Annotated in this window: 177 protein-coding genes, 2 tRNA genes, 4 pseudogenes and 1 riboswitch (1 of these 184 cut by a window edge); of the genes and pseudogenes, 76 read left to right on the top strand and 107 right to left on the bottom strand. The window is 43.1% G+C overall.

The features are described 5' to 3' along the window. From GYK50_RS05905 to lpxB, 3 genes are all read right to left on the bottom strand, one after another. Positions 1-1,128, bottom strand: partial view of a CAP domain-containing protein gene (locus GYK50_RS05905; RefSeq protein WP_212564452.1) — the 5' portion only. 51 nt of this gene lie to the left of the window's left edge; the window shows 1,128 of its 1,179 coding nt (coding positions 1-1,128); the start codon lies at positions 1,126-1,128; the stop codon falls past the left edge of the window. A 246-nt stretch (positions 1,129-1,374) separates the two neighbouring features. Beyond that, positions 1,375-2,247, bottom strand: coding sequence for a ribonuclease HII (locus GYK50_RS05900; protein ID WP_212564451.1), 873 nt, complete (start codon positions 2,245-2,247; stop codon positions 1,375-1,377). Positions 2,248-2,269: 22 nt separating this feature from the next. Next, the gene (gene lpxB / locus GYK50_RS05895; RefSeq protein WP_071001708.1) at positions 2,270-3,586 is read right to left on the bottom strand and encodes a lipid-A-disaccharide synthase; all 1,317 of its coding nucleotides are present in this window, start codon (positions 3,584-3,586) and stop codon (positions 2,270-2,272) included. 452 nt (positions 3,587-4,038) lie between these two features. Between lpxB and GYK50_RS05890 the strand changes: the two genes are divergently transcribed. Further along, positions 4,039-5,121, top strand: a complete 1,083-nt coding sequence (locus GYK50_RS05890) for a 3-deoxy-7-phosphoheptulonate synthase (RefSeq protein ID WP_058025756.1) — start codon at positions 4,039-4,041, stop codon at positions 5,119-5,121. A 229-nt stretch (positions 5,122-5,350) separates the two neighbouring features. Here the strand turns inward: GYK50_RS05890 and pepN are convergent, their stop codons facing one another. Beyond that, positions 5,351-7,951 carry an aminopeptidase N gene (gene pepN, locus GYK50_RS05885; protein ID WP_420070485.1) on the bottom strand — a complete coding sequence of 867 codons (2,601 nt, stop codon included), beginning with the start codon at positions 7,949-7,951 and terminating at the stop codon, positions 5,351-5,353. Positions 7,952-8,359: 408 nt separating this feature from the next. On the opposite strand from pepN, the gene GYK50_RS05880 reads away from it, so the two are divergent. The 3 genes from GYK50_RS05880 (at position 8,360) to GYK50_RS05870 (ending at position 10,788) form a co-directional block, all read left to right on the top strand. Further along, positions 8,360-8,995, top strand: a complete 636-nt coding sequence (locus tag GYK50_RS05880; protein WP_071001709.1) for a DUF6231 family protein — start codon at positions 8,360-8,362, stop codon at positions 8,993-8,995. Between the two features lie 141 nt (positions 8,996-9,136). Continuing rightward, positions 9,137-9,655 carry a peptidoglycan-associated lipoprotein Pal gene (pal, locus tag GYK50_RS05875; RefSeq protein WP_093069940.1) on the top strand — a complete coding sequence of 173 codons (519 nt, stop codon included), beginning with the start codon at positions 9,137-9,139 and terminating at the stop codon, positions 9,653-9,655. Between the two features lie 329 nt (positions 9,656-9,984). Then, positions 9,985-10,788, top strand: a complete 804-nt coding sequence (locus GYK50_RS05870; protein ID WP_212564449.1) for a 4'-phosphopantetheinyl transferase superfamily protein — start codon at positions 9,985-9,987, stop codon at positions 10,786-10,788. Between the two features lie 121 nt (positions 10,789-10,909). Here the strand turns inward: GYK50_RS05870 and GYK50_RS05865 are convergent, their stop codons facing one another. Then, positions 10,910-11,797 (bottom strand): hypothetical protein, encoded by an 888-nt coding sequence (locus tag GYK50_RS05865; RefSeq protein WP_186474372.1) that lies wholly within the window; start codon positions 11,795-11,797, stop codon positions 10,910-10,912. Between the two features lie 594 nt (positions 11,798-12,391). Between GYK50_RS05865 and GYK50_RS05860 the strand changes: the two genes are divergently transcribed. Further along, positions 12,392-13,150, top strand: coding sequence for an IclR family transcriptional regulator (locus GYK50_RS05860; RefSeq protein WP_093069935.1), 759 nt, complete (start codon positions 12,392-12,394; stop codon positions 13,148-13,150). Positions 13,151-13,311: 161 nt separating this feature from the next. Here GYK50_RS05860 and mmsB read toward each other — a convergent pair whose 3' ends face one another. The 8 genes from mmsB to GYK50_RS05820 all read right to left on the bottom strand — a co-directional run bounded on the left by mmsB (position 13,312) and on the right by GYK50_RS05820 (position 25,087). Next, positions 13,312-14,253, bottom strand: a complete 942-nt coding sequence (gene mmsB / locus GYK50_RS05855) for a 3-hydroxyisobutyrate dehydrogenase (protein WP_071001711.1) — start codon at positions 14,251-14,253, stop codon at positions 13,312-13,314. A gap of 71 nt (positions 14,254-14,324) precedes the next feature. Then, entirely contained in the window at positions 14,325-15,584 is a 1,260-nt protein-coding gene (locus GYK50_RS05850; RefSeq protein ID WP_093069932.1) for an enoyl-CoA hydratase/isomerase family protein, read from the bottom strand. Between the two features lie 71 nt (positions 15,585-15,655). Next, positions 15,656-16,438 carry an enoyl-CoA hydratase gene (locus tag GYK50_RS05845; protein WP_071001713.1) on the bottom strand — a complete coding sequence of 261 codons (783 nt, stop codon included), beginning with the start codon at positions 16,436-16,438 and terminating at the stop codon, positions 15,656-15,658. Between the two features lie 32 nt (positions 16,439-16,470). After that, a complete protein-coding gene (locus GYK50_RS05840) occupies positions 16,471-17,631 on the bottom strand; it encodes an acyl-CoA dehydrogenase family protein (RefSeq protein ID WP_071001714.1) in 1,161 nt (386 codons plus the stop codon). A gap of 186 nt (positions 17,632-17,817) precedes the next feature. After that, entirely contained in the window at positions 17,818-19,302 is a 1,485-nt protein-coding gene (locus GYK50_RS05835; RefSeq protein WP_071001715.1) for a CoA-acylating methylmalonate-semialdehyde dehydrogenase, read from the bottom strand. 317 nt (positions 19,303-19,619) lie between these two features. Further along, on the bottom strand, positions 19,620-21,641 hold the full coding sequence (locus GYK50_RS05830; protein ID WP_420070477.1) for a propionate--CoA ligase: 2,022 nt from the start codon (positions 21,639-21,641) through the stop codon (positions 19,620-19,622). 313 nt (positions 21,642-21,954) lie between these two features. Beyond that, complete coding sequence (locus GYK50_RS05825; protein ID WP_071001717.1) at positions 21,955-23,625, bottom strand: fatty acid--CoA ligase; 1,671 nt, start codon at positions 23,623-23,625, stop codon at positions 21,955-21,957. Positions 23,626-23,932: 307 nt separating this feature from the next. Continuing rightward, a complete protein-coding gene (locus GYK50_RS05820; protein WP_265088265.1) occupies positions 23,933-25,087 on the bottom strand; it encodes an MFS transporter in 1,155 nt (384 codons plus the stop codon). Positions 25,088-25,552: 465 nt separating this feature from the next. Here GYK50_RS05820 and GYK50_RS05815 point away from each other — a divergent pair, with 465 nt between their 5' ends. Both GYK50_RS05815 and GYK50_RS05810 read left to right on the top strand, forming a co-directional pair. Then, positions 25,553-26,299 (top strand): hypothetical protein, encoded by a 747-nt coding sequence (locus tag GYK50_RS05815; protein ID WP_212564447.1) that lies wholly within the window; start codon positions 25,553-25,555, stop codon positions 26,297-26,299. A gap of 88 nt (positions 26,300-26,387) precedes the next feature. After that, positions 26,388-27,134 (top strand): hypothetical protein, encoded by a 747-nt coding sequence (locus GYK50_RS05810; protein WP_071001720.1) that lies wholly within the window; start codon positions 26,388-26,390, stop codon positions 27,132-27,134. A 207-nt stretch (positions 27,135-27,341) separates the two neighbouring features. On the opposite strand, the gene GYK50_RS05805 is transcribed toward GYK50_RS05810, so the two are convergent. Further along, entirely contained in the window at positions 27,342-28,709 is a 1,368-nt protein-coding gene (locus tag GYK50_RS05805) for a DASH family cryptochrome (protein WP_212564446.1), read from the bottom strand. A 162-nt stretch (positions 28,710-28,871) separates the two neighbouring features. On the opposite strand from GYK50_RS05805, the gene GYK50_RS05800 reads away from it, so the two are divergent. Further along, positions 28,872-29,120: a hypothetical protein gene (locus GYK50_RS05800; RefSeq protein ID WP_212564445.1), complete on the top strand. Its 249-nt coding sequence runs from the start codon at positions 28,872-28,874 to the stop codon at positions 29,118-29,120. Between the two features lie 118 nt (positions 29,121-29,238). Here GYK50_RS05800 and GYK50_RS05795 read toward each other — a convergent pair whose 3' ends face one another. After that, positions 29,239-30,723: an aldehyde dehydrogenase family protein gene (locus GYK50_RS05795; RefSeq protein ID WP_212564444.1), complete on the bottom strand. Its 1,485-nt coding sequence runs from the start codon at positions 30,721-30,723 to the stop codon at positions 29,239-29,241. A 348-nt stretch (positions 30,724-31,071) separates the two neighbouring features. Between GYK50_RS05795 and GYK50_RS05790 the strand changes: the two genes are divergently transcribed. The 7 genes from GYK50_RS05790 (at position 31,072) to GYK50_RS05760 (ending at position 39,562) form a co-directional block, all read left to right on the top strand. Beyond that, positions 31,072-31,677, top strand: a complete 606-nt coding sequence (locus tag GYK50_RS05790) for a TetR/AcrR family transcriptional regulator (RefSeq protein ID WP_212564443.1) — start codon at positions 31,072-31,074, stop codon at positions 31,675-31,677. A gap of 282 nt (positions 31,678-31,959) precedes the next feature. After that, entirely contained in the window at positions 31,960-33,171 is a 1,212-nt protein-coding gene (locus GYK50_RS05785; RefSeq protein WP_212564442.1) for an iron-containing alcohol dehydrogenase, read from the top strand. Between the two features lie 274 nt (positions 33,172-33,445). Further along, a complete protein-coding gene (locus GYK50_RS05780) occupies positions 33,446-34,495 on the top strand; it encodes an NADP-dependent oxidoreductase (RefSeq protein WP_212564441.1) in 1,050 nt (349 codons plus the stop codon). A 254-nt stretch (positions 34,496-34,749) separates the two neighbouring features. Continuing rightward, positions 34,750-35,427 carry a type 1 glutamine amidotransferase domain-containing protein gene (locus GYK50_RS05775; protein ID WP_212564440.1) on the top strand — a complete coding sequence of 226 codons (678 nt, stop codon included), beginning with the start codon at positions 34,750-34,752 and terminating at the stop codon, positions 35,425-35,427. A gap of 43 nt (positions 35,428-35,470) precedes the next feature. Then, positions 35,471-36,100 carry a glutathione S-transferase family protein gene (locus GYK50_RS05770; protein ID WP_071003624.1) on the top strand — a complete coding sequence of 210 codons (630 nt, stop codon included), beginning with the start codon at positions 35,471-35,473 and terminating at the stop codon, positions 36,098-36,100. Between the two features lie 368 nt (positions 36,101-36,468). After that, positions 36,469-38,157, top strand: a complete 1,689-nt coding sequence (locus tag GYK50_RS05765; RefSeq protein WP_212564439.1) for an efflux MFS transporter permease — start codon at positions 36,469-36,471, stop codon at positions 38,155-38,157. 88 nt (positions 38,158-38,245) lie between these two features. Beyond that, positions 38,246-39,562, top strand: a complete 1,317-nt coding sequence (locus GYK50_RS05760; RefSeq protein ID WP_083328825.1) for an HlyD family secretion protein — start codon at positions 38,246-38,248, stop codon at positions 39,560-39,562. 116 nt (positions 39,563-39,678) lie between these two features. Here GYK50_RS05760 and pdxH read toward each other — a convergent pair whose 3' ends face one another. From pdxH to cysS, 5 genes are all read right to left on the bottom strand, one after another. After that, positions 39,679-40,335 (bottom strand): pyridoxamine 5'-phosphate oxidase, encoded by a 657-nt coding sequence (gene pdxH, locus GYK50_RS05755; RefSeq protein ID WP_071003626.1) that lies wholly within the window; start codon positions 40,333-40,335, stop codon positions 39,679-39,681. A gap of 88 nt (positions 40,336-40,423) precedes the next feature. Then, positions 40,424-41,791 carry a phosphoglucosamine mutase gene (gene glmM / locus GYK50_RS05750; RefSeq protein WP_212564438.1) on the bottom strand — a complete coding sequence of 456 codons (1,368 nt, stop codon included), beginning with the start codon at positions 41,789-41,791 and terminating at the stop codon, positions 40,424-40,426. 197 nt (positions 41,792-41,988) lie between these two features. Then, on the bottom strand, positions 41,989-43,461 hold the full coding sequence (guaB, locus tag GYK50_RS05745) for an IMP dehydrogenase (protein ID WP_212564437.1): 1,473 nt from the start codon (positions 43,459-43,461) through the stop codon (positions 41,989-41,991). 259 nt (positions 43,462-43,720) lie between these two features. Beyond that, positions 43,721-45,685: a mechanosensitive ion channel family protein gene (locus tag GYK50_RS05740; RefSeq protein ID WP_340050164.1), complete on the bottom strand. Its 1,965-nt coding sequence runs from the start codon at positions 45,683-45,685 to the stop codon at positions 43,721-43,723. Positions 45,686-45,850: 165 nt separating this feature from the next. Beyond that, positions 45,851-47,311, bottom strand: coding sequence for a cysteine--tRNA ligase (gene cysS, locus GYK50_RS05735; RefSeq protein WP_212564436.1), 1,461 nt, complete (start codon positions 47,309-47,311; stop codon positions 45,851-45,853). Positions 47,312-47,502: 191 nt separating this feature from the next. On the opposite strand from cysS, the gene GYK50_RS05730 reads away from it, so the two are divergent. Beyond that, a complete protein-coding gene (locus GYK50_RS05730; protein WP_212564435.1) occupies positions 47,503-48,099 on the top strand; it encodes a cob(I)yrinic acid a,c-diamide adenosyltransferase in 597 nt (198 codons plus the stop codon). A gap of 290 nt (positions 48,100-48,389) precedes the next feature. Here GYK50_RS05730 and GYK50_RS05725 read toward each other — a convergent pair whose 3' ends face one another. Next, entirely contained in the window at positions 48,390-49,337 is a 948-nt protein-coding gene (locus GYK50_RS05725; RefSeq protein WP_071001733.1) for a hypothetical protein, read from the bottom strand. Positions 49,338-49,683: 346 nt separating this feature from the next. Here GYK50_RS05725 and GYK50_RS05720 point away from each other — a divergent pair, with 346 nt between their 5' ends. The 10 genes from GYK50_RS05720 (at position 49,684) to GYK50_RS05675 (ending at position 67,428) form a co-directional block, all read left to right on the top strand. Next, positions 49,684-50,412 carry a glycerophosphodiester phosphodiesterase gene (locus GYK50_RS05720; RefSeq protein WP_071001734.1) on the top strand — a complete coding sequence of 243 codons (729 nt, stop codon included), beginning with the start codon at positions 49,684-49,686 and terminating at the stop codon, positions 50,410-50,412. A 472-nt stretch (positions 50,413-50,884) separates the two neighbouring features. Then, positions 50,885-52,063, top strand: a complete 1,179-nt coding sequence (locus GYK50_RS05715; RefSeq protein ID WP_212564508.1) for an acyl-CoA desaturase — start codon at positions 50,885-50,887, stop codon at positions 52,061-52,063. Between the two features lie 447 nt (positions 52,064-52,510). Then, positions 52,511-53,977 (top strand): protein adenylyltransferase SelO, encoded by a 1,467-nt coding sequence (locus tag GYK50_RS05710; protein WP_212564434.1) that lies wholly within the window; start codon positions 52,511-52,513, stop codon positions 53,975-53,977. Positions 53,978-54,329: 352 nt separating this feature from the next. Then, positions 54,330-56,648 carry an NADP-dependent malic enzyme gene (locus GYK50_RS05705; protein ID WP_058023952.1) on the top strand — a complete coding sequence of 773 codons (2,319 nt, stop codon included), beginning with the start codon at positions 54,330-54,332 and terminating at the stop codon, positions 56,646-56,648. A 164-nt stretch (positions 56,649-56,812) separates the two neighbouring features. Then, positions 56,813-58,000 carry a tRNA nucleotidyltransferase/poly(A) polymerase-related protein gene (locus GYK50_RS05700; RefSeq protein WP_212564433.1) on the top strand — a complete coding sequence of 396 codons (1,188 nt, stop codon included), beginning with the start codon at positions 56,813-56,815 and terminating at the stop codon, positions 57,998-58,000. A gap of 74 nt (positions 58,001-58,074) precedes the next feature. Next, positions 58,075-58,887, top strand: a complete 813-nt coding sequence (locus tag GYK50_RS05695; protein ID WP_212564432.1) for a pteridine reductase — start codon at positions 58,075-58,077, stop codon at positions 58,885-58,887. Positions 58,888-58,980: 93 nt separating this feature from the next. Then, positions 58,981-59,057, top strand: a tRNA-Ile gene (locus GYK50_RS05690). Between the two features lie 170 nt (positions 59,058-59,227). After that, positions 59,228-60,499 (top strand): tyrosine-type recombinase/integrase, encoded by a 1,272-nt coding sequence (locus tag GYK50_RS05685; protein ID WP_212564431.1) that lies wholly within the window; start codon positions 59,228-59,230, stop codon positions 60,497-60,499. Between the two features lie 31 nt (positions 60,500-60,530). Beyond that, positions 60,531-66,767 (top strand): P-loop domain-containing protein, encoded by a 6,237-nt coding sequence (locus tag GYK50_RS05680; RefSeq protein ID WP_212564430.1) that lies wholly within the window; start codon positions 60,531-60,533, stop codon positions 66,765-66,767. Next, positions 66,757-67,428 carry a hypothetical protein gene (locus tag GYK50_RS05675; protein ID WP_212564429.1) on the top strand — a complete coding sequence of 224 codons (672 nt, stop codon included), beginning with the start codon at positions 66,757-66,759 and terminating at the stop codon, positions 67,426-67,428. The genes GYK50_RS05680 and GYK50_RS05675 overlap by 11 nt, the downstream gene beginning before the upstream one ends. Positions 67,429-67,487: 59 nt before the next feature. Here GYK50_RS05675 and GYK50_RS05670 read toward each other — a convergent pair whose 3' ends face one another. Genes GYK50_RS05670 through GYK50_RS05660 form a run of 3 tightly spaced genes read right to left on the bottom strand, consistent with a single transcriptional unit; the run spans position 67,488 to position 73,631 of the window. Further along, positions 67,488-70,751 carry a tyrosine-type recombinase/integrase gene (locus GYK50_RS05670; RefSeq protein ID WP_212564428.1) on the bottom strand — a complete coding sequence of 1,088 codons (3,264 nt, stop codon included), beginning with the start codon at positions 70,749-70,751 and terminating at the stop codon, positions 67,488-67,490. Further along, a complete protein-coding gene (locus GYK50_RS05665; RefSeq protein WP_212564427.1) occupies positions 70,744-73,068 on the bottom strand; it encodes a hypothetical protein in 2,325 nt (774 codons plus the stop codon). Before GYK50_RS05665 ends, GYK50_RS05670 begins: the two co-directional genes overlap by 8 nt. Beyond that, positions 73,068-73,631 carry a hypothetical protein gene (locus GYK50_RS05660; protein WP_212564426.1) on the bottom strand — a complete coding sequence of 188 codons (564 nt, stop codon included), beginning with the start codon at positions 73,629-73,631 and terminating at the stop codon, positions 73,068-73,070. Before GYK50_RS05660 ends, GYK50_RS05665 begins: the two co-directional genes overlap by 1 nt. A gap of 1,042 nt (positions 73,632-74,673) precedes the next feature. Between GYK50_RS05660 and GYK50_RS05655 the strand changes: the two genes are divergently transcribed. Further along, positions 74,674-75,159 (top strand): hypothetical protein, encoded by a 486-nt coding sequence (locus GYK50_RS05655; protein ID WP_199508191.1) that lies wholly within the window; start codon positions 74,674-74,676, stop codon positions 75,157-75,159. A gap of 69 nt (positions 75,160-75,228) precedes the next feature. Then, on the top strand, positions 75,229-75,594 hold the full coding sequence (locus tag GYK50_RS05650; RefSeq protein ID WP_212564425.1) for a hypothetical protein: 366 nt from the start codon (positions 75,229-75,231) through the stop codon (positions 75,592-75,594). Here the strand turns inward: GYK50_RS05650 and GYK50_RS05645 are convergent. The 4 genes from GYK50_RS05645 to GYK50_RS05630 all read right to left on the bottom strand — a co-directional run bounded on the left by GYK50_RS05645 (position 75,552) and on the right by GYK50_RS05630 (position 80,635). Further along, positions 75,552-76,076 carry an IS630 family transposase gene (locus GYK50_RS05645; protein WP_186475459.1) on the bottom strand — a complete coding sequence of 175 codons (525 nt, stop codon included), beginning with the start codon at positions 76,074-76,076 and terminating at the stop codon, positions 75,552-75,554. The genes GYK50_RS05650 and GYK50_RS05645 overlap by 43 nt on opposite strands. After that, on the bottom strand, positions 76,051-76,401 hold the full coding sequence (locus GYK50_RS05640; RefSeq protein WP_186474644.1) for an IS630 transposase-related protein: 351 nt from the start codon (positions 76,399-76,401) through the stop codon (positions 76,051-76,053). Before GYK50_RS05640 ends, GYK50_RS05645 begins: the two co-directional genes overlap by 26 nt. A gap of 675 nt (positions 76,402-77,076) precedes the next feature. Then, complete coding sequence (mcrC, locus tag GYK50_RS05635; protein WP_212564424.1) at positions 77,077-78,195, bottom strand: 5-methylcytosine-specific restriction endonuclease system specificity protein McrC; 1,119 nt, start codon at positions 78,193-78,195, stop codon at positions 77,077-77,079. Next, positions 78,185-80,635 (bottom strand): AAA family ATPase, encoded by a 2,451-nt coding sequence (locus GYK50_RS05630; RefSeq protein ID WP_212564423.1) that lies wholly within the window; start codon positions 80,633-80,635, stop codon positions 78,185-78,187. The genes mcrC and GYK50_RS05630 overlap by 11 nt, the downstream gene beginning before the upstream one ends. A 182-nt stretch (positions 80,636-80,817) precedes the next feature. Here GYK50_RS05630 and GYK50_RS05625 point away from each other — a divergent pair, with 182 nt between their 5' ends. Next, complete coding sequence (locus tag GYK50_RS05625; RefSeq protein ID WP_212564422.1) at positions 80,818-81,048, top strand: hypothetical protein; 231 nt, start codon at positions 80,818-80,820, stop codon at positions 81,046-81,048. On the opposite strand, the gene GYK50_RS05620 is transcribed toward GYK50_RS05625, so the two are convergent. The 5 genes from GYK50_RS05620 to zorA form a co-directional block, all read right to left on the bottom strand. Next, the gene (locus tag GYK50_RS05620) at positions 81,010-82,215 is read right to left on the bottom strand and encodes a hypothetical protein (RefSeq protein WP_212564421.1); all 1,206 of its coding nucleotides are present in this window, start codon (positions 82,213-82,215) and stop codon (positions 81,010-81,012) included. The genes GYK50_RS05625 and GYK50_RS05620 overlap by 39 nt on opposite strands. Before the next feature lie 116 nt (positions 82,216-82,331). Then, positions 82,332-85,571 carry a DEAD/DEAH box helicase gene (locus GYK50_RS05615; protein WP_212564420.1) on the bottom strand — a complete coding sequence of 1,080 codons (3,240 nt, stop codon included), beginning with the start codon at positions 85,569-85,571 and terminating at the stop codon, positions 82,332-82,334. Positions 85,572-85,589: 18 nt separating this feature from the next. Continuing rightward, positions 85,590-86,687: an EH signature domain-containing protein gene (locus tag GYK50_RS05610; RefSeq protein ID WP_212564419.1), complete on the bottom strand. Its 1,098-nt coding sequence runs from the start codon at positions 86,685-86,687 to the stop codon at positions 85,590-85,592. A gap of 5 nt (positions 86,688-86,692) precedes the next feature. Further along, complete coding sequence (zorB1, locus tag GYK50_RS05605; RefSeq protein ID WP_212564418.1) at positions 86,693-87,427, bottom strand: type I Zorya anti-phage system protein ZorB1; 735 nt, start codon at positions 87,425-87,427, stop codon at positions 86,693-86,695. Positions 87,428-87,445: 18 nt separating this feature from the next. Next, positions 87,446-89,515, bottom strand: coding sequence for an anti-phage ZorAB system protein ZorA (zorA, locus tag GYK50_RS05600; protein WP_212564417.1), 2,070 nt, complete (start codon positions 89,513-89,515; stop codon positions 87,446-87,448). 538 nt (positions 89,516-90,053) lie between these two features. Here zorA and GYK50_RS05595 point away from each other — a divergent pair. From GYK50_RS05595 to GYK50_RS05555, 9 genes are all read left to right on the top strand, one after another. Continuing rightward, complete coding sequence (locus GYK50_RS05595) at positions 90,054-92,843, top strand: class I SAM-dependent DNA methyltransferase (protein WP_212564416.1); 2,790 nt, start codon at positions 90,054-90,056, stop codon at positions 92,841-92,843. Positions 92,844-92,905: 62 nt separating this feature from the next. Then, the gene (locus tag GYK50_RS05590) at positions 92,906-93,520 is read left to right on the top strand and encodes a hypothetical protein (protein WP_212564415.1); all 615 of its coding nucleotides are present in this window, start codon (positions 92,906-92,908) and stop codon (positions 93,518-93,520) included. 83 nt (positions 93,521-93,603) lie between these two features. Further along, the gene (locus GYK50_RS05585) at positions 93,604-95,805 is read left to right on the top strand and encodes a DEAD/DEAH box helicase (RefSeq protein WP_212564414.1); all 2,202 of its coding nucleotides are present in this window, start codon (positions 93,604-93,606) and stop codon (positions 95,803-95,805) included. After that, on the top strand, positions 95,759-97,150 hold the full coding sequence (locus GYK50_RS05580; protein ID WP_212564413.1) for a GIY-YIG nuclease family protein: 1,392 nt from the start codon (positions 95,759-95,761) through the stop codon (positions 97,148-97,150). Before GYK50_RS05585 ends, GYK50_RS05580 begins: the two co-directional genes overlap by 47 nt. Positions 97,151-97,458: 308 nt before the next feature. Continuing rightward, the gene (locus GYK50_RS05575) at positions 97,459-98,919 is read left to right on the top strand and encodes a DUF3375 domain-containing protein (RefSeq protein ID WP_212564412.1); all 1,461 of its coding nucleotides are present in this window, start codon (positions 97,459-97,461) and stop codon (positions 98,917-98,919) included. 65 nt (positions 98,920-98,984) lie between these two features. Then, positions 98,985-99,962, top strand: coding sequence for a DUF4194 domain-containing protein (locus GYK50_RS05570; protein ID WP_212564411.1), 978 nt, complete (start codon positions 98,985-98,987; stop codon positions 99,960-99,962). An 11-nt stretch (positions 99,963-99,973) separates the two neighbouring features. After that, positions 99,974-103,363, top strand: coding sequence for an ATP-binding protein (locus tag GYK50_RS05565; protein WP_340050175.1), 3,390 nt, complete (start codon positions 99,974-99,976; stop codon positions 103,361-103,363). Next, complete coding sequence (locus GYK50_RS05560) at positions 103,356-104,642, top strand: Wadjet anti-phage system protein JetD domain-containing protein (RefSeq protein WP_083328828.1); 1,287 nt, start codon at positions 103,356-103,358, stop codon at positions 104,640-104,642. Before GYK50_RS05565 ends, GYK50_RS05560 begins: the two co-directional genes overlap by 8 nt. A gap of 327 nt (positions 104,643-104,969) precedes the next feature. Further along, positions 104,970-105,242, top strand: a complete 273-nt coding sequence (locus GYK50_RS05555) for a helix-turn-helix domain-containing protein (protein ID WP_201611666.1) — start codon at positions 104,970-104,972, stop codon at positions 105,240-105,242. A 180-nt stretch (positions 105,243-105,422) separates the two neighbouring features. On the opposite strand, the gene GYK50_RS05550 is transcribed toward GYK50_RS05555, so the two are convergent. The 21 genes from GYK50_RS05550 to GYK50_RS05460 form a co-directional block, all read right to left on the bottom strand. After that, positions 105,423-107,117: a hypothetical protein gene (locus GYK50_RS05550; RefSeq protein ID WP_212564409.1), complete on the bottom strand. Its 1,695-nt coding sequence runs from the start codon at positions 107,115-107,117 to the stop codon at positions 105,423-105,425. 49 nt (positions 107,118-107,166) lie between these two features. Next, a complete protein-coding gene (locus GYK50_RS05545; RefSeq protein ID WP_212564408.1) occupies positions 107,167-108,648 on the bottom strand; it encodes a leucine-rich repeat domain-containing protein in 1,482 nt (493 codons plus the stop codon). Between the two features lie 110 nt (positions 108,649-108,758). Next, positions 108,759-109,199, bottom strand: coding sequence for an ion channel (locus tag GYK50_RS05540; protein ID WP_025645703.1), 441 nt, complete (start codon positions 109,197-109,199; stop codon positions 108,759-108,761). A 106-nt stretch (positions 109,200-109,305) separates the two neighbouring features. Then, entirely contained in the window at positions 109,306-109,632 is a 327-nt protein-coding gene (locus GYK50_RS12870) for a DUF6122 family protein (protein WP_025645701.1), read from the bottom strand. Between the two features lie 104 nt (positions 109,633-109,736). Beyond that, positions 109,737-111,029 (bottom strand): ATP-grasp domain-containing protein, encoded by a 1,293-nt coding sequence (locus GYK50_RS05535; protein ID WP_212564407.1) that lies wholly within the window; start codon positions 111,027-111,029, stop codon positions 109,737-109,739. Between the two features lie 175 nt (positions 111,030-111,204). Next, complete coding sequence (tatC, locus tag GYK50_RS05530; RefSeq protein ID WP_392397126.1) at positions 111,205-111,921, bottom strand: twin-arginine translocase subunit TatC; 717 nt, start codon at positions 111,919-111,921, stop codon at positions 111,205-111,207. Positions 111,922-112,034: 113 nt separating this feature from the next. Further along, entirely contained in the window at positions 112,035-112,421 is a 387-nt protein-coding gene (gene tatB / locus GYK50_RS05525) for a Sec-independent protein translocase protein TatB (RefSeq protein ID WP_192992010.1), read from the bottom strand. A gap of 55 nt (positions 112,422-112,476) precedes the next feature. Beyond that, positions 112,477-112,761: a Sec-independent protein translocase subunit TatA gene (tatA, locus tag GYK50_RS05520; protein WP_011959992.1), complete on the bottom strand. Its 285-nt coding sequence runs from the start codon at positions 112,759-112,761 to the stop codon at positions 112,477-112,479. Between the two features lie 80 nt (positions 112,762-112,841). Then, complete coding sequence (locus GYK50_RS05515; protein WP_212564406.1) at positions 112,842-115,451, bottom strand: copper-transporting P-type ATPase; 2,610 nt, start codon at positions 115,449-115,451, stop codon at positions 112,842-112,844. A gap of 138 nt (positions 115,452-115,589) precedes the next feature. After that, positions 115,590-115,745, bottom strand: coding sequence for a hypothetical protein (locus GYK50_RS05510; protein WP_156770962.1), 156 nt, complete (start codon positions 115,743-115,745; stop codon positions 115,590-115,592). 98 nt (positions 115,746-115,843) lie between these two features. After that, positions 115,844-116,122, bottom strand: coding sequence for a DUF5676 family membrane protein (locus GYK50_RS12865; protein WP_223334650.1), 279 nt, complete (start codon positions 116,120-116,122; stop codon positions 115,844-115,846). Positions 116,123-116,234: 112 nt separating this feature from the next. Next, positions 116,235-116,618: a methyltransferase family protein gene (locus GYK50_RS05505; protein ID WP_212564405.1), complete on the bottom strand. Its 384-nt coding sequence runs from the start codon at positions 116,616-116,618 to the stop codon at positions 116,235-116,237. Positions 116,619-116,735: 117 nt separating this feature from the next. Further along, complete coding sequence (locus tag GYK50_RS05500) at positions 116,736-116,888, bottom strand: hypothetical protein (protein WP_212564404.1); 153 nt, start codon at positions 116,886-116,888, stop codon at positions 116,736-116,738. Between the two features lie 129 nt (positions 116,889-117,017). Further along, complete coding sequence (locus GYK50_RS05495) at positions 117,018-118,361, bottom strand: APC family permease (protein WP_265088802.1); 1,344 nt, start codon at positions 118,359-118,361, stop codon at positions 117,018-117,020. 145 nt (positions 118,362-118,506) lie between these two features. Further along, a complete protein-coding gene (locus GYK50_RS05490) occupies positions 118,507-118,983 on the bottom strand; it encodes a DUF305 domain-containing protein (RefSeq protein WP_068037340.1) in 477 nt (158 codons plus the stop codon). A gap of 95 nt (positions 118,984-119,078) precedes the next feature. Further along, positions 119,079-120,170 (bottom strand): copper resistance protein B, encoded by a 1,092-nt coding sequence (locus tag GYK50_RS05485; protein WP_212564403.1) that lies wholly within the window; start codon positions 120,168-120,170, stop codon positions 119,079-119,081. A gap of 25 nt (positions 120,171-120,195) precedes the next feature. Then, positions 120,196-121,893 (bottom strand): copper resistance system multicopper oxidase, encoded by a 1,698-nt coding sequence (locus GYK50_RS05480; protein ID WP_212564402.1) that lies wholly within the window; start codon positions 121,891-121,893, stop codon positions 120,196-120,198. Positions 121,894-121,960: 67 nt separating this feature from the next. After that, entirely contained in the window at positions 121,961-122,590 is a 630-nt protein-coding gene (locus GYK50_RS05475) for a DUF411 domain-containing protein (protein WP_071001781.1), read from the bottom strand. A gap of 139 nt (positions 122,591-122,729) precedes the next feature. After that, complete coding sequence (locus GYK50_RS05470; protein WP_071001782.1) at positions 122,730-123,296, bottom strand: c-type cytochrome; 567 nt, start codon at positions 123,294-123,296, stop codon at positions 122,730-122,732. Positions 123,297-123,421: 125 nt separating this feature from the next. Further along, a complete protein-coding gene (locus tag GYK50_RS05465) occupies positions 123,422-123,700 on the bottom strand; it encodes a hypothetical protein (protein WP_071001783.1) in 279 nt (92 codons plus the stop codon). Between the two features lie 150 nt (positions 123,701-123,850). After that, positions 123,851-124,177, bottom strand: a complete 327-nt coding sequence (locus GYK50_RS05460) for a hypothetical protein (protein WP_071001784.1) — start codon at positions 124,175-124,177, stop codon at positions 123,851-123,853. A 236-nt stretch (positions 124,178-124,413) separates the two neighbouring features. Between GYK50_RS05460 and GYK50_RS05455 the strand changes: the two genes are divergently transcribed. Both GYK50_RS05455 and GYK50_RS05450 read left to right on the top strand, forming a co-directional pair. Then, a complete protein-coding gene (locus GYK50_RS05455; protein WP_025645672.1) occupies positions 124,414-125,148 on the top strand; it encodes a heavy metal response regulator transcription factor in 735 nt (244 codons plus the stop codon). Further along, positions 125,138-126,691, top strand: coding sequence for an ATP-binding protein (locus GYK50_RS05450; RefSeq protein WP_212564401.1), 1,554 nt, complete (start codon positions 125,138-125,140; stop codon positions 126,689-126,691). The genes GYK50_RS05455 and GYK50_RS05450 overlap by 11 nt, the downstream gene beginning before the upstream one ends. A 286-nt stretch (positions 126,692-126,977) precedes the next feature. On the opposite strand, the pseudogene GYK50_RS05445 reads toward GYK50_RS05450, so the two are convergent. Both GYK50_RS05445 and GYK50_RS05440 read right to left on the bottom strand, forming a co-directional pair. Then, a pseudogene (locus GYK50_RS05445) lies at positions 126,978-127,241 on the bottom strand (transposase); the annotation flags it as partial. Positions 127,242-127,910: 669 nt separating this feature from the next. After that, complete coding sequence (locus tag GYK50_RS05440) at positions 127,911-128,816, bottom strand: LysR family transcriptional regulator (protein ID WP_197496723.1); 906 nt, start codon at positions 128,814-128,816, stop codon at positions 127,911-127,913. 150 nt (positions 128,817-128,966) lie between these two features. Here GYK50_RS05440 and GYK50_RS05435 point away from each other — a divergent pair, with 150 nt between their 5' ends. Together GYK50_RS05435 and GYK50_RS05430 are read left to right on the top strand one after the other, a co-directional pair. Then, the gene (locus GYK50_RS05435; RefSeq protein WP_083328829.1) at positions 128,967-130,031 is read left to right on the top strand and encodes a TIGR03571 family LLM class oxidoreductase; all 1,065 of its coding nucleotides are present in this window, start codon (positions 128,967-128,969) and stop codon (positions 130,029-130,031) included. Positions 130,032-130,112: 81 nt separating this feature from the next. Continuing rightward, positions 130,113-130,820, top strand: coding sequence for an IS1 family transposase (locus GYK50_RS05430; RefSeq protein ID WP_071001787.1), 708 nt, complete (start codon positions 130,113-130,115; stop codon positions 130,818-130,820). Positions 130,821-131,091: 271 nt separating this feature from the next. Here GYK50_RS05430 and GYK50_RS05425 read toward each other — a convergent pair. The 13 genes and pseudogenes from GYK50_RS05425 to GYK50_RS05365 all read right to left on the bottom strand — a co-directional run bounded on the left by GYK50_RS05425 (position 131,092) and on the right by GYK50_RS05365 (position 147,611). Then, a pseudogene (locus GYK50_RS05425) lies at positions 131,092-131,585 on the bottom strand (IS1595 family transposase). A 53-nt stretch (positions 131,586-131,638) separates the two neighbouring features. Next, positions 131,639-132,787 (bottom strand): catalase family protein, encoded by a 1,149-nt coding sequence (locus GYK50_RS05420; protein WP_071001790.1) that lies wholly within the window; start codon positions 132,785-132,787, stop codon positions 131,639-131,641. 66 nt (positions 132,788-132,853) lie between these two features. Further along, the gene (locus GYK50_RS05415) at positions 132,854-134,416 is read right to left on the bottom strand and encodes a Dyp-type peroxidase (RefSeq protein WP_071001791.1); all 1,563 of its coding nucleotides are present in this window, start codon (positions 134,414-134,416) and stop codon (positions 132,854-132,856) included. A gap of 90 nt (positions 134,417-134,506) precedes the next feature. Then, a complete protein-coding gene (locus GYK50_RS05410; protein WP_071003634.1) occupies positions 134,507-135,049 on the bottom strand; it encodes a hypothetical protein in 543 nt (180 codons plus the stop codon). 370 nt (positions 135,050-135,419) lie between these two features. Continuing rightward, complete coding sequence (locus GYK50_RS05405) at positions 135,420-135,746, bottom strand: transposase (RefSeq protein WP_212564400.1); 327 nt, start codon at positions 135,744-135,746, stop codon at positions 135,420-135,422. A gap of 172 nt (positions 135,747-135,918) precedes the next feature. Further along, a pseudogene (locus GYK50_RS12860) lies at positions 135,919-136,038 on the bottom strand (IS630 transposase-related protein); the annotation flags it as partial. Between the two features lie 177 nt (positions 136,039-136,215). Continuing rightward, on the bottom strand, positions 136,216-137,898 hold the full coding sequence (locus GYK50_RS05395) for an NAD-dependent malic enzyme (RefSeq protein WP_058023721.1): 1,683 nt from the start codon (positions 137,896-137,898) through the stop codon (positions 136,216-136,218). 559 nt (positions 137,899-138,457) lie between these two features. Beyond that, positions 138,458-139,030: a manganese efflux pump MntP gene (locus GYK50_RS05390; RefSeq protein ID WP_071001792.1), complete on the bottom strand. Its 573-nt coding sequence runs from the start codon at positions 139,028-139,030 to the stop codon at positions 138,458-138,460. Positions 139,031-139,037: 7 nt separating this feature from the next. Next, positions 139,038-139,205, bottom strand: a riboswitch (yybP-ykoY riboswitch). Between the two features lie 190 nt (positions 139,206-139,395). Further along, on the bottom strand, positions 139,396-141,780 hold the full coding sequence (locus GYK50_RS05385; RefSeq protein WP_212564398.1) for a TonB-dependent receptor: 2,385 nt from the start codon (positions 141,778-141,780) through the stop codon (positions 139,396-139,398). A gap of 350 nt (positions 141,781-142,130) precedes the next feature. After that, the gene (locus GYK50_RS05380; protein WP_071001794.1) at positions 142,131-143,579 is read right to left on the bottom strand and encodes an MFS transporter; all 1,449 of its coding nucleotides are present in this window, start codon (positions 143,577-143,579) and stop codon (positions 142,131-142,133) included. 41 nt (positions 143,580-143,620) lie between these two features. Continuing rightward, a complete protein-coding gene (gene fhuB / locus GYK50_RS05375) occupies positions 143,621-145,750 on the bottom strand; it encodes a Fe(3+)-hydroxamate ABC transporter permease FhuB (RefSeq protein WP_071001795.1) in 2,130 nt (709 codons plus the stop codon). Further along, a complete protein-coding gene (locus GYK50_RS05370; RefSeq protein ID WP_227517176.1) occupies positions 145,750-146,796 on the bottom strand; it encodes a TroA family protein in 1,047 nt (348 codons plus the stop codon). Before GYK50_RS05370 ends, fhuB begins: the two co-directional genes overlap by 1 nt. A 50-nt stretch (positions 146,797-146,846) precedes the next feature. Beyond that, positions 146,847-147,611, bottom strand: a complete 765-nt coding sequence (locus GYK50_RS05365; RefSeq protein WP_058025721.1) for an ABC transporter ATP-binding protein — start codon at positions 147,609-147,611, stop codon at positions 146,847-146,849. A 188-nt stretch (positions 147,612-147,799) separates the two neighbouring features. Here GYK50_RS05365 and GYK50_RS05360 point away from each other — a divergent pair, with 188 nt between their 5' ends. Beyond that, positions 147,800-149,062 (top strand): siderophore-interacting protein, encoded by a 1,263-nt coding sequence (locus GYK50_RS05360; RefSeq protein ID WP_071001796.1) that lies wholly within the window; start codon positions 147,800-147,802, stop codon positions 149,060-149,062. Positions 149,063-149,131: 69 nt separating this feature from the next. Here the strand turns inward: GYK50_RS05360 and GYK50_RS05355 are convergent, their stop codons facing one another. Both GYK50_RS05355 and GYK50_RS05350 read right to left on the bottom strand, forming a co-directional pair. Further along, positions 149,132-149,419, bottom strand: coding sequence for a TetR/AcrR family transcriptional regulator (locus GYK50_RS05355; RefSeq protein WP_071001797.1), 288 nt, complete (start codon positions 149,417-149,419; stop codon positions 149,132-149,134). Positions 149,420-149,675: 256 nt separating this feature from the next. Beyond that, the gene (locus tag GYK50_RS05350) at positions 149,676-149,915 is read right to left on the bottom strand and encodes a glutathione binding-like protein (protein ID WP_228724572.1); all 240 of its coding nucleotides are present in this window, start codon (positions 149,913-149,915) and stop codon (positions 149,676-149,678) included. A 16-nt stretch (positions 149,916-149,931) separates the two neighbouring features. Between GYK50_RS05350 and GYK50_RS05345 the strand changes: the two are divergent. Next, a pseudogene (locus GYK50_RS05345) lies at positions 149,932-150,126 on the top strand (integrase core domain-containing protein); the annotation flags it as partial. Between the two features lie 204 nt (positions 150,127-150,330). After that, positions 150,331-151,293: an acyltransferase gene (locus tag GYK50_RS05340; protein WP_071001798.1), complete on the top strand. Its 963-nt coding sequence runs from the start codon at positions 150,331-150,333 to the stop codon at positions 151,291-151,293. A gap of 524 nt (positions 151,294-151,817) precedes the next feature. Here the strand turns inward: GYK50_RS05340 and GYK50_RS05335 are convergent. After that, on the bottom strand, positions 151,818-152,501 hold the full coding sequence (locus GYK50_RS05335; RefSeq protein ID WP_071001799.1) for a cupin domain-containing protein: 684 nt from the start codon (positions 152,499-152,501) through the stop codon (positions 151,818-151,820). A 214-nt stretch (positions 152,502-152,715) separates the two neighbouring features. Further along, positions 152,716-153,579 carry a universal stress protein gene (locus GYK50_RS05330; protein ID WP_071001800.1) on the bottom strand — a complete coding sequence of 288 codons (864 nt, stop codon included), beginning with the start codon at positions 153,577-153,579 and terminating at the stop codon, positions 152,716-152,718. A gap of 332 nt (positions 153,580-153,911) precedes the next feature. Between GYK50_RS05330 and GYK50_RS05325 the strand changes: the two genes are divergently transcribed. The 4 genes from GYK50_RS05325 to GYK50_RS05315 all read left to right on the top strand — a co-directional run bounded on the left by GYK50_RS05325 (position 153,912) and on the right by GYK50_RS05315 (position 156,488). Beyond that, complete coding sequence (locus GYK50_RS05325) at positions 153,912-154,445, top strand: DUF2058 domain-containing protein (protein WP_093068354.1); 534 nt, start codon at positions 153,912-153,914, stop codon at positions 154,443-154,445. 437 nt (positions 154,446-154,882) lie between these two features. After that, on the top strand, positions 154,883-155,206 hold the full coding sequence (locus GYK50_RS12855) for a TVP38/TMEM64 family protein (protein WP_228724571.1): 324 nt from the start codon (positions 154,883-154,885) through the stop codon (positions 155,204-155,206). Positions 155,207-155,232: 26 nt separating this feature from the next. Beyond that, positions 155,233-155,553, top strand: a complete 321-nt coding sequence (locus tag GYK50_RS12850; RefSeq protein ID WP_071001803.1) for a hypothetical protein — start codon at positions 155,233-155,235, stop codon at positions 155,551-155,553. A 188-nt stretch (positions 155,554-155,741) separates the two neighbouring features. Continuing rightward, the gene (locus tag GYK50_RS05315; RefSeq protein WP_212564397.1) at positions 155,742-156,488 is read left to right on the top strand and encodes a LysR substrate-binding domain-containing protein; all 747 of its coding nucleotides are present in this window, start codon (positions 155,742-155,744) and stop codon (positions 156,486-156,488) included. A gap of 30 nt (positions 156,489-156,518) precedes the next feature. Here the strand turns inward: GYK50_RS05315 and GYK50_RS05310 are convergent, their stop codons facing one another. The 3 genes from GYK50_RS05310 to GYK50_RS05300 all read right to left on the bottom strand — a co-directional run bounded on the left by GYK50_RS05310 (position 156,519) and on the right by GYK50_RS05300 (position 160,875). Beyond that, positions 156,519-158,312, bottom strand: coding sequence for a potassium/proton antiporter (locus GYK50_RS05310; protein WP_212564396.1), 1,794 nt, complete (start codon positions 158,310-158,312; stop codon positions 156,519-156,521). A 365-nt stretch (positions 158,313-158,677) separates the two neighbouring features. Further along, positions 158,678-159,013 (bottom strand): GlpM family protein, encoded by a 336-nt coding sequence (locus tag GYK50_RS05305; RefSeq protein ID WP_058023655.1) that lies wholly within the window; start codon positions 159,011-159,013, stop codon positions 158,678-158,680. A gap of 191 nt (positions 159,014-159,204) precedes the next feature. Then, positions 159,205-160,875: an alpha-keto acid decarboxylase family protein gene (locus GYK50_RS05300; protein ID WP_186474299.1), complete on the bottom strand. Its 1,671-nt coding sequence runs from the start codon at positions 160,873-160,875 to the stop codon at positions 159,205-159,207. A 258-nt stretch (positions 160,876-161,133) separates the two neighbouring features. On the opposite strand from GYK50_RS05300, the gene GYK50_RS05295 reads away from it, so the two are divergent. Continuing rightward, positions 161,134-161,208, top strand: a tRNA-Gly gene (locus GYK50_RS05295). A gap of 353 nt (positions 161,209-161,561) precedes the next feature. Then, a complete protein-coding gene (locus GYK50_RS05290; RefSeq protein ID WP_212564395.1) occupies positions 161,562-161,873 on the top strand; it encodes a DUF1244 domain-containing protein in 312 nt (103 codons plus the stop codon). Positions 161,874-161,948: 75 nt separating this feature from the next. Here the strand turns inward: GYK50_RS05290 and GYK50_RS05285 are convergent, their stop codons facing one another. The 6 genes from GYK50_RS05285 to GYK50_RS05260 all read right to left on the bottom strand — a co-directional run bounded on the left by GYK50_RS05285 (position 161,949) and on the right by GYK50_RS05260 (position 169,292). After that, on the bottom strand, positions 161,949-162,392 hold the full coding sequence (locus tag GYK50_RS05285; protein WP_071001808.1) for an SRPBCC family protein: 444 nt from the start codon (positions 162,390-162,392) through the stop codon (positions 161,949-161,951). A 127-nt stretch (positions 162,393-162,519) separates the two neighbouring features. Beyond that, complete coding sequence (locus GYK50_RS05280; protein WP_212564394.1) at positions 162,520-163,224, bottom strand: hypothetical protein; 705 nt, start codon at positions 163,222-163,224, stop codon at positions 162,520-162,522. A gap of 227 nt (positions 163,225-163,451) precedes the next feature. Continuing rightward, positions 163,452-164,615 (bottom strand): CaiB/BaiF CoA transferase family protein, encoded by a 1,164-nt coding sequence (locus tag GYK50_RS05275; RefSeq protein WP_212564393.1) that lies wholly within the window; start codon positions 164,613-164,615, stop codon positions 163,452-163,454. Continuing rightward, the gene (locus tag GYK50_RS05270) at positions 164,608-166,797 is read right to left on the bottom strand and encodes a 3-hydroxyacyl-CoA dehydrogenase NAD-binding domain-containing protein (protein ID WP_340050319.1); all 2,190 of its coding nucleotides are present in this window, start codon (positions 166,795-166,797) and stop codon (positions 164,608-164,610) included. Before GYK50_RS05270 ends, GYK50_RS05275 begins: the two co-directional genes overlap by 8 nt. A 72-nt stretch (positions 166,798-166,869) precedes the next feature. After that, positions 166,870-168,078, bottom strand: coding sequence for an acetyl-CoA C-acetyltransferase (locus GYK50_RS05265; protein WP_212564392.1), 1,209 nt, complete (start codon positions 168,076-168,078; stop codon positions 166,870-166,872). Positions 168,079-168,140: 62 nt separating this feature from the next. Next, entirely contained in the window at positions 168,141-169,292 is a 1,152-nt protein-coding gene (locus GYK50_RS05260; protein ID WP_212564391.1) for an acyl-CoA dehydrogenase family protein, read from the bottom strand. A gap of 272 nt (positions 169,293-169,564) precedes the next feature. Here GYK50_RS05260 and GYK50_RS05255 point away from each other — a divergent pair, with 272 nt between their 5' ends. Next, positions 169,565-170,245 carry a TetR/AcrR family transcriptional regulator gene (locus tag GYK50_RS05255; RefSeq protein WP_212564390.1) on the top strand — a complete coding sequence of 227 codons (681 nt, stop codon included), beginning with the start codon at positions 169,565-169,567 and terminating at the stop codon, positions 170,243-170,245. Between the two features lie 373 nt (positions 170,246-170,618). Here the strand turns inward: GYK50_RS05255 and GYK50_RS05250 are convergent, their stop codons facing one another. After that, entirely contained in the window at positions 170,619-171,254 is a 636-nt protein-coding gene (locus GYK50_RS05250; RefSeq protein ID WP_212564389.1) for a hypothetical protein, read from the bottom strand. 709 nt (positions 171,255-171,963) lie between these two features. On the opposite strand from GYK50_RS05250, the gene GYK50_RS05245 reads away from it, so the two are divergent. Beyond that, positions 171,964-173,163 (top strand): sugar transporter, encoded by a 1,200-nt coding sequence (locus tag GYK50_RS05245; protein WP_212564388.1) that lies wholly within the window; start codon positions 171,964-171,966, stop codon positions 173,161-173,163. A 342-nt stretch (positions 173,164-173,505) separates the two neighbouring features. Continuing rightward, positions 173,506-175,383 carry an autotransporter domain-containing protein gene (locus GYK50_RS05240; protein ID WP_212564387.1) on the top strand — a complete coding sequence of 626 codons (1,878 nt, stop codon included), beginning with the start codon at positions 173,506-173,508 and terminating at the stop codon, positions 175,381-175,383. A gap of 151 nt (positions 175,384-175,534) precedes the next feature. Here the strand turns inward: GYK50_RS05240 and arfB are convergent, their stop codons facing one another. The 6 genes from arfB to GYK50_RS05210 form a co-directional block, all read right to left on the bottom strand. Continuing rightward, the gene (gene arfB, locus GYK50_RS05235) at positions 175,535-175,948 is read right to left on the bottom strand and encodes an alternative ribosome rescue aminoacyl-tRNA hydrolase ArfB (protein WP_212564386.1); all 414 of its coding nucleotides are present in this window, start codon (positions 175,946-175,948) and stop codon (positions 175,535-175,537) included. A 58-nt stretch (positions 175,949-176,006) separates the two neighbouring features. Then, a complete protein-coding gene (locus GYK50_RS05230) occupies positions 176,007-176,879 on the bottom strand; it encodes an HpcH/HpaI aldolase/citrate lyase family protein (RefSeq protein ID WP_212564385.1) in 873 nt (290 codons plus the stop codon). Between the two features lie 205 nt (positions 176,880-177,084). Further along, positions 177,085-177,846, bottom strand: a complete 762-nt coding sequence (locus tag GYK50_RS05225) for an SDR family oxidoreductase (RefSeq protein ID WP_212564384.1) — start codon at positions 177,844-177,846, stop codon at positions 177,085-177,087. Positions 177,847-177,897: 51 nt separating this feature from the next. Beyond that, on the bottom strand, positions 177,898-178,680 hold the full coding sequence (locus tag GYK50_RS05220) for an SDR family NAD(P)-dependent oxidoreductase (protein ID WP_093068272.1): 783 nt from the start codon (positions 178,678-178,680) through the stop codon (positions 177,898-177,900). A gap of 3 nt (positions 178,681-178,683) precedes the next feature. Then, positions 178,684-179,691 carry an NADP-dependent oxidoreductase gene (locus tag GYK50_RS05215; RefSeq protein ID WP_212564383.1) on the bottom strand — a complete coding sequence of 336 codons (1,008 nt, stop codon included), beginning with the start codon at positions 179,689-179,691 and terminating at the stop codon, positions 178,684-178,686. 22 nt (positions 179,692-179,713) lie between these two features. Further along, positions 179,714-181,519, bottom strand: a complete 1,806-nt coding sequence (locus tag GYK50_RS05210; protein WP_212564382.1) for an acyl-CoA dehydrogenase family protein — start codon at positions 181,517-181,519, stop codon at positions 179,714-179,716. 283 nt (positions 181,520-181,802) lie between these two features. Here GYK50_RS05210 and GYK50_RS05205 point away from each other — a divergent pair, with 283 nt between their 5' ends. Then, complete coding sequence (locus GYK50_RS05205; RefSeq protein WP_212564381.1) at positions 181,803-182,813, top strand: GlxA family transcriptional regulator; 1,011 nt, start codon at positions 181,803-181,805, stop codon at positions 182,811-182,813. A gap of 27 nt (positions 182,814-182,840) precedes the next feature. On the opposite strand, the gene GYK50_RS05200 is transcribed toward GYK50_RS05205, so the two are convergent. Continuing rightward, entirely contained in the window at positions 182,841-184,121 is a 1,281-nt protein-coding gene (locus GYK50_RS05200; RefSeq protein ID WP_212564380.1) for an LD-carboxypeptidase, read from the bottom strand. Between the two features lie 236 nt (positions 184,122-184,357). Between GYK50_RS05200 and GYK50_RS05195 the strand changes: the two genes are divergently transcribed. Then, positions 184,358-184,837, top strand: a complete 480-nt coding sequence (locus GYK50_RS05195; protein WP_212564379.1) for a YkvA family protein — start codon at positions 184,358-184,360, stop codon at positions 184,835-184,837. 122 nt (positions 184,838-184,959) lie between these two features. Here the strand turns inward: GYK50_RS05195 and GYK50_RS05190 are convergent, their stop codons facing one another. Continuing rightward, a complete protein-coding gene (locus GYK50_RS05190) occupies positions 184,960-185,265 on the bottom strand; it encodes a hypothetical protein (protein ID WP_186475518.1) in 306 nt (101 codons plus the stop codon). 100 nt (positions 185,266-185,365) lie between these two features. Next, positions 185,366-185,914 carry a hypothetical protein gene (locus tag GYK50_RS05185; RefSeq protein ID WP_340050344.1) on the bottom strand — a complete coding sequence of 183 codons (549 nt, stop codon included), beginning with the start codon at positions 185,912-185,914 and terminating at the stop codon, positions 185,366-185,368. A gap of 388 nt (positions 185,915-186,302) precedes the next feature. Between GYK50_RS05185 and dnaQ the strand changes: the two genes are divergently transcribed. From dnaQ to nudC, 3 genes are all read left to right on the top strand, one after another. After that, positions 186,303-187,946 (top strand): DNA polymerase III subunit epsilon, encoded by a 1,644-nt coding sequence (gene dnaQ, locus GYK50_RS05180; protein ID WP_212564378.1) that lies wholly within the window; start codon positions 186,303-186,305, stop codon positions 187,944-187,946. Positions 187,947-188,094: 148 nt separating this feature from the next. Beyond that, the gene (locus GYK50_RS05175) at positions 188,095-189,777 is read left to right on the top strand and encodes a hypothetical protein (protein WP_093068246.1); all 1,683 of its coding nucleotides are present in this window, start codon (positions 188,095-188,097) and stop codon (positions 189,775-189,777) included. A gap of 131 nt (positions 189,778-189,908) precedes the next feature. Further along, entirely contained in the window at positions 189,909-190,853 is a 945-nt protein-coding gene (nudC, locus tag GYK50_RS05170; RefSeq protein WP_093068242.1) for an NAD(+) diphosphatase, read from the top strand. 65 nt (positions 190,854-190,918) lie between these two features. Here nudC and GYK50_RS05165 read toward each other — a convergent pair whose 3' ends face one another. Next, positions 190,919-191,848, bottom strand: a complete 930-nt coding sequence (locus GYK50_RS05165; RefSeq protein WP_093068239.1) for a DMT family transporter — start codon at positions 191,846-191,848, stop codon at positions 190,919-190,921. A gap of 93 nt (positions 191,849-191,941) precedes the next feature. Between GYK50_RS05165 and GYK50_RS05160 the strand changes: the two genes are divergently transcribed. The 6 genes from GYK50_RS05160 to GYK50_RS05135 all read left to right on the top strand — a co-directional run bounded on the left by GYK50_RS05160 (position 191,942) and on the right by GYK50_RS05135 (position 197,413). Beyond that, entirely contained in the window at positions 191,942-192,832 is an 891-nt protein-coding gene (locus tag GYK50_RS05160; RefSeq protein ID WP_071001831.1) for a LysR family transcriptional regulator, read from the top strand. 299 nt (positions 192,833-193,131) lie between these two features. Next, entirely contained in the window at positions 193,132-193,989 is an 858-nt protein-coding gene (locus GYK50_RS05155) for an RnfABCDGE type electron transport complex subunit B (RefSeq protein WP_071003639.1), read from the top strand. Positions 193,990-194,080: 91 nt separating this feature from the next. Beyond that, the gene (gene nth / locus GYK50_RS05150) at positions 194,081-194,776 is read left to right on the top strand and encodes an endonuclease III (protein WP_058025991.1); all 696 of its coding nucleotides are present in this window, start codon (positions 194,081-194,083) and stop codon (positions 194,774-194,776) included. 479 nt (positions 194,777-195,255) lie between these two features. Further along, positions 195,256-196,422, top strand: a complete 1,167-nt coding sequence (metK, locus tag GYK50_RS05145) for a methionine adenosyltransferase (RefSeq protein ID WP_075105952.1) — start codon at positions 195,256-195,258, stop codon at positions 196,420-196,422. 83 nt (positions 196,423-196,505) lie between these two features. Next, positions 196,506-196,865, top strand: coding sequence for a DUF3144 domain-containing protein (locus GYK50_RS05140; protein WP_071001833.1), 360 nt, complete (start codon positions 196,506-196,508; stop codon positions 196,863-196,865). Positions 196,866-197,071: 206 nt separating this feature from the next. Beyond that, positions 197,072-197,413 (top strand): hypothetical protein, encoded by a 342-nt coding sequence (locus tag GYK50_RS05135; RefSeq protein ID WP_071001835.1) that lies wholly within the window; start codon positions 197,072-197,074, stop codon positions 197,411-197,413. A 121-nt stretch (positions 197,414-197,534) separates the two neighbouring features. Here the strand turns inward: GYK50_RS05135 and GYK50_RS05130 are convergent, their stop codons facing one another. From GYK50_RS05130 to GYK50_RS05100, 7 genes are all read right to left on the bottom strand, one after another. Continuing rightward, positions 197,535-199,178 (bottom strand): BCCT family transporter, encoded by a 1,644-nt coding sequence (locus GYK50_RS05130; protein WP_093068229.1) that lies wholly within the window; start codon positions 199,176-199,178, stop codon positions 197,535-197,537. Between the two features lie 167 nt (positions 199,179-199,345). Further along, positions 199,346-200,611 carry a PQQ-dependent sugar dehydrogenase gene (locus GYK50_RS05125; RefSeq protein ID WP_071001837.1) on the bottom strand — a complete coding sequence of 422 codons (1,266 nt, stop codon included), beginning with the start codon at positions 200,609-200,611 and terminating at the stop codon, positions 199,346-199,348. Between the two features lie 208 nt (positions 200,612-200,819). Further along, on the bottom strand, positions 200,820-203,417 hold the full coding sequence (gene clpB, locus GYK50_RS05120; RefSeq protein ID WP_212564377.1) for an ATP-dependent chaperone ClpB: 2,598 nt from the start codon (positions 203,415-203,417) through the stop codon (positions 200,820-200,822). Between the two features lie 298 nt (positions 203,418-203,715). Beyond that, a complete protein-coding gene (locus tag GYK50_RS05115; protein ID WP_228724567.1) occupies positions 203,716-204,057 on the bottom strand; it encodes a L,D-transpeptidase family protein in 342 nt (113 codons plus the stop codon). Between the two features lie 107 nt (positions 204,058-204,164). Continuing rightward, the gene (locus tag GYK50_RS05110) at positions 204,165-204,971 is read right to left on the bottom strand and encodes an SDR family NAD(P)-dependent oxidoreductase (protein ID WP_071001839.1); all 807 of its coding nucleotides are present in this window, start codon (positions 204,969-204,971) and stop codon (positions 204,165-204,167) included. Between the two features lie 72 nt (positions 204,972-205,043). Further along, positions 205,044-206,747, bottom strand: coding sequence for an AMP-binding protein (locus tag GYK50_RS05105; RefSeq protein WP_071001840.1), 1,704 nt, complete (start codon positions 206,745-206,747; stop codon positions 205,044-205,046). Positions 206,748-207,014: 267 nt separating this feature from the next. Continuing rightward, complete coding sequence (locus GYK50_RS05100) at positions 207,015-208,133, bottom strand: DNA topoisomerase IB (protein ID WP_093068457.1); 1,119 nt, start codon at positions 208,131-208,133, stop codon at positions 207,015-207,017. 202 nt (positions 208,134-208,335) lie between these two features. Between GYK50_RS05100 and GYK50_RS05095 the strand changes: the two genes are divergently transcribed. Then, positions 208,336-208,536, top strand: coding sequence for a hypothetical protein (locus GYK50_RS05095; RefSeq protein ID WP_186474262.1), 201 nt, complete (start codon positions 208,336-208,338; stop codon positions 208,534-208,536). Between the two features lie 22 nt (positions 208,537-208,558). Here the strand turns inward: GYK50_RS05095 and ppnP are convergent, their stop codons facing one another. From ppnP to GYK50_RS05075, 4 genes are all read right to left on the bottom strand, one after another. Beyond that, positions 208,559-208,843, bottom strand: a complete 285-nt coding sequence (ppnP, locus tag GYK50_RS05090; protein WP_186474260.1) for a pyrimidine/purine nucleoside phosphorylase — start codon at positions 208,841-208,843, stop codon at positions 208,559-208,561. A 42-nt stretch (positions 208,844-208,885) separates the two neighbouring features. Next, positions 208,886-209,981, bottom strand: a protein-coding gene (gene prfB, locus GYK50_RS05085; protein WP_156770966.1) for a peptide chain release factor 2 whose coding sequence is annotated in 2 segments (ribosomal slippage) — positions 208,886-209,908 and positions 209,910-209,981 — 1,095 coding nt in all. Because the reading frame shifts where the segments join, the coding sequence is not laid out codon by codon here. 115 nt (positions 209,982-210,096) lie between these two features. Further along, the gene (locus GYK50_RS05080) at positions 210,097-210,798 is read right to left on the bottom strand and encodes an HAD family hydrolase (RefSeq protein WP_186474258.1); all 702 of its coding nucleotides are present in this window, start codon (positions 210,796-210,798) and stop codon (positions 210,097-210,099) included. Between the two features lie 238 nt (positions 210,799-211,036). Beyond that, positions 211,037-211,573 carry a gamma carbonic anhydrase family protein gene (locus GYK50_RS05075; protein ID WP_212564376.1) on the bottom strand — a complete coding sequence of 179 codons (537 nt, stop codon included), beginning with the start codon at positions 211,571-211,573 and terminating at the stop codon, positions 211,037-211,039. Between the two features lie 262 nt (positions 211,574-211,835). On the opposite strand from GYK50_RS05075, the gene GYK50_RS05070 reads away from it, so the two are divergent. From GYK50_RS05070 to GYK50_RS05025, 10 genes are all read left to right on the top strand, one after another. Continuing rightward, positions 211,836-212,384: a phosphatase PAP2 family protein gene (locus tag GYK50_RS05070; protein ID WP_212564375.1), complete on the top strand. Its 549-nt coding sequence runs from the start codon at positions 211,836-211,838 to the stop codon at positions 212,382-212,384. Positions 212,385-212,947: 563 nt separating this feature from the next. Beyond that, positions 212,948-214,189 (top strand): glutamine-hydrolyzing carbamoyl-phosphate synthase small subunit, encoded by a 1,242-nt coding sequence (carA, locus tag GYK50_RS05065; RefSeq protein ID WP_212564374.1) that lies wholly within the window; start codon positions 212,948-212,950, stop codon positions 214,187-214,189. A gap of 152 nt (positions 214,190-214,341) precedes the next feature. Beyond that, positions 214,342-217,605 carry a carbamoyl-phosphate synthase large subunit gene (gene carB / locus GYK50_RS05060; RefSeq protein WP_212564373.1) on the top strand — a complete coding sequence of 1,088 codons (3,264 nt, stop codon included), beginning with the start codon at positions 214,342-214,344 and terminating at the stop codon, positions 217,603-217,605. 326 nt (positions 217,606-217,931) lie between these two features. Continuing rightward, positions 217,932-218,408, top strand: a complete 477-nt coding sequence (gene greA, locus GYK50_RS05055) for a transcription elongation factor GreA (RefSeq protein ID WP_071001849.1) — start codon at positions 217,932-217,934, stop codon at positions 218,406-218,408. A gap of 502 nt (positions 218,409-218,910) precedes the next feature. After that, the gene (locus tag GYK50_RS05050) at positions 218,911-219,813 is read left to right on the top strand and encodes a hypothetical protein (RefSeq protein WP_071001850.1); all 903 of its coding nucleotides are present in this window, start codon (positions 218,911-218,913) and stop codon (positions 219,811-219,813) included. A gap of 237 nt (positions 219,814-220,050) precedes the next feature. Next, positions 220,051-221,319: a putative DNA modification/repair radical SAM protein gene (locus GYK50_RS05045; protein WP_071001851.1), complete on the top strand. Its 1,269-nt coding sequence runs from the start codon at positions 220,051-220,053 to the stop codon at positions 221,317-221,319. 318 nt (positions 221,320-221,637) lie between these two features. Continuing rightward, positions 221,638-222,510 carry a TIGR03915 family putative DNA repair protein gene (locus GYK50_RS05040; RefSeq protein WP_071001852.1) on the top strand — a complete coding sequence of 291 codons (873 nt, stop codon included), beginning with the start codon at positions 221,638-221,640 and terminating at the stop codon, positions 222,508-222,510. Between the two features lie 153 nt (positions 222,511-222,663). After that, on the top strand, positions 222,664-224,040 hold the full coding sequence (locus GYK50_RS05035) for a glycosyltransferase (protein WP_093068198.1): 1,377 nt from the start codon (positions 222,664-222,666) through the stop codon (positions 224,038-224,040). A gap of 67 nt (positions 224,041-224,107) precedes the next feature. After that, positions 224,108-224,485, top strand: coding sequence for an agmatine deiminase family protein (locus GYK50_RS12845; RefSeq protein ID WP_227674257.1), 378 nt, complete (start codon positions 224,108-224,110; stop codon positions 224,483-224,485). After that, the gene (locus GYK50_RS05025) at positions 224,418-225,791 is read left to right on the top strand and encodes an NAD-dependent succinate-semialdehyde dehydrogenase (protein WP_093068195.1); all 1,374 of its coding nucleotides are present in this window, start codon (positions 224,418-224,420) and stop codon (positions 225,789-225,791) included. The genes GYK50_RS12845 and GYK50_RS05025 overlap by 68 nt, the downstream gene beginning before the upstream one ends. An 88-nt stretch (positions 225,792-225,879) precedes the next feature. Here the strand turns inward: GYK50_RS05025 and GYK50_RS05020 are convergent, their stop codons facing one another. The 3 genes from GYK50_RS05020 to GYK50_RS05010 form a co-directional block, all read right to left on the bottom strand. Continuing rightward, on the bottom strand, positions 225,880-227,319 hold the full coding sequence (locus GYK50_RS05020; RefSeq protein ID WP_093068191.1) for an APC family permease: 1,440 nt from the start codon (positions 227,317-227,319) through the stop codon (positions 225,880-225,882). Between the two features lie 301 nt (positions 227,320-227,620). Then, positions 227,621-228,880 (bottom strand): 4-aminobutyrate--2-oxoglutarate transaminase, encoded by a 1,260-nt coding sequence (gene gabT, locus GYK50_RS05015; RefSeq protein ID WP_071001855.1) that lies wholly within the window; start codon positions 228,878-228,880, stop codon positions 227,621-227,623. Positions 228,881-229,057: 177 nt separating this feature from the next. Continuing rightward, entirely contained in the window at positions 229,058-230,521 is a 1,464-nt protein-coding gene (locus tag GYK50_RS05010) for an NAD-dependent succinate-semialdehyde dehydrogenase (RefSeq protein ID WP_071001856.1), read from the bottom strand. Positions 230,522-230,686: the final 165 nt, after the last annotated feature.

Here is a 230,686-nt window from a genome sequence, read left to right as displayed (position 1 = left end):
TTTATCATCAACCAAGATATCAAAGCTTACTTGATATTTGGTATTGCCATACAGACCACATTGCTGGCTTTGATTTACCGCGCGATTAACTTCGCAGCTCTTTAGTGCATCTGTTAATGGCAAAATGAATGCCTCATTCGCTGGTAATGCGTAGTTGGTGTTCACATACGGATCGTTATCAAAGTCGATCAATTGAATCGGTACATTAGTATTTCGCTGAGTATCTCGGAACTTGATGTTGCTGACTTTGATTTTGTTCGCTGATGGCATACTCACATAAACAGGCTGTCCGATAGGATCGGTACGTAAATCGCGACCTGTGCCTTTAACAGGGTTTGGCGACTCACTATACAGAGCAGTTACTGTATCAGTCACACCTTGACAGGGATAAGTAAAAACACCTGACACGGTTGTATCTTTGGTCGCTTTTGTCGCTGAGGCATGGCTAACCAAGACATAACCTTGGTTAAGAGCTGGATTTTTGGCATCCGGTTTATATAAAACCATGGCTGAGCCAACAGCGCTTGAGGTGGGTAGCATCAATGAACGCAAATGATAGGGTGCTGCCAACAACGACTTGGCCATTGATGTTGCCACCACATCCGTTTTCAGAAAGCTTCCTGCTGAATTGAAGTAGACAGATTGAGCAATATTTTCTGTGGCACCATATTGTGCGTTGCTGTATTTTGCGTTTAATAAGCGATCTGAGAAATCTAATCCACCGAAGAATGGGTTATTGCTACCTGTCAAACTAGCAATATCGCTGATTTTATTTTCGACATGGGCATTAAAACTGGTCGGCGTGCTATTAGCAAAGACGTATTTGATATAGTTTGCGTGCTTAATCGCAATATCATCAAGCGCCGTATCGACAGATAAGCCACTTAAACCACAACTGGTTCTTGCCAGACTAAATTGATTATTAGCACTTAAGGCTGCTTGCGGATTATTCTCAGTTGGCGCATTGCTTTCATTAATAGGATTACTATCTTGCTCATCTTGTGTTTCGCTCTGTGGATTATTGGATGTAGAACCATTATCAGAGTCACCACCACCACCGCAGGCGGTTAAAAATACCGCTAAGAAAAGCACTACAGCAAGGTTCTTTTGAGGGGGATGAGCCATCATTTCTTATCCTATAAAATAGTAATATATATAATTCATAGTGAGAATAAAACTCAAAATAAAAGCTTAGTTATTGATTTAACAGCACTTTATACCAAGAGCAACATATTGTATTACATTTTATAAATTTTCGCTCGTTATTTTTCCGAAAATTTGCCTATTTGTTAACATAGGTATATATCTTCTTTCTGCTGGTACATTAAATCTTTATTATTAGACGATTTCTAGACGAGATATTGTCGTTTAAAATTAGCTCTCTAATGCCTTTCTCACTGGCGCAAAGCTGCGCCTATGTGCTGATAAGACACCATGTCTCTCAATGGCTTCCATATGTGCGCGAGTTGGATAGCCTTTATGTTTGGCAATACCGTATTCTGGATACTGCATGTCAAGGGCATACATGGTCTCATCACGGCTCACCTTTGCCAATATACTAGCCGCTGCGATACTGGTATGACGTGCATCACCCTTCACCCATGCTTGGCAATCAACAGAAGATGGCGATATGCCCAATTCGTGAAATGTAGCATGGCTCAAATCAGGACAGCGATTACCATCAAACAATACTTCAATTTGTAATTGTTTAAGCAATGTATTCTCATTGTTTTTAGTCACCAAGCATGTAAGAGCGGCATCTAGCAGTGCCTCCGTACACAAGCGCATACCAAGCATCGTTGCTTGTAAAATATTGACTTGATCGATGACAGCTGCGGGTATATCAGCGATGATATAACCGAGGGCATGCACCTTTACCAGTGGATAAAGGATATCGCGCTTTTTTTCACTCAGTTTTTTGGAGTCTGTCAGTATCGACAATGGTGTGTCTTTGAGTGGTTGTTCTTCAATCAATCCTGACCAAGACGCAGGCAATATCGCGGCGGCCACATTGACACTACCTAATAACGGTCCACGTCCTGCTTCATCAACGCCAATTTTTAATATTGACTGTTCTAAGCGTTGCGCTTCATCGCGCTCATATTGAGCAAACAGCTTAGAGGTATTCAACTGTCCATATAAGCGTATAGGCGCCGCCAATTGAATATACTGCCCTTTGACATCAATATGATCAATACTGACGTCAATTATCTGGGCTAGGTTTTTTGTGCTAGGTTGAATTTGCATAATATTAGAAAGTCTTTCTAGGTTAGGTAAGATTAGAGGCATTACTATCGCTCATAAAATATTGTTCAATCACGCTATTTGCTGGCTCATGATTGCTTTGCTGCTGCAACGTGTGCTTTGTCGCGAGCAGATCTTTTAATTGCTCAGCATAAGCACGCGGTTGTAATAGACGCATCACCGTACGGCAAATATTATCCCCACTTGCCTGCTCTTGAATAAGCTCAGGCACAATCGGCGCATTAGCCAAAATGTTAGGTAGTGCCACATAAGGCACTTTTACCAGACGTTTGGCAATCTGATAAGTGATCTGATTCAATTGATAAACCACCACCATCGGACGCTCAAGCAGCATTGCCTCCAATGTTGCTGTCCCAGAGGCTAGCATCACGATATCTGACGCTGCCATCGCATGCTGACTAAACTCTGGCTGAGTATCATCATAAACGACGACAATAGCCGCCCGCAGCTGCTCTGAGCATTGATCAATGACTTCTTGCACAATATATTGGTGATTTTGATCAACCGTTGGAATGATAAAACACAGCTTTGGGTCTAATAATATGAGCTTTTGAATGCCGTCAAGCATCAATGGCAAGATAGCGGTAATCTCGCCACGCCGAGAGCCAGGCATCACGCAGATAAGCTGGCTGACATCATCAAACCGTTCAATAAAAAACTGCTGTAAACCATCATTGTGCCAGACCAGCTCGCTACGGCGCTGATTGATTGGCGTGTCTATCAGTGCTTGATCAATGGTTCGTAGCAACGGATGCCCCACACAGATCGCCGGATGATTATGACGCTCATAAACCGGTAGCTCAAATGGGAATAGGCACAATACCAGATGAGTCGCCGCTTTAATGTTATGGATACGCGACTCACGCCATGCCCAAATAGAAGGACTGACATACTGCACGCAAAAGATGCCTTTTGGCTTTAGTTTCTTGGCGACCCGTAGATTAAAATCAGGTGCATCGATACCAATAAACCAATCGATACCAGCTACCTCAAAGGCGCTCAGCAGCTCGCGGCGTGCTTTGAGCAAATCTGGTAGCTGCGCCATGACTTCAACCAGACCCATCACTGCCAAACGCTCCAATGGAAAAATACTTTGCAATCCTTGCGCTTGCATCTTAGTGCCGCCCACGCCTACCCAAACGATGTCATCACGCAGATTATTCATCTGTTGCATAAAATCTGCGCCTAAACTGTCACCTGACACTTCACCTGCGACAATGGCTATCACTAGCGGCGTGGCAGTCGTTTTAGGTTTATTAAAATCCGTCTCTGTTTGGCTGATGGAATCAGTATGTGGATGAGACGTAGCAGAATCTGTCATGACAAGCTCTCAATATTGAAGATATACAAATAAAATAAATCGTTGTTGTAAAATATAACACAGTAAGTCAATGATAGAGGTTGATGACATACACATTTTATCTGTGTCTATTTTTTGGCGTTCATGTGTTAGTGTGCAATCGTTTTAGTGCGCAATCATAAAGCCATCGCGGTCGCTATCATACGTGACGATGATACAAATAGCTAAATTCACGCATAAAATCTGATCGTTGAGCACCCAGCACTTAATTCATCCTTATTAATAGACAGAAAAACGAAATACCAAACGTGCATTTGCGAATTCAAATATAACCTTAATCATGTGTAAGTATAACTAAGTTTTAGTTTCCTCATTCCAGTTATCAGTCAATTAACTACCGGACTACCCTTGTCAACCAACACTTTTGTCCGCATAATGAATATTCCTATAAATCAGCTAGACGATATATAACCATGACAACATCAGTTACCCATAATGCAGACATTGACGACGTGAATATTGAAAAATTTATTCCTTTGATTACTCCCGCTGAGCTAAAAGCTGAGCTACCTCTGTCAGACGATGCATACAAAACCGTACTAAACGGTCGCCAAACGATCCAAAATATCTTGGATGGTAAAGACAAGCGTCTGTTTGTGGTCATTGGACCCTGCTCTATCCACGATATTAAAGCGGCCCATGAGTATGCCGATCGCTTAGCCGTATTGGCAAAAGAGATCGAAGACAGCGTATTTGTGGTCATGCGTGTTTATTTTGAAAAACCTCGTACCACAGTCGGCTGGAAGGGTATGATTAATGACCCTGACATGAATGACAGCTTTGATATCGAAAAGGGCTTGCGTACGGCGCGCAAGTTATTGCTTGATCTCAATGAAAAAGGCTTACCTTGTGCGACTGAAGCCCTTGATCCAAATACGCCGCAGTACATGCAGGATTTGATTAGCTGGTCAGCGATTGGCGCCCGTACTACCGAGAGCCAAACACACCGTGAAATGAGCTCAGGCTTATCTTGCCCAGTTGGCTTCAAAAACGGTACTGACGGCGGTATGACGGTTGCTGTCAATGCGATGCAGGCGGTTAAAGAAGGGCATAGCTTCCTAGGTCTATCCTCAGATGGTAAGGTCTCTATCATCAAATCGAAAGGCAATCCTTACGCACACGTGGTACTCCGCGGTGGTAATGGCAAGCCTAACTACGATGAAACGGCAGTTGCTCAAGTTGAGAACGAACTGGCAAAAGGCAAAACCAATGGCAAAATCATGATTGACTCAAGCCATGCCAACTCAGGTAAAGACCCTTACTTGCAGCCGATGGTTATCCAAAACGTCGCTGAGCAAATTCAAAATGGTAATAAATCAATCATTGGCATGATGATTGAGAGTCACCTAAAAGGCGGCAATCAAAAACTAACCGCTGATTTAAGTCAGCTTGAGTACGGTAAATCTATCACTGATGGCTGTCTAGACTGGGATAGCACTGTCACCGCATTGCGCGGCTTGCGTGATATGGTAAAAGATGTGCTACCAAACCGCTAATAGCCATTAACGATAGTATATCGTCAAGCAAAAACTAAAAAGCCCTTTTCGTACTGATACGAAAGGGGCTTTTTATTGAGAGAATTTTAAGAAAAACATTTTCTTGAGCAGCTTAATTCTTAATGATCATTAATGCTATACGCTCAATTAAATAAAGCCAACTCTAGTTTGAGGTTGGCTTTATTTTAAAGTTAATACTACAGCTAAATTATTTCCTAGCTATTATCAATCAGCTATTTGCAGCACCTAATACACTCTCTAAACTTTCAAGCACATGCTTAGATGAAACGTTCTTGCGTAAGTCTGTTAGCTGCTCATGTGCCATTTGACGACGTGGTTCAGCCAAGGTATTCCAGCGTGCCAGCACTTGTAGCAGTCGCGACGCCAATACAGGGTTGGCATCATCGAGTTTTTTGATCACGTCTGTATACATCTTCAGACCCTCTGCTGTCCATAGTACTGTTGGTTGCGAGCTAAAGGCGCCGATAACTGAACGGACACGATTAGGGGTATTCCAATCAAAATCGGTATGCGCAATTAACGACTTGATAACATCAGGTGTCACATCATCAGCGGCGGCTTGCACACTGAACCACAAATCAATCACCAGATCGTTTGCTTGGAAACGCTTATAGAAATCGGTCAAATAATGATTGGCTTTTGGCAGCTGATGGTTGACCATCGCCTTCAACGCACCAAAACGCTCTGTCATACAGCTAGCATTATCATATTGCTGTTGTGCCCAATCGGCTGCACCTTCAACGTTAGCAGTCAGTGCCATATCAAGCACCACATTACGCAGCGCACGAATGCCTCGAGCTTGAGCACTGTCTTCATAAGACTGCATTGGCAGATCATTGTATAACGTAGCCCATTGATCTTTTAATTTATCTGCTACTTGCTGATATAGTCCATCGCGCTGCTCTTTCACTAGTACCGGATCGTAGTCTTGAGGAATAGCAGAAGCCAGCTCTTGCGCTGATGGAATATCAAGTAATCGTGCAGCCAGCATCGCATCATCAGCTGCTAAAACGGGCAACGTCTGTGCCAAGGCTTCTAAATACACTTCAGGACTGCTCTTCGCACCTTGGCTTTGCAGTAAAATACGGTTGACTAGCATTTGGGTGACTTGCCAGCGGTTAAACCCATTGGTTTCATGCTTGAGCAAAAAGGCCAAGTCTGCATCTTGGTAATCATAGTTGAGCTGTACTGGCGCACTAAAATCACGCAGTAAAGACACAACAGGCTCACTTGCGACATTTTCAAACACAAACGTTTGCGTCGCCTCGTCAAGCAATAACATACGTTCAGCGACGATAGCGCCTGAGTCTTTATCAAACAGTGCGGTTGCTACAGGTATCGGCAACGGTTTTGGTGCATCAAAGCCTTTCACATGACGTGTTTGCTGGTTCAAGGTAATCGTTAATGTCTGCGCTGCACTATCATAAGTTTGAGAGCCCGATACCACTGGCGTACCTGGCTGACGATACCAGTCGATAAAGTCCTCGATTTTGTCATCAGTGATACTAAGGGCCGATAAAAAGTCTTCTACCGTGACCGCTTGTCCATCATAACGACGGAAATACTCGTCTGTTCCTTTGCGAAAATCATCCGGCCCTAATGTGTTCGCAATCATTCGTACGATTTCAGCGCCTTTCTCATAGACGGTTGTCGTATAAAAGTTATTAATCTCAACAAAGCTCTCTGGGCGTACTGGATGTGCTAATGGGCCTGCATCCTCTGCAAATTGATGTGCACGCAAGGTCGCCACATCATCAATACGCTGTACCGCACTTGATTGCTGATCTGCTGAAAACGACTGATCACGGTAAACCGTAAAACCTTCTTTCAAACACAGCTGAAACCAATCACGGCACGTGATACGGTTACCCGTCCAGTTGTGAAAATATTCGTGAGCAATAATGGCTTTTACGCTAAAACTGCGCGCATCAGTAGTGGTCTCAGGGCTAGATAACACACAAGCGGTGTTAAAGATATTAAGACCCTTATTCTCCATTGCGCCCATATTGAACTGACTGACTGCCACAATCATATAGCGATCTAAATCATAGGCTCGGCCGTAATTGACCTCATCCCATCTCATGGCGTCTTTTAAGGCTTGCATACCAACATCACATTTATCGATATCGGCAGATTTTGCGTAAACCTCAAGTAATACGTCCCGACCTTCGCTGGTCGTATAAGAGTCTGTCAACACATCCAAATCAGCAATAACACAGGCAAATAAATAGCTGGGCTTGTTGGTTGGATCCTGCCAAATCGCATAATGACGCTCTGGCGCATCAGCAACCTCGCCTGCTTCAACTAAATTACCGTTAGCCAATAACGTCGGATAGCGCTTATCGGCTTCCAGTCGAGTGGTAAATATCGCGAGTACATCAGGGCGATCAGGATAAAAAGTAATCTTACGGAAACCTTCTGGTTCGCACTGAGTCACAAACATGGTGTCGTCACCACTACCTGCCATGTATAGACCTTCAAGCGCGGTGTTAGTTTGCGGGGAGATACGTACCTGAATGTCTAAGATAACCTCATCAGGTGCTTCATAAATCGTTAGCTTGCCATCTTCTTGCTGGTAGTGCTCAGATGTTAACGCTTTATCATTCATGATAATAGACAGCAGCTCTAACGATTCGCCAAATAAGACAATATCCCCTGTGGTTTGGCGTACCATCTTAAGCATACTATTTACCTGAGCATAATCTTCAAACAGCTTGATGTCCAAATGGACCGTTTCCACATCAAAACTTGGTTTTTGGTAATCCTTTAGATTAATTTTACTTGGTGCATGTGGGGGTACATCTGGCATTTCAGGGTTGATGATCTGAGCATCGGTTTCAGCAGTAGACATGGTAATTTCCTATTATTATTGATGATATGTTATGAGTGTTATTGTTTTGCTATTCGCATTATAGCTTTCGTCTTGATAGCAACGTTTATGGCGCTCAAAGTCACAATGAAAGTCACAACGGGCGCATGTTATATATGGTTTCCTGCTTATAGGTAGATTGACCTAAATCCTTATATTTCAAGTATGGGCATCGAGATAACTGAGTTTATCCTTCATATACATTTCCTCGTATACATTCATGTGTGTTGGTTAGCCTCTATATGAATGATTAAATCAACAATTGGCTCACGTTATCAATTGGATAATGCCGATGAAAATGATTTAATAGGCGCACTAATAACTCACCTTTCATAAACGGCTTATTATATGACAACACACACTGCCAAATACTCAAAGATCACGTTACCTCTACTGATAGAGTATGTTGATGCTCTCATGCCTTCGCTTGATAGCTCACTTGATAAACAAGCACAAACGATGACTAGACAGACTGATGACACTACTCAGCTGTTATGGGTAGCACACGACAAAACAGAATTATCAACTCTGCAAACACAGCTCAAGAAAACTACACATATTAAAGATACGAATGTTAAAGATGATAATAACGTATCAGCTGAAGCATGGCACGTCTCCACTTTATCAGAGCTTGCTAAACAGCCTGTGCTTGAACGATACGAGCTTGCTTGCTTTTGGCTACCCACCCTCTCACAAGAGCTGTTACATCAATACATCCCTGCCCTCATGCGTTATCGTGATCTCTATGCAGCACACTTGCTGGTTGCGCTTGATAGTTCCATTGATTTGAAACCTTATGGGTTTACGCCATTTGATGTCTTAAGCGAGCCATCTTTAGATATTAGTGATATTGAATCCATAACATCTTCCACTGTATCAGCGGCGCTTTGGCAGTTCAATTTATATGATTATAAACAGCTACCGAATTGGCTCAATGCTGATTACTGGGCCAATCCTGAAAACTGGGGCAAACACCGCTGGTGATACGTTACATATCTATCTATCGTTATTTACAGTAAAAATACTTACATAAATTAACAGTTAGTATATGATGTCTAAAGATTGCCTGAGTTTTATCGTAAGCAGTTTAAAAAATAAATTTAATTAAAATTTTAGGAGCTCGTCATGTCAATCAGTTTTTCTAAGATCGCTGTTTTAGCTGTACTATCAAGCGCCGTTGCACTCACTACAGGTTGTGCGACTAAACGTGCTACCTCAGAGGTTGTGGTCGCGCCGCTAGGTATTCCAGGTGGTCAAGTTGGCTATAATGGTGCCGTCATCGTTGATAACTCAGCCGCTGTCATTACTGGTGCTGAAAACTTACAAGCGGTTGTCTACTTTGCTTTTGATAGCAGCGAAATCACTGCGCAAGCGGCGAGTGTCCTTAACCAACACGTGAGCCTATTAAACTCAAACCCAGCAGCTGGTGTCGTTATCGCAGGTCATACTGATGAGCGCGGTAGCCGTGAATACAATATGGCACTCGGTGAGCGACGTGCCCAAGCAGCACGTAATTATCTTGCTGCTCAGGGTGTCGCCGCCAACAACATCCGTGTCATTAGCTATGGTGAAGAACGTCCTGCAGCGGCTGGCAACACCGAAGATGCTTATGCACAAAACCGCCGTGCTGAGCTGTCTTACTAAGCGTCATTAAAAATCATTTGCTTTAAAAAAGCCCAGTAATGTTATATTACTGGGCTTTTTATATTCTATTGAGCTACAGTAGAACCTCAATAAAATTGATACAGCATAGGAAACGCGCTCGATTAAACGCTACTTTTCTTGCTTGCTGTGACTGCGTCTCCAGAGGCTGCGAAAAATAGCGTTTAATCTTGCTATACCATTTTTATAATGGTTTCACTATAAGTAAGATATAAATATTTCAAACTCAAATGTAAGATACCTAATTTTAAGTATATTATTTACATTTCTAAAAAAACTTTGTTTTCAATTAAAAATACTAATGACCACTCATGATAATACCAGTACTAAATATCACTAACGTCCAACTTACTCAACTCGACCATGAAACTTGGTGCGTGACTGCTCAAGTAAGTGATTTATCCAGTCCTGTAGGAATGAGCAACTTGTGGAACGACTCATACTGGTTATCAGTATATCCATCTTCACATATAGTCTTTACTGAGCTTCGTCATTTCAAATGGCATTATCATGCAGTACAAAAACCAATATCAAAACGTAGTATTGCTCATAGGCAACGTCAACAGCAGCGCCAAGGTGTAAGACAGTTACTACAAGCGCTACTTAACAAGCTAGAAATCAGCGATACCTTAGATGAGTCGAGCTTTCCCTATCGCCTTAGCAAAAGCAAGTATTACGTCTGTTTTAGCCATACAGCCGCTCATAACAAAGACGAATTTAATAAAAAATCTCATCAAAATATCGCTGCTATTTCATACAGCAAAATAGCAGCGGTCATCAGTCGTCGTCGCCCTGCTGGCATCGATATCGAGCACAATGATGTTGCTTGGCATATCGTCAAGCGTTTTTACTCAGATAATGAAGTTACTATCTTACAGACATTACCAAAAAATCAGCGTGATTATATTGCAAAGTTACTATGGCAAATCAAAGAAAGCTTTATCAAGATCCATCAGTACACTTTGGCACAAGGTTTAGGTATAGATTACTCTGATGTCATTCCTGCCTTGACTGATGATATGAATAAAGACCTTATTACTATCAGTCATACTAACGATCAATCCAATCACCAAATTGCAGTATTGCAAGCAGATCAAACAGTCGTCGTTTTTTGATCATATCTGGCAATGCTCTCGTATTTATTATCTTCGCTTTCTTCTAGACATAAAAAAACGACCCTAGAAAGGGTCGTTTTTTTTATTCTCTTCTAATAACAGTATTTACACTGTGATTAGATTAAAAACGGTAAGTTGCACCAAGTTTAACGATTGGCATCCATTCTAGCCAGTTTTTATCTTCTAAATCATTTTCTGCATCACGAGCAGCTTGATTTGCTGCGACAGTGTTACCATCTTCACCAGTATAGCGGACATCTGCGTCTACTTTACCCAAGTATGCTGCACCAACTTCACCAAATACACCGAAATTATTCGTAATGTTAGGGCGGAAGCCAACAGTTAAGTAAGGGGCTAATTTATTGCGATGTTCTATAGAGCCTTCTAGGTTACCTACATTTTCGCCGCCAAAATCCTCTTCAAGACGTTGCTCCGCAGTTGCCGTGCCAGCATAATATTTGTTGCCATCGATGCTGTAATAACCCTCGCCTTCAGCATTAGCTCTTACATCAATATCGTTGTCAGGAACGATGATACCAGCACCCATAGTGAACCAGTTACCAGTAGGACGCAATTGCACACCTAGATACGGGTTGCTAAAGTCACTATCAACATCATAATTGATGTCCTTTGCGTCAAAATCACCACCGAAAAGCTCAGCAACATCGCCACCTGCCCAACCAGCTTGTAGTTCAGTTTTCTCGTTAAGTGACCAACCGATGTTAGCACCATAACCTAGAGTACCAACTTCAGCACTAACAGATGCTGGGTTAACAGCTGTTTGGAAGAAAGTTTTAGTACCACCAACTACAGCACCAGTAGTGTTGCGTACGATACCAGCATCAGAGTTATATGCGTAAGCAGGTTCTGCTTGGTAGGCAACAGCCACTGGCTCAGCTTCGTATACTACCGCATCGTTGTTATCAACAACGATAACCGGATCAGCTGCTAATGCAGCAGTTGATGCTAGAACAGCAGCAGAGATAGCTGTAAGTTTAATAAGTTTCATAATTATTCTCCTAAAGTGTAAAGTAACTCGCCCGTAAAAAATGATAATTTTGCTCTTTTCTAAACCACCATTTTGTTGAAGAGATTAAAACAATTTTGACTCAAAAAGTCACCCCCATGGATGCGCTTTTTATTTGCCGTTATGTAAAGATTGCATAGTTACTGTAATAATTGCTACACCAACCTGCAAAACTTTGAATTCCTGTTACACAACTCTCTCAAAGCAATTAATCAGTGTAGACATGAATACTGGTCCGCTTAATGTTCATGTGAGGGTATTACAAAATGTTTCATCATAATGTCTGGGTAAGCCACTCAACTCAACAGCAGTTATATAGCTTATTACTACAGAATGTTGCAATGTGTGAGTTGAGGTATCTACTGTTTCGCTTAGAAAAAATTGTAAATATGGAAGCTAACAGTACAAATGTTCTTATATAGTGTCACCAAGCCTTGTCTCAGCTTGATATTGTGCTAAATTAGACATAGAAATAGATCTATTGTGGGAATGCAGATTTATTACTATTTATCTTCGTTATGAAAACATTATAGTCTCGTCAGCCTCACCCCCTTTTACTACTACTGAGCCTTTTATATGCCTAAAGTATCCTCGATCACCCGTGTGTTAGAGATCATAGAAGCCGTGTCATATGCTTCTAAACCTCTCTCTCCACTTGAGCTATCGCAAGAGTTGGATATTCCTAAACCGACCATACACCGTTTAATTCAGAATTTGGTCGACGATGGTTTTTTGACCGTTGATATCGGTGGCGGTATTGTTCCTGGTAAACGGGTTCGCAATCTGAGCGTTGAGCTTTGGCAGCAGCGCTTATTATTTAATGAGCGCCAGATGATTTTGCAAAAACTGGTTGATGAGCTTAAAGAAACTTGCGGTATCGGTGTTCCTTATCATATGAATATGATTTATACCAACCGCGCACAAACGACCTTACCATTGCAGATATACCTCCCAGTAGGTGCAAAGTCGCCCATGTGGTGTACGGCAACTGGTAAATTGTATTTGAGCCAACTGTCTACCACCAGTCGTAATAAAATATTGCAGGGTTTACCATTAGACAAATTCACCAAAAACACCATCACCGATATTGATGCTTTGAATGCCGAGCTCGACCGTATCGCTACCACTGGCATTGGTATTGATAACGAGGAGTTTATCTCTGAAATGGTGGGGGTGGCGGTGCCTATATTAGATAAAAAGTCGCGCTATCTGGCCTCATTGTACCTGCATGCACCAACGATACGCGTATCGCTCGACGAATTACTGACTCATGTACCTCGACTACAGCAAGCAGCGCAAGATATTCAAGCTCTCGTGTATGACTTACAAAGCTAATAGAGTCATTGCTCATTCATTACTATGATCAAATAAAAAAAGGTTCATGCTATAAATGTAGCATGAACCTTTTTTCATCTAACAAGCCCTCTTTAATCAGTCCTCACTATTCACGATAGTAAGAGTGATTGAGTATATGAGTCGTTATTTCTAAGGTAATTCTAAAACAATACCGAGGCATCATGACGGCCCATAATACTAGAGAAGTCTTTATCACCGTTCTCAAGCGTATGCGTGGCATATAACTCTGTTGCCTTGGCACCCATTGGCGTGTCTACATGAGTATCCTTTGCCGTTTGCATAGCAAGATTGAGATCTTTTTGCATCAGCTTACTCATAAAGCCACCTTGGTAGCCATTGCTAGAGGGAACGTTTTCCATAACTTGCGGATAAGGGTTATAGACCTCTAACGTCCAGTTACGGCCTGAGCTTTGTAGCATAATATCTGATAATACTTTGGGATCTAGACCGTTCTTCACCCCTAAATTAATCGCCTCTGCCGTGCCTGCCATTAGGATACCTAACAGCATGTTGTTGCAAATCTTCGCAACTTGTCCTGCACCATGTTCGCCTGCATGAAAAATATTTTTCCCCATTACAGCGAGTATCGGCTCAGCTTTGGCAAAAGCGTCGTCATCACCACCAATAATAAAGGTCAAGCTACCAGCAATCGCCCCGCCTGTCCCGCCAGACACGGGGGCATCCAAAAAGTCGATGCCAAGATGGCTTGCAGCGTCTGCCACTGTCCTAGCATCAGCAGCCGCTATTGTACTACTATCAATCACAAGCGTGCCTTTTGGTAATTCTGCCAGCAGACCATTAGCGCCACTATCGCCCAGATACACAGAGTGCACATGCTGACCCGCCGGCAGCATACTAATGACAACTTGAGCATTGCTCGCCGCATCTTTAGGACTCTGTGCCACGCGAGCACCTGCTTTTTCTAGGCGCTGGGTTGCTGCATCAGACAAATCAAAGACAGAAAGTGTATATCCTGCCTTTAATAAGTTTTCTGCCATAGGCGCACCCATATTACCAAGCCCAATAAAGGCAATATTTGGTTTAGAGTTATTATCCATCATCACTGTATCTTTTGTACCCATCTCATCACTCCTTGATGATTTATGATGTAGCCATTGCTACATACTATTTGACAATATTTGTTAGTAGATAATTAGCGCACATACTGACTGCCCAAAGCTTCCTCACCCAACCAATCTTCTAGAGGGTGCTCACCTTTTGGATAAGGATTGGCAAAGTGCTTATCGATATACGCTTGGCCTTCTACACTTACGCAGTCTGCCAACGAGCGCGACCACTGCGGATCTTTATCTTTATCAATCAATAATGCACGCACACCTTCTTTGAAATCAGGATTGGCTGCACAATGTACCGCCACGTTGGCTTCTAAATATAAAACTTGTTCTATCGACAAATCAGCGACTTTGTGATACAGCGCGTAGGTTAACGCTGCTGTCACTGGGCAACCATGACGATAGGTTGCAACTGCTCGCTGAGTCCAACTGTCTTCTGAAAAGTCTTTATTTAACTGTACTAGCGCTTCATCACTTTGTAGCAATGCATCGATATCTGCCAAACCGCCACTGTTCATCAATTTTTGGATAGGCTGCCAGTAGGTCGCAAGCTTACTATCAGACAACTCGGCTACTGGCAGCTCAGCAAGTGCACGGCCGACGATACTATGCGCACTATTATGATGGAACTTGTTTGAACTACTGGCACTATCGAGCGTTTGCCAGTCGCTCTGCTTAAGACGTTGTATGACAGCATCATAATCATGACTTGCAACAGCATACTCTGCTAGGTTGGCCAACAGCGCGTCATTGGCGTTACACATCGCGCCAGTCAAGCCTAAGAACAAACCTGTTTTGGCGGGCATTCGCTGCAAAAACCAACTGCCTGAGGCATCAGGAAATAAGCCAATGGTAATCTCAGGCATAGCAAAACGTGTGCGCTCAGTGACAATACGATGACTGCATCCTGCCATCAGCCCCATACCGCCGCCCATGATAATGCCATCACCCCAAAGTATTAATGGTTTTGAGTAAAAGTGCATTTGACGATATAGACGATACTCGTGACTGAAAAACTCAGTGGCATAAGGGTTTGGTATCGGCGCACTAGTAGACATACTGTCATAGAGCTTACGAATATCACCGCCTGCACAAAAGGCCTTATCGCCTGCACCTTTTAACACAATCGCCACTACTTGGTCATCCGCTTGCCACTCCTCTAACTGCGCTGCTAGCAGTTGACACATATCAACACTGAGCGCATTAAGCGATTTTGGGGTATTAAGTGTCATTATCCCGATTAGATGTCCGCAATCTGTTGGTTCAGTATTGAACAATACAGATGCCTCTTGCTCGGTATTGTTCGAAGAGTTTTGGGTGTCGTCGGTAGCTGCTGTCATAAAAGTGACCTACAAAGTTAAAAAGTTAAATAATGTCATGAGTGTTATGACCCAAGCATTTTAAGCAATGCTTATTTGTTTTGCCAATTGGGTTGACGCTTTTCTAAAAAGGCTTGCACCCCTTCACGCTGATCCATTGTGTCAAATAGCTTAACGAAAGCTTCACGCTCATGAATAAGATTTTGTGCAGGTGGCGTGTCTCTAGCCGCTTGAATCAGCGCTTTAGAATAACTGACGGCGACGGGTGATTGCTTAGCGACTTTTTTTGCCAAATCTTGAGCGGCTTGCAAACCTTCACCTTTTGCCGTGACCTCTTCAACCAGACCGATACGCAATGCGGTCTCTGCATCAACGCGCTCACCGCACAGTATCATGCGCTTGGCCCAACCTTCACCCACTAGCCAAGGTAGGTTTTGCGTACCGCCTGCACAGGGCAGTAATCCCACACCTGTCTCTGGCAGTGCCATCTGGGCGTGCGCTTCTGCGATACGGATATCACACGCGAGCGCACACTCCAGTCCACCGCCCATCGCATAGCCGTTGATGACGGCGATACTGACACCACGATAGGCAGACAGGGCTTCGAACGCCTCACCAAATGCAATCGCCATACTTATCGCACGGCCTTTATCACCATCTGAAAAATTGTTTAAATCTGCACCAGCCGAGAAGAATTTTTCACCATCTCCATGCACGATTAATGCGTAAACATCGTCATTGGCATTGAGATCTGTGATGAGCTGCTTAAGCGCATGCAGACTATCCATCGTCCACGTATGTGCAGGTGGATTGTTCAACGTCAATGTTGCGGTATGACCATCGATCGATAGCTGTAGATTGGTATAATCTGTCATAAAACATCCTTGTTTCAGTAGATCGAGATAAATTAGCGAAGTTGGCTTAGCCCTTCATCTTGCAAGACTTGACGTGAAATAATCACGCGCATGATCTCATTGGTGCCTTCTAAAATTTGGTGCACACGTAAGTCTCGTACATGACGCTCGAGCGGATACTCGTTTAAATACCCATAGCCGCCGTGCAATTGCAGAGCTTCATTGGCAACATCGAAACAAAGGTCGGTGGAGAGACGCTTGGCCATTGCGCAGTAGGTAGACGCTTGCCCATCATTGTTATCGACTTTACTCGCTGCAAGATACAGCATTTGCCGTGCAGCGATGGTCTGAGTCAACATATCAGCAAGTTTAAACTGTACCGACTGTAAGCTAGCAATTGGACTGCCAAATTGACTGCGCTCTTGTACGTAACTGGTTGCCGTCTCTAATGCAGCCTGCGCCGTTCCTACCGCGCAAATACCGATATTGATACGACCACCGTCTAGACCTTTCATCGCGATACGAAAACCTTGACCTTCTTCGCCTATCAGGTTTTCTGCTGGGACTTTGACATCTTTAAAGCTAATCGTTCGTGTCGGCTGTGCTTTCCAGCCCATCTTATGCTCATTTTTGCCGTATTCGATACCAGCACTATTGGCATCTACAACAAACGCTGATACACCTTTTGGCCCAGCACCACCAGTACGCGCCATCACCACCAATACATCGGTCGAGCCTGCGCCAGAGATAAAGGTTTTTTCACCGTTTAATACGTAGTAATCGCCTTGCTTCTCCGCTTTGGTACGGAGTGAGGCCGCATCAGAGCCTGCATTTGGCTCTGTTAAGCAATAGCTGCCAAGCCACTCACCGCTGACCATATTGGGCAAGTATTTTTTGCATAAGGGTTCGCTACCATACTCACCGATCATCCAGGCGGCCATATTATGAATGCTCATATAAGCCGCCACGGACGTATCACCCCATGCCAGCTCTTCGAATACCATTGCTGAGTCGAGTCTTGGCAGGCCCAAGCCATCATATTCTGGATTGGTGTATAGTCCCAAAAAACCAAGCTCACCCGTTTTTTTGATGATGTCCACTGGGAAATGCGAGGTGCGATCCCATTCAGCAGCGTTCGGTTTAAGCTCTTTTTGCGCAAACTGACGGGCTGTTTGACGAAAAGCAACTTGGTCATCGGTCAATGAAAAATCCATAGGGTCATCCTTGTTCTTATAGATCAAATAGAGGGCTTAAATCTCAGATAAACGTTAATAAAAACGCTGGTCAGAGATTTTATAGGACATTAGCGCTATATGATAACGGCATAACGATAATAAAATTGCGTTCAATAGTACCGCAAGTCGTATTAACGTTATACCGAAAATACAGTAATCCGACGATTAAATCGAAATCGTCGTGTTAACACCGCGGCTCGCTTCATCATCGAACCAACGTGCCGTCACTGTCTTCGTCTGAGTATAGAACTGTACGGCTTGCTTGCCATAAGGACCTAGGTCGCCAAGTTTACTGCCACGTGAACCTGAGAATGAGAACATTGGAAGTGGCACAGGTATTGGCAAATTAATACCGATTTGACCGACTTGGATATCTTGTTGGAATTTGTGGGCTGCCGCTCCTGACTGGGTAAATATCGCGGTACCATTGCCATGTGGATTGGCATTAAGCAGTGCAATTGCTTCGTCCAAGCTATCAGCGCGCATAATACACAGTACGGGACCGAATATTTCTTCTTTATAGATTTGCATGTCGCTTGTGACATTATCAAAAATAGTCGGCCCAACAAAGTTACCGTTCTCAAACCCTTCAACAGTAATTCCGCGACCGTCAAGTAGTAAACTTGCGCCCTCTTCTACCCCAGTTCCAATCAAATGCTCGACACGGGCTTTTGCAGCAGGAGAAATCAATGGTCCTAAATCTTTGTCATTTTTACCTGCTGAGACAACTAAACTTTCTGCTTTGGCTTTAATCTCGTCAATCCATTCACCAGCTGCGCCCACTAGCACGACCACTGACAATGCCATACAGCGTTGACCAGCGGCACCGAACGCCGCGCCCGCTAGCTGATTGAGCGTTTGCTCTTTATTGGCATCAGGTAAGATAACACCGTGGTTTTTTGCACCCATCATGCATTGGGCGCGCTTACCTGATTGGCTGGCACGCTCATAGACATGTTTACCAACGTTGGTAGAACCCACAAAAGAAACCGCTTTGATATCTGGATGATCACAGATAGCATCAACGGTAGCCTTGCCACCGTGCACTACGTTCAGCACGCCTTCTGGTACTCCCGCTTCAATCGCTAGCTCAACTAAGCGCATAGTCACCATCGGATCTTGTTCAGACGGTTTTAGGATGAATGTATTACCCGTAGCAATCGCCATTGGGAACATCCATAGCGGAATCATCGCGGGGAAGTTAAACGGCGTAATACCAGCACAAACACCGAGTGGTTGCCAAATACTATAAGTATCAACGCCTGATGCGACGTTTTCTACAAAGTCGCCGATTTGCAAATTGGCGATACCAGCGGCATGCTCTACCACTTCTAGACCGCGGAACACATCACCGCGCGCATCAGCAATCGTTTTGCCTTGCTCTGCGGTCAAGATTTCTGCCAACCCATCCATATGCTCGCGAATAAGTGTTTGATAGGTCAAAAAAATACGCGCACGTGTGGTGATTGGCGTTTTGCGCCAGGTTTCAAACGCTGTCTGTGCGGCGGCAACCGCTTGATTAATCTCATCATTGGTGGTTTGAGGGACTTTTGCGATGACTTCTTGAGTTGCTGGATCGGTGATATCAATCCATTCGTCGGTATTTGATTGTACGAACTGACCATTGATGAGCTGCTGAACGTGGTGCATAAGATATCCTTATCTTTTTTGCGAGACTACCGTGTGACGGTATCTGAGTATTCATTAAAAGTTAAGCGCTATAAATAGTTATTTGCAAAATATTTATAGAAAATAAAATTTTAAAATGATTTATTTTGTATCGTTATTGACTATAACAATAAATCAATTTTACGGTCAAGCGCTTTATCAAAATTTTCGCTAAGTTTGTTTTGTTAAAGGCGATTTATCCAAATAGTAGAAACAAAAAGCCCATGATTGCTCATGAGCTTCTAATAAGATCAACCTAGTTTTTAGGCGGAACCAACATATTTGCTAGCCTATACCAACTAATAATCCTTCATCGATTGCTTAATCGCATCAATAGCGGCTGGATTATCAAGCGTCGACATGTCGCCGGTAGGCCTGTCCTCTGCTAACGCCCGAATAGATCGGCGTAGGATTTTGCCAGAGCGCGTCTTTGGCAATGCCTGCGGGAAATAAATGGCCGCCGGCCTTGCAATACCGCCTAAGGATTTGACCACAGCACCTATGACTTGCTGCTCAATGCGGAAGCGGTTTTCGGTGGTTTCGACTTGCGATTGATCTTTTAGGACGCAGAACGCAATTGGTAGCTCGCCTTTTAGCTCATCTTGGATGCCTACCACAGCGCATTCTGCCATCTCTGGATGAGTACTAATTGCTTCTTCTATCTCTTGCGTACCTATTCGATGGCCTGCGACGTTTATCACGTCATCGGTACGCCCCAAGATGTAAAAGTAACCGTCTTCATCTGTCACTGCATAGTCTGAGGTAGAATACTGCTGGCCATCAAACAGACCAAAGTAGCTGCTGACAAAGCGCTCATCGTTACGCCATACCGTGGTGAGACAGCCAGGTGGTAGTGGCGCTTTAATCGCAAGCAACCCTTTTTCACCCGCCCTGCAAGGTTCACCTGTTTCCTCATTGAGGACTTTCGCTTCATAGCCATACATAGGATAGCCGGGCGAGCCCTGCTTGTGCAGTTTATGATTGAATTTTGGTGTATGGCTCAAGATCGGCCAGCCAGACTCTGTCTGCCAATAGTGATCTAGAATCGGTACGCCTAAATGCTGAGATAACCAATTAGCCGTTGACTCATCAAGCGGCTCACCTGCCAAAAAGAACGACTTGACACTAGACACATCGTAGCGCGTCATCCAGCTTTCATCTTGCTTTTTGAGCATACGTACGCCTGTAGGCGCCGTAAATAGAATATTAACTTTATTAGCTTCAACGATACGCCACCAGATACCTGGGTTCGGTAAGTGTGGTAAGCCTTCGTACATAACACTGGTCATACCCGCTAGCAGTGGCGCATAAATCGTATACGAATGCCCAACCGCCCAGCCAATATCTGATATCGCCCAGAATGTCTCGCCTGCCTTACCATCATAGACATAATCCATCGAGGTCGTCAGCGCGACTGCATAACCACCAGTATCACGTTGCACCCCTTTTGGTGTGCCAGTCGTACCAGAGGTATAAAGCAGATAGGACGGTGTGTTGGATTCAAGCCAAACTGGTGCCACAACTGCATGGGCCTCGCAGCTGTGACGTCGTTCAGTCGCATAATCGACGTCAACACCTCTCGGCTCAAACGGTAAAATACCACGATTGACAACTAATACATGCTCAGGCTTGGTTGCTGCTTGTTCAACGCCTTGATTGACGAGATTTTTATAGTTAATAACCTTACCATCACGCAGACTTGCATCCACTGTAATGACCATTTTTGCCTCAGCATCATCCATGCGGATCGCCAAGTTATGCGCGGCAAATCCGCCAAATACGACTGAGTGTATAGCACCAATGCGAGCACAAGCCAGCATGGCATATGCTGCTTCTAGAATCATTGGCATATAGATAATGACACAGTCGCCTTTGCCAATACCATGACGCTGTAGCACGTCTGCGAAGTAATTCACTTCTTTGTATAAATCATTATAAGTCAGGCGGCGCTTGGCATAATCTGTATAAAACTCAACGTTATTGCCCAGATCTTTAAACGAATCAACGACCGCTGGAAAGGTTTCTATTAACTCTTGATTGATCTCTGATGACACCCACACAAAGGCATCTTGCTCTGCACGGTCTGGCAGATGACGATCGACACAGTTATAGCAAAGATTGGTTTCACCGCCAACAAACCATTTCGCAAAAGGCAGATTGCTGTCATCGAGAATCTGCTCAGGCTCTTTATGCCAGTAGATGCGCTTTGCTTGCTCAGCCCAAAAATTCTCTCGAGCCATAATGGAATCATGATAAATATCCGCGAACGTGGGCACGTCTGCCGCTAGAGTAGAGACTGGGTGTTGGGCGTGGTCGCTCATAGTAGCTGTCCTTAGCATAAACGAGAAATGGGATAAGATTTTTTATAATCGGCGCATTGGTAAGTTGTTATTGCACTTGTATCGCGTGATATGATCTTTGTACGCGATTGGCTTTATCAACGCTACACTGTTGTGACTGCGGTAAACAATGTCCTGATAAATACTGGTCATCCTTGCCAGAATTAAAAAACCGATACGTTATGTATCGGTTTAAAATGTAGCAGAGCCCATCACAAAGGTCAACTGTTAAGCGTGCAACACGCATTACATTTTGATGAGCACAAGCGTTTTGACATTCAATCGATAGATAATATTATACTTGAGTTTGATTGGCATACATCTCACGCATGACTTTTTTGTCATGCTTGCCAACAGAGGTTTTTGGCAGTTCATCAACGAATTTAAATTGACTTGGCACGCCATATTTAGGAATGATACCGCGCTCTACCGCTTTTTCTGCAATGGCTTTAATATCGTCAGCACTGGTTTCTTGAGCATTTGGTTTTAGTACCACCAAAGCCAACGGGCGCTCGCCCCATTGCTTATCCCGAACGCCAATCACTGAGACATCCGCTACGGATGGATGCAGTGATAAAATCGTCTCAATCTCAAGCGATGAGATCCACTCGCCCCCTGATTTGATCACATCTTTTAGGCGATCAGTGATTTTAATATAACCATCAGGACGTATGTAAGCGATGTCTTGAGTGTGCATATAGCCACTCTCCCACAGCTCCTTACCAGCGTCGTCATTTTTGAAATAGCTTTGGGTCAACCAAGGTGCCCGTAGCACCAGCTCACCCGTATTCTCTTGACCCTTACCTACTGGTTTGTTGCCCTCACCCCATACTTGTGCATCGACCATAAGCACTGGCTTACCTGTCATACAGCGACGGGCGATGTCTTCATCTTCCGTCATTTCAGGCTCATTGAGACTAAATTCAGTCAGACTGATAAGCGGTGCCGTCTCTGACATACCGTAGCCGGTGTAAACTTCGATGCCTTGAGACATTGCTGTTTTTGCTAGCCCTTCGGTCAATCTTGAACCACCAATGATCATTTTTAGCCCATTAAAGCTGGCATCGCGATCTTGCGCCTCTTTGAGCACCATCTGCAAAATCGTTGGCACACAATGTGTGATACTCACCTTTTCATTGAGGATCAAATCCAGCAAGCTATCAGGCGCATAACGTCCTGGATAGACTTGCTTTAGACCCACCATCGTTGCTGTAAATGGGAAACCCCATGCGTGTACGTGGAACATCGGCGTCATCGGCATATAGACATCACCGTAGCTAACACCTTGCTTATTTGGTAGCATACCCAATGTTGCCGCTTCCGCTAGACTGTGCAGTACCAACTGACGGTGACTAAAGAAAACGCCTTTGGGATTCCCTGTCGTACCTGAGGTATAAAAGGTCGTCGCGATGGTATTTTCATCAAAGTCTGGAAAGTCAAAATGACTATCAGCAGCTTCTAGCAATGCTTCATACTCGCCTGTCACGCGGCTTTGATTACTGCCAAAAACCCCTTCAGCGGTCAAACCATTGTCGTCTAGCCAAATAATGTGCTCGATACTAGAATTTTCAAATTGATAGTCTTTGACCAATGGCGCAAACTCAGAGTTTAGCATCAGCACTTTAGGCTTGGCATGGTTGATGGTGTAGAGGACTTTTTCTGGTGATAGACGGATATTGACAGTTTGTAGAATGTACTCTGACATCGGTACCGCAAAATAAGACTCAAGATAGCGATTGCTGTCCCAGTCCATAACGGCAACGATGTCGCCTGCATCAAGGTTCAGGTCAGCAAGTACGTTTGCCAAGCGATTGATACGCTCAAACAAGTCCTTGTAAGTGAGTCGCTTTTTGTCCGCATAGACAATCTCTTGGTCTTGTGACACTGTTTTTGCACGGTTTAAGAGCTGCTTGACCAGTAATGGATAATCATAGGCAGAGGGGGCACCATGGTACATATTTGACATAGACCTAACTTCCTTGTTTGTCGCGCTTATAAGTTATAGATAGTAATAAATAAGTAGCAATAAGACATACTAATACAGAATGAACCGCTATAACCACACTATTTTTATAATATAGAGTCATTATTACTGTTGATAGCGTCCTGCTGAATACCAATCGGTTTTGGCGCAGTAAAAGCAACAAGCTTCACTGACCGCAATAAGATTGAATACCTCTTTGATAGTAAGAAAAAACCATCACCATGTAAAGCGACCTTACATTACGTATCATAAGACGGGTAACCAAACATAGATAATACCTGATATACCGTTAAGTGGCGCGTCTTGTCGTTTTAATCATCCCAAAACTGGCTATCAAGAGTGCCAATACCTGAACAAACAATAACAACCATACGGTAAGAGACCACTGCCCTCGCGCATAGGCTATACCACCCAGCCACGCTCCAAGTGTACCGCCTGTGTAATAGCCCATGTAATATAAGCCTGATGCCAATGATCGACCTTTTTTGACATTAACAGCAATATAGCTGATGGTCGCTGACTGCGTAATAAACACACCAGATGACATAACAGCAAGTCCTATGATTACCCCCCATAGTGGGGTCACCAAGGTCAACAGAACTCCAATCATGGAGATAATGATGGCTACCCGAACCGTACGTGCTGAGCCAAACCGGCGCAGCAAGGTCGTTGATAGTGGCGTAATAATCACACCAAGCAAATACACGGCAAAAATATTGGCGAGCGCACCTGTACCAAGCTCATAAGGCTTATCCGCCAAATGTAAGTTGATAAAAGTGAAGCAGCCTACAAGGGAGAACAGCACACAAGCGCCAAGCAGACAAGCGGTCACCACATAACGATTGGTGACATGCTCACCTAACGTCTGTATCGCTGAGCGAAAATTAGGATTGGCCTCAAAGTGACGAGACGATGGTAGCATCTTGCCAACCCATATCGCCCCCAACAAAGTCATCGCTGTCATCACATAGTAACCGTCACGCCAGCCAATCAATTCATGCAAATGCCCCATCAAAAACCGGCCCATAAAGCCGCCAAGCACGCTTCCTGACACATAAAAGGACATCAGATCAGTCATTGCTCGGCCCTCAAACTCCTCACCGATATAAGCAATCGTCACCACCGTAATACCGGGTACAGAAAGTCCTTGCATAAAACGCCAAATACCGACCCATTCAATACTCGAGCTTTGGGCAATCAGCGCTGTTGGTATGGCCAAAAATAACAAAGCACCGACGATAAAGGATTTGCGCCCGACGGCATCTGAGAGCATACCCAAAAATGGTGACATGATGGCAATGGCCAATACAGTAGCGCCAACGATCATGCCCGCTTGCACTTCCGTCGCAGAAAAGTCCACCATCATGACTGGCAGCACGGCTTGGATAGAGTACACCTGTAAAAAAGCAAACATACCAATCAGGCCAATCGTGAGCTTTAATATCCACGACGTAGAGTGACTGGATGAGGCTACTGTCTTTGGTGCAAAATTTTGATTTTTATCTTTAGAATTATTCACAAGGGCGCTTACTATAATTGATTATGCTATGACAAGGAGGCGTCATTGGCTTGGATAATGAAAGAATATAATGTGAAACTATGAAGGAGGTGCACAGCCATACAGGATATCTATTTATCATAATGACCAGAAAAGCATGTTAGCACACCAACCGATATACTCAGGTTTAAATGTGTTATTGGCGCTTGGTTAGACTCTCCATTTAGAATAAAGAATTGGATCTATACCCTCAATGATGACATGTACCTAACAACTTTTTATTTTTACACATCTACATTGCTTATATCTTTTCTATTACAGACTTTACGCGCTCAAAAATCAATAATCATAGGGTGCTACCTATCAATAAGCAAAATAATTGAACAACTAAACGATTAAGGAGTCATGTCAATGAATGATGAGATTTACGATTTAGGTGCAGGATTTTGGAGTATTCGAGGGTCATTTATAAAAAACGGCATTATGGATATCGGCGTCCAATGTGCGCTTATAAAGCTATCATCAGGCCGATTTATTTTTTTGGACAGCTATACTTTAAAAGACGAGGTTCGTCAGCAAGTGATGGCATTGACCAATGATGGTCAAGATGTCGAAGCCGTCTTAAATGTTCATCCATTTCATACGATACATTGTGCGCAAATGGCTAAAGACTTTCCGCAAGCCACGTTTTACGGTAGTAGTCGACACCCAAAACAAGTACCAGAAGTAAGCTGGGCAGAGGATTTGGTCGAAAGCGATGCGGTCGCTGAGCGTTATCCTGAGCTGAAGTTCTCCCTACCTCAGGGCATCTACTACATCGCCCCTGATGAGTCAGTCCATGCAAGCTCACTATTGGTCTATCATCCTGCCAGCCAAAGTATATATGTCGATGATACGTTTGAGATACCACCTTCTAAGCTGTTTGATGCCGTACAGCCAAACCTAGGTTTACACCCCACCACCAAACAAGCACTAAAAGATGAGCCCGACGCTGGCAAAGCCTATTGTGATTGGGCGATAGATCTTGCACACGAATGGCGCAGCGTACATCATTTTTGCGGTGCACATTCAGGATTAGTCGTATTTGAAGAAGGCCAATTTGAAGCAGCGTTATTATCTGCTATTGATAACGCGCGTAGCGAGCTTGAGGCAAAATAACGACTCTAAGAAAAATGTAAAATATAAAAATTTCGACAAGAAAAACAATCACTTGTTGATTCAATCTATTACATAAGGAAAACGATAAATGTCAGATAAAATTCATGATTTAGGGGCAGGATTTTGGAACATACGCGGGTCATTCCGTATCGGCGGTGTGATAAACATTGGTACCCAGTGCTCACTGGTCAAGCTATCCTCAGGACGCTTTGTATTTTTGGACAGCTACGCCTTAACAGGTGACGTTCGAGACGAAGTCATGGCGCTCACCAATAATGGTCAAGATGTCGAGGCGGTGCTAAACGTTCATCCATTCCATACTGTATATTGTGCGCAAATGGCAAAAGACTTCCCTCAAGCCACGTTTTACGGCAGTAGTCGCCATCATAAAAAGATACCAGAAGTGCGCTGGGCTGACGATTTGGTAGAGAGTGATGCAGTCGCTGAGCGCTACCCTGAGCTTAAATTTTCAATGTCAGAGGGCATTTACTATATATCGCCTAATGAGATGATTCATGCAGGCTCCTTGTTGGCCTATCATCCTGCCAGCCAAAGCTTACACGTTGATGATACGTTTATGAGTCCGCCCATCAAGCTGTTAGAAGCGGTATTGCCTGAGCTGATATTGCACCCTACCACCAAAAAAGCACTCAAAGACAAGCCAAATGCAGGCGCACAATATTGCGACTGGGCAACCAACCTAGCACATGAGTGGCGCGATGTTCGAAATTTTTGTGCCGCACACTCTTATCTTGTTAGGTTCAAAGACGGTGAGTTTGAGAAGGCACTGATAAAAGCCATTGATAAAGCTCGACCCAAACTTATCAAAGCCTAATCTCTTCTTATATTGATATCGCGTAATGATAAAAAAGGGACTAAGAGATAGCCCCTTTTTACCGCATGCTTATTAAGTCGCATGAGAGTAGTCTGGCGGTCGCTATCTGTATACTCTAGTATCGCTATGTTTAATGCAAAAGAGCATGATGTGTCATTGAAGCGCTGCCACGACTAAAGAGACAACCAAGATAGTGGTCGCTTATGATTAGCTGTCTTGTTTTAATACCCCTTGCCACTGATGGATAAACTCACCGTTTGGATCATATTGCTGGGTTTGTTTATCAAGATTGAACTGCCGACATCCTCTTGGATCCGCCCCCACACCTGCTAGATATTGCCAATTCCCCCAGTTACTGGCGACGTCATAATCGATAAGATGCTGCTCAAAGTAAGTCGCCCCATAACGCCAATCAAGACCCAACTCATGGACAAAGCAACTGGCGACTAACTGTCGTCCACGGTTTGACATATATCCTGTTGCCTTCAATTGGTTCATACAGGCGTTGACAATAGGATATGCTGTATCACCATTTCTCCATTGTTCTAATTTTTTCTGATCCAGTTGGGTTGATGGCGTGTGCTGACCAATACCTTTAAACCAGAATAATTTTTGCTGATGGGTGACAGCGTACCAATAAAAATATTCACGCCAAAGCAGCTCAAACCATATCCAATAAGTGGAGTCATTTGCGATGACATCACGCTCATAATGGCGCAGTCGATTCAATACGGTGTTGATAGACAACGAGCCGTTAGCCAGCCAAGCAGAAAATTTTGTGGAATGCGTCCATTCATCAAGCGCGTTTCGTGTGATTTTATAAGTACTTGGCGCGTCGGAATTGAAATAATTCTTTAAGTGATTTAGCCCGTTCGACTCACCACCTTTGAAATTAGGCGCTTGCTGTTTTTGTTGGGAGATTGCCTGCGCATTATCTTCGCCTGCTTTAAAGAAGTACTCGCACCTATCCACCAGACTCTCAGGTATTGGGGCCAATCGCTCTGGCGTCGCACAAATAGTGATGTCTTGTGCTGCATGCAATAAATCATAATCTGCTTCAATTTTTTTGCGGAACTGCGTAAAGCTTTTGGGCAAATCATTTAGCGGTAATTCATCAAACAAAGTAACCGTTGTCTCAATATGCCAACATATCTGCGGATGTTTATTCTGCAGTAGCGCATAGACTTGGTTTTGATAATAGTCGTCTGTTTTACTGACACAGATATCTGTCACCTGCTGCGCCTCAATGAGCTCATTCAACTGCATGAAGCTATTCGGTGACGTTGGGGTTTTGTGTAGATGTAGCAACTTGTTGCCAAGTAGCTCTAATGATGTATTTAAGTCCGCCAAACTCTCTTGCAAAAATTGCTGGCGGGCGACGCCCATCGTGTCATAATGATAAGCAGCCTGAGAGTTTTGATTGTCCAATATATCCATCAAGGATGAGGCATAAACCAGTAATAATCGCCCATCACGTGAGAGCTTGGCGGCTTTCGATAACGTGGCATTGTCCATCACTCGCAGGTCATTGTGAAAGAGAACCAATACATTTTTACCAGATAGCTGATGGGACATGGCATAAACCTCTTATTGTTCGATAGCTTTTAATTAGGGCGTGTTGACTCATGGCATTAATAACCTACTAGCAAGGTAGTAATTATCCAAGCTAAAATCTACTTATCGCCATTGACTCTCATGCTCCGGACTGCTTAAATGGCCTACATCTAGGAGAATACCATGACTCAAAATAATACTACGACTGAAGAAAATAAATCAGACGAGAAACGTAAACTTATCAATCGTTTCTTGATGAGACTGACGAAAGAGCAGCCACAAATGTATTACGCCACCACCTCTGAAATATCTCGGAGCATCCATACCATGATAAAAGAACATACCAATCGCTTGTCAGTAGAAGAGCAAGCGCTGGTCAGACGTATGAGTATCGAAGAGATTGAAGGGTTACTAGGCTTTCATGCCAGATAGATGACTAGATTAAAAGCCAATTGTAATATAAGTAGGTTCAAGCACAACCATCGAACATCACAAAAAAAGACCGCTATCGAAGCGGTCTTTTTTTATTATTTATCGTAGTGCAATGCTATTAGAACGGATACTGACGTGGCTTGTTTTGCATTGAAATCCAATGCGTTCTGGTGAACTCTTCTAGTACCCATTCACCATTAAAGCGACCGATACCTGAGTTTTTCTCACCACCGAACGGCGTGTTACTTTCGTCGTTCACTGAGATGTCATTGATATGGGTCATACCTGCTCTGATACCACGAGCGAAACGTAGACCTTTTTGCATATCAGCAGTGAATACCGCACTAGATAGGCCATACATAGAGTCATTGGCGATTGATAATGCATCATCTTCGTCTTTAGCACGAATGATACCAACCAATGGTCCAAACACTTCATTACAGGATAGATCCATCTCGCGAGTGACTTCAGTAAAGATATGCGGCGGTACGACTTGGCCTTCAATCTCACCACTGAGTATCATTTTCGCGCCTTCGTCCTGCGCTTTGGCGATTTTATCTTTGAGCGATTTGAGTTGTTTTTCGTTGATGATAGGGCCAATAGCCGTATCTTGCTTGCTTGGATCACCGACATTCAATGTTTTGACATGTGCCAAGAAACGCTCTACGAAGTCATCATATATCTCGTCTTCCACGATAACCCTATTGATCGCGATACAGATTTGGCCTTGATGCAAGAATTTACCAAAAGCAGCGGCTTTGACTGCTTGCTCAATGTCAGCATCCTTGAGTACCACAAATGGACTGTTGCCGCCAAGCTCAAGCGCGACTTGTTTGATATACTCACCGCCATTTGCTAGCTCACCGATGTGCTGGCCTACTGAGGTTGAGCCTGTAAATGATACTAAGCTTGGCGCTTTGTGCTCGACGATGGCATCGCCTATCTCACTGCCGGAGCCGACCACGACGTTTAATAAACCTTTTGGCAGACCCGCTTCTTCAAATACTTTTGCCAGTAACAAACCGCCAGTGATGGGTGTGTCGCTCGCAGGCTTGAGCACCACTGCGTTACCGAGTGCTAGGGCTGGTGCGATAGAACGCTGGGTTAAATGCAGCGGAAAGTTCCATGGGCTAATGACTGCTACCACTCCGATGGGCTCGCGATAAATAAAGTTTTCTTTGCCAGGAGTATTAGAGGGACGAATCTCACCGTGTACGCGGTTAGGAAAAGACGCTGCTTCAAGCGTGATGGCACGTGCCGAGCTAAATTCAACCATGGCTTTAATGCGTGTACTGCCCGACTCTTTGATCAGCCAATCGACGATTTCTTCTTGGCGCTGATCTAGGATACTGACTACCTTATACATAACAGCTGCACGCTCAGCTGGCGTCGTTTTTGCCCATTTGGCTTGCGCTTGGTCGGCAGCATCGTATGCTTCATCAAGCTGGTCTTTAGTCGCTTGCTGAATTTCTACAATCGTATCGCCATTGTAGGGATTGGTATCAGTATTAATGCTATCATCTTTACCTTTTTGCCATTCACCGCCAATGAATTGCAAATGAAAATCGCTATAGGCATTACTGCTATTATCATTGCTTGACATAATTATCCTTATTTTTGCTTTGTTATATAAAAATTTATTTTCAGTACTTTGAATAAAATAGTTGAAGCTGTCTTATAGGTAAGATACTCACAGTTATGGTTAAATCACAAATTGACATAAATTAAAATCGAAAATTTATGATAACTGATAAGAACAAAACCTACCTTGATAGACGACTGGTCTAATGCTACCATAGATATTAGTAAAACAGGATTATTTTTTCAGCCAATATTGTCGATAAAACGTAACACATATAAATATATAGCATTAGAATATGCCATCGACATGACGCTCAAATGAAACCTGACGACCCTATTACTACGATTATCAAGGGAGAAAATTCTATTTATGTCTAATATCACAGACACTGGCACCACACCCGATACCAAAGCTCATTTGCTTGCCACTGGTTACCAATTAATAGCCAAAAAAGGCTTTACCGCTGTCGGCCTCAAACAAATCTTAGACACAGCTGGCGTGCCTAAAGGCTCTTTTTACCATTATTTTGCCTCAAAAGAAGCCTTTGGTGAGGCCATCATCAATCATTACTTCAGCTTATATAAAGCTCGTCTTGATATCATCGATGCACAAAATGTGAGCGCCCAGCAAAAGCTATATGATTACTTCCAAAACTGGTACGACACCCAGCAGAACGGCTGTGATCACGAGAAATGCTTGGTAGTGAAGCTAAGCGCAGAAGTGGCTGATATATCAGAAACCATGCGTAAAGCACTTGATACCGGCTATCAACAAACGACCATGTGGCTCGCCGAGCAGATCAAGGCAGGCTGGATAGATGGGTCTGTACCTCGCCACGATAATATATCAGCTGAGAGTATGGCCAAACGTTGGTATTTCGCGTGGCTTGGTGCCAGCCTAATGGCTAAGATCAGCCAAACGAATACGCCCCTAGCGGAAATTTGGCAAATGACGACGACTCAGATGGGACGTTGATAATAAGATAATAAACAGTAACGTTTTCGGTATTAGAGCTCCCTAAATTGGGGGCTTATGTTTGCGCTCACACATCATATTGTTATTTAAAAACCCAATGCTTGATAAAAACATTGTATGAGAGTTTTGTAATCATTTATAAACAACCACTAGACGACTGGTCTAATTGGTGTACAATGCGCATCAAGCATTTAGAGCAAATATAAAATAAGTATTGCTTACCACTCATTGTTTAACGTCAACATATTTGACGGAACCATTTTTATCAACATTAGGAATTTTATGAATAACTTTCAATATTACAATCCAGTCCGCATCGTTTTTGGTGAAGGTCAAATCGAACAACTATCAGACCTAGTCCCTACCGATGCTCGCGTACTTATTACTTATGGTGGTGGTTCAGCACAGCGTACTGGTACTTTAGATGAAGTAAAAACTGCATTAGCGGCAAGCGGTAACCGTACTGTATTTGAATTTGGTGGTATCGAAGCTAACCCAGAATTCACCACACTATTAAAAGCAGCCGATATGGTGAATGAGCAAAACATCGACTTCTTATTAGCAGTCGGCGGTGGTTCTGTGATTGATGGCAGTAAATTTGTGGCACTCGTATCTTCATTAACTGAAGAAGATGGTACGGTCTCACGTGATCAAGCTTGGGACGCGCTAACGGGCTATTGCAAGAACATCGATTCTGCTATTGACCTAGGTGCGGTATTGACCATCCCAGCAACGGGTTCTGAGATGAACTCAGGCGGCGTGATTAACTATAGCGAACGTCAAGCAAAACTACCATTTGGTAACCCACTGGCCTTCCCTAAATTCTCAATCCTAGATCCAGTAAAAACCCTTACATTACCTGAACGTCAGGTTATGAACGGCGTTGCTGATGCCTTTGTCCATGTGATGGAACAGTATCTGACTTATCCAGTCAATGCCAAGGTTCAAGACGCTTTTGCTGAAAGCTTGCTCAAAATCCTTATCGATGAAGGCCTAGTGGTTAAGCAAGATCCAGAGAACCTAGAAACACGTAAGAACATTATGTGGACAGCGACGATGGCATTGAACGGCCTGATCGGTACTGGTGTGCCACAAGACTGGACAACCCATATGGTCGGTCATGAGCTTACGTCTTTGCACGCTATCGATCATGCACGTACCTTGACCATCGTCTTGCCATCAGTCATGCGTGAGCTAAAAGAAAGCAAAAAAGAAAAACTACTCCAGTATGCTCGTAACGTATGGAACATCACTGATACTGACCAAGACGACGATGCCATCATCGAAACGGCCATTGTCTATACTGAAAACTTCTTCCGCGAACTTGGCTTGCCAGTGAGCCTAGAAGACGTCGATTTGACTGAGTCAGCGATTGATCCAATTATCAAGCAACTCGATGCACATAACATGGTCGAACTTGGTGAGCACGGCAAAAACGATTTGGACGTCTCACGTCGTATCTTACAGCGTGCTGTAACTAGCAAAGCGTCTTAATAAGCGATATAGCAAGAACTGTCAGAAGAATTATAAGAAAAATCGCGACAGTAACAATAACTACATAACGTTATGCTATTTATAGTAGTTGTAGTCAATCAATATTAAAAGTGGTACAAGGCAGACGAGTGCAAGTACTACAGTAGTAGGCTAAACGAGTCTAACGCTGTAACACTTTAATAGTGGTTCGACTATATTCAATTCAATACTGAGTAGTTACTACATCTAATACCTCTATAATAATGACAATGAATAAATATAAAGGAGTCCTACTATGAGCTTCGATAAAGAGCAGCATCAACAAACCAACCGTCAAATCAAACTTGCCAGTCGCCCGAACGGCGAGCCAACCGCTGACAACTTTGATCTGACAACCAGCGACATCCCAACGCCAAACGATAACGAGATGTTATTACGCACAGTATATCTGTCATTAGACCCATATATGCGTGGACGTATGAGCGATGCAAAAAGCTACGCTGACCCATTAGCAGTCGGTGACGTCATCATGGGTGGCACAGTCGCGCAAGTGGTTGAGTCTAATATCGATAAATTTGCTGTCGGTGATTTGGTCATATCAAATTCCGGCTGGCAGGACTACAGTGTCAGTGATGGCGAAGGCGTCCTGAAACTGGACGAAAACATGGCAAACCCTTCTTATGGTTTAGGTGTGTTAGGTATGCCCGGCTTCACTGGTTACATGGGTCTGACTGATATCGGCAAACCACAAAAAGGCGAAACGTTAGTTGTCGCTGCAGCCACTGGACCTGTCGGTGCTACGGTCGGTCAAGTGGGTAATCAATATGGTCTTCGCACTGTTGGTGTAGCAGGCGGGAAAGAGAAATGCGATTTCGCGGTCAACGAGCTTGGCTTTGACGTCTGTATCGACCACAGAGCCGATGACTTTGCTGAGCAATTAAAAGCGGCCTGCCCAGATGGTATCGATATCTATTATGAAAACGTCGGTGGGCACGTGTTTGATGCGGTCATGCCATTATTAAATGATCATGCTCGTATTCCCGTATGCGGTCTGGTCTCACAATACAATGCAACCGATCTACCTGATGGCAAAGACCGCCTAGGTCAATTGATGGGACTCATTCTCCGTCAGCGTCTCACGGTCAGAGGCTTCATTATCTTTGAAGAGTATGGCGACCACTTCCCAGAGTTCTTAGAAACCATGAGCAAATGGGTAGAGTCAGGCGACGTCAAAACCAAAGAATACATCGCTGATGGTTTAGACAATGCACCAGAAGCCTTTGTCGGTATGTTAAACGGTGATAACTTTGGTAAAACAGTGGTTAAGGTCTCTGACGTTCAGTAACTTATGTTAAATAATTGACTGTTAAATAATTGACGATAGGTAATAACTATTGTTAACAACAACTTAACAACACAACTTGCTAAAATCACTACTGAAAGTTACGTCTGAAGCAGGAATAATATTAGCGGTCACCACTTATTATACTGATAACGTTTTGGTCATCTGGCTTTTCATTTGAATGAATCCCCTATCAATAAAAATGTGGCTGTCAATAATTTGCTTTACTCACATATAAACAATAAATAAGGATAATCATGAATATTTTAATGGTACTAACCTCACACGACCGTCTAGGCGATACTGGTAAAAAGACAGGATTTTGGCTAGAAGAATTTGCAGCTCCCTACTATGCATTTCTTGATGCAGGCGTCAACGTAACCTTGGCCTCGCCTGCTGGCGGTCAACCACCACTAGATCCTAGTAGTGACACAGAAGACGCGCAAACCAAAGATACTAAGCGCTTCAAAGAAGACAAAGACGCTCAAGAACATTTGGCTAATACCAAAAAACTTGCTGATATGAAAGCGGAAGATTTTGATTCAGTTTTCTACCCTGGCGGTCACGGCCCATTATGGGATTTGGCAGTAGACAAAAACTCTATCAATCTGATTGAGTCTTTTGTTAAGCAAGATAAGCCTGTCGCGTTTGTTTGTCATGCACCTGGCGCGCTTAAAAACGTGAAAGTTGATGGCGAGTACTTAGTAAAAGGCAAAACAGTCACAGGCTTTACCAACTCAGAAGAAGATGCCGTTGGTCTAACAGACGTAGTACCGTTCCTAGTAGAAGACGTATTAAAAGCTAATGGTGGTAACTACGAAAAAGCGGCCGATTGGGAATCGTTTGTCGTGGAAGATGGTTTATTGATCACTGGTCAAAACCCAGCATCTTCAGAAGAAGCGGCTACGCGCCTTGTTGCCAAGCTAAAAGGTTAGGACTCAGAAACCGATAAATCAAGCCATGCCTAAGGTCGATATTATGATTCGCTTACATCATCTTAATCAATCACGTTCATTACGTACGCTTTGGCTTTTAGAAGAGCTAGGTGTGCCCTACGAAGTTGTTAGTTACCAACGTGATGCCAAAACTCATTTGGCACCGGATTCTTTAAAAGCGGTGCATCCACTCGGTAAATCTCCAGTTATCGAGATGGACGGCCAAATTTATGCTGAATCAGGGGCCATTACTGAGTTACTGATTGAGCGATTTGCGCCCGAGCGTCTACGTCCTGCGACAGACAGCTCGGACTATGGGTATTATCTACAGTGGATTGACTTTGCAGAAAGCTCGCTGATGTTGCCATTAATGCTTGAACTATTTACCAAAAAAGCAGGCATTGATGACAATGAGTTTTTGAATGGCTATATCGATAGAGAAAAAACCAGATTGTTTGAATATCTGGATGCTTCGGTTGAAGGTAAGTCGTTCATTGTGGGTGATAAACTAAGTGGTGCTGATTTTATGCTGTCATTTGACTTAATCATTCTTGCTAAGCGCCAAAAGCTTGACGCGTATCCAAATATCAGACAGTATGCCGAACAGCTGGCTCGTCTTGATAGCTATCAGCGCGCTATGCAGCTAGAGGCTAAGTACGATCAATCTGTTTAGCATTGCATCATAATTGACAGACCAATTTTCCGATACACACAAACAGCTCTGTATAGAGCTGTTTTTTATGCGTGCTTTATTTTACGATTGCATGAATAACCATCGAATTATAGTCATCAATGTTACATAAGAAAATTAAGCTGTAGAGCAAATAAATTGCTCAGCACCATCCATCAATTACGTGTCGATGACAAAAGCACGATAAAATTTATGATAAAATCCTTTCTGAATTTTCTGGGTTATCTTTCAGATACCATCAGTGAGTTGACTGGCGTTTCACGCTATAAATGCTAACTGCACTGACCTGACTCCCCGCCTGGCATCTGTCCTATTTCACTCTATTTCCTTATATAGATTGTGGTACGCCCATGAGTAACGAATACCAGTTTAAGCCCCACGAACAGCCAATAATGGTAGGCTCTCCAGCCAATCCTGACCATCCGGCACGCCGTAAAGTATTTTATTTGCTCATTGGGATTTTTGTGGGTCTCACAGCCAGCTTCCAAAATGGTCTACTTGTCGCCAACCTGACACAAATTCAGGGTCAGCTAGGCTTAACGCCAGCTGAAGGTGGTTGGATATCGGTCAGTTATAATATGACCAATGCCTGTATCACCGTTCTGCTGTACAAAATTCGTCAGCAATTTGGCATGTCGCTTTTTAGCAAAATCACCCTGTCATTTTTGTTAGCCGCCACCAGTCTACAGTGGCTGATCAGCAGTCACTTGTTAGACACACCTAATATTAGCATTGAGCCCTATTATTTAGAGATTGTCGCTAGGGGACTTAGTGGTATGGTGGCAAGTGGTATGACCGTATTGGGCTTGTTTTATTGTCTTCAGGGTATGCCACCCGTCAAACGTACTAGTGGTCTCATATTGGGTTTTGGTCTGGTACAGTTTGGTATTCCATTATCACGTGTCATCTCGCCCTACCTCGCCATCGACGGTCAGCTTGAAAACTTATTTTTATTTCAATTTGGTCTGGCGCTGATTTGTTTTGGGCTGATTAATATATTAGAGCTACCACCAGGGAATACAGAAAAAGTATTTGAGAAATTGGATTTTGTAAGCTTTGGTTTTTTTGCTAGTGGTCTGGCTGCATTGGCTGTCGTTTTGGTACAAGGTCGAATTTTATGGTGGACGACACCTTGGCTCGTCTATCCACTGATGATTGCTATCGTCGGGATTAGCATCGCGTTATGGATTGAGACGCATCGCAAAAATCCGATGCTACAAGTGCGCTGGATGCGTAGCCGCAATATTATTGCCTTCATGGTGACGGGCGCTGTTATGCGGATTTTGCTATCTGAGCAAAACGTCGGAGCGGCAGGATTGCTCGCTAACCTCGGCTACGGTAACGATCAGCTGGTTACTTTTTATGCTGTTATTATAGCCGCCAGTGCACTGGCTTTGATTATTAGTATTTTTAGTACCAATGCGATGGATTTGCGCCGACCTGTTATTTTTGCCGTGGCATTGATTGCCTTAGGTTCTTGGATGGATGTTGGTGTATCTATTAATTCAGCACCCTATATGTTTTATCTCAGCCAGTTTTTGATTGCCTTTGCCGCGGTGTATTTCATGGGGCCTTTGGTTTTTGAAGGGTTTTTGCGGGCTATTGGCAGTGGCCCTGCATATATTATTAGTTTTTCAGTGATTTTTGGCATCTCCCAAACAGTTGGCGGACTGGCAGGTGCGGCAGCCATTCAGGCATTTACGACCATTCGTACACAAATGCATTATGCAGATATGGTCAGCTCATTGAATTTGGGCGATCCTGCATTTAGCGCCCAGGTGGCAGGCACTCGTAACGTACTGTCGAATCAGACTACTGACGCGGCCCAAGCAAATATCGGTGCAATGAGCCAAGTACTGCAAGGCATTCAGCGCCAAGCAACGGTCGCAGCATACAGCGACCTGTTTTTTCTGATGGCCTGTCTTGCTACTGCCGTTACGATTATTTTGCTCATCAATTATCTTTATAACCGCTACCACAAGCGCAATCCACTGGCCAAAGAGCTCGCCGTCATCGCCAAGATGCGCGAAACAAAATAATTCAACTTATTATCTTAGTGATTTTTTATCATATTCATTTATAGTCAGACCCATCAGATATCTGCTTATTAACATTTAGGATCACGTCATGAGCCAAGAAAAACCAAATGAGCTTAATAAAATACCTCAGACGTCAACTGAAGCTCCAGCAACAGACACACGTACAGAGTCTGCTACGGCTCCAGTAGAGACCGCTACAAGCGCTACGCAAAAGAAAACGGATACATCCGAGATACAAGCAGCTACTGATACGCCTGATAGCGTGCGTGAGGATAACTCTGTAGAAGGCTCTATAGAAAATCAAGACGATGATAATGAAACGCCTATGCCGCCAAAAGAGCCCATCTCAAATACGGCTGGCTGGTCTCCCAAGAAAAAATCCTATCTAAATTTGGGATTATTGATTGCGCTGATTGTCATTGGTGCGGCCTTGATTTTATATGCTTGGAAACTGCCGCCATTTACGCCTACGGTGCAACAAACCAATAACGCCTTTGTCAAAGGTCAAACCACTATTATTAGTCCGCAAGTTTCCGGCTATGTCACCGAAGTGGCGGTGCAGGATTTTGCTGATGTAAAAGCGGGCGATCTACTGATAAAAATAGACGACCGAACGTTTCAACAGCAACTTGAACAAGCAGAGGCCAATACTGAAGTGGCGATCACCAGCCGCTCTACCAATGTTCAAGACACGCAATCTAGCCAAGCACAAATCGAAGCACGCAAAGCAGACTTATATAGCGCCAAAATCAATGTCGAGAGCGCTCGTGAAGACGTCAATCGCTATCAGGGCTTAGATGCTATCGGTGCGGTATCAAAAGCAGAAGTGGCTCATATCAAAGCAAAGCTGGCTCAAGCACAGGCAAGCGTGCAACAGGCTGAAGCCAATTTACAAGCCGCGCAACAAAACCGCGCCAAAACCAGTGGCACCCAACCCTCGCTGGACGCAAATATCAAAAGTGCTGAGGCAGGTGTGAAGCAAGCACAAATCAATCTCGATAATACGATCATCACAGCACCTGAGTCCGGTCAGCTGAGCCAAGTCAGTGTCAAAGAAGGCCAGTACGTTAGCGCGGGCACCCAGCTCATGTATATCGTGCCAAAAGGCATTTGGATTATCGCAAACTTTAAGGAAACCCAAATAGCTAGTATGGCAATCGGCGAACCAGCTACTATTCATGTGGATGCGCTTGGCGGTGCCAAATTCACAGGTCATGTGAGCAACATCTCACCAGCCACTGGCAGTGAGTTTAGTGCAGGTGCCGCCAATCCTGCGACAGGTAACTATATAAAAATTGCGCAGCGCATCCCAGTACGTATCGACTTGGATCCGAACCAACCTGAGCTTGCACGCTTGCGTCCTGGTATGTCCGTCTCTGTGGATGTCGATACCAATGACAAATAAAGCCAAATAAAGCAAATAACTGATATAAAAAAGCCACTCTAAATACCCGAGAGACTGGATATAGAGTGGCTTTTTTATACTTTTAAATGAGCTAGGATTTCAAAATCAGCCAAACACTATGGTAGTAGACGCTTGGTCGTCCAGCTTTCAGCGCTTTGGCTATCACCATCTTGCGTATATACGATGCGGTCATGCATACGGTTGGCGCGACCTTGCCAGAACTCGATTTTTTCAACCATAATCTCATACCCACCCCAAAACGCTGGCGTTGGCACTGTGGTGTTTTCTGGATATTTGGCCTGAAGTTGCTCGAACGTTTGCTCCATCACCTCACGATTGGTGACTTCACCACTTTGCGGTTGACTGACCCAAGCACCTATTTGGCTATCATGTGGACGTTTTTGAAAATAGGCAGCAGATTTTTCAGCGTCAATTTTAGCAATACGACCACTAATACGAATTTGGCGCTCCAGCTCATGCCAAAAAAACAGCGCTTCAGCATTGGGGTTTGCTGCAACGTCCTGTCCTTTCGCGCTGTCATAATTGGTATAAAAAATAATACCTGTATCCGTAATTTCACGCAGTAACACGATACGGACGCTAGGCTTATTGTCTGCACCGCAAGTTGCCAAACTCATAGCATAAGGTTCTTGCACTTTTTGCGCTATTGCCTCATCCATCCAAACCTTAAATAGCTCAAATGGTGACGCTGGTACTGACTGTTGATCAAGCGCGCCTTTTTCATATGAAAGGCGCTGGTCGGTAAAGTCCATGCTCATGGTCATTCCTTATTATAAAATTATGACATCTCAACATTGTAATCTTGAGTGCTAAGCTTTGAATATTAAGCTTTGAATACTATTAGCCTAATACCGACTTGATAAGTTCGGCCAAATCATTTGCCATCACATCACACTCTATCTCATCATCAGACTCAACCATGACTCGAATCATAGGCTCTGTACCTGATTGGCGAATAAGAAGACGACCACGACCTTCTAAAGTCGTCTGTGCTTTGTCAAAAGCGGCGACCAGTTCTTCATGCTTGTATGGGTCTTGCATCTGAGACAAGCGTACATTGACCAGCTTCTGTGGTAGTACGTCAAATCCTTCGACCAGCTCACTCAGTGCACGTCCTTGCGCTTGCATCACAGCCAATACTTGCAACCCTGCTATGATCGCATCGCCTGTACGGCTTTTGTCCAGGCACAGAATATGTCCAGATGGCTCACCGCCTAGTATCCAACCATTGGCCTCCAAGTCTTGCATGACATAGCGGTCGCCTACTTTTGCACGAGTAAAATCAATGTCAGCCGCCTTTAGTGCTAACTCTAATCCCATATTACTCATAAGCGTACCAACGACGCCTTGCGCTTTGGTGAGTCCTTGGGTCGCGAGCACATATAAGATACCGTCACCATCAACCAGCTTACCTGTCTCATCAACCATCACAATGCGATCGCCGTCACCATCTAATGCGATACCAACATCTGCTTCATGCTCAAGCACCGCTTTTTGCAGACCTTCAGGATGGGTAGAGCCACACTCAGCATTGATATTGATGCCGTCTGGAGTGTTATTGATAGCGATAACATTAGCACCAAGCTCCCGCATGACTCTAGGTGCGACGCTATAGCCTGCACCATTGGCACAATCAACCACGACGGTCAGATGGCTAAGATCATACTGATATGGGAAGCTGCCTTTGCAAAATTCAATGTATCGACCTTTTGCATCGTCAATTCGGCGGTTTTTGCCCAAATTTGCTGGATCAAGAATCGGCATCGCTGCTTCTTTACTATCCGTGTCATTTATAATCGCTGCTAGTTTTTCGTTGATGGCATTCTGCATCTCATCACTGATTTTTTTGCCACTACCTGAGAAGAACTTGATACCGTTATCATAATAAGGATTATGTGACGCTGAGATAACCACACCTGCATCGGCATTAAAACTGCGAGTCAAATGTGCAATCGCTGGCGTCGGTAATGGACCAAGCATATAAACATCGACGCCAGCCCCGTTAAAACCTGCTTGCAGAGCAGCTTCAATGACATAACCTGAGAGACGAGTATCTTTACCGATGACCACACTTGGTTTGCGCGTAGAATTTTCGTTGGCTTCTATGAGCACCTGTCCAGTCGCATAACCCAGTTTTAAAATAAAGTCAGGGGTAATAGGCAATTCACCAAATTTTCCACGGATACCATCAGTGCCAAAGTAACTCATTATTTATATTCCTCAAGTCTAAAAATAAAAGGCCAAGCGTATACGCAGGCAATACTGCTATTGTAATAATATGCTTTTATATTCTACAAAAAAAACAGCCAACAATAACAAAGCATTGTTGGCTGTTTGTATCTTAACGTCACTACAGCTCTGCAACTGGGCCAGTTCTCAAACAGTGCAGAGCTATAAAATACCGATTAGTTTACACGGTAGTTCGGCGCTTCTTTCGTGATCTGTACATCATGAACATGCGACTCTTTCATGCCTGCTGATGTGACTTTGATAAACTGTGGGTTGGTGCGCATATCTTCGATAGTCGCAGAGCCTGTATAGCCCATTGATGAGCGTAAGCCACCAACCAATTGGTTGACAATACCAGCGACAGGTCCTTTATAAGGAACGCGGCCTTCAATACCTTCTGGTACGAGCTTCTCTACGCCATCTTTGGCATCTTGGAAATAACGATCCGATGAGCCGTTTGATCCAGACATTGCACCCAGACTACCCATACCGCGGTAAGCTTTGTAATAACGGCCTTGGAACAGCTCAACTTCACCTGGTGCCTCTTCCGTACCAGCCATTAGTGAGCCTACCATAATGCACGATGCACCAGCCGCAATCGCTTTTGCCATATCACCTGAGTAGCGGATACCGCCATCAGCGATTAATGGGATGCTGTCTTTTAATGCGCTAGCAACATTATCAATAGCTGATATTTGTGGTACACCAATACCGGCAATGATACGCGTGGTACAGATAGATCCAGGGCCGATACCGACTTTTACCGCATCAGCGCCAGCATCACGTAGTGCAAGTGCCGCTTCGCCTGTTGCGATGTTGCCACCGATAACTTGAACATGCGGATAGTTTTTCTTGATCCAAGAGACTTTTTCAATTACGCCTTTTGAGTGACCATGCGCCGTATCCACTACGATCACATCAACATCAGCAGCGATTAATGCTTCGACGCGTGCTTGCGTGTCTGCACCTGTACCAACCGCTGCACCAACACGCAGACGACCTTTCTCGTCTTTACACGCATTTGGATTGTTTTCGGCTTTGGCAAAATCATTGACCGTAATTAAACCACGTAAGCGGAAGTTGTCGTCGATAACGATGACTTTTTCGATGCGATGCTCATGTAGCAATCTTTTGATATTCTCGTTGCTCTCACCTTCATGTACGGTGACCAGCTGCTCTTTTGGTGTCATGATCTGACTAACTGGCAATGACAAGTTGGTCTCAAAACGCCAATCTCTGTGAGTCACGATACCTACTACGTTGTCTGTACCCTTTTCGACCACAGGTACGCCTGAGATATTATTGTCTTGTGTCAAGCGTAGCAATTCACCAATCGTCATCTCTGGATGTACGGTGATTGGGTCAACAACCGTACCCGCTTCAAACTTTTTGACGCGGCGTACTTGTGTGGCCTGCTTTTCGATGTCCATGCTCTTATGCAAGATACCCATACCACCAAGCTGTGCCATGGTAATGGCCATCTCAGACTCAGTGACGGTATCCATAGCCGCAGAGATCAGCGGAAGGTTTAGTGTGATGTTTTTGGTCAAACGGGTAGACAGATCGGCAGTTTTTGGCAGAACTTCAGAATAGGCTGGCAATAATAAAACGTCATCAAAGGTTAAGGCTTCATCGACAATTCGCAACATACAGACCCCTAGTGGTGGTTATTTTGATGGGTAGGAGCTCAGAGTTAGGCATATCAATCATTGCAACTGCATACACAGTGCTGACTCATGGCTAACCACTCAGTTATCCTATAAAAATAACGCCACATTATAACAAATAAGCACCTCTCTGACATACTATATTTATCAGATTATTTTACACAAATACGTCTTTGTCGATGATAATCATGCACTATATGTTTAATGGCGCTTTTTTATAGCGAATAGCTCTCCTTGAACGTTACAGACTTTCTGTTAACGTAAAACGCTCTGTCGGCAAATACTTGTTTTGCTGCTGATGCAAGTAGCCAAGCATCTGCTCACGCACTTCGCAAGCAAGCGTCCATGCTTCTATGGGACCTACTGCTGAAACAGCACCGCGCAGCTGAATGGTGTTTTCTGTCACTTTAACAACAAATATTTCGGGCTCAGTTTCATTGTCCCAAAGCTCATTATCTTTAGTTACTGAGACAAACTGCTGGCGAATGGCCTCTATATCTGCACCATAATCAATGTATAAAAACACAGGACAGGTTTGATGCACTTCTGTATGTGACCAGTTCTCTACCCTTTCAGTGATCAACTGGCGCATCGGCACAATTAATCGACGCTCATCCCATGTTTTGAGTACCGCATAAGTGTAACGCAAGTCTTCCACAGTGCTGAAATTACCATCCATTATCACGCTATCGCCAATCCGTACAGGCTGCGTCACTGCCACCTGCACCCCAGCAATGATGTTACCCAATATAGGCTGAGCGGCGATACCAATAACCACGCCAGCAATACCAGCTGAAGTCAGTAAGGTTTTGCCAAGACCTTCCATGTTGGCAAACTCACTCAGTCCTATCCAGATACTACCCAATATCATGACAAAAATGAAAACGCGGCGGAATATCGACACATAAGTGCGACGACGGCGCACTTTATCAAAATGCTCTTCTCCTAGGTTTTCAATCTGCATGTCTTGGTAACGATTGGCAAAAAAATTAATAGTACGAATGCCTAGCCACATCGCACTAAATACCAACCCCGTCCAAATCAGCGGACGGGTTGATGAAGCCACTGCATCTAGATAAGGAAAACCACCAGAAACTAAGGTAAAAACGAGCGAAAAACTGATGGTAAAGGTCAAAGGCACGGTTAGCTTATTGGCCAAATCTGCCACGCCATTGGCACTGCCAGCAGAGATGTTGTATTTTTCATTATCAACATAACGGCTGATGAGTTTTTCCGTGCTTTTACTTAGTATCCAACCTACGCCCATGGTAAATAAGAAAAACAGGATGAGCGCTGAAAACTCCCATAAGGCAATACCAAAAAACTGGAATTTTAACCAAGTAGGTAGATAACGCTCAAACTCCGATGGATGATATTGTTTATAAAGATTTTCAATATTACCCACTGTCTGCGCAGAGAACATCCAAACTGGCGCCTGATCACCTACCCTTACCCGCTCCAAGTAAACAGGAACACGACGTTCTCGGTACTCGATATAACCCAGCTGGATAGAGCGTCTAGGGATACCCATGACACTACTATCGTTACCCAATGGTGGTTCAATCAGACCATCAGGACGATCGGGCATATCATCAAATACGTATAGCTCTTTTTCAGATAGTAAAAAATCAAGCTGCTTGGTCAAATCAAGCGAACGGGTACGCTGGTTTTTCTCATCAATCAGATTCATATTGAGTGCATAAGCGGCCAAATCATACTGCTGCTTCATCACCGCAGATTGAAAAAACCCCAAAGTCGCAAGCGGCGTCGCCAAATTTGGTGGCTCAGCTAATGGTGGTAACCCGACATTGAGCTTGTTGAGTAAGTAGTAATTCTCGCTATACTCCCCTGTCAGTCCCACATCACCTTGCAACGTCCCTGCTTGCTGTACTGCGCTACGCTCAGTGGGATCAAATATCTCTTCGGTAATACCAGAGACGCTAATATTTTCGTCTTTGATTGTATTTATTTGTTGGACAGCGTACTCAGCCAAATTGTCAGGTTTGCTAGCGACTTGTGAGCGGCCTTCCTCATTTGCCGCACTGGCAGGTATATAGATAGCGCTGATGGCTATAATAAGAAACCCTAAAACTACCTGCAGTGCATTGCAGCGGATATTATTACGCTCTACATCGCGGCGGTGACCACCGTCAATATCCATTGCTATGCCACGATCATCAGCATTACTATTTTTGAGAGTATTCATATTTTCAAAGCCACTGGTCTACAAAAGGAACGGATATAAAAGGAATGGATATAAAAAAGTGCATTCAGTATGCTTTAACCTAATGCACTCTGCAAAAAAAAGCCAGCGTGAGCTGACTTAATTTATTAGCATGCGTATGTAATCTGATGCACAGCGTCTATATATCTATGCGCGGCGCCATGTTGTACCAGCGCGGCTGTCTTCAAGCTCAATACCAGCCTCTTTTAGCTGTTCGCGTATTTCATCAGCACGCGCAAAGTTTTTGTTGGTTTTGGCATCTGCACGCTCGACGATTAACCCTTCAATAGCCGCATCAGTCAAACCATCTTCTGCTTTATCACCAATCACCGCTTGCAAAAACTGCTGCACAGGTTGTTGTAAGATATTCAACACCTGCGCCAGTGCTTTTAATTGCTGTGCCAACTGCCATGCTGTCTCGACTTCTTCAGCTTTGATGGCTTTATTGATGTCGCGTGCCAGACCAAATAAAACACTAATCGCTGTTGAGCTATTGAAGTCATCATTCATGGCTTTAATAAAATCTTGTCCAGCAGCCGTACGATAAGCTTCGCTCGTCAAGTTGTCATCGATTACGATTGTTTGCCCTTTTTGCTGTTCAGCCAGTTTTAACGCATTATACAGTCTGCTTAGGCTATTATGGGCTTCATCTAATGCGCTATCAGAGAAATTAACTTGGCTACGATAATGGCTAGATAATAAGAAAAAACGCACCGTTTCAGGCAAGTATTTTGCTATAACATCGCGAATGGTTGAGAAATTAGCCAACGACTTGGACATTTTTTCGCCGTCAACATTGATAAACCCGACGTGCATCCAGTTACGCGCGTACTCGCAACCCGTCGCTGCCTCAGACTGGGCAATTTCATTCTCATGATGCGGGAACTGCAAGTCGTGACCGCCGCCATGAATATCAAAGGTATTGCCCAAGCACTTGGTCGACATGGCCGAGCATTCAATATGCCAACCCGGACGCCCCTGCCCCCAAGGTGACGCCCATTGCGGCTCATCAGGTTTCGCCGCTTTCCAAAGCACAAAGTCAAATGGGTTGCGCTTATCGTTTTCGACATCGACACGTGAACCTGCCTGCATCTCATCAAGATTGCGCTTAGACAATTTGCCATAATTCGCAAAACTATCAACAGCATAGTAGACATCGCCATTGTCGCCTGCATACGCATAGTCACCTGTGACCAGCGTCTCAATCATTTGCTGCATATCATCGATATGATCAGTCGCGCGCGGCTCAGCATCAGGTGCCAAGCAGCCAAGGGCTGCAAAATCCTCGTGCATCGCTGTAATAAAGCGCTGGGTCAACGCCCCAATCTCTTCGCCATTTTCAGCGGCGCGCGCAATGATTTTGTCATCGATATCAGTGATATTACGCACGTAATTGACGTCATAACCCAATTGGGTGAGCCAACGTACCACCATATCAAATCCAATCATCATTCGAGCGTGCCCGATATGACAATAGTCATAGACGGTCATACCACACACATACATACCCACCTTCCCTGCTTTGAGCGGTTCAAACGGACGCTTGCCGCCAGTCAGTGAGTCATAAATAGCAAGTTGAGACATCGCATCTGCAAGTGGTGTGGTCATAATAAAAGAGCCTTTTAGCATAAATAAAATAAATAAATTGAAAATATCAGCCGCAGCAAGTAAGCAAGCCGTACCGATGATATGATTATAATTTTAACGTAACCCATTATCTTAGCGAAAACAGGCGTAAAATACTACAATGAGCAGGCAACTACCACCATTCAATCATAAAAACCGTTAAGGATATAAAGATGGGCAATCGATTAAGCAAAATATACACGCGTACTGGAGATGATGGCAGCACGGGTATGGCTGATGGCAGTCGACTCAGTAAAGCTGACAATCTGTTCAGTGTCATGGGTGATATCGACGAGCTCAACTCACATATCGGACTGGTGCGTGCTCAACTACAAAGAAACAAAGGCCAATCGATTAGTAAGGATTTTTCTCAAGCCTTAGTTATTATTCAGCATCTATTGTTCAATATCGGCGGTGAGCTTGCCATGCCAGAATATGAGGGCGTCAATGCCACCCATATCGAGTGGCTAGAGCAACAAATCGATATGATGAATACCACGCTGCCACCACTAAAAGACTTTATTTTACCCACAGGCTCTGTACTGGTGAGCCAGTTGCATGTCGCACGTAGTGTGTGTCGCCGAGCTGAGCGCCAAGCTGTGTTATTGCAGGAGCAGCGCCCAGCAGCCATACGCCGCACTGCCATCAGCTTTATCAATCGTTTATCTGATTGGTTGTTTGTCGCTGCGCGCTTTTGTACAGATCCCGAACAAGTCTCTGAAGTACTATGGGACAGTCAAGTCTTGCAAAACTTCGCTGACAATCGCTAGTGAATTAAACCTAATCTTGCTAGCATTCTCTGAACTATAGTCGGTTCACTATAAAATCGATACAATAAGATTAAACGCTATTTTTCGCAGCCTCTGGAGACGTAGTCACAGTAAGCAAGAAAAATAGCGTTTAATCAAATGAATTTATTATCCTGTATCGTTTTTATTTAGACTTAACTATAGGTTGATTTTTCGATTATAAAAAAACCCGCAGCACTCATGTTACGGGGTTTTTATTACTTAGCAATATCTATCGACTACCAGTTGCTAACTACTCATAAAATTGCAAATTAGTAAGTGGCGCTATCATCTTCAATGATGACCATATCGATGGTTTCATCTTTCGGCACTGATTTTGGCGTCGCTGGCGTTACTGGTTTTTTGGTCTCAGTAGTAGCCGCTGCTTGATTGTTTTCTGTCGAGCTGTTTTGGTTGCTGGTCGGTTTATTGATGGTTGGCGGCGTCGCAGGTTCAGTAGGACGAATTGGCTCAACTGGCGTGATGGTTCTAGGCTGCTGACGAGCGGGTGCTGCTTGAGTATTATTGTTTCTGCTTTGGGCTGCTGCACGGCGCTCAGCACGCTCCTCATCCATCGCAGATTTCAACACAGAGCCTGCCATCACATCTGAAACCACAGTAATCAACGCTGGCTGTCCAGCAATACGCGTGCGCACTTGCCCGCCTTGAGTACCGACAACGTAAGTAAAGGCGTCATCAACGAGCATGTTGTTATTGATACGGATATTGTCTTGCGCCAAACGAGATTGCAGGCTTGGCTGATTGTTAGCCGCTTGCACTTGACTGGCTTGATACAAGTCTTCACTTGGCAATGTCATGCTGACACTTGCTTGGCACGTTGTCATACCATTGTCATTGGCTTTTTGTAGTATGGCAGCGTTTTGTACATCGATAACCACGCCATTGATTTTTTCAGTGACAACGCCGCTTTCTAGACTAATCTCGGCATCATTGGCATAATTAGCAGCCAACGCTTGTGCCTGTTGGTTGAGTGTATTTTTTAAAGCAGATTTGAGACGGTCTTGTACCATCGGGTCATCACAATTGATAGCAGGAGCGACGGCACTTTCGGTCGCTACTGGCTCTTGTTCCGTCATCTCTGCCGTATCGGCAGTATCTTCTTTCTCTGAGCGATCACAGCCTGCAAGCGCCAAACCACATACTATTCCGATTCCAGCCACTTTATGCCACTTGCTCAAACTTATATTTGCTACGCTCATATTTACTTCACTCCCAATTTACTGGTTCTTACCGCCACTGATGGACAATATTTAACACTCAAACTGCATGGCAGACTTATAAAACAATGGTGTCATTAACGGTCTGTGATAGATTTGAAAACCACATCATTATACGGTGTTTGGTTGAAATGGTCATTAGTGTAGCCCATGGATATACAAATAGCGCCCCTCATTATGGGTAAAACCTGCGTTTGGTTGCAAAAACATAACAAATACTAGAGAAACATCAGACGCAAAGTGCATTGGTTCACGCCATAAATTCTATTAGACGTTGATGTCATGACAATATATGATGAGTCGTAAAATCAGTCAGTAGTCATGTGATATGGTAAATTTCAAAAACACGCGTTTATTAGGTCATCGTGGCGCTCGCGGAGAGAGTTTAGAGAATACCTTTTCAGGTTTTAAGTATTCTCAAAATCTAACCTCACAAGGCTTGGCAGGGGTTGAATTTGATATTCAACTGAATGCCGATGGTCACTTGATTGTGTTCCATGACGATGATTTGGAGCGTATGTGCGGTCAACAGTCGCGTATTGATCAGCTCGGGCTCACAGAGATTCAGTGCCGCTTACAATTCGGGCAGCCAATCATGACTTTAGCCAATATAGCGCCTGTACTGAGAGGATTTAGGGTGATTGAGCTTGAGATTAAAACACACAATCGAACCAATTATGCAGTATTGATCAATGCACTGGCGCAAGAGCTTATCGATACACCGCTTGCCAGCTTACCAGTGGTGCTGACCAGCTTTGATGTGGAGCTGCATAATCGGTTGCAACGCCACAAACTATTATCTCGCATACCGCGAGGATTATTGATTCGCACGCCAACTGCCTTGGCAAAAGCGACAAACACCGCTTTGCAGCTTGGTTGTATTCAGTTAGGTATTCATTATCCGCTTTTGACCCAAGACGTTATCAAACACAGTCACCGTTATGGGTTGCCTGTAAGCGCTTGGACGGTCAATGATGTCCATACGATTGAACAGCTTATAAGCTGGAATACCGACGTGATTATTACTGACTTTCCACGTCATTTATTATTACCTTGAACTGTCTATCTATATTTTTTCACTTTTAGATAAATCTCTTTTTTCACCCTTACAGTCCCTACATATCTATAGCGTTACTTACACTTCCCCTTAATGCCTGACAAGTTATCGGCATTTTTGACTCATACAGTCTATAATTCATACAAGTTATTGTTATTTAGCAATATTTTTATAGTGTATAAGTGTTCACTTTATATGATTTTTCAGGTACTATGGGGACTTAAATTAATACCGTTAAGGATATTATATGATTGCAAAAAAAGCACTTGGCTTACCGCTTAAAGGCTTACGTTTCGCTATCAAATCTGGCGATACCTTTGTAAAGAACGCCAGCACTCAAGTCACGCGTTTCAAGACTCGTTTTGATGAAAAGAAAGCGCAAATGGCTCTTGACGAGCAGCCTACGGCAAAACGCAACTACGCTAACGCTTCTGAGCAAACGGATGTTCTGACAAAAGAGCAAAGCATTGATATGCGTGAGTTTGAATTTACAAAAGCGCCAATCAACTGGATTCCAGCGACTTTTTTGGTAACGACGCCGATTGCTGCTGCTATCATTACACCATGGTATTTGTTTACTCATGATGTAAGCGCCCCTGTCTGGGGTGTATTTGGTGCCTTTATGGTATGGACTGGCATTAGTATCACCGCTGGTTATCATCGCCTGTTGGCGCACCGTGCTTACAAAGCGCATCCAATCGTCAAAAACTTTTTATTGCTAGGAGCTACCCTAGCGGTACAAGGGTCTGCATTTGACTGGGTTTCAGGTCACCGTGTTCATCATCGTCATGTCGATGATGTGATGGACGATCCGTACTCAGCAAAACGTGGGTTCTGGTTCAGCCATATCGGCTGGATGCTACGCAACTATCCTAGCGGCAACTTTGACTACAAAAACATTCCTGACTTGACCAAAGACAAAGTCCTACAGATACAGCATAAATATTATGGCCTATGGGTACTAGCCACCAACGTTGGTTTGGTCGCGGCTATTGGTTGGTTGTTGGGTGATGTTTGGGGCACGCTTGTGTTGGCAGGTTTGCTGCGCTTGGTATTGACTCATCACTTCACCTTCTTCATCAATTCGCTATGTCATATGTTTGGTACACGTCCTTATACGGATACTAATAGTGCTCGTGATAACTTTTTCTTAGCTATCTTTACGTGGGGCGAGGGTTATCATAACTATCATCATTTCTTCCAGTATGATTATCGTAATGGCGTGAAATGGTGGCAATATGATCCAACAAAATGGTTGATTGCTGGCTTATCAAAACTTGGGTTGACCTCTGATCTGCGCACGGTCGATGATACGACCATCAAGCATGCCGAAGTTCAAATGCAATTTAAAGCAGCTCAGCAGAAAATCGATACCGCGACTGGTGGCGGTATTGACTTACCTCATGCGATGAAGAGCTTCCAAGATCGCATTAAGTTTGAATATGATGCCTTTACGCAGACAGTTGAAGAGTGGCAAGCGCTAAAAGCAAAAACAATTGAACTTAAAAAGACAGAGTTCGCTGATCGCTTGCACGAGGCTGATGATAAGCTCAAGCATGATTATGCTAAGATTGAACAAAAAATTCTTGAGCATAATAATAACTTAAAGAATGCTTTTCGCTCTATTGGTATCAGCAAAAAAGCCGCCTAACTGGTTTTTATAAGCTATCGTAATTGTCAGGTTTCTCCTTCCCTCTATCTGCCCTAGATAGGGGGATTTTTTTGTTTATAATTTATAATTTATGGTTTATGTCACTACCTCTACTTTTAATAACCTTATCCTCGTAGTAAATGATGAAATATATAGGCTCAATCGTTGCAACCTCCAACCTAGAGACAGTAACCAACTATAGTCAATCAATACTAAAAGTGGTACAAGGCAGACGAGTGCAAGTACTACAGTAGTAGGCTAAACGAGTCTAACGCTGTAACACTTTAATAGTGGTTCGACTATAATTCACTAAACTCAGCTCACCCAAAGTAGCTAGTTTTATTTTTTGGTTAGATATTACAAGAGATGGACAGAGTGCAACGATGCCATATGAGTGCTATGTTATAGTGACATTCTCACTTTTATATTTTAATGGAAACGGCCTGTATGCGTTATCAAAATACTTATGTCAATCTCGACACGCGCCTTTATCATGAGCAGCCGCCCACACCACTGGACGCTCCACGTGCTGGACACTTCAATACCCAAGTCGCACAGCAATTAGGTTGGGCAGACAATGAAGATCTGATGACCAATTGGGTTGAGATATTGGGTGGCCAATATGTGCCATCTGACTTTAAACCATTGGCAATGGCATATGCAGGTCATCAGTTCGGACAATGGGCTGGGCAACTGGGTGACGGACGCGGTTTGCTGATGGCGCAAGTGCTCGATAGCAACGGACAACCACAAGACTTGCACCTCAAAGGGGCTGGCCTGACGCCCTACTCACGCATGGGTGACGGACGTGCGGTCTTACGTAGTACGATTCGAGAGTACTTATGCGGTCACGCATTGACGCAGCTTGGCATCCCCTCTTCCAATGCCTTGGGGTTTGTTGTCTCTGATACGAGAGTGCGCCGTGAGCGTATCGAAGCGGGTGCGGCATTGATGCGTGTCGCTGATAGCCATATTCGCCTTGGTCATGTCGAATGGATTGCCAGCTTTGCACCTGACTTACTCGGTGAGTTTACCGACTATATGATTGACACTTACTATCCAGAGTGCCGCGATAGCGAAACGCCTGTCTTAGCTTTCTTGACCGCAGTGGTTGAACGTACGGCCCGTATGATTGCTGATTGGCAATTGATTGGCTTTGCTCACGGTGTGATGAACACAGATAACTTATCTATCACAGGCAGTACTTTGGACTTTGGGCCGTTTGGCTTTATGGAGCGCTTCAATCCTGCATGGATTAACAATCACTCAGACCATACGGGTCGCTACGCTTATCAGAATCAACCTGCTATCGGGCATTGGAACCTAAACGTTTGGCTGCCACACTTTATGCGCCTAGAAGGCGTTACTCGTGAGACGCTCGCTGAGTGTTTAGCGCCTTATGAAGCAACCTTTATGCAGCATTATCAGCAAGGTCTGTGCCGCAAGCTTGGCCTACCGCATCAAAGAGAAAACCTCAGCTTGGCCTTTGAATGGTTGACACTATTAGAAGACAATTTGCTCGACTATACCAATAGTTTCCGCGCCCTACTCGGTTTGGTCGCACCAGCAGATCATCCTTATGAGCAAAAGCTACTGGTTACCATGACCACCGAATTAAGCGGTGATGCGCAGCAAGTATGGCAAGACTGGTCAACACGTTATCTGGCACAGATCGAGCAGCTGTCACTTGAGCAGGTAGTTAACGGTATGCAGACAACTAATCCTGTCTATGTCCTTCGTAATAGTATGGCGCAGCGTGCCATTACTGCCGCAGAGCAAGGTCAGTTTGAAGAAGTCGATCGTGTCTATCGCCTGCTAACTAATCCTTATCACGTCCAAGATATCGCGACTGATCTCGATACGAGTACACCGGCGCCGAACGTACCGCAAATGCCCATTAGCTGCTCATCTTAATATGGATGTATACTGTAATATTTTGAATATATTATCAAATTAAGGTTGATATTGGTCGGTGTTTTTTGGCATTATCAACCAGCTAAATAACGAATATCATTTTATTATATTATTCGCACGCTTCCATACTGTCGACTAGGCAGCGAATCGCCAATAATGGTAGAATGACTATTTTTGCTAGATTGCTTTTTTGACCTGATTTTTGATCAATGACCGTGATTCTGATGGTCGTTAGTCATTTTACGTTCAAAGCCCTTTGCTGATGATTATAATCATTCAATTATTTCTGAGGGTTAGACGTTTTTTATCACCATTTAATTTATTCCAATTTATTCCAACCATGGCAATTATTATGAATGACGATACCACTTCGAATACGGACAACCTCAGTACAGAAAAAGAGCAGTTTGAACAAGCTGCCTTACATTACCATGAGTTTCCACGCCCAGGTAAAATTTCAGTAACTCCAACTAAGCAGCTGGCTAACCAACGCGATCTGGCACTCGCCTACTCTCCAGGTGTGGCTGTACCGTGTCTTGAGATCCAAAAAGACCCAAAGCTCGCTTCTAAATATACGGCACGTAACAACTTAGTTGGTGTCATCACTAACGGTACTGCCGTACTAGGTCTGGGTAATATCGGTCCATTGGCATCAAAACCAGTGATGGAAGGTAAAGGCGTTCTATTCAAAAAGTTTGCAGGTATCGACGTTTTTGATATTGAAATTGACCAAAATGATCCAGATAAGTTCATCGAAGCTGTTGCTTCTCTTGAGCCTACCTTTGGTGGTATCAACTTAGAAGATATCAAAGCACCAGAATGTTTCAAAATTGAGCGCGTATTACGTGAGCGTATGAACATTCCTGTTTTCCATGATGATCAACATGGCACCTCAATCATTGTTGCCGCAGCGATGCTTAATGCGCTATTGATCACTGGCAAAAAAATCGAAGAAATTAAAGTTGTCTGTTCAGGTGCAGGTGCAGCCGCCATCTCTTGTCTAGACATCATTTGCGCGCTTGGTGTTAATAAAAACAACATTATTGTTTCAGATTCACGCGGCATTATCAGCACTAGTCGTGAAAACCTTGATGAAACCAAACAACGTTATGCTCGTGAGACAACCGCTACCTCTATCGAAGAAGTGATGGACGATGTGGATATGTTCCTAGGCCTATCAATGCCCGGTACACTATCAGAAGATATGGTTCGCCGTATGGCAAAAGATCCTATCGTCTTTGCACTTGCCAACCCAACACCTGAAATCATGCCAGAATTGGCACATGCGGTACGTCCAGACGTCATCATGGCAACTGGTCGCTCAGATTATCCAAACCAAGTAAACAACGCACTATGTTTCCCATACATCTTCCGGGGTGCATTGGACGTTGGTGCGACAACCGTCAACGAAGAGATGAAAGTCGCTTGCGTAAAAGCCATCGCTGCCATGGCACACGTCGAAGCAACCCCTACGACCAACGTCAGAAACATCGAGACGATGAAAAGCTTCGGTCGTGACTACCTAATCCCTGGCCCTCTAGAGCCAAACCTAATCATCGAGATTGCCTCTGCGGTTGCCAAAGCGGCAATGGACTCAGGCGTAGCGACACTGCCAATCGAAGACATGAAGGCATATCGTCAGCGTCTGTCTGAGTTTGTCTACAACTCTGCGTTTGTTATGAAGCCTATCTTTGCACGCGCTAAGTCTGCGCCAAAGCGTATCGTATACTGTGAAGGCGAAGACAATAATATCTTATTGGCCGTACAAGTGGTCGTCGATGAAGGCTTGGCTCAGCCAATCTTGGTTGGTCGTCCAGCAGTCATCAACGATCACATCAATAAGTTGGGCTTACGTCTAAAAGATGGCGAAAACATCACAATCGTCAACCAAGATGATGATCCTCGCTACAAAGACTACTGGCAGGGCTACTACGAAAAAAACAAGCGCCGCGGCGTGAGTATCGAGCTTGCTCGTCGTGATGTTCGCCGTAAAACCACGTTGATTGGTTCTTTATTGGTTGACAACGGTGATGCTGACGGTATGGTTTGTGGTACCTTTAGTGACTACCAGATGCACCTAAAGTATGTCGAAAGCGTCATTGGCAAAAAAGAAGGCATCAATGATTTTTATTCGATGAATGCCGTATTGATGCAAGATCGCAACATCTTTATCGCTGATACGTACGTGCATGAAGATCCAACCGCTGAACAGTTGGCTGAAATGACCGTTCTGGCTGCCGATCAAATCCGCCGTTTTGGTATCACGCCACGTGTTGCATTAGTCTCTCATTCAAACTTTGGCGCTTCAAATCTTGCCAGCGCGGTCAAAATGCGCAAGGTTCATGAGCTACTAACTGACATGAATGTCGACTTTGATTTTGAAGGCGAAATGCAAGGAGATGCCGCACTGAATGAACATATCCGCCTAAACGATATGCCATCAAGCCCACTAAAAGGCGCTGCGAACTTGCTGATCTTGCCAACGCTTGACGCCTCAAATATTGCCTTTAATTTACTTAAAACGGCAACCAGTAGTGCGTCTATTGGACCTATCTTGTTAGGTACGAATAAGCCAGTGCATATCTTGACGCCATCAGCGACTGCTCGCGGTATCGTTAATATGACGGCATTGACTGTGACTGAAGCACAAGATTTAGAAAGCGAAAAATAATCAGACGTCCTACTTCGTATGATTATGTGATTCAAAAGGGCTCTGTCATCCATTGGCAGGGCCTTTTTGCTATACTAAAACCGGCCAATGCACATCACGCATGGGCGGTTTTTTGATTTATTGCGATTGGGCCGCTGATATCGGTTCAATAAGAAGAGGCTTTTATGCAAATTTATCTTGTGGGTGGTGCGGTTCGAGATCAACTATTACAACAACCTGTCAAAGATAAAGACTTCGTCGTCGTTGGTGCAACTGTCTCGGAGATGCTTGATGCAGGGTTTCAGCAGGTAGGTGCCGACTTTCCTGTGTTTTTGCATCCCACCACTCACGAAGAATATGCCCTTGCACGTACAGAGCGCAAGCAAGGCTCAGGGTATAAGGGCTTTAGCGTACATGCCAGTCCTAATGTTAGTTTAAAAGAGGATTTGCAGCGCCGTGATCTGACCATCAATGCGATGGCTATAGAGGTCACTAGTCTCGCTGATGACACCCCCATCAGTGGCGAAGTCATTGACTATTACGGTGGGTTACAAGATTTAGAGAACAAAACGTTACGTCATGTATCTGACGCTTTTAGCGAAGACCCATTACGAGTGCTGAGGACGGCTCGATTTTACGGGCGTTATTATAATTTGGGTTTTACCATTGCGGAAGACACCTTGACCCTAATGCGTCAACTAGTCAACTCAGGAGAGCTTGCTCATTTGAGTGCGGAGCGTATCTGGCAAGAGTCAAGCCGTGCAACGATGCAACTATCACCGCAAGTATACTGGCAGCAATTGTTTGATATCGGTGCACTTACCGAGTATTTTGCGCCATTACATGGGGCTTGGAATAATACGCATATAAGAGAGACGGTTCAGACAGCATTATATTTTGCAGGCCAAATGCGCCTAAACTTGCCACAGCGTTGGGCACTGTTAATGGTCAGCCTGACCCCGTCACTATTTCATAGTGAAAACGCGGAGTCTAACTCTCACCTATCAACGGCTATAAAAAATATCAATGATATCGGTAATAAAGCTAAAGTACCCAAAGCGCATACGCAGTTCGCTACCCTATTCGCTCAGCAAGCCGAAACGCTGAGCATGATAAACAGTCTGAGCGCTGCCAAAAAGATTGACCTTATACAAGCTTGTGGTGCTCATAAAGAGCCAGATAAGCTGTCACAGCTCCTTGTGTGCAGTCACGTCTTACGGCTGGCAACACAGCACCGTCAGATGATGCTAGCACTAAATAGCTTTCATGCAATCGGTATGACAGATATTGCACCAGATCTTAAAGGGCCAGCCATCGGAGCAGCCTTACGTCAAAGCAGAATTGAACACTTACAAGCGCATGACACCTATTAAAAAGCATTTTAAAAAACATTTTAAAAAACATTTTAAAAAACATTTTAAAAAACATTTTAAAAAACATTGTCACTATGAACCAAGAACCTAACACTCTGCTATCAAAGAATACTGACATCCAACCTCCGGTGATGCTGGTAACCGGTAGCGCTAAGCGCATCGGTGCGGCAATTATCAGAGCAGCGCACACTCAAGGCTACCGTGTCATTATTCATTGTCATCGTAGCGAAAAAGAAGCTAATAGCTTAGCTGACCAACTTAACAAAAGCCGTGCTAATAGCGCAGTGGTTATTGTTGCGGATTTGGCAGTAGTCAATCATGGTGCAGCGTTAGAGGATTTTGTTAAAAATATCATAGAAGCCTTTGGACAGCTAGATGTACTGGTACATAATGCGTCACGGTTCTACCCAAGCCCGCTTGGTAACATTGATTATACCCAGTGGGATGAATTACTTCTAACCAATGCCAAGGCGCCTTTACTATTGAGCCAAGCGCTAGTGCCCTATCTCAAACATCAGCAAGGCTGTATTATCAGCTTATTGGATATTCACGCGCATGATAGACCGTTTAACAATTATACGGTCTATAACATGGCAAAGGCTGCGCATCGAATGATGGTTCAGTCGCTAGCGTTAGAGCTGGCACCAGACATACGCGTCAATGGTGTTGCACCTGGCGTCAATATCTTACCCGACCCCAATGGCGACCAAGCCATGGATGAAGTACAACAAACCAATATTATCGACTCAATCCCTATGCAAAGAATCGGCAAACCTGAGGAGATTGCTCATAGTGTACTGTACTTGGTACAGGCGCATTATGTCACAGGTGAAATTATCACAATCGATGGGGGGCGTAGCCTGACTTTGGCTGGTAGTGGCTTTTAATCCGCTTTTAAACCGATTAAAAATTTATTGGTTACTTGCTATCTTTTACTTGAAAAATTCAAAAAATCAGGTATCATTGTGCGTCTAACGTTAGGGCCCATAGCTCAGTTGGTTAGAGCAGAGGACTCATAATCCTTTGGTCGTAGGTTCAAGTCCTACTGGGCCCACCATATTCAAACCCTTACAGTCATTGACTTGTAAGGGTTTTTTATTGTCTAAAATTTATGCGAACGCATGGACTTAGTTGGTTTTTTGATACTATCTTGATACTTTGACCCTTATAGTAATTAAAGTATGATACTACTAACACTATGGTTATATACTGCTGCATGGGTGATATATGAAGGTTAAACTTACCAAAAAATTTATAGATTCAGTAGACTATACCGCTAAAGGTACTGAAATCTATATGGACGATGTGTTAACTGGTTTTGCGCTACGTGTGGGCAAACAATCCAAACGTTATACATTACATAAGCGTATTAACGGAAAGCTATATAGAGATGAAGTGGAAGAAACGCACTTGATTACGCTAACCGAAGCACGTGAAAAAGCCAGCATAATGATGGCTAATATAAAAAAAGGTCTGCATGTTTATGACGGGCTTCATGAGGTCTTGGAAGAGCCGAAAGATAAGACCAATAATGTACCAACACTGAGAGATGCATATACCTACTTTAAATCAGCAAAGACTAGCTTAGCTAAAGGCACTATTGACACTTATGATGGTCAAATACTAAACAAGCTAGATGATTGGCTAGATATATCTTTAAATGATATATCTAAGTCAATGATAAGTGATAAGCATAAAGAGATAAGCAAGCATAGTAAAGCTCAGGCTAACGCAACTATGAGAGCTCTAAGGTCAGTTTGGAATTATTGTCGTGATAGCTTTTTAGATGATAACGAAGACTTTTTAATTAAAGAGCAACCAGTACGCATACTTAACGCCAAGAAAGATTGGAATATAATTAAGCCGCGTACTAAACATGTTGAAGAAGAATATTTAGGTATGTATCTCAAAACACTTTTAAATTATGTTGATAGAAGCTCACACCTGCAAGCGCCCCATAGCAATAATGCACGAGATATCATGCTACTTTTTATGTTCACTGGTGTGCGTTTAAATGAAGCGCAGCCCTTAAAGTGGTCTGACGTCGACCTTATAGCTGGCAGGATAGTATTCAAAGCTACAAAAAATGGTTCTAATTATCATATGCCTACTAGTGATATCTTACAAGCTCTGCTTGAAGAAAGATTCAGATTAAGCGCTGGCAAGCAATGGGTATTCCCGAGCAACTTGAAAGCTAGCGATGACCATATAAAAGATTTAAGCCGTAGTTATAAGGCCATAAGTAATCAAACAAACTTGTATATTACACCACATGATTTGCGCCGCACTTTTGGAACGGTAGCTAATAACTCAAGCATCAGCTATCCAGTCCTTAAACGCTTGCTCAATCACCGTGAAGCTAAATCAACCGATGATGTTACCCTACAATATATCCAAGTGTCACAGCGGCAACTAAGAGACGCTTCAAATTCAATAGAGTCTTTCTATTGTAAGCATGCTGGCTTGACACAAGCTGAAATAATCAGTAAATATTACTAACCTACTAAAATCCCAAAAAGAGTTCTTTAAAATGTCGTCAACTGATTTAGTCAGAACAAGCCGTGATGGTGACCAGTTTCACTATTTATGGGCATCAAGAAGAGCTTTATTACTGCTACAGTCCGATTCCAAATTAAAGCTAATAACGATAGAAGGAGTCTCTTCTGTTGAGCTAGGTGACCAGCATGTTTCTGATGGAGAATATGTGGTTGACGTCGCTGAATATTATGGCGGAGAAAGTTTTGCGACAGCTGATAGCATAAAATATTATCAGCTAAAGCATACGACGAAAAGTAAGGAAACTCCTTTTGACCCAAGTAAACTAAGAAATACGATAAAAGGTTTCAGCGACCGCTACAAAGCTCTTATTGAGGTTATTGGTAAAGAATCAGCCCAAGCTAAGCTCAAGTTTATATTCGTATCGAACAGATCTATCAATGAAGGCTTTCATGAGAGTATCAAACAAGTAGCTTTAGGGCACTCTACTAATCTGACTAATCAGAGAAAGCTTGAGCTATATACAGGCTTAAACGGTCACAACCTCTCTGACTTTTGTAAATTAATAACTTTTGATATCACTGCTGACGATTACTGGGAACAACGTAATATTCTTACCTCAGAAACCGCAACTTATCTCGCTGGTTCTGACGCACACTCCCCTATTAGTTTAAAAGAGCTAATCACGAGAAAGGCGTTAAGCGAAAGTCAAAATAGCAGCTCTATTAATAAAATCGACGTTTTAAGAGCGCTTAATACGAATGAAGACGCTCTATTTCCAGTGAAAAATCTAATTAAGATAGTTGAGAACCCTATTCAACGTGAGCAAGAGCAACAACTTACTAGCCAGATTATTGATGATAATTTCAATGTTTTTATAATTCAAGCAGAAGGTGGTGTTGGCAAAACTATCTTTGCTTCTCACATTCATGAATACCTACCTGAAGATTCAATCTCTATTGTTTACGATTGTTTTGGGGATGGATCTTATAGAAACACCTCAACTTTAAGACATACTCACAGGACAGCTTTGGTTCAAATAGCTAATGAACTAGCTGCGCGAGGGCTATGTTACCCTTTAATTCCAACTTCTTCTGCTACAAACTCTGACTATATCAAAGCATTCTTATCACGGGTTGATCAAGCGTCACAAAAGATTAAACATGTTAATTCTAATGCAATAATTTCAATTGTCGTTGATGCTGCCGATAACGCCCAAATGGCAGCTGAAGAGTTTGGGGAAGCAAGGTCTTTCATTAAAGACTTAATCAAAGAATCTTTTCCTGATAATGTTAAGTTAATTAGTTTCTGTAGACCCTACAGATTAACCTTACTTGATGCACCTTCAGCAGTTAGAATTCTTAATTTAAATCCCTTTACTCTTGAAGAGACTAAACAGCATTTAGAAAAATACTATGATCAAGTGTTGCCTGAAGATGTATCAGAATTCCACAGGTTAACATCTCAAAATCCACGTATTCAAAACATCGCTTTGGCTAAAGGTCAAAGTTTAACGGAAACTCTACGCTTTTTCGGTACAAACCCTAAAAGCATCGAAGATACTATAAGTGATTTATTAGAAGCAGCTATCAATAATATTAAAGAGAATAACTTTAGTGAGAGCACCAAAATAGACAAGCTATGTGAGTCAATTGCGATTCTTAGACCTTTATTACCTGTCGAGGTACTCGCAAAAATATCACAGGTCCCTGAGGAACAAATCAGAAGCTTTATCGCAGATATTGGCGGACATCCTATTCGGTTACTGGATGACTATATCCAATTTATTGATGAACCAACAGAAACTTGGTTTAGAGACAATTATCACCCTAAAGACAGTCTACAACTTAGAGCTTATATCACTACACTCAAACCTTTGGTTAGCGACTCACATTATGTCGCCTCAGTTTTACCACAGCTAATGCTTGAGGCTGAAGAATATGAAGATCTTTTTGATGCTGTCTTAAACTCTAAACTCCTCCCTGAGACCTCCTCACTAGAGAGAAGACAAATTGAAGTACAACGGCTTCAATTTGCAATCAAAGCAGGCATTAAGCTTAATAGATTAGTTGATGTTGCTAAACTGTCATTAATGGCTGGAGGTGAAAGTGCCGCTCAAACCAGACAGAATGTTTTAATAGCAGATAATTTGGACTTAGCCACAGTTTTTTTTGATGATAACCAGTTACAAGAATTAATAGCGAATAATATTTTTACTTTAGAGGATAAATGGGAAGGTGCGAAATTTGCTTGCGAAGCACAGCTGCTCTCATATAAGCCAAATTTATTAAGTGAGGCTAGAAGTAAACTTAGAGTAGCTGAAGACTGGCTTCATAGTTGGCTTAAACAACCCGTAGATGAAAGGTATCAGAGAGGATTTGACGAAAAAGATATTTCAAGACTATTTATTGCTCATTTTAATATACATGGTCCTGAAAAAAGCTTAGCTTGGCTAAATAGATGGAAGCCAAAGTCTTTAACCTATATTGTGGCAACTTACGTAGCTCAAGAATTTCTAGCACATAATAGACTATCAGATTTAAAGTCTATGTTAGAACATGCCAGCAATAACATTTATTTCACATTAGGTATAGTGAACGAAGCCGTAAAACAAAACTATGGTATTCCTAAGCAGTATTTATCAAGATCTTTCAAGATTATAAGTCGCAACGGTGTTTTAATTAAATTGGAAGATGGTATTAAACCTATAAGTTTGAATACCATAACGAACTATCTACTTGCCTGTTATAGGTCTGGAGTCTGTAATAACATAACTGCCTCAGATGTATTATCTCGTTATATGCCAACTAGACTCCCTTATGAACTTGAAGATACTCGTAGTCACTATGAAAAATCAATATATATGCTTGCCTATGCATTATCAGCTAAGTGGCAAGCTAGCGATTTAACAATAGATGACATTATTAACGAAGACACTGAAGCAAAAATCAAACAATCTAATAGTTCATCTGATTTTAATGAAATTAAATATAATATTGAAAAATTAATTCCTTGGTATAATTTACTAGCCGATAGCCTGGTATCTACATCAACAATTTCAAATATTGAAGAGTCGCTTAATATCGTTTTAAATGATTTAAACCTACCTAAAGTAGATGAATATCGCTTTAATCGTAGTATGGTAGAAGATATTGCTTGGGCATGGTTTAAAATTATTATTGCTAACAAACAGAACATAAAGCAGTTGACCCAATATTTATTTGAATATATAAATGTTAGAGAAATTAGATTACTTCCTAGAACCCTTAATGAGTTTACAAAAATATGCTGTCAACATTTTGAACTTGAAGACTTCGCTTACGAGTTTAGTCAGCAGAATTTCAACAGAGCAATTACATCTGAAGTTAATGCTAATGAAATACTGGATGATATTGTACAAGTTACAAGAGCTATATTACCGTTGGATCCCAAGCAGGCTGAATCATATTTTATTAAAGCTATCGAAGTCAGTAGCAATATTGGCGACGAAAACCTTTCTCGCTGGGAGGCTTTAATTTATCATGCCTCAAATACAAATGGACTCGTTTATAGTGAACAACCCGAATTAGCTTATAGATTTTCTCGTTGTGCTGAACTTACTTATAAATATATATATGAAGATCATTTTAACTGGGATGCAACGGTTAAATCACTAGCTGATATACATCCTAATTCAGCTTTAGCTATCGCGAGCAGATGGCGTGATAGACAATTTGGAGAATCCGAACTAGTCATCAATACAATTGGAAAAAAGCTATTACAACACAAACTTATCTCACCTTTAGCACTTCTTTCCATACTTTGCTTTGAAACAGGCTCTTATTTAAAAGAGATACTAGAAAGTATTCAATTCGATACGTTAGACAGTAATTTTCAAAGAGCTTTGATTCTTATAGTTTACCAATATCAGATTATACCTAATCCATCTGAAAGCAATAGAGCGTTACTTAAAAAGCTATACGATGATTATGGGCTAGAGATAGCAGAAATACAGCGGTTTTTCGAAACTTACGAGCCTGATGAATTAAAGCCAAGTAATTCCAATGATGATTTTAGTTCCACAGTCGAGAATATAGACTGGGATGAATTTTTTATCCATGATCAACTAGATAGCAAATACGATTATCAGTCAGCCCAAGATAGATATTTGAGTACTAAAAAATATGGTTCATTAGATGAAGAATACTATAGTGAGCTACATAAAAGACTATCCAATGCATTCATCTATGACTATATAACATCACTTTTAAATGATCCAAAAATCGGATTATACACACTGAGCTTTATCTTAAAAACAATACCTAACAAATGGAAGCAACGTCATGCTGTAAGAGAATGCTTTGCCGAACAGTTTAAAATATACTGTCGCAGGCATGCATTAGAACTTTATATAAGTCTTCGTTACGGTGACTTACAGTTAATTGCCTTAATGAGTTCAATCTCTAATCTTCCAGAAAGTGAGTTGCTCAGACAGGTCTTATTAGGGCGTTCAGAAAGTGCTGAACTGTTAAATAGTGATCAACTATTTAATATGGTGAGTATGATTAGTAAAATCATCGATCCTGAAGATTCGAAAGATATATTACAATATGGTTTGACGTTATTAGAAAAAGATTTATCGGACGATATATCGGATGGTGAATGGAATACCTACCTAACACCGCCAGATACTATTGAAGAAGCCTATGCAGGATATCTTATTTCAGGATTAGCATCACCGTTTCTTTATACCCGTTGGCAGAATACTCACGCGGTTAAAGTGCTTGGTGAACTCCAACAAACACCTATATTAAACGCTTTAGTAAGCCAGATAGATATAGAGGCCAATAAAGCTTTTATAGATAACCGCTTTCTTTACTACGGTTATACCGCTCTTCAATGGTTGCTCGCAGCTTTTCTGAGAGTCTCTAACGAACATGCCAGCGCAATAGCGCCCTATACTGACTTCTTTAAATCTAATACCAATTCCCAACAACCTCATATATTAATACGTCTATATTCAGCTAAAATTCTTTTAAGCCTATATAGACATGGTCTTATTCACTTGACACCGAATGAAATAGAAATATATGAGTCGATTGGATTTTCAAGGTTTGAAGTTATAGCTAAGGAAGATGTTAATTTAGATGAATATCAGGATATAGATAAATCTGAAGTAGATTCATTTGGTATTGATTTTGGGCCTTATTGGATCGATCCTCTTGGCAGATATTTCGGTTTATATGCTAAACATGCCTATTACGAAGTATCGCTTAGCAAAGATAATGTATTCAATAGTCTAAATAAGTTAAAAGATACTAGGTACTCATTCTCAATATACGATTGGCAAGCCACAAATCATAGTCATGGCTCAGCACCAGAAGTAGAAGACTTAGATTTTTATAGAAACTATCATTCACTTATGATTGCTACAGATCTACTATTGGATAAAAAGCCTTTAGTTCAACAAGACTGGGACACCTTTTCTTCTTGGCTATCAAAATATGATTTTTCTTTGCTAGATGGTGCTTGGCTATCAGACTATAGAGACCCTACGCCTAAACAAACATCAGAGTGGCATGAGGATATTGAACAGAATAGTCCAAGCTGGGAGTACAGTGTCTCATCGAGCGACTTTAATGAACATTTTAATTTTGATAATGCCTGGTTACCCATATGGGGTGGTTGGACAGAAGTGTATTCTAGAAAAGAAAAAAGCTTCTATATGCGTGCAAGCTTAGTAGCTCCGAAGACATCTTTTGCTTTATTACGTTCTCTGAAATCTTACATAGACCCTAGTGATTACTGTTTACCAAAACAAGACGATGGCTTTAATATCGATAATGGTGAGTTTAAATTAATGCCACTTCTGTCAGAAGCTGAATATTTTGATAGTACCATTTTTGAAAAAGACCCTTGGTCAGCATCTATTGAGTATAGAAATCTAAAGCCTACTAACAGTATTATAGATTTTATGAATCTAACCTGCGACTCACTTGGTAAGACTTGGTGTGATGAACATGGTAATGAAGTTATTAGAACGTCTTACTGGGGTCGTCTACTCTCCCGTAATGAAGAACATTCCAGCGGTACTAAAATGCTGATTTCTAAAAACTTCCTTATCAATCTACTTAAAGTGTTAGACATGAACTTAATAGTATCACTTTCAGTTAAGCATAGACTTCATTCGAGATATGGAAAAGATGAAAAGTATTATAAAGAGTTAGGATATATCCCTGATAGTAAGAAGGTCTATTTAATCACTAAGGATGGCGAATTGTATGGATACTAAGTCCCTAGAACAGTTAGGCAAAACCCTCATAAAAGAATATGAACTGGAAAACTCTACTAACACCTTAGAAAGATGGATGCTCCATTATTTAACAGAACTCTTTTACAAGGAAAAATCTTGCGAAGATTTGGAGAATAAAAAAAGCATTCAGGTTGAAATTAAAGATTTAATCTTAGATTTTTGGCGATTAAGATACCATTTAGCTGACGAGGATAGTTTATTTAAGAAAAACCAGACTCTTATAAATGCTTTAGAAAAGATAGGTACTCAGTCCATCATACCTATTAGTTCATTCTTCAACCCCTATGATAGTGCAGATACACTTGGGATTAGCGAAACGGAATGGCAGGACAAACTGTTAGCCATCGACAAATCATCAAAGATAGTTATGTCACACTGTGTTTTAGAGTATCTTAATGATACTGCTGAGAAAAATGATGAAATTGTAAAGCTTATAGAGTCTATCAAAGACTACAACTCCCCAGAATCTTACCTAAGCAACTTTTATGATGATGAGACAGCAGAAACAGATAAAATCGAAAACATAGAGGAACGTATTCAAAACTTGACTGTTTTTATAGATACAGCGGAGTCTGTAATTGAAGAATATAGGTCTGAGCTAGATAGCTTAGATGTTGATTCACATAATAAACCTAAATAATTTAATTACTCGAACTTAATTGTTTCATAGCTGCTACTTGCAACGATAATGATTGTTAACTAGCTATCATCATGTTTAATTAACACAATCAAAAGATACCCTAGATATTTAAGCACTCCCGATGACGCATAATAGTGATTAGTGGTAGCCAAGTTTTTGTCAGAGTGTTTACGTTTTTTCTGTACTACCCTTACCTCATAGCCATGAAAACTCTCACGTGCACCGACACGTATTGAGCTGTTCAGACCTAAGTCTTTTTTAACATCACTTACAACTTGCTCACTATATGTCCTAACTTGCCAATGATTGGCATCAATAAGCTGACAACCTACTAGCATAAAACTCTGTAGCATCTCAATCTGGGTCTCCTTAATACCAAAATGGATCGATGAGTTATTTAAGTTATGCTTATGCGCAAATATCTCAATAAATACTCTCAACTTCTCAGGATCCTTTATAGACATCTGATATGCCCTATCTAATGCTCTAATGATTACTTCCTGATTCTTACTACCTTTAGGCCTACCTAGTAATAGCCTGTCATCGTCGAACAGCTGACTAGCGCGCAGGTATAAACATTTAGATTTATTTAGACTTATACCATGTCTAATAGCAACTTCAGGTAACAGCTCATCTCGAGAATTTTCTTTTAACTCCTGCAGCTCCTCTAGAAAACCTATGACGTCCGCATATTTAGGGTGAATAAAAATTGAATTTGTATTCGACTCTTTCAATTCATTCAAACTACTATTTAACAGTGGCTGGCTAGCATTGCTATCAGGTTCATCTGCATTCTTAAATAATGGTGTTTTATTAACAGCCGTTTTTTTAAGGAAATATGGTCTTATCTTATTTAATTGCACAGTCTTTGTCGTTGCATCATAAGCAGTTTTGTCTTGTCTATAGATAGCAGAGTAATCTAGATCTGTTATTAACTCTAAAACTGTTATAGGTAGCTCCAAGCAAGCATTACTCAGCCGATCCCCTGCCAGCAGATGAGCAGTATGAATATAATGCTCGAAGGTTGTGTCGCACGTTAAATGTCCTGCAAAGCTGGCCAGTCCAAACCAGGATCCTTGTTCCTTGTGATAGCCAAGGACCCCTTTTATTACTTTTTCGCACTGCTCATTATCATAATCAGTCATCACCTGTGCCAATGGCGACTTACTTAGTACTAACGCCAGCTGACTAATCGCAGTATGCCTAAAGCTGTGAAATGTGAAATCGTGCTCTCCTAGCAATCTGTCCCAAATTAACTTCATGAGATTACTGAAAATCACACTGGGTAACGGCTGATCACCTGAACCTTGAGAAAACAAGTAACGACGCTTCAACCTTTTCTGCTGACGATATAACTGAGTAAATTGTTTTAACTCGTCTTTCTTAAGTAGGCAGTTAATGGGTATAAGGCGGCTTGCGCTGCTACTTTTCAATCTCCGATAGCGATTTGGTCTTAACCATATTTGCGGCTGCTCTATTCGTTGTCCATGTTCATCAATATAGATGTCAGCTATATCACGAACTTTAACACCGATAAGTTCTTTAATTCGCAACCCTGTTCGATACGCAAGACTTAACACTACTAAGCAAAGGTCTTTCTGCTCATCGTCTAAGCCCGAATTGACCAAATACTCTTTCATCGCATGATATATCCGAGGCGATATCATGTTCGCATTTACCACTTGGCGTTTATTACCCCATGGGAAATACACAAACGGCGCATTATAGGATTCTCGCTGATAATTATGGAAAGCTCGTAGTCTGCCGTAAGTAAATTTTTGAGTATCTTTGAGCTTATCCAGATATGAAACTTTGTTTTTGTTTATATGCTCATTCTTTAAGCCATTGAAACTACATTGACTTATCACATCGTCTGCACAGCCAACTAAATCATCGTCTGTATCTAGATTGTCTTCACCAAAGCCTGAGTTTTTGTTCAAAATAGACCGCTTTCTTCCATCCTTAATCTTACTTTGAATGATCTCCTCATATACAGCTTCAAAGTCCTCGTCAGACCATTCATCAAGATTCTCATCCATTGTTAGCATCAGCCAATCGCGACCAATACATCCCAGATATTTACTGATGGTATCTAACCTGTTACTGCTATCATTCAATAAGCTCTTTACCCATCCTAAAAGACGCATGGCGTTGGGTTGGGTTAACTCCTGCTGTAACAGCTCTACTTGTATAATAGCGGATGCTTTACTGCCTTTAAGGGCATCTTGAACCTCTTTAATCAGATTCTTGCTAAAGCTTGGATACTCCCTACTATTGGTACTTTTTTTGTCTGATCCTGAATAGCTTACTATAAATAACTCGGACCAAGTAAGCGGCTGTGGGTTTGATTTAAACACCTCTTGATTATAACTAATAAGCTTATTTGTGGTTAAGCTCGTCGTTTTAATCTTTCCTTGTCTAACCATAGCCAGTGCAGTGTCTATATCGCCCCCCTTCATCTGCCGCCAATGATAGTCAGCGTATTTTATTAACTGTGATAAATATGGTTTACTTTTATCTTTATTTTGTAGTTTTAGCTTCTTACAAATCTCATTAATAATGATTTCAAACGACTTCACATCTTCTTTTTTTAACTTTTTATCTTTTAGCGCGTATAAAAAGCAAAGTGTCATATCATCAGGTATGTACTCTACATAGCGCTGTAAGCTTGTAGCAGATACATCCTCTGAGGTATGACTTTGCGTATAAGAACAACCGTAATTGTCATCATCAATACTGAGCAAGATTAGCGCCAAACTCTCGCTGCTGACACCTGAATCTGGTAATTCATCAGTTGCTGGTAGCTGCAATTGATATATGTCACGTTCGCCTAGGAGCCATTGATACAGTGCTTTTAACACATCTATGTCATTCAATCCCCCATACATCACGCTACAGTAGAGCACTGACTCAATCAAATCATTGTTTGAGAACCTTCTTTTCCGTTGCCATATCTCAATTATTTGCTGGCTAGCAAGGCTTACTTGAGCACCACTTACCATCCAATCATAGGATATTGTTAAATGATCACGCTCTGCTATGACTGGCACAACTGGTTCATCCATACTCAGTTCATGAGATTTGTTATAACTCCGTATGTATTCTAAAAATCCTTGTCTGGCTAAGTGATAGCTATGCGCAGTATCAAAATGCACCTCAAGTATGCTACCAATGGTTTGATAGTATTCAGTTAGGTCTGTTCCTGTGAGTATGTGATTGTCATCAACATACGAAGCTATCAAAAATTTTGCCTCATTTTTGATACTCTCATGACTCTTGCTTTTATTTTCTTCTCTTAACTGATGAGCAACGGCATTATCCATATATATTCACCTCAACTTGTCGTAGGTTAAGCTCAACTGCAACTTTCTCTAAGTCAGCGGATAACGCTTTTAGCTCATTAATGGATAATGACGACATGGGATGCATAGCCTCCTGATCTGGATGTTCATGACCATATAGGGCGCAGATCAAATGCTCAGGGGACCTATTCGTTAGTAGTGAGCGTAATTGATGTCTAAGCCAGTTGTCTTGGTGACTAAAAAAGTGTTTTATCTGATAGCGAACCTTACTAGGTTTAATACCGGTAAAGCCTTTGGGATTTTGGCTAAATAGCTGAATGAGTGGCTGACTAGAGTTCAAAATTTTATTTATAGGAAATTGGTCATTGGGATATATAGAATTATGCATGACCGCAAATTGCTTGATATATTTAATATAATTTTGAATCGCTGTGATTAAGAAATCACTAAGAGGAATAAGCCTTCCCTGCCCTTGTCCCTGACGCTCTTCTTTATCCGACACCCATAACAGCCTTTGCCTAAAATCAAATTGATTTAAAAGCCCAGGCGCATGCTTTACGGGTCTAATCCCAGTCTGAATAAAGATGATGTGCCATAACCAGACACCATAAGCATTAAACTGCTCAATATAACGGTCCTGCCTTATGCTTACGTTCCGCTTTAATCGACCGTTATAACTCTCAGTTGCTTCAGCAAGCTCATCAAAAAATCTTTGGCAGATATCAATATTTAAAGTCATGTCACTACCAATATATTTTTTATAACGATTGCTTTTCGTGCTAGACATACTAAGCTGTCGTAGCTCACCTTGGCTGTCCGCAGTACAGTATTCGGTCAATAGTTGTATGGCGCTGTAGTAAGTCTTCTCTAAGCTTATTGTCTCAATACTGGTGTAGTACAAGGGCGAGCTGTGTTTCACATCAACTCCAGTAATCATGTCGGCATGTAATGGCTCTTGCAGCTCATTCTTTATAACTGTATATAAACAAACGTCAATATGCTGATTTGATAACACCGATAGCTCTAGTTGCACTTTCAAGCTTGCCAGCACTTCAGACACTTCATCGCCATCCACCGAAAACTTATTTTCAATAACTGCTTGTAGCCTCGCTGGCAGAGGTAATTTAAATTCATTATCATGGCTTTGACGATGTGGCAATAAGTGGCTTCTACGATTTGAAGTTACGTTAATAGTATTACTCATAGCATAACTATCAGCAGCCGAACCGCTTTCATGACTCAACCACTTGCGCTGACTTTTATCCAATGCCAGCTCATAAATCACGTCTTGGACCTTCCGACCACTTAGCATTGATAGTAATATAACGGCATAAACCCGACGCTGTTTATAGCTGACAACGCCAAAAAGCTGCCACACCCGAGCAAATAACATCTGATAGCTCAGTAGACTTAGTTGACGTAAATTAGTAGGAAAATGAAACTGGTTACGGCGGGCATGTCGATATTTATTTTTTAGCTTCCATTGCTGTAATTCTGAGGATTTAGCGGTTGTACTGGAAGGCTTAAAATCATTATCTAAGAGCGCAGGCGGGTCATCATCAGCAATATTCTCAGCGTCCGATACGTTATCATTTTTATGGGGTCTACCAAATATTGTGACTCGTATTGGCTCATCAGCACTATTAAGGTATCGCTTATTAGTGTGTTCTTTACTAAGCTCATTGTTTTGTGAGCTGGTATAGGTTTTACTTACAAACGCTTTGTTCTCTGCAACTACTTCATAGGCAAGTCTTATTTGACCAATTTTACCAGCCAACTTTTGATTAACCACTTTGCCTGACTCTTCATCACTTCTTATCTTAGCTTCATATACGCGTAATGCTGCTAGTGCCTTCGTCAGTGAAACATGTTGAGCATGGATATCAATCAGTTTTTTAACAATCTCAGCTTGTGGGTTATTAGGCTTCAACCCCATCCTTAGACGCACACTTAGCTGACCGACTTTTACAGAGTGTTCATCCTTACGTATAGCAATCATAATGATTATTTGCAGATATGCACTCATAAACTGCCATGCTTCATCATCCCTACGTGCTTGACCATACCTCTGGTAAAACAAGACCAGCATATAAGTGACTGCCCAATTCTCAATTTTTTTCTCTTTGACGACTTTCCTGGCGATAGCTTCACATTCAGACGATGTAAATACTGGCATATCTAGGCTGGCTTGCTCACCAATATGTAGGCAGAAGCCTGGATTAATATAAAGAGTATTAATAATCAGACTTTGTATTTTTATAAAGTACGGTGAATCAAGTGGCACTAGACGATCTAAAACCGTTTGTAATTCGCTGTTATCAAACTGCTTTATATTCATTAGGGTGCACCACTCAACCAGCTCATACTTTGAGGAATACCTAGAACTCGATCTTCTAGTGCAAACTTACATTGGCGATATTCATAACTACTCTGGCTAATACCTGCAAAATGGCAATACTCCTTTACAGTCAGTTGCCTAACCCCCATGAGCTGGCATATCACACTTTGAGGTGCAGTGCATTTAAGTGCTTTAAACAAATCAGGATGGTGAATACCTTTCAAGAACATCAAGTTTATAACCTCCATCCATGCGAGCTGCTGAACATCTTTAATACTTTCAGGGATTATTAAGCATGGGTGATCGCTATCATTCTCGAACCTTAAAACCTGATCGACTCTTTGGAAATCATTAAAGAAATAAAAAGCATCGTCCCCTCCATCAACCAAGCGCAGGGGTGGACGGTAGAAATTATCCAAAAACTTCATATTGATATAAGTCGTTTTAGGTCTCAATCTCTGCCAAACACATAAAGCGGCTTTAGCATACGGATGTACATACAAATCATCCTTACTAGGATTGGCAAGTTTTTGCCCAACCTTAATTTTATTATTTTTCATCATATATAAAATAATAGTGAATATAATTCATGTTATCCAATAAACATATAGGTGTCAAACGCTTTAGTGTTGTGGGGCTTAATATCGCAAAAAAATCAATTCTATTAGATAGTTAAAATGATTCTAAACACAAAAAAACCTCTTAAAGCCATAATCAATATAGCTGTAAGAGGTTCTTACATTTTATATTTTTGTCAGGTGCAAAGTACAAACTCGGGGTTTGAATATCACTACAAACCTATAGGTACTATAGAATTATCCACTTCTACTCATTTGTTAATTTACTTAGGTGATGCTGTTAATATCGGGGTTTCCATATTAATGTAGGTAGCCTCGGGTTCAAATATCTGCTAAACAAATAAAGACTTCTCAGCATAGCGATGTATAAGCAAATTACTTTTGCCTAGGACTATAAGTTTTTTTATTGGCTTAAGATTAATATTTTTCATGTTTTATAATTAAATAGTGATTATAATTCATTTTTTCCAGTAATGACTTGGGTGTTAAACGCTTTAATGTTTTGGGGCTCAAAATTGGATAATGGTTATGGATTTTAAATCTTTCAGATTATTTTAAGCACAAAAAACCTATTAAAGCCACAATTAACATAGCTTTAATAGGTCATTATTTTGTAGGATTTTACTAGATGATGAGCTCAAAGATGGGGTCTTGGGGTTTGAATTTTTACTTTAGTATTTTTATTCTTAACCTCTTAAGCTCTGAAACCGACTAATAGCCTTAACTATAGTCGATACACTCTAAAAATGTCATCGCGCTACTGGGATGCTATTTTTAAACGTAGGTTGCGCAGCCTCTGGGAACGCAGCATGCAAGTAAAATTTATACCAGTAGCGCGTTTAAATCCATAACAGTTTTACATTCATCTAACTATACTAAAAACGGGGATATGCTTTAGAAGTTCAAATTCGATTAGCAACCGTTCGTCAGTTAAGAAAATAACCGGTATTTTAGACGCTATAATCAACTCATCAGCAAGGCACTCATTTACTTTGTCTGAAATTAAAACTCACAAAAGGATATATTTATGAAGCTAACAAAAATACTGATGATTACTCCATTATTATTACTTTCTATTAACGCTATTGCTAGCATGGGTGATGTTAATGGTAGTACCAAATGCACCACCGTTGATTCTATTAGTAAAAAGAAGGCTATCGTAAAAGCTTGTACTTACGATGGCGCAGTAGGAGGAAGTATGAGTTATGCAATTAGCCAACTAAATTTTAAACTGCCTAATGGTAGTACTTATCGTACCGTCAATAATGCTACGTTTGATTTTGATAAAAACGGAAACCTCCAAAATTTAAAAGAAATTATTTCAGTAAATGGTAAAGCAGCAGAAATTGTAAATTTACATCATAAAACATTTAAAAAAATCTCTGACAAAGAAATAGAAAACCGTTATGAAAAGAAAAGTCCTAACTTTTCTGATGTTTTACAATGTTTCAAATACATCAAAAAAGACACTGCTTTCTGCGTACCTTATGAATTTATTAGCAGCATCTCATAACAAGTATTTGAATATAATACGTTCTTTACTCTGTACTTTAACTACCAACATTTATCTACTGGAGCAATTATGAAATCCATATCTATAACTTATTTGGCCTTATTAGCGACTGCATCTCTACTATCTACTACTACTCTAGCCGCCCCCATCTCTTCTAAAAATATAAGCAGCTACAAAAGCAATGATATGGTTCATGTGTTTGGCTGGATGGAAGATGCTTGTTCTGGTGAAAAGCCACCTTATAAAAAGATTGCTGCTAAAGACACAGCATTTACAGACAGCATCAGAGGCCAAAAAGCTTATGACAATTTCGTAAAGCCAAAAGCGCAGTGGTTATCAGAATATCGAAATATGATAAAAGATGTGAAAATGAAAAAAGGTGAACCATATAGTCAGTTCAAAATAAAATTGTTATGGTTAGGACAAACATCATAAAACAACTTGGATAAGTCGTTTTCCAACCAGCCTTGGCGTAGAAACTTTACTTGTGCCCATTTCTTTTCAATAGGGTTCAAATCAGGGCTGTACGGTGGCAGCCATAGAATACGATGACCATGCCTATTCAGTAGCTTTTGAATGCGCTTCTTCTTATGAAATCGAGCGTTATCCATCACAATCACGCATTTGGTTTTAAGACTTGGGATTAGGGTTTGTTTGCACCAGTTGTAGAATATGCTGCTGTTAATGTTGTGCTTAAAGTAATCTAGTGCAAACAGCATCTTTTCATAGAGAGCACCGATAACGTTGGTTCGCTTTTTACCTTGCCAGTTGTAGCTATCGATACAGGGTTTACCAATCGGTGCATAACCATGAGAGCGAATGGTTTCAGCCTCAAAGCCGCTTTCGTCCATATATACAATGGGGTAGCCTTGCTGCTTAAAGTGCTCAAGCTTATTCTGATACGCCGCTCTTTTGATTGGACAGGCTTTTGGATGTTCTAAAGTCTTTTTTTTGACTGATGCCTAGGCGCTTTAGGGCATGATGAATGCCTGTTTTACTACAGTTTAGACGACGAGCTCGCTCATACTGGTAATCATCGGGATACTCTTTGACATCATTAAGTAGCACATCATCTGGTATTTTATAGGGCTTGGTTTGCCTGGTTGTTTTACTATGAACACGCCGCTTCCAGTTCTGTATGGTGGTTGGGCTCAGATTATAAGACTCAGCCGCCTCGGCAAAGGTCATACCCTCGTCTAAGCTTTTTAGTACCTGTTTGCGAAAATCTAGTGAGTAAGTCATGGTCTTTATAATAACAATTGGATTTGATAATTAATTTATAACACTTTTAGGTGGAATTGACTATACACTGAATACCGGGTAATTTTTAATAAAGGCGTTACCTACCGCAGTCAGCCTCTAGAGGAGTATATATTCAGCTTTATACCTGAATCATCAGGGGGTGAAACTGTTTTAAAGTTTGCATCGACTGCGACTGTACCTACCATTATGCCGAATTTTCAAACTCGAACCATGGAATACTGGGGTGAAATGGAAAAAAGAGGGGCTGAATACGACTCTAAAAATAAAACGGTCACCTGCGAGTTTTGGTAAATAGGATTTTTGAGTAATGACCTTTGCTGTCAAATCAGTAGACATTAACTTGGGAGATTATAATTTTAAGAAATTTTGATCTGCAGTTTATTTTTATTAAGGTATAGTTTTAAAATTAATATCGATAGCGAAGAATTATTCAATGCTAGAGTAGACCAAATATTAATTTAAACTATACCTTAGCAGGGGGCATATACCCCAAAAACCATGGTGTCCAAAATATCAATAACATCTCCATATACCATGGATTTATTTACTCTGATGAGTCTAAAAACCCCTACATACTATTACTTGTATAGCATGAAAGGCTGAGGTATGAAATCCGATTTTCTCAGGTGATGTTGTTAATATTGGGGTTTGAGTTTAATTAATTCTGATGACTTTTAACAACTGCTCTCGAATTCCCACAGCAGATGTTGCCAGATTCACAGTAGAAAATTGAATTTTATGGTTATCAATAACAACATACTCATTCACATCTTCCCCTATCGAAGGATGAATAAATAGACCACTAGCATTCTCATTAAGAGGGTCATTACTGTCCTCTTGAGATCTTAGGTAGGAATACATCTGATACAGGTATCCACTTCTTAATGTTTCATCTCGATACCATCCATCTGTTGTTATAGAGTTGAACTTAGTATCGATAACGATGCGATGTGCTGATTCAATATTATCAATGATGATATCCGTCTTCATATTAGGAAGGATATTATCCATACCTAAGCTTTTATCACTTATTTGCCACTTAAGCACTTTCCCCGAGCTTACTCTATAACATTGATTTGACAGAACCGTAGCATAAAATCCAGCTACCCCTTTTTCAAAGAGTTTGCGCAGCCACGGTAGATTGTCTCTCTGTGCTGAAGACAACTGCCTTGTACCTTTAGATTCTGTTGGTAAGGCCAGATTAAACGCCAGATGTGCAGCCGTTACCATTGGCTTATCTTCAGCATCATGTCTCCCAAACCTATCCACTGATACCTCACTACGACTGGGGCGTGTTTGACTGACACCCATTCGTCTTAGACGTATATCTAGCGATCGACACCAATGAGCCAAATCTTTACGTTTAACAACTTTAGAGATAGCCTCAAGAGCCGCTCGGACATATCTATTACGCGGCGTATCAATAGTTAGCTCATCAAAGCGGCAGGCGACCCTACCCTGCTCAAGCAACCTGCCTCTTTCAGTACCTATAAGGTCTATTCTGCCACGTACACGACTGAGCACAGCATCACGAGACTGATAGCTATAACTTAGGTTACGCTGAATGCGATGTTCGACCCGTCGACAAAACATTTCGGCGATTAAGTCTGGAATATCATCAGGGTTCTCTTCGACTTCAATATTCGCAGCATCAAGCTCTCTATAGATATCGGACGCATAGAGCATAAGAAGCCAAAGATTACGAACAGGTATCTTGCCTATATAGTTAACGTCATCAGAGGACTCTATAGCTATGTCTTCTTTAACTGGCATATACTTGCAAGCCTTCAGTCAGTCGCTTTTGGGCTTTTCGAGATTTCTCAAGATCATCGAACCAATACTCATCCAGCAAAGGACCTATCTCTGTTTCTACCACTTCAACGAACCACTCTTTAGCATCTGTGATATTCATACCAACGGCTGGCGTGACATAACTATGACCTATTTGAAATTGAGCGCCAAGACTAGGATCTTTAGTAATCTCATCATTCAAAGCACTAATTCGCTGCTCAATGTTATCTAAGAATTCTGAGTCAATACCATTCTTATCTCTTACCCAATCACGCCAGGCTTTACCAAGTATCGGTTCAAGATCGATAAAGGCAAAACGACGACGCAAGGCCAGATCAACCAATGCAAGCGAGCGGTCAGCAATATTCATTGTGCCGATGACATATAAATTACTAGGTATATAAATACGTTCACCAGCAGTTTTTCTATAAGACAGTTCTAACGCTTCATCTGGCGATCTTTTATCGGCCTCAAGTAACGTGAGCATCTCACCAAATACTTGAGCCGGATTGCCTCGGTTAATCTCTTCGATGACGATGACATATTTTGACTCAGGATCATCTATGGCAGTTTTAATCACTTCCATAAAAGGACCATCTACCAATGTCAGCTTGCCCTCGCCTGATGGACGCCACCCGCGAATAAAATCTTCATAGGATAGGTTTGGATGAAACTGCACAGCTCTTATCTTACTGTCGTCACGTTGGCCAATTAACGCAAAGGCCAGTCTTTTTGCAAGCCAAGTCTTACCGGTGCCGGGAGGACCTTGTAGAATGATGTTTTTCTTAGCTTGAAGACGCTTAAGTACCATCTCAATCTTAGGTTGAGGTAAAAAACATCCGTCAGCTGTAATATCATCAATAGAGTAGCTGTCAGGAGCTACCAGTGTATCAGTCTCAGAATCTGTTTCGACATCAAGATCATTGACCAGACCCTCACTTAGTAAGCGATATACTCCCTTACCAAGTGACTTCATTTCTCCATCTTTGACCATTTTGTTTAATAGGTATTTAACACCTCCGACTACATCTTTACGATCAGGGTATCTTTCTTTAATATCATCAGTAAATCTTTCTAAAAACTCATCTATCGTAAATTCATAAGACTGCTTTTCATCACAAAGCTGTTTTACTTGAGAAGGAATCATCTCTTTCCAATTTCTCTTGATTGATTTCTCCGAACTATCTGGCTGATACTTATATGCTGCAAGTGAGAGCTCTGGAAAAGAGTGTACAGGATAGCTGTCTTCTTGAAAGCGAGCTTCTATACTATTCATCAACTCTAAATAATCAGCAGAACTACAACGTTTATTAGAACCAGTGCTATTAATCTCAATGTTGAGTTTTCTGTTAATATAGTTCTTGGATTGACTGTCTAAAGTTAAGAAGCTCCAGGGGCGAATCCAATAAAGCCCCATAGTGAGGTTCCAAGCCACACCATAGATACCCATTGCCTTGTCATAAGCATCGGCAAAGCGGGCAGAGACTTCTTCACCTTCACCTCCATCTTCTAAATCTGCAAATGAAATGCCACGTGCAAAGACATCCCATAGATTATCTATATCGTCTGACTGACGCTTATAGCTATAGCCAAAAAACCAGGTTGACTGATTATTGACGAGAGGAATGCCATCAAACGACTTTGGAACTGGCTCTAACACTCCAATCAAATCAGCTAACTCTTTAGCAATGATTTTTCGGTTTTCATCAGTCAGACCACGATTAAAGATAGCGAAGACTGTAAATGGGCATATATCTTTTAATGGGCCTCCTACAATACCCTCTTCATACTGATCATTAAGAACAGACATAGCGTCTACTTTTTCAGAGATCTTATGAATACCGGCTATCAGTTCATCGCGGCGATAGCGAAAGACAAGAAGTTTATCCGCAAACTCTTCATAAAACCTTGTCCAGCCAAAAGAAGAATTTTCTTCCATATTATCTCCAAACCTTTCACGCCAATATGGATCGTTGCGAAACATGTCAATATCCTGAGCTTTGCCATGAAATGCGAAATCTATTAAACCAACTCTTATCGCCATTTCAGGAACAACCCTCCAAACTGTATTGCGACTGGTGAAAAAATACCACTCCCTTACAGTAGTCTCTTTATCCCAGTCTACTTTAAGGGTTTTACCATCTCCTAGGTTTTCTATTACGGTACCTATCGCTTTGATTGCCATCACAGAAACAGTATGACCTCGATTATCAAAAGGCAACCCTCTTTTTCGAGTATAAGCTGACTTGATAGCAATTTTTTCACCAGCCTTTATAGACTTTATTGAGTCAATCGGTTTGGCTTTAGGGTGTAACTCCCAAATACCTTCTTCAATAAATCGCTCAGTATGGTCTTTACCATCGTATATAGAACCAACAAACCAATATGATTTAGAACTATCTATTTCTGAATTTTGACTCATTTATTCACCTCTATTTAAACTTCATCACTTTATTATAAAGAATTGAACTGGTTTGTATGTTTTTTAACCAAAATACCCACTTTTGGTGGAGATTAAACTGTTTTTGAACGTTACTCTATTAATCATAGTCAGTAAGCAAATGGCTATGGAATCTAAACTTAATATTTAATGGAGTAACAACTATGAGAGTTTATATGAGTAATGGCGGACAAGGTGCTGGCTGGCCAAGTACAACGGGCAACCCCTCAGGCGGTGGTCGGGATAACAACCCACCAAGTAAGTCAACTAACAAGAAGGTAATTACAATGTCTAAGAATACAAAACCTCGTCCTCAATATCCAAAAAACAAACCTAGTATGCAACCGTTTGAGAAGTCAGGCAAAGGACGTAGCAATAAACAAACGTCTAAATAGTGCACAGTCTCTTTTTTCATTCCAAGTCATGCGCTTAATGGGCATGGCTTGCTTTATTAAATACTGTGGCCACTGAATGCGTTCCGCGCTTATATTTTTATCTATCCTTAACTCATAATAGTCTGTTATTGATTCCCATAGCCCATAATAATCGTCATAGGTCACACAACTTTGCTCTTTATTTGCTTTGTTGCTTTTATCCGTATGCTCATAAATGTTTTGAAAAAAAGCATAGATGAACCATATGATGGCTTCCGCACTAGGCTGTAGTCCTTTTAGATGATTGATATCCTCAGTCTTTATGTACTTAATAAATGATTGTTGCCAATTCATCAGAATTTCATTGGTTTCATCTTTTGCCGAATCCCTCATACCAACTAGCCAAAAGACGTCTTCAAGACTGAGCCAATTTCGTTTACTGTCGCGTTCGCTTTTTTTATAGATGAACTCATCTAGCCTGCCTTCCTCATCTTCTACCTTCCAATCGATCTTATCTCGAATACCATACAAGCTTGTAGGCATTGTCTTGTGCTTCTGAAAATACAAGACAGTTAGTAATAAATGAATAAATGATCGAGAGGTACAGGTAAAAGGGCTGCCATTGTGATTGATTAAGTGATAGTTGTCTTGTGCATGGTTATACTGCCATTTATCTGGGTCTAAATTTTGCATGAATAACCAGCCTAGACTGATCGGTGCAACTTTTTCTGAATAGGCTGCATGATGAACACAAGCATCGAGATGTGCGATAAAACTCAAAACTAAGTGCAGATAAAACGATTCTGCTGACATGTTAGTATTTAGCTCACTATCTTCGTACCCAAACGTCTCAAACATATAGTTTTTAAAGTCTATGATAAGCTGATCATGTAGTCTCTGACTTAAGCATGCGTCTATAACCCTTGTATGTGTTAATAACTCAGTAGCCGTTTCAGCACCAAATGAGCGTAATAGACCTTCATAAGGATGATTGGATAATTCGCCTTTTTCAAGCTTGATATCATTCATACCAATATGTGAGTATGTCTGCGTAGTTGCCAATTCACTAAAAACATGAGCGAACTGAATTTTCTGCCTATAAGGTTTTTTAGATATATTTTTAGTTGCTTGTTTGATAAGACGGTTGCCCTCGGGCAACCCTTTCATCAATAAGTAAGTTGGCAGCATATTATATGCATAACGCTGCTTTTCATCGTCGGTGTCATAAACATTAGTACTATTGTCTAGCATAGCTAACACCTCTCATTGTAGGGGTTAAGTACTTTTCCTCATAAGCGCTCAACTCAATAAACCGACTGAATCAGCTCTTGTGTGATCTCAGTGTTTGGTTCTAACATATCGTCAGCAAGACGACGCTTACTAGATAACAGCTTGTCCAGTTTAATTTCAAAGGTCTCGAAATCTTGTGCTGCAATAGACGGATAGTACACATAGACCTCTTTATCTTGTCCAATGCGATATGCCCTATCTGTCGCCTGGTCTTCTTTAGCAGGGTTCCAGCTCCGTGTATAATGAATCACATGATTCGCCTTTTGGATATTCACCCCGAAGCCAACAGCTACCGTGGATAAGATAATCGCATTAAACCCTTCTATTTCTTGAAACTTATCAATAGTTGCCTGCCGAGTTAACCCTTTTTTACTGTCGGTATTTGTGTCGCCGTTTACAGTCGTCACATTTAAACCATATCGCTCAAGTAAAAGGCGTTTTATAAATACTTGAATGTCTCTAAACTCAGTAAAAATAATAACCTTCTCATTTTTTTGTTTTATGAGCTCTAAAGTCTCTATTAGCCATATAGCTTTAGGCGAGTCATTGATCGTTGCTTGCTGATGTAGCTTTAAGGGATGGGCACAAACCATCCGCATATCATGCAGCGCTTTTAACATCACGCCCTTATTACCTTGCTCAGATAGACTCTGAGTGTCATTAGATACTTGCTTATATAACGTGCGTTGTAACTGTGAAATTGTAATATCCTTACAGTCATCAACCTCGTGCTTTGCGGGCAACTCAGCGACATCGTGTTTCATACGTCTCAATACTTGCGGCTCAATCAATTGACGAAGATGGTTTATTATTGCGCCATTCTCATCCTCTTTTCTCTCAATAGGACGGCGGTACTCTTTGTTAAACTCAGTTAAAGAGCCGAGCAAGTTTTCTTGTATAAAATCAAATAAGCACCACAGATCTACTAGTGAGTTTTCTACAGGTGTACCGGTACAGGCAATCTTAAAGTCAGCTTTTTGTGCTTTAGCAGCTTTTGTCACCATCGCCGTAGGCACTTTAATTTTTTGTGCCTCATCGCAGACCATAACGCTCCAGTCCACCCTCCCTAAGGAGAACTCAAGATCTCGCATGGTTTCATAAGTGGTGAGCACAATATCTGCACCGCCCAACCAATTATCTTCAAGTAGCTTTGTAATGCCATAATCATCTCTTAATTGAGAAGATATTAAGTGCTTAGGTATTTTTCGCTGTTTTAAATTATCACCATATAGACTCAACACTTTGCCAAACTTGGCACTAAAAAATCGATTGATTTCAGATTCCCAGTTTTCTAGCAACGACACTGGCGCTACCACTAACGCAGGTTTTTTATCTTCTGCTGTTTCTAGAATTTCTCCGATAAAACAAAGTAACTGCAGCGTTTTTCCTAGCCCCATATCATCGGCTAGCAAGCAACCACTCACCTGCATCGGCGCATACTGATATAGATTTTGTAGCCAAGCAACACCATACTCTTGATGCTTTTTTAAACTGAACTCTTGATCTCTAAAGCTTGATGGTAATCTCGCTGCTGGGAAGTTTTTTTCATTAAGGCTTAGGACTTCAGCTCGCTGCTTAGTAAAATCAGCCTCATCAATATTATTGGCAATCAATAAGGTGGACTTTTTCTTTTTTTCTGACTCCTCTGGTTTCTCTTGCTCGGTATTACTCTTAGCTGCATTCTCATTTTTTGAATCATAAAGCTCATTTAGCAAGCGCTTTGCTTCGTCTAATGAAATAGATATATTGCTCTCTGGATGTTGTACAAAGCCTGATCCTTCTAATTCTGCCTGCTTAATGTGCTGCTTAAGTCGTTCAGTAGTAGTCTCAATATCATTGTCAGCAGTCAGCTGAGATAAAGTAGCAGACTCTTCAATAAGGTTCTGTGGCAACCATTTTGACTCGCCACTGTCCTTTTGGATGGCTTCAGAACTCAGCTTTTCAGCTTCCCCAATCCCTATTACTCGATCGCTATAATTATTTAAATCCAGTACGTTTTTAGCTTGTAAATCATCTTCATACTGCTGAATATTTTCTAGATCATTTTTAAGCGCGGCTACTTGATCATCTAAATAGCTGGTTCTATCGATGTTATAGCCCGCCCATAGAAAAATAGGAGATTTTTTCTCATAAGCAGCTATAAAATGCTTAGCCTGCACTACATTGGAGAGCGCTAATAAAATAGGATCTGCTTCTCGATCTGAGTTTTCATGCAGTGTCAGCTGAGCTGAAATAAAATATGATGATTCATCGTAAGCTTTATCTATACTCATACGATAGCTATAGATTTCTGCGTCTTCTTTTGATTGCTCGAAACTCTCTGAAGATATGACTTCAACTGCGTCATCACCTAACTGAGAAAAAGGGTTATGCAAAAAAGTCTGTGCACGCTCACCAGCGATGCGCCGATTGGGCATTTTTTTGATTTCACTGAGTACGCTTTTGACTTGTGGCTCGATGATGACATGCGCAAGGCCGCCTTCTGGCAAGCTGATTGTATATTCACTTTGAACGTCATTATAGCTATCGAAAGTTTGCAGCCAGTTTGCAGGTGCGTCTTTAAAGTCAGGCTGTACTTCAACTATCGATTCTGTGCTCACTAAGTTTTTACGAAGATTAAGTTGCAGCTCTTCTGGGGCGAGTACGATAGTTTTACGTAAAAACTCATCTAAATTGGCTTCACTTTTATTTGCTAGACTACGTATCTGTGCCCAATACTTTTGATTTAATGCTTTGTTCTTATCCGTAATACGAGAGAATGCTTTAATCTTTTCAACCAGTTTCCAGGCCGACTCATTTAATAAATATTCTTTGCCAGCAATACTAACAATAGCGCCTTCTCGTTTGACCGACCCTTTAAACTTAATCTTATTTTTATCACACCAGCCGTCAAGAATGATTTGGAAATCTTTGTCACTTAGACCCTTTTCACTACGGATGACCGGATATAATTCACTTGATGGTGGCAAGTTAAGCCATTCAATGGCATTACTGTCTATAGTATGTTCAGGGTCTTGCTGTATCTCAAAAAGCGCTTCCCATGGCAGTACATAGCCATCATCTGACTGATAAGCGAGCTCTTCATCTGCCAAGCTCTCCCAATAAAAGTCGGCATCTGTTTTGGCTACCGATTTATAGTTATGCTTTAAACCAATATCATCATATTGTAATGGCGCAGGCTCGACACTATTGACTACAGTTTCTGATATTGGAGTCTGCTTGTTTTTATTTCTTTTCCAAAATGCTAATTTCATTAAAGATACTCTATAGTTTTAATCCGGAAATATTCCTAATTCTTGCAGTCTGCGATCGAAGGATTTCTCCCAAGCTCCTTGATGTGATAAGTAAAACTGAGCCTGAGAAGTTGACTTTAAGCTAGTAATCTCTACTTTACCTGTTTTTCCCTGAAAAGGAGGGTACGGAAGCTTACGATAAAAGTAGGTCGCATTATTCATTTCAGAGAACTCTACTATATAGAACCCCCCTATTTTTATCATAAAAGCGTTTGCAGCATTGCTTTTACCAACAATCCTTTTAAATCGCCCAGCATTATTTCTCTTAAACTCTGCTTGTTGCGCTGTTGGATAACGTTCAAGTAGCGCTGTTAAGATGTCTTTGGTATAGATTGGGTTTTGTTCTAATAAACGCAGAAAGCGAGGGATGGCTTCGAGGTAATCGTCCTCTCTCATCGTTTTAACCGACTTGATAGATGAGCTTACTAAACTATCCCAAAACCAACTATTCGGTGCGATACTTAGGCTTTCTAGCTGATTGCTTACTCTGTCCTTATCGCTATTATGTAAAAAATTACGAATAAACTTTTTGGAAGGGTCTGCTGATAGTAGTTCAGGATGGTCAGTTAACGTCGTCAGCCATTTTTTGGGCCGTGTGGTGGTTTGAAATAGAGAGGAGCGGTTGTTACTCAAAATGTTTTTGAGCTCAAGCCAGTTGTTAGGGCGTTTATTGATCTCATCTTGTTCTACTGCAAAATAACTATAAAGCAAAGGGAAATAAACAGCCTTAAGTAATGCAGGCTGCATGTTCTTAAACTGATTAATTAGTTTACTACCCACAAAAGTAAATAAAATTTTATCCTCATAATGCGGCAATTTTTTGCTCAGTGACCATGCAAGATTCTTCCAGTCACGTTTGGTCAGATAGTCTATGCCAGACTTTTCTAACTTTTTAATAGAATTGATAATCTTTTCTTCAATAGGCTGAGCATTTTCCATATCATCAAACCTACGCTCAATGATATCTAAGGTTTTTATCAATTTATGCGGTCTAGCAAATTTGTTTTGTGCTTGAGCAGGCTCAGAGAACCTCTCGACGCTCACGTTTAGTCTTTGTTTTAAATAAGCGATACTCATCACATCTACCTTGGCAACTGACAGCTTTCAACAGAAACGGTATCAAAGGTGGGTTGATCCTCGATATCTTCTTGCTCTTTTAAGCCATAAAACTGCATTCGTAGCTCGACACGTCGTGAGGCTTCTTTACTGTCTTTTGCCGCATTAAACGACACCCCACCCGCTAAAAACAACTGCTTAATTTGACTCTCTTGCGCAGCTGTTAAATTAAGCTCTGGGTTAAATTTTGGGTCGAGCAAACTACACATGACCCATTCTGAACGCCGCAAGCTTAGATTTAGGTTATATAAATATGAGCCGTCCGTATCGGTAAAGCCTTCAATCACGATTTGTTTAAACCATTTTTCGCCATTTTTACTATTAGCGGCATTTAAAACAACAGGGACTAATGCACTTAACGCTTTTATACCTTCTGAACTAAGCCTATAGTCGTTATGACCAAAACGACCCGCTTCACCGAAATTAATACGATTCTCTTTACAGTCTACGGTAACGAGTTGATCTTTTAAGGTAGGGTCATCTTTGATACTGGTACAGATATCTAAAATCTCCGAGCTACGCTCTTTCTCTGCTTGTGTGGCTTCATTGATTTTTTTGGTCACTACCATCAAGGACACCGCCATGACCACCAAAAACAAGGTCATAAGCGCAGTCATTAAGTCAGCAAATGATATCCAAAAGGGCTTTTCTCCCTCATCTTTTGGACGATGCTTTTTTGCGTACCTATTATTACCAAACATTAGCGATACACTCCAAAATTAGCGTCTGACTTTCTGGGTAAGATCTTCAAGATCTTCTACCACGTTACCTAGTCCCTCAACGCCTGTTGCGAGGCGTTTGACAGCTTGATCAAGGGTATTATCAAAAGACACTAAGGATTGGTTTAGGCTGCTTTCAACAGAGCTGCCAAAGCTATCAAAGCTTTTCACCAACACATCGCTGACCTCTGTTAGATACTCTTGCATCTCTTCCTTCACTTGATTAAGCGCGGTTGTCATGCCTTGCATATCATTAAGCATTTGACTGCTCATGCCTGCCTCAGATTTTGATTGCTGAATGAGACCCTCGAGTGTTTTGATGGCAAGATTAACGCTATTTTGAGAGTTCTTATAATCTCTGACCAACTCAATCAAATTGCTGCTGGCGTTAGTCATGTTGGTTGAGGTGGTATTAACCTGTGCAATAAGTTCTGAGGATTTTTCAGTAACCGTACTCAGCGAACTACCCGCTGTCGTAAACTGCTCGGACGCTCTGCGCATTTTTTCTGCGCCCTCGTTCATACCAGTGATACTGTCTGTAGTGACTTTAGACAGTTTCTGGATGTTCTCTTTATGCATTTGAACGGCGTCTTGGCTGTGCGCTATCAGCTCTTTAATCTCGCCACCTAAGTTATCAATGAGCGTTGTTGACTGCTCATGAAGTTTTTGTTGGTTGTCTGATATTAGGCGATCTTGCTCGATACGCTGCTCGGCAACATTTCCAAGCAGACCTGACATGGCGGTACCCAAATCTGAGACAAGCTCTGACATCTTAATATTTAGCTGTTCTGCAGCTTGTAATCCTTGCTCACTCATCTTGGCGGAACCTGTAGATAGGTTTTCTACCATATCGTTCATTTGAGCTGCCATCTCATTTTGCTTTTGCTGGATACTCTCCATCATGTTTGTCATTTGCGTCTCTAGCGTCTTCGTTGATGTTTCACTATTGACTTGCATATCTGTAATGAGCTGAGAAAACCCTGACTGCATCTCACGCATGGCGGTGACAGACTGCGTCATCATCTCACTCATGCCATTCATTTGACTGCCAAATGTCGTTTCAAGCTTACTCATAAAGGCAGTTAACACATCGGTCATCAGCTCCTGTACTGCTGAACCTTGATCGCCACTAACTTGCTGCACGCTAGAGGCAATCTTATCTAATGGGCCTTGTAAGTTGTCAGTGATAGACTCGCCTATTTGAGTTGCCATCGACTGACTGGTTTGTGCATAAGACTCACTCAAATGAGTCGCAAAAGCTGTCTGATTCTTTTTATTCTCATCAACCAGATTGGTCATCATGACCTTTAGCTCATTTACTAGACTGTCTTTGAGCTGGCGAGCATTGGCTTCGTTTGCTTGCGACGATTTTAATAGTTTGGCTAAATATTCCTCACCGCTGTCATCAGGAATAAAGGCATTATCAATAGCTGTGTTTAACCGCTGTAATTGCGCGTAGCACTGTCTCAGCCATGACTTTTCACGCCATGTGATAAGCATAGCGACCAGAATAGCCAATCCAGACGCCATGAATGCCTCAGCAACGCCAGTCAGTAGCAGATTTAGACTGTCTTGAACCGTGTCAGGACTGCCAGCAGGATCAAAGGCTAGTAGACCGATGAGCAAACCTACAAAGGTAACAATAATACCGACACCTGTAATCATGCCGGGCAAATGCTTATAAAACTCTACCTTTAATGGTACATCTACGACGATGGATTCTGTAAAAAACGCTTCACTTGGTACGGTTGCATGTGAGTGAACAACCCTATCTTCCCCATCTACAGTCTCATAAGTATCATGGAAGGTTTTTTTGTAGTTCGACCAAGCCTGTTTCAACGACGTATGACTACTAAATTTCTCATCTAAGGAGTTTTTATTGACCCCCGACGTGTCATCAACCGCCTCTAGTTCCTGAATTAACTGCAGTAGCTTGTTGTTTAGCGATTTAGCCGGTTTAGTATAATTCAAACGAAAGATTATGCTGACGATTACAACAAAAACAAAGATTACTGCTGGGAATACAAAATACTCTTGCGAGACTTGCGCCACGTTTAGCCAAAAATCCATCGATACCGTCCACCTTATTAACAATTACATACTGTAACTAATAAAAATACGATAGTAACATAAACAAATGATTAGAAAATGACTGACAAACTATATTTAGAAAATAACAGGCAATTACCGGAGTTTAAAACCACGCTAGATAAAGTGGTAGAAACCATATTTAAGAGTTTCTATAAACTTTAAATACATTTAATTATTAGAATTACCAGGCTTATTACGCAAGTCGCTCAGTTCAGTTCGAACGTCAACTATCCCTTCAGCTTTACGATGCTTAGCGCTAGCAAAATTAACAATGATATGTAATGCTTCTCCATAGCAACCATGCTGTGCCCATCCAATACGGATTGCATCACCATGAAAATAGTCACTAACTATCATCAATAAGCCCTACTAATAAACTTTTGTTTTATAAAAAACAAGTAATAATGCGCTATATCGTTCCATTTAGAGCAACTAAGCCTTTAAATATTATGAGATAGCGCTATAATTGCACATTAGCCTACTTTTTTATATTAGTAAATCATCTATAGAGACAACCATGGCATTCAACCAAACCCAGTTTTTTGAAGATTTAGAAAAATTAACCACTAAAGTCATTGATAAGAATAAGAAAGAAGACTTTATCTTTGATTTCCTAACGCTGCTAGATGTCTCAAAATCTACTATTACATCACTCAAAAAAAATGACGGTCGTTTTAACGTCGCAGCCAATCCTGAAGCTGGCGAGGTTGCCAATAAGCAGCGCATTTACTTTAAGCCTATCGATGCAGGCCAAGACCTTGCTAAAGCGCTAAGTGAGGTGGTAAGCAGCCCAATTATTAGTCAGCACAAAATCCGCATGGTGATGGTGACGGATTTTAACACCGTACTGATTAATGACACCAAGTATGATGAGACGCTTGATTGCGACTTTGCCGACCTATATAAAAACTACCATTTCTTATTACCATTTGCCGGCCTAGAGCGTGCCCGTGAGTACTCAGAGCACCCAGCCGATGTGCAGGCGTCAGAGAAAATGGGGCGTTTGTTTGACCATATCCGCAAGCTCAATGAGTTTAATACTGCTGATGACTTACATGCGCTTAATATATTTTTGACGAGACTACTGTTCTGCTTTTATGCCGAAGATACGGGTATCTTTAAGCCAGATCAGTTCCATGATGTGATCGATGGCACTACCAATATAGACGGTAGCGATGTCGATAGCGTCTTATATGAGCTGTTTGACATTCTCAACTTACCTGAGTCCAGCTCCGAGCGTGATACCAAGCCCACCCACCTAAGCGCCTTCCCGTACGTCAACGGTAGCTTGTTTGAATATCCCTTTGCCATCCCGGAGTTTGATGCACGTACCCGCCGTATCTTGTTAGAGTGTGCACGTTTGAGCTGGGCCGAGATTAACCCCGATATTTTTGGCTCGATGTTTCAAGCGGTAATCGACCCTGAGCAGCGTGGCAGCTTAGGACAGCATTACACCAGCGTTAGCAATATTATGAAGGTCATACAGCCATTATTCTTAGATGAGCTACATGAAGAGCTAGACGCGGTGAGAGCATTAAGTTATGACAATCGCCATAAGAATAACAAAGCCGAGCGTTTAGATGCCCTGCTTGAGCGTATCAGCCAAATCAAAGTATTTGACCCAGCGTGTGGATCAGGCAACTTCTTGATCATTGCTTATAAAGAGTTACGCAAACTAGAAATCGATATATTAAAAGCACAACGTGACTTACTAGGCTCGAAAGACAACTTGTTAGGTCTAGGCTTTCAAAGCGCGATCAGCTTAGATAGCTTATACGGTATCGAGTATGATGACTTTGCCAGTCAAATAGCGCGTTTGTCACTTTGGCTCGCTGAACATCAGATGAATGTGTTGTTTGAGCAAGAATTCGGTGCATCTCAGCCAATGCTGCCACTCAAAGACAGCGGTCACATTGTTTATGGCAATAGCTTACGTATCGACTGGAATGAGGTCTGTCCAAATAATGGCAGTGATGAGATTTATATTATTGGTAATCCGCCGTTTGGGGGCTCAGGCAATCGTACAGATGAACAGACAGAGGATATGACGCGAGTATTTAAAGGGTTCAAAAAGTTTAAATTCCTCGATTATGTGACTTCTTGGTTTTGGAAGGGCTCACAATATATTGCCAACTCTAATGCTGAGCTTGCCTTGGTATCAACTAACTCTATTGCTCAGGGTGAGCAAGTAGCGATGCTGTTCCCTTATATTTTTGAACTAGGCATTCATATTAGCTTTGCTTATCAAACATTCCCATGGCGCAACAGTGCCAAGCATAATGCTGCTGTACATGTAGTCATAATTGGACTATCGACAATACCAAGTAAAGCAAAAACTATATATAAATATATAGATAAGATTTGGCATACAGAAGTTGTCCCTAATATTAGCCCCTACTTAGTGGCTAGTTCAAACGCCACTGTAGAAAGTCGCAGCACTCCAATACATAATGGCTCAAAGCTAGTTTTAGGAAATGTACCAAGAGATTTCGGGCAACTAATACTTTCTGATTCTGAAAAAACTGATTTGTTACAATCATTCCCTGAGTTAAAAAAATGGGTGAAAAAAATACTAGGTGCAGATGAGTACTTGAATGCTAAAGAAAGGTGGTGTCTTTGGTTTAATACGGCTAGTCAAGAAGATCTAGAGCACCTAAAAAACCACACTGCCCTCACTGAAAGGTTTCACATAGTTAGAACTATGAGAAAAAATAGCAGCAGAAGCGGCACTAGAAAAGTATCGAAAACTCCGCATTTATTTTCAGAAATAAGACAGCCTTTATCTGGTAATTACATTTTAATCCCGAGAGTTTCATCAGAAAGACGACGTTATGTGCCAATAGGTTTTTTGGAGCATGACATTATCTCAAGCGATGCTAACCAGATCATTCCAAACGGTACATTATACGACTTTGCTATTCTTACATCTATTATTCATAACGACTGGATGCGATTAGTCGCGGGACGCTTGAAAAGCGATTATAGATATTCAGGCACTATCGTTTATAACACCTTCCCCTTCCCTGATGCCACAGACGAGCAGAAAAAGCACATTGAAAATCTCGCAGAAGAAATCCTACTCGCCCGCGCCAGTAACGCTGGCATGAGTTTGGCAGAGCTATACGATCCCGATAAGATGCCTGATGATTTAAAGCAAGCACATAGCACGCTCGACGATGCGGTGGACAAGCTGTACCGTCCGCAAGGATTTGCCAATACCGAGGAGCGCTTGGCGCATTTGCTGGCACGCTATGAGCAGCTTATCGAAGCAGAAAAACAGAGCAAGGTTAAAAAGAAAGCTAAGTAGCTTATTTGGCATCAATATCCATACCAAAACAACATCAACCCCCTTATAAAGAGCATTCTATTATGATTTCCAAAATCTTACCAAGCGTAGCCTTTACTACACTACTCGTATTTTCTATGGGTCAAGCATCAGCCGCGTCGCAAAGCGATCTCATATCGCTAAAAGGTAAAAATGGTCAAGACCTTCCTGAAGGCGATATGTTTATATTGTTTGCTTGGATGGAGGATGGCTGTATTGGAGATGGGCCCGTTTATAGCTCTATCAATGAAAATCATAATAAATTTATTAGTAGATCAATGAGGATGAAGACGCTTGCAGAACCGAATGAAAATGATGAGATATATGAGTTTTCTATAACTCCACGCTCTCAATGGAGCCCTGGTTATAGTCCACTGATGAAGGATGTGAGTATGCATACCAATCTTGAATATACTGAATACCATATTAAGTTTGCAAATGGCGTTAAATATCGCGAGCAACCTATAACAGAATATCACTATAAGTTCAGACCCGAGTCAGAAGGCGGTGCACACGTGCTGAATTTTGCCAAGAATGCAGACATGCAAAGCGTGTGGAAGCATTTCAAAACACGTCAGACATCACACTGGATGGACGGTGTCTTTGATCAAAAGGCTGAGTTTAATCCTAATGATAATACGATAACTTGTGTTTATTAGTTTCACACTATTGCTATGACAAATGAGCTTTATTGTTACGACGCTACAGACTTACAAGTATCTCTACCTATGATGAATCGACTATGACTGCTACTGTTAATATCCTAAATCAAAATTACGCCCGCACGGGTCAAAGTAAAAAGAACAACGAGCTTGGCATGCGCGAAATGCAGGCGCGTGCATTCGAGAAGCGTCATAGCCAGTATTTGCTGATTAAGTCGCCGCCGGCCTCTGGTAAGTCACGTGCCATGATGTTTTTGGCACTCGACAAGCTTATCAATCAAGGTATCAAAAAGGTCATCATTGCCGTCCCAGAGATGAGTATCGGTAAATCCTTTAAATCAACAGCGCTCAGTGACTATGGTTTTTTTGCTGATTGGGAAGTGGCCGATCGTTATAACTTATGCTTAAGTCTCGCCCAAAGTGATACGCGCAAGACTGCGATATTCTCAGAGTTTATTACCCAAGATGTAGATGACAGCGCCTTACCCCAAGTATTAGTCTGCACCCATCATAGCTTTCGATATGGTTTTGACAAAGTGATTGAAGATGGCGGCGACATCTCACTATTTAATGACGTGCTGATCGGTATTGATGAGTTCCATCACGTGTCAGCGGATGACTCTAACCGCTTGGGTGCCATACTCGATGGCATTATGACACGGACTAGCGCGCATATTGTGGCAATGACCGGCTCCTATTTCCGTGGCGACTCCGTGCCCATCTTATCCGATAGCGATGAAGAAAAGTTTGATAAGGTGACTTATACCTACTATGAACAGCTAAACGGTTATGAACACTTAAAGTCATTGGGACTTGGCTATCACTTTTATAAAAAGTCCTTCTTTGATGCCTTAGATGAATGCTTGGACACTAGTAAAAAGACCATTATTCATATCCCGAACGTCAATAGCTTAACTGCTGAGACAGACAAGTATGAGACCGTTGGCCGTATCATAGATGTCATTGGTGAAGTTGAGTCTCGTGATGATATTACTGGTGTTATGACAATACGCGCACATGACGGTAAGCAATTGCTACTCGCAGACCTAGTGACTGATGATGCTATGCGGGCGAACACTCAGGCTTATTTAGCTGATATTACCTCTCGCGATCAGATGGATATCATTATTGCTCTTGGCATGGCAAAAGAAGGCTTTGACTGGGAGTATTGCGAACATGTATTGACCATTGGCTATCGAGGCTCGCTGACTGAAGTGGTGCAGATTATTGGCCGTTCAACACGAGATAGCGCGGGCAAACACCATGCTCAATTTACTAACCTAATCGCTGAACCAGAAGCAGATAAGTCTGAGGTGACAAGCTCTGTTAATGACTTATTAAAAGCCATTACTCTATCGCTACTGATGGAGCAAGTGCTCAAACCTAACATCAACTTTAAACGTCGTAGTGAGCTGGATATATTAGGCAAGGCCGACTTGCCGGCAGGTACCATTATCATTGACGATACAGTAAACCCGCCCTCCGATCGAGTCATGAAGATACTCAACCAAGACCGTGATGAGATATTGGCGCAGTTAGCCCAAAATACAGAGAACATAAAAAAGTATATCGCTGCTGAGACCAATAACGTAGAAACAGAAGCCGTATCAGATACCGTTATTCCAAGTATTATTCGTAGTAAGTATCCAGCTCTAGACACTGATGAGGTACGGCAAGTACAAGAAGGTGTCATGCAGTATATGGCTATTAACCGCCAAGGTGGCGTGGTTGAAGGTAAGGATATTCCTGAGGATGCGGTCATCGAAAATGAGCGTTTTTTTATTAAGCAAGGCACTGAATATGTCGATATCGCCACTCTAAACGCTGAACGGAAAGGTCAGCTCAATGAAAGTGACATTATTAAAGAGCGCCACCTGCCAGCTGATGCAAAAATTTATAACCCCAAAACTCAATCAAGCAGTAGCAACAACTCAAACCCTAGCAACGGCTTTGTGAAGGTTGGCAGTAAGTTCGTCAATGTAAACAACCTTCCTATCGATCTTGTGCGCTCCGTCAATCCCTTTCATGATGCGTATGAAGTTCTCTCTAGGACAGTGGACAAAGAAGTATTGCAAACCATTAATGACGTTGTGCATGCCAGCCGTTCTACTGTTACTGAGGAAGAAGCGGTTCTGATGTGGCCAAAGATCGTTGCATTTATGAAAAATAGAAATCGTCAACCTAGTAAAAACTCAGAGGACGCTATCGAGCGACGTATGGCTGAGGTTATCACTTATGTCAGAAACCAAAAAGCCAAGCGAGAAGCCAATAGTCATGATTAAACTCGATGAGATCTATCAAAGTCGTGAGTACAAAACGCTAGACGATATTTTTATCAATGACAGTACTGGCCTACTTGATGATGTTAAGCCTACTACCAAAAGCGCAGATACTAATAGTGTTTTAGCGCAGCAGTTTGACACTATCAACTTTTTTATCGATCAACAGGGACACGTGCCTAGTAGCAGTGCCAACGATATTAATGAAAAGATACAAGCTCGCCTGTTAGCGACTATACAAACCAACCACGCAGACTCGCAAGAACTGCTAGCTTTAGATAGACATGGTTTATTAACTGCTCAAAGTACGGCCTCTACCCTATCTGACGACAAACCGACCCTCTCAGACAAAAGTATAAGTAATAAGAATAATGAGTCTGAAAAGACAAATAGCGCTGGCACTGAAAAAGCTGAGCCGGTAGTTGAGGCTATTAGCGAGCCTCCTGTGATTAATAGTCTAGATGATATTTTTAACAGTGATGACCTAGGACTCTTTGATAACATTCACTCTGAGATCTTAGTCAATGACCATCAGAGCAATACACGTGCCAGCTATGATCAATATAATGACGAAGATATAGCCAGTCGGTTTGAATGTAAGGACTTTTATAAGTTTGAAGCGACGTTTGAGCGTATATCTAAAGCCATTCAAACAGGTGCTTTTACTAAAACTAACTTTTCATCAGTGAAAGATATCAATATTGGCAGCGTCTTTGTTTTAAACGGCATGCTTTGCTATGTGGCTAATATTTATAAAGCAGAGGCCAGAAAGAATACCCGTAGCCAAGAGAGATTACGCTTAATATTCTCTAATGGTACAGAGTCCAATATGCTCACACATTCATTGGCTACTGCTCAATATAAATACGAAAACAGCTACCAGTTATTAATCACTGATCCTGACTGGATGGACGATGAGCTCGCCAAAAACTTTGGGGACGAGCGACAACTTACCGGTGTCATTTATGTTGCTAAGCTGGCTGAGACCCCAAGTGATTTAGCGCACTATAAACATCTGCACAAAATTGGCTTCTCAACCCTTACAGGAGAAGCGCGTACTAAACACTCGATTAGGGATACCGCTTTCTTGCAACAGCCCGTAGATATCATAGCTGAATGGCAAGTCTATGATGCCAATGCTCGTAGTGTGGAAAGGGTCTTGCATGCCTTCTTCTATGATCAAAGAGTCAAAGTATCTTCAAAAGCAGCAGATAATAATCTTTACAAGGCGACAGAGTGGTTCAATGTTCCCCTTGATGAGATTGAAAAAGCCATTAACTTAGTTATCGCCGGGGACATTAAAAACTATCGCATGGATGGTGCGGCTGGCAAGGTGGTTATGAAGTGATGGGCGCTTGCAGCATTAACTTATATCCATATGTTTAAAAGTTATCAGATGTGATTACCTATAATATTACGGGTCTATAAATAGTATTTATAGAAATACTGATTATCAACCACAATATGAAAATACTATGGTGATAATTCATCTAAGCCTGTTTATATAAAGCTAGCACTACAACTTGCTAATCATAATATTTGTCAGGTGGCTTTGTGAAAATCGGGGTTTGATAATAATAAAAATAGACTGACAAGCATATTTGCCATATTAAATAAATTTGGGGTTAATTTCCTCTATCCGATAAGGAGTCTATTGTGAGTTTTCAAGGCCTATCTGCTAAGTATCGGCGCTTATATCAAGAGCATGCAGGATGGCGATTGATGCGAGCAGACAATGCACCGCACATAATGGCGTTTATCTCTGATCTATTCAGTGAACGTAGCGAAGTGCCCTATAACCGAGCTAAATTACTATTAGAGGCGCAAATTGAACACAGTCGTAATCTTGGTATTTGGGAAACCCAAACCAACGCTACTACTTACCTTAATCAATGGATAGCTCAGGGCTGGCTTCGTGAACTTGATGATCTATTGACCAAAACTGATGCAACAGAAATGGTGATACGCTTTTGTCATGGGCTAGAAGAACGTAGTATTGGTGTCAGTGCCTCACACTTGCGTATCGTACAAGAAGCTGTTCGAGATTTTGTGGTCGTTACCAATGAAGATACTGATAGCCGAGTTAAGTTACTTGAAGAAAAAAAAGCAGCCATTCAGCGTCAAATAGACGATTTGCAGGCAGGTGTGGTACATACGTTGAGCGACAATGAACAGCGTGAATATATCCGTGAAATATACCAGCTTGCGTCACAACTCACCGGTGATTTTAGGTTATTAGAAGAACAAATACGTAAGCTTGATAAAGACGTTCGCATACAGATGATCGACGACGCTACTTCAAGAGGCAATCTGCTAAATGAAGTTATGAAACAAGAAAATGTGTTATCAGAGACCGAAGCTGGCAGTGCTTTTGAAGGGTTTTTTCAACTATTATGTGATTACAACCGTGTCACAGAGTTTCGTGAGCAATTGCAGTATGTCTTACAAACACCTGCAGCAAAGCATTTAAGCTTACATCAACGTCAGTTTTTAGCGGATTTGATAGCAGAACTGAGCCGTGAGAGCGAAAGAGTACTTCGCATTCGCAGACGTACCGAACAAGAATTAAGAGCCTATATTGAAAGTGGCGCAATGAGCGAAAACCGTACCGTAGGCAAACTCATCAACAAGCTTGAGCAGTTGGCGGTAACCTTACGTAATAAAGAGTGCAACTTAAAATCAAACACCTCATTGTCATTGTCTGTGGGTAAGATTGAGTTGTCATCTCCAGACTCAATCAGACTAAAACAACCCGATGAGCGGCTACAAATGGGCCTCACAACACCTCATATTAATAGCCGTGAGCCAAGCGTCAAGATGCTTGCGAGTCTAAACTCAGTTAAAGTGCAAGAAGTGGCCATAAAAGTAAAGTCTATGCTCATGCAAAACAGTCCACAAACCATTTCTCAGCTTATTCATCAACTACCCATTAGTGAAGGGCTTGAAGAATTAGTTGCTTACATTCGTATTGCCCGTGCTGTAAAAGCTACTGAGCTTGCATCAGTGGAGGAAGTTATCATTAATGACAATCAAGGCAATATGTTACGTGCCAGCATACCAACAATGCTACTAACGCCTTCTTTATTCCCTGAAAATATTGAAGACTTATCGCTGTAACCATACCTTCTAATAAGACTAATTATAAAAAACTAATGACAACGGACTGAATATAGAGGATTAGAATGAGTGTATCCAATCATTTTTTTGACATGGTCATTGGTACCAACAGTGACACTGCCGTTAGTAGTAATCACGATAAGAAATCTACATCAGCGAGTAAGAACGAAACTATTAGTCCTGATAGCGAAAGTGTTAACGATGAGTCTGCGATTAAAAATACTATGCTAGACCCTATGCCTGGCGATGCCAGTCGCGTCTTAGTACATATCATGCGCCATGGGGTTATTTTTCATGCGCAAAAACCTAATTTATATCATTCATTATGCCGATATCAGTCGATGATTCAGCGCCATTTGTCTGAGGTCTACTTAACCTTAGTTTTAGATGAGCGGCAAGGTATTGCTTTTATTGCTCGTTCTGATAGTGAGACTGCAGGCAACAGCCAAGATAGCTTTGATTCAGCAAGTACAAGCCACCCTAAAGACCTGTTAGCAGATGAGCTTATAGATAGTAATGATGATGAGCACACTCACTCGCTGATTAGCAAACGCACACTGAGCTTATATGACACCTTGATATTGTTAATGTTGCGAAAATATTATCAAGAGCGCGAAACCAGTGGCGAACAAAAAATCATCATCGACATTGAACGCCTGTCATCGCTACTCATCCCTTTTTTACCATTAACTGATCATACCAGCCGAGATCTTAAAAAATTGAGCGCGCGACTCAAAGAGCTTAGCCGTCGCCATTTATTAAGTAGCATTCGCGGCAATGATGATCGTTACGAGATAACGCCTTTGATTCGTTATGTGGTCAGTGCTGATTTTTTAGAGAGTATGCTGGGTGAATATCTGCGCTTGGCACAAGGTACAACAAACACAGAAGTAGAATCACCTACTTTTGAAGATGACGATTTCGAAGATAACAAACATTCTCAGGATTACTCCTTAAACAATCAATCTACAAACAAAGTAAAATCCGAAAAAACTTCCAATAATCAATCTATAGATAATCAGTCCGATTTATTTGGCGAATGAGGATGAATATAATGCAACAATCATCAAATGACGCGACTCTGAACATCACGCCACTTAGCCAAATACGCTTAGCCAAACTGTCTGTATTTAATTGGGGGTCATTCCATGGGTTACATACGGCAAATATCGACGTGGAAGGAACCCTCATCACAGGAGATAATGGCTCAGGAAAGTCCACCTTAATTGATGGATTAATGGCACTGCTCATGCCTGCTGGTAGAGCGACTTTTAATGTCGCGGCAGCACAAAATGACAAAAGTGACCGCTCACTAATCAGCTACATGCGTGGCAGTTTTGGCTCAGCGCACGATGGTATCAACACTAAGGTAAAAAGTAAGCGCGATAAAGGTGTTATTACAGGACTATCTGCTGAATATATCAGTGACGATGGTCAAAAAATGACTTTATTGGCACTATTTTGGACGACTGTCGCTAGTAACTCGTTAAGTGATGTGAAAAGACTGTATGTCGTCGCTCAAAAACAGTTGCCACTGTCAGAGGTCTTAGATCAGTTTGCTCAAGGCAATGTCCGTAAATTAAAACAATGGTTAAGCATGCAGCCAGAAGTAACTTGCTGTGATGATAATTTTGGCGACTATCAAGAGCTGTACCGACGCATGCTCTATATGGACAACCCAAATGCGCCGGCCCTTCTCTCGCGAGCGCTGGGTCTAAAAAAGATTGATGACTTAACTGAGCTGATTCGTACGCTGGTACTTGAGCCAAGTGGCGTTCGTGATGACGCCAAAGAGATTGTGAAAGAATTCGGTGACTTGGTTGCCATTCATACTCGCCTGCAAGATGCCAAAGAGCAAGTTACCCACCTTGAACGCTTACCAAAGCTTGCTGATGATATCGTAAAAACACAATTAGTTATTAATGACACTTCTAAGCAAAAACAAGCGCTGCCGATCTATTTTGCTCAGTGCTACGCCAAACTATATCAGCAAAAGCAACAGCAGTTGTCACAACAGCTAGAGCAATTAGAGCGCGATCTTGCGCAAATCGAACAACAAGAGCGTGATGCTACTGAAACAGTAAACCGCTGCCGTGATGAATATATGAACCTCGGCGGCAATCGCATTGATAGCCTAAAAAAAGACATCCAAGCTACTAAAGATACCCTTAACCGCACCAATGCGAACGCCTCTCGTTACCAAATACTATGCCGTAACCTAAGTATTAAAACCACTTTAGATGAGCAGACTTTTCACAGCAATATTACTCAAGCCAATAATATTCAAGAGCATCTCGCTGAGCAAGAAGCAGACCGTGAACGTGAATTTGGTGACTGCGCCATTGCTTTAAATGAAACTGAGGAACACCATCGAGAGCTATCAAATGAGATTGAAGCACTTAAAAGCCAACCTAACTCAAATATTCCACCGAAGTTTAACCAACTAAAAGACGCAATTTCCCGTAGTTTAGGCATTGATCCTAATACACTCATGTATATCGGTGAATTGGTCGATATAGAAGAAGATGAACAAGATTGGCAAGGCGCTATCGAGCGAGCACTTGGAGGATTAAAAACCACATTACTTGTACCAAAAGAGTATTACTCGCTTGTTACTAAATGGCTTAATAGCCAGCACACAGGATTACATGTCCGTGTACAAGTAGTATTGGATAATCAACAAGCTAAGAGCCATACTGCATTTAAAGCTGACGGTTTTTTATGTAAGCTAAAATGGCGTACTCACTCTTATCGTGACTGGCTCAAAACATTTTTATCTCGTTATGATTTGCTGTGTGTGGCTAACACCGAACAGCTCGACCGCACTGCTTTTTCAATGACTCGGCAAGGATTAATTCATAAAGAAAAAGGCCGCTTTGATAAAAAAGACTTGCAGAGTATTAATGATAGGCGTCATTGGCAACTGGGCTTTAGCAACAAAAACAAGCTCGCATTGCTGCAAGTAGAAATAGAGCAGCTCAAAACAAAGCTGCAAGAAGATAGTAAACACTGGAAAGATGCACGCGCAGCCATGCGTAGTGTCAGTGAACAAATATCCTCATGGAAGAAGTTAGAGGAATTTGAATGGTCACAAATCAATGTACCGTATTGGCAACAAAGACTGGAGCATGAGGAACATGAGCTAAGCGCTATTGAAAACGCCCAAGGCGATTTAAAACAAGCTAAAGTACGCTTTGATAATGCTGAAGAAGCTTTATCTAAAGTCGCTCAAGATAAAAAAGAGAAGGTGCGTCAAAACGGTGCAAAAGAGCAAGAGTTATCATCTGTGCAAAAGGAGCTTGATAGATCTAAGAGATTAGCTGAAGTAGAGTTAGATGAGCAGGTAAAACAGCAGCTAAAGGCGTTGGTTGGTAATATCGAGCTTGACAATTCTAGCTATCAAACGCAAATAACCAAACAGCTTGAAGAAAAAATAAACGAAAACCAAAGTAGGCTCAACAAATATACTCATACAGCTATCGGCATTATGAGTAGCTATAAATCAAAACCACAATGGCAGGCTTATACGGTTGAATGGGAAACAGGGCTGAATGGTATGGATGACTATATCGCCCATTTGAACCAATTAAGCAATGAGGGATTACCTGAGTTACTGGATGAATTTAAAAAACGCTTAAACAAACATGCCACTCAATCGCTGGCACGTCTAAGTAATCACTTATCTATGGTGCATGACGATATTCGTCGGCGTATTGGACATATCAATGAGGTATTAAAGAAAACTGAGTTTAGGCAAGACTCTCATCTTAAGCTCAGTTTAAAACGTGAAAACTTCTTGCATGTACAAACCTTTAACCAAAAACTCAATCAGGCCCTCTCTGCGGTGAACGACGATAACCATACAAGAAGGTTTTACCTACTTAAAGAGGTCATCGACATATTGGATAAAGCTACTAGCTCCACTTCGAGTACTACCCTTGAAAGTTTACGTTTATTAGACCCTCGCTATCAGCTGGCATTTTTTGCTGAAGAAATTGATAACGATACACAAGAGGTCTTGGACGTGCTCAGCTCATCAAGTGGCAAATCGGGCGGCGAAAAAGAATCTTTTGCGGGTATGATTGTTGCAGCAAGCCTCGCTTATGTGTTAACGCCCGATGGCTGTGATATGCCAATATATAGTACTGTGTTTCTGGACGAAGCTTTTTCAAATACTGCCGAACAAGTTAGTCGCCGCGTACTAAAAGTATTCAAAAAGCTAAACATTCATGTCAACTTAATCACCCCATTTAAGAACCTAAATTTGGCACGTGAATCTGCCAGAAGCTTACTGATTGCTGAGCGTAACCAAGAACATCATGAAAGCCGATTATGCGAAGTTACTTGGAAAGAAGTGGATAACATCCTGGCAAAGAATAAGCTTGAACAGTTCTCCCAAGACAACCAAGAAATTGCAGAATTAGGTATTGAGCTTCATGACTAAAGAGATGATAACTACAGAAACACCAAATTGGGGTTTGATGCCTGCAGCCGTCATCACACAACTAAAAAAGCGAGAGTGGGACAATCTACCACGCCTTAAAGCCCGTTTAAAAAATGAAAGAGCCTTCCCTATTGTCATAAGCCTAAAGCCTCCCAAAACAGGTAATGAATTACTCAACCATACACTGCATTTCCACGAATTTGTGCAAGCGTGGCGTAATTTTGCTTTCGCTGATATGGTGCAATGGCAGCATAATAGCTTTCGACATTTTTCTGAACAGACCCTTCCTATCACTTTAACTATTCCTAATATTCAAGCACTGTCTGAAATATTAGGCGCATCGGCACGCCAGCAGCTTAAAGACTGGCAAAAAAAACTAAGCTACCTTCATACCGAAATCGCTAAAGGCATGACAATGTCATCTGCTAACAGTACAAATAAGATTGCAGATAGCTGGCATGAGAATTTATTTTTTGCTCTCATTGATATGTTAGAAGTTGTTGATAACTTGAGTGCTGATGATCTAAAGTTACTGGTCGCGCTTATACCGCAATTAAAAAAAGGAATGGGTGCCGGGCTATACTTGCGCGCTTTGCCAGTATGTTACGTTGATACCAAGTTTATAGAAACCTATCACAAGCTTATCGAGACCTTATTGGAAGCTTTTTATCCTGGGCAAATCAAAGAACAAGGCTTAGCTTATTGGCTCGGATGCTTGGATAAGCCTAAAGGCTGGTTAATGGTACGACCTTTGTGCCCTGATACAAGATATGCTTTATCTGGCTTGCCTATTTTAAGATTACCGATACATGTTCTACATAGCCAAGCGCTGCCTGCTAAACATATTTTAGTCGTAGAAAATGAGCAATCTTGCTTAGCACTCCCAGAAACAGAAAACACGATTGCAGTTGCAGGGGGTGGTAAAAATATTAATTGGATGAATGCTGGCTGGTTACAGAAAAAGACAGTAGCGTACTGGGGCGATATTGACTCTGAAGGTTTAATGATATTAAGCCGCGCCAGAGAATACTGTCCAAAGTTGACCGCTATCATGATGGACGACCAAACGATAAAACAGTTTATCAATCGTATGGTAGATGAGCCGGACTCTATAAATCATGAGCCAACACACTTAACTCATGACGAGTTAACATTATTTACAGAATTGCGCCGAGGAATATATGGCTTTAAGAGATTAGAACAAGAAAGACTTCCAAGCGAATATATTAAACAAGCATTGGAAAAGTGGCTCGATAAGCCTACTCCATATTCTTCATAATTGCTATTTAGCTTAAAAGATCAATTATTTGAGATTTCGCTACGATTGATAATATCTTTGCTAATTTATTTCCTTATCGTAGTTATGTCTCAAAATACTTAGCCTCTAAAACTACTGAAGTTACTCATACTGATCTACTCTCCCCGTAGCAATTTTTTATTTTTAGAAATTGTAACTGATATGTAAGTTTAAAAGTAAACATAAGCAAAAATTAGAGTTTTTGCTTATATCCACACTTTATAGTAGTTTTTTTTCATTGCTATTTATATTTATTTAATTCTAATCATTGTATTGTTGAATAACATTAACAAAGATGAAGATTTAACTATGTATATTAAGAAAAAGAAATGGGCTGATTACACACATGATGAGCTCACATTAATGAAAGAAACTGTAGCGAATGCATCTGCTGACACTCCATTTTCGCCTGAGTACGCAGCGGCCTATCTAAACAAATCCGTGAACACTCTGCAGTATATGCGCTGTCATAAGTCTGATGCAATAACGTACAGTAAAACTGGTGGCCACATTGTATATCGGCGTAAGAATTTGGATGCTTATCTGGATAAATGTGAGAAAAAATGTACATCTAATTTTTGATTAGTGACAATAGTTACTCTTTAGCTCTTTCATGAATAAACTCATATTTCATAAACTTATTTTAAGGTTAGAAATAGGCATATAAAAAAGCTACTTACATTTAAGTAGCTTTTTTATTTCAAGTCAGAGAGCCACACTAACTACAGTAACGTTTAATTAATTGTAAATAACTTATAAAAATCAAGTTGTAAAGAAAAAATCCTCACCGACCAACTCACCATCCTCTAGGTAATATACACCCGAAATATTTAACCTTTTTTCAGTTGATTTGGTACCTCCGTACATCGCAATCTTCTCTGAAAGTATTGTCCAGATCACTCTACATCCAGTGCTTTTTTGCAGCTCTTCTAATGCGTCCTTTTTCACCATTAGGTTGTTACCAGATTCATTACCATAAAAAGAAGCGTCGAACATCACTAATTCATCATGCTTATCAACCCATGAACCAGAGAACTTATCATTTTTTAGACTCAAAGTTTCGAATAATAATCTAGCAGGTGCACTGATGTTATAGCCTAAATCACGATTTTTTATCCCTTCTGAAATATGACTTTCTGAACAAACGTAAACTTCACCTAAACTATCTTCATCTGAACCAACTCGGCGTTCATATATGTTTTGCCACCCAGAATTACCATAATATTCATTATCATAGATTTCAAGTAAAGGTGACCAGTAATACTCTAAGTTGAATATATCGTTATACCTCTCTACAGACTCAGGCATCCATCGACCCATAAAGTTTTTATTCTGTATATTTGATACGACCAGATCAAAGTCTTCATTTTTTACCAAATATGCGTTGATCATATACCATACACGTTGATATGAGCCAGAATGGTCACCATCACCTAACTTCTTATTAGGCTCAAATTCAATATGCCTATCTAGGGATAACCAGTCTTCGTTCTGAAAATGGTTTAAGATGACTTCTTTTGAATCAATTAAATCATTTTTTGAAACTACCCAATTTTCAAAATCATCACTCCACCCATTGTAATTAGGGGGAGTTATAAGACGGATGTTAGTTGAATCAGGAGGTATGAATGTAGGGTCAATATCTCTAAAAGAAGGCTCTACAGAACCGTTATACCATAGATATTTCTTATCATCTTTCCAACGTGTTGATGGGTCTGTCATTTCAAAGTTATCCGCTACTCTAGCTACCACTTCATACATTGCCATCCACTGATATTTTTTGCCAATTCGTTCAACTCTATTTTCACCACGACCTGTATAGGGAGTGTTTCTATCAAATTCACCATGTTTTTCTGCATCATAACCAAATTTATTAAAAATTATTTCTACAGCATAATTGCTAAGCTTATCAATATTTATATTACTCCAGTTACTAAAATTAGACTGAAAAACGTAACGCCCAAAATCACCGTACCAACCTGTACCTCTACCATACTCTGTCGTCATTGAGTCTATAATTTTATCTTGAGCAAAACGATGTTTAGGAATGGTTTTATCTTCATAATCATTCGCGTACTCATTGTCAATGTCTTCATTACTAGGAATAGTTTTAGGAAACACACTTTTATATGATGGTCTAGCTAACTTCAGCTCACTTTCGCTAAAACCTACTAAATTATGACTATTAGCATATTCAATGATATTTCGAGCAAAGTCTCTTACAAGAACATTAGGATACACCTCTTCTTTAGCGAAAATATTGCTAAGGATAAAACTGGATATCTCATTTATTGATTCATGGCTCTGTGACGATAATATTGCACCATACACTGAAGCTAAAACACGCTCAAACACATAAGGATCATCTACTTCTTGAAAGGTTGATAGCAATTGAACCGCAACATGAATATGGTTTTGTAGAAGGCGAGTCAATGCTATTGTGGCATTGTCTCGCAACTTAATGTTTGAAGTTTGCTAAGAGTATGATGTGAATATCGCACAACCGCTAAGAGTATGATTGTTTATCCCAACCGTAGACTGTATCAATAGAACGTAAATAACATTTCACCCTCGGAGAAAGCCTATCAAGAGGATTACCAGTAAGATTGATACATCTCAAACTATTCAGCTGTGTAAAACTATCTGGCAGGTTTCTAAGATTACAATAAACAAGCTCAAGCTTAACAAGATTATTAAGCTCACCAATACTATTAGGTAGCTTGCCCAATTTACAATAACTGATAAAAAACTCAGTCAGACTCTTAAGTTGCCCTATGATTTCAGGCAGCTCTTTGAGGCTACAATGGTTAATATAAAGCTTCTCTAGATTAGTAAGTTGACCTACGCTATCAGGTAGCTTGTCAAACTTGCCATGACTAATAAAAAGCTCAGTTAAGCTAATAAGCTGCCCTATGCTATCAGGTAGGACTTCAAGCTTAGAGTGATTAAAATTGAGCTTAGTTAAGTTAACGAGCTGTCCGATGCTATCAGGCAATACTTTAAGTTTACAGTTGATAATATTAAGCTCAGCAAGGTTAATGAGGTGTCCAAAGCTATCGGGTAGCTCCGTTAGTTCAAGGTGAAGCAGGTCAAGGTGAGTTAAGCTCAAAAGCTGGCCTATGCTATCAGGTAGCTCTTCAAGCTCACAATGAGTAATAAAAAGCTCTGTAAGACTGCTCAGTTGTCCAACGCTGGCGGGCAACTCTTTAATACGACAACGATTAATATAAAGCTTGTTGAGGTTGGTAAGCTGTCCAATACTACTAGGTAGGTCTTTGAGATCACAGTTAATAAGATCAAGGTCATTTAAATTTTTGAGTTGCTCTATGCTGTCAGGCAAGTGCTTGAGCGGGCAATAACTAATAAAAAGCTTAGCGAGGTTAATAAGCTGCCCTATGCTGTCAGGCAGTTCTTCAATCTCACAGTGAACTATATCAAGTACCGTAAGCTTAGTAAGCTGTCCAATGCTGTCAGGTAAACATTGAATCTGACAGCGACCAATGAACATCTTAGTAAGGTTATGAAGTTGTCCAATACTATCAGGTAGCGCTTCGAGTTCACTTTGATCAATAAAGAGTTCAGTAAGATAACTCAGTTGCCCGATGCTCTCAGGTAATGCGACAAGTTTAGAGTGACTAATAGACAGTTTGGTTAGGTTAGTGAGCTTACCGATATTGGGCGGTAGCTGGCTTGAAGATATGCCACTGATAGTTATTTCTACTAGATTTGTAAGCTTGGTGAGCTCATCGGGTAGATAGGCTATTCTATAGACGTCTCTTGAGTGCTGCTCATCGAGTTCAGGCTCTACGATCTCTAGCTTTTTTAGGGCTAGCAATGACTCTTTGTCACGAGGAATTTCAGAGTCCTTAAGCTCAAACTCATCTGCCCACGCCCATATTTTCTTAATCCAGTTGTCATCAGTATTTAACGTTTTATTAGCAATAGCAGACTGATGAATGTCTTGTTGGTCTTTATTGTTTGGATTCATAGCTTTATTCCTTATAACGATTTGAACTATTTTTTCTGTGTCAGAATAATATCGGTGTCCTGACGTGAGTTATGGATCTCAGCGCGACCTATAGTTGAGAGAGCTTGTAGCTAACTTGAGAGGGGTTTTTTACCACTCATGACCTGAAGAACAAAGCTTCCAGAGGCTGTGATCAGTAGGAAACCGTGAAAGGCTTCCATCGCGGCCATAAATCGTAGATGTCCAGTAGGCATGAGATCGCCTCGCCCAAGCGTTGTGAAGTTAACTAGCGAGAAGTAAAAGTAGTCCATAAAATTAAGGGAGCTACTATCGCTAGATGAGGACGATACGAGGTTACCGATTTCAAAGCCGTAAACAGCAATCCAAAAGCCAGCAGCGTAAAGCAAGGCCTCGAACGTGTGAGCAATTACAATTGAGCCGACTGCGACCCCAAGGCAGTGTCCCGGATGGCGCGACGGCGTCACAAACTGTGACGAGAATTTTAATACGCCATAATGTATTGCTGTGCAGACAGCGATTAGAATCGCTGCCATTATAATTGCCAGAATCATTTTTTATCCTTTTTGAGGAAGGAACGACATTAAAGGAAGATTACCCTATTTATTTTAACTAATCCTGTATAATTTTTTCACTATAGCTAACGACTACGCATAAGCACTAGAGTCTATTCAGATAGGTCATTACGCAGTCATTTGAATCAGTCAGCATATGTAGTAACAATCCTAGACCAATTATTCTATAGGGCTTTGGTAGAAATAGCATAGCCGCATAAACTGCCATTGCATAGTAAGTATGTAATGGATGAAAATTAATACTACAGCGATCAGGTAAGAAAACAGGTGTTGCTAGCAAGTGATCTAAATCTACCAGCATGGTTGCTAAAAGAATCAAATATACTCGTTTGTAATCATCACGAAAAAAAGTATAGGCAATAATCAACGGCATGCCAAAATGCAGGAAGTAGTGGATAACGGTTTGGATCATCATCTTTCCAATTCAGCATGATGTTTTATTGATAAGTTGGTATGCAGAATAATTAAACTAGTAAACGTTACTTAAGAAGCCAAAGCTACATGTTCATGCTATGTTCAGACTTGAAAAACAGGCGCAAAGCCACCCCCTGGTGTGCGAAAGTTAGTCGCTTGGCCTTGATAGATACGCCCAGCAGTTAGTAGCAGCTGTCCTGCATAGGTATAAAGACGTATATCTACCTTTCTAGTCGTCACCACATCATCAATCTTTATTGATCGCTCTGTAGCAGGGATAAAGGTCTGCGCAATATAGCTTTCATCTAAAATAGTCTCGAATACGCGGCGGGTAATCTTGCTGCCACGGTAAACGCCCTTACTACCATAACCAGCTACTGGCTTAAAAAACAATTGTCTCCGAGTACGCCATAATTCTGCTGCATCCTCTTTTGTAACCATTCTGGTAGTTGGTACTGACTTTTTTAGATATTCTGCATCATCATCACCTAGTCCCCACGACTGCAAAGTTTGCGTATCGGATAGTAAAGTCAGGTTGCGCTTATTAGCGAATATAGCATGGGCATGCGGATTGGGGGTTACTACTACCGCACCCTCTAAATAGGCACTTTTAAGCACGGCGTGGTTGGGGTTTTCAAAGGCGAAATCGACTAACCGATTATAGATCATATCAATGGGCTTGCTATGAGCTGTCAGTACACCATCAGCATAGTTAAGCTCAGACGGATCGAGTATAACGGTATCAATGCCTTTAGCTTGAAGTAGTTGGCAGGCCAGCTGAAACTCCAAATACATGAACTGGCTTTTGGGCTCATTATCCACAATAGCAATGCGATTGGGCATGCTAGTTGCCGATTGTCGCTGCCATTCTTGTATGAACATATTAGCGACCGCTTCTTCAAACCCATCAAGCATTTTAGTAGTAGCAACACTTTGCTCTGAGGGGCGACAGCAGTGTTTTTGTGCGCGGGCAAGTGCTACGTTTAAAAATGCGCCTCCAGCATTGGTATTGATCTCAATAAGCTTGGGGTCATCGCTCCCTAAGTGAAAGTCATAACCCATGAGGGCCCCTATTGGGCCTGGGTCGAAAGCAGCGATATTGGGTGCCCACGACAGTACTTGCTGTTGATATGACGGTAGTCTAGCAGTCGACTCAATAGCTGCGATGATTCGCACCATTGCTTCTATCTCTGTTTTGGGAACGAACACTGGTGTTGCTGAAAAAAGCTTATTAAGCTCGTTCGCTCCTATTGGATTATCTCTTGTGTTTACTAATTGATCTTGCAGGCTGTTATTAAGCGCTTTACGATCTAAAGTACGGCAATAGCACTCTTGATTAAGCTGATTTGCCAGATTATCATTCGTTTTGTTTTTATTATTAATTAGGGATTCCATTTAAATCTCATTACTAAGTTGAATGTACTGATAGGGTTTAGGGGACAGCCAAAATAAAAAAAGTGTCTTAAATGTTTAAGATAAGGTTGTTTTTATAGTTACTTTACGAAATAGTCATTTTGCAAGATACTTAATTTGCAATATATCTAGTTTATAAATTAGCTACTTTGCAAGGTTATACGGTTTTACGCTCTTCTTTAATGAGTACTTTCGCTAAAAACAAACCTAACTCGAACAGTAGCCACATTGGAATCGCGAGCAATAGCATTGACACCCCATCGGGCGGTGTGACTACCGCTGACACAGCAAAACAACCGACGATGATATATCGGCGCTTACTCTCTAGACTCTGAGTGGATATGATACCGACCATTATCAATAATAAAGTAACCACTGGAATCTCAAAAGTGAGTCCAAATACCATAAATAACTTTAGCGCAAAGCTTAAATAACTGTCGATATCGGTCATAGGTATAACGTTTTGCGGAGCGAATAAAATAAAGAACTTCAATACGCCTTTGAGTACCACAAAGTAGGCAAAAGCGACACCAGAATAAAATAGGAATATCGAAGATATCAGCACTGGAATAGTGATTTTTTTCTCTTTTTTATATAATCCAGGCGCTATAAATGACCAAATTTGATACAGAATATACGGCATCACTACAAAGGCAGCAACGAAAATCGTCAAGCGAATAGGTGCCATAAAGTTCGAGGTAATATCAGTAGCAATCATAGTCGAATTCGCAGGCAGCTGCGCAACCAGAGGGTCTGATAAAAGATTGTAGAGCTCACGCGAAAACCCTACCAATGCTAAGAAGACGATCAAAACGGCTACGCATATTTTGATGAGATGCTTGCGTAATTCAATCAAATGCTCAGTAATAGGCATGTCGCTAAGCACATTCAGCACATTATCAGTCTCAACATTATGGGTAGCATCTGACGCCTTAGCATCTGTATTTGCTAACTTTCTTTGGCGACTTTTTTGGCGCTTAAATAAGCTCATTTATCCCCCTTCTCTATAGCTGAAGAAGAGGAAGTATCTGGCTGATGATTTTGCTGCTGAGGAGTGTTTGACTGATAGGAAGTATCTAAGCTTTGGTTTTGCGAGTTTTCAAACTTATCCATACTACCGCGCATCTCGGCTAACTCACGCCGCATGTCTGTCTCAGTCTGACGAATCTTTGCCAGCTCATCTTGCATCTGTTTTCGTGTCTCAGCCAAATCAAGCTCAGACTCTATATCAGACTGTAAGGTTGAAATCGTGCGACGCAATTTGGCATACCATTGCCCAGCGGTACGTGCGGCTTGCGGCAGTTTTTCTGGGCCCAATACGATTAAAGCAATGACGCCAAACAAGAGTAATTCGGAAAACCCAATATCAAACATAACAGTCACATATATTAATAGACTACTTAGTGCCGCTATTTATAAGCGGCGCGCTTCATACTTTAGGCTGGTCATCAGTGGAAATAGGGCTGATTTCCATATCATCAGCCTGATTACCTACACGCGTATTTAAATCATTACTTGCAGCTGGCGTACTATTTTCATGGCTAAGCACATGATTTTTGCGAGCATTCTCAGGTTCTTCATCTTTGACCGCTTCTTTAAAACCCTTCACCGCACCGCCTAAATCTTTACCTGCATTTTTAAGCTTGGCAGTACCAAATACGACCACCACTACGACCAATAAAATCAGCCAATGTGTAATAGAAAAGCTGCCCATAACGGTATCCTTATATTTTGTGATCTTGTTTAGACCAGTATGTGTCAGTGTGCTTTAGAACACTTTTTACCGTACCAGAATTATAGTTTCAAACGGCGCAATCGCAGCGCGTTAGCAATCACCGAGAATGACGACAAGCTCATCGCTGCCGCTGCTATCATCGGACTGAGCAGAAGCCCAAATATGGGATAGAGCACACCTGCGGCAATAGGAACACCAAGTGCATTGTAGATAAAGGCAAAAAACAGATTCTGTCTGATATTGCGCATGGTGGCGCGGCTAAGCTTATAAGCTTTGGCAATGCCCATTAAATCACCTTTTAGCAGGGTAATGCCCGCACTCTCCATCGCCACATCGGTACCGGTTCCCATAGCGATACCAACATTAGCTTGCGCTAGCGCTGGTGCGTCGTTGATACCATCACCCGCCATAGCGACCAATTTACCGCTGTCTTGCATTTCTTTGACGATACGGTTTTTATCCTCTGGTGAGACATCCGCATGAACTTCATCAATACCTAGTTTATTGGCGACTGCCTGCGCGGTTTTTTCGTTGTCACCGGTTAGCATCACAACTTTTAAACCTGCGTCATGAAGCAGTGAAATAGCCTCTTTAGTGCTTGGTTTAATAGGGTCAGCAACTGAAATAATACCAGCAGCTTTACCGTCTATAGCCACAAACATTACCGTTTCACCGTCTTTTCTACGGACATCAGCTTTAGTGGACAGCTCATTATCAAAACTATTTAGGCTTTCCATAAGCTTAGAGTTACCAATAGCGACTTTCTTACCATCGACCACGGCTTGTACGCCTTCGCCAGTAGTCGAATTAAAGTCAGTAGCTTTAGGAATAATGAGTGATCTTTCTTGAGCTGCTCTAACGATAGCTTCTGCTAAAGGATGCTCGCTAGCGCTTTCTACTGAGGCTACCAATGCGAGGAACTCGTCTTCATCTTGACCTACCTGCGCATCAATTGCGGTAAGCTCGGGCTTACCAGCGGTCAGTGTTCCGGTCTTGTCGACGACAATGGTATCGACTTTTTCCATACTCTCTAACGCTTCAGCATTTTTGATGAGGACGCCGTTTTGCGCGCCTTTGCCGGTACCAACCATAATGGACATCGGCGTCGCTAGACCAAGGGCGCAAGGACAAGCAATAATCAGTACCGCAATCGCGTTAACCAAAGCATAGGCCATAGCGGGCTCAGGGCCGAATATCGCCCAGACAATAAAGGTTATGATAGAGCTGACAATAACAATAGGTACGAACCAACCCGCCACTTGATCTACCAAGCGCTGGATAGGCGCGCGGCTACGCTGGGCATCGCTTACCATTTGTACAATTTTAGATAATACTGAATCTGCTCCAACATTGACCGCTTCGACTAATAGCGTTCCGGTGCCATTTACCGTACCACCAGTCACTGTATCTCCTGCTACTTTTGATACAGGGATTGGCTCACCCGTCACCATTGATTCATCAACACTACTATTACCATCGATCACTGTACCATCTACGGGTAGTTTCTCACCTGGTTTAACCCGTAGCTTATCGCCAGTGACGACCTCATCAAGCGAGACTTCGACTTCTTCACCGTTTTCATCGACACGTCTTGCGGTTGGTGGTGCGAGCTCAAGCAAAGCTCTAATCGCACCTGAAGTTTGACTTCTAGCTTTGAGCTCTAATACTTGACCCAGTAGCACCAAGGTTACAATGACAGCTGCTGCTTCATAGTAGACTCCGACTTGACCAGAGGCATCTCTGAAACTGTCTGGGAAAATATCGGGAAAAAAGGTCGCGACAATACTAAAAATATAAGCAGCGCCTACGCCTATCGCAATCAAAGTAAACATATTTAGATTGCGGCTTTTTATAGACTGCCAGCCACGAACGAAAAACGGGGCGGCGCCCCAAAGCACTACAGGGGTCGCGAGCACTAACTCAGCCCATTGTAAAACCTGTGAAGGTATACCATACTGACTAAAGTCAACTCCAAACATACCGCTCATCACATATATTAATAGCGGTACAGTCAACACGGTACATATCCAAAAACGACGAGTCATGTCGTCAAGCTCTGAGGTGTCCTCTTCACCGATAGTAAGCGTTTCGGGCTCAAGCGCCATACCACATATCGGACAACCGCTATTTCTAACGTCTCTCACTTCAGGATGCATAGGACAGGTATATACCGTGCCATCGTAATCAGCAGGTACTTTATCGTATTTACCGCCTTTAACAGATTTTACTCCGCTACTATCAGTATCCTTTCCATGACAGCTAGCGTGACTATCATCTTTAGCAACTTCGTCTTCAGGTTTAAGAAACATGCCACATATTGGGCAGTCACTTTTTTCAACATCTCTTACTTCTGGATGCATAGGACAAATATAGACCGTACCGCTATAATTTTCCGGTATCTTGTCGTACTTATCGTCTTCGACAGACTTTAACTCAGTACTATTATTAGCATCCGCTTTATGACAATGCGCATGACTATCTTCATGGTTGTTGGATTCAGCAACCTCGTCTTCAGGTTTAAGAAACATGCCGCATATCGGACAATCGCTCTTTTCAGTATCTCTAACCTCAGGATGCATCGGGCAGATATAAACCGTACCACTATAATTTTCTGGTACTTTATCGTACTGACCACCTTTGATAGATTTTTCATCGGCAATATGTTTCATAAAACCACTCCTTGAAGACAATAAATATTTATAATAAGTACAACTCTTAAAGCACTATCATCAATCCTCGATTGCTATTCATCTAATCATTAATCTAAAAACCTCTAAAAAATAATTTCTATACTTTTCAATTGGAATTTAGTTTTTATCACGCAAATACTTGAGCAGTGCCATGATTGTTAGTACTAGTACTGCGAAAAATAGTAGGGTGAATAACAAACAGATAAGCATCATAACCCAGCCCATGCCATACATCATTGAGCCGTTCATCATGCCATGCATTGACCCATTCATTATGATTTCTCCTCAGTCTAAACTGTGATCACTCCAACTCTTCAATTAATTTTTACTCGAACCGAAGAGGTTTACTGACTGTTAATATATCAATATCTTTAGCGCACTTTGGCGAACCAACGGTATAATGGCACGAATAAGATTGCGAAATACCAACCGTAAAGATACGATTCGACAAACCCAATTAGAAAACCTGTCCACGTCAACCACTCAAAGCCAGGTAGTAGAGGTGCCCAAGCTTCGTGCATCGCTATCTGTTCGGGTGCAAGTAAGCCAAAGCCTATGCATAACAGGTAACTAATGAGTAGAAACAACGATACACTGTTGCCAACAGGGGCAATCCTTAAAGTACTTGTTGTTAAGTTTGATTTGACCATCTTAGTAATCCTCACTATTGTATGATGTGGTTCAAGCTCAAGATAACCAATCGTATCTAACCATGCTAACTCTAAGGATTTGTATGAATTAAAGCTTTATCCTGTATTGATATTACTTTTTAACTCGTGCGGCGGCGGCAAGTTGACGCCATTGACCCCATTGAGGAATAAACATTGGCACTTGCTGTTTGTAAGTAAGGTAGTCTTTACCAAACTCTTCAAACATATGCCGTTCCTCACGTCGAGCTAACCATGTGTATACAAGCACAATCACTGGAAACAGACCGATTGAAAACAGAGTTGGCCAATGCACCACACCCTCACCGAACAGTGCAATAAACAACCCGGTGTACTGAGGATGACGTACGTAGGCATAGAGTCCATCAGTTACTAAACGATTTTCCCCTCGTGCTTTGTGGACTTGGCGCCAACCTTGAGCAAAAAGACCGACTCCTAAAAATGCAATAGCATAGCCGAGTAGCATTGAGATCATCATGCCTGTCTCACCTAAACCAACAAGGGTCGACCATAAGCTAGCGCTGACATATTGGCTGTCCAAACCAAAAAACCGTACTAATAAATATATAGTGAGCGGAAAGCCATACATTTCTGCTTAAAGTGCAATAATGAAAGCCTGAACTACACCAGCACCCGCCCATTCACGCCAGTTCTTTGGTGCGAAATAACGGTAAAAGAACCAAGAAATCAGAACAATAACAATTAGTGCGAGACCCCAAGTTCCAGCGTGATTAAATGACTCATTCATAGCTTACTTTCCCTGTTGTCTTTATGAATATCGTATTGCATGAAATCAATTCTTGAAGATAGTAAGCAGACGCTTAAATCTATGCAATTTTTAACCAAACAATTTTCTGTAAACTCTTTGATGTTACTGTCAATGATGGTCTGCAAGCGTATCTTTTTCGATAGCTTTTTTCCTCGCTGAAGATTTCAGGTAAACCTGCTCAGCCACAGCAATCACTACAATAGTGACGACTGCTACGCCAAGTACGAATGGATCTGAGTTTAGTTTAATCCAGACAAAACCGCCGAGAACCAACAGGTCAAGAAGTATGGCCACTATAGGCACCCACATCACCGCCTTTATATCCTGACGAAGGTATCGCAAAACACCCCAATGAATGGCGATATCCATAATTAGATAGAAAACAATGCCAAGCGCTGCAATTCGTGATAAGTCAAATAACGTCGTAAAAGCTAAACCCAACACCACAGTATAGACCAACGTATGTTTTTGAACGCTTCCCGGCATTCCCAAATGACGATGAGGCACCAGCTTCATCTCAGTCAACATAGCAAGCATACGAGAGACTGCGAAGATGCTAGCAAGGAGGCCGCCAGCGGTAGCTACCATTGCGATTGCAACTGTGAACCATAGACCATAGTCGCCAAGTGCTGGGCGTGCGGCGGCAGCCAAGGAGTAATCTTTAGTTTCGATGATTTCGGCAAGAGATAGATTACTAGACACCGCTAAACCGACTAGAGTGTAAATAACTACGCATATTGCGATTGATATTACAATGGCACGGCCGACGTTGCGATGAGGATTTTTTACTTCCGAGCCACTGTTGGTAATCGTGGTAAAGCCTTTAAATGCCAGTATGCCTAGCGCCGTTGCGCCAAGAAAGTCACCAACAGTATTAGTGTCACCTAATGTAGAAGAATCAACTGCAAAGCTATCAGCTAGCCAGATACCAACCAACCCGAATATAAGAATACCGACAATTTTTATAATACCGATAACCGATGCAACCCCCTGAATCCAACGATTACCAAGTAAATTGATAAAGAACGCAGCAAGAATAAGCGCGGCGCCAAGGATGGATACCATGCGACCGCTGTCATCGCCACCGAATAACTGCATAGTGTATGACCCGAACGTCCGGGCCAAAAAGCTCTGCGCTATAACCATGGAGAAATACATCAGCATGGCATTAAATCCAGTCGGTAAACGATCTCCGTATGCCTGATGCAGGTACATTGCAACACCGCCAGCCGACGGGTAAGCGTTAGAGATTTTGATATAAGAATAGGCACTAAAAGAAACAACGATTGCGGCGGCTAGAAAAGCAAGTGGGAAAAGCGAACCCGTCATCTGAGCCATCTGACCGGTCAGAGCGAAAATACCAGCACCGATCATGACACCGGTACCTAGCATAACTGTTCCTGATAATGTCAAACTATCCTTCTGATAGCGAGTCGTTCTATCTTGTTTCATACTTATTCGACCTTAATCTATTTCTTCGTAGAACTTCAGTTTTACAGGTTATTTTTGAAGTAAGGAGTAGGTATAGTTAGAATTAAAAGACGCGATATAGTAAATAGTTTTTAAAGAAGAGCTTACTTATTGGTATCATAATATATTATTCCAACTCATCAATAAGTGCTTGCATCTCACCGATTTCACGCTTTTGTGCTTCGATAATGTCATCAGCAAGCTGACGTACACGTGGATCTTCGATATCAGCACGCGAACTGGTCAAAATAGCAATCGAGTGATGCGGTATCATCGCCTGCATCCAATCCACTTGATCGACCGTTTGTTGTGATCTAACGCCCCAAAGACCAAAGGCAAATAAAACTACGCTAACCCCATAAACCATCAAGTTTATCTTGGTTTTTTTATACATATTAGTCATAAAGGCGAGCATGATAATTGCCATTACCGCGCCCATATACAGCGCCATATAAGCTCGGGTTTCACTAAAGTAAATATGATCCCACTGATAGGTGTTAAAATACATCATGATAAACATCACCACTGTCGATGTTAAAATCATGATTGTGAACTTTACATAAGGGTTCATTTGCTTCTGTTTATTATCCATATGGTTATTCATATTCTTGTCCTTAATTTAGTAAAAAGGCACCTAAATAAAGAGGTGCCTTTTTTTAGAGCTAGTGTTATAAACTGTTGTTACTTACATGGTTAACACTAGAACCAAAACATCACACCAGCAGTCAGACTATTAGAATCAACGGCTACGTTTTCTTGGCGGCGTAAGTCTCGTGCATCCCCTAAGGCTGATGCATAACTAAAACCAACGTAGGGTGATAATTGACGACTTAGGGTTTCATAAGCTAACCGAACTTCAGTTTCAAGCTCATTAAAACCTTTAGTAATACCGTTGTCAGTATCATCTTTACTGAAAGCAGTCAACTGCACTTCTGGTCTGACCACCCAACGCTGAGCTAAGCGCCACTCGTACGCTGTACCAAGATCAAGCTGGACTTGTCCATCAGTATAGAGATAGGCTCTTGCGTCAGTCTCAACAAAGTACGGCGCTGTACCGACAATGCCAGCCATGATTGCGGACTTATCGTTTTCAGTATTATAAGCGACACCTGCTTCTCCGTTCCAATAGATACCGAGAGGCTTCCAGTAAGCGAGCGAGGTCAGACTATCGATTTCTTTATCATCGTTAGTTTGAGCACTACCCTCACTGCGTAGAGTGACACGATTACTATCAGTACCGTACCACGTATCAAACTCAAAATCGATTTGGTCATTCTCAAACTGATAGCCCAAAGTTTCTACTGACACACCCCATAACGGTAAGCTATCCATCATCACAGGCTTACCATACTGTCCATAGTCAACACCATTTGAGTAGTCGGGACTACGAGCATTAGGAGGTGGTTCGCCGCCTTGCATTCCAGACATATCCATATTCATACTGCTATGATCCATACCTGACATATCCATGCCACTATGATCCATATCTGACATGTCACCTGACATATCCATACCACTGTGATCCATATCCGACATATCGCCTGACATATCCATACCACTATGATCCATATCCGACATATCGCCTGACATATCCATGCCACTATGGTCCATATCTGACATATTGCCCGACATATCCATGCTGCTGTGATCCATATCTGACATATCCATACCAGACATGTCCATACTGCCATGATCCATGTTCGACATCTCAGCAGCGTTTGCTAAAGGTGACATTAGTAGCATCAAAGATGACATGCCAATAAACGGTAGACCTACTTTATATATTTTCATAATAAGGCTCATATTCGAAGGTTTATTAAACAACGGCAACTTCTCTAAACATCCCGGCTTCCATGTGATAGAGCAAGTGGCAATGCCATGCCCAGCGACCAGCTTCTCCTGTGACATCAAAGCTAATTTTTTGAGCTGGTTGCACCATTATCGTATGTTTGCGAACTTGAAAATCGCCATCAGGCGCGCGCAAATCGCTCCACATACCATGCAGATGCATAGGGTGGTTCATCATAGTGTCATTGACTAAGGTAATACGCACACGCTCGCCCGGTTTGATATTAACAGGCGGTGCGTCCTTAAACATAATGCCGTCTAACGCCCAGATATAGCGCTCCATATTACCGGTTAGATGTATTTCAATCTCTCTGGTAGGTTTGCGCTGCTCGGCCATTATCTCATCGCCGACAGAGCGCAACTGACTATAATTCAAAACCTTTCTATCAATGTTACGCAAATTAATACCCGGATCATCGAGATTCATCCGTGGACTATCGACGCGCATATCTGTCTTAAAGTCATATTCGGTCTTAGCATGACGGGCATCATAGCCATTAGCACCCATAGCCCCCATCATATCGGACATAGTTAGCCACTCAACATCATCCATAGCAGGTATGGCAGCGCGAGCGCCTCTTTTAGTGGCAAGCGTGGTTGCGACAAAGCCGGTGCGATCGATGTTTTGAGCAAATATGGTATGCGCGTCTTTAGTGGGCGTCACGATGACGTCATAAGTCTCGGCCACCCCGATACGGAAGTCATCGACATCAACGGGCGCGACATCAATCCCATCCGTCGCGACGACTTTCATTTTTAGGCCGGGGATGCGTACATCAAATATCGTCTGCGCGGAGCCATTGATAAAGCGTAGTTTGACAGGCTGTCCAGCCTTGACAAGTTGCGTCCAGTTAGCCGCTGTCGTTTTACCATTCATAAGATAAGTAAACGTGGTCTCACCAGATAAATCAGTAAAATCAGTCGGCATCATGCGCATCTGGTTCCACACTTTACGTTTATCATAAGCCGCTTCTAAATCCGTTGCTGCAATATCAGATAACAGTTTTTTAAAATCTGGCAAATGGTAATTATCAAAGTCAGCACGCTGCTTAAGCAGTTTTAGCAGATTATGCGGATCGCGATGCGTCCAATCACTAAGCAGGATAACGTGATCTTCCTCGATAGGGTAGCGTTCGCGCCCTTTAGGTTCAATCACAATAGCCCCCCGCATACCGGTCTGCTCTTGGAAGCCAGTATGCGAGTGATACCAATAAGTGCCTGACTGTGTCAGTTTAAATTTGTACGTGAAGGTGCTACCCGCAGGAATACCATCAAAGCTGATACCCGGTACGCCATCCATCTCAAACGGCACTAAGAGGCCATGCCAGTGAATAGAGGTCGACTCATTCAGCTGATTATGGACTCGAATGGTGACCGTATCGCCTTCTTGCATCTTAAGCGTTGGTGCAGGCAGTGAGTCATTTATCAGCGTTGCCATGCTTGACTTGCCGTTGACCGTTATCATCTTCTCACTGACATAAAGATCAAATTCATTACCCGTTAGTATAGGTACAATGTGATCGGCTCTATCACTATTGACTACAACATTTTGGCTTTTAGTTAAAGCACTATTAGCCATCGTCGGTAGTGTGGATAGCATCGACGCGCCGAGCAAGGTGGATGACCCTGTCAAAAAACGCCTGCGGTTAAATCTGTTTTTATTCATAATATTGACCTAAGTTAATCCATGAAATGAGAGTTGAACTTATATATCTGATAACTTATTAATAGAACTACATCTGCTGCGCTGGCGACTCAATAGCCGCATACACTTGAGTGCTGCCATCCTTGTTCAATTGCATGACTTTATAGGGCATAAATTTATCTTGATATTCCATGCCCGGACTACCAACTGGCATACTCGGTACCGCAAGACCGATGGAATCAGTTGGCGGATTCGCTAGAAACTGTGCCATGTATTTGGCAGGAACGTGACCTTCAAAAACATAACCATTAGTAGTGACGGTGGTATGACAAGAGCGCATTTGCTGCGGGACACCGTAACGCTCTTTAAATAAAGATAAATCTGTAACGTCTTGCGCAGTTGCGCTTAGACCATGACCTTCGGCATAGCCTACCCATTCTTTGCAGCAGCCACAATTAGCATCTTTGTAAACTGTAGCCGAGACGTTTTGTAGAATTGTCGACCCAGTACCTGAATTAGCACTGACAGACATCATTTGCGGTTGTGGTTGCTCTATTTGAGCACTTTTGGTGGCAAACGCTGGCTCAGTTTGAGTAGAATTTGAAACACTAGTATCGGGCTGACTACAAGCCATTACTGTTGACGTTGCTACTAGTAAAAGAGCAGAAGCTGATACCTTTTTATGTCCATTGCCCATTATATTTATATAGCGTCTCATAACTTACTCCTAAGCGTCTGCTTATCTGTTGAACCTTCTAAAGATTTATACCCTATAACTAAGTGTAGTATAGGCAAAGTTTAAATCCCAAAAGGCAGCACTATTTAGCACTGCGCTTTTATAAAGGAATATGGAAGAATTAATGCTGCATTCCAGCTCCACCTTCTGACATATCCATCATGTCATCATCCAGTCTAGTGGTTAGCATGGTATACTGATTCTCATTTAACTCAGGTAGTGATCTAATAAAAGCGACCATTGCCCACATTCTATCGTCGTCATGAGAAGCACCCCATGCTGGCATGCCTGATGCCATAATACCGTGCTTAATCGCCCAAAAACTTTGCTGAGCTCCTGCATCCGTTTTATAACGATCAACTACTTGCGCATTAGTGAAATTAGGTGGCTTAGGGTATAGGCTCTCACTAAAATCAGTGCTCTCTACCCCAGGAGACAAATGGCAGCCTGCGCACATATCCTTATAGTCCGCGCCCCCAGAGCTGATATCGACCTTCTCTAAGTCTGGTACCACAATATCTTTACTGGCATTTGCTATGGAACGATTGCGAGCGGTTTCCAAGAAATTATAAACCAATGGACTATGTCCTTGATCAGCGCCAATATTAATGACACCACTCATAACCACAGTAAAGACACCAACAATAGCGACCACGACAGTGAAAAGTACTCCTAGTAAAAACTTCATGGGTTTATCCTATAATCCATTTTCTTTAATACCCTACTCTTAGCGTCTACAAATATTTCCTACAAACCCTTATTACTGATTGATGAAACTATCTAGCAGTAATAAAGGATTTATAAAATCAATGTTTAAGAGTCACTTTTATCTGTTACGCAGTGCTTTTGATACATTTGCTTCATTTTACCCATGTTAGCCATCATCGCTTTCATGGCAGGATCGTTCATATCCATTTTGCTATGATCCATTTTTTGCATCATTTGCATATGCTTTTGCATTTTTTCACAGTTCATCTGATCTTTTTGCGCATGCATTTTTGGATCATGCGCCATAGCTGAGGTTGAAACGACTAGAGCGACGGCAGTGGCTACGATTGCTTTAGGTAAAGACTTTGATTTAAAGAGTGACATGGTTAATCCTTAATTGATTTAGTTGAGGGTACATAAAGCTTTAGGATATTAATTCAGTCTAAAGCATAACCAGTCTAAAGCATAACTTATTGATTCTGACAGAGAGATGACAGCAAGATGACAATATTGTCATCTTGCTACTTTTATATTTTAATCCGGCACGTATTCATTTAGTATGGCATCAGCATTTCTATCACGATCGCTACCATATTTTTTTATAAAATACTTTTCAGACTGCAGATGTTGATTTTGATGCTGAACTTCGCAAGCGACTCGTGCATCAACATAGCTTTTCATTTGAGCATCAGACATCTGCGCGTTATTGTGATCTAGATTTCTGGCAAACGTAGTTAAGTTATCGCAATTATCGATAATTGAAGTGCTTAGATTGGTAGTATGCGCATTAGCTGCTGATATACCGATAAGCATCGAAGCGGATAGCAGCACCACTTTTTTGAATGAACGATAGCTTTTCATATAACATCCTTAATAAATTATTAAATATTGAAACTAATTACCTGTAGTAATAATTCATAGTAGCTACACGTATCAAGAATGTCAAGAATGAGCCGCTATGTACTATAGGTATAGATTAACAAACGAAGACTGACCATTTGATGACGAGCGCATGACATCTTTGTCAGATACCAGTCCGTTTTGTCATTTATATTGATTTGGGTATTATAAAATCATAATTATATTGAAGGATTACTATGAAAGTACTACTAGTAGAAGATGAATTAAAACTCGGCGAATATGTAAAAAAAGGCTTAAGTGAAGCAGGCTTCATTGTTGATCATCAGCTGACAGGTTTAGATGGCTACCATGCTATGATGACTGAAGAGTTTAGCGTGATACTCATGGATGTTATGCTGCCTGATGTTAGCGGTTTTGAGCTAGTACGTAATTACCGAGCGGCTGGCAAGCATACGCCAGTTTTATTTTTAACCGCAAAAGATGATTTAGATGACAAAATCAAGGGGATTGAGATTGGCGGTGATGATTATCTGACCAAACCTTTTGCCTTTGCAGAGTTAATAGTCAGGATAAAAAGCTTATTACGACGCGCCAATCAAGCCGACTATAAAAGTACGCTCATGCAAATAGCGGATCTCAAAATGGACATTGCCAAGCGCACTGTACATAGAGGAGACACGCCCATTAAACTAACCGCAAAAGAGTTCTCCCTATTACAGTTTCTATTAGAGCGCCGCGGTGAAGTATTACCACGCTCAATCATTGCTTCACAAGTATGGGATATGAACTTTGATAACGATACTAATGTGATTGATGTGGCAATAAGACGTCTGCGTATAAAAATAGACGATGAGTTTGATACCAAGCTAATTCATACTGTGCGTGGCATGGGCTACCGATTAGATGCTGTCGACGTTTCAGCTAGTAATAAAGCTGCCAGCGAAACGGAAGATAGCCAATATGATAAATAGATTGGACAATCGACGCTTACCCTTACTATGGCGAACTGTGTTTTTATTGACGATATTTGTCGTTTTATCGCAGTTGATAATCTATATCTGGGTACAGCACTCTGTTAAAAGCCATTTTGAGCAAATGGATGCTGAAATCATTACCCACGCAGCCTTTAATCTACGTAAGCGCGTAACAGAGGCGGATAACCAAATAGCCTCTCAGACACTACCTAAGCCTCAAAGTCCATCAAACACTCAACAACCGCTAAGCTCGAAAGCTTCTTCAAATCTACTTCCTACAATAGCCACAGAAAATGATGATCACCTGCATTCATCAGCGCTAGATTACGATCTAAAAACTATCATTGCTGATAAAGAGGGGCGATTGCTATCTAGTACTCCCAAAAACTTTGCTAATGAATTAAGTGCCGACTTTAACCTATTATCATTACAGCAAAATCATGATGACAGACAGTTTGTAATAAATATTAAAGACAGACGTTATCGAGCTATGGTTATTGGAGACGATGACATGCTTGCCCTTATCGCCTTACCCATTGACGTGCATCATCAGTATTTATTACAGTTTAACCGTCAACTTAGTCTGATCCTATTTGCCATCACACTACTGTTGGTTTCAATAGCAGCCTTAAGCGTGTATTGGGGTTTTGCCCCTTTATCCACTATCGTGCAAAGGATGAAAGGTATTCATCCTGAAAGATTGAGCGAAAGAGTAATAGTTAGTGATATGCCATTAGAGCTAAGACCTTTAGCAGAATCCTATAACTCGATGATGGCTAAGCTTGAAAGCAATTTTGAGTCGTTGTCGCGATTTTCAGACAATATCGCGCATGAGCTACGCACGCCAATAGCGACGCTGATTACGCAAACGCAAGTCATGTTAAATAAGCCTAGAGAGGAAGAGGAATATGTCGAACAATTACATCAGCAACATGACACCTTAGAGCAATTATCGGCGATGATTAACAACATGCTACTGCTAGCAAAAACCCAAAAAGGACTGAGTAATTCGCAAGTGACTACTGTAGATACTGAGGTCCTAATCAATAAGCTGTTAGATTACTTTGAAATGATTGCCGAGGATCGTAAAATAACTTTTGTAAAATTAGGAGATTTTAAGGCAGTATTAGGCGATGAAGGTTTATTGCAAAGGCTATTTGCTAATCTGCTATCAAACGCGATCTACTACGCCGCTAGTAATAGTGTCATCACAATATCAGCCACTGTCAACACTCCAAATACTTCCGTTAATACTTATAAGATGCTTGAAGACGATCAAAGTAACACTCAAACCGCGAAGCAATCTTGGCTAGAGATAACTTTTACTAATCTTCTAGAAAAACCGTTAAACCAAAGCGAAGCAGATCGATTGTTTGAGCGCTTTTATCGTCATGATAAAACTAGCCAGCACCACTCAGGCTCAGGTTTGGGTTTATCTATCGTTCAGGCTATTGCTAATGCTCATAAAGGGACGGTCAATATCACTATCAAAGATGAGTATTGTTTTGAAGTTACTGTAGGATTATTGATTGCTAAGTAGCATACACCTCAATATCCTAGTGTTCAAAATATTAATAATATGTAGACCTACTATAGGTCTATTTTATTTTGATAAGTCGAAAAGGCTCTGAATGCTATTATTCATATAGTGTATAAGGCTAGATTACGAAGTCTAGTTTTCTTAGGTGATGTTGTTGATATGGGGGTTTGATAAAGGCGTACTTTACTAACTGCCACTTCGGGCATAGCCCTACGCCTTGCGTCACTAAAACAGTCTCCCAGACTGTTTCTTAACGTTCCTCATTCGCGAAGTACGCCGTCGCATTTTTTAGTATTTCACGCTCCTCTTCAGCCACTTTGAGCTGACGCTTGAGCTGCTTTATTTCTTGAAGAGCACTCATAAGGTCAGGATCATATTGCTCTGTGCCGACAAGCTTGCCTTGATTGGATTTGTTATTCCAGTTTGAGAGCGTTTGCATGGCAATACCAAGCTGCTTTGCAGTCGCTGAAATATTGCCATTATTATCTGCTATTTTCTTGACAGCTTCGGCTTTAAATTCGTCACTATAAGTTCTGATTTTCTTGGTCATGGTAAACTCCTGTTATTGTGCTTAGTTTACCAAGTTTAGCTCTACGTTTTATTCAGCATAGCTCAGGCAGCTTAATTCCATTTATAAGGTGTCTTAGGTTTGGGAGGGTTACCCATATTTATTTAATGTGTAAATATTAGCTAAATATTTACAAATAACTTCCCAGTCATAATAACTGTTTACTCTTAACTCATTAATATACATTTATTCATCCAGACAAAAGACTTCTTTTTTAGATTATATCAACTAATGATATTATTCATAGTAAACACTAAGCAGCTCAAACCTGATAAATGTAAATTAGCAGCCTAATATAACAAAAGATAACAATATTTTTTATGAATAATATATCTTCAGGATCAGCTATCTAACTCATAAGATTGTTGGTATAAATGTTGGTATAATAAAATTAATATTTATAAATATCTTTTAATATCAAAAACTTAATCAATAAGTATGGTTGATACTGGCCACCACATTCAAACCCTTACAAGTCAATGACTTGTAAGGGTTTTTTATTGTCTAAAATTTATGTGACTGCATGGATGTAATTAATTTTTGGGGCTGTAGTAGATAAGCACTATGCTAGACTACTTTTATGAAGAAAACCCTCCCTAAATTAGATACGCATAATATTCTACTGCTTTTCACAATATCACCATCTACAGTTTAACCTATCAAACGCTGTGCTAAAAAATTCACCAACACGCCAATTTTTACCACATTACGGCTAGTGGGCGGATACACCAAATAAATCCCGTCATCTGTCGCCAAAGACGGGGTCACTTGCCAATCAGACAACACCTGTACCAACGCCCCAGACTGCAACGCTTTCTCAATCAGCCAATTAGGTAAATGGCTAATCCCTTGTCCATCAAGCGTGGCTTGTTTCAGCATTTCTATATTATTACCCATCAAATTCCCTGTCACCCGCAAACTTTGCGTTTTACCCGTTTGATGGAAATACCACTTTGACGCATAGCCTTGATACATAAACGGCAAACAATTATGCTCGGCTAATTGTGACGGTGTTTGTGGTATTCCATGCAATCGTAGATAATCGGGACTGGCACATAACAGCCGTTGCTGAGAGGCAATAAATTTTGCTACCAAGCGGTCATCCTCCACACGCCCTAACCGCACCCCTACATCATATTTCTCATTAAATAAATCTACAAATTCATCACTGGCAAATAGCTCCAATTCAATTTTTGGGTATAAATGGGCAAATTCGGCAAGCAATGGGGCGATTTTTTCAATCCCATAGGCACTGGGAAAAGTAAGGCACAATCGCCCTTGTGGCTCAATTTGCTCCTCTTTAATCGCTTCATTTACCTGTTGTAATTCAGCTAATATCGGCTCAGTCTGTTGTAAATAACGCATCCCTGCATGGGTCAAATCCAAATGTCTGGTTGAGCGATTCAATAGCTTAACTTGCAAGGATTGTTCTAAGTTATCAATTTGCCGAGTGACAGACGACACCGCCAGCCCAAGCTGACTTGCCGTGGCAGTAAAGCTATTAGTATTCGCCACATGGTGAAAAATAGTGAGGGCATAGAAGTAATTGATGGTCATGGGTTTGTTAGCAGTTAAGTGTATTTTTGAATAAACATATTTTTGCAAAAAAAGCAAAACTGTTTCCAATTTTACCCCAATTATCATTAAAAACAAAAGCATTATACTAGGGCTATATTTTTTAATGCTTAATTTAACGGAGTAACTCTCATGACCACAAGCTCACAAACTGCTGTACCAAACCTCTCTGTTCTTGGACAAGACAATAGCCAATTACTTCACACCGCTCAGACGAATGAAAATATAACCCCGCAACAAAAACAACTACCCCCTCATCTTGCCAATCACCCTGCATTTAGTGAGGTGTTTCAAGCGGATAAACTCACCTTGGGATTGATTGCCCCGTTTAAAGGCTATCCCAATAGTCCGATTCCGAGCTTAGAAGACTTTGGGGAAACCGCTGTCTTGGCAGAACAGCTTGGATTTTCTGCACTATGGTTGCGAGATGTGCCATTTTATGACCCAAGTTTTGGCGATGTTGGACAAGCATTTGACCCCATGGTTGCCATGGGCTATTTGACTGCGAAAACCCAACGAATTGCGATAGGTTCAGCAGGCATCGTTGCACCTTTGCGGAGTCCCATTCATATCGCCAAAGCCTCAGCAAGTACGGCAGTATTAAGCAATAATCGCTTTATTTTGGGGATGTCGAGTGGCGATAGACCTGTGGAATACCCTGTGTTTCAGCAAAACTTTGACAATCGTGCCGAGCGTTTTCGAGAAAGTTGGGACATGATTCGTGCCTTAACCACCCAAAAATTTCCGCAGTTTAAAGGGCAACATTATGGGGATTTAACAGGCAATATTGGCTTTATCCCTACCCTTGAACAACGCTTACCGATGGTTGCTATTGGTCGTGCCAGACAGGAACTAGATTGGCTTGCTAATACTGCCGATGCGTGGATTTGGCATGGGGTAAACCCAAAAGATACCAAAAACATTGTGCAAACCTTGGCGGATTTAAATCAAGATGACGCTTGGCATCCTTTTGGTTATGCCAATTTTGTCGAACTTAGTGAGAAGCCGAATGAGCCTGCTCAATTATCTCGCAATATTTATCTACGAGGCGGGTCACATAGTTTGCTGGAATTTTGGCAAGAGCAGAAAGAACAAGGCTTATCTCATGTCGCCATTAATTTAAAGCCTACCAAACGCCCTGTCAAAGAAACGTTGCAAGACTTAGCAGAAAATGTGTTGGCCAAATTAAACCAATAAAAATGGGGGTGGTGTATCAAAAAGTATGCTGGGGTAATAAAGGAAGGGTGACAGCCGAAGCAAGATGATATATTTGAGGTTATGAAGACACAAATACAGATCAATTGCCCCGACTGTCTTAGTCACAGTCTTAGTCTAAAGAAAAATGGTATAAAAAGCTATGGCAAGCAGAACTACCAATGTAAGGACTGCAAACGACAATTCATTGATGACCATGTCTTAAACTACCAAGGCTGTTACTCTCAAATAGAAGACATCTTACGGCTGATGACTGCTCGAGGCTGCGGTGTTAGAGACATAGCCATCATTACCTCGGTGAGTATTGGTAAAGTGCTCAGCACCATAAGCTCATCCGTTTATAAGATCCTGCCTAATAAGCGCTACTATGAACGCTTAGAAGTTGATGATTTTTGGACTTACGTATATCGTAAGAAGCGTAAAGTCTGGCTTATTTATGCTTATGACCGGGCTACTAATGAGATTGTCGCTTATGTTTGGGGCAAACGCGACTTAAAAACAGCTCAGAAACTAAGAGCGCGTCTTAAGCAACTTAAAGTGAGCTATGACTCTATTAGCATGGACAATTGGGACAGTTTCATAACGTCCTTTAAACCAGATAACAAACAAGTTGGCAAACAGCATACGATAGGTATTGAAGGCAATAATTGCCGTCTTAGACACCGACTAAAACGAGCCGTTAGAAGAACCTGTTGTTTCTCTAAGAAGCTCGATAATCACTTAAAAGTGTTTGATTTGGTATTCTTTTATATCAATGATGGCTATGTCTGATGTCAGCATACTTTTTAGAACACCACCGATACTTTAAAGGTATTAATTCTAAATTGTAGATTTAACTAGGGTGTGTTGACAATTACCGTCAATGGATAATCGTCGCTGCTAAATAGATATTAGCAGCAAACGACTCATCCGTTTTTTCAGCACGCATGGCAATTTTCTTGCATCTCTGCGAGTATAAGCCTTATCTGTTTGCTCAAACAAAAAATCCTAATACCACGATGAAAAGTGGTATTAGGATTTTTTTAGGGGCTGTCCTAGATAACTAGTTTAAACCCTGTTTAACCCATTGTTTTAATTGTAGTAATTGCGACTTTGGGTCACTGTGATTAAAACGCCACTCACATTCCTTTAAATAGAGGTGAAAATGCTCTTTTGGAACTCCGTTAAACTTACGTAGATGCCGTTTAGCTTGGTTCCAAAAGTTCTCTATACCATTAATGTGATTCTTATCATTAACAAAGGTTTTGGAGTGGTTGATACGATAATGAGTAAACTCACTGACATCTAATGCGTTATAGCTTTTAAATGAGTCAGTATAAACAATGCTATCAGGCTTCACTTTTTCTCTTATGATGGGGATCAAAGTATCTGCTTTAGCATTGGGTATAATACAAGCGTAGACCTTGCCATTACGCTTTAACTGGCTGTGGTTTTATTAACACCGATTAGGCTTGCTGCTGTTCTCGCGGTAGAACCAGCAACAAATAACTCGATGAGTCTGTTTTGTTTATACCAACTTAGTTTACTCTTTCTCATAGTGCTATCCTAAATAATTTTACTTATCTAGGACAGCCCCAAAAACAATTAGTCTAAAAAAAAGACTTAGCAAACGTCTCCTTTAAACTCTTTGGCTCACGGCGCTTGACGTCGTTGAGTTTATGGCGAGTCTCGGAGGCGACTTGATAGGCCTTGAGACGCGACTGTTGTAAGTTTCCGATAGGACGGTTCTCTTCAAGACAGCGAAATGGGGTAAAGGATAGATTCTCCATAATCTCAAAATTACCGTCATCTGGTACGTCTTGGCAAGGAAGGGTTAAACGCGCTACGGTGACAAAGGGCGTATCCGACTCTTGCCACTGCGTCGTAATCTCTTCAATCGGCTGCTTTTTGAGATTACGGCATAGCTGAATCTGGATATCAAACTGATAATCATGTTCGCGTATCTCCTCGACGATAAGCGGTCGCAGCGCCTCTTCGCGGGCGTCGACATCGACATCACGGCGCGTGACTTTTTTGACAGAAGAGGCTGTTGGCGTTGCCCGTATCTTTGCCATATAATCACCATGACGCACCACACCTTGCGAATGAAAGTCGTATAACAAGGTATTTTTTGGTTCAATCCTCGTAAAGCCGCCGATAGCTTTAAAGGTTTTAATCGACTCTTTGGTTGGTAATCTTGAGCCGTAATTGGTCAGCCAGTTAAACGCCAACTGCGCTTTACCGATCGCGCCCTTCTCCGTGTATTTAGGTAATTCCAAAAACAGTCTTGAGAGATAGGTATACTCCTCAATTCTATTGCAAAAGAACACCGGATGATTGATAAAGTTATAATCAAAGGTCGTACTGTCCTCCTCACCGGGAGCGAGCTTCTTACCCGGTACGTCAAAAACTTTAATCGCGAGACCTTGAGCAAAGCCCAACTTACGATCAGCGAATACTCGAGATGAACCGTTGGACAAACGAATCACCGCATCATGAATGCCCGCTTTAGCATACAAACCTTGCGCGTACTCTTTGGGAATATCATCTAATATCTCAAACTTGGCTTTTAGTGCGCAGTACCCCTTGGCATGGGCATCACGCGTGTGATAATCGATATTACTGGCTTTATCACTACGCGAAATATAGCTTTTGATATCGTCGGTAATAGTACGAATGTTTTTTTCGTCCTCAGCACTTAATTCGATATATTTTGGATCGTAGGGGACGTATTTGGGTTTAAATAATTTTTTTAGCATTATATTTCCTAATTTTATTCATGATTATTATTGTTAAGTGGTGACTATTACAAATGGTACTGAGAGTTAAGACAGCTCGCTAATCCATTTTAGCGCCGATAAACTCGGAATAAAAAAGTACTCGCCGCCGTGCAAGGTATTAAAGGTTTCAATACCATGGTAGCGTTTGCGAATTGGATCAGCCGGAACAGTAAAGGTATCTGCATCGCTGTCTTTATCACTTCCTCCTTTATCACCAAAGTGCAAACCAACCATAGGATCTTTTTCTTCGCCTAAGCTCATAAAGTTGCCATCGTTGATCCACTGCGATTGCAAGAACTCAACCGTCTCCATGGCATGAGCATTAATACCAATAAAAAACAGACCGCGATCTTTGCCATCGTCCTCTATTACATCGGGTGGCACAACTTCACCAAAGCCCACGCTACGTCTAACGATACGGTGAATACGCACATCGGATAAAATAAAATCTTCGCTATCGCGTGGGTTCATACGCCTGATATGCGCGCCAAACGGACACTTTTTACCGTAAGGATCGTCTTTATAACCAAAGTCGTTATTGCGGCTAGGATCATCGCCAAGCGCTTTATCATCATGATCGGGAGACAAAACGAGCGGCGCGCCTGAACGCCAGCGTCCCCACATTTTTGCACCTAGCAGCTCCGCCTCTTCTTCGCTGTCGGTATTATCTTTGCGGTATTTATTAAAAGCAGCAACATGGCTATGATAAGCACGTAACACCATAAACGAGCCGTTCTTGCCTAAGACTTCAGGCTGCGGCATAGGCGCAACCAGCCCTGCCTCCCCTTCGTAACCGAGCACAAACTCCCCTGCGGCAATAGGATCGCCGTCATGGTTCGAAGGCGTCTGAATACCACTGCCTTGAATCTCAGGATTACTGATACCGTCACGATACCCAAAGACGTTTTTGACGTTGTCATTTGAACCAAAGTCCTGCTCGATTAGGATTTCTACATCACCATTAGCAGGATTGTCCACATCGATATGATCGGTAAGATTATCTCGAAGCTCGTCAAGTTTGGCCTGCCATTTATCTTTAGTATCAGCGATAATAGCCGCGCCCACATGGATATCACCCTTATCCCCAAAAGGTGCCATCCAATTCTCAGGGGCATTAACATCAAAATCGCGCAACTGCTCAGCACGCGCTGCCATACCTGCTTTAAAAGACTCAGGAAAGCTATCAAGTGATGACTGCGGTACACCTAACGCTTGTAGACCCTCGTAAGTCATGACGATAGACAGCGTGGCTTGCATGTCTTTGTGCCAGTCTTCACTACCGGTTACATGAGGCAACACCTGCGCTAGCATTTGTTTGCCAACGTCAGCATTATTGATTTTTAGTGCTACTACCGTGCCAAAATATGGGGCGGGACGCTCACGTAGGACGATAGATTGAATATCTTTTAGCTGCATGGTGACGAGATTGGGGTTAAAGACCCCGCGCGCCCTACGAGCCATCATCTCAATACCGTCACCGACTTCCTCTTTCACGCCTTTAAGCCACGTCTCAAAATCGCTGTTTTCGATGCGATTGCCAAACTCATCTTTTAAGTCTTGCAACTTATCGGTCAATCCCGTTAAAGGTTTGTTATCATCATTACTCATACATCGCCCTATTCATTTTTTATCGTTATTAAAGTATGACCGTATCAAAGCCTTGAAATTTATGCGTTTAAAAATACAATGTCTAGAAAATTAGTTTGTTTGCGCTTCATCTAAAGCTTTATTGATGCCTTTAACAATACGCTCATGACGGCGAATATCTTGTACCGTCAGATGCGGGACGCCTACGTACCAGCCTGCAGCAGTAATCTGATGATCAAGAATAAACTGCTTAACACTTGGGTCTTTGATACCCGGCCAGCCCTCGACATTGCCGAATAAAATATCCATGAGTTCAGGAATTTTGGTGGCGAAATCATCAATATAAGGATCCCAGTCGCCGTCATAAGCGGTGCAAAAAAGCACTCTTGTATCATTATCTAAAAAGACGAAGCGCAAATCGTGCAAAGTGCCTACCCTTGTCGCGCCTTTTAGATTGCCCCCTGCTATTTTTAGAATCTCTTTGAGACGGGCAGCGCCGCCGTCTTTTAGCGGTGCGATAACGGTAAGCTCGGATACTTTGCCTGACTTTAGACCTTTCTCGCCGGCGCTAGAGATTGAGTGATCATAACCATCATTGCCGCCCTCTTTTAAATTCGCCACTAACAGATCTGCCCGCAGTTTAAAGGCATCCATAGACTCAGTGATTTTATCTTTCAGATCTTCTGAATTATCGATAATCCGCTCTTTATTATTGTTTTTACTCATAAGTCTTTCCTATATGATTGCTGTTGAGCTATTACCATAGCAAAAACGGTAAAAGGCTCAAGTAATAGCGGACTAATCACACAAAACAAAACATAGATTTAACAATAACGTTTTAAATTGCAGCAGTGTTACAAAAATAGACGGCGCACTTACCGGTGCAATAAATCTTGGTCGTACTTATTAAGTCTTTAAAAGCATGACTGTTTTTGTACTCGTTATTAAATACTAAAAAAGCTTGGCTACTCTAGGTAACCAAGCTTTGAAATCATACTTCGAGTTTTTATAATTATTTATATAGTCAGTTCAAAATAAAATTGTTATGGTTAGGACAAACATCATAAAACAATTTGGATAAGTCGTTTTCCATCCAGCCTTGGCGTAGAAACTTTACTTGTGCCCATTTCTTTTCAATGGAATTCAGATCAGGGCTGTATGGTGGCAGCCATAGAATACGATGACCATGCCTATTCAGTAGCTTTTGAATACGCTTACTCTTATGAAATCTGGCATTATCCATCACAATCAAGCATTTGGTTTTAAGACTTGGGATTAGCTTGTGTTTGCACCAGTGATAGAAGACGATGCTGTTGATGTTTGTCTCAAAGTAATCTAGGGCAAACAGCATCTTTTCATACAGAGCACCGATAACGTTGGTTCGCTTTTTACCTTACCAGTTGTAGCTATCGATACAAGGCTTACCAATCGGTGCATAACCATGAGAGCGAATGGTCTGACTCTCAAAGCCGCGCGCGTATATATAAACGATGGGGTAGCCTTGCTGCCTAAAGCTATAAAGCTTACTGTGGTATATCGCTCTTTTGATCGGACAGGCTTTTGGATGTTCTAAAGTCTTTTTTTTGACTGATACCAAGCCGCTTTAGGGCATGATGAATGCCTGTTTTACTACAGTTCAAACGGAAATACCCCCCAAATTTAAAACACCAAATAAGTAGAACTAAGCTGCCATTATACTATCGATATCCTTCCAATTTTCTTGCATCTCTGCGAGTATAAGCCTTATCTGTTTGCTCAAACAAAAAATCCTAATACCACTTTTCATCGTGGTATTAGGATTTTTTTATATCTTTTCTATATTAAAAAGAAGTACGGCGATAGTGACGGTATTCAGGTAACCAAAAGTTTGCCTCTATTCTGCGTTGTAAGTTTTCCGCGGTATCAGGTAGTGCCAGCTTATCTTCAACCGCTTGCACTGCTACGGCATAGGCTATTTTTTCACTAATCTCTCTGATCACTTTGATTGGCGGTAGTATAGCACCCGGTGCTTTTTGGTACTCCATAGAGATATCTGCAAGGGCTTGGCTTGCCGCCATTAGCATATTATCACTGATACTTGTCGCCTGAGCCGCCAAAACGCCAAGACCGATGCCTGGGAATATATAGCTGTTATTACACTGAGACACCTCAAAGGTCTGGCCATTGAAGGTCGTGGGAGGAAAAGGACTGCCTGTTGCAATGATGGCTTTGCCACGACTCCAGTTCATCACTTCTTGCGGTGTTGCCTCAACACGAGTTGTTGGGTTTGACAGCGGTAATACAATTGGATGTTCCGTATTGGCGCATAACGCTTCGATGACCTCTTGGGTAAACAGACCTTTTTGGCCACTGACACCGAACAATACCGTCACACCGCCTTGCTGAACGACTTGTGCCAAACCGAGCTTGTTGCTCTTGTCCCAATGCGCAATGTCTGATTCTTTTTGTACCAATGGTACTTGGAATTTTTGTAGCTCGGTCATGCTGTCGGTCAACAGACCATAACGATCCACCATAAATACTTGGCTACGTGCTTGCGCTTCAGTCAACCCTTCACGCTGCATTTGGCGAACAATATGTTCGGCGATACCACAACCTGCCGAGCCTGCGCCCAAAAACGCGATTTTTTGCTCGCTTAATTTTTGACCTTTATTCAAGCAAGCAGCAATCAAGGTACCGACCGATACCGCAGCTGTCCCTTGGATATCATCATTGAAACAGCATAGCTGGTCACGATATTTATTCAATAATGGGGTGGCATTTTCCTGTGCAAAATCTTCAAACTGCAATAACGCTTCTGGCCAACGGCGTTTAACGGCTTGAATGAATAAATCCACAAACTCATTATACTCATCGCCAGAGATACGTGGGTTTCTCCAGCCCATATACATAGGATCGTCAAGGAGCTGTTGATTATTGGTGCCGACATCTAACAAGATTGGTAAGCAATACGCTGGGCTAATACCACCGCACGCCGTGTATAAAGACAACTTACCGATTGGAATGCCCATACCGCCAATACCTTGGTCTCCAAGGCCCAATATACGTTCGCCGTCAGTGACAACGATCACTTTGACGTTTTGTTTGGTGGCATTTTGCAATATATCATCAATTTGATGGCGCTCAGCATATGAGACAAATAGCCCCCGTTTACGGCGATAGATTTGCGAGAATTTTTCACACGCTTGACCAACTGTCGGGGTATATATGAGCGGCATGATTTCTTCAATGTGCTGCTCAACCAAATGATAAAACAAGGTTTCATTGGTGTCTTGAATATTACGCAAATAGATATGCTTGTCCATATCACTCGTGAATGAGCGCAGCTGATGATAAGCACGCAATGATTGCTCTTCAATCGTCTCAATATTATGCGGTAGTAACCCAGTTAAATTAAAGCTATTGCGCTCTTCTGCTGAGAAGGCACTGCCTTTATTGAGTAAAGGGGTCTCTAAAAGAGCGGGGCCAGCAACGGGAATATATAAGGGACGCTTATTTGACATGATAAAATATTCTTCTTAAGGGCATATGAATGAAAACTGTATTAGGGCTGCATTATACATAGCATCGACTGCTATTTAACAATATGTAACAAAATCATTTTAAACATGTATTTTTTTAGAGATCTTTATCATTATGCATTCCATCCTGATTCGCATCCAATCGCTGACAATATATAATTGTCTTGATAAACAATTGCCCAATTGATATAGCAGATATATACTCTTATAAAAGCATATATTTGTAAGGGAGGCTAAATTGTTTATTAATCATAAAAGATGTCCGAAATGTGATACTAGCCTCAAACGTTCTGATTGGAGCTGTAGCCACTGTGGTAACCAAAATTTGACGAATTGGATGCTCACTTTGCCTATGTGGGGCATTGGCATTTTTATCTTCATCATGATTATTCTATTGATGATTAACAATTTTTGTAGTACTGAGATGTTCCGTTCATTTAGCAAGAGTTATGGTGTTATGTGCTGATTATAGACATAAAAAAGCCCAGCTATATCAATAGCTAGGCTTATATTTATCAAGTAGCTCATATCTATCAAGTGACTAAAGATGACTAAATAAAATCCATGTACCGATGGCAATTAGCATCACACCACCAAATATTTCAGCTCTGTGACCGATTATGGAGCCCAACACCTTTCCTAACATCACCCCTAGCGTGACCATTATCGTAGTCGCTAGACCAATCAGACCTGCCGCCAGCAAAATATTGACCTTGACAAATGCTAGGCTCACACCGACAGCCATGGCATCGATGCTGGTACCAAATGCAGTCAAAGCAAGTTTGAAAACAGAATGTCTCGATAGCACTTCTGCCGTTTCATCACTTGGCTTCAGTCCCTCATACAGCATGTGCAGACCGAGCGTAAAAAGTATGACAAACGCGACCCAATGATCCCATGCCTCAATAAAAGACGCATCTATAAAGGATGTGGCAGAGTGACCAATTAACCAACCAATAATCGGCGTGATCGCTTCAATGGTGCCAAAAATAACACCCATTCTGAAGGCTTCGGTAAAACGAGGGTTTTTAAGAATTGCTCCTTTACTGATTGCCACAGAAAAGGCATCCGTAGACATAGAAAAAGCAAGTAATAGAAGTGCGATAGGATTCATGTGATTTTCTCTGGTCGAGTATAGAGTCCACGACATAGCCACACCCCCGACCTGCAGTGTAGATATATCGATGGTCTCGCCAACCGAGAGGTGTTCGCACCATGGCATGTGGCCAAGTGTGTTGATACGAACGCTTTCGCAGTACGAAAGCAGGCTACTCCCCAAAGAGTGCTTAGATTAGCATTGATACGCTATAAGTCAATCATAAAATACTAAAGAAGAATTTTACACCTGATAAAGCGTGAAGTTGGAAACGCTAGCAAATACTCTTGGAGCAGATGAATGATTTAGAGAGTTATGAACATAAAGAAACCCTTCACGCTAAATTTTCATAGCATGAAGGGTTTTTTAATGCGTGGCGCTTTTTAGTAATCCACGGTATAGCTCAAGCCGTAAGTTGTCCCTGAAGCAGGCAAACGGTTTAAATCGCCAAAGGTCGTTTGATGATACACGGTCTGATAGTCTTTGTTTAAGATATTATACACGCCGTAGCCCATACGGCCGACAGGCAGTTTGACTTGCCCAAGCACATCAAAGGTCGCATAGCCTGTTAATGGCTGCGCACTCGCGTCTGGGTCGTTCTGTTGGTCCTTATAAGCCTTGTCGCTACCGCCGACTGCCAGCGCTTGCAAGCGAATATTGCTGCCTTCGCTAAAGTTATACTGCGCGTATGCCGTGCCTTTGAGTGGCGTCAGGCGTACTGCATCCAGCTCCAGCCAGTCGCCGTCTTTTTTGTATTGCCCGCGGGTATAGGCAAGGCTGCCGCCAAACTGCCAGTCTTTGTTCAAATCATGCGTGAGCGAGGCTTCAGCGCCGTAAATACGTTCGTCCGTATCGACGACTTCAACGGTATAGTCGTTGGTAAAGCGTACGGTTTTGTCTGAGTCGTTATAAAAACCGCTAACCTTTGCGCTGGTATCACCGCGCTTACCTTGCCAGCCCAGCTCGTAGTTATTGATAGAAATGGGCTGAATATTGTCTGAGTTGACCACAAATCCAGCACGCACGTCACGTAAGGCGCGCTGCACGTCAGCCGTGGTAAAGCCTTGCGAGAAGTTAGCAAAGACTTGGTCATCATCGGTCAACTGATAGCTGGTACCAAGGTTAAACAGCACTTTGTCGTGCTTACTGCTACCCGCCTCAACCGCGCCTGCTTCGTAATCAATACCGTAAGCGTCAGCAATATCACTGATGCCATTGGTCGCAAAATAATCCGCCAATAGCTGCTCATAAATGGGCACAAAACGGTCGGTATCCGATTTGATGTTTTGATAGCGCACGCCAGCGCTGGTGTGCCATTTGTCGGTCATATCCACATCGGCATTGACGAACGCGCCCCATTTATCGATAGTGGTTTTTGGTCCGCCGTTATAGCTCAGACCATTACTTGTTGAAGTCAAGCCATTACTTGCAAGAAAAGTAGTCAGGTCTTGGCCATAATAGGTCTGCTCACTCTCTTCACGTTCAAAATCCGCGCCATAGCTGAACAAAGTATTTTTACCCATGACATCGGTTTCAGTCTGCATAGCGGCGCGCAGTCCCATCACCTCAATATCCGCTTCAGACTGCGTAACTACGACCGATGCACCCAATAGCTTTCCTAAGGTGTCTGCATCGGTTAAACCATTATTTACCCAAACGTCTTTGGCTTGACTAGTAAATGATTTTCCTGACGGATAAAAGCGTGCTTTTTCGTCACGATAATAGCCTGTCAGACTTAGGTTAGAACCCAAAAAGTCACTGTCATTATAGTTTAGGTTGACCGAGCTTTTGGTATTGTAGGGTTGATTTTCGATTTTAGCACCGTCAATAGCACGCAATGAAGGCGTAGTTCCTTCTTGGAGCACGGATAGATTATCCCCATAATCAACGCCATAATCGGTGTCTTGCTCGCTGTCATAATAGGTCGCCGCAAGATTCATGGTCTTGGTATCGCTAATATCAAAGCCAAGGTTGGCGTTGACGCTAATAGTATCGGTGTCTTGGTTGTCGGTTTGGTTGGCATCAGGGCTGATGCGGTCGCCATGACTGTCAAACTTGCCACCTGTGGTCTCGTAGTCTACATCGACATTACCATACACGCGCTCGCCGCCGTAGCCGATGCTTTGTCCCACATGATAGCCGAGCGAGTCGGATTTAAACTCGCGGCTGCTGTTAATGCCAAGGCGCGTCTGTCTTGTCAAGCCATAACCTGCCGTTGATTTGGTCACGATATTAATCAGACCGCCTGCTGCCCCCGCGCCATAGATGCTGGTCGCACCTGAGAGCACTTCGACGCGCTCAATTTGCTCAGGGTCGATGCTGTTTAGCTCGCGTGATAAACTGCGCGAGCCAGATAATGGCACGCCGTTGAGCAAATACTGTACAGGACGCCCGTGCATGGTCGTGCCGTAGTTACTGACCGAGCCGCTACTCACGCCAAGGCTGGGCACGAGCTGGGCTAAGATGTCCCCAACCGTGCGGTTACCTGTCGCCTGCGCCTGAATGTCCGCCTCATAAATCACTTGCGTGACAGCAGGCATTTCACTAATTTTCTGTGCCAGCGCTGTGCCTGTTTTGGCATTGGCACTAACTGTAATAGCATCTAAAGTCACACTAGGTACATCGCTTGATGATGCATTCGAGGTCGCCGCAGCGGTGGCCTGCACACCTGATGCACTTTGCACTGAATTGGCATTGGTTTGGGCGTATAACTGCTGGCTGATACAAAGGGTAAGAAGAGATAGAGCAACGTGATGGTGGCTTTTCATAATTACTTCACTTAGGTTGTTTCACTTAATTGGATAGGTGGACAGTGATATGCGTTATATTTAGCAAATGATACTGTGTGTACTAACTTTGTAAATGATATTCTAAATGATAATGATTTTTATTTCTATAAGTATTTACAAATAGGTTTTTATAAGTAGCGAGTGACCATGTTGACTGACTTACTGCAATTACCGTCCGTTTCTTTGGTAAATTTGGCGAAATGGTTATACAGTGACATAAGCGGCTTGTCTCAAAGTTTGTTCAAATAAATAGATAAAAGGGATAAGCCTTCAAGCAGATCGTCATTGACACCGGTAATCTACATACTGCCCAACTATGAAGTTGATCGTTATGGCGCGCGGGGTAATTTGCAGGCAGAAGGAAGTGTGAACAATAGCATCAACGCGATTATTACCAGTATTTCTTGGATAGCGCTTGCTATGCCAACATCACTACCTGCGGCTAGTAGCTGCGCGCTTCGACTATGGATATAAAGGGTTGTCAACGTGATAACGATGGTAGAGATGATACGGCGACTGATATTATTGAGTGCAGCTCCCTCAGTGACCGAGTCTTTAGGTAAGCTACTAAAACCCACTGTGGTGGTTGGCAGATACGCCAAACCCACGCCGACACCGCGCACACTCATCGTCAATATGAGTAGCCAAAGTGTGGGCTGGTACAAACACCATGCGAGCATCAAAGTAGACAGCGCACTAATCGTGATACCCGCCATACCAACCCCTCGCGCACCGCGTTTGTCTACCCGCTTGCCAGCATAATACGTGGTGATACTGGCGACGAGCGTCGCAACCATCAGAACGACGCCTGTCCATAAAGCGCTTTCACCCATCACCTCTTGAATCAATATCGGCAATAATAAAAGACACAGCATCAAGCCTACTGTTTGGGTGATACTAATGACATTACTGTGCAAATAAGTTTTATTGTCGAACAAACCCACATTTAGCAACGGATGGCTCTGACGACGCTCATACGCCCACCAAGCCACGGCTGACAGCAAAAATAAAATAGACAATGCGCCTAATGCCACTATTTTTAACAAATCATCGCGGCTTGAGATACCGTGAGTAAAATCTATTTTGAGGGTGCTCAGCCAAATCATCATCGCCAGTAGCCAGATGATCAAACTGACAAACCCTACCGTATCAAAAGGGCTTGCGGTGTCATGCGTGCCTCTATCAAGTTCAGGTATCAATCGCCACACCATCGCCATAACGATCACACTAAGGGGTAATGTAACGGCAAACAGTGTCCACCATGCAAACTGATCAACCAAATAAGCACCAATCAAAGGACCAAATGCCAAGGACATCATAATAACGATGCCCCATAGCGCCATTATCCTACCGTGCTGCTGCTTTGGGTAAATCTGATACAGCATACCAATTGAGAGCGGAATAATCAGCCCACCACTCAGCCCTTGTACGGCTCTCGCCATGATGACAAAGCTCATATTAAACGCCATCATACCCATGACCGAACCGAGCATAAACCCAAGTACTGCCGCCAAATAGACTGGCTTAGAAGCAAACCTTTTGTTTAAGTAACCGCTCAGCATGAGCCCCACACTCATGGCCAACACATAAGCATTTAGTACCCAGCCGCCAAGCACGATATCGACGTCAAACACTGACATAAATACAGGAATGGCTGGGTTGAGCGCGCTGTTACTAAAGCTGATGACCGTACCAGCGAGCAATAAGGTCACTAGTACCCGCCGTACTTGCTCATCGCTCAAGCGCTGATCCCTGCTATTTTTATGAGCGTCATTCATAAGCGCTTGATTGTTGGTTCATCGTTTCATAAAAAGACAAACTAACCATTAGCGGTGGTTGGCACTTTACGAATAAGCCATAAGAAATAGCCACCGCCAATGATAGCGGCAACCGTACCAGCAGGCAGCTCATAAGGAAACATCACATACCGCCCGATCCAGTCCGCCATTACCATAACCCCCGCGCCTAAGAGAGCAGCCAGCAGCAATTGGCGCTCAAGTTTGACAGCGCCAAGAGACGTCGCCAAATGCGGTACCATCAGCCCAATAAAACTCAAAGGACCCACCGCAAGCGTGCTCGCGGTACTAAGGGCAGCAACGAGCGCCAGTAGTGATAATGTCACGGGGGTCACTGCCACACCCAAATTACGTGCCACACCCGTCCCTAGACCAAGAACACGTAAGGGTTTGACAATCAATAAGCTAAGTACCAATAAGATAAGCGCAATGCCCATCAGATACCATACTGTACTAGGCTGCGCACTATAGGTAGTGCCTGATAGCCAACTGAGCATCGCCTCAAGACGCGGGTCACCTGAGAGCTTGACCATGTGCATGACCCCATCCATCATGGCAGCGATACCAATACCGACTAACAGCAAATAGCCTGAGCTGACTCTACGTGCCAGCCACATAATCAACAGCAGCACCGCCATCGCACCTGACAGTCCTGAAATCAGTAACGTACCTGCGCCAGCAGAGAGTCCCAAAATGGGTAATAATAAAAATCCTAAAATAACCCCAAGCGCCGCGCCTGAGCTGACCCCTAAGACCTCAGGACTGGCCATAGGGTTACGCGTTAGCGTCTGTAATAATACGCCTGCGACCGCAAGCATCATCCCTGTTGCCGCCGCGCTCAAGCTACGAGGCAGACGATACTGCTGTGTCAGCGCCCAATCAGTACTAATTCCCCAACCATTGATATCCTGTACAAAAAGACAAGCCAACATTATCGTGATGATAACTCCAACGCTCCATCGCCAAAACACAACGGTCTTATTTTGACCGCTCATCATAGGGGTGATGGTTTCTATCCGATCGCGGCGCTGGCGCAAAATCAGCCAAATAATCAGTGGCGCTCCTAAGATTCCCGTCATGGCACCAGCGGGAATTTGCATCCCCAGTATAGGCTCAAGCAATAAGGCAACGTTACTGGTCAATAGCAATAACAATGCACCCAGCCCAAATGCCGTGACCAAGCGCTTACCAATGGACGAGATACCTAGCGCATTGACCAAGCTTGCGGCACCAAGCCCTATAAAACCAATCAGCCCAACCTCACTGATGACTAGTGCGGTCACCACCGCCACAATGACGACCACTAAGGCGCGAATACCATTGATAGGCACGCCCAAACGTTTGGCTTGTGAGTCGTCTAAGCTCATCAGTGTCAGCGGCTTCAATAAAGGCAGGCAGGCTATCGCCGCCAAGGTCGCTGTGATCATCAGCGCTCGACTGCTATCCCAGCTGCTTTGTGCCAAAAACCCAGCCGCCCATGACAACATACCGTTGCTTCTTTCAGCAAAAAATAACACCAATACATTGGCAACAGCGGCAAGCAAGATATTGACGACCAGACCTGCCAGTATCAGAATCAGCGGATTGAAGCGACTAGGCGCGGACAAGGCAAACACCAAGCCCATACTCATGATGGCACCGACAAAGGCCACGTAGAGACCACCATAAATAGCCAAACTCGGCAAAAATAGCGTCACAATCAACATAGCCAACTGAGCACCGATTCCGACTCCCAAAGTGGTGTCTGATGCCAATGGATTTTTGACCAACTGTTGTAATAAAATACTGACTACGCCTAATAATCCACCTGCCAATAGCGCCACCACACTGGTCGCAACCAAATGAAGCTGAGTCGCCATACTGGCAATATCAAGCTGCAAACTTGGTAAAAATAGCTCACTGAGTGGGCGTGTCCATTCTCGCTCTAATAGTGCCCAGCCACTGCATGCGGACAAAACCACCAATCCTATAAAAATCACCCACAATCGCCAAGACGCACTGCTCACGACAGACGACGGAGGCTGAGATGGATGTGGTGGTGGCTTGGGCGATGAGGTCATCACAGTTGCCGTATGTGAGGAGGACGTGGAGCTTAGGCTATTAGCGCTACTGGTGTTGCTGGCACTGCTCGCATGATTGGTATGAATAGTCATTATATCGCGCCACCTGTTAACGAAACCGTGGATAAATTATTGGCCAAGCTGACCAATGACGACATCCCGCCATATATCCAGACTGGCGGCAACTCCGCCATACAGCGGCGCTCACCATAGCCCAAACGCTGCCATACCAAACTGTCATTAATCTCAGCTCTGGTGATGGGACTGAGTGGGTCGATGATCAGCAGGCAAGTCTCATCATCTAACTGCGCCAAATCACCCATTCGTATCGGTACAAACCCCCACTGATTGCCCTCCCCTAAAACCACAAGCTCTTTGCCCATCTGTTCTAATGCCACCTTAAACAGGCTGTTATCAACATACATGCGCATGTTATTGGCATCCGCAAACTGGACGACCGCGAACTTTTTGATTATTGGATAGCGCTGCTGAAACTGCTGACTGGCAAGCTGTATGTCTTTTTGACTTTGTACAATATAGTCTTCAGCCATCTTGGGATTATCAATCAATGCACCAAGCGCGCGCGTCGGCTCCGTATAGTCAGCCCACGTTGCCGCTTTTCCTTTTGCCGCAAACATCACCGACTGCGCAGGCACATCACCGTATAAGCTACGGGCATGCTCATAAAAAGCGTTATCTATGACCATATCAACAGGAAGCTGTGCAACCAGCTCAGCATTGGGCTGATAACGAATCCCAATATCGGTGGTTGCTGCTGGGAGATGGGGGCGCCCCACCCATCTGTCCCACACTCTGATATCACCAGTGGCAATCGGTGCATGACCCATCGCCGTCAGCGTTGCAGCATTACCCCAATCAGGGGAGACGATATTGATACGGTCACTATCAATACGGTCACTATGGCTGTTTGCTGTTTCGGTAATATCTTTGGGAGGTGATGTGTCAAAGTGAGTAATAGCTTTGTCAGATGCTGAGTGACTACAAGCGGTCAACGTTAGACAGACTAATATTATAAAAGCTAAAAGCGTCTGCCACTTGCGTACTGTTATTGGCGTCACTGACGCTGGCATGAGTATCGAGCGCTTGAATGATTCGTATTGATAAAAAATAGAAAACATAGGAGCATATCTTTTTAGGCGAGTTTGGGTGAAAGAGAAGCGATCTGATGTCAAGCAACTGCAACAGGCTGCCCAGTAATGGGATGACTGAGCAGCTGCATATCCACATTAAAAATATCGTATAATACCTCAGATTGCATCGTACTTTTGATAGTGCCATTGTGGCAAACTCGGCCGTTTTTTAGCGCAATGATTCGATCCGCATACTGCGCTGCCAGATTGATATCATGAATAATAATCACCACACTCAAGCCCTGCTCATCTACCAAGCGGCGGATAAGCTGAATGACCTCAATCTGATAATGCATATCTAATGCAGCGAGCGGCTCATCAAGCAGTAGATACTTGGTATCTTGCGCCAAGCACATCGCAAGCCAAGCACGGGCACGCTCACCGCCTGATAGCGTCGATGTAATGCGATCAGCAAATGCTTCGGTTTGGGTTACCTTTAGCGCTTGATCAACTTTATCTCTATCCATTTGGGTTGGCTTTTGTAGCCACTTTTGATGCGGATAGCGTCCGAGCATCACAAGCTCACGCACGGTAAATCCAGCGGCGTCAGGTAGTTGCTGTGGCAGATAAGCCATATGACGTGCCAGCTCCTTACTGCCGTAATCATTGATGCGAGTATCATCTAAGGTAATACTACCGCTACTACTCGCCATTTCCCCTGCCAATGCCTTAATCAGAGTCGACTTTCCTGAACCATTGTGTCCAACTAGCGCCACCAACTGCTTGATATCAATCTCGCAGCTCACGTTATCTAGTAAAGTATTCCCTTGTCGACTGATGGTCAGTTGGTTTGCACGTAACATATAGGCACTCATTATTGATAAAAATCAAAATTGATAAAAAGTAAAAAATTGGCGTCGATGATGCTTATAGTTTTGAAACAAAAGCGACAATAAAAGAGGATTTTACTCGTAAACGATAATAAAAACAATTATCATTAACCAACTAGACGTTTTATCTCCTCACTTATCATCTGCTTATGAGTATCAATATGGCTAATATCTTCCTATCTTCTGCATATAATACCTATGATCAAGACAAACCATATACTTCCTTAAACACTCCTGAACTAAACGACATCATCACCTATATCAACGAAGAGCATCTAGATGAACTATTAGGGTTTTTAAACGCATTTACTCCTATATCCACTGCTGAATTGGATAATATAGAGGTGAAATTAACCACCGTTTACGCTGAAGGCCTTGAGTTACAAGTACAGACAAAAAATACAGAATCTCCATCTACCAATGCTCAAAATCACCCTGAACAGAGTCAGACTTTTTTTATTGCCTTTCCTGCAGCCATTACGCATCCTGATGAGCTACAAATTCAATATATTGCACTCAAACAAAAAGCGGATAAAAAGCTGGGTAAAAAAACGATTAAACTGACCAAGCAAGTATTTGATGTGCAAGACAGTTATAGAGTCAGCAAAAATATGCTGCGCCTTGAACTGAACATGCCCACGTTGAATAATACTAACGGCACATCAAACCCGACCTCAGTACCCATCAACGAGGCAGGTTACGCGTATTTATTTGATTTAGAGCACAATGCATTGATTAAAGACACAACAGCTGACAATATTGATGACAGCAAAAATACCTCACGCCTTGCTCGATCTCATTGTTATTACACCTTAAGAAAAGCATGGCATACCCCTGCTGGCATACAAGCGTGGGTCGATGTTTTCTTGCATGGCAATACACCGGGCGGTAATTGGGCCAACTCACTACAAGCAGGTGATACCGTAGTGACCAAAAGGGAGTTTCCTGAAAAAATTGAGCATTTGCGTGACGGTCAAGCGTTACTGATCGCTGATGAAACGTCTATGCCAACTGTCGCGAGATTACTCGAGCTATGGGAAAACCCAACACCGCCGTTAGTTGTTAGTGTCACACAAAACGCGGCGGATCAACGTTATTTTGATACCGTAAAAATACGTAGTGGTATTGATGGCAGCATAACTAATCGTATTGACAGCAATAGTGAGCGCACTACCAAGAATACCGTTAAAGACAACTTTACTGTCCTTCCCATCGTCACCGATCAGCAATGCTCAGGACAGCATTTAGCACCCTTAATCGATAATACGATAGGCAATTATTTGATAGATCAACCTATAAAAATTGATAAAGTCTGGGGTGCATTAGAGGCAAGCACTGTCAAGGCACTACGGCCCATGCTTAGAGAGCGGCTTGATCTTAGCCGCGCAGAGGTGGTGATAAAGGTTTATTGGCGTCAGGATTAAATCCATAAGATATGGCTTGTTGACCGCAACAATCGAGCTGAAGAGGACAGTTTTTTAGCATTCTTATGCCTAGCATTCACCACTGACCTGTTCATGACTAAGGTTTGTAGCAGCAAAGCATTGTACGCTATAGTCTTTATTCAAGACCTTATTATGGCAGTAGTTCTCGCAAGAGACACCGCAGTTCAATATAAAGAGCTTATCTTTACTACCAAAAGCGGCATAAATACTACCAGGATGCATATTGATGACGTCTTGCAGATTGCGCATCGAGGTTGCGTGATAGCCTTTTTCCCAATAGAGATTTTTTGCTTTTTCGCTCACATCCTCGCGATTGAACTTTATCGCAGCACTCATAGTGTTTACCTTAATCACTTTGCCTCAAAATCTATTTTAAGGCAAAGTTTGTAGAACCAATATTAGCTGCTGTTTTTAATCACTTTTTTATTATAAAGCTTTTTACGTCTCTTTGCTGTTATTAGGGCGTGCTGAACATTCAACCATGGCACTGACAGAGGCTATTTTTTAGGCGATTCGCAGGTAAAAATAGTGAGTATAGTCATTCTATACGTGTATTTTTAGCAATGAAGCGGCAAAAAAGAGCCCTGTCATTTCAGGCTGATGCTTTATCGATCCAGCCCCATGCGGAGATATCAGCGATTGAATACTCGTCTCTAACCAAATACTCACAGCCTTCCAGATGGGTGTCGAGCACTTCGTAATGACGCTCAGCCTCACGAAGATAGCGGTTCATCGCATAGGGGATTTTTTCTGGCGCCTTGTGTCTAAAATGCACAGACTGACCATAATAAGGGCCCAGACCAGTTGCTAAAAACATCAACCATGAGAGCATCTCGCTACGATCTTCTGGCTGTCCTTATCAGAATGCTTATATTGAACGGTTTAATCGCAGTTACCGCAATGAGGTTTTAGACTGTTATTTTTTTAATAATTTAAACGAGGTTAGTAAGCTGACTGAAGACTGGATCAAGGTTTATAACACTGAAAGATCCCATGATTCACTTAATGATATGACACCTGCCGAGTACAGGCAGGTGGCTTAATTATTCTACAATGATGTTGTGTTAAGAATGGGGTATTTACAAGGTCATGCCTTGGTACGCTTTTTTATGGCAAAAATAATACTTTTCACTAAAGGTGCTGTGTATTATTTGTTGTTAACACTCGTACACTAAGATTTATTTCTGCTAAAATCATGCAGTAATATTATCAATACCTCATCACTGGTCTAAGAAAAAGGACTTACTATGCGATTGAAATCAGTCGTTCAAAAACTACATGAACGCGCCCCAAAATTGGGTAAAGCCGCATCACTCACCACAGCCACGGGTGTGATTACCTTTAATAGCATCTTGGCAGGACCTCCTGTATGGATAATGGGCGCCGCCAAAGCCTTCACGGGTGCTGCTATCGCTGACAAAGCCGTTATCGATGTCACCAATTACTGGATCAATAGCAATAATGCAGTCATCGACAATATCCTACCACGTAAAGACTGGCGTATCAGCTTGCCTGATGATGTACACACAGATGGTCAATACCTACTGATCAGCAACCACCAATCGTGGGTCGATACCAGCATCATGCAATATATCAGTGAAAAGCGCCTACCATTGACGCGCTTTTTTACCAAGTTTGAGCTCATCTATATTCCAGTGATTGGGCAGGCTTTCTACTTTCTCGACTTCCCTATGATGCGTCGACATTCTAAAGAAGCCATTGCCAAAAACCCTGCTTTAAAGGGTAAAGACATCGAAGAGGCCAAACGAGCCTGTGCGCTATTAAAGGACAAGCCTTTTACTTTGCTAAATTATTTGGAAGGAACGCGCTTCACCCCTAGCAAACGTGACAAACAAAACTCACCATATAAGCACTTGCTCAAGCCCCGTGCTGGCGGATTATCACTTGCTTTGAGTGCCCTAGGCTCAGAGATCGACGGTATCTTGGACATGACGATTGTCTACCCTGATGGCATACCCACTTATAGTGACTTATGGAAAGGCAACATCAAACGGTTAGGCGTCGATGTGCGTCATATCGAGATACCTGAAGACTTATTTACGGCAATTAAAAATGGTGGTTATGAAACAGATGACACGGTAAAAGCGCAGATGTTTGACTGGGTTGAGCAGGTATGGCACAAAAAAGACCAGCTGATCACAGAGATGCTGGCTGACTTTGAGCATGAAGCTCCGATGAAAGAGGCTTAGTCTACAAACAGATAGTTCAACAGACTGAGTAAATTCTTTATACCAATAATGCTTAGTATTTGATAACCTCGAGGTGTTCTGCGCGTGTACTAATATATAGTAGAGCCTTTTCTGCCAATGGTGTAAAAACACGCTAATACCATGCCTCAAAACGAAATGCGTAATCGTCACCCTATTGAAAAAAAGTGGGCACAGGCTAAGTTTCTACGACAAGGGTGAATAAAGAATAAACTACCTAAACTGTTCAATGATATGAGCTGTGCTAATTTTATTATGGATTGACTATAAGACATGGATAGAAGAAATCGACTATTTTTAGAAGCGGACTTGTGATGTTGTATAAGAAAGGGCTGTATTGATATAGAGCCGTTTATCTGGCTTGAGACGAGGTGATACGTTATATAAATCAGCTAAATAGGTCACTTCATGCTGGCGCTAACCATTCAAATTGATGAGTCAAATTAATAAGCAATCAGGCTCAATCCGTGATTAGCAATCAGCGCAGTGTTATTGATCATAGGTCTTTAGGCATCGTCTGGCTTGTCTCCGATGACTTGGCTGAGATGCCCTGTTTTTAGATATATCGTCGCGCCCTCTCGTCCTGCTGTGATTTGCGCGTACTCACCTGCAGGCAGACGTAACCACCCCCAACGCTGATAGACTCGGTCATCATCTACCAGCTCGCCTGCAATGACTAACAGCTCTGCGCCATTAAGGATTGGCTCATTGAATAACAACTCTCCTGCCTCTATACGTTGCAAGCTCACCTGCTCGACATCATCTGAGAAAAGAGGACAAACGTCACGGTCACCTTGTCGCTGCCAATTGGCGCTATCGTGAGTGTCGATGGCCACATGATGCGCTTCATCAGGTGACATCTGCCGTAGTTTAACGAAAATCACTGCGCCTTCATCACTATAAGGCCTATGACCGGATGCTGGTGGATTGCGCACGTACCAACCTGCCGGATAATGGGTATCGTCTGCAGAAAAAGTCCCTGACAGTACGAGTATCTCCTCGCCGCCGGGATGCAAGTGGTGCGGAAAATAAGAGTTCGGTGCATAACGTACTAGGCTCGTCGCACGAGCCTTCTCTTCACCGATGCGGTCAAGCATCACTCGCTCCACGCCATTCTGTGGTGATTTGACCCACCCGTGGTCTTCAGGTGCTAGCGAAGCACGACGTGAAAAATCTGCATTGATACGCATAAGGGGTTCCAAAGATAGAATGAGTGGCGTCAGCAAGTGAGCCGTTATGAGATATAGATTGGTTATCTAAAATATCGATAACCAACCCTCTTTATGAATATTGCGCTGCTGAGAGCGATACACTGATCGCTCGTGTCTCGAACAAGGCACGGCCTTAATTTAGTGTCGCTTTATCGAAAAACAAGCGACTCATGACAATTTATTAATGCATCCATTAGCGTACCAAAATTACAGGGGATAAGGTACTTGCAATGATCTCTGTCGTTGTACTACCAAGAAACAACTGCTGCCATTTAGAGTGTCCATAAGCACCGACCACCATGATGTCAATATCGTTGTCGACTTGAAACGTTAATAACCCATCGACCGCATCAGAAGCAGACAGATGATGCGCCTCAACGATATAACCTGCATCTTCCAATTTTGCAGCAGCCGCGCTCATGCTTTGCTTGGCGGCTTCATTATAATTGCCGACCATCACGATGTGGCCTTTCAAACCTTTTAACAAAGGGCTTTTTGCGACCATCCATGCCGCTTTTATAGAGGTCTTGCTACCATCAAAAGCAATCATATATGAGCTAGGCTCTTTAAAGGTTTCTGAGCAAATCAGGATAGGGATATCCGATGCGCGAGCTACCGTTTCGATTTGGCTGCCGATATTGATGCGGCTATTTTTGTGGTCTTCGCCGCGGCGTCCCATGACGATCGCGCGATTTTCTTCTTTGAAATACTCGATGCTAGGAAGCAATTTACCATGACGTTGATAAATGCGCACATTGACATCCGCAAAGCTGTCTTTGATATGGCTTTTTGCATCTTGTACTAAGGCGTTGCTATAGCTATTGACGACTTTTGCCCTTTGCTCATCTAGCTGGGACAACTCATCTAATAAGAACTGGCGACTGTTGATCCCTATCGCTCCTGACAGATCTCGTCTCACTGAGGCAGGAATATCACTGACATGCAGCAATCCAACGGGCAAATTCAGTCTGCTGGCATACCATGCGGCATAGTCACAAACCGATTCAGTCACTGCTGAGCCGTCAATACAGGCTAGAATGTGCTGTGATGTTGTCATAATCTGTCCTTAGATATGTTATTTAATCCCATACAGCTTGTTATATATGACCAAGCTATGCCCATTGTTTGAGAGATGTTTATAAAAACTGCTCTCTTAATTTGATGATACCCAATTTGGTCGGTTTCATCCAGCGATGTACACGCTTTTGTAAAATCACAAACGTGCTAGCACTATTATTTTATATAGTTTACAAGAGTATTGTTTTAACACCCCGATGAACTCTGGTCATTGTCTAACCACAAGCGTTAGTAAAGTTTGCTACAATACCTCTTTTAGTATTTATGATGCAGTATTTAAGACTTACGTATCGTTATTTAGGTGATTGAATTATGGCAAAGAACGCCCTACAGGCTCAACTATTAAAGGCTGGATTGGTCGATAGTAAAAAAGCCAAAAAAATCAGCAAGCAAACGCAGCATGCCAAGCGTATTGGCGACTCAGAGAGTTTAGAGACCAAAAAAGCATTGGCAGAGGCTCAAGCGCAAAAGCTTGAGAAAGACCAAAAGCTCAATCAGCAAAAACAGCAAGCTTTAGAAGAAAAGGCGCTGAGGGCTAACATCATTCAAATGATTAAGCAGCATCAGATAGCCGATACGGATGGTGACGTTAGCTATCAATTCGTCGATGCGTCTAAAGTGAAAAAAATATCCATCACGCAAAAGCTATACGATCAAATCGTCGCCGGTCACGTGGTGATTGCACGATTAGAAGACGGCTACGCGCTCCTGCCGCGCCCACTCGCAGATCGTATCGATACAAAAATGGAAGGGTTTATGGTCGTGTCCAATGATACTGCTGAAGACACGCCAGAAGAAGATGATCCTTACGCCGCTTATGTGATCCCAGACGATTTGATGTGGTAATCTCTCGCCTTTTCATGCAGCGATTAGATAAGCATTCAAACAGCAGCCCTTCATGGAGCATCCGTTCTATGAAGGGCTGCTTTTATTTGTGAGATGCTGATATAAATACCAGACAACGCAGCCCAAGCCCTATACTATAAAGGCAAGCGCTCTGACTGTTATCACAGTCGCGTCATCCATATTCGTATTGCTATGTTAGCGCATACCGCCGTTAGCGCACACCGTCAGCATTTGGATCATAAAGCGATAACGGTCGCCTTCACCAGACTATGAGGCCAGACCAATCATGATGAAAAGAATATTTTTAATACTATTTCTACTGATCGTAGTGGCCAGTTTTTTTTATTTTGATCTCAATCAATTATTGACGCTTGAGGGCTTAAAAGGATTGATGGCGCAGTTTGATGCGTATAAAACGCAGTCGCCATTATTGATTATTGATTATTGGTGGATTATTTTTACTTTATGTGGTCGTCACTGCTCTTTCCTTACCTAGCGCCACTATTTTGACGCTGGCCGCAGGCACGCTGTTTGGCTTAGCTCAAGGCTTACTCATTGCCTCTTTTGCTTCCAGTATCGGGGCAACGCTGGCTTTTTTGACCTCACGTTACCTGCTGCGCGACACTATCAAATCGTTGGGCCCTATCAATTCACTCATGTGGCGTCGCATCAAGGCTGGTACGCAGCGGTTAACGGCTTATTTGGAAATTTTAAAAATTCAAGGTCGATTACCGCGTGATTTCATGGACGATTTTCATTGATCCAGAAGTCGCTCGCGTGGGTTTGAATGAGCAAGAAGCAATCGGCAAAGGGCATTGATTTTGAAGTGACACGTTATGACTTTAAAGAGTTAGATCGCGCCATTACAGACAGCGTAGCTAAGGATTTTATTAAAGTCATCACCGCGAAAGGCAAAGATAAAACCCTAGGGGTGACGATAGTGGCTGAGCATGCTGGCGATTTAATGAGCGATTTTGTACTGGCGATGAAACATGGTTTGGGGCTCAATAAAATATTGGGTACAATTCATACCTACCCGACATGGGCGGAGGGCAACAAATACGTCGCTGGTGAATGGAAACGCAATCACGCCCCGACACGGTACTGAACTGGTTAGAAAAATACCACACATGGCGGCGCGGTTAGTTAGGCATTTACCGATAAGCAACCTGACTTGCAGAACAGGTTTGGACGCTAGCTATCAATAACGATATTAACAGCTAGGTACGAAGTTCTAAAACAGCCAATAAAACTAAGAGCGACTCAATCAGTCAGCAATTAGAAGACCGCTTGGGCATGACACTTTGCCATCGCGGTCGAGCAGGATTTAAGCTGACAGAGGATGGTGCGGCTGTCTATGAGGCTTGTTTGGGCTTTACCGAATCGGTCGCAAGCTTTCAGCACCAGCTGCACTATATTAAGCAACTAGACTCAGTACACGGTGGACATATTAGGCCTTGCTTAATTGATCAGATGCCCAAGTTTTTTTATGATGCGCTTAGACAGCGCCTCGCCAGCAGCTACCGAGAAAACCCACTGATACACTTTTCTATCAATGTGCAAAGCCCTGAGAGCATGCTAGAAAAGCTCTTAAGTAACGAGAGTGACATTGGTGTGGGGTATTTTGGTAGCTTTCCGCCGTTACTGACGTTTCAGCCAGCATTTGTCGAAAAACAAGTGGTCTGCTGCGGACGTGAGCATAAGCTATTTTATAACTCAGAAGGATTGACTTTTGAGGATTTAGAGCAGAATTATCCGTGGATAAAAAGGGGCTACGTGGTCGAGCATCATATCAATCATATCCGCCCAAAAACCCTAAGCGCCACCACTTATCACATGGAAGCAACTGCGCAGCTTATCCTTGCAGGCCATCATGTGGGGTACTTACCGCGTGATCTGGCGAGACGATATGAGGGCATGGGAGTGATGAAAATACTCCTGCCCAATGAAGCAAGCTACGACGTCGAGCCCCACTGGGCATATCGGGAAAATCAGCAAAAACAAACCGCTGACTTTTTAAATAAGATGATGAACTTGTTATGAGGGTACGACTAAAATGTGCCTAAAATGCGACTACGCCGTTTCTATAGACGGTTGTTGATGCTTCAAGCCGATACTTCTAAGCTTACCTTTTTCGCCTACTTCTTTGATGACCAGTGACCACTCATCGTTCACCACAACTGTATCGCCTGAGACTGGTGCAGTACCTAAGTGTGAGGTCACATATTCAGCAACCGTTTGCTCCCACATATCTTTGGTACTGTCCACTTCGGTCGTTTTTAGCGTTTTTACCAAAGGTTTGGCGGTCATAGCTTCTGAAAAAAATGGCAAATCGCCAAGTTTCACACTAGGCGACAGTAGCCAATCACCATAAAAGTCATCAATCGCCTTACGATCTAACGTTGTGTCATTAAAAATCTTGGCAATTTTACTGGCGTGATTGCCGCGCATGGCGTACCAAACACTATCACCAAATTTTATTTTCGTATTTTCATCAACGACGACGATTTGTTGACCGCGCACCAGCGCAAATATACTAATCTCATCAGGGCTAATGCCTTTAGAGATACCCATAGGATGGCGGCCAATAGCAAAGGCGCCTGATTGCGCCTCAAACTCATACAAAGTAATACTCGCTTTATCTGACACCCAAACCTCGTGCTCTTCTTTGGGGTCTTTATTGGTTGGAATACGTACCTTAAATAGATTTGCCATGGTAGGAATGGTCGTACCTTGCAGTATCAACGACAACACCACAACCCCAAAGGCAATATCAAACAGCATAAAGGCATTATCAATCCCTGCCATGACGGGCAAAATCGCAAGGGTAATGGGCACCGCACCGCGCAACCCAACCCAAGAGATAAATCCAATCTCTCGATCTTTAAACTTAAATGGTTTCACGCTAGTATAGACCGCGATAGGACGGGCAATGAAGATCATGAACGCCGCTATCGCCACCGAATAATGCCAGACATTAAGAACGTTTGATGGCGTGACCAATAGCCCCAATACCACAAACAGTACCGCTTGCGACAGCCACGCAAAGCTGTCCATCACGCGCATAACATGCTCGGTTGAACGTACCTTGTGGTTGCCTATCAGCACCCCTGTCAGATACACCGCCAAAAACCCACTACCGCCAATCAAGTTGGTCGCAGCAAATACCGCCAAGCCCGCTGAGAGTATCAAAATGGCATACATGCCCTCTGCCAGATGTATCTTGGGTAATAACCGAGAGAGCAAATAACCAAAGAGCAAGCCCATGCCCAACCCAAAGCTCAGCTGTTGAAACAGTAAGACCAAAAAGCCAAATGCTGTCTGACCAGCAGGGTCGACGTTTAGAGCAATTAACCCCGTCACCAATAAAATGGCCAAGGGATCGTTGGCACCAGATTCTAACTCGAGCGTAGCTTGAACGCGGTCATTGAGCTTGACCCCGCCATTACGTAGTAGAGAGAATACAGCGGCCGCATCGGTTGAGCCAACAATCGCTGCCATCAATAGACCAAAACGCCAGTCGACATCGAGCAACCAAGTAACAAATACCCCGAGCACCAAAACCGTGACCAGTACGCCCCAAGTAGCCAAGGTGATCGCAGGTTTTAGACCGACCCGAAACGACTTAAAAGACGTACGTAGACCACCATCTAACAGGATACAAGCAAGCGCCGCTTGTCCCACAAAATTGGCCAGCCCATATTGAGAAAACTCAATACCTAAGATACCCTGCTCGCCTGCCAACATACCGACGATCAAAAACAGCAATAGCAAGGGCACACCCAAACGCGCCGATAACGTGCTCGCCATGATACTGGCGAAAATAAGTACTGCCCCTACGAGGTATAGGATATTCAAGGTATCCATTTTTTAAAACCCTGTTTTTTATCGTTATTGCATCAATATTGAATGAAGCATAATAGTACTTGATTGCGCAAATATTTCCGTTATCGCACTGTTATTAGATATCACGCCAGAGAGTTTGTCATCAGCAACGATTGTCAGAGCTATTAACATTGTCAGAGCCATTAACACAAGAAATTTACACTGATTCTATATCGGCATTAAGAGTAACATCTGCGACTAAATTTATAGACAGTATTTCGAAAAAAGTTATCGAATATACCAGCGCGTACCTATGAACTTATGACCTTTGTTTAGCCATTTTTTATTCTAACTTTTGACAGTATTTAGGTCCACACAATTAGATTTAAATAGTTACGCTTGACTATTTAGCCCTGAATGTACTGCCATGTCAGTACCAAAATGGCGGCGGCTACTGTCCAAGCGACAACGCCTAACAATAATGCCTTATATAAGCTCATATAACTGATGCTAAAAAATACCACCAAGGTATAAATCAGATGCGGTATCACACCCAGCATACTAAATATCAGGGCAACCCTTAAATCAGTAGGACTGCGCTCAGTGCCAACAATGAAGTGACTGATGAGCGTAAACGTGGGGAAAAGAGGTGCAAGCGCCGCCAGATAAAAAAATCGCGTTTGTGCAAATAATTGAATTGCCAATACCATCAAAGCGCCAATGAGCATTTTTAGCCAGATCATGATGGATCACTCTCCTATTGAGTATGACGGGCTGAACATAGCCCAATCAGCCATCATACTAGAGTCTACAAATTGACATAAGAGGCATCGCTGATTAATTGACCCTTATGATAAAAAAACGCAAAAAACCCCATTTAGCTACGCTGCTAAATGGGGCTAGTACTTTTATTAAGAAAGCTTTTACGAATTATTTAATCCTTTTTTGGCTTTAGTGCCGCGCTGATATCTGCTAGCAACGGGGGTATATCATGCTTATCTGCGATGACCTCAATCATTACTAGCTTATCGGTAGTCTCGGCAGCTTTGTTTAAAGCCGCTTTTAGCTCACCTGCTGTTTCTGCTTTGAGTAGTAAGCTATTCGCTTCGGTTGCGCCAAACGCTTTTGGCATGATCTGCCAATCGCATTTTGGGATATCGTTGTAGTATTGGTTTTCACCATGAATCGCACGCTCTACGGTATAGCCGTCGTTATTGATTAGGACGATGACTGGATTGATACGCTCTTGAATCATGACCGCCATTTCTTGAACCGTCAAGAGCGCCGAGCCATCACCAATCAATAAAACACTGCGTTTATTCGGTGACGCGATAGCAGCACCTAAGCTGGCTGGTAATGTGTAGCCAATCGAGCCCCACATTGGCTGCCCATAGGAGGTCACCCCTTCTGGCAAGCGCACATCACTGATGCCAAAATAGGCCGTTCCTTGCTCAGAGAACACCAAATTATTATGGTCTAGGCGATCAGCGATAATATGCCATAGGTCATCTTGGAGAATTGCCTCATCATCCCTACCCTTCTGCTCATGCGGCTTGACGGGCTCACAAAAAGGCTTTGGTACGATGTTGATACCAGAGGTTATGACTTCGTGCAGGGCCTGTAATGCATCTTGCAAGGCAATCGGTGCAAAGTTCTTACCACTAATAGAAGCACGCTCATAATGCAAGTCTACTACTATACTCTCGTCAATATCTTGGCTAAATCCCGCGGTGGTCGTGTCGGTATATTGCACCCCTACTTTGATCAGACATTCGCAGTTTTCTACCGCGTCTTTGACAATGGGACGCGAGGCAACGCCTGCATAAGTCCCGGCCCAGCGCTCGCTGTTTTCATCAAGCAGCGTTTTGCCCCACGATAGCGTGGTATAAGGAATGTCTGTATCAGCAATCAGTGCTTTGAGCTGTGACTGCAACCCCAAACGATGCACCATCAAATCTGCCATGAGCGTCGTGGTTTTGTTTGGCAAAAACTCGGTGAGCGCTTGCTTGAAATCTGCCAATGCCGCTTGACTGGTGATGTCTTCTTGGCTATCAATCAGCTTGGTTGTTGGCGGATAAATAGGCTGACGCGCAACATCAGGTGATAGCAGCAGATAACCTGGGCGATGCTTTTTGAGAATCAATCGAATCACTCGATCAATTTCTGAGGCGGCATTTTCAGGAGTAAGCTGCGCTCGTGCTACGGTCACGGGCTCAACCATCTTAATAAAATGATTAAATACGCCATCGCCAAGCGAATGATGAATACGGCGTTTTGCGTCTTGCAAAGCTGTGCTTGGTGCACCTACGATGTGCAATACTGGCGCGTACTCAGCAAAAGAGCCTGCGGTCGCGTTAATCGCTGATAGCTCGCCTACGCCAAAAGTCGTCACCATGGCGGCAAACCCACGCTCGCGTGCATAACCGTCGGCCGCATAGCCAGCATTTAGCTCATTGGTGTTACCCACCCAGCGCAGCTTATCAGAAGCAAGGACATTGTCCAAAAAGGTTAAGTTAAAATCGCCTGGTACGCCGAATATCTCAGAGGCACCTGCTTCGGCTACACGATCAAACAAATAATCAGCGATAGTATACTGTTGACTCATTTTTTATCCTTATAACTTATCTTCGTAAGTATTGATAATTGTGAATGTAATTAAATCATAATATGTATACCAGCTTATTTATGTATGCAAAGCTTTTGGAATACATATTATAATGAACCGTTATAACACACATTTGTAGATAGAAGACATGCCTATTTTAATAACTTTAACTTTTTTCGTCATAGGTGTTGACACATAAAAAAAACTGCGTATAATACGCCTTCATCATCTGATGATAGTTAATCAAACGATGAATCAGCGGGATTAGCTCAGTGGTAGAGCATAACCTTGCCAAGGTTGGGGTCGAGAGTTCGAATCTCTTATCCCGCTCCAAATACTTAAAAAGCCTCACTACTCTTTATATGAGCAGTGAGGCTTTTTTTGTCCAATTTTCGGGGCTTGCAGAGCATTTCTTCGAATATTTATTTTCTTATAGTTAAGTTTATCTACTCAATTAAAAAGCTCATTTTCGGTGCGGTGCCCATTTGGTGCCCAAACCGTGCCCTGCCCTAAAACTGCGAATACTGAATTGCCCCCAACCTAGCTATTTTTAGAGCAGATAGAAATGAAGCGTGGTTTAATATTATGATTAAAAGCTTTTAAATTAGCGAACCTCTACTATAATAAGTTTACTGGTTAGTATTAACTAAGTTTTAGATGGCTCAATGACAATTAGGAAAAATATTATGGCAAAATTAGAATCAAACATCGAATTAGAAGCGGCGGCATTTCGTCGCTTATTGGCTCATTTAGACGAGCGTAAAGATGTACAGAATATTGAGCTGATGAACCTTGCCGATTTTTGTCGTAACTGTTTGTCTAAATGGTACCAAGCTGCTGGTGAAGAGCGTGGTATTGAAATCGACTACGAGGATGCGCGCGAGCTTGTTTATGGCATGCCCTACGCTGAGTGGAAAGCGAAGTACCAGCAAAAAGCAACACCAGAACAGTTAGCACGTTTTAACGAAATTGAAGCTACCAAGAACAAAACGAATTAAAACCAACTAGTAGTGGCTCAAATAAAAGAGCCACCATGATATAATTATATCGAAGAAGACAATATTGCCGCTAGATTAGCGGCTTTCTATAGATTTGAGTATACTACTAAATCCTATGGTTCCTTGTTTCTGCATTTGACGATCAAGTAGGCGACCGATTAATGGCAACGGTACAATCAATCGACCCTCGGATATCCAAGTCACGTGTGTGGTGCCATCGCCCAAGTCTTTTAAATCAATGACGCCTTTATCATGTCGCATTTTGACAGGTTTAGCTTTTTCGATTTGGTATTGCATATGAGTAGGACGCTCAAACGCTGTAATCCGCTCCCAAAACTTAACAGGTCCCGCTTGAATGCTACGTAAAGCGCCAACACCATTGCGCTCCTCATTACCTTCAGCGACTAACTTAGCAACTCCCACCGCTTTAAATGAGCCATAACTGGCATGGTCGCTCAGTGCTTCAAATACCTCATCAATCGGTTTTTTGACAATGCGTTCTACTTTTATTTTGAACATAATATGATCTCGTTAGGATTAAAGTTATTTCGCTTAGTGCCATTTTAGAAACAAATAAAGCCGTCACACTTCAAAAACTTATGATCGTGAAGAAGCTCGTCCTTTTGAAAGACGCTTACCATCAATACTATTCAACATCATCCAATAGCTTATTTAGCTCATCAACCATTGCGTCATCTATGATGCTGCCTTCAATATAACTTACGATCTCATCTACAGTCGTTAGATCCATGGCCGCAATGCCCAAGCTGGCTAGCTGCTCATTGATTGATTCCAAGCTATCATTATCTTTGGAGTCGTCCAACAACTCTTCTTCAAACCTGCCTCTGACAAACCAATACATTTTTTCTAGCACGGTTTCTTTTTTAGTCAAAGTAGAATAGCCATCGCCATAAATGAACAGATTAAAATGATAAGGTATTTCTACATCATTGATGAAGAAGGTACGTTGGCACTCTAGTGTATAGGCCTGAATCTCTTCGCTGTCAGTACTGTCATCATTTTGAGTATCCTCATCATATTCAATCACTTCCTCTACCAATCCGCCTAGCAACTGATAGCCGCCCACTTTGATTTTGTGATTATAAATGATAGAGGAGTCTGCAATTGCCTCAAAAATAACGGCGCTGACATCTAAAGTATGATTATCAATATCATAAAATGCTTTTAGGGCAGGCAAAAACCCTGTCAGCTCCTCTTCAGGTACTTGAATGAGAAACTGCTGCTCGTATATCTTGATCATGTCTTCAGGCGCGTAGGTATTCGCCGTGTCGGTTTCATTTCTGCCAGTGGGCTGTAGTGGTAGGAAATTATATGGATTATCTTTGGTCATTCGAGATTGCCTTTTTGCTTGAGTTAAATTTGTGAAATGTCTGTGTGGCTCAATCTTTAAGAGACTTAGTACATGATACTTTCTTAATATCACGGCGCTCTAGATTTTATGCGCATATTGTCTCCTATCTAGGCAATTTTAGATAGACAGATATACAAGTTCAATCACTCTGATTTAGACAGACAGGCTAAATAACACAGATTAAAAAGGTATCTCCATACCAGTGACTAGCTAATTTGCTGCCATCCTGAGGTTGTCTGATATTCATCTTGATGCGCAAACAAAGGGTGAGCCTTGGCTTCCTGTAAATTCAGCACGGGGGTCACACAGACATCCGTTGCCGCAAATATGCCTTGCCAATGCTTAAGCGTTTGACTGGCGAATTTTTCCGCCATTGTTTTAGTCGCTGTTTGACTCTCAGGCCTATTGGGCATGATGCCAAGCTGCCAATGTACGTCTTTAAGCGCTGGCAACTCCAATACCTCACATAGACCTTGCCAAAATTTCAACTCTAACGAACCAACCGCCATATGTCGCTGGTCAGCGGTTTGGTACAGTCGATAACATGGTAATGCACCGCCTAAAAAGTCATGCTGTGGCATGGGAGCTGTACTTGAAGTATTATTTGAAGCACTATTTGAATTGTCACCTGAAAAACGACTGATTAGCTTACCCGTCACCTTTGGCATGACCATATGATTGTACAAACTGTGCGTCATGCTAATCGCAATATGTCGTCCTTTTCCGGTACGCTGCGCGGCAAATACAGCAGCCAACAGTGCTATCACTGCTGTATCACTACCACCTGCCAAGTCCGCAAACTGGACATTGGGCATAGCCTGCTCACCCTGAGCTGTTTTTAACTGATCAAGCACACCACTCATAGCCATAAAATTAATATCATGACCGGCCTTATCAGACCAATTATGATTTATTTGAGAGCTATTTTTTGGCTCAGCACTTTCTAAGTAGACACCTTCTTTTGCGTAACTGCCTGCGATACCATAACCAGTAATAGATACCATTACCAGCTTTGGGTTGATGACATGCAAGGTCTTAGTATCTAGTCCCATTTCTGCCAAGACACCTGGGCGAAAGCTGTCCAACATCACATCAGCTTCCTTAAGGTGAGCCTTTATAGTTGCAATCGCTTCGGGATCATGAAAATCATGCTTTTCAGTCGTCTTACCGTGGTTCAAAGCTGAGAATAGCTCACCAAACACCCGAGCAGGATCACCTTGTTTGGGTTCGATTTTAAGGACGTCCGCGCCCAAGTCCGCAAGCAGGCGCGTGGCAAATGGCCCAGGTAGGTTACGAGTCAGATCGATCACTCGTAACCCTTGTAGACAATCTGCCATTTGATCATGATTTGATAAATGCGTATCAGTCATCGGAGAACGCCTCGCCTTTGGCTGCCATGTCTAGCAAAATCTGAGCAGGCTCAAACCGTTCACCGTATGTTGCCGCAAGCTCGCAACTACGTTTGATGAATTCATTGACGCCCATTGCATTGATAAACTGTAGCGTGCCCCCGTGCTGCGGTGCAAACCCCCAGCCAAAGATAGACCCTATATTGGTGTCGGCAACTGAGCGCACGACGTTTTCCTCATAGCATTTGGCAGATTCATTGGCTTGAATAAACATCAAACGATCCACCAAATCTTGCTGCGACGGTTGCTCTGACTTTGGCGGATATAAGTTTATCAACTCAGGCCATAGATGCTTATCACCGTCTTCTGGATAATCATAAAACCCTTTGCCATTTTTCTTGCCCTCGCGCCCATGCTCATTGACCAGCGTCTTTAGTATCTCGTAAGAAGGGCGCACAGCAACGGACTTGCCTTCGGCTGCCATATCTACCTGCTGTTGCTCGCTGACATGTAATGCTAGGCTTAACGACACTTCATCTTGTAATGCTAAGGGCGGCATCGGCATACCTGTTTTTAGTCCGGCAACTTCGATGCTACGCGGATGCACACCCTCTCCTAGCATTGCGATACCCTCTGATACATAGGTGCCAAATACCCGCGAGGTATAAAAGCCGTGACTGTCATTGACGACGATAGGCGTTTTGCCTATTTGCACAACATAATCAAAGGCTTTGGCCAACGTTTCATCATCAGTTTGCGCGCCTACGATAATCTCAACGAGCGGCATCTTATCTACTGGCGAGAAAAAATGCAGACCGATAAACTGGTTTGGTCGTGTACTGGCTTTTGCTAGCCCAGTAATCGGTAATGTTGAGGTATTAGACGCATAAATAGCCGTGTTTGAAATCACTGCTTCACTCTGCTGGGTACATTTAGCTTTGATTTCTCGATTTTCGAACACCGCTTCGATGATGAGATCACAATCAGCTAAATCATCGTAAGAGACGGTTGGCGTGATACGTTTTAGGAGAGCTTGTTTTTTCTCTTCGGTAGCGCGCTTTCGGCTGATGGCTTTATCCAAAATATTAGCAGAGTACGCTTTGCCTTTTTCTGCATGGGCAATTTCCGTGTCCAATAACACGACATCTATACCTGCTTTGGCAGTGACATAGGCGATGCCAGCGCCCATCATGCCAGCCCCCAAGATACCGACTTTTTTGGTTTGGGTCTGCTCAAACCCTTGAGGTCGAGACTGACCTTTTTTGATGCTATTCAGCTGCGTCCATAAAGTGTTAATCATGTTTTTAGATTCAGTTGACAGTACGCAAGCGGCAAAATAACGCGACTCGATCTCAAGCCCTGTATCGATATCCACTAGGCATCCTTCAAACACACAAGACATAATATGAGTAATCGCTGGATAGTTGCCGTGAGATTTTTGATTGGCCATGGCTGGGGCGATAGAGAATATCGGTACAACGCTAGGATGCTTACTATCGCCGCCAGGAATTTTAAAACCCTTCTCATCCCATGGCTGCTGAGCGCTTGGATTGTTTTGAATCCAGTTTTTTGCTTGCTTCAGCATATCTGCTCGATCAGTGGCTATTGCATCAATAAGTCCAATATCTTTTGCCGCTGCTGGTCGCAATTCTTTGCCTTGCGTCATCAGCTCCAGTGCTACTTGAATACCGACCAACCTTGGTAAGCGCTGAGTACCGCCGCCGCCAGGTAACAAGCCCAGTTTCACCTCAGGCAAACCAAGCTTGGTCTTAGGCGTGTCAATGGCAATACGATAATGACAGGCAAGTGCCAACTCTAAACCACCGCCTAATGCGGTTCCTGTCATAGCAGCGACGACGGGTTTACCTGAGGTCTCAAGCGTACGCAAACTCCCTTTTAATTCCTCGGTCAATGTAAATGCTTGCTCCGCTGTCTCTATCTGGTTCAATTGATCAATATCTGCGCCAACCACAAAGGTGTCTTTGGCCGATGTGAGAATTAAGCCTGTGGCGGCGTCATCATTGATAAAACTATCAACTATCGTGGCGAATGCCTCCGTAAAGCCATCACCAATGACATTCATTTTGCGTTTGCTTTGGTCAATCGTAACGGTGACGACACCCTCGTCATCATGCTGGACCGAGAAGTTATCTAATGCGTTAATGGCTATTACGCTATCTACTGTTTGGTTATTTGTCATCATTTTTATCCCTTAAATGATTCTTTGTATATTGCGTTTTAGTCTAATTGGTTTTCAGTCTATTTTAGAGAAAGGTTAAACACGCTCGATAATAGTGGCAATTCCCATACCACCGCCCACACATAGCGTAATCATAGCAGTCTGTAAGTCGCGGCGTTCCAACTCATCAAGGACTGTCGTCATTAGCATCGCGCCCGTTGCCCCAAGCGGATGACCCATAGCGATTGCACCACCATTGACGTTGACAATATCAAGCGAGATTCCAAAATCATCAGCGGTATTCATCGGCACAGCAGCGAATGCTTCATTAATCTCCCAAAGGTCTATGTCAGAGGCTTGCATGCCCGCTTTATCGAGGGCTTTTTGGCAAGCTGGCGTTGGACCTGTCAGCATAATGGCAGGCTCTGAACCAATGACTGAGGCCATTGTGATTTTGGCGCGTGGTTTTAGTCCTGCTTTTTGCCCAGCCGCCGCGCTACCGACCAAACAAATCGCCGCCCCATCAACGATGCCAGAAGAATTACCCGCATGATGCACATGACTCACGGTTTCAATCGTGGTGTATCGGTCTAATATCACACTATCAAAGCCCATTTTTCCCGGCATAATAAAAGAAGGTTTAAGACCCGCCAAGGTTTCGACATTGGTATTAGGACGGATGGTTTCGTCTTTATCCAATAGCATCATGCCATTGATATCGGTGACAGGGACAACAGATTTGTCGTAATAGCCGTTCTCCCAAGCCTTTGCTGCGCGGCGATGTGATTCGGTGGCAAAAGCATCGACATCGCTACGGCTAAAGCCTTTGAGCGTTGCAATGGTATCCGCGCCCACCCCTTGCGGCACGAAATGCGTCGCTTCATTCACGCGCGGATCCATGTACCAAGCACCGCCATCAGAGCCCATCGGCACACGGCTCATAGACTCCACACCGCCCGCCACCACCATGTCTTCCATACCTGACATGACTTTGGCAGCCGCAAGATTAATAGACTCCAGACCAGAGGCACAAAACCGAGACAAGGTAAGACCTGCCACACTTTGTGCCCAACCAGCATCAATGACGGCGATACGCGCAATATCAGAGCCTTGCTCGCCCACTGGGGTCACGCAGCCAAGCACCACATCATCGACCAAACTGGTATCCAAGTTGTGACGCTGCTCCATCTCCTTTAATAAGGTACGTGTCAGCCAGATTGGTGACGCCTGATACAAAGAGCCGTCCTTTTTTCCTTTGCCGCGTGGCGTGCGGATAGCATCATAAATGTAAGCAGTCTCAGTCATAAAAAATCCTTTTTTTATTTTTTAAATAAACAATAACTATCGTAGTTTTATAATATAAGCGTTTACATAAAGCGTGAAGCCAGCTCTTTCATAATCTCATTGGTGCCGCCATAGATTTTTTGCACGCGCGCATCAGCATATAAACGGGCGATAGGATACTCGGTCATATAGCCATAGCCACCAAACAGCTGCACGCATTCATCGATGACTTCGCACTGTTTTTCGGTGACCCAGTATTTGATCAATGAAGCATGCGGTACAGACAGTTTGCCATCTAACATCGCATCGACTGCCGCATCACACATGGTACTGGCAGCGAGATAATCGGCATAGCATTCAGCCATCTTGAAGCGGGTATTTTGAAATTTCCAAATAGGTTTGCCAAAGGCTTCACGGCCCTTTACATAATCTAGTGTTAGATTGATAGCCAGCTTCATCGAACCGACCCCTGATAGCGCAATGATGAGGCGCTCACGTGGCAGCTCTTGCATCATCTGTATAAAGCCCATACCTTCTACCGTACCCAACAGGTTGGTTTGCGGTACACGGACATTGCTAAAGAAAAGCTCTGAGGTGTCTTGAGAGGTCAGGCCAATCTTATCGAGATTGCGCCCACGTTCAAACCCTTCTACGTTGTCCGTTTCTACGATGATAAGTGAGACACCTTGCGCGCCTTTTTCACGGTCTGTTTTGCATGCTAATAAGATAAGATTGGCATGCTGACCATTGGTGATAAAAGTCTTAGAACCATTGATAATGTAATCATCACCGTCTTTTACTGCATAGGTTTTGATGTTTTGTAGGTCGGAGCCAGTGCCAGGCTCAGTCATGGCGATAGCGCCAATATATTCGCCCGTTGCCATTTTTGGTAGCCACGCTTGTTTTTGTGCTTCAGTACCATGGGCTAAAATATAAGGCGCGACAATACCTGAATGCACCATACCGCCAAATCCTGACTGATTGGCCTCAGTCTGTGCGTAGATGAGCGCGGCTTCATGACCGAAATCCCCGCCGCCGCCGCCATACTCGCTTGGTATTGCCGCACACAAAAACCCCATCTCGCCTGCCTCTTCCCACGCAGCACGATCGATCATGCCATTTTTGCGCCACTGCTCATCCTTTGGCTCCCAAGATTGAAACATTTTTAAGGCACTGTCGTACACCATCTCATGCTCTTCGGTCATCCAGTTTGGGGTAAATTTTTCAATACTCATGATGTCTATCCTTGACAATATTGTATAAATAACAGCTATATGCAAGTCATTTTTTAAATTATGGTAATATATATTACCGTTATAGATATGCCATAAATTCTTTGTATTTATTAATATACGAGTCTTATACTAGGCTATGAAAAACCACTTCGCAATCCATTAAATAAAAATGGTAATTCAAATTACTCATTAATTTAATGATGAGAATTAGTCAGCAATTTATTCAATTGGTAGGACATATTAAATAGCCCATACTTTAAGAAGCGATAAATATGAAAACCTTTAATCAGTCAGATAGCCCCACGCAAACGCGATCGCTAGCACCCCTATCCGATATGCGGCCCGCAACTTTGGATAAAATTGAGCAAGCCGTTCGTAAAGTCTTTGCAGGATTTGATGCTAATGAGGTGACGATGGCGCAGATTGCAAAGTCTGCAAATGTTTCCTTGCAAACGCTCTACAAGTACTTCGGGGACAAGCAAACGCTGTTTTATACCATTATGGATATTGTGCTCGGCAGATTAGCCGCTCGCATCATGGATCATCTGCAAGGGATTGATAGCGTACAAGATCGTCTACGTAAGACGCTGTGGGTCTGCTTTGATTTTGTAGACTCGCATCCAGATGCGGTGATGGTGCTGTCTTCTGTGTCGGTCTCGCGTATACGTAATATCGCAATCTATGAAAACAAAGAGTTAATTGGCGCGTTTTTGGCGGTATTAGAAGATGGTCAAAATCGTGGGGTGCTCAATGACACTGTCCCACTGCACATACTCTTCGATGTGTTTATGGGATTTATTAGTCGACTTGGCTTAATGCATACCATTCGCCAAACAGAGACGCCATTAAATGCAGAGTTTGATGCGCTATTTGTGATTTTGTGGCGCGCCATCTCTAAACCTGAAGCATTAAACAAAAAATTTAATGCAAAGAACCAAAAAGCCCCACGATAAAGTGAGGCTTTTTTATACTGAGTCTTCTAATTTATACTAGGGCGTGTTGAACATTCGCAAATAGGCACTGCTGATCGCTAAAATTGTTCCAGACAAGGCACAAAGCGACGATAATGCAGATGCCTTAGCGAGATTTATAACGCAGTATGGGGCAATTTTAGCATCAGCCCCAACGATAAAAGCAGGGGACAGGACGCTTTTTTGCCGCTTCATCGTTAGAAATAAGCGCTTAGAATGACTAAACTTATTATTTTTAACATCGAATCGCCTAAAAAATAGTCGCTGTCAGTGCCATGGTCGAATGTTCAACACGCCCTAAGGCTTCTTAGTCGATGAGCTTAGATTATTATACTCTTCATATACTCACAGCATTTTAGATACTGCTGGATTTTGGTAAGCCATAATCTGCATGATCAACCACATGGTTGTTTTGTTCAATCGTCAGTTGATAACCTTTGATAACACCCTCGTATGGCAAACTGCCCTCATACTGCTGATAATGCTCGCAGATGCTGTCTTGAATCACTGATTTACGTTGAGCATCGTCTAATTTGGCAAATCCATCTGGGAGACGTATGTGAGCCAAACGTGCAGCATTACCACGAGACACCCAATTATCGACACTCGTAAAGGTAAAATCCACTTCCGCTCGTAAGCTATATCTAGGTAGCGTAGTGGAGTGGTTCGTCAAGTCATTTTTAATCTGAGCAATATCTTCTGCGAATGGTTGATACGGTATCTCAAGCACGACAAATAGCTTTGCCAAAAACTCATCAGCGGTAAAGTATTTGTCCATATAGCTGCTATCAAGTCCAAGATACCTATGCGACAGTACATGGCGCAGGCGGTCACAGGCAGGAATGGTATGCTTGATAGGATAACCCATGGCGCTGACAATATCTTGCGAACGTAGCTCAAGTGTGGCTATCTGATTGATCGCATATTGTGCTAAGAGATGGCGTGGGTGATAACGACGGGTATATTGAGATTGGTTGGCAATGTGGCTCATGATATTGAACACCTTAGACTCCTATAACTCCGACGAAAAAGGTTGATATACGCCCAAATAGGCAAAAAATCAGGCACAAATGAGGTTGTCGGAGTACAGGCTCATGCGCTTTACCAAGGTTATTTTATATCGTGCTGGAAGTTGCAAGGTTTATCACGCTGCCATGAAACGGTTGTCACGGACGGCGATAACAAAACTGTTAAACCCACGATAGATCGTTCAATGATGATAGCACAACAGATAGCAGAAAATAAATACCGATATGTTTACTTATTTTGCAATAGTAAATGGTTAGGTTTTTAAATTAAAAAAACCTAATATAGAAGTTTTATTTTCCTATATCTATTGCGTATTTTTTATTAACTCTCTTTTCCTAGGCCTTTCATGCTGAGCTTTAGGTTAACAATCCTTATCAAAAAACATCTTTTACAATCGACTTTGGCTTGCTATCTTGCCTCGCGACGCTTGTATTCCAAGAATACCTGCCCCACCTTGACTTGTCACCCGCTGTATTAGGGCGTGTCCCTATTTTAAAAATGGTGATAAAGATAATATAAATCGCAGACAAACAAGGAAAGTAGCTGGCTAATATCGAGATATTGACTAGCTATTTGACGCCGTTTGTCAAAGATTTAGCCATTTTTAGCCCATTTAGTGATAAACGTTTGAATTAGGGACACGCCCTAGCACCTGCTTTGTATTGGATTTTATGACACATAACCTTGAGGCGAGCGCGAACGCTCGCCGAACTCAGTATTTTCAAGTATTTTTGATGGGCGTTAGTGCCTTTATTATGAACACCACAGAATTTGTCCCTGTGGCGCTATTGAGCGATATCGCCCAAGATTTCTCTATTACCACAGCAGAAACGGGCTGGATGTTGACGCTCTATGCTTGGATTGTGGCAGCGATGTCATTGCCGCTGATGCTATTGACCAGTCGATTTGAGCGCAAACGGTTACTCTTAGGACTGTTTGCCGTCTTTATTGCCAGTCATATGCTATCTGTATTTGCATGGAGCTTTGATGTACTGCTCATTAGCCGAGTTGGGATTGCGCTGTCGCATGCGATATTTTGGTCCATTACAGCAGCAATCGCCATACGTGTGGCACCCGAAGGCAAGAAAGCCATGGCGCTGAGTGTGCTCGCAACTGGGACGTCGCTTGCAATGGTACTCGGTGTGCCGTTGGGACGGTTGGTTGGTCAATGGTTTGGTTGGCGCGCGACATTTGGCGGCATTGGTGTCATTGCGCTTGTCGTCTTTATTTTGCAAGCGAAACTATTACCTACCTTACCAAGTATGTTTGAGGGATCTTTTAGAAAGATTCCAGAACTACTCAAGAACCCCTTACTAGTCTGTCTATATTTGCTTATCTTGCTCGTCTTTACCGCACACTATACGGCCTACTCTTACATAGAACCCTTTATGCGTCAGGTCGGTAATATCAGCGAAAACGCAGCTACTTTTGTGCTACTACTGTTTGGGGCAGCAGGCATTGTGGGCAGTGTGATATTCAGTCGTTGGGGTGATAGATATAACACCCAATTGATGCTGGTATCTACGATATTAATACTTGTCTCTATGCTGACATTGCTGTTTGTCGTGACCTCGGTATGGGCGCTTAGTGTTAGTGCACTGCTATGGGGCGCGGCACTCATGCTACTGATTATCTCAATGCAGGCAAAAGTCATCATGGTCGATGTCAATGCACAAGACATGCTGATGGCGATGTTCTCAGGTATTATCAATTTAGGTATTGGAACAGGCGCTTTGTTTGGTGGCTATGCAGTGACGCATATCTCGATATCAAGCGTGGGTTATGTCGGCGCGGCTATTGCGAGTATCGCTCTGCTCCTAATGTTATTTATGATAAAACGCTTCCCTGAGTTGAGTCGGCGACTTGGCTAAGTGTAATCTATCTATTGATACCGATGCTTTGTGAAGGATTAAAAGTAGTGATGTATGTAATAAAATGGTTAGGTAATAGTACAGCCTTGCAAGGCTTGCTAGATTTCTTCTAAGGATATAGTCGAACCACTATTGAAGTGTTACAGCGTTAGACTCGTTTAGCCTACTACTGTGGTACTTGCAATCGTCTGCCTTGTACCACTTTTAATATTGATTGACTATACAAAAGTTGTAAAAATAAGACAATATTCTTTTGATGTTGTAATCAAAATGATTGCTAGCCTTCTAAAAAATAGTTACACTCCATTGACAATCTATTACATTAATGACAAGGATGTCGCTATGCCCCGTAATACCGCTCGCTCCATAGTTGGTCATACTACTCTCAAAAATTTTAACAAAAGCATGCTTGCCATCAGCCTATCTATCGCTGGTATTTATCACGCAAATGCTTATGACAGTGTCACCTTTTTTGGCGACAGTTTAACGGATGGCGGATATTTTAGCCCCCTCACTCAAGGTGCGTTTGGGCTTGAAGAGTCAGGTCAATTTACTACCAACCCTGATAATACATGGGCAACGTCATTCGCTGAACAACTAGGTACTACTGCTGTCGCCAATACTTATGATGGTAGTCAGACAGGTAATAATTATGCAATTGGTGGTGCAAGAGCAGGCGTAGATGTCACTGCTTTTGGTATTCCGGTGGCCTCTGCCAATAGCCAAGTTAATAATTATATTGATAATAATCAAGTAGATCCCAATGGACTTTATGTCGTGTGGGCAGGTGCAAATGATTTGCTTGCGGCGGCTGAAGATCCTGCTAATGCCCAAGCTACGATACTTGGCGCAGTAGCGAGTCAGGCCGAAACGATTAATACACTGAAAGACAATGGCGCAAACTACATTTTAGTACCTAATATTCCTGATATCGGTCTGACGCCTAGAGCTATTGATCAAGGGCCTGTGGCACAAGCGCAAAGTACTGGCGCTACTAGTCTATATAATCAATTTATGCTTAGTGCTGCAGCAAATACTGGGGCAAATATCATACCGCTAGACACTTTTAGCTTATTACAACAAATCGCTAGTAATCCTACGGCTTATGGATTTACTAATATGACCACGCCAGCCTGTACTGAAGACTTGGTTACTGATAGCTCACTATTTTGCGGGTCAAGCAATCTAGAAACACCTGATGCCAACGAAACCTACTTTTTCGCTGATGGCATTCACCCGACCGGTCAGGCGCATCAAATGATTGCTGACTATGCAAATGCTGTTGTCACTGCCCCTAGCCTAATCGGTGTGCTGCCTCATATTGCAACGACAACCGGACTTGCAACCAATGAGCGCTTACAGTCACACGTCAACCAAATCCAAAGCAGTGAGCAAAAACCTGCTCGTACACTATGGGCTGTTGGTGAAGTCGCCAATCAAGACATTGCAGGGTTTGATAGTGATAATAATACCCAAGTATTGCTTGGTGTAGATTTTGCTCATCCTAATTCAGCCAATGCCGTGACAGGCTTATACGGTAACATCACCCAAAAAGACTTTGAAAACTCAGATGTCGGCACAGGTTTAAGTGATATTGATCTAGGAGAAGTTGGTTTTGGTGTCTATCATAGCAACAAGTTTGGCGGCTTACAGATAAATGGTGCTGCAGGATTTGGCAACATGGATGTCGATGTCACACGTGCTGTCACACTTGGTAGCAACCAACAACAGTTCAAGTCAAATGCTGATGGTAAACGTTATTATGCCAACCTGCAGGCAGGCTACCCATTGCAGGTAAGTAATATTGCCGTCACACCTTATATCGGTGCAACAGCGAGCCGCGTAAAAATTGACGGACTCAAAGAAAAAGAGATGTCTGGCGTTGCCATGCAGTTCGATGAGCAGAAGTACTCTACGACATACGGCAAGATTGGTCTCAAAGCCAATCATACCTTGATGGAGAACCTCAACTTATTTGGTGATATTCATTATCAAAAGCAGCTGAGTGACAATCGCGAAGCGGTAACAGCAAGTTTGAATACGCTATCTAATATTAGTTTTGAGACACCTATGGTCGAAACTGATGATGATAACGTTGCCATGACACTTGGAGTGTCTAGAAGCTTTGGTCTATTAAACGCTAATGCTGGTGTCACACATTCACAAGGTGATGACGATGACTCAACCAGCCTATTTATTGGACTTAATGGCGCATTCTAAATAACTATTTAATCTAGCATAACGGTATAGGTGATGATTTCTCGCCTATACCACTATAAACTCAAAAACCGCCACAATCTACGATGACTTTTGCTGTATAGCTGTTGTGTCGCAAAACCTCTCAATGACAAAAGCTAGTATCACAAATTCTCTAGAAATCTACTTTACCGCGTAAAGCTTTGATTTTGCCGCGCTGAGTTTTTTGATCGACGCGTTTGCGTTTGGCATTCCGACTTGGTTTGGTGGGCCGTCTGGTTTTATTGACATGCGTGGCTTTATTGATAAAGCTTTGCAGCCGTTCAAGCACATCGATTTTATTGCGCTCTTGCGTACGAAACTGCTGTGCTTTAATGATAAGTACGCCCTCTTTGGTGATACGGCTGTCTTTGCTATCTAGCAATCGTTGTTTGTACGCATCACTCAGGCTTGAGGTATGTATATTAAAGCGTAGATGGATGGCAGAGGAGACTTTATTGACATTCTGCCCGCCTGCGCCTTGTGCGCGTATGGCACTAATCTCTACCTCATTATCATTGAGGCTAATCTGGTTATTGATAAAAATCATAGTGTGCTTTTATATACAAATAGATATGGCTCATAATAAAGCATTATAGCTTTGCCTGCTACTTTGCTAATAACCGCTGCTTCTCCAAAAGTTGACGACTGCGCGCAATCACTGGCGCATCGACCATCTCGCCATCTATTTTAAACACCGCTTGCCCGCTTTTCTCATACTCTTCTATCACCCGCGTTGCAAACGCAAGCGCTTTGTCTATCGGCTGCAAGGCTTGCTGCACAGTGGCAACTTGCTTAGGATGAATGCATAACATCCCTGCCATACCCATTTTTGACCACAAATTTACTCGATTACTTAACCCTGACTCATCTTTAAAATCAGGATAAATCGTATCGATTGGCGGCGATAGCTGATGTACTTTTGAGGTCAAAATAAGCTGATAGCGAATCTGATTGGCAACTATCTCGGCTGATGGCGTCCCTACTTGTACTTGTAGATCATTACACAGATCCAAAAACCCATAGCTAAAAGCGGCCAAGCCTACTGCTTTTGCCATGCTATCGATTTGGTATAGCCCGATGGCACTCTCTATCAAAGCGATTACAGGTAAACCTGTCAGCTGATGTATGCTGTCGATATCTTCGGCGCGCTCGGCCTTAGCCAATAACACACCAGCCAAGTTAGGCATTCTCTGACAAAGCACGATGTCTTTGAAAAACTCTTCGCTACCTGCTTGATTGATACGCAGCCAAATGGGCCGATAAGTTTGCTTTGCATTTTGCTCATCGTAGTAGTTTTTTAATGCCTCTCGAGCCGCCGCTTTGTCTTGTTTGGCAACGGCATCTTCTAAATCCACAATCACGGCATCTGCGCCACTAGCAAAGGCTTTTTCTATCCTATCGATGCGAGTCGCTGGCACAAATAGCCATGTTTTATTTTGAGAAATAGTATTTATTTTATGATTGGTCAATGAGTCCATATTTGACTCCTTTTGGTTATTTAAATTAATTATGCCACGGTATAGCCCATTTTTACTTCGCACTAATAGTCTATTCAATGACAAAGTAGGAAGAGTAGCTATGCAATTCATTAAAAATGAAAACAAAAAAACCGCATGAAAATTTATCTCATGCAGTTTTAAACAATTACTTTCTTATCTAACCTATGTCTTATAGATTAGCTAATTAAGCCAGCATACCACCATCGACAACGATAGTCGCGCCTGTGGTATAGCTTGACGCATCCGACACGAGATACAGCACCGTACCTGCCATCTCATCAGGCTCTGCCACTCGCCCTAGCGGGATCGAATGTAGCGCCATTTTTAAGACTTTATCATTGGTCGTTAGCGCCGAGGCAAACTTGGTATCCGTCAGGCCTGGTAATAACGCATTCACACGGATATTAAGTGGACCACATTCTTTGGCAAAGGCCTTGGTCATGCTAATAACTGCCGCTTTAGTGATTGAGTAAATGCCTTGCTTATCACCTGCCACCAGTCCATTGACCGAAGCCGTATTCAATATAACACCGCCGCCTTGCTCTTTCATCATTTTGCCAGCGGCTGTTGACATAAAGAAGTAACCACGAATGTTGACCTCAACCGTTTTATCAAAAGCGGCTAAGTCAGTATCTAAAATATGGCCATAATACGGGTTGGCTGCAGCGTTATTGACCAAGATATCAATTTGACCAAACTCACTTTTAATATGCTCAAAAACCGCATCAATTTGCTCCATGTCTCCCACATGACAGGCAAAGGCACTGGCTTTATGACCGTCAGCTTTTATGCTATTTGCTACTGCTTGGCAAGCATCGATTTTGCGGCTAGAGACAATCACGTGTGCCCCTCTTGAGGCCAGCAGACGGGCAATAGACTCTCCAATACCGCGACTGGCACCTGTCACTAGGGCAATTTTACCGGTTAAATCAAATAAATCCTTCATTACTATTCCTTATATTTTTAAACACTATATACGTAAGCGTAAAATTCAATATTATGCCAACATGCCGCCATCCAAGGTAAAGGCATGGCCATTCATAAAGCTGCTCTCGTCGCTAGCTAACCATGCAATCGCGGCAGACACCTCGTCCACCTCGCCTAAACGGCGCAGCGGACTGGCTTTGACGGTTGCTTGCTGTGCGCGTTCATTCATGGCTGCCATGGTATTGCGTACCATTGGCGTATCAATAAAGCTTGGACAGACTGCATTAAAACGGATATTGGCGCGGGCGTACTCGTGGGCTGCCGACTTGGTCAGACCCATCACGCCATGTTTGGCGGCACTGTAAGCCGATAACATGGGCGCAGAACGCAGACCAGCGATAGATGCCACATTGATCACATGACCACCGCCGTTCGGTATCATACAATTGACAGCGGCACGCATGCAGTGCCAGACCCCTTTTAGATTGACGGCGATATTGCGATCAAAGTCCTCATCACTCAGCTCATGCATGGGCGAAGGCTTATGGTCGATACCCGCGTTATTGACCACCACATCTAGACCGCCTAGCGTCTCTACCGCAAAGTCAAACAACGCACGCACTTCATCACCACTGGTCACGTCTACTTTTTTGAAGACGATACTGTTGCCCGCATCTCGGCCTTGCTGGGCAACAGACTCACCCATCTCTTCTGCCATATCACCGATCACGACTTTTGCGCCGCGACTGGCCAGTAGCAGCGCGCTTGCCGCACCAATGCCTGATGCGCCGCCTGTGATCAAAATACGCTTACCCGTTACATCTGATGCAATTCCGTTTGTATTCAGTGTCATGAGTTATTCCTCTACTTTAAGTACCAGTTTGCCGAAGTTCTCACCGTTAAAGAGCATCATAAGCGTATCAGGGAATGTCTCAATCCCCTTAACAATATGATCTTTTACTTTGATGTCGCCTGACTGAATCCAGCCTGCAATCTCTTTCATCGCGATTGGATATTCTTTGATATTATCAAACACCACAATGCCTTCCATACGGGCGCGGTTGACCAGTAGTGATAAATAGTTCGATGGGCCTTTGACGGCTTCCGTGTTGTTGTATTGACTGATCGCACCGCAGATGACGATACGCGCATGTAGGTTTATTTGAGTAAGTACGTCGTTTAAAATGTCACCGCCAACGTTATCAAAATAGACATCGACGCCATTTGGACAAGTTTGCTTCAAGGCTTTTTTGACGTTTTCGTTTTTATAATCGATCGTTGCATCAAACCCAAGCTCATCAACTAAGAATTTGCATTTCTCGCTACCGCCTGCAATACCAACGACGCGGCAGCCTTTGATTTTGGCAATCTGACCGACCAAACTACCAACGGCACCCGCAGCACCTGATACCACAACGGTCTCGCCTGCTTTTGGTTGACCTGTTTTGAGCAAACCAAAATACCCTGTCATACCCGGCATCCCAAGTACGCCTAAATAATAAGGTAGCGGTGCAAGATTTGGATCAACTTTATGCAATCCTGTGCCATCACTGACCGCGTATGACTGCACACCATCGTGACCTGCGACATAATCCCCAACGGCGAATTTCTCATGCTTACTTTCAATCACCTCGCCCACCGTACCGGCACGCATGACGTCCCCAATCTGGACAGGTTTGATATATGATTTGGCATCATTTAGCCAGCCACGCATCGCAGGATCGATAGAGATATAATCAATTTTAATCAGTAATTGACCATCGGTGATAGTCGGTATTTCTGTCTCAGTATAATCCCAAGTTTCAGCACTTGGTGCGCCAACTGGTCTTGTTTTTAGTCGCCATTGTTTATTTATGGTTGTCATTGCTCTTTCCTTAGCGTTGTTCTTAGAACCAGTCTGCCTGCATATCAGTGCAAACAGAATTGGTGTTGTTTAAAATGGCTATATCACGGTTGATTAATGGTAGTTCCCAATCGATAAAGTACTTCGCCGCTTGTATCTTGCCTTTATAAAAGTTTTGTTGCTCAATATCTTGCGTTGTACTTAGTAGTTGTTCGGCTTTACTGGCTTGGCGAATCCAAATCCAGCTAAGCACGATCGAGGCAAAAATATTCATCAGCGCTTGGGCATTACCAGTAAGCGTAATGGCTTCTTCTGTCTGCAACACTTTACTTAGATGCACCAGTACTTCGTGCAACTGACCCATGTAAGGCGTTAATTTACCCGCGAGTGCCGCAGTCTCCGGCGTGGTGATATTTTCTAGATCTTGCGTGATTTCACGCTTTAGAATCTGAATGCCAAGACCACCTTTTTGCCATAACTTACGAAATGACAAATCCAATGCCTGTACGCCATTTGTCCCTTCATGGATAGGGTTTAGACGATTGTCACGCCAAAACTGCTCAGCATGATATTCACGCGTATAACCAGCGCCGCCCAATACTTGAATACCCAAATCATTGGCTTTTGGCCCATATTCAGACGGCCATGCTTTTAATACGGGCGTAAGCAGATCTAACAATTCGGTTAGCTCGTTTTTTAGGGTGTCGTCTTCGCAAGTATTGATACGGTCAATTAGGTTTGAGCCGTATAAGCACAAGGAAATACCGCCTTCAGAATAGGCTTTTTGTGCCAAAAGCATACGCTTGACGTCACCATGCTGGATGATAGCAGTCGCATCATCTTCAGGTTTATTGTTCGGTGCGATTCGACCTTGCGTACGATCTTTGGCGTAATCAAGCGAATACTGATAACCGCGATAGCCAATCATCGCCGCACCAAATCCAACCGCAATACGCGCCTCGTTCATCATTTTGAACATATAACGCAAGCCAAAATGCTCATCACCGATCAGGTAGCCGTGACAATCGCCCGCGTCACCGAAGCTCAATGCCGTCGAGGTTGCCCCTCGATAGCCAAGTTTGTGAATCAGTCCTGTCAAATGCACGTCATTGCGCTCGCCGACAGACATATCATCGTTCAAACGGTACTTTGGCACCGCAAATAAGGAGATGCCTTTTACCCCACTAGGACCACCTGGAATCTTGGCCAATACCAAATGCACGATATTGTTAGACAGTTCATGGTCCCCTGCTGAGATATAAATCTTGCTGCCTTTGATGCGGTACGAGCCGTCGTCTTGTTTGACAGCGGTGGTCTTGATGTCAGCAAGTGACGAGCCCGCGTGCGGCTCTGTCAGCGCCATGGTACCAGTGAACTCGCCTGTTAGCATACGCGGCATAAAGGCGGCTTTGATATCCTCACTGGCAAAGTGAGAGATGACATTGATGGCTGCAGTGGTCAAAAATGGATAGGCGGTCGTCGACGGGTTGGCTGCCATAAAATAGCCTGCCACCGCGGTCATGATTGTCTCAGGCAGCTGCATACCACCGTCTTCAAAACTGTAACGACCAGCGATAAAGCCCGACTCGCGAAACGCATCAAAAGCGACTTTGACATCGCTTATCATGCTGACTTTTTTGCCATCAAACTGCGGTTCGTTCTTATCTGCCAAGTGATTGTGCGGCAAAAATAAATCCGTTGCGATCTTATTTGCGGTATCTAATACCGCATCAAAGGTCTCGCGGCTGTGCTCTGAGAACTTTGCGTGTTTGGTGAGGGTTTGTGTTCCTAGCACATCGTACAGCTGGAACGGTAACTCAAAGTCGTTGATAAGGGTGTCTGCGGCCATAGTCGTCTCTTTTAGTTTCTCTTGATTACATGTAACGATCGTAAATCAGGCAAATCCGTTTGTATTATCACCCTCTGTCATGACCCTATCTGTGATATTTACCGCATCATTGAGTCAGGCAAAACAAAGGGGGTTAATGCTTATCAATTGATATTAATCTAAATTAGCGCACTGCCGTATTGTCATTTATGACATAATCATGGTCAAATGTGACATAAATTTGGGAATAATTTCTCCTATGGACGTTATGATTAGTGAGAAAAATAACAAATGCGAGTAACTGATGCCCTATTTCAAACCATTTAATGTAATCGTTCTTGGCTTCGATGGTGTGCTTGGGAGCGTGCTCGCTGGTGCATTGGATTTATTTTCATTTACAGGGGTTAGCTGGCAGCGATTTTTAGATGAAGCGGTAGAGCCTAGGTTTAAGGTGCAGATCGCAAGCTTAGGCGGCGGTGATATCAGATGTAGCAACCGCTTAATGATGCGAGCGCACTGCGATATCCAAGATGTCACGGAGTGCGACTTGTTACTGGTGCCCACCATTGGCGATTCTATTGATAAGGTATTGAGGCAAAATAATGGGCTGCTGCCACATTTAGTACGGCTTGCCAATACCAAGGCCGATATAGCGAGCAACTGTAGCGGGGCTTTTTTCTTGGCGGAGGCAGGGCTATTAGATCATAAAGTCGCCACCACCCATTGGGGCTATGCCAATAAATTTAAGGCAGACTTTCCACTGGTGGACTTACAAGAGAACCAGTTTGTCACTCATGCAAGCGATGAACTGGGTAGTATATTTTGTGCGGCAGGCGGCAGCGCTTTTTATGATTTGGGGCTATTATTAATAGAGCGCTACTGCGGACGGGAGATCTCGACCCAGATGGCAAAAACTCAGATTATTGATAGCAAACGAGGCAATCAGAATAGCTATACCAATGTGACCTTGCACAAGTCGCATGCAGACCAACTGGTCAAACAAGTGCAAGAATTCATTGAGCAGAATTTTCAACAGCCCATACAAGTCAGCAGCCTAGCTGCCATGGCAAATATCACTCCACGCACTTTGAATAGACGCTTTCAGGCCAGCGTCGCGATGCGACCCGTTGAATATATTCAGGCAGTGAGAATTGAGCAAGCCAAGCGCTTGCTCGAGTTGGGGGATGTGAGTATCAAGTCTCTTGCCGATCAAGTCGGCTATGACGATATCTCTTCGTTTACTCGCTTGTTCAAACGGGCAACAGAGTTGACGCCTAAGGAATATCAAGATAAGTTTTCACGGCTGGCGATTTAGAGTCTGTTAGTTAGTGATCATGCATGTTTACATATTCTGCCATAGGCCTTCGACATGGATAGCATCCGCCTTGATGGTGGGATAATCGCTAAAGGACAACTGGTAGTCACCTGATATATTGGGCGTCAGTTGACACATTGCGCCAAGCGGAAAGCTGTGTTTTTTGCTAATATGACCAAATCGCATGCCACTATAAATTGGTAATCCAGTCAGCTTATGTAATTGACGAATCACTGTGGCAACATCATAACGCTTGTCATAGCTGTCCTCACCTGAACCAGACAACGCCCCAAACACAATCGCTTGTTGACCTTTAAACACACCCGCTAAATACAAATCATACAGCATACGCTCAATACGATACGCCTGCTCGCCCACATCCTCTAAAAACACAATACTGCCCTCAATGCGCGGTAAATACTCGCTACCTGCCAGCGCAGACACCACGCTTAGGTTGCCACCCCAAATCGTACCAGTGAGCACTTTGGGCTCGCCCGCTGTGAGTATGGTCGGCAGTTGCTGACTGGTTAAAGACGCATCTTTTATGGTGATCGTTAAATTAGAATCCGTTAAGGCCTCAGCGAACTGGCGACAGCTGATTTGATCAGGCGCAGTTTTGCCAAACTCGCTATAAAGCATGGGCGCGGCAAGTGAACTCATAGACCCTTTCGCCAATAGCGCACATTGGATCGCAGTCACATCACTGAACCCTGCGAGTATCGTGCCGCGCTCTTTCATAATACGCCCAAGCGTTGTCCAATCAACCATGGGTAATATACGCATAGCACCATAACCACCGCGCACACCTAGCAGCAGTTTTGGCGCTGCTATCGCTCCGGTCGCGAGGTTTTGGAAGTCACTGGCACGCTGCGAGTCCGTACCTGCAAAGCGCAAATATTGACGATTGGTGATATCGGGATTACTTATTTTAAACCCAGCACAGCTCATGCGATCTAATGCCAACTGATTGCGCTCATCACTGCCGCCCACATTGGAGCTGGCAAACAGTCTGGTCTCAATCGTGGGCGTAGGGCAGCTTGTTATTAGAGAAGTTTGCGCTGAGCGCTCATCCAACAATGCAGTCGGCAGATCGTCTTTGGTCAGCTGCGAGCTATTATCTGCCTCAATGAGGCTGGCAGCCAATGCGTGAGGAATACTTTGCGCTGCTAATGCCGCAGCACCTGCGCCAACACCTATTCGGTGCAAAAACTGTCGACGGTTTAGGCCAACATTAAGCTCATCAGCTAGGTTTGACTGTAGGTTTTTATCTTCTATTGATTGCTGGATGGACGGTATTTTTGAACCCATACGTTGTTGCTACCTATACATTTTTGTTTTTATGATTTATACATTGTCATCTTTTGCAGTAGCGCACATCACAAATGAAGCCGTCATACTCAAACATTGTAACGCATCTTGCCAGCAGTCAAGTTACCCAAGCCTTTACCTATATTTACTTTTTCGCTACCGAGACATACAACATGGGGCGAGTATGTTTGTTACTGTAGATACAAATTCATCGCACAAAAATAAAGGCAACAATTATGTTTACCAAGAAAAATGATAAAGAAAAAACACTCGTTTCTAATTTGAAATACTTGATTGGAAAAGAAGACAAACTTAAAGAAAAGCTAGAGGACAATAGTTATCTTGAACCTTTTAGCGATGATTTGATGCTATTTATGAGTCTAATCAAAGACTACTATAAAGGTGACTATCGTAAGATTCCTTTTAGAACCATCTCAGCTGGTGTGGTTGGGGCAATATACACACTAAATCCTATTGACCTTATCCCAGACTCTATTCCGTTTATCGGTTATATCGATGATGCGCTTGTGCTCAAGTTCTGCCTAAAACAGGCCAGAAAAGATTTGCAAAAATACAAGTCGTGGAAACAAGAACAATCAGACACCAAAAGCACATCGGAAAATGACAAACGCACGGACAAGATCAGTCATGATAAAAGCAGCACTGATGATGAAGATGATAATGAAACCAGTACTGATCTCAAAAAGGCTTCGTAACTAGTTATGTCTTAACCGATAATTAGCAGTTTAAAAAAAGCCACAGCCACTCACTTGGTTGTGGCTTTTTTGTTGCTTTAATCAATCTGACGCTCAACGGTTAAACCTTCAAACGTCAGATTTTAATTCGGCACATCATAGCTCGCTTTTTCTGGATTGAGGCCAAACGAATACACAAAGGTTGCAACCAGACTATTGACGATGATAAACGGTAAGTCAATCGCCACATGACCTAAAATATAGCGACCAATCAACCAAGAGACAATCAGCATAACGATAAAAAACCCAGCCAAGTACGCCAAAATAGCAGGATGCTTGAGATTGTAAGGTTGGTCAGTCTTCGGCTGCTTTTCTAATACATACGTTCTTATCGCCCAACCCGCGGCATAAGAAAACCCACCTAACACGACATAACTAAAAAAATTCATATAGCTTGACTCTACTGATTTAAAGGCTTGTAGCAAGATCGTTTTGGACGAATACGATTGATCATCAACGATATTTATGCTACCTATGAGCAATACTTATCTAACTACTCTCATTCACATTATCGATAATGATGTTGGCGTGTGGATTGGCCAATATATCGGTATTGACGTCATCACAAGCTACTCGATAGATGGTGTTAGCACCTCGGTAAATATAAGACAGATACTCACTGTCTAAGAGTGGGTCGATATTGGCATAGGTAGGCTTGACATGCGCCAATACGAGCACTCGATCAGGACGCCCGATCACCGCATCGACATTATCTGGATCAATAGAAAAAAACTGCGGTATATCACTATTTTTAATCACTTCTAACGCTTCAGGCTCATCCCACACACGCTTAGCACTTGCAGGCTCTTTCATCTGCATCACCCAAGCGCCGTCTTGTTGGCTAACCTTTATTTGCGCAGGCTCGTCTTGACTCACCGTATAACAACCTGCAAAGACAGATAAATCTGCTGCAACTTCGGTATCTGCCTGAGCATCACTGCTATCACTACAGCCACTCAAAAGGAGCACTGTGCTGGCCGTAGCACTGAGCATCAGATACGTCAGTCGCTTATAAAAAATACTTGAGCATAAAGACATAATAAAGCTATCCTGCGGTCATGTATGGGAGACTTGCACTGAGCGCGTTGTCATAAGAAAACTATCAAATAGCTATCTACAAATATTTTCTGTGGATACTATTGTGACAAATGTGACAAAGACAGCGCGCTGGTATTGGCTTCTTTAAAAGCATTTTCGCTAAAAAATAGACGTTTTTTAGCGAGCCAAGCTATTTTAACAGAAAACAATCCGGTTACTATTGTGTTATGCGTTGCCATCGCTAGTTTTGTGATTTTGTTTGTCACGACCACCCATATTTACGATAGATTTGTTATACTCACAGCGGCACTAGCATCGTTCAATTAGCATGAGCGCGATGCTCTAATACTACTTTTATGCTTACTATTTATCAGGTTTATACATCTCTATGTCAGACAACCGTAACGCCATGCCACACTCTAACACAAGCAACGCAACTGATCCGCTAGCCGCCAAGAAAAACACAACGGTAGCGTATACTGACGGTGCCTGCAAAGGTAATCCCGGCGCGGGCGGTTGGGGCGCGCACCTTATATTTAGCGATGGTAGCACGCAGGATTTATATGGCGGTGATACGGAAACCACCAATAATCGCATGGAGCTGATGGGCGCCATACAAGCCCTAACCCATAGCGCGCCTACACAAAAAATTGAGATTTGGACAGATTCCAGCTATGTCCAAAAAGGCATCACCGAATGGATTGAAGGCTGGAAGAAAAAAGGCTGGAAAACAGCGAGCAAAAAGCCCGTCGCCAATCAAGATCTTTGGCAACAATTGGATAAGCTATGTCAACAGCGTGATGTTGATTGGCACTGGGTTAAGGGTCACGCTGGACATGCAGGCAATGAAAAAGCAGACGAACTGGCAAACTTAGGGGTTACGTCAAACAGTGGTCACTCCTCTATGATAAAAGAATCTGTGGCACAAAAACCTGTGATAAACGAATCAGACGCCCCTAAAAAAAAAGACCGCATAGCGACTGATAAAAAACCTGTCACCAATGATGATTGGCTAAAGTTCGACCCATTGGGTCTAGATATAGTAGATGACGAGTTTGACGATGTATCAGAAGATGAGTTACGAATCAATGACAGTCAACATAGCCATGAAGCACGTATTATGATGCATAATGATGTCATGGTAGAGACTCCTCACCATCCAGACAACGCACCCAAAATGATGAGTAATAAAGCCATGCCAGAAGCCCAAGTACCCATGAATGATACCGACATGACTAGTGATATCCCACCTATAGATACTGATACACCCAAGTTTGATGGGGATACTAGCCGTGCCAATCCTCATTTTAGGCCGCTACTACCAAAGCCGATACATCGTCATGAAGCAAATCGTCAGCTCATCATGGATACAGAGACCACAGGACTGGACGCATTAAAAGGTGACCGTATCATTGAGGTCGGTATTGTTGAGATGGTTGGGCGTAAATTTACTGGTGAAAAACTACACGTCTATATCAATCCGCAGCGTGGCATGGATGATGAAGTTATTCGTATTCATGGGATCTCTGAGGCATTTTTGGCGGACAAGCCCACCTTTGATCAAGTTGCCCAGTCATTATACGACTTTATGGATGGTGCTGAGATTATCGCTCACAACGCCACCTTTGATATGAACTTCTTAAACATGGAGTTTGCGAAAGTCGGTCTCAATGACTTTGCTGAGCGCGTACAAGTGACCGATTCACTGGTCATGGCAAAGCAGCAATATCCTGGACAAAAGAACACATTGGATGCCCTCGTACGTCGTCTGGACGTTGGTAAGCAAGACCGTACCTTTCACGGCGCTTTACTTGACTCAGAGATTTTAGCCGAAGTTTACTTGGCGATGACTGGCGGTCAAGTGACGCTTGCCATTGAAGAAGACGCACCCACAGAGGGCGGGCAAACTGCCCATACCAGTTTTGCCAATTTGGCCAATTTATTGCTAGCATCGACGTCAGATGAGACTACCAACCAAAGCTGGTACGCTTCTCTTGCAGAGGACTACCCTGAGCTAAAAGCCAATATGTAGCCGCTACATCAAGCCTGAATTACACCAACATTTGTACAATATAGCCTTGATTATTATCATATAAAACGTTAAAACATCATTAACCAATATTTTTACTACCCCATTGATACCATCGTCATTCTCATCAGTACATTATGGAAAAATACTTATGGACCAGTCTGCGCAAATGAAGTTAACCGCCCCCACGCTTAGTGTTACTGATTTCAACCTACCGTCACTCCACTTATTGCATGATGAGATTATCGCAACGCTCAAAGATACTGAGATTCATCTGAGCGAGTTCAATGACGATAGTAGCCAAGCACCTTTATTGTCAGATTCTATTAGCGTTTTAAAGCAGCTGTCTTGTATTTTTAAACTGATTTCTCTTGTTGGTGCAGAAGTGTTAAACAATGCCATCATTGACGGTCTACAGCGCCTTTATGACAACGGCGACAACAATGACACGGCTCTCATCATGGATTTATCAGAAGCCATTATGACTTTAGATCGCTATGTCGAGTTTGTATTATTGACTGAGTCGGTAGAGCCTACTTTGTTATTGCCAGTGGTTAATAATCTCAATGCGCATGGACAAAAACCACCAATGACGGTCGAGGACTTTTCTACTTTTGGGAGCAGTAGCGTCATCATTGCTAACCCAGAGAAAAACTTTGAACCACTAAGCGCGCTCAATTTGGATACAAAACTCCTGACCTATGCCTATCGTAGCGGTCTTGGCGTTGCCCTACTCAATCAAGATGGCAATATTGACTCAAACGATCAGCAAAAACTCGATGCCATGAGTGCTGCCTGCGCTTTGATCGCATCAAATAGTAACAGCCTATTTTGGCAAGCAGCAGCGACTGCTGTGACAGATATTGCCGCGGTCTTACCGTTGAACGTGAGCCAAAAGCATACGCTGATTTATGTGGAGCAGCAGTTCCAAAGCTACTTACCTGTGATGGATACACGTTTTGCAGACTTAGTTAATTTTGCCTGTCAGCGTGATACTGTTGAGGCGCAGCAATTACGTGAGCAGTACGCAAGTAACTATCTAGAAGGCGATCAGCTTGATGAGATGAAGCGTTTCTTATTTGGTCCCAATCGCGCACTCACCGATACACTAAATGACATTATTCAGTCTCAAATCAATAATATTAAAGAAAATGTCGACAGCTATGCACGCGGCGACTCCATCAATCCTGTTGATATGCAAACTGCCCAGATCATTGAAGAGTTGACTGAACTGAGCTCAGCACTGCGCCTGCTAGGATTGTCCAATGCAGCTGATAGTCTTATCACAGCGGCGGGTGCGGTCAGCCATTGGCAGGCGCCTTCGCCGGATGACTTTGATCACTTATTACTGGCATTGATGCATGCAGAGAATGCTACAATTGCAATGGCAGAGATGCATACCCCAGGGGCGATCTACTTACCACTGAATAATCAGCATATCTCATTGCATCAGCTCAATACATCATACGATACTCTCATACAAGAAAGCCGTACCGCCATTGCAAGTGCCGAGCAAGCAATTAACGACTATTTGGCAGAGCCTGAACGCGACATGCTTAATATTCAGAATATACCGGGAATGATGCGCCAAGTGGCAGGTGCATTGCGCTTTTTACATTTGCCAACACCCGCCAGCATGCTTGGTCAATTAGCCATTTATATCGAAAAACGCATAGAGAGTGGACGACGTATCGAAGACGATACACTGGCTTATATTGCTGATGTGATTATGGCGGTCGATCATCATCTGGATGGTTTTGAGAACCATCGTCCTGTCAGTAAACAAGCGCTTGACGTTGGCCAGCAAAGCTTAAGTCATCTACTTGCTGCTTAGTACTGCTTGCACAGGTTTTATCGTCGCCATTTTGTCATTTTGCGGCGATAAAACTTAATCAGAATACTTCACGTTAAATAAGTCTGTATCTAAATCGATACGGATTTGCTTCAAACTGTTTGGAATCTTTTATGGCCCATGCTTTTATATTGAGTGATGACACTGTTTTATGCCGTCAAATGCCAGATGGTTGGTGGCCATTACAAATCCAACTACCACAGAGTCGTACTGGTTCAGACGAGCAAGCTTATCGGCTCGGTCACGTGACGCTACATGAGAGTCTATCGCCAAATCACTGGCAATCTGATGATAATAATAATATGGATAGCCTTTCATCTGATTTGATCAATGAAAACACTGCCCAAACCTTCACTGCGCCGTCCACCACTGCCATGACTTATGATTACGCAGTCGCTCATAACGTGACGCTGCCTATCATCGCCGAAAGCAGTACTGATACCTTTGTCCCTTATCGACAGCTGATAAATAACATACCTGTTGCCCTATCTGACCAGATCAGTCAAGCGATACAGTTATTAAGGTGGCAAGCAGATACGCAGTTCTGTAGTCGCTGTGCCAGTCCTACCGTACATGCTGACCAAGACGAGCGCGCCATGGTTTGTCCAGTATGCCAGCTGCGCCAGTATCCTCGCGTCCAGCCATGTGTGATTACGGCGATTACCCGCCCAAACCCAGTAACAGATGAAATGCAAATCTTACTCGCGCACCATCACCGTCACGGACAGCAAAAACTGCCGCCCATGTATGGTTTGATCGCTGGGTTTGTCGAGGTCGGTGAAAGCCTAGAGCATGCGGTGGTACGTGAGGTGGCAGAAGAGGTCAATATCAGCGTATCAGATATTCGTTATGTGAGTAGCCAGCCTTGGCCATTTCCCTCCAATTTGATGCTTGGGTTCCGTGCCTCTTATGCCAGTGGCGATATTATTATTCAAGAAGACGAACTGGCGCATGCTGATTTTTTTGATCTCTCTAACCTGCCAAAGATTCCACCAAAGGGCAGTATCGCTCGAGAATTGATCGATCAGATTGCCAAAGAACAAGGCATTTTATTATGAAATTAAATGACACTGACACTGGCAGCTCATTTTAGCGGCTAATGTCAGTGCCTACTGCGTTTCACTTAGACATTATGGACGGTCAGACGCTGATATTGCCATTTGACAAGTCTGGGTATCAATAGCCCTGCAATCACAATCGCCATACCTAATAATTGCAAAGCGGTCACTTGCTGACCGTAAGCAAAGGCCGTGAGCGCAGCAAACACTGGCACAAAATTAAAGAATAATGACGCATTAGCAGCGCCCAACTGCTTGACGCCAGAGATCCACAATAGATAACCGCCAACCGTGCCGAAGACGCCAATAAATATCAAGTCGCCAAAGACACTGCGACTGATGGCTAAGCTTTCTTGCAATGGATGTACCTCTGCACTAAATAACACCATGAGCGATATCACCCCAAGACCTGACAGCATACCGACCAAGGTATAAGGAATCATTGGCATCCAGCGACTGATACCTTGAGTCAGATAAGTATAGAGACTCCAGCACAGCATACCTAAAAAAATCATTTGATCGCCATGGTTAAATTCAAACCCTAGCAGTTTGGCAAATGCGCCATCGGTCAGTACCAGCAGTACGCCAGAGAGACAAACCACCAAACTAAACAGCGCGCCTTTGGTAGGAAACTGGCGCTGCGCTATAGAACCAATCAATGAAGTAACCAGCGGGCTAAGCGCCATAATCAACGCACCATTATTGGCATTGGTCTGTTCAAGCCCAGTAAACAGCCCCAAGTTTAAGCCACCAACACCAATGATGGATACACCAATCGCCCACGCCCATTGTTTGGGTGTGAGAGTAGGGATTGGCATGTGTTTATATTTTGTATAAAGATACAGACACACCGAGGCAATGCTAAAACGCCACATGACTAAGGTTAATGCGTTTACTTCACTCAAGGCATGCTTGCCGACAGGAAAACTTGCGCCCCAGAGAAACGTACACAGTAATAAATATAGGACGGCGGTGGTGTTCGCTGAACGGCTCATATTGCACCCAAAAAACTTGCGAAAAGATAAGCACCAGTGTATATATTTTAAATACGGTATAAACAAGCAATAACGAGAGCATAGATTCTGAATATGAAATTTAACTACTCCCTCGATGACATGCGCAGTTTTTGCGCGGTTGTCCGCTACGGCAGCTTTCGCCAAGCCTCTATAATGCTTGACATGCCCCTATCGACATTGAGTCGCCGAGTTGCCAAACTAGAAGCAGATCTGGCACTTAGGTTGCTCAACCGAGATGCGCACCGCGTACAGTTGACCCATGCAGGGCAACAATATTATAAGAGCAGCGCCCATCTCTTTGATGAATTAGAAAACGTCGCGTGTTGCTTACTACAAGATAAAAATGAGGCCAAAGGCACAATCAGAATCAGCGCCCCTGTCAATTTTGGTAGTGATATTTTAGCGCCGCATTTCAATGCTTTTTTAAAACAATATCCAGATATCCATTTAGATTTGCGTCTGTCCAATCAGACCATTGATATTGACGCGCAAGCTATTGATGTCGCTTTTCGTATTGGTGAACACAGTGCCAATCATTGGATTGGGCGGCAGCTGACCAATATTCGCTTTATCATTTGTGCAGCCAGCGATATCGATGTATCCGATATCCAAACGCCCAATGATTTGGCAGGCTACCCTACGGTACTGTGCACCCCTATGTCTACTTGGCATCTACAGCATCGTATAACGGGCGAGGTACAGACGCATCAGCCAACAAATAATATCCGTCTAAAAGTTGATAATATTAGTTTACTAACGGGGGCTATTGCGGATGGTATCGGTCTAGGTTTCATCCCCGATTATGATGCACAGCCTTTGATCACATCAGGCGGTTTGCAGCAAGTATTGCCTGATTGGAATAACCAACCTAGAGGCTGCCAGATGCTCTATCGCGACCGTGATAACATGCCTCATCGCATGCATCTATTAATTGATTTTATCCTCAAGCGTTTTGGTAAGTAGACATTCCGCAAACGCTCACCGAGAATAAATGCATCACAATATCATTGATCTTATGCTTTAATTTTTAATGTTAAAGACTAGGTTTTCGACCCTGATGTTTTACGGCTTTAAATGTGTTAATCTTCGCAGCGCAACAGCGATCAATACGGCTGGGTGATTGACTATTTGATATAGAACGTCAGTACAAAGATCCATAATTTGCCTATAAAATATGCAATCAATAGTCACTTATCTACCTAGCCACTGACAGACATAAGTGACAGTCGCTAATGATGACCGATACTAAGGCCAGTAATACCATGTCCCAAACCGACACCCATCCTCAAAGTACTGAACAGACACGCTTGACAGATTTACCGATCTTGTTTAAGTCGCTGCACATTGATACCCTGCCAAATGATGTACAGACAAAAATTGCACGCGTTGATGCTTGTCTGCCGCAAACGCAATGCGGGCTTTGTGAGCATCCAGATGGCTGCTTGCCTTACGCCACTGCTATCGTATTAAAGGGTGAGCCATACAATAAATGTGTGCCTGGTGGCCAGCCAGTAACGGACGCTATCGCTCAGACAATTGGGATAGATACTCATCTGACAGCCGCACCATCACAATGGCCGATAGACATGACATCAGGACGTCCAACAGAGGTTCGTGCTGTGATTCGTGAAGACGACTGTATCGGCTGTACCAAATGTATTCCGGCTTGTCCAGTGGATGCTATCGTCGGTACTGGCAAACACATGCATACGATTTTTACCGATTTGTGCACAGGCTGTGAGCTATGTATCGCACCCTGCCCTGTTGATTGTATCGACTTGGTCATTGTCGAGCGTGAGCTTTCTCCCTTTGAGAGAGTAGCCGAACAAGAAGACTTGAGACAGCGCTACCACACGCATCTCAAACGCGTGACAGAACAACTGGCTGATACCAGCAATAGCAAACCTGTGGTCAGCATGGTAGAGGCCAAGCTCAACAATGCAACGAGCCAATCGCTAAATATTAGCGAAGCACAAGCAAAGAATACCATTGCAGCGGCTAAACTACGTACCAAAATCAAAAAACTCGAAAAGCAGCTCAGCGTGCGCGCCAATGATAAAAAACAAATGGAGCTTGAAGGCTTGCAAGCAGAGCTCGACGCATTACAAGCGGTGCTGTGATTACGTGATTGATACTTTAATAACTCATATAAATGCCATCGCTAGCATATAATTTTGCAACACCACTCACTAAAATAATAGTTAAAACACCATGAGTAAAACGGTCAAACATAAAACAGCCGATACACCGCCCTCTAGAAGAATGCCCAATCGCGATGTGCGTCCATTTTTTGAAAAGCTAGCGGCGACGATTGACGAGCCTGTCACCGAGCTAAATTACGGCAGTAATTTCGAGCTGCTCATCGCCGTTATCTTATCTGCACAGGCAACTGATGTGAGCGTCAATATTGCCACTCAGCAGTTGTACCCCGTGGCGAACACACCTGAAGCTATACTGGCACTAGGCGAAGAAGGTCTAAAGACGTATATCAAAAATATTGGCTTATATAACGCAAAAGCCAAAAATGTCATCAAGACTTGCCGCGATTTGATTGAAAAGTTTGATAGCACCGTCCCTGACAACCGCAAAGATCTAGAATCATTAGCTGGTGTGGGGCGTAAAACCGCCAACGTAGTTTTGAATACTGCTTTTGGTCAGCCAACCATGGCGGTCGACACGCATATCTTTCGCGTCGGCAATCGTACTGGACTCGCTACTGGTAAAACGGTGCTCATCGTCGAAAACAAACTGGTCGAGCGTATACCCGATGACTTTATCGTTGATGCGCATCATTATCTTATTTTGCACGGGCGCTATACCTGCCAAGCGCGTACACCCAAATGCGGCGCTTGCCCCGTCTATGAAGAGTGCATGTTTAAAGATAAAGCGACCTTTTTAGAACTATAACGTAGTGACACTCCTGTCTCAAAGACAAACTTATGTAGCCATGAACTGGCAAGTACCTACGTTTTACGACAGTGAATCACTTGTTGAGCATTTCTTATAGTATAGCAAGTGCTGCTCACTAGAGTTTTATAACGTTTCAGGGTAGAATAACCCTATTTTGTGTTAAGAGATTTTGGCAATTACCCCGCTTCTGATAAGGCAATCTGCACACTGACAGTAGCCTATTAGAGCGAACATTGACCTAACTCTCTACCGCCATAGCCATAAAAGCTTATTATCATTGCTCCATATATGAATTGATTGAATGATAGTAGGTCTAGATTTTAGCCAAATTGATGACAAAAACTTTGTTCAACACCGATTTTTAGCATTGAGAAATACCGATTATCTGCCGCGTAAATGCGTGGTCAACATTAATTAGAGCAGCACCCAGAGTGTTGCTTTTCCTACCTTTATTGATTCAATTAAGCGATCCCATTATGCGTGAATACAACTTATTTACCTCCGAATCTGTGAGCGAAGGCCACCCTGACAAAATGGCTGACCAAATATCAGACGCCATCCTTGATGCTATCTTACGTGAAGACTTACACGCACGTGTGGCCTGCGAAACTTTAGTAAAAACAGGCGCGGTGATACTTGCCGGTGAAATCACCACAACTGCCAATATCGATTTAGAGCGGCTGGTGCGTGACACGGTCAACGGCATTGGTTATCACCACTCAGATTTGGGTTTTGATGGCGAGACTTGTGCGGTCATCAATATGCTGGGTAAGCAGTCTCCTGAAATCGCTCAAGGTGTCGATCGTCATGATCCTGAAGAGCAAGGTGCAGGCGATCAAGGTTTAATGTTTGGTTACGCCAGTAATGAAACTGATGTATTAATGCCGGCCCCTATTGAATATGCCCATCGTTTGATGGAGCGTCAATCTGAGCTGCGCCGTGCAGGCGAGCTACCATGGCTCCGTCCTGATGCCAAAGCGCAGGTTACCTTGAAGTATGATGGCAACCGTCCTGCTGCAATCGATGCGGTCGTTCTATCAACTCAGCATGATCCGAGCATCTCGCAGTCTGATCTGCAAGAAGCAGTGATGGAATCTATCATCAAGCAAGTGCTACCGGCTGATCTGTTACATGCGGGTACACGCTACCATATCAATCCAACGGGTAAGTTTGTCATTGGTGGTCCTGTGGGTGATGCAGGCTTAACAGGCCGCAAAATCATTGTCGATACTTACGGCGGTATGGCACGTCATGGGGGCGGTGCTTTTAGTGGTAAAGATCCCTCAAAAGTAGATCGCAGTGCTGCTTATGCGGTACGTTATGTGGCCAAAAACATCGTCGCAGCTGGTCTTGCTGATCGCTGTGAAGTACAAGTCAGTTACGCGATTGGGGTTGCTGAGCCAACGTCTATCTCTGTCAACACTTTTGGCACGAGCAAAATCAGTAACGATGAAATCATTCGCCTGATTCGTACTCATTTTGATTTGCGTCCTTATGGCATCACTCGTATGCTGAACCTATTACAGCCAATGTATCAGCAGACGGCTACCTTTGGACATTTTGGTCGTCAAGGCTCAGAAACTGCCTTTACTTGGGAAAAAACAGACAAAGCAGATATCTTAAAAGCAGACGCTGGCTTATAAGGGTCATAGAGTCATTACGTTGAATCATTTACAAACCGCCTTTATATACTAAAATTATCGACACTTATTATTAGGAGCAGCTTATGTCTCAAGACAGCAACACTCAAGACAACAATGTGGATGCAAGCATTGAAATCACCCCTGAAATGCAGGCGTTTTACCAACGCGCTGATGCTATCATCGGTGTCGCCAATAGTCAGCTAGGCCCTGATGCCCATTCAGGACAGGTAGGTGCTTCTTTGTTATATGCTGCCGCACGCTACAGCGCCTCTGTGGCCTCGATTGGCTTCGTGAAAGCCGATGATTTTGCCAAAGAAAAAGACGATATCGTCGAGTTTTATGTCAAACAATATCGCCAGATGCTAAGTGACAATTTGACAGATTATGCACAAAATTTCGATAAATATGTGCAGCTAAACAAAGATGATAAGCCAGCTGAATAAGTTGCTATTCTTATCTAGGTAGATATTCTGCTGTGACAATCATCTGTATTTAACAAAAAACCCAAGCCGCTCAAGCTTGGGTTTTTTGTATTATGTTATTGAGTCCATAGCCATTCATTAGTTATTATAAAACTTTAAGTGCTATATCGATCTATCAATAACGTGACGAGCGGTAATAGAACGCTTGCAAATAAGGACATCACATCATGCAAAAAACGCTATCTAAATTATCACTGCCTACACTGGCGCAATCCCTCAAACCATCATTAGCTGTCGTCTCCTTGGTATTAGCACTGGCGGGTTGCAGCGCTACGCCTGGCGCAGTTACTCCCACGCAACCTGCAACAGATAACAGTCAAATGCTTGAAAACACCTTAACTCACTGTCCAACCTCTCGCTCTGAGAAGACCATGTGTACCATGCAATATGATCCAGTCTGTGTAAAAACGAAAGTTGGCTCAGTGATAAGCTACCGTACGGCAGGTAATGCTTGCTCGGCCTGTAACATACCTGAGGCCATTAGTTATACCAAAGGTGAATGCAGTTAATTCATAAGAATACTTCATTCCAAAAAATATATTTGAGTAGCCACAAAGAAGCCCCAATTTAAAAATAAATTGGGGCTTCTATTAATGATTAGAACAATGGTTAAAATAACGATTTTACTGCTTAGTCACCCTTAACAATCTTAGGTGGGCCTTTGAGTAAATGCTCATCAACAAACTCATCTGCAGAGTTATGATCTGCTGACTCATCTGTGATATAGCTTTGCTGCGCACGGTAAAGAATCAGACGATCACGTCCTAATCCGCGTAACAACGCATACATTATGACAAAAACCACTAAAGCAAATGGCAATCCTGCTACGATGGCAGCTGCCTGCAAAGCAGACAATCCACCAGCCGCTAACAATATGGCAGCGATAACGCCTTCTGTGGTTGCCCAAAACAAACGCTGAATCTTTGGTGGATTGGTATCGCCACCAGCGGTCAGCATATCGATAACAAAACTGGCCGAATCTGACGAAGTCACAAACCAAAGCATAATCATGACAACAATCATTAACGTAATCGGTTTGGCTAGTGGGTAGTACTCAACTAGCTTAAAGATTGCGCTACCGGTATCTGCTTGTACTGCTTCAACCAAACCTGGGCTAATACCTGTCACAGCAGAGGCAAGCTCCATATGAATCGCTACGCCACCAAAGGTCGTGAACCAAAAGAACAAGATAAGCATAGGGATTAACAGTACCCCAAACGTAAACTCACGGATGGTACGACCACGAGAGATACGGGCAATAAAGATACCAACGAATGGTGCCCAGCTCACCCACCATGCCCAATAAAATATCGTCCAAGCACTTTGCCAATCTGTTCCACTATAAGACTCGCCCCACGTACCCAAAGGCACGAGTACAGTCAGATAGTTGCCGATATTTTCGATAAAGCTATCAAAGATAAAGAGCGTTGGCCCTAAAGCCACCATGAATACCAATAAAACGATTGTAAAACCGATATTGATATCACTAAGGCGCTTAATACCTTTATCCAGACCCATCATAACGGAAGCGGCTGCAAGCGCTGTGATGAAAGCTATCAAACCGAACTGTACAGTGAGACTATTCGGCATGCCAAATAGTTTCTCAAGTCCCGCATTGATCTGCATCACTCCAAGCCCGAGTGAGGTGACCACACCAAACATCGTACCGAACACGGCCAAGATATCGACCGTATGCCCCCAGCGACCATAGATTCTTTTGCCGAGCAAAGGATACAAAGTTGAGCGAATCGATAAAGGCAAACCGCGACGAAAATGAAAATACGCTAACGACAGTGCCACAATCGTATAGATGCCCCAAGCGTGTAGACCCCAATGCATAAATGAGATATTCATCGCTTGCTTTGCGGCTTCAACCGTTTCGGCCTCGCCCATTGGTGGTGCCATAAAGTGATACAACGGCTCCGCTGTACCCCAGTAGACAAGGCCAATACCAATACCAGCAGAGAACAACATACCAATCCAAGAAAACAGATTGTACTGTGGTCGCTCCGTTTGGTTACCTAAACGAATATCACCATAGCGACTCATTCCTAAGTAAATGCAAAGCCCAAGCGCTGTATTCACTAAGATAATAAATAACCAACCGAACTTATCGGTAATAAAATTCTGTAAAAAACTAAAAACCGCCCCTGCTGTTTCAGTGAAAAGTGCGCCGAAAATAATAAATCCAACGATCAACAGTGACGATGTAATAAACACAGGTTTACTCACCCGTGGAAAAGGTCCTAATCTGCCTACTTTTACTTCTTCCATGTGCAAGTCTCAAAATTTAAGGAATATTACCTTAACAAAATAGGCTTTAACTATCAATCAATTACAAAATAAAACTTGATAAAACCTTTAAATTATTCTAATAAGATTGATAGTTTTTTTTAAAAGGTCTACATAAATACAGATCTAAAAGCAGCTTTATCATGATGTTATTTAGGCAATAATCTGAGTAATCGTCCACCATCACCATCTTCCAATACCCACACTTGTCCATCGACTGCCAGCACGCTACGAACACGCTCACCCATGTCATAACGATAGCGTTCAGTAGCACTATCATCTTCATCGACACTTACGACAATAAGCGCTTTTGAAGATAAACCACTGATTAAAAAATCGCCTTGTAATGCTGGAAAGTCATTGTGGCTACCAGCCGTATATAGACTCAGTGATGACGGTGAAATAACGGGTGTCCATGTGATTTTAGGCATTTCAAACTCAGGGCGAGTGTCGTGATCTGGGATTGGTGTACCTGAATAATTACGACCATTTGATACAATCGGCCAGCCGTAGTTTTTGCCTTTTTCAATCAGATTAAATTCATCACCGCCCTTTGGCCCCATCTCGTTTGCCCAAAGCCTGCCGCTTTCATCAAATCTTATGCCGAGCACATTGCGATTGCCCATTGTCCAAAACTGAGAGGCAATGTCATTGCTATCATTGACAAATGGATTGTCCTTTGGAACCGAGCCGTCAGCATACAATCTAATAATCTTACCTAGATTCATGCTCATATTTTGTGCAGGCTCTTTTTTCTGGCGTTCTCCTGAGCTGATATATAGATACTGTCCATCAGGTGAAAACAATAAGCGATGGCTATAATGACCTTGCCCCGTGACTTTTGGAGATTGCTCCCAAATAGGCGTGATGACCTGTAGTGTGGGCGCATTTGTGCCTAATCCTGCCAGTGTCGCTTTGATTACTTTTGCCCCAAACTTATTACTATCACCCCCCTTTCCTGCTTCTACGTAGCTGATATATACAGCATTAGAAGTCGCAAAATCTGGTGCTAATATAATATCTCCCAAACCACCTTGACCACCATAGGCCACTTTAGGGATGCCTGCTACTTGTGTCTTGCTACCCGTCGCCGTGTCTACAATGAATAACTCTCCTGTTTTTTGCGTCACTAGTAGTTTGGGCGCTTTGCCATCTATACTGGGTAGTGCTGTCATAGCCCAAGGCTCATCAAAAGTGGCGACCGCTTTGGTTGTAAACTCAGGCTTGTCTGCGCTAACTTGAGCATCACTTGTCCGCATATCTGCTTTAGAGGTTTGGCTCTCTTTCTGTTCTGGTACGTTGTTGCTGGTATTGACGGTTGCAGGATTGGAGCAAGCTGATGTACTAAACAATAAAGCCGCAATGAGTAACGGCGATGTTAAGGGCAGACTTACACGTTCAATAGGGGTTGTCATGGTTTTGTCCTTTCTATCCAATTGGCATTTATTTTATTGGTCATCCATTTATTTATAGCATAGTCTTGATATTTAAGAGATATTTAAATGGTAAAAAAACAGTAACGCAAAATACCACCATAAACGAAAAACCCCTTACCTACGATTGTAGATAAGGGGTTTGTTGTGGGAGTATCGTGAGGTCATAAAGACGTCAAAGCCAATGACATTAGCTCATTCTAAGCTTATCAAAAGTCAGTTGGTCATCACTACCCACATCGATTTTAATGATGTCACCCGCGACAAAGTCGCCCGCCAAGAGTTTTAATGACAATGGGTTTTCGATCTCCTGTTGAATAGCACGCTTCAAAGGACGAGCGCCATAAACAGGATCATAGCCCACGGCAACCAATTTATTCATGGCATCTGATGATAGCTCAATATCCATCTCACGCTCTTGGATGCGCTGACGCAAACGATTCAATTGAATATCAGCAATACCTGCCATCTGCGACATACCAAGCGGATGGAATACTACGATTTCATCAATACGGTTGACGAACTCTGGACGGAAATGCTGCCCAACAGAATCCATTACTTCCGCTTTAATATCCTCGTAACTTTCGCCAACCATTTCCTGAATCTTGTGCGAACCCAAGTTACTGGTCATGATAATGACGGTGTTTTTGAAATCTACCACCCGACCTTGCGAATCGGTTAAGCGACCATCGTCCAATACTTGTAGCAAGATGTTGAACACATCTGGATGCGCTTTTTCTACTTCATCAAACAATATGACGCTATATGGCTTACGGCGTACCGCTTCAGTCAACGTACCGCCTTCTTCATAACCGACATAACCTGGAGGTGCCCCTACAAGACGACTGACACTGTGTTTTTCCATATATTCACTCATGTCGATACGTACGATTGCATCTTCAGAGTCAAACAAGAAGTTCGCTAGTGATTTGGTCAGCTCAGTTTTACCAACGCCTGTAGGTCCTAAGAATAAGAACGAGCCTGAAGGACGGTTGGGATCAGATAATCCTGCACGGCTACGACGTACCGCATTGGCCACCGATTCGACCGCTTCGTTTTGACCGATAACACGCTCATGGAGCTTTTCTTCCATTGCGATCATTTTGTCACGCTCGCCTTGCATCATTTTACTGACTGGGATACCAGTGGCGGCTGCCACCACTTCTGCAATTTCATTGTCGGTGACTTTATTACGTAGCAATTTGACACCACTACCTTCACCTGTCTGCTCTTTTTGCTCAGCCAAATCAGACTCATGAATACGGCGCTCAAGCTGTGGAATGGTCTCGTATTGCAGCTTACTCATGGTCTCGTAGTCACCTTCGCGGCTGGCTTTGTCATAAGCGATACGGGCTTTATCTAGCTCGTCTTTTAGCTGTTGACTGCCTTTGACCAATGCTTTCTCTGCCTGCCAAACTTCATTAAGATCAGCGTATTCTTTTTCTAGCTCTGCTATTTGCGCATCGAGCACTTTACGTTCTGATTGCGCGCCAGCATCTTCTTCGTTTTTGAGGACTTCGCGCTGCATTTTTAGCTGAATGAGGCGACTATCGAGCTTACCTAATGATTCAGGCTTACTGTCCATCTCCATGCGCAAGCGGCTGGCCGCTTCGTCAATTAAATCAATCGCCTTATCTGGTAACTTACGGTCAGTGATATAGCGATGACTCATGCGCGCAGCAGCAATGATGGCGCTATCTTGAATATCGACGCCATGGTGAAGCTCGTAACGCTCTTTTAAACCCCGTAATATCGCAATAGTATCTTCGACCGTTGGCTCATCGACCAAAACCTTTTGAAAACGACGCTCAAGCGCAGCGTCTTTTTCGATGTACTGACGATACTCATCAAGGGTGGTCGCACCAACGCAGTGCAGCTCACCGCGTGCCAAAGCAGGTTTGAGCATATTGCCTGCGTCCATCGCGCCGTCGCTTTTACCTGCGCCCACCATGGTATGCAGCTCGTCAATGAATAAGATGACATTACCTTCTTGTTTGGCCAAGTCGCTCAGTACGCCTTTTAGACGCTCTTCGAACTCACCGCGGAATTTTGCCCCTGCAATCAGCGCGCCCAAGTCTAATGACAACACTTCTTTACGGCGCAGACCTTCTGGTACGTCGCCATTGATGATTTTTTGTGCCAAGCCTTCTACGATGGCTGTTTTACCAACGCCCGGCTCACCGATGAGCACAGGGTTGTTTTTGGTACGGCGCGACAGTACCTGAATGGTACGGCGAATTTCTTCGTCACGGCCAATGACTGGATCTAGTTTGCCAAGCTCTGCTTGCTCAGTCAGATTAATCGTGTATTTGTTGAGTGCATCACGCTGATCTTCAGCGTTTTGGTTATTGACCGTATCATCACCGCGCAGCTGCTCAATGACCGCTTTTAGTTTGCTTGCCGTCACACCTGCACTTTCAAATATTTTTTTGGTTTCGCCTTGCTCAGCGAGTGCCAACATGACCCATTCAGTCGCAATAAAATCATCGCCTTCTTTTTGCGCCTGACGATCTGCCAAGTTCAGAATTTTGACTGAGTTTGGGTTTAGATTGACGTCACCTGTTGGCTCCGAAATGGTCGCTTGGTTATCGAGTGCTTTGGCAACGCCATTTTTTAGCGCTGGAATAGAAGCGCCTGCTTGTTGGCAGATAGATAAATTAGATTCATCTTGTAGCAATACCGCAAGCAAATGCACAGGATCAATGCCCGTATGATCACGACCTAACGCTAGGCTCTGAGCTTCTTGAATCGCCGATTGCAGTTTTTGCGTAAACTTCTCAAATCTCATGTTTATATCCTTTTATAATTGGTATTATCAGTAATCGCGTTCATCTCTGGCGTCACTGTTATCTGTCATTTATATAAGGTATGCATACGGTTATTTCAAGACAACAAATCAATAAAACCTTACTTAAGACAATGATATTTATTATTAACAATATTTAAATGGGCTATTAATACCAGATAAAGGAAATTAGTAGGTAAGAAATGCCATTTTATTGTTGTAAATTCAAGAGAAATCTCCGTTGAATATGGTAATAAGCAATGCACTTATTGAGTATAGACCCAATCATAATCCGACTATGCTACTCCACGATTTCAATAGGCGTACCAAGTATCACCGATACCATAATCTCATCCATCTCGGTATTGGTCACCGCGATACAACCATCGGTCCAATCGCGTCGTTGATTCAACCAGCCCAAATGTCCAAAGCCATTCATTTGCCCATGAATCATAATGTCGCCGCCCGGATTGACCTCTAATGACTTCGCTCGTGCCTTGTCTTCATCATTTGGATAGCTAATATGGATAGAGCGATGTGCAATAACACTGGCGCTGATAACGACAGTAACGCCAATACTGATCAGCCAGCTATATGGGCTCAGCTTATCTGATGAGTGTGTTTTTTTGCAAAAAAATGACATAGGCTTTGATCCTCATGATGAGTTTTTTGTCATTAATCATATGTATCAAAGCACTATGTCAGACTATTTAGATAAGTTTTGTGCAAAACGAATGAATTACTCAAATGTTACACCATACGAATTGCCCCATCTAAGCGGATGACTTCACCATTTAGATAGGCATTATCAATGATATGAGTGACCAGCTTGGCAAACTCATTGGGAGCGCCCAAACGTTTGGGATAAGGCACGCCTGCTTCTAGCTGCTCGCGAGCTTTTTCAGGAATGCTCTCCATCATCGGGGTAGCAAAGACACCTGGCGCGATGGTCATAACGCGGATGCCATGACGTGCCAGCTCACGAGCAAGCGGCAAGGTCAGACCAACCACGCCTGCCTTGGAAGAAGAATAGCTGGCTTGACCCACTTGACCATCAAAGGCTGCGATAGAAGCTGTATTAATAATAATGCCTTGATCTACATTCTTTTGTACATGGTTTTTTTCTGCATGCTCGCCTGCATTGCTATCATTCGCTATGCGTTTGGCAATGCTAGCCGCGACCAAACGCGCAACGTTAAATGAACCGACCAGATTGACATTGACCCCGCGGCTAAATGACTCAAGGTCTGCCGGATTGTTATCACAATCCAGTAGCTTTTGTACCACTACGATACCCGCACAGTTGATTGAGCCTTGTAAGCCGCCAAAAGCTGACTCTGCCATTTCAACCGCTGATTGTACTTCATCGCCTTTAGTGATGTCACAGCGCACAAAGCGCGTACTATCACCCAGCTCAGCGACCAGTGCTTGCCCTGCTGATTCGTTTAGATCAGCGATGACGACGTTGCCGCCTTGAGAGACAATTGCCCGAGCCACTGACTCACCCAAACCTGATGCACCACCTGTGACCAAAAAGCTGTTTTCTTGAATTTGCATGATTATTCCTTTAAATCTTCATTTTTTATTAGCTGTTTTCTATGAATTATCTATAAACGCTCTATCGGGTAGTTACGCGGCAGATAAACTGCGTAGCAAAAAGCGTTGAATTTTGCCACTTGGTGTTTTTGGTAACTCGGTCACAAACTCGACCTCACGTGGATAGGCATGAGTGGATAGACGTTTACGCACCAGCTCTTGAATTTCTTTGGCGATTTGCTCGCTACCTTCGACGCCTTCTTTTAATACCACATAAGATTTGATCGTATGTCCACGCACTTCGTCTGGCACGCCCACAGCCGCAGATTCTGCCACTGCGTCATGCTCTAAGACGGTGTTTTCGACATCAGTAGGCCCCACGCGGTAACCTGCCGTAATGATAATGTCATCATCACGTCCTGAGAACCAATAGCTGCCGTCACTATGACGCTCAACCACATCACCTGTCAGATAGTAGTCATCTACAAAGGCTTGCTTCTCATTCCAGCTATAACCACGGAAATAAAACGCAGGTGACTGACTAACCACGACTGCTAACTGTCCTTGCTCACCATCTGGTAGTACCTTCATATTATCATCCAATACGACCAGCGTGTGACCTGGTAGCGCCATTCCCATCGAGCCAACTGGTGATTCGTGTTTTAGCGCATGATGCGCACAGCACGTCATGCCCGTTTCTGTTTGACCGTAATGATCTTTTACCTGACAGCCCAGATAGGTCTCGACCCAGTTAACGACTTCGGTGTTCAATGTTTCCCCTGCCGAGTTGGCACAGCGCAAAGCGAGTTTGGCGTTATTGTCTTCATTAACGTTGTCAAAAACGCCGCTGGATTTCATCATACGAAATGCCGTTGGTGAAGAGGCCAAATTGGTGATCTGATGACGCATCATAAAGTCGCGCGTATTGGTCGCGTCAAATCCTGCTTCATTAAAATAAGTCGTGATCCCTAATAGCAGTGGCCCTGTGATGGCGTAATACAATCCATACGCCCAGCCAGGATCGGCCATGTTCCAATATTGATCGTCTGCGCGTAGGTCAATGGCATAACGCATATAGAGATAAAACGCAGGTAAGGCTGATAATGGCACACTCACGCCTTTTGACTTACCGACTGTCCCTGAGGTAAACATCTGCAAAAATGGTGCATCCGTATCGAGCATAACGGGTTCTATCGTTTGCGCCTGTGATTCCATGGACTGACGGTAGTGATCGTCACCCCACGTCTGAGCATCTTCAGTACTGCCGACCAATACCATTTTGGTTTGCACAGCCAAATCATCAAACTTGCTGCGGTTCTCTACATTGGTAAAAACGACTTTGGTATCGGCTTTATCCATGCGATATTTGATTGAGTCATAGCCAAAAGCGGTGAATAATGGCTGATATACCGCGCCGATGCGCCATGTTGCCAATACAACGGTCAGTAGCTCAGGTGTACGCGGTAGCATCGTCGCTACTTTGTCCCCCGCTTTTACGCCATACGACTGTAGTAAGTTAGCGACTTGCGCACTGGCTTTATCAAGCTCACCAAAGCTCATGCGCGTGACATTGCCTGCCGTATCTTCGTGTACCAGTGCAGCATTATCCGCGCGGCCATCACGGACATGACGACCACAGCACGCCATATAGGCATTTAAGCGATCGTCGACATGTTCGCCAAAGATTTCTGACAGCAATGTATCCATGTCAAAATTATTATAATAATCGGTATAGTTTTTTGGTGTCGTTGAAGCATCTGTGTGACTGAGGGTAGGAGTTTGAGAAGCGGTATTCATAAGCTAATCCTTTAGCAATAGCAGATAAAATGATATTCATATTGTAAAACGGTCACATCCTATAGACCGTTTAATATCTTTGTATTTAACATGCTCTATTAGTAACGTATTTTTATACTTATTTCAATACATAACGTATCATTTTTATTTTATATAAATAAGCATGACCTATAACTATTTATCATCAAATAGCTAATAGTAAACTTAAAAAACTTGTAGGATCAAATATTTAAATTATTTTTGAAGTACTTTCTCAAGAATCGATATTTAACGATCAGCACTGAGAAAACCTAGTAAGGCTTTCTCCTCACAGCTTTGGTATTTTTTCGTACGACCGCGGCGTGCTTGTTTGTAGTCATCATAAAATTCCCCTGCCAAAAAACGCTCAATAATGATGGGGTGAATATACGACGCGCGGCATACGGTTGGCGTATTGCCCAGCTCTGCCGCCACGCTTTTTACCATATCGGTGACCAGCTGCTGACGCTCAGCACTTTCTGGTGCGCTGGCAAGTATGTTAGCGCCTGCCGTCGTTTGTAGCTCATCATATAGATAACTTGCCGCGAGTACACTTGCCATCCATGTTCGAAAATCTTTTGCACTATATAATTTGCTTTCGCAGTCCATACCGCATGTATGCATTCGCAAGTAGTCGTTGATATCGCTACTGTCGACGACTTGTTTATGTCCATTGTCATCTAAGTATTTAAATATTTGATAGCCCGGCAGCTCAGAACATGCCTGCACGATGTCAATCAAACGCTCATCTTGCAGCTCAATGTGGTGTTCTTTGGCGCTTTTTCCGACAAAATCAAACGCCAGTCCATTATCCGTTTCGCTGACATGCTTACTACGTAGCGTACTCAGACCATAGCTTTTATTTTGCTTGGCATAGCGGCTATTACCAATACGAATCAACGTGGTTTCAAGCAATTTGACCACGGCAGCGAGTACATTGGTGCGTGACAATGATTCTGCTTCCAAATCTGTCTCGACCTGCGCGCGTAAATTGGGCAGCGCCTCTGCAAAGCCTATCATCGCATCAAACTTGGCTTGGTCACGAATATTATTCCACAAGGGATGATACAAGTACTGCTTGCGTGATTTTTCATCGCGTCCTGTCGATTGCAGATGACCTTTTTCGTCTTGGCATATCCACACCTCCGACCACATAGGCGGTATCACCAATGCATCAAAACGCTGACGCAATGCTTTGTCTTTGACTGTCTTGCCCGTTGCATCGCGATAGGTAAAGCCGCGGCCCCAACGTCTACGCTCATAACCTGGTTCGTCGTCACTCACATAACGCAGATTGGCACGGCGTGCGAGACGCTCATAGTCATGGCGCACATCCTGCGTCGTCGACTGCTCGTTTGTTTTGCCCATAACAACACTCATCTAATAATTTTATGGTTTTAGCATAATCAACTGCGCTTATTTTTGCTGTTTGTTTGCCACGGACAAAGTGTAATCCTGTGTAAAATAAAGCAGTGATAAAAATAGCGATACGGGTTCTAAGTGCTGTACTTTTAAGGCTTAATTCAGCACTACTCACGACTTAAGTTTATAAAAAATAAATCATTCTCCTATGAAAATAAAGCCACTCGCCCTCGCCGATCATGATCTTTGGGCGCACTTATGGCAAAACTATCTCACGTTCTATGAAACCAGTTTGCCATCAAACACGACGGAGACGACGTGGCGCAATCTGCTTGATAAGGGTAAGCTCGAGAATGAAATACCCACCAAAAAAAGCCAAGCATCAAATGCTTGGCTTTTTTTATTTTGATACTACTTTACAATAAAAGTCATTATTTACCGTATACACATAAATAAGCGGTTTCGACGTCAACTTTTACTTGGAATTTTTGATTGGCTTCAACGGTGAAGTGCTCGCCAGCGTTAAACGTTTGCCACTCATCACTCTCTGGTAGCTTGACCGTCAATGCACCGCTCACCACGCTCATGGTTTCAAACTCACTGGTGCCAAATTCATACTCACCAATTTCCATAACACCTACTGTTGCAGGCTTGGTTGCTGTTTGAAAAGCAATCGAAGTGACTTTATTATCAAAATAATTATTTACGCTTGGCATAATCTTCCTTAATTACATGTTAGTTGGTATTTGAATTCTATTTTATAGACCTGCTTTTAGACTGGCTTCGATAAACTGATCGAGGTCGCCATCTAGTACCGCGCCCGTGTTGAAGGTTTCAACGCCGGTACGCAGATCCTTGATACGAGAATCATCGAGCACGTATGAGCGAATCTGGCTGCCCCAGCCGACATCAGACTTATTGTCTTCAACCGCTTGTTGTTTTTCCATACGTTTTTGCATCTCAAGCTCATAGAGCTTAGCACGCAGCATCTTCATTGCCGTGGCTCTGTTACCGTGCTGACTACGCTCATTCTGACAAGTCACCACCACACCACTTGGCTCATGGGTAATACGTACCGCAGAATCTGTCGTGTTGACGTGCTGACCGCCCGCTCCTGAGGAGCGATAGGTATCGATACGCAAATCCGCAGGATTGATGTCAATCTCGACATTATCATCAATCTCAGGCGAGACAAACACCGCCGCAAATGAGGTATGACGACCATTGTTGCTATCAAATGGTGACTTACGTACCAAACGATGGACGCCAATCTCGGTACGCAGCCAACCAAACGCATAATCGCCTTTAATCTCAATGGTGGCCGACTTGATACCCGCGACACTGCCAGCAGACACTTCAATCACATCTACCTTAAAGCCATGAGCTTCCGCCCAGCGTGTATACATACGCAGCAGCATCTCCGCCCAGTCTTGTGCTTCGGTGCCGCCACTGCCCGACTGGATATCCAAGTAGCAGTTGTTTGGATCCATCTCGCCGCTGAACATACGGCGGAACTCTAGATCAGCCACGCGCTGCTCAGCATCATCTAGCTCGCTTTGCACGTCAGCTAGCAAGGACTCATCCTCTGCTTCTACTGCCAACTCTAGCATGGCAGACGCATCTTCTAGCGTGGTTTCAAGAGAGAGCACCACATCGATGACACCATCAAGGTGGCTTTTTTCTTTATTGATCTTGGTGGCACGCTCTGGATCATTCCACAGCTCTGGGTTTTCTAGCTCTAAATTGACTTCTTCTAAGCGTTCTTGCTTACCATCGAAGTCAAAGATACCTCCGCAAATCCTGCCCGCGCTCGGATAAATCTTTAATCTGTTCTTGATACGGATTGATTTCCATAAGTGTTCCTGTTTTTCTAAAAAAATAAATAACGCATTTGGCGCTATTTTAAATGAGATTGATCATAAATGGTTGGCTAATTATCATGGTGATAACCACTTATGCATCCATTAAGCTATATTGACCAATCTTCTACTGCCCAGCGATGCGCCAAGGCATGAGCATGTAGCGCCTCATCAGGTGACACACAGATCGCCACATCCGCCCATTCTAGCAACGGGATATCGTTTTTGGAGTCTGAATAGGCATAGGTTTTTTCAAAGGTGATGCCCGCTGCTTGCTGCTTATCAAGCCATTTATCTAAATGGTAGATCTTGCCTGCCTGAAAGTTTGGTTTATCAGTCAGCTTGCCCGTATAACGATTGTCTTTGATCTCAAGCGGCGTAGCCAATACATTGGCTGACTCAATACCAAAACGCTTGGCAATAGCGGACACCACAAAATCATTGGTTGCAGAAATAATCACCACATCGTGCCCTTGCTCAATATGCTGGCACAATGCTTCCATTGCTTTTGGGCGAATATGTGGCTCGATTTCACTTTTGATGTAATCTTCTCTTAGCTCATCAAGTCTATCAAGCGGCAGACTACTCAAAAACTGCGCGACGAATTCATTGTACTCTGTCGCATCTAACGTCCCTTCGATATAGTCATTATAAAACTTCTGGTTGGCTGTACGGTACTCAGCCTCATCGACAAGGTCGTGCTTGACGATATACTCACCCCACAGATAGTCACTATCGACATCCAGTAAGGTATGATCTAAATCAAATAGCGCTAGTTGTTTTTGTTGTTTTTGTGCTGGATTTGCCTGCATGGTGAGACCTTATCGTTGGTTGTGAAAAAATATGGATCTTTTAGGGCGTGTTGAACATTCGCAAATAGGCACTGCTGATCGCTAAAATGGTTCCAGACAAGGCACAAAGCGACGATAATGCAGATGCCTTAGCGAGATTTGTAACGCAGTATGGGGCAATTTTAACATCAGCCCCAACGATAAAAAGCAGGGGACAGGACTCTTTTTTGCCGCTTCATCGTTAAAAATAAGCGCTTAGTTAGTCAGGCATCGCTATTTCTGTTAAACCTGTTTTGAATTTTTGACAACGCTCAGAATAATGCAGCGCTGACATTTTCAACATCGCTACTTGCTCATCTGTCAGTGTCTTAACGACTTTGGCAGGCGCGCCCATCACCAGGGAATTGTCAGGAATAACCTGACCTTCAGTAATTAAGGCTTTCGCCCCTATCAGGCAGTTTTTACCTATTTTGACATTATTGAGTACTACCGCACCGATACCAATCAAACTATTGTCACCGATCTCACAGCCATGCAGCATCGCTAGATGGCCAATAGTCACGTAATCACCGATAGTCACTTTGATACCTGCATCAGTGTGAATCACACTATTTTCTTGCACATTACTATAGTCGCCGATATGAATACGATCGTTATCGCCGCGTATCACCGCACCAAACCAAACATTGGCCTGATGACCCAAATACACATCACCGATTACTTGTGCCGAGTCAGCAATCCAACCGTTGAACGGTACAGCAAACTCAGGGGTTTTGTCTAAATATTTAAATATCATCGTTTTTCCTTAGTAAGGATAATGTTATTTTGGAGTAAGTCATTGGTTATACCACAATCATTTTTATGCTTATTTGATTGGCATGTCAAAGAACCATCTCACTTTGGACCATAGCCATAAAAAATATATTTTACAGTATACAATCCCATTTAATACCTTATCGTATGTCCACTTTATAGTACAATTAGCAAGGCCAACATTCTCATTTTGCTATCGTAGCGCCTGCCCTAACAAGTACCGCTACCCTACTAAGGACGCATCCATGCTTCGCGAAACACACGTACCTATTATCTTGTTGGCAAGTAGTGTGATCATCACCGCGCCCAGTTATGCTGAAAATACCTCAAGTTTGGAGAGAGCCGGTGACATTGTTGCGGTTGCCATACCTGCCATTGCTTATGGCAGCACGCATTATATGAATGATAAAGAGGGACGTCAGCAATTTTATCAATCATTTGCTACCAATCTTGCCGTGACCTATGCTGTGAAGTCAACCATTAATAAAGAGCGTCCTGACCATAGCGACAATGACTCCTTCCCATCAGGACATACTTCTTTGGCATTTCAGGGCGCAAGCTTCATTCATAAACGCTATGGATTAGAATATAGTATTCCAGCTTATGTTGGCGCAACTTTTGTGGGTTATAGCCGTGTTAAAGCGGAAAAACATGATGTGGCTGATGTATTTGCTGGTGCAGCACTAGGGGTTGCCAGTAGTATGTATTTGACCAAAAGCTATAACGATCAGCTTCTCATCACAACCAATCTTGCGCCTGACTATTACGGGCTGTCTGTCCACTACCAGTTTTAATCACTCAGTTTGCCCTTGATACTAGGGCGTGTTGAACATTCGACCATGGCACTGACAGCGACTGTTTTTTAGGCGATTCGATGTTAAAAATAATAAGTTTAGTCATTCTAAGCGCTTATTTTTAACGATGAAGCGGCAAAAAAGAGTCCTGTCCCCTGCTTTTATCGTTGGGGCTGATGCTAAAATTGCCCCATACTGCGTTACAAATCTCGCTAAGGCATCTGCATTATCGTCGCTTTGTGCCTTGTCTGGAACAATTTTAGCGATCAGCAGTGCCTATTTGCGAATGTTCAACACGCCCTAGCCATAAGTTACTATTTTGTATATAATACGCAAAATCTGTGCCTAAGCGAGCGGACATGATGCAAGTTACCTATTCACTATCGAGTGAGTTTTGTAGTTTTCATCAATAATGTCTTCTCGCTTTTTTGTGGAAAATTTTTGTGTGTCGTCCTTTGATTTATTTTATCTGATAGCAGTCAAATGCCGTAAATAAAAGGATACGGAGCAATTTTAGACCAACAAAACATGATGGCACTCACCAATAATAGCGGAGGCAATCCTTGAATTCATCGGTAGAAACACAAGCAATTTTGGCACTAGCAGACGGTACAATTTTTCGCGGTGTCAGTATCGGCAGCCTAGGTCATCGTGTTGGTGAAGTGGTATTTAATACCGCCATGACAGGGTATCAAGAAATTCTAACCGATCCAAGTTACGCGCGACAGCTGGTGACCCTAACTTATCCGCATATCGGTAATACAGGCACCAATGCCGAGGATACCGAGTCTGGTAACGGTCACAAAGTATGGGCAGACGGTCTGATCATCCGTGACGCCACTATGGCAACCTCTAACTTCCGCAACTCTGAGTCGCTTAGCGACTATCTACAGCGTAACAATACCGTCGCTATCGCTGAAATTGATACACGCCAGTTGACCCGCCTATTACGTGATAAAGGCGCACAAAACGGCTGTATTATGACCGCATCAGATGGCGAGACGATCAGCGTTGAAGATGAGCAAAAAGCGATTGAGCTGGCACAAGGCTTTGCAGGTCTAAAGGGCATGGACTTGGCAAAAGAATGCTGCACGACAGAAAGCTTTGAGTGGACAGCAGGCACATGGGATCTATCAGACACCCTACTCAACCGTGACGTGGCGGGTAGCCATGACAGTGGTACTGGCGGCTTCTTTAAGCAGCTCGGCACTCATATCGATGCCAAATTCAACGTCGTCGCTTATGACTTCGGTAGCAAAACCAATATCCTACGTATGCTCGTCGACCGCGGCTGCCATGTGACGGTTGTCCCAGCACAAACGCCTATTGCTGATGTGCTCGCGATGAACCCAGACGGTATCTTCTTATCAAACGGCCCTGGCGATCCTGCCGCCTGTGACTACGCTATCGACGCCGTACGTCACATTATTGAAGAAACAGACGTACCAACCTTTGGTATTTGCTTAGGCCATCAGCTAATCGGTCTTGCCAGCGGCGCCAATACCATCAAAATGAAAACGGGCCACCATGGTGCCAACCATCCAGTACAAGATCTAGCGACTGGCACAGTGATGATCACCAGTCAAAACCATGGCTTTGCGGTTGATGAAGACACGCTACCAGAAAACGTTAAGTCAACGCATCGCTCATTATTCGATGGTACTAACCAAGGTATCGAGCTGACCAACAAGCCAGTATTTAGCTTCCAAGGTCACCCAGAGGCCAGCCCTGGCCCGCATGATTGTGGTCCGCTATTTGATAAGTTTGCTGAGATGATGGAAGCGGCTAAAACTGCTCAAGCTTAACGATTCATTATAACTTGATAATAAGTCAGTGCTTGAATCGCTAAAAGCGGTTTGAGCAGTACTGTAACAACGCATTGTAAGTATAAAACGCCATAAGCGTTATTAAAAATAAAGATTACTTAAAATATCATCAAACGAAGGTAGCTCTAACTATGCCAAAACGTACCGACATAAAAAGCATTCTTATCATTGGCGCAGGCCCCATCGTTATCGGCCAAGCGTGTGAGTTTGACTACTCAGGCGCACAGGCGTGCAAAGCACTAAAAGAAGAAGGCTACCGTGTCATCTTGGTCAACTCAAACCCAGCGACCATCATGACCGATCCTGTCATGGCAGATGCGACCTATATCGAGCCGATCACTTGGCAGACCGTTGAGCAAATCATTGCCAAAGAGCGTCCTGATGCAATCCTGCCAACCATGGGCGGACAGACTGCGCTCAACTGCGCCCTAGACCTAGATAAGCACGGCGTATTGGCCAAGTACGACTGCGAGCTGATTGGTGCGACCAAAGACGCCATCGAGATGGCAGAAGATCGCGATTTGTTTGACAAAGCGATGAAACGTATCGGTCTTGAGTGCCCGCGCGCTGAGGTTGCCGAAACCATGGAAGAAGCTTTTGCTACTCAAGAAAAGATGGGTTACCCCTGTATCATTCGTCCCTCATTCACCATGGGCGGTTCAGGCGGTGGTATCGCTTATAACCGCGATGAGTTTATCGAGATTTGCGAGCGTGGTTTTGATCTATCACCGACCCATCAACTACTCATCGATGAATCACTCATCGGTTGGAAAGAGTACGAGATGGAAGTGGTTCGTGACAAAAACGACAACTGTATCATCATCTGTGCCATCGAAAACTTTGACCCAATGGGCGTGCATACAGGCGACTCAATCACTGTCGCACCCGCGCAGACGTTGACCGATAAAGAATACCAAATCATGCGTAATGCGTCACTCGCAGTATTGCGTGAGATCGGTGTTGAAACAGGCGGCTCAAACGTCCAGTTTGGTATCAACCCTGATACGGGACGTATGGTCGTTATCGAGATGAATCCACGCGTATCACGCTCGTCTGCCCTCGCCTCAAAAGCGACTGGCTTCCCGATTGCCAAAATCGCGGCAAAACTGGCAATCGGTTATACCCTAGATGAATTGCAAAATGACATCACAGGCGGCAAAACGCCAGCCAGCTTTGAGCCTGCACTTGATTACGTTGTCACCAAGATACCGCGTTTTAACTTTGAAAAATTCCCACAAGCGGACAACATCCTATCGACTCAGATGAAATCGGTTGGCGAAGTGATGGCGATCGGTCGTAACTTCCAAGAGTCGATGCAAAAGGCATTACGCGGTATGGAAACTGGCGCGGATGGTTTCGATGAGCAAATTGATTTATCCAAAGTCAGTGCTGAGAAGGCTCGTAGTGAGATTATCAACCGCTTAACCATTCCAACGCCTGAGCGTATCTATTACGTTGCTGATGCCTTCCGTGTCGGTATGAGCGTTGATGACGTATTTAATTACACCAAGATTGACCCATGGTTCTTGGTACAAATCGAAGACATCGTTAAGACTGAAGCGACCGTAAAATCACTCGGCTTTGGTGGCTTAAACGAAAACAACCTACGTCGCTTTAAGCGTAAAGGCTTGTCAGATTTGCGTTTGGCTAAATTGCTTGGTATCTCACAAAAGCAACTACGCAAAAAGCGTTGGGATTTAGGCGTCTATCCCGTGTATAAGCGTGTCGATACCTGTGCTGCAGAGTTTGCGACCAGCACCGCTTATATGTACTCAACCTACGATAGCGAATGTGAAGCCAACCCAACTGACAAGAAAAAAATCATGGTCATCGGTGGCGGCCCTAACCGTATCGGTCAAGGTATCGAGTTTGATTACTGCTGTGTACATGCAGCGCTTGCCATGCGTGAAGACGGCTATGAGACCATTATGGTCAACTGTAACCCAGAAACGGTTTCAACCGATTATGACACCTCCGACCGTCTGTACTTTGAGCCAATCACATTAGAAGACGTGCTAGAAATCGTCCGTATCGAAAACCCAGACGGTGTGATTGTGCAGTTCGGTGGCCAAACGCCATTGAAACTTGCGCGTGCGCTAGAATCAGCGGGCGTAAAAATCATCGGTACGAGTCCTGATGCGATCGACCGTGCTGAAGACCGTGAGCGCTTCCAGCATATGATTCAGCAGCTAAACCTTGTACAACCATCGAACGCTTTAGCAACCAGCTTAGAAGATGGCTTGGTTAAAGCAAAAGACGTGGGCTATCCATTGGTGGTACGTCCATCTTATGTGTTAGGTGGCCGCGCGATGGAAATCGTCTATAACGAAGATGAGCTAAAACATTACCTGCGCACCGCAGTACAAGCCTCAAACGAAGCGCCTGTCCTGCTTGATCGCTTCTTAGATGACGCTATCGAAGTCGATGTCGACTGCGTATGTGATGGTAATGATGTCGTCATCGGCGGTATCATGCAACATATCGAACAGGCAGGTGTCCACTCAGGTGACTCAGCATGTTCACTACCACCATATTCATTGTCTGATGAGCTATGTGATGTGATGCGCGCCCAAACCATTGCTATGGCAAAAGAGCTTGGCGTTGTCGGTCTGATGAATGTTCAGTTTGCGGTTAAAGGCGAAACCGTATATATTTTGGAGGTGAACCCACGTGCTGCACGTACCGTACCGTTTGTCTCTAAGTGTATCGGTACTTCGCTAGCTCAGGTCGCGGCTCGCTGTATGGCAGGCACCTCACTCAAGGACCAAGGCTTTACGACTGAGATTGTTCCAGCATTTTATGCGGTCAAAGAAGCGGTGTTCCCATTTGCTAAGTTCCCAGGTGTTGATCCAATCTTGAGTCCTGAGATGAAATCAACAGGCGAAGTCATGGGCGTGGGCAAAACCTTTGGCGAAGCATTTTACAAAGCCATCATCGGTAGTAATGAGCGTCTGCCGGGTCTGCCTACTGAGGGCGAGACCAAAACGGTCTTTATCTCAGTTCGTGATAGCGACAAAGGACAAATCGCCCCAATCGCCCGTCAGCTTGCAGATTTCGGTTTTAATATCGTATCAACCACTGGCACGCAGAAAGTACTGAGCGACGCTGGTATCGAAAGTCAGCAAATCAACAAGGTCACTGAAGGTCGCCCGCACATCGTTGATGCCTTGAAAAACGGCAAAATTGACCTGATTATCAATACGACCGAAGGCAAGCAGGCACAAGAGGATTCGTTCTCTATCCGCCGTAGTGCGCTACAGGGCAAGGTATTCTATGTCACGACGTTAGGCGCAGCCGATGCGGTTTGTAAATCTTATGCCATTGACTTACCGTTTGATGTCTATAAGTTACAAGATTTGCATGAGCAAGCAAAGTCTATTGACGCGGCTGAATAATTTCAGTAGATTAAGCATAACCGCTAAGCTTATATAAAAGCTTAGCCAAGACTTGTTATTGATTATTTTGTGATAATCATACGTTAAAAAAACAATATCTTGAAAGAGACAAACCTACAAAAGCATAGTGGCTGAACTGCGACTATGCTTTTTATTACGTAAGGTTCAGTGCGCTTGGTGCTAAAAGTAGAGGTGCTAACACACAACAGCCTATTTACTAACGACACCATCTGAACCCCGCTCTTTTTATATTTCATACTCATTGCAACAACACTGGCACCATCTCCTTATGAGATGGTGTGGTGTTATTGGTTTAAGGAAAAAACATGCAACGTTATCCCATGACTCCGCAAGGACATGCAGCTTTAGAAGCTGAATTAAAACAGTTAAAAAGTGTCGACCGTCCACGCATCACCGCATCGATTGCTGAAGCCCGCGAGCACGGCGATTTAAAAGAAAACGCTGAATACCACGCTGCCCGTGAGCAACAAGGCTTTTGCGAAGCGCGTATTCGTGATATCGAAGCCAAGCTTGGCGGCGCACAAATCATCGATCCTTCAACATTGCCAAAAGAAGGTCGTGTCGTGTTTGGCGTCAGCGTCATAATCGAAAACATGGACACTGAAGAAGAAAAACAGTACAAAATCGTCGGCGATGATGAAGCCGATTTCAAGGCTGGCAAAATCTCAGTTAACTCACCGATCGCTCGTGGCCTCATCGGTAAGTTTGAAGGCGATGAAGTACGTATCGAAACGCCAAAGGGCGTGGTGGAATACGAAGTGATGAAAGTTATCTACGACTAATAAGACTCACTATTTCTGGTCATCCGTAGGCGTGATGCTTTCAAGGCTGGATGAAAGGCGCTTTGAATAATAGCTCTTTAAATACTAGTTCTCTTAAATAGCAAACATGTTTGACAGTGACAGATACGGCTGGCTATTCGCTACCCAATAACATGAATATAAGCAACATTACGTATTGATAGCATTTATACCGTTTCGGTTACACAATGCAGCTTTTATACACGATTTGTTTTGGCACATAATTATTTGAGTTTTTAGTGCATCGTAATTTTTATATTAGGTGATATTACCCACATAATATCGATGTAAATTTATACTGAAGCACTTTTACTCAAAATAATGATGGTCTGATTATAGACACCGACTATCGTCAGTACTGATACCCTCGTTATTTGGCATACTTTTTGGTGTCATTTAGCGGGGGTTTTGCTTGTTTAGACGTTAATTATTGCTGTTTTACTTATTGCTGCTTTTTTTTATTGATACTGTTAAGGAGTCTATTATGACCATGAAATCTTATACACCATCAGCACTAACCACCACGGTATCTGCAATGCTCGCAGGTATGGTGCTTGCATCCTCAGCCCATGCCGATCCTGAGATTGCGATTAGCTCATCTGCTGGTGGTAGCACGACGGTAGTTGAACAATACTCTGATGGCAAAACAGCCACTATTACTGCGACACCTAACGGTATCACCATGCAAGATGGCATGCCTTATGCCGTGACAAAAGTGACGACTGTGCCGCGCTATGTCGTTCGCCAATCTCCTGTGGTTCAAGGCAGCACGACTGTCACAAGCGTACCTGTAACCAATCGAGTGACCAATAGCGTCACCAAGGTAGACGTCGTCACGGCGCCAGTTAGCACTGTGACACAAGCCCTGCCTGTCACTACCGCTACTCCATTACCTGTGATGAATGCCCCAGCGACAACCGTCATCACTAACCAGCCATCTATCCATCCATCTGTGAGCAATCAAATCACGACGACCACGTTAGATACCTTGCAATTGACCCCGACTTTTAGCACGCCGGGTGTCGTCAATGCAAACACCAAGGTCATGAAAATCATGAAGAATAGTGCTGGACGTGAAGTTGCGGTGCCTGCCAACCATATCGCCCCTGGTGATATCATTGAGTATCACACCACATACACCAACACCACGGCACAGCCAGTTAATGACATCAATGCTATGGTTTCATTGCCAAGCGGCGTCCAGCTGGTATCGTTAAATAGCCCATTACCAACGTTTGCCACCACTGGCGGCGACACTTATAAAACCATTCAGCAAGTTGGCAATACCGTTGTTGTGCAAGAAAACTACTCTGGCCTGAAATGGAACTTAGCAAATCTTAATGCCAATGGTAATCAAACCGTCGTGATACGTGCCAAGGTTCAATAAATAATGCACTCACTACAAAATACGTATCTTTAACAGTATCATGTTGCAAAGGGTCTTGAATATTCAAGGCCTTTTTTAATGTATGTCATATCGAGTAGCATGTATGCTCGCTCACAACCTCTTGATGGATACGACACTATCTGTCGTGTTATTTTTTAAATTTTCTTATAAATACAATGACTTAATACATATTTTGGTAAAATGGTTACTCGTTAATTAATTGGTAACAACCGACTTATGGCAAACATCAATTATGAAAGATTACAGGGCAAGCTCAATATCTTGGCTGACGCTGCCAAGTATGATGTCTCTTGCTCCTCCTCCGCTGGTACTCGCAAAAACCAAGGCGGCGCTCTAGGCGATGCCTCAGCAACCGGTATCTGTCACAGCTATACCGAAGATGGTCGCTGTGTCAGTCTGCTAAAAATTCTTTTGACCAACCATTGCATCTATGATTGCGCGTATTGTACTTCACGTAAAAGCAACGACACGCCGCGCGCTGCTTTTACGGTTGAAGAAGTGGTTGATTTGACCATGCAGTTTTATCGCCGCAACTATATTGAGGGGCTATTTCTCAGCTCTGGTATATTCAAAAGTGGCGACTATACGATGGAGCGACTGGTCGAAGTTGCCAAGCTCCTGCGTACTCGCGAGCGTTTTAACGGTTATATTCATCTAAAAACTATTCCTGGCGCTTCAAAAGAGCTATTGCTAGAGGCAGGACTATATGCAGACCGTCTGAGCGTCAACATCGAAATTCCGACTAAGTCAGGGCTCGCATTGCTTGCGCCTGAGAAGTCACATGATGAGCTAAAAGCACCGATGGAAACGGTTAAAGAAGAGATTATAACTATCCGTGAGAGTCGCAAAACCCACAAAAAAGCGCCTAAATTTACGCCCGCGGGTCAGACCAGTCAAATGATCGTCGGTGCAAGTAACGAGACGGATCTGCAAGTGATTCAGCTATCGAGTCACTTTTACAAAACCTACGATCTCAAGCGTGTCTATTACTCAGGTTATGTACCGATGCTCTCTGATAATCGCTTGCCAGCGATTGGGACCCCTGTGCCGATGGTGCGCGAGAACCGTCTATATCAAGCAGATTGGTTAATGCGTTTTTATGGGTTTGGTGCGCATGAAATTGTCGAGCCAGAATCGCCATTTTTGGACTTAGACTGTGACCCAAAACTGGCGTGGGCGATACGCCATCGCGAGCATTTCCCCGTCAATATTCAGACAGCGACTTATGAGATGATCGTGCGTATCCCTGGCATCGGTACCAAGACGGCCAAAAAAATCGTCAAAGCGCGCAAATTTAACCAGTTGACGCTCTATCATCTAAAAAAGATGGGAGCCGCGGTCAACCGTGCCAAGTATTTTATCGCAACCACTGGCAAAAACGAGCACCTTGCCCATTTGACACGCGATAACTTCCGTCAGTATGTACTGGCGCAAACGCAGACCAAGTTTAAAGATCAACGTAGCGGACAGCTAGCGTTGTTTTAAATTTGGCATTGTCATAAATATAAATCAATCTAGGGCGTGTTGAACATTCGCAAATAGGCACTGCTGATCGCTAAAACTGTTCCAGACAAGGCACAAAGCGACGATAATGCAGATGCCTTAGCGAGATTTGTAACGCAGTATGGGGCAATTTTAGCATCAGCCCCAACGATAAAAAGCAGGGGACAGGACTCTTTTTTGCAGCCTCTGTCACGCGATGCGAACAGCACGCAAGAAAAATATCCCCCAGTAGCATTTGACAATACTTACATACATTTTATGGCGAGCCAAAATACATTTCACATCGTTTCAGGATAAACCATGTCAGCACTTGTGCAAAACGACAATTATACTATCGGTCAGTTAACGCCCAGCATTGTGCTGTATGAGCCAAGCTTTGAGGGCTGGCTCAGCGCGGTGTTTTATGTCTATGCCAATCGATTGCAAGAAGACGCCTCACTCAAACTCACCGCTCAAGACTGTTATATACCCTCCTTGATTGCGCAAGCGATTAGCGTCGCAACGGATGCAGACAACGCAGAGCGCGTATTGGTTAAACTAAATAGCTTGCTTGGTCGCTCAGGTATGCGCAATATCTTGTGGGGGTTTTTATCAGAAAAGGACGATATCGGCACGACTTTATTCCGTGTGGTTAAGTATGCCATTGACTACCCTAGCCGAAATATCATGCAAGATCTTGGTCACTTGGATGTGTTAGAGCTGGTACAGACGGTCAAATCCGTCGGCCGTGAAAAACATCGCATGGAGGCCTTTGTACGTTTTGAGCACACGACCGATGATATTTATTTTGCACGGGTCGAGCCTGATTTTAATGTATTGCCACTGATTGGGGAGCATTTTCGTCAGCGTTATCAAGATCAGCACTGGGCGATTTATGATCTGACACGCGGCTACGGCATTTATTATGATAAAAGTAATAGCACGCCTACTCGTCCCGCGCCGCTACAAACCATCACCGACCTTGATGATGCGGTACTACGCAATCCTGCCAGCATTCATAGCCCTGATGAGCAGCGTTATCAAAAGTTTTGGCAAGGCTACTTTACCAACGTCAATATCAAGGAGCGCAAAAATCCCAAGCTACACAGGCAATATCTACCGCAGCGATATTGGAAATACTTAAGCGAAAAACAAGTATTGCCCAACGCTGAGCATCTACAAAAACGCCGCTAAATACATTTGAGTAGTTTTGAGCCAAGAAAATTATGCTCATATCTGCTGGAAAGCCACATATCTGACGCCATCTTTTTATCTTGATGGTTGAGTTTTATGCGCTTTTAACTGACAATAGCAGCTTGATCCTCCTAACCTGTGACCTATGTTATTATGAAAGTGATGCGCCTACTGTCGTCTTTGAAGCATGATGAATCCGAGCGCGGTATTTTTCATCTTGGGCGCGCACTGGTCAAAAACGGGCATACCTCGATCATTGTTTCTAGCGCTGATGAGAGCAATGACTTGGTCAGACGGCTCAAGCGTGATGGCAATCACTATCATCAAGTCCACATGAACAAAAAATCGTGGCTGTCATTGCTGCAAGTTTCAGCACTACGGCATTTGATTGAGAAGTATGAGCCTGATGTCATTCATGTACATTCGCGCACCCCTGCATGGATATTGCATTTAGCATTGCGCCGAGCGCGGGTCAAGCGTTTCCCAAAGCTGGTCTCGACCATGTATGGGTTTTATCCTATCAATAAATACTCTCAAGCATTGCTCAATGTCGATACAATTATAACGGTCTCTGATAGCGTCACCCAATATCTAACAAGAAGACTGCGCCGCGAGGAAGCCGATCCCAAAGTCATCACGCGTATCTACCGCGGCATTGATACTCGGCGCTATCCTTATCGGCACAATCCATCGGTCTATTGGTTGCGTCATACCTTTGCGGAATATCCTGAGCTTGAGCATAAGAAGTGGCTCGTATTTCCAACGGTCATTGGCAATGAGTATGGTCAAGAATGGCTGATTGATATCTTGGGCAATCTACAAGAGCAATTTCCCAATATTCATGTCATCATTATGGACGATGATGATAAAGATGGTGATGTCGCTCATGAAGACTTTCGTCAACGTACTCACAGTCTGGGGTTGGCTGAGCGCATTACTTATGTGGGTAGCAAGCGTAATGACATGCGTGAATGGCTCTCAGCGGCCAATATCGTTATGGCACTTGCCAATGAACCAGAATCGATCGGCATTAATGCCCTGCAAGCGATTCATTTGGGCACACCTGTCATTGGCTGGGATAAAGCCGCCTTTAGCGAAATCTTACAACCGCTCTATCCGCAAGGTTTGGTAAAAGAACACAATGCCAACTCGTTATGTAAAGCGGTGCGCAATCAATTAGAAAGTGTGACGCGACCTGAGATGACCAACAAATTCACCATGCGTGAGATGATCGAAAAGACAATCGCGGTATACCAAGGATTGTACGATACTGCGCTGGCAGAAGAACAGGCTGAGGCCGATGCGCTCGCCGTACGAAGAACCAAAAGAAGCCTTAAAAAGACCTATAAACCTGCCTTTGGTGCGGCGGTCAAACATGTCGAACCCATCCCCAAACGCCCAAAAGTCAAATTGATCAAAGAAAAAGCAAGTAAAGCGGAATCGCCAGAAATAGAAGATGAAATAAAAGTAGAAGAAACAACAAAAGTAGATATCAAATCAGAAGCACCTGACGCTGATCAAAAGTCATAAGCTGACTGCCTACCTCTATCTGTGCAGGAGCCAATCTCAGTCATGATGAGATGTATTAAGCAAAAAAATGCCATTTCCAGCAATGGAAGTGGCATTTTCAATCTGTATTAAGATGAGTATTCAGTTTAAAGTTACAGAACACGAGCCTAATAAGTCATTGGTGTATGTGCACTTTGAAAAAATCTCTCCGCAGCATCAAGTAGTGGGAGTACGCATAAAAGAGATTGTCTATGGCGGCGGTAATATTCATTGTATTACAATGAACCATAATAAATCGCACTTATTAGCAAATGAAAGCATAGCAGTAACTGAAAATATAAGCATAAACACAAAAATGGATTTTAAACCCAAAAACACGCTAAAAATAAGGAAAAAGTATGAGCGATTATCAAATCAACAATCCAGCCACTGGCGAACTAGAAGCCACTTACCCTACCGCCACTGAACAAGACATCCAGCAAGTCATCGAGCAGGCTGACAACGCCTATCAAGACTGGCGTCAGGTTTCACTAAGCGAGCGCAGTGCACTACTGCATAAAATTGCCGATAGCTATCTGGAACGTCAAGACGAGCTGGCTCGTATCGTGACGGGTGAGATGGGTAAACCCGTTGCACAAGCCAAGGGTGAAATCGGTCTGGTCGCTGAGATCTATCGTTACTATGCAGACAATGCTGAGCAGCTACTCGCGCCGAATACCATTGACGTTGACTCAGGATCAGCTTCGGTAGAAAAACGTCCTGTTGGCGTTCTACTCGGTATCATGCCGTGGAATTATCCGCATTATCAAGTGGCACGTTTTGTCGCGCCAAACTTTATGGCAGGTAATACTATTATCTTAAAGCACGCGCCTCAATGCCCTAAGACTGCAGAAGTTATCGCTGATATGTTCAAAGAGGTCGGCGTACCTGAAGGTGTTTATAACAATATCTTTGCCACCAACGAGCAGGCAGCGACTATTATTCATGACAAGCGTGTACAAGGTATCTCACTCACTGGCTCTGAGCGCGCTGGACAAGCCGTTGCCAAAGAAGCAGGCGGCGCACTCAAAAAAGTCGTGTTGGAGCTTGGCGGCTCCGATGCCTTTATCGTTGCAGCAGATGCCGATATCAAACAAGCGATAAAAGGCGCGATCTCTGGTCGTTTTGGTAATGCCGGCCAAGCCTGTAACGCCGCCAAACGCCTAATCGTGCTTGAGTCTGTCTATGACAAGTTCGTTGAGGGCTTTACTGATGCTGTACGTGGTATGACATTGGCCAATCCTCTTGATGAAAAAACCTTTATCGGCCCAATGTCTTCAAAGGCTGCCGCGGTCAATCTGCAAGCGCAGTTAGATAGTGCCGTTGAAGCAGGCGCGACGGTCCTAGTAGAAGGTGGACTGGTCAAAGATAAGCCTGGTGCATGGTTCAAACCTGCGGTACTAACAGATGTCACTGAATCAATGGATGTCTACCGTGAAGAGTTGTTTGGTCCTGTCGCTGTCGTCTACAAGGCTCGTGATGTCGATCACGCTATCAAGATTGCTAATGATGTGCCTTTTGGTCTTGGTGCTTCTATCCAAACGCAAGATGCTGCCCTAGCTGCTGATATTGCTGATAAATTAGAAGTGGGCATGGTCACTATCAACGCGCCGTCTGGTACCGAAGCCAATACCCCATTTGGCGGCGTTAAACGTTCAGGATTTGGTCGCGAGCTTGGTACGCTTGGTATCACTGAGTTCTTAAACTATAAGCTTATCCGTGATAAGTCTTAATCGTATAAGCACTTGATTGTATGCACTAAAAAAGCCTAACGTTTGACGTTAGGCTTTTTAAGGTAGTTAACTGTCTAAAATGAGACTATTATTTATATGGATTTTCTTTTAACCATTGTTGATTAATGATTTTGAGCTCATGCAGCTCATGATCCATAATCTCTTTACTCTTACCAGGGTTTTTCATTGACGCATAGCCATACATTGCGCCGCCAAGAACCGTCCAGCCAAGGAAAATCCACCACTCGATAGGAACCAATGCCGACGGCATACCTGGCAGATAAAGCGCCAACATACCAAGGCTGAGTACGATTGTGATGACACCAACCAATTTACCTGCTGGTACTCTAAATGGACGTATCATATTAGGCTCACGGTAGCGTAGCACTAAAAATGACAATGCAACACAAGTATAAGCGATAACGATACCAAAGCCGCCCGCATCAACAATCCACACGAGCATTTTGCGACCAAATAATGGCGCTAGTGTTGCAAGGCCACCGATCAACAAGATCGCATTGACCGGGGTGTTGTATTTAGGGTGTAGCTTGCACAAGAACTGTGGCAACATGTGCGTTTTACCCATGGCGTACAATAAGCGACTGCCACCAATAAGAAACGCGTTCCAGCTTGATAAAATACCCAGTACACCGCCGATAACCAGCAGCGTACCTGCCCATTTACCATTCCAAGCGTTGGTCATCGCATCAGCAGTCGCCAATGTTGAATCTTGTGCTTGCAATAGCGGCAGGGTTTTGCCCACACTCCAAGCGACAGCCACGTACCAAAGCACGGCAATGATAATAGAGACAATCAAAAATTTGCCGATATTTGGACGCGTTAGGTTGATTTCTTCTGCGGCTTGTGGAATCACATCGAAGCCCACGAATAAAAACGGTACCATCACCATCACCGTCATGATACCGCCCATACCACCGATAAAGTTTGGTGCTTGTACTGAGTTGGAGGTTTCAGGATTGAATAATAACGCACCAACGAATAGTAAGATACCGACGCAGAAAATACCGACGACGGCCAACTTTTGGAACCACGCACTGACTTCCATACCGCGTATATTGAGCCAGGTGACAATGATGGAGCCAAGCATACCGACAGCTACCCACGTGGCATAAACATCCCAGCCTGCGACATTCCAAAGATAGCCTTGACTATAATTGGGAATGACATATTCGACAACGGTTGGCAGTGCCACCGCCTCAAAAGCAACGACGGAAAAATAACCAAATAAAATACTCCATGAGCAGATAAAGGATATATTTACCCCCAGTGCACGGTGTGTATACGTGTGCTCGCCTCCTGTGATAGGCATAGATGCCGCCAATTCAGCATAGGTCACGCCAATCAAAACCACCACAAGACCGCCAATTAAGAATGCACTGATTGCGCCCCAGATGCCTGCCGAGATAATCCAACCACCCGCCAGCACGACCCAGCCCCAACCAACCATCGCACCGAATGCCAGCGCAATGATATCGAACACACCTAACGTTTTCTTTAATTCAGACATAACCTACTCCTTGTCTGTGTGTCATCCGTGTGAACCTTTTATGGTTACACTATTTCTATTTAATGGAGTAATACCCATCATATTTACTGTATATCGTTTCCGCCAAAGAAAGCCGATTGCTCGTTGTTTGATATTCACATAGCAAAAACGGCGCCTTGACTTGCAAGGCGCCGTTTAAAATCACACTCCATGTGAGTGTCATAAGGGCAACCTTGCCGTTATCTTCACTATAACTTTTCAATCAAAATCAATGTTTGATTAGAAGCGATCCATCGCTAAATTTTATGACACTCGATAACTATTAAGCTGCAAGGATATCTTTAATGATATCAAGACCTTCTTGTAGCACCTCGTCTTCAACTGTTAATGGCACCATCACACGAATAGCATTGCCATACATACCACAAGACGCTAGTAGCAAGCCTTGCTCAAATGCTTTTGCTTTTAGGTTGGCTGCTGCTGCTGCATCAGGTTTGCCTTCGCTATCAATCAATTCAAACGCTAGCATCGCGCCTTTATGACGGATATGACCGATGCTGCTTAGGTTCAAGCCTTTTAAGAACGACGCGATGGTATCGCCAATCTCGATACTACGCTCCAGTAAGTTTTCTTCTTCGATCACTTCCATGACAGCAAGCGCAGCCACACAGGCGAGCGGGTTACCAGAGTAAGTGCCACCTAAGCCGCCGACTTGCGGCGCATCCATGATATCAGCACGGCCGATGACCGCAGAGATAGGATAACCACCCGCCAAGCTTTTCGCGGCAGTCATCAAATCAGGCTCGACGCCTAACTGTTCAGTGGCGAACAACGTACCTGTACGAGCAAAACCACACTGTACTTCGTCAAAAATAAGCACGATGCCATGCTCATCACAGATCTCGCGTAGTGCTTTGGCAAATGATGGCGTTACCTGATGGAAACCGCCCTCGCCTTGGACTGGCTCAACAATCATCGCTGCCACTTCACTCGGATCGATGTCTGCTTGGAAGATCATATCAAGGCTATGTAGCGCTTGTTCTTCGGTCACATTCAACTCTTCTGCAGGGAACAATGCATGGAACACAGGTCCTGGCATTGGGCCGAAGTTCTTTTTGTATGGCAGTACTTTACCAGTCAGGCTCATGCACATCATGGTGCGACCATGCCAGCCACCAACAAAAGAGATCACACCTGGACGCCCCGTTTTAGCACGTGCAATCTTGATGCAGTTTTCGACCGCTTCTGCGCCAGTAGTCAAAAAGAACGCTTTTTTATCACCGCTGATCGGTGCTTTTTCACACAGCTTTTCTGCCAAATCCACATAGCACTCATAGTTGATCATTTGCGCCGCAGTGTGCGTAAATTTGTCGAGCTGCTCATGCACACGCTGGGTGATTTTTGGATGGCTATGACCGGTGTTCAATACTGAGATACCACCGACAAAGTCGATATAACGCTTGCCTTCAATGTCCCAAATCTCTGAGTTCTTTGCTTTTTCTGCAAAGATAGGAAAGGCAACCCCAAGTCCTGTTGGTAAAACAGCTTTGCGGCGCTCAAGTAATGACTGATTGGTAGTCATGGGAATGTCCTTTTCTGTGTTCGTAACATAAATGCCATCTAGTGATTGGCGGTTCAGTTGATACCTTTTAGATATCGAGGGATGTTTGTTTAAGATAAAACACCATTCGACATCTAAAATGTTTCGTTAAGTTTTTTGTTAAACGAATGTTCTGCTAAATGCTAGCCGAGTTATTTATTAGCTGATGTCAGAACACCAGTATTTAGTCGTAATATAGTCTTCGATACCATATTTTGAACCTTCACGACCAAAACCAGACTGTTTTACGCCGCCAAATGGGGCAACTTCTGTAGAAATCAAACCCGTGTTATGGCCGATCATGCCGTACTCTAACCCTTCAGTGACGCGCCATGAGCGTGCATAGTCACTACTATAGAAGTAAGCGGCCAAGCCATAAATGGTATCGTTGGCAGCACGAATCACTTCTGCTTCGTCTTTGAAGGTAAATATGGTCGCAATTGGTCCAAAGATTTCTTCAGAGGCGATATCCATATCACTGCTGATATCGGTAATAACGGTTGGGTTATACGTCAGCTCTGAGGCGTCATTGACACTACCGCCCGTGACCAATTTGGCACCCTTATCTAAGGCGTCTTTTAGCAGGGCTTGAACTTTATCTAACGCTTTTTTGTTGATAAGCGGTCCAATATCGACGCCTTCTTCTAAGCCGTTACCTACTTTTAGTTCAGCGACTTTTTTGACAAAGACGTCTAGGAACTTATCTTTGATGCTGTCTTGCACGTAGACACGGTTGGCGCACACACAGGTCTGACCCGCATTGCGATATTTGGAAGCGATAAGGCCTGCCGCCGCTTTCTCAAGATCAGCATCATCAAAAACGATAAATGGCGCGTTGCCACCCAGCTCGAGTGATAGCTTTTTAATAGTCGGCGCGCATTGTGCCATTAGCGTACGACCGACTTCTGTAGAGCCTGTGAACGACAGCTTATGAATACGTGCATCGCCTGTTAGGATTTCACCAATGGTTGATGATTTGCCCGTTACAATCTGGAGCACGCCTGCAGGAATACCCGCTTGCTCTGCCAAAGCGCCCAATGCTAATGCTGAGAATGGCGTTTCGGTGGCTGGTTTGACGATAATTGTACAGCCTGCTGCCATCGCTGGAGCGACTTTGCGCGTGATCATCGCCGCTGGAAAGTTCCAAGGGGTGATGGCGGCACAAACACCGACGGGCTGCTTGAGCACGACGTGACGTAATTGCGTACTATTGGCAGGAATGACATCACCGTAAACGCGCTTGCCTTCTTCGGCGAACCAGCGAATAAAGCTATTGGCATAACCGATTTCGCCGCGTGACTCAGTAAGCGGCTTGCCTTGCTCAGCGGTCATGATGATCGCAAGATCTTCTTTATTGGCATCAATGAGATCCGCCCACTTTTGCAACAGCTCTGCACGCTCTTTAGCCGTTTTTGCCGCCCAAGCAACTTGCGCTTCATGAGCATAGGCAACGGCGTCATTGACATCATCGGTCGTGAGGCTAGGCACGGTACCGATAAGCTCGTCGTTGAATGGGTTATTGACTTCAAGTACCGCCTCGTCACTGGCAGCATACCAGCCGTCTTTGATAAAACAAGATTGTTTGAGTAGGTCTGGATTGGATAACTGTAGCGTATTTGACATGTTAACGCTCCTTCCTTGTCATATAGGTATGTTTATAAGAGTGGATATAATAGTAGTCATGAGATAATGATTGATAATTGTTTTTTTGTTCAATATACTGAACACGTATTCTATATACGAGACATCATTATAAGAACGATATGTCGTGATTTGCAACCCTTAATC

The sequence above is a fragment of the Psychrobacter pacificensis genome, from assembly GCF_018336615.1.
Classification (GTDB): domain Bacteria; phylum Pseudomonadota; class Gammaproteobacteria; order Pseudomonadales; family Moraxellaceae; genus Psychrobacter; species Psychrobacter pacificensis.
The sequence above is the reverse complement of the archived record's forward strand: the minus strand, read 5'-3'. Positions and strand labels throughout refer to the sequence as shown.

Excerpts from the sequence above, each read along its gene's own strand:
- GYK50_RS05900 (WP_212564451.1), bottom strand. The coding sequence starts at position 2,247 with ATGCAAATTCAACCTAGCACAAAAAACCTAGCCCAGATAATTGACGTC.
- lpxB (WP_071001708.1), bottom strand. The coding sequence starts at position 3,586 with ATGACAGATTCTGCTACGTCTCATCCACATACTGATTCCATCAGCCAA.
- GYK50_RS05890 (WP_058025756.1), top strand. The coding sequence starts at position 4,039 with ATGACAACATCAGTTACCCATAATGCAGACATTGACGACGTGAATATT.
- pepN (WP_420070485.1), bottom strand. The coding sequence starts at position 7,951 with ATGCCAGATGTACCCCCACATGCACCAAGTAAAATTAATCTAAAGGAT.
- GYK50_RS05880 (WP_071001709.1), top strand. The coding sequence starts at position 8,360 with ATGACAACACACACTGCCAAATACTCAAAGATCACGTTACCTCTACTG.
- pal (WP_093069940.1), top strand. The coding sequence starts at position 9,137 with ATGTCAATCAGTTTTTCTAAGATCGCTGTTTTAGCTGTACTATCAAGC.
- GYK50_RS05870 (WP_212564449.1), top strand. The coding sequence starts at position 9,985 with ATGATAATACCAGTACTAAATATCACTAACGTCCAACTTACTCAACTC.
- GYK50_RS05865 (WP_186474372.1), bottom strand. The coding sequence starts at position 11,797 with ATGAAACTTATTAAACTTACAGCTATCTCTGCTGCTGTTCTAGCATCA.
- GYK50_RS05860 (WP_093069935.1), top strand. The coding sequence starts at position 12,392 with ATGCCTAAAGTATCCTCGATCACCCGTGTGTTAGAGATCATAGAAGCC.
- mmsB (WP_071001711.1), bottom strand. The coding sequence starts at position 14,253 with ATGGGTACAAAAGATACAGTGATGATGGATAATAACTCTAAACCAAAT.
- GYK50_RS05850 (WP_093069932.1), bottom strand. The coding sequence starts at position 15,584 with ATGACAGCAGCTACCGACGACACCCAAAACTCTTCGAACAATACCGAG.
- GYK50_RS05845 (WP_071001713.1), bottom strand. The coding sequence starts at position 16,438 with ATGACAGATTATACCAATCTACAGCTATCGATCGATGGTCATACCGCA.
- GYK50_RS05840 (WP_071001714.1), bottom strand. The coding sequence starts at position 17,631 with ATGGATTTTTCATTGACCGATGACCAAGTTGCTTTTCGTCAAACAGCC.
- GYK50_RS05835 (WP_071001715.1), bottom strand. The coding sequence starts at position 19,302 with ATGCACCACGTTCAGCAGCTCATCAATGGTCAGTTCGTACAATCAAAT.
- GYK50_RS05830 (WP_420070477.1), bottom strand. The coding sequence starts at position 21,641 with ATGAGCGACCACGCCCAACACCCAGTCTCTACTCTAGCGGCAGACGTG.
- GYK50_RS05825 (WP_071001717.1), bottom strand. The coding sequence starts at position 23,625 with ATGTCAAATATGTACCATGGTGCCCCCTCTGCCTATGATTATCCATTA.
- GYK50_RS05815 (WP_212564447.1), top strand. The coding sequence starts at position 25,553 with ATGAATGATGAGATTTACGATTTAGGTGCAGGATTTTGGAGTATTCGA.
- GYK50_RS05810 (WP_071001720.1), top strand. The coding sequence starts at position 26,388 with ATGTCAGATAAAATTCATGATTTAGGGGCAGGATTTTGGAACATACGC.
- GYK50_RS05805 (WP_212564446.1), bottom strand. The coding sequence starts at position 28,709 with ATGTCCCATCAGCTATCTGGTAAAAATGTATTGGTTCTCTTTCACAAT.
- GYK50_RS05800 (WP_212564445.1), top strand. The coding sequence starts at position 28,872 with ATGACTCAAAATAATACTACGACTGAAGAAAATAAATCAGACGAGAAA.
- GYK50_RS05795 (WP_212564444.1), bottom strand. The coding sequence starts at position 30,723 with ATGTCAAGCAATGATAATAGCAGTAATGCCTATAGCGATTTTCATTTG.
- GYK50_RS05790 (WP_212564443.1), top strand. The coding sequence starts at position 31,072 with ATGTCTAATATCACAGACACTGGCACCACACCCGATACCAAAGCTCAT.
- GYK50_RS05785 (WP_212564442.1), top strand. The coding sequence starts at position 31,960 with ATGAATAACTTTCAATATTACAATCCAGTCCGCATCGTTTTTGGTGAA.
- GYK50_RS05780 (WP_212564441.1), top strand. The coding sequence starts at position 33,446 with ATGAGCTTCGATAAAGAGCAGCATCAACAAACCAACCGTCAAATCAAA.
- GYK50_RS05775 (WP_212564440.1), top strand. The coding sequence starts at position 34,750 with ATGAATATTTTAATGGTACTAACCTCACACGACCGTCTAGGCGATACT.
- GYK50_RS05770 (WP_071003624.1), top strand. The coding sequence starts at position 35,471 with ATGATTCGCTTACATCATCTTAATCAATCACGTTCATTACGTACGCTT.
- GYK50_RS05765 (WP_212564439.1), top strand. The coding sequence starts at position 36,469 with ATGAGTAACGAATACCAGTTTAAGCCCCACGAACAGCCAATAATGGTA.
- GYK50_RS05760 (WP_083328825.1), top strand. The coding sequence starts at position 38,246 with ATGAGCCAAGAAAAACCAAATGAGCTTAATAAAATACCTCAGACGTCA.
- pdxH (WP_071003626.1), bottom strand. The coding sequence starts at position 40,335 with ATGGACTTTACCGACCAGCGCCTTTCATATGAAAAAGGCGCGCTTGAT.
- glmM (WP_212564438.1), bottom strand. The coding sequence starts at position 41,791 with ATGAGTTACTTTGGCACTGATGGTATCCGTGGAAAATTTGGTGAATTG.
- guaB (WP_212564437.1), bottom strand. The coding sequence starts at position 43,461 with ATGTTGCGAATTGTCGATGAAGCCTTAACCTTTGATGACGTTTTATTA.
- GYK50_RS05740 (WP_340050164.1), bottom strand. The coding sequence starts at position 45,685 with ATGAATACTCTCAAAAATAGTAATGCTGATGATCGTGGCATAGCAATG.
- cysS (WP_212564436.1), bottom strand. The coding sequence starts at position 47,311 with ATGACCACACCACTTGCAGATGCGATGTCTCAACTTGCTATTTATGAC.
- GYK50_RS05730 (WP_212564435.1), top strand. The coding sequence starts at position 47,503 with ATGGGCAATCGATTAAGCAAAATATACACGCGTACTGGAGATGATGGC.
- GYK50_RS05725 (WP_071001733.1), bottom strand. The coding sequence starts at position 49,337 with ATGAGCGTAGCAAATATAAGTTTGAGCAAGTGGCATAAAGTGGCTGGA.
- GYK50_RS05720 (WP_071001734.1), top strand. The coding sequence starts at position 49,684 with ATGGTAAATTTCAAAAACACGCGTTTATTAGGTCATCGTGGCGCTCGC.
- GYK50_RS05715 (WP_212564508.1), top strand. The coding sequence starts at position 50,885 with ATGCGTGAGTTTGAATTTACAAAAGCGCCAATCAACTGGATTCCAGCG.
- GYK50_RS05710 (WP_212564434.1), top strand. The coding sequence starts at position 52,511 with ATGCGTTATCAAAATACTTATGTCAATCTCGACACGCGCCTTTATCAT.
- GYK50_RS05705 (WP_058023952.1), top strand. The coding sequence starts at position 54,330 with ATGAATGACGATACCACTTCGAATACGGACAACCTCAGTACAGAAAAA.
- GYK50_RS05700 (WP_212564433.1), top strand. The coding sequence starts at position 56,813 with ATGCAAATTTATCTTGTGGGTGGTGCGGTTCGAGATCAACTATTACAA.
- GYK50_RS05695 (WP_212564432.1), top strand. The coding sequence starts at position 58,075 with ATGAACCAAGAACCTAACACTCTGCTATCAAAGAATACTGACATCCAA.
- GYK50_RS05685 (WP_212564431.1), top strand. The coding sequence starts at position 59,228 with ATGAAGGTTAAACTTACCAAAAAATTTATAGATTCAGTAGACTATACC.
- GYK50_RS05680 (WP_212564430.1), top strand. The coding sequence starts at position 60,531 with ATGTCGTCAACTGATTTAGTCAGAACAAGCCGTGATGGTGACCAGTTT.
- GYK50_RS05675 (WP_212564429.1), top strand. The coding sequence starts at position 66,757 with ATGGATACTAAGTCCCTAGAACAGTTAGGCAAAACCCTCATAAAAGAA.
- GYK50_RS05670 (WP_212564428.1), bottom strand. The coding sequence starts at position 70,751 with ATGGATAATGCCGTTGCTCATCAGTTAAGAGAAGAAAATAAAAGCAAG.
- GYK50_RS05665 (WP_212564427.1), bottom strand. The coding sequence starts at position 73,068 with ATGAATATAAAGCAGTTTGATAACAGCGAATTACAAACGGTTTTAGAT.
- GYK50_RS05660 (WP_212564426.1), bottom strand. The coding sequence starts at position 73,631 with ATGATGAAAAATAATAAAATTAAGGTTGGGCAAAAACTTGCCAATCCT.
- GYK50_RS05655 (WP_199508191.1), top strand. The coding sequence starts at position 74,674 with ATGAAGCTAACAAAAATACTGATGATTACTCCATTATTATTACTTTCT.
- GYK50_RS05650 (WP_212564425.1), top strand. The coding sequence starts at position 75,229 with ATGAAATCCATATCTATAACTTATTTGGCCTTATTAGCGACTGCATCT.
- GYK50_RS05640 (WP_186474644.1), bottom strand. The coding sequence starts at position 76,401 with ATGACTTACTCACTAGATTTTCGCAAACAGGTACTAAAAAGCTTAGAC.
- mcrC (WP_212564424.1), bottom strand. The coding sequence starts at position 78,195 with ATGCCAGTTAAAGAAGACATAGCTATAGAGTCCTCTGATGACGTTAAC.
- GYK50_RS05630 (WP_212564423.1), bottom strand. The coding sequence starts at position 80,635 with ATGAGTCAAAATTCAGAAATAGATAGTTCTAAATCATATTGGTTTGTT.
- GYK50_RS05625 (WP_212564422.1), top strand. The coding sequence starts at position 80,818 with ATGAGAGTTTATATGAGTAATGGCGGACAAGGTGCTGGCTGGCCAAGT.
- GYK50_RS05620 (WP_212564421.1), bottom strand. The coding sequence starts at position 82,215 with ATGCTGCCAACTTACTTATTGATGAAAGGGTTGCCCGAGGGCAACCGT.
- GYK50_RS05615 (WP_212564420.1), bottom strand. The coding sequence starts at position 85,571 with ATGAAATTAGCATTTTGGAAAAGAAATAAAAACAAGCAGACTCCAATA.
- GYK50_RS05610 (WP_212564419.1), bottom strand. The coding sequence starts at position 86,687 with ATGAGTATCGCTTATTTAAAACAAAGACTAAACGTGAGCGTCGAGAGG.
- zorB1 (WP_212564418.1), bottom strand. The coding sequence starts at position 87,427 with ATGTTTGGTAATAATAGGTACGCAAAAAAGCATCGTCCAAAAGATGAG.
- zorA (WP_212564417.1), bottom strand. The coding sequence starts at position 89,515 with ATGGATTTTTGGCTAAACGTGGCGCAAGTCTCGCAAGAGTATTTTGTA.
- GYK50_RS05595 (WP_212564416.1), top strand. The coding sequence starts at position 90,054 with ATGGCATTCAACCAAACCCAGTTTTTTGAAGATTTAGAAAAATTAACC.
- GYK50_RS05590 (WP_212564415.1), top strand. The coding sequence starts at position 92,906 with ATGATTTCCAAAATCTTACCAAGCGTAGCCTTTACTACACTACTCGTA.
- GYK50_RS05585 (WP_212564414.1), top strand. The coding sequence starts at position 93,604 with ATGACTGCTACTGTTAATATCCTAAATCAAAATTACGCCCGCACGGGT.
- GYK50_RS05580 (WP_212564413.1), top strand. The coding sequence starts at position 95,759 with ATGTCAGAAACCAAAAAGCCAAGCGAGAAGCCAATAGTCATGATTAAA.
- GYK50_RS05570 (WP_212564411.1), top strand. The coding sequence starts at position 98,985 with ATGAGTGTATCCAATCATTTTTTTGACATGGTCATTGGTACCAACAGT.
- GYK50_RS05565 (WP_340050175.1), top strand. The coding sequence starts at position 99,974 with ATGCAACAATCATCAAATGACGCGACTCTGAACATCACGCCACTTAGC.
- GYK50_RS05560 (WP_083328828.1), top strand. The coding sequence starts at position 103,356 with ATGACTAAAGAGATGATAACTACAGAAACACCAAATTGGGGTTTGATG.
- GYK50_RS05555 (WP_201611666.1), top strand. The coding sequence starts at position 104,970 with ATGTATATTAAGAAAAAGAAATGGGCTGATTACACACATGATGAGCTC.
- GYK50_RS05545 (WP_212564408.1), bottom strand. The coding sequence starts at position 108,648 with ATGAATCCAAACAATAAAGACCAACAAGACATTCATCAGTCTGCTATT.
- GYK50_RS05540 (WP_025645703.1), bottom strand. The coding sequence starts at position 109,199 with ATGATTCTGGCAATTATAATGGCAGCGATTCTAATCGCTGTCTGCACA.
- GYK50_RS12870 (WP_025645701.1), bottom strand. The coding sequence starts at position 109,632 with ATGATCCAAACCGTTATCCACTACTTCCTGCATTTTGGCATGCCGTTG.
- GYK50_RS05535 (WP_212564407.1), bottom strand. The coding sequence starts at position 111,029 with ATGGAATCCCTAATTAATAATAAAAACAAAACGAATGATAATCTGGCA.
- tatC (WP_392397126.1), bottom strand. The coding sequence starts at position 111,921 with ATGCCTATTACTGAGCATTTGATTGAATTACGCAAGCATCTCATCAAA.
- tatB (WP_192992010.1), bottom strand. The coding sequence starts at position 112,421 with ATGTTTGATATTGGGTTTTCCGAATTACTCTTGTTTGGCGTCATTGCT.
- tatA (WP_011959992.1), bottom strand. The coding sequence starts at position 112,761 with ATGGGCAGCTTTTCTATTACACATTGGCTGATTTTATTGGTCGTAGTG.
- GYK50_RS05515 (WP_212564406.1), bottom strand. The coding sequence starts at position 115,451 with ATGAAACATATTGCCGATGAAAAATCTATCAAAGGTGGTCAGTACGAT.
- GYK50_RS05510 (WP_156770962.1), bottom strand. The coding sequence starts at position 115,745 with ATGAATGGGTCAATGCATGGCATGATGAACGGCTCAATGATGTATGGC.
- GYK50_RS12865 (WP_223334650.1), bottom strand. The coding sequence starts at position 116,122 with ATGGTCAAATCAAACTTAACAACAAGTACTTTAAGGATTGCCCCTGTT.
- GYK50_RS05505 (WP_212564405.1), bottom strand. The coding sequence starts at position 116,618 with ATGATGATCTCAATGCTACTCGGCTATGCTATTGCATTTTTAGGAGTC.
- GYK50_RS05500 (WP_212564404.1), bottom strand. The coding sequence starts at position 116,888 with ATGAATGAGTCATTTAATCACGCTGGAACTTGGGGTCTCGCACTAATT.
- GYK50_RS05495 (WP_265088802.1), bottom strand. The coding sequence starts at position 118,361 with ATGAAACAAGATAGAACGACTCGCTATCAGAAGGATAGTTTGACATTA.
- GYK50_RS05490 (WP_068037340.1), bottom strand. The coding sequence starts at position 118,983 with ATGAATAACCATATGGATAATAAACAGAAGCAAATGAACCCTTATGTA.
- GYK50_RS05485 (WP_212564403.1), bottom strand. The coding sequence starts at position 120,170 with ATGAAAATATATAAAGTAGGTCTACCGTTTATTGGCATGTCATCTTTG.
- GYK50_RS05480 (WP_212564402.1), bottom strand. The coding sequence starts at position 121,893 with ATGAATAAAAACAGATTTAACCGCAGGCGTTTTTTGACAGGGTCATCC.
- GYK50_RS05475 (WP_071001781.1), bottom strand. The coding sequence starts at position 122,590 with ATGAGACGCTATATAAATATAATGGGCAATGGACATAAAAAGGTATCA.
- GYK50_RS05470 (WP_071001782.1), bottom strand. The coding sequence starts at position 123,296 with ATGAAGTTTTTACTAGGAGTACTTTTCACTGTCGTGGTCGCTATTGTT.
- GYK50_RS05465 (WP_071001783.1), bottom strand. The coding sequence starts at position 123,700 with ATGTCACTCTTTAAATCAAAGTCTTTACCTAAAGCAATCGTAGCCACT.
- GYK50_RS05460 (WP_071001784.1), bottom strand. The coding sequence starts at position 124,177 with ATGAAAAGCTATCGTTCATTCAAAAAAGTGGTGCTGCTATCCGCTTCG.
- GYK50_RS05455 (WP_025645672.1), top strand. The coding sequence starts at position 124,414 with ATGAAAGTACTACTAGTAGAAGATGAATTAAAACTCGGCGAATATGTA.
- GYK50_RS05450 (WP_212564401.1), top strand. The coding sequence starts at position 125,138 with ATGATAAATAGATTGGACAATCGACGCTTACCCTTACTATGGCGAACT.
- GYK50_RS05440 (WP_197496723.1), bottom strand. The coding sequence starts at position 128,816 with ATGACCATCAATTACTTCTATGCCCTCACTATTTTTCACCATGTGGCG.
- GYK50_RS05435 (WP_083328829.1), top strand. The coding sequence starts at position 128,967 with ATGACCACAAGCTCACAAACTGCTGTACCAAACCTCTCTGTTCTTGGA.
- GYK50_RS05430 (WP_071001787.1), top strand. The coding sequence starts at position 130,113 with ATGAAGACACAAATACAGATCAATTGCCCCGACTGTCTTAGTCACAGT.
- GYK50_RS05420 (WP_071001790.1), bottom strand. The coding sequence starts at position 132,787 with ATGCTAAAAAAATTATTTAAACCCAAATACGTCCCCTACGATCCAAAA.
- GYK50_RS05415 (WP_071001791.1), bottom strand. The coding sequence starts at position 134,416 with ATGAGTAATGATGATAACAAACCTTTAACGGGATTGACCGATAAGTTG.
- GYK50_RS05410 (WP_071003634.1), bottom strand. The coding sequence starts at position 135,049 with ATGGATGCCTTTAAACTGCGGGCAGATCTGTTAGTGGCGAATTTAAAA.
- GYK50_RS05405 (WP_212564400.1), bottom strand. The coding sequence starts at position 135,746 with ATGCTGTTTGCCCTAGATTACTTTGAGACAAACATCAACAGCATCGTC.
- GYK50_RS05395 (WP_058023721.1), bottom strand. The coding sequence starts at position 137,898 with ATGTCAAATAAGCGTCCCTTATATATTCCCGTTGCTGGCCCCGCTCTT.
- GYK50_RS05390 (WP_071001792.1), bottom strand. The coding sequence starts at position 139,030 with ATGAATCCTATCGCACTTCTATTACTTGCTTTTTCTATGTCTACGGAT.
- GYK50_RS05385 (WP_212564398.1), bottom strand. The coding sequence starts at position 141,780 with ATGAAAAGCCACCATCACGTTGCTCTATCTCTTCTTACCCTTTGTATC.
- GYK50_RS05380 (WP_071001794.1), bottom strand. The coding sequence starts at position 143,579 with ATGAATGACGCTCATAAAAATAGCAGGGATCAGCGCTTGAGCGATGAG.
- fhuB (WP_071001795.1), bottom strand. The coding sequence starts at position 145,750 with ATGACTATTCATACCAATCATGCGAGCAGTGCCAGCAACACCAGTAGC.
- GYK50_RS05370 (WP_227517176.1), bottom strand. The coding sequence starts at position 146,796 with ATGTTTTCTATTTTTTATCAATACGAATCATTCAAGCGCTCGATACTC.
- GYK50_RS05365 (WP_058025721.1), bottom strand. The coding sequence starts at position 147,611 with ATGTTACGTGCAAACCAACTGACCATCAGTCGACAAGGGAATACTTTA.
- GYK50_RS05360 (WP_071001796.1), top strand. The coding sequence starts at position 147,800 with ATGGCTAATATCTTCCTATCTTCTGCATATAATACCTATGATCAAGAC.
- GYK50_RS05355 (WP_071001797.1), bottom strand. The coding sequence starts at position 149,419 with ATGAGTGCTGCGATAAAGTTCAATCGCGAGGATGTGAGCGAAAAAGCA.
- GYK50_RS05350 (WP_228724572.1), bottom strand. The coding sequence starts at position 149,915 with ATGCTCTCATGGTTGATGTTTTTAGCAACTGGTCTGGGCCCTTATTAT.
- GYK50_RS05340 (WP_071001798.1), top strand. The coding sequence starts at position 150,331 with ATGCGATTGAAATCAGTCGTTCAAAAACTACATGAACGCGCCCCAAAA.
- GYK50_RS05335 (WP_071001799.1), bottom strand. The coding sequence starts at position 152,501 with ATGCGTATCAATGCAGATTTTTCACGTCGTGCTTCGCTAGCACCTGAA.
- GYK50_RS05330 (WP_071001800.1), bottom strand. The coding sequence starts at position 153,579 with ATGACAACATCACAGCACATTCTAGCCTGTATTGACGGCTCAGCAGTG.
- GYK50_RS05325 (WP_093068354.1), top strand. The coding sequence starts at position 153,912 with ATGGCAAAGAACGCCCTACAGGCTCAACTATTAAAGGCTGGATTGGTC.
- GYK50_RS12850 (WP_071001803.1), top strand. The coding sequence starts at position 155,233 with ATGAGCAAGAAGCAATCGGCAAAGGGCATTGATTTTGAAGTGACACGT.
- GYK50_RS05315 (WP_212564397.1), top strand. The coding sequence starts at position 155,742 with ATGACACTTTGCCATCGCGGTCGAGCAGGATTTAAGCTGACAGAGGAT.
- GYK50_RS05310 (WP_212564396.1), bottom strand. The coding sequence starts at position 158,312 with ATGGATACCTTGAATATCCTATACCTCGTAGGGGCAGTACTTATTTTC.
- GYK50_RS05305 (WP_058023655.1), bottom strand. The coding sequence starts at position 159,013 with ATGATCTGGCTAAAAATGCTCATTGGCGCTTTGATGGTATTGGCAATT.
- GYK50_RS05300 (WP_186474299.1), bottom strand. The coding sequence starts at position 160,875 with ATGAGTCAACAGTATACTATCGCTGATTATTTGTTTGATCGTGTAGCC.
- GYK50_RS05290 (WP_212564395.1), top strand. The coding sequence starts at position 161,562 with ATGGCAAAATTAGAATCAAACATCGAATTAGAAGCGGCGGCATTTCGT.
- GYK50_RS05285 (WP_071001808.1), bottom strand. The coding sequence starts at position 162,392 with ATGTTCAAAATAAAAGTAGAACGCATTGTCAAAAAACCGATTGATGAG.
- GYK50_RS05280 (WP_212564394.1), bottom strand. The coding sequence starts at position 163,224 with ATGACCAAAGATAATCCATATAATTTCCTACCACTACAGCCCACTGGC.
- GYK50_RS05275 (WP_212564393.1), bottom strand. The coding sequence starts at position 164,615 with ATGACTGATACGCATTTATCAAATCATGATCAAATGGCAGATTGTCTA.
- GYK50_RS05270 (WP_340050319.1), bottom strand. The coding sequence starts at position 166,797 with ATGATGACAAATAACCAAACAGTAGATAGCGTAATAGCCATTAACGCA.
- GYK50_RS05265 (WP_212564392.1), bottom strand. The coding sequence starts at position 168,078 with ATGACTGAGACTGCTTACATTTATGATGCTATCCGCACGCCACGCGGC.
- GYK50_RS05260 (WP_212564391.1), bottom strand. The coding sequence starts at position 169,292 with ATGAGTATTGAAAAATTTACCCCAAACTGGATGACCGAAGAGCATGAG.
- GYK50_RS05255 (WP_212564390.1), top strand. The coding sequence starts at position 169,565 with ATGAAAACCTTTAATCAGTCAGATAGCCCCACGCAAACGCGATCGCTA.
- GYK50_RS05250 (WP_212564389.1), bottom strand. The coding sequence starts at position 171,254 with ATGAGCCACATTGCCAACCAATCTCAATATACCCGTCGTTATCACCCA.
- GYK50_RS05245 (WP_212564388.1), top strand. The coding sequence starts at position 171,964 with ATGACACATAACCTTGAGGCGAGCGCGAACGCTCGCCGAACTCAGTAT.
- GYK50_RS05240 (WP_212564387.1), top strand. The coding sequence starts at position 173,506 with ATGCCCCGTAATACCGCTCGCTCCATAGTTGGTCATACTACTCTCAAA.
- arfB (WP_212564386.1), bottom strand. The coding sequence starts at position 175,948 with ATGATTTTTATCAATAACCAGATTAGCCTCAATGATAATGAGGTAGAG.
- GYK50_RS05230 (WP_212564385.1), bottom strand. The coding sequence starts at position 176,879 with ATGGACTCATTGACCAATCATAAAATAAATACTATTTCTCAAAATAAA.
- GYK50_RS05225 (WP_212564384.1), bottom strand. The coding sequence starts at position 177,846 with ATGAAGGATTTATTTGATTTAACCGGTAAAATTGCCCTAGTGACAGGT.
- GYK50_RS05220 (WP_093068272.1), bottom strand. The coding sequence starts at position 178,680 with ATGACACTGAATACAAACGGAATTGCATCAGATGTAACGGGTAAGCGT.
- GYK50_RS05215 (WP_212564383.1), bottom strand. The coding sequence starts at position 179,691 with ATGACAACCATAAATAAACAATGGCGACTAAAAACAAGACCAGTTGGC.
- GYK50_RS05210 (WP_212564382.1), bottom strand. The coding sequence starts at position 181,519 with ATGGCCGCAGACACCCTTATCAACGACTTTGAGTTACCGTTCCAGCTG.
- GYK50_RS05205 (WP_212564381.1), top strand. The coding sequence starts at position 181,803 with ATGCCCTATTTCAAACCATTTAATGTAATCGTTCTTGGCTTCGATGGT.
- GYK50_RS05200 (WP_212564380.1), bottom strand. The coding sequence starts at position 184,121 with ATGGGTTCAAAAATACCGTCCATCCAGCAATCAATAGAAGATAAAAAC.
- GYK50_RS05195 (WP_212564379.1), top strand. The coding sequence starts at position 184,358 with ATGTTTACCAAGAAAAATGATAAAGAAAAAACACTCGTTTCTAATTTG.
- GYK50_RS05190 (WP_186475518.1), bottom strand. The coding sequence starts at position 185,265 with ATGAATTTTTTTAGTTATGTCGTGTTAGGTGGGTTTTCTTATGCCGCG.
- GYK50_RS05185 (WP_340050344.1), bottom strand. The coding sequence starts at position 185,914 with ATGTCTTTATGCTCAAGTATTTTTTATAAGCGACTGACGTATCTGATG.
- dnaQ (WP_212564378.1), top strand. The coding sequence starts at position 186,303 with ATGTCAGACAACCGTAACGCCATGCCACACTCTAACACAAGCAACGCA.
- GYK50_RS05175 (WP_093068246.1), top strand. The coding sequence starts at position 188,095 with ATGGACCAGTCTGCGCAAATGAAGTTAACCGCCCCCACGCTTAGTGTT.
- nudC (WP_093068242.1), top strand. The coding sequence starts at position 189,909 with ATGGCCCATGCTTTTATATTGAGTGATGACACTGTTTTATGCCGTCAA.
- GYK50_RS05165 (WP_093068239.1), bottom strand. The coding sequence starts at position 191,848 with ATGAGCCGTTCAGCGAACACCACCGCCGTCCTATATTTATTACTGTGT.
- GYK50_RS05160 (WP_071001831.1), top strand. The coding sequence starts at position 191,942 with ATGAAATTTAACTACTCCCTCGATGACATGCGCAGTTTTTGCGCGGTT.
- GYK50_RS05155 (WP_071003639.1), top strand. The coding sequence starts at position 193,132 with ATGTCCCAAACCGACACCCATCCTCAAAGTACTGAACAGACACGCTTG.
- nth (WP_058025991.1), top strand. The coding sequence starts at position 194,081 with ATGAGTAAAACGGTCAAACATAAAACAGCCGATACACCGCCCTCTAGA.
- metK (WP_075105952.1), top strand. The coding sequence starts at position 195,256 with ATGCGTGAATACAACTTATTTACCTCCGAATCTGTGAGCGAAGGCCAC.
- GYK50_RS05140 (WP_071001833.1), top strand. The coding sequence starts at position 196,506 with ATGTCTCAAGACAGCAACACTCAAGACAACAATGTGGATGCAAGCATT.
- GYK50_RS05135 (WP_071001835.1), top strand. The coding sequence starts at position 197,072 with ATGCAAAAAACGCTATCTAAATTATCACTGCCTACACTGGCGCAATCC.
- GYK50_RS05130 (WP_093068229.1), bottom strand. The coding sequence starts at position 199,178 with ATGGAAGAAGTAAAAGTAGGCAGATTAGGACCTTTTCCACGGGTGAGT.
- GYK50_RS05125 (WP_071001837.1), bottom strand. The coding sequence starts at position 200,611 with ATGACAACCCCTATTGAACGTGTAAGTCTGCCCTTAACATCGCCGTTA.
- clpB (WP_212564377.1), bottom strand. The coding sequence starts at position 203,417 with ATGAGATTTGAGAAGTTTACGCAAAAACTGCAATCGGCGATTCAAGAA.
- GYK50_RS05115 (WP_228724567.1), bottom strand. The coding sequence starts at position 204,057 with ATGTCATTTTTTTGCAAAAAAACACACTCATCAGATAAGCTGAGCCCA.
- GYK50_RS05110 (WP_071001839.1), bottom strand. The coding sequence starts at position 204,971 with ATGCAAATTCAAGAAAACAGCTTTTTGGTCACAGGTGGTGCATCAGGT.
- GYK50_RS05105 (WP_071001840.1), bottom strand. The coding sequence starts at position 206,747 with ATGAATACCGCTTCTCAAACTCCTACCCTCAGTCACACAGATGCTTCA.
- GYK50_RS05100 (WP_093068457.1), bottom strand. The coding sequence starts at position 208,133 with ATGGGCAAAACAAACGAGCAGTCGACGACGCAGGATGTGCGCCATGAC.
- GYK50_RS05095 (WP_186474262.1), top strand. The coding sequence starts at position 208,336 with ATGAAAATAAAGCCACTCGCCCTCGCCGATCATGATCTTTGGGCGCAC.
- ppnP (WP_186474260.1), bottom strand. The coding sequence starts at position 208,843 with ATGCCAAGCGTAAATAATTATTTTGATAATAAAGTCACTTCGATTGCT.
- GYK50_RS05080 (WP_186474258.1), bottom strand. The coding sequence starts at position 210,798 with ATGCAGGCAAATCCAGCACAAAAACAACAAAAACAACTAGCGCTATTT.
- GYK50_RS05075 (WP_212564376.1), bottom strand. The coding sequence starts at position 211,573 with ATGATATTTAAATATTTAGACAAAACCCCTGAGTTTGCTGTACCGTTC.
- GYK50_RS05070 (WP_212564375.1), top strand. The coding sequence starts at position 211,836 with ATGCTTCGCGAAACACACGTACCTATTATCTTGTTGGCAAGTAGTGTG.
- carB (WP_212564373.1), top strand. The coding sequence starts at position 214,342 with ATGCCAAAACGTACCGACATAAAAAGCATTCTTATCATTGGCGCAGGC.
- greA (WP_071001849.1), top strand. The coding sequence starts at position 217,932 with ATGCAACGTTATCCCATGACTCCGCAAGGACATGCAGCTTTAGAAGCT.
- GYK50_RS05050 (WP_071001850.1), top strand. The coding sequence starts at position 218,911 with ATGACCATGAAATCTTATACACCATCAGCACTAACCACCACGGTATCT.
- GYK50_RS05045 (WP_071001851.1), top strand. The coding sequence starts at position 220,051 with ATGGCAAACATCAATTATGAAAGATTACAGGGCAAGCTCAATATCTTG.
- GYK50_RS05040 (WP_071001852.1), top strand. The coding sequence starts at position 221,638 with ATGTCAGCACTTGTGCAAAACGACAATTATACTATCGGTCAGTTAACG.
- GYK50_RS05035 (WP_093068198.1), top strand. The coding sequence starts at position 222,664 with ATGAAAGTGATGCGCCTACTGTCGTCTTTGAAGCATGATGAATCCGAG.
- GYK50_RS12845 (WP_227674257.1), top strand. The coding sequence starts at position 224,108 with ATGCCATTTCCAGCAATGGAAGTGGCATTTTCAATCTGTATTAAGATG.
- GYK50_RS05025 (WP_093068195.1), top strand. The coding sequence starts at position 224,418 with ATGAGCGATTATCAAATCAACAATCCAGCCACTGGCGAACTAGAAGCC.
- GYK50_RS05020 (WP_093068191.1), bottom strand. The coding sequence starts at position 227,319 with ATGTCTGAATTAAAGAAAACGTTAGGTGTGTTCGATATCATTGCGCTG.
- gabT (WP_071001855.1), bottom strand. The coding sequence starts at position 228,880 with ATGACTACCAATCAGTCATTACTTGAGCGCCGCAAAGCTGTTTTACCA.
- GYK50_RS05010 (WP_071001856.1), bottom strand. The coding sequence starts at position 230,521 with ATGTCAAATACGCTACAGTTATCCAATCCAGACCTACTCAAACAATCT.